General features: G+C 45.4%; 205 protein-coding genes, 12 tRNA genes, 2 pseudogenes and 1 riboswitch (1 of these 220 cut by a window edge). Of the genes and pseudogenes, 97 read left to right on the forward strand and 122 right to left on the reverse strand.

Annotated elements, in window-relative coordinates; all coding sequences use genetic code 11:
• The 3 genes in view from AOC28_RS02270 to AOC28_RS02280 are tightly spaced (at most 45 nt apart) and all read right to left on the reverse strand, a layout consistent with a single transcriptional unit that may run on beyond the window.
• Positions 1–1,128, reverse strand: the start of a protein-coding gene (locus tag AOC28_RS02270; protein WP_072582355.1) for a 3-hydroxyacyl-CoA dehydrogenase/enoyl-CoA hydratase family protein. Its footprint begins 1,314 nt before the window's first position; 1,128 of the gene's 2,442 nt are visible here — the first part of the coding sequence; the start codon lies at positions 1,126–1,128; its stop codon lies beyond the left edge, outside the window.
• 10 nt (positions 1,129–1,138) lie between these two features.
• Positions 1,139–2,926 (reverse strand): acyl-CoA dehydrogenase C-terminal domain-containing protein, encoded by a 1,788-nt coding sequence (locus AOC28_RS02275; RefSeq protein WP_072582356.1) that lies wholly within the window; start codon positions 2,924–2,926, stop codon positions 1,139–1,141.
• Positions 2,927–2,971: 45 nt separating this feature from the next.
• Complete coding sequence (locus tag AOC28_RS02280) at positions 2,972–3,604, reverse strand: TetR/AcrR family transcriptional regulator (RefSeq protein ID WP_072582357.1); 633 nt, start codon at positions 3,602–3,604, stop codon at positions 2,972–2,974.
• A gap of 249 nt (positions 3,605–3,853) precedes the next feature.
• Between AOC28_RS02280 and AOC28_RS02285 the strand changes: the two genes are divergently transcribed.
• The 3 genes from AOC28_RS02285 to AOC28_RS02295 all read left to right on the forward strand — a co-directional run bounded on the left by AOC28_RS02285 (position 3,854) and on the right by AOC28_RS02295 (position 7,224).
• Positions 3,854–4,591, forward strand: a complete 738-nt coding sequence (locus tag AOC28_RS02285) for an outer membrane beta-barrel protein (RefSeq protein ID WP_072582358.1) — start codon at positions 3,854–3,856, stop codon at positions 4,589–4,591.
• Between the two features lie 139 nt (positions 4,592–4,730).
• Complete coding sequence (locus tag AOC28_RS02290; protein WP_072582359.1) at positions 4,731–6,407, forward strand: long-chain-fatty-acid--CoA ligase; 1,677 nt, start codon at positions 4,731–4,733, stop codon at positions 6,405–6,407.
• A gap of 79 nt (positions 6,408–6,486) precedes the next feature.
• Entirely contained in the window at positions 6,487–7,224 is a 738-nt protein-coding gene (locus tag AOC28_RS02295) for a lysophospholipid acyltransferase family protein (protein WP_072582360.1), read from the forward strand.
• 33 nt (positions 7,225–7,257) lie between these two features.
• On the opposite strand, the gene AOC28_RS02300 is transcribed toward AOC28_RS02295, so the two are convergent.
• The 5 genes from AOC28_RS02300 to AOC28_RS02320 all read right to left on the reverse strand — a co-directional run bounded on the left by AOC28_RS02300 (position 7,258) and on the right by AOC28_RS02320 (position 12,282).
• Positions 7,258–7,710: a DUF4442 domain-containing protein gene (locus AOC28_RS02300; protein ID WP_072582361.1), complete on the reverse strand. Its 453-nt coding sequence runs from the start codon at positions 7,708–7,710 to the stop codon at positions 7,258–7,260.
• 12 nt (positions 7,711–7,722) lie between these two features.
• A complete protein-coding gene (locus tag AOC28_RS02305; RefSeq protein ID WP_072582362.1) occupies positions 7,723–9,465 on the reverse strand; it encodes an IlvD/Edd family dehydratase in 1,743 nt (580 codons plus the stop codon).
• 64 nt (positions 9,466–9,529) lie between these two features.
• Entirely contained in the window at positions 9,530–10,393 is an 864-nt protein-coding gene (locus tag AOC28_RS02310) for a transporter (RefSeq protein WP_237767714.1), read from the reverse strand.
• An 18-nt stretch (positions 10,394–10,411) separates the two neighbouring features.
• Positions 10,412–10,939, reverse strand: a complete 528-nt coding sequence (locus tag AOC28_RS02315; RefSeq protein ID WP_072582364.1) for a hypothetical protein — start codon at positions 10,937–10,939, stop codon at positions 10,412–10,414.
• Between the two features lie 29 nt (positions 10,940–10,968).
• The gene (locus tag AOC28_RS02320; RefSeq protein WP_072582365.1) at positions 10,969–12,282 is read right to left on the reverse strand and encodes a U32 family peptidase; all 1,314 of its coding nucleotides are present in this window, start codon (positions 12,280–12,282) and stop codon (positions 10,969–10,971) included.
• Positions 12,283–12,516: 234 nt separating this feature from the next.
• Here AOC28_RS02320 and AOC28_RS02325 point away from each other — a divergent pair, with 234 nt between their 5' ends.
• On the forward strand, positions 12,517–13,101 hold the full coding sequence (locus AOC28_RS02325; protein ID WP_072582366.1) for a hypothetical protein: 585 nt from the start codon (positions 12,517–12,519) through the stop codon (positions 13,099–13,101).
• A gap of 65 nt (positions 13,102–13,166) precedes the next feature.
• Here the strand turns inward: AOC28_RS02325 and AOC28_RS02330 are convergent.
• Positions 13,167–13,242: transfer RNA gene (locus tag AOC28_RS02330), tRNA-Asn, on the reverse strand.
• Positions 13,243–13,263: 21 nt separating this feature from the next.
• Here AOC28_RS02330 and thiD point away from each other — a divergent pair.
• The 3 genes from thiD (at position 13,264) to AOC28_RS02345 (ending at position 14,953) form a co-directional block, all read left to right on the forward strand.
• Positions 13,264–14,148, forward strand: a complete 885-nt coding sequence (gene thiD / locus AOC28_RS02335) for a bifunctional hydroxymethylpyrimidine kinase/phosphomethylpyrimidine kinase (RefSeq protein WP_072582367.1) — start codon at positions 13,264–13,266, stop codon at positions 14,146–14,148.
• 77 nt (positions 14,149–14,225) lie between these two features.
• Positions 14,226–14,570: a nucleotidyltransferase domain-containing protein gene (locus AOC28_RS02340; RefSeq protein WP_072582368.1), complete on the forward strand. Its 345-nt coding sequence runs from the start codon at positions 14,226–14,228 to the stop codon at positions 14,568–14,570.
• Positions 14,567–14,953: a HEPN domain-containing protein gene (locus tag AOC28_RS02345; RefSeq protein WP_072582369.1), complete on the forward strand. Its 387-nt coding sequence runs from the start codon at positions 14,567–14,569 to the stop codon at positions 14,951–14,953. Before AOC28_RS02340 ends, AOC28_RS02345 begins: the two co-directional genes overlap by 4 nt.
• Before the next feature lie 6 nt (positions 14,954–14,959).
• Here the strand turns inward: AOC28_RS02345 and thiE are convergent, their stop codons facing one another.
• The 9 genes from thiE to AOC28_RS02390 form a co-directional block, all read right to left on the reverse strand.
• Positions 14,960–15,886 (reverse strand): thiamine phosphate synthase, encoded by a 927-nt coding sequence (thiE, locus tag AOC28_RS02350; RefSeq protein ID WP_072582370.1) that lies wholly within the window; start codon positions 15,884–15,886, stop codon positions 14,960–14,962.
• A 27-nt stretch (positions 15,887–15,913) separates the two neighbouring features.
• A complete protein-coding gene (locus AOC28_RS02355; RefSeq protein WP_072582371.1) occupies positions 15,914–16,732 on the reverse strand; it encodes a thiazole synthase in 819 nt (272 codons plus the stop codon).
• 21 nt (positions 16,733–16,753) lie between these two features.
• The gene (thiS, locus tag AOC28_RS02360; protein WP_072582372.1) at positions 16,754–16,951 is read right to left on the reverse strand and encodes a sulfur carrier protein ThiS; all 198 of its coding nucleotides are present in this window, start codon (positions 16,949–16,951) and stop codon (positions 16,754–16,756) included.
• Positions 16,942–18,090, reverse strand: coding sequence for an FAD-dependent oxidoreductase (locus AOC28_RS02365; protein ID WP_072582373.1), 1,149 nt, complete (start codon positions 18,088–18,090; stop codon positions 16,942–16,944). The genes thiS and AOC28_RS02365 overlap by 10 nt, the downstream gene beginning before the upstream one ends.
• A 23-nt stretch (positions 18,091–18,113) precedes the next feature.
• Positions 18,114–20,054 carry a phosphomethylpyrimidine synthase ThiC gene (thiC, locus tag AOC28_RS02370; protein WP_072582374.1) on the reverse strand — a complete coding sequence of 647 codons (1,941 nt, stop codon included), beginning with the start codon at positions 20,052–20,054 and terminating at the stop codon, positions 18,114–18,116.
• 37 nt (positions 20,055–20,091) lie between these two features.
• Positions 20,092–20,199: riboswitch (TPP riboswitch) on the reverse strand.
• Positions 20,200–20,285: 86 nt separating this feature from the next.
• Positions 20,286–21,119, reverse strand: a complete 834-nt coding sequence (locus AOC28_RS02375; RefSeq protein WP_072582375.1) for a DUF4743 domain-containing protein — start codon at positions 21,117–21,119, stop codon at positions 20,286–20,288.
• Positions 21,120–21,343: 224 nt separating this feature from the next.
• Positions 21,344–21,418, reverse strand: a tRNA-Arg gene (locus tag AOC28_RS02380).
• A 178-nt stretch (positions 21,419–21,596) separates the two neighbouring features.
• Positions 21,597–22,829, reverse strand: coding sequence for an MFS transporter (locus tag AOC28_RS02385; RefSeq protein WP_072582376.1), 1,233 nt, complete (start codon positions 22,827–22,829; stop codon positions 21,597–21,599).
• 5 nt (positions 22,830–22,834) lie between these two features.
• Entirely contained in the window at positions 22,835–24,055 is a 1,221-nt protein-coding gene (locus tag AOC28_RS02390; protein WP_072582377.1) for a CaiB/BaiF CoA-transferase family protein, read from the reverse strand.
• Positions 24,056–24,134: 79 nt separating this feature from the next.
• Here AOC28_RS02390 and AOC28_RS02395 point away from each other — a divergent pair, with 79 nt between their 5' ends.
• A complete protein-coding gene (locus AOC28_RS02395; RefSeq protein ID WP_072582378.1) occupies positions 24,135–26,123 on the forward strand; it encodes a DNA topoisomerase IV subunit B in 1,989 nt (662 codons plus the stop codon).
• 71 nt (positions 26,124–26,194) lie between these two features.
• Positions 26,195–28,570: a DNA topoisomerase IV subunit A gene (gene parC, locus AOC28_RS02400; RefSeq protein WP_237767725.1), complete on the forward strand. Its 2,376-nt coding sequence runs from the start codon at positions 26,195–26,197 to the stop codon at positions 28,568–28,570.
• 32 nt (positions 28,571–28,602) lie between these two features.
• Here the strand turns inward: parC and AOC28_RS02405 are convergent, their stop codons facing one another.
• Positions 28,603–29,562, reverse strand: coding sequence for an XdhC family protein (locus AOC28_RS02405; protein WP_072582379.1), 960 nt, complete (start codon positions 29,560–29,562; stop codon positions 28,603–28,605).
• A gap of 63 nt (positions 29,563–29,625) precedes the next feature.
• On the opposite strand from AOC28_RS02405, the gene AOC28_RS02410 reads away from it, so the two are divergent.
• Positions 29,626–30,285, forward strand: coding sequence for a nucleotidyltransferase family protein (locus AOC28_RS02410; protein ID WP_072582380.1), 660 nt, complete (start codon positions 29,626–29,628; stop codon positions 30,283–30,285).
• An 11-nt stretch (positions 30,286–30,296) separates the two neighbouring features.
• Here the strand turns inward: AOC28_RS02410 and AOC28_RS02415 are convergent, their stop codons facing one another.
• Genes AOC28_RS02415 through AOC28_RS02425 form a run of 3 tightly spaced genes read right to left on the reverse strand, consistent with a single transcriptional unit; the run spans position 30,297 to position 32,866 of the window.
• Positions 30,297–30,755, reverse strand: coding sequence for a RidA family protein (locus AOC28_RS02415; protein WP_072582381.1), 459 nt, complete (start codon positions 30,753–30,755; stop codon positions 30,297–30,299).
• Between the two features lie 35 nt (positions 30,756–30,790).
• On the reverse strand, positions 30,791–31,966 hold the full coding sequence (locus AOC28_RS02420; RefSeq protein ID WP_072582382.1) for a VWA domain-containing protein: 1,176 nt from the start codon (positions 31,964–31,966) through the stop codon (positions 30,791–30,793).
• A 24-nt stretch (positions 31,967–31,990) separates the two neighbouring features.
• Positions 31,991–32,866, reverse strand: coding sequence for a MoxR family ATPase (locus tag AOC28_RS02425; RefSeq protein WP_072582383.1), 876 nt, complete (start codon positions 32,864–32,866; stop codon positions 31,991–31,993).
• A 157-nt stretch (positions 32,867–33,023) separates the two neighbouring features.
• Between AOC28_RS02425 and AOC28_RS02430 the strand changes: the two genes are divergently transcribed.
• Complete coding sequence (locus AOC28_RS02430) at positions 33,024–33,389, forward strand: cytochrome c (RefSeq protein WP_072582553.1); 366 nt, start codon at positions 33,024–33,026, stop codon at positions 33,387–33,389.
• A 31-nt stretch (positions 33,390–33,420) separates the two neighbouring features.
• The gene (locus AOC28_RS02435) at positions 33,421–33,774 is read left to right on the forward strand and encodes a cytochrome c (RefSeq protein ID WP_072582384.1); all 354 of its coding nucleotides are present in this window, start codon (positions 33,421–33,423) and stop codon (positions 33,772–33,774) included.
• Positions 33,775–33,844: 70 nt separating this feature from the next.
• Here the strand turns inward: AOC28_RS02435 and AOC28_RS02440 are convergent, their stop codons facing one another.
• Positions 33,845–34,483, reverse strand: coding sequence for a GntR family transcriptional regulator (locus tag AOC28_RS02440; protein WP_072582385.1), 639 nt, complete (start codon positions 34,481–34,483; stop codon positions 33,845–33,847).
• Between the two features lie 68 nt (positions 34,484–34,551).
• Between AOC28_RS02440 and scpA the strand changes: the two genes are divergently transcribed.
• From scpA to AOC28_RS02480, 8 genes are read left to right on the forward strand one after another with little or no spacing between them, the layout of a single operon-like run.
• Complete coding sequence (scpA, locus tag AOC28_RS02445) at positions 34,552–36,756, forward strand: methylmalonyl-CoA mutase (protein WP_143143859.1); 2,205 nt, start codon at positions 34,552–34,554, stop codon at positions 36,754–36,756.
• A 14-nt stretch (positions 36,757–36,770) separates the two neighbouring features.
• Positions 36,771–37,796, forward strand: coding sequence for a methylmalonyl Co-A mutase-associated GTPase MeaB (gene meaB / locus AOC28_RS02450; RefSeq protein ID WP_072582386.1), 1,026 nt, complete (start codon positions 36,771–36,773; stop codon positions 37,794–37,796).
• A gap of 10 nt (positions 37,797–37,806) precedes the next feature.
• Positions 37,807–39,339: an acyl-CoA carboxylase subunit beta gene (locus AOC28_RS02455; protein WP_072582555.1), complete on the forward strand. Its 1,533-nt coding sequence runs from the start codon at positions 37,807–37,809 to the stop codon at positions 39,337–39,339.
• 27 nt (positions 39,340–39,366) lie between these two features.
• Positions 39,367–41,391: an acetyl-CoA carboxylase biotin carboxylase subunit gene (gene accC / locus AOC28_RS02460; protein WP_192846842.1), complete on the forward strand. Its 2,025-nt coding sequence runs from the start codon at positions 39,367–39,369 to the stop codon at positions 41,389–41,391.
• A gap of 14 nt (positions 41,392–41,405) precedes the next feature.
• Positions 41,406–41,873: a VOC family protein gene (locus AOC28_RS02465; protein WP_072582388.1), complete on the forward strand. Its 468-nt coding sequence runs from the start codon at positions 41,406–41,408 to the stop codon at positions 41,871–41,873.
• A gap of 32 nt (positions 41,874–41,905) precedes the next feature.
• Positions 41,906–42,610: a tRNA (adenosine(37)-N6)-threonylcarbamoyltransferase complex dimerization subunit type 1 TsaB gene (tsaB, locus tag AOC28_RS02470; RefSeq protein ID WP_072582389.1), complete on the forward strand. Its 705-nt coding sequence runs from the start codon at positions 41,906–41,908 to the stop codon at positions 42,608–42,610.
• Positions 42,610–43,140: a ribosomal protein S18-alanine N-acetyltransferase gene (gene rimI, locus AOC28_RS02475; RefSeq protein ID WP_072582390.1), complete on the forward strand. Its 531-nt coding sequence runs from the start codon at positions 42,610–42,612 to the stop codon at positions 43,138–43,140. The genes tsaB and rimI overlap by 1 nt, the downstream gene beginning before the upstream one ends.
• Positions 43,137–43,661 (forward strand): hypothetical protein, encoded by a 525-nt coding sequence (locus tag AOC28_RS02480; protein ID WP_072582391.1) that lies wholly within the window; start codon positions 43,137–43,139, stop codon positions 43,659–43,661. Before rimI ends, AOC28_RS02480 begins: the two co-directional genes overlap by 4 nt.
• 17 nt (positions 43,662–43,678) lie before the next feature.
• Here AOC28_RS02480 and lplT read toward each other — a convergent pair whose 3' ends face one another.
• Entirely contained in the window at positions 43,679–44,998 is a 1,320-nt protein-coding gene (gene lplT, locus AOC28_RS02485; protein ID WP_072582392.1) for a lysophospholipid transporter LplT, read from the reverse strand.
• A 74-nt stretch (positions 44,999–45,072) separates the two neighbouring features.
• On the opposite strand from lplT, the gene alr reads away from it, so the two are divergent.
• Positions 45,073–46,164, forward strand: a complete 1,092-nt coding sequence (gene alr / locus AOC28_RS02490) for an alanine racemase (RefSeq protein WP_072582556.1) — start codon at positions 45,073–45,075, stop codon at positions 46,162–46,164.
• Between the two features lie 72 nt (positions 46,165–46,236).
• On the opposite strand, the gene AOC28_RS02495 is transcribed toward alr, so the two are convergent.
• A complete protein-coding gene (locus AOC28_RS02495) occupies positions 46,237–47,124 on the reverse strand; it encodes an outer membrane protein assembly factor BamD (protein ID WP_072582393.1) in 888 nt (295 codons plus the stop codon).
• 20 nt (positions 47,125–47,144) lie between these two features.
• Between AOC28_RS02495 and AOC28_RS02500 the strand changes: the two genes are divergently transcribed.
• The 7 genes from AOC28_RS02500 to AOC28_RS02530 all read left to right on the forward strand — a co-directional run bounded on the left by AOC28_RS02500 (position 47,145) and on the right by AOC28_RS02530 (position 54,783).
• Positions 47,145–48,182: an RluA family pseudouridine synthase gene (locus AOC28_RS02500; protein ID WP_072582394.1), complete on the forward strand. Its 1,038-nt coding sequence runs from the start codon at positions 47,145–47,147 to the stop codon at positions 48,180–48,182.
• Positions 48,182–48,943, forward strand: a complete 762-nt coding sequence (gene pgeF, locus AOC28_RS02505) for a peptidoglycan editing factor PgeF (protein WP_072582395.1) — start codon at positions 48,182–48,184, stop codon at positions 48,941–48,943. Before AOC28_RS02500 ends, pgeF begins: the two co-directional genes overlap by 1 nt.
• A 116-nt stretch (positions 48,944–49,059) precedes the next feature.
• Positions 49,060–50,694, forward strand: coding sequence for a class I poly(R)-hydroxyalkanoic acid synthase (gene phaC, locus AOC28_RS02510; protein WP_072582396.1), 1,635 nt, complete (start codon positions 49,060–49,062; stop codon positions 50,692–50,694).
• A 32-nt stretch (positions 50,695–50,726) separates the two neighbouring features.
• Positions 50,727–51,467 (forward strand): 3-ketoacyl-ACP reductase, encoded by a 741-nt coding sequence (locus AOC28_RS02515; protein ID WP_072582397.1) that lies wholly within the window; start codon positions 50,727–50,729, stop codon positions 51,465–51,467.
• A gap of 128 nt (positions 51,468–51,595) precedes the next feature.
• Positions 51,596–52,156, forward strand: a complete 561-nt coding sequence (gene phaR, locus AOC28_RS02520; protein WP_072582398.1) for a polyhydroxyalkanoate synthesis repressor PhaR — start codon at positions 51,596–51,598, stop codon at positions 52,154–52,156.
• A gap of 2 nt (positions 52,157–52,158) precedes the next feature.
• Positions 52,159–53,517, forward strand: a complete 1,359-nt coding sequence (rimO, locus tag AOC28_RS02525) for a 30S ribosomal protein S12 methylthiotransferase RimO (RefSeq protein ID WP_072582399.1) — start codon at positions 52,159–52,161, stop codon at positions 53,515–53,517.
• An 81-nt stretch (positions 53,518–53,598) separates the two neighbouring features.
• Positions 53,599–54,783, forward strand: coding sequence for an acetyl-CoA C-acyltransferase family protein (locus tag AOC28_RS02530; RefSeq protein ID WP_072582400.1), 1,185 nt, complete (start codon positions 53,599–53,601; stop codon positions 54,781–54,783).
• Between the two features lie 43 nt (positions 54,784–54,826).
• Here AOC28_RS02530 and serB read toward each other — a convergent pair whose 3' ends face one another.
• Both serB and mfd read right to left on the reverse strand, forming a co-directional pair.
• Positions 54,827–55,717, reverse strand: coding sequence for a phosphoserine phosphatase SerB (serB, locus tag AOC28_RS02535; RefSeq protein WP_072582401.1), 891 nt, complete (start codon positions 55,715–55,717; stop codon positions 54,827–54,829).
• A 20-nt stretch (positions 55,718–55,737) separates the two neighbouring features.
• The gene (mfd, locus tag AOC28_RS02540; RefSeq protein WP_072582402.1) at positions 55,738–59,280 is read right to left on the reverse strand and encodes a transcription-repair coupling factor; all 3,543 of its coding nucleotides are present in this window, start codon (positions 59,278–59,280) and stop codon (positions 55,738–55,740) included.
• Between the two features lie 23 nt (positions 59,281–59,303).
• On the opposite strand from mfd, the gene ispD reads away from it, so the two are divergent.
• The 9 genes from ispD to AOC28_RS02585 all read left to right on the forward strand — a co-directional run bounded on the left by ispD (position 59,304) and on the right by AOC28_RS02585 (position 68,566).
• Positions 59,304–60,056, forward strand: coding sequence for a 2-C-methyl-D-erythritol 4-phosphate cytidylyltransferase (ispD, locus tag AOC28_RS02545; protein WP_072582557.1), 753 nt, complete (start codon positions 59,304–59,306; stop codon positions 60,054–60,056).
• A 10-nt stretch (positions 60,057–60,066) separates the two neighbouring features.
• Positions 60,067–60,570, forward strand: a complete 504-nt coding sequence (gene ispF / locus AOC28_RS02550; RefSeq protein WP_072582403.1) for a 2-C-methyl-D-erythritol 2,4-cyclodiphosphate synthase — start codon at positions 60,067–60,069, stop codon at positions 60,568–60,570.
• 77 nt (positions 60,571–60,647) lie between these two features.
• Positions 60,648–60,734, forward strand: a tRNA-Leu gene (locus AOC28_RS02555).
• 56 nt (positions 60,735–60,790) lie between these two features.
• The gene (gene tig / locus AOC28_RS02560; protein ID WP_072582404.1) at positions 60,791–62,128 is read left to right on the forward strand and encodes a trigger factor; all 1,338 of its coding nucleotides are present in this window, start codon (positions 60,791–60,793) and stop codon (positions 62,126–62,128) included.
• A 42-nt stretch (positions 62,129–62,170) separates the two neighbouring features.
• Positions 62,171–62,800 (forward strand): ATP-dependent Clp endopeptidase proteolytic subunit ClpP, encoded by a 630-nt coding sequence (gene clpP, locus AOC28_RS02565; RefSeq protein ID WP_072582405.1) that lies wholly within the window; start codon positions 62,171–62,173, stop codon positions 62,798–62,800.
• Between the two features lie 28 nt (positions 62,801–62,828).
• On the forward strand, positions 62,829–64,190 hold the full coding sequence (gene clpX, locus AOC28_RS02570) for an ATP-dependent Clp protease ATP-binding subunit ClpX (protein ID WP_072582406.1): 1,362 nt from the start codon (positions 62,829–62,831) through the stop codon (positions 64,188–64,190).
• Positions 64,191–64,379: 189 nt separating this feature from the next.
• Positions 64,380–66,812, forward strand: a complete 2,433-nt coding sequence (gene lon, locus AOC28_RS02575) for an endopeptidase La (protein WP_072582407.1) — start codon at positions 64,380–64,382, stop codon at positions 66,810–66,812.
• A 106-nt stretch (positions 66,813–66,918) separates the two neighbouring features.
• A tRNA-Val gene (locus AOC28_RS02580) sits at positions 66,919–66,994 on the forward strand.
• Positions 66,995–67,102: 108 nt separating this feature from the next.
• The gene (locus AOC28_RS02585) at positions 67,103–68,566 is read left to right on the forward strand and encodes a peptidylprolyl isomerase (RefSeq protein WP_072582408.1); all 1,464 of its coding nucleotides are present in this window, start codon (positions 67,103–67,105) and stop codon (positions 68,564–68,566) included.
• A 22-nt stretch (positions 68,567–68,588) separates the two neighbouring features.
• On the opposite strand, the gene AOC28_RS02590 is transcribed toward AOC28_RS02585, so the two are convergent.
• Positions 68,589–69,254: an arylesterase gene (locus tag AOC28_RS02590; RefSeq protein ID WP_072582409.1), complete on the reverse strand. Its 666-nt coding sequence runs from the start codon at positions 69,252–69,254 to the stop codon at positions 68,589–68,591.
• A 2-nt stretch (positions 69,255–69,256) separates the two neighbouring features.
• On the opposite strand from AOC28_RS02590, the gene AOC28_RS02595 reads away from it, so the two are divergent.
• From AOC28_RS02595 to AOC28_RS02605, 3 genes are read left to right on the forward strand one after another with little or no spacing between them, the layout of a single operon-like run.
• Complete coding sequence (locus AOC28_RS02595; protein WP_083564203.1) at positions 69,257–69,931, forward strand: ATP-binding cassette domain-containing protein; 675 nt, start codon at positions 69,257–69,259, stop codon at positions 69,929–69,931.
• Positions 69,932–69,952: 21 nt separating this feature from the next.
• Positions 69,953–73,990 (forward strand): phosphoribosylformylglycinamidine synthase, encoded by a 4,038-nt coding sequence (gene purL, locus AOC28_RS02600; RefSeq protein ID WP_072582410.1) that lies wholly within the window; start codon positions 69,953–69,955, stop codon positions 73,988–73,990.
• Positions 73,935–74,765 (forward strand): spermidine synthase, encoded by an 831-nt coding sequence (locus AOC28_RS02605; RefSeq protein WP_237767715.1) that lies wholly within the window; start codon positions 73,935–73,937, stop codon positions 74,763–74,765. Before purL ends, AOC28_RS02605 begins: the two co-directional genes overlap by 56 nt.
• A gap of 82 nt (positions 74,766–74,847) precedes the next feature.
• Here AOC28_RS02605 and AOC28_RS02610 read toward each other — a convergent pair whose 3' ends face one another.
• Together AOC28_RS02610 and AOC28_RS02615 are read right to left on the reverse strand one after the other, a co-directional pair.
• A complete protein-coding gene (locus AOC28_RS02610; protein ID WP_072582411.1) occupies positions 74,848–77,433 on the reverse strand; it encodes a bifunctional aconitate hydratase 2/2-methylisocitrate dehydratase in 2,586 nt (861 codons plus the stop codon).
• A gap of 175 nt (positions 77,434–77,608) precedes the next feature.
• Positions 77,609–77,797, reverse strand: coding sequence for a superinfection immunity protein (locus tag AOC28_RS02615; protein WP_072582412.1), 189 nt, complete (start codon positions 77,795–77,797; stop codon positions 77,609–77,611).
• A 111-nt stretch (positions 77,798–77,908) separates the two neighbouring features.
• Here AOC28_RS02615 and AOC28_RS02620 point away from each other — a divergent pair, with 111 nt between their 5' ends.
• The 4 genes from AOC28_RS02620 to ftsB are packed head-to-tail and all read left to right on the forward strand — an operon-like array spanning position 77,909 to position 82,097.
• The gene (locus tag AOC28_RS02620) at positions 77,909–79,570 is read left to right on the forward strand and encodes a CTP synthase (protein ID WP_072582413.1); all 1,662 of its coding nucleotides are present in this window, start codon (positions 77,909–77,911) and stop codon (positions 79,568–79,570) included.
• 9 nt (positions 79,571–79,579) lie between these two features.
• Positions 79,580–80,443: a 3-deoxy-8-phosphooctulonate synthase gene (gene kdsA / locus AOC28_RS02625; RefSeq protein ID WP_072582414.1), complete on the forward strand. Its 864-nt coding sequence runs from the start codon at positions 79,580–79,582 to the stop codon at positions 80,441–80,443.
• A gap of 41 nt (positions 80,444–80,484) precedes the next feature.
• Positions 80,485–81,771, forward strand: coding sequence for a phosphopyruvate hydratase (gene eno / locus AOC28_RS02630; RefSeq protein WP_072582415.1), 1,287 nt, complete (start codon positions 80,485–80,487; stop codon positions 81,769–81,771).
• A gap of 20 nt (positions 81,772–81,791) precedes the next feature.
• Positions 81,792–82,097: a cell division protein FtsB gene (gene ftsB, locus AOC28_RS02635; protein ID WP_072582416.1), complete on the forward strand. Its 306-nt coding sequence runs from the start codon at positions 81,792–81,794 to the stop codon at positions 82,095–82,097.
• Positions 82,098–82,101: 4 nt separating this feature from the next.
• Here the strand turns inward: ftsB and AOC28_RS02640 are convergent, their stop codons facing one another.
• Positions 82,102–83,067, reverse strand: a complete 966-nt coding sequence (locus AOC28_RS02640) for an Hsp33 family molecular chaperone HslO (protein WP_072582417.1) — start codon at positions 83,065–83,067, stop codon at positions 82,102–82,104.
• 56 nt (positions 83,068–83,123) lie between these two features.
• Here AOC28_RS02640 and gltX point away from each other — a divergent pair, with 56 nt between their 5' ends.
• The 4 genes from gltX to AOC28_RS02660 all read left to right on the forward strand — a co-directional run bounded on the left by gltX (position 83,124) and on the right by AOC28_RS02660 (position 84,922).
• Positions 83,124–84,530: a glutamate--tRNA ligase gene (gene gltX / locus AOC28_RS02645; RefSeq protein WP_072582418.1), complete on the forward strand. Its 1,407-nt coding sequence runs from the start codon at positions 83,124–83,126 to the stop codon at positions 84,528–84,530.
• Positions 84,531–84,608: 78 nt separating this feature from the next.
• Positions 84,609–84,684, forward strand: a tRNA-Ala gene (locus AOC28_RS02650).
• Between the two features lie 32 nt (positions 84,685–84,716).
• Positions 84,717–84,792, forward strand: a tRNA-Glu gene (locus AOC28_RS02655).
• A 53-nt stretch (positions 84,793–84,845) separates the two neighbouring features.
• Positions 84,846–84,922: transfer RNA gene (locus AOC28_RS02660), tRNA-Asp, on the forward strand.
• A gap of 37 nt (positions 84,923–84,959) precedes the next feature.
• Here AOC28_RS02660 and AOC28_RS02665 read toward each other — a convergent pair.
• Together AOC28_RS02665 and AOC28_RS02670 are read right to left on the reverse strand one after the other, a co-directional pair.
• Complete coding sequence (locus AOC28_RS02665; RefSeq protein WP_072582419.1) at positions 84,960–85,694, reverse strand: sterol desaturase family protein; 735 nt, start codon at positions 85,692–85,694, stop codon at positions 84,960–84,962.
• A gap of 54 nt (positions 85,695–85,748) precedes the next feature.
• Positions 85,749–86,618 carry an alpha/beta fold hydrolase gene (locus AOC28_RS02670; RefSeq protein ID WP_158009032.1) on the reverse strand — a complete coding sequence of 290 codons (870 nt, stop codon included), beginning with the start codon at positions 86,616–86,618 and terminating at the stop codon, positions 85,749–85,751.
• Between the two features lie 38 nt (positions 86,619–86,656).
• Here AOC28_RS02670 and AOC28_RS02675 point away from each other — a divergent pair, with 38 nt between their 5' ends.
• Genes AOC28_RS02675 through AOC28_RS02685 form a run of 3 tightly spaced genes read left to right on the forward strand, consistent with a single transcriptional unit; the run spans position 86,657 to position 88,595 of the window.
• Positions 86,657–87,106 (forward strand): hypothetical protein, encoded by a 450-nt coding sequence (locus tag AOC28_RS02675; RefSeq protein ID WP_072582421.1) that lies wholly within the window; start codon positions 86,657–86,659, stop codon positions 87,104–87,106.
• Positions 87,106–87,342 carry a phosphopantetheine-binding protein gene (locus tag AOC28_RS02680; RefSeq protein ID WP_072582422.1) on the forward strand — a complete coding sequence of 79 codons (237 nt, stop codon included), beginning with the start codon at positions 87,106–87,108 and terminating at the stop codon, positions 87,340–87,342. The genes AOC28_RS02675 and AOC28_RS02680 overlap by 1 nt, the downstream gene beginning before the upstream one ends.
• Complete coding sequence (locus tag AOC28_RS02685; protein WP_237767716.1) at positions 87,339–88,595, forward strand: beta-ketoacyl-[acyl-carrier-protein] synthase family protein; 1,257 nt, start codon at positions 87,339–87,341, stop codon at positions 88,593–88,595. The genes AOC28_RS02680 and AOC28_RS02685 overlap by 4 nt, the downstream gene beginning before the upstream one ends.
• Here AOC28_RS02685 and AOC28_RS02690 read toward each other — a convergent pair.
• Together AOC28_RS02690 and AOC28_RS02695 are read right to left on the reverse strand one after the other, a co-directional pair.
• Entirely contained in the window at positions 88,592–88,951 is a 360-nt protein-coding gene (locus AOC28_RS02690) for a hypothetical protein (RefSeq protein ID WP_072582423.1), read from the reverse strand. The genes AOC28_RS02685 and AOC28_RS02690 overlap by 4 nt on opposite strands.
• Positions 88,952–88,959: 8 nt before the next feature.
• Positions 88,960–89,568, reverse strand: coding sequence for a hypothetical protein (locus AOC28_RS02695; RefSeq protein ID WP_072582424.1), 609 nt, complete (start codon positions 89,566–89,568; stop codon positions 88,960–88,962).
• Positions 89,569–89,708: 140 nt separating this feature from the next.
• On the opposite strand from AOC28_RS02695, the gene hyi reads away from it, so the two are divergent.
• The 5 genes from hyi to AOC28_RS02720 all read left to right on the forward strand — a co-directional run bounded on the left by hyi (position 89,709) and on the right by AOC28_RS02720 (position 93,651).
• The gene (gene hyi, locus AOC28_RS02700) at positions 89,709–90,488 is read left to right on the forward strand and encodes a hydroxypyruvate isomerase (RefSeq protein ID WP_072582425.1); all 780 of its coding nucleotides are present in this window, start codon (positions 89,709–89,711) and stop codon (positions 90,486–90,488) included.
• Positions 90,489–90,500: 12 nt separating this feature from the next.
• On the forward strand, positions 90,501–91,403 hold the full coding sequence (gene glxR, locus AOC28_RS02705; protein WP_072582426.1) for a 2-hydroxy-3-oxopropionate reductase: 903 nt from the start codon (positions 90,501–90,503) through the stop codon (positions 91,401–91,403).
• Positions 91,404–91,412: 9 nt separating this feature from the next.
• Positions 91,413–92,000, forward strand: coding sequence for a YqiA/YcfP family alpha/beta fold hydrolase (locus AOC28_RS02710; protein ID WP_072582427.1), 588 nt, complete (start codon positions 91,413–91,415; stop codon positions 91,998–92,000).
• Positions 92,001–92,083: 83 nt separating this feature from the next.
• The gene (locus AOC28_RS02715) at positions 92,084–92,650 is read left to right on the forward strand and encodes an HNH endonuclease (RefSeq protein ID WP_072582561.1); all 567 of its coding nucleotides are present in this window, start codon (positions 92,084–92,086) and stop codon (positions 92,648–92,650) included.
• 86 nt (positions 92,651–92,736) lie between these two features.
• A complete protein-coding gene (locus tag AOC28_RS02720) occupies positions 92,737–93,651 on the forward strand; it encodes a DUF3108 domain-containing protein (protein ID WP_237767717.1) in 915 nt (304 codons plus the stop codon).
• 2 nt (positions 93,652–93,653) lie between these two features.
• On the opposite strand, the gene AOC28_RS02725 is transcribed toward AOC28_RS02720, so the two are convergent.
• The 6 genes from AOC28_RS02725 to mltG form a co-directional block, all read right to left on the reverse strand.
• Positions 93,654–94,181 (reverse strand): ion channel, encoded by a 528-nt coding sequence (locus AOC28_RS02725; protein WP_072582429.1) that lies wholly within the window; start codon positions 94,179–94,181, stop codon positions 93,654–93,656.
• 74 nt (positions 94,182–94,255) lie between these two features.
• The gene (locus tag AOC28_RS02730; RefSeq protein WP_072582430.1) at positions 94,256–94,963 is read right to left on the reverse strand and encodes an ankyrin repeat domain-containing protein; all 708 of its coding nucleotides are present in this window, start codon (positions 94,961–94,963) and stop codon (positions 94,256–94,258) included.
• On the reverse strand, positions 94,960–95,751 hold the full coding sequence (locus AOC28_RS02735) for a TatD family hydrolase (protein WP_072582431.1): 792 nt from the start codon (positions 95,749–95,751) through the stop codon (positions 94,960–94,962). Before AOC28_RS02735 ends, AOC28_RS02730 begins: the two co-directional genes overlap by 4 nt.
• 31 nt (positions 95,752–95,782) lie before the next feature.
• Entirely contained in the window at positions 95,783–96,904 is a 1,122-nt protein-coding gene (locus AOC28_RS02740) for a DNA polymerase III subunit delta' (protein ID WP_202816812.1), read from the reverse strand.
• Positions 96,905–97,543 carry a dTMP kinase gene (tmk, locus tag AOC28_RS02745; RefSeq protein WP_072582432.1) on the reverse strand — a complete coding sequence of 213 codons (639 nt, stop codon included), beginning with the start codon at positions 97,541–97,543 and terminating at the stop codon, positions 96,905–96,907.
• 12 nt (positions 97,544–97,555) lie between these two features.
• Positions 97,556–98,629, reverse strand: a complete 1,074-nt coding sequence (mltG, locus tag AOC28_RS02750; RefSeq protein ID WP_083564204.1) for an endolytic transglycosylase MltG — start codon at positions 98,627–98,629, stop codon at positions 97,556–97,558.
• A gap of 191 nt (positions 98,630–98,820) precedes the next feature.
• On the opposite strand from mltG, the gene AOC28_RS02755 reads away from it, so the two are divergent.
• The gene (locus tag AOC28_RS02755; RefSeq protein WP_237767718.1) at positions 98,821–99,657 is read left to right on the forward strand and encodes a folate-binding protein; all 837 of its coding nucleotides are present in this window, start codon (positions 98,821–98,823) and stop codon (positions 99,655–99,657) included.
• An 8-nt stretch (positions 99,658–99,665) separates the two neighbouring features.
• Positions 99,666–100,523: an NRDE family protein gene (locus AOC28_RS02760; protein WP_072582433.1), complete on the forward strand. Its 858-nt coding sequence runs from the start codon at positions 99,666–99,668 to the stop codon at positions 100,521–100,523.
• A 2-nt stretch (positions 100,524–100,525) separates the two neighbouring features.
• On the opposite strand, the gene AOC28_RS02765 is transcribed toward AOC28_RS02760, so the two are convergent.
• Complete coding sequence (locus AOC28_RS02765; protein WP_083564206.1) at positions 100,526–101,008, reverse strand: PaaI family thioesterase; 483 nt, start codon at positions 101,006–101,008, stop codon at positions 100,526–100,528.
• Between the two features lie 54 nt (positions 101,009–101,062).
• Between AOC28_RS02765 and AOC28_RS02770 the strand changes: the two genes are divergently transcribed.
• Genes AOC28_RS02770 through AOC28_RS02790 form a run of 5 tightly spaced genes read left to right on the forward strand, consistent with a single transcriptional unit; the run spans position 101,063 to position 104,674 of the window.
• Positions 101,063–102,529: a protein adenylyltransferase SelO gene (locus AOC28_RS02770; protein ID WP_072582435.1), complete on the forward strand. Its 1,467-nt coding sequence runs from the start codon at positions 101,063–101,065 to the stop codon at positions 102,527–102,529.
• Positions 102,530–102,564: 35 nt separating this feature from the next.
• On the forward strand, positions 102,565–102,978 hold the full coding sequence (msrB, locus tag AOC28_RS02775) for a peptide-methionine (R)-S-oxide reductase MsrB (RefSeq protein WP_072582436.1): 414 nt from the start codon (positions 102,565–102,567) through the stop codon (positions 102,976–102,978).
• A gap of 24 nt (positions 102,979–103,002) precedes the next feature.
• Complete coding sequence (locus tag AOC28_RS02780; protein WP_072582437.1) at positions 103,003–103,551, forward strand: septation protein A; 549 nt, start codon at positions 103,003–103,005, stop codon at positions 103,549–103,551.
• Positions 103,548–103,832 (forward strand): BolA family protein, encoded by a 285-nt coding sequence (locus AOC28_RS02785; protein ID WP_072582438.1) that lies wholly within the window; start codon positions 103,548–103,550, stop codon positions 103,830–103,832. The genes AOC28_RS02780 and AOC28_RS02785 overlap by 4 nt, the downstream gene beginning before the upstream one ends.
• A 47-nt stretch (positions 103,833–103,879) precedes the next feature.
• Complete coding sequence (locus tag AOC28_RS02790) at positions 103,880–104,674, forward strand: peptidylprolyl isomerase (RefSeq protein WP_072582439.1); 795 nt, start codon at positions 103,880–103,882, stop codon at positions 104,672–104,674.
• Positions 104,675–104,688: 14 nt separating this feature from the next.
• Here the strand turns inward: AOC28_RS02790 and AOC28_RS02795 are convergent, their stop codons facing one another.
• From AOC28_RS02795 to AOC28_RS02810, 4 genes are all read right to left on the reverse strand, one after another.
• Complete coding sequence (locus tag AOC28_RS02795; RefSeq protein ID WP_072582440.1) at positions 104,689–105,846, reverse strand: MFS transporter; 1,158 nt, start codon at positions 105,844–105,846, stop codon at positions 104,689–104,691.
• 11 nt (positions 105,847–105,857) lie between these two features.
• Complete coding sequence (aroC, locus tag AOC28_RS02800; RefSeq protein ID WP_072582441.1) at positions 105,858–106,970, reverse strand: chorismate synthase; 1,113 nt, start codon at positions 106,968–106,970, stop codon at positions 105,858–105,860.
• Between the two features lie 43 nt (positions 106,971–107,013).
• On the reverse strand, positions 107,014–107,469 hold the full coding sequence (locus AOC28_RS02805) for a CBS domain-containing protein (protein ID WP_072582442.1): 456 nt from the start codon (positions 107,467–107,469) through the stop codon (positions 107,014–107,016).
• Between the two features lie 78 nt (positions 107,470–107,547).
• Positions 107,548–108,396, reverse strand: a complete 849-nt coding sequence (locus tag AOC28_RS02810) for a YhjD/YihY/BrkB family envelope integrity protein (RefSeq protein ID WP_072582443.1) — start codon at positions 108,394–108,396, stop codon at positions 107,548–107,550.
• Positions 108,397–108,418: 22 nt separating this feature from the next.
• Here AOC28_RS02810 and wrbA point away from each other — a divergent pair, with 22 nt between their 5' ends.
• The 4 genes from wrbA to AOC28_RS02830 all read left to right on the forward strand — a co-directional run bounded on the left by wrbA (position 108,419) and on the right by AOC28_RS02830 (position 111,122).
• Complete coding sequence (gene wrbA / locus AOC28_RS02815; RefSeq protein WP_072582444.1) at positions 108,419–109,027, forward strand: NAD(P)H:quinone oxidoreductase; 609 nt, start codon at positions 108,419–108,421, stop codon at positions 109,025–109,027.
• A gap of 17 nt (positions 109,028–109,044) precedes the next feature.
• Entirely contained in the window at positions 109,045–109,428 is a 384-nt protein-coding gene (locus tag AOC28_RS02820; RefSeq protein WP_072582445.1) for a DUF2069 domain-containing protein, read from the forward strand.
• Positions 109,429–109,430: 2 nt separating this feature from the next.
• Positions 109,431–110,846, forward strand: coding sequence for an FAD-binding oxidoreductase (locus AOC28_RS02825; protein ID WP_072582446.1), 1,416 nt, complete (start codon positions 109,431–109,433; stop codon positions 110,844–110,846).
• Positions 110,847–110,936: 90 nt separating this feature from the next.
• A complete protein-coding gene (locus tag AOC28_RS02830; protein WP_072582447.1) occupies positions 110,937–111,122 on the forward strand; it encodes a hypothetical protein in 186 nt (61 codons plus the stop codon).
• Between the two features lie 67 nt (positions 111,123–111,189).
• On the opposite strand, the gene AOC28_RS02835 is transcribed toward AOC28_RS02830, so the two are convergent.
• The 9 genes from AOC28_RS02835 to AOC28_RS02880 form a co-directional block, all read right to left on the reverse strand.
• Entirely contained in the window at positions 111,190–112,083 is an 894-nt protein-coding gene (locus AOC28_RS02835; RefSeq protein WP_072582448.1) for an alpha/beta hydrolase, read from the reverse strand.
• A gap of 50 nt (positions 112,084–112,133) precedes the next feature.
• Positions 112,134–112,397 (reverse strand): EF-hand domain-containing protein, encoded by a 264-nt coding sequence (locus tag AOC28_RS02840; protein ID WP_072582449.1) that lies wholly within the window; start codon positions 112,395–112,397, stop codon positions 112,134–112,136.
• A gap of 9 nt (positions 112,398–112,406) precedes the next feature.
• Positions 112,407–113,090 carry a DUF3313 domain-containing protein gene (locus AOC28_RS02845; RefSeq protein ID WP_072582450.1) on the reverse strand — a complete coding sequence of 228 codons (684 nt, stop codon included), beginning with the start codon at positions 113,088–113,090 and terminating at the stop codon, positions 112,407–112,409.
• A gap of 72 nt (positions 113,091–113,162) precedes the next feature.
• Positions 113,163–113,564 carry a hypothetical protein gene (locus AOC28_RS02850; RefSeq protein WP_072582451.1) on the reverse strand — a complete coding sequence of 134 codons (402 nt, stop codon included), beginning with the start codon at positions 113,562–113,564 and terminating at the stop codon, positions 113,163–113,165.
• Between the two features lie 343 nt (positions 113,565–113,907).
• On the reverse strand, positions 113,908–115,329 hold the full coding sequence (locus AOC28_RS02855; RefSeq protein ID WP_072582452.1) for a mechanosensitive ion channel family protein: 1,422 nt from the start codon (positions 115,327–115,329) through the stop codon (positions 113,908–113,910).
• Between the two features lie 24 nt (positions 115,330–115,353).
• Entirely contained in the window at positions 115,354–117,186 is a 1,833-nt protein-coding gene (locus AOC28_RS02860; protein WP_143143860.1) for a hypothetical protein, read from the reverse strand.
• Positions 117,187–117,538: 352 nt separating this feature from the next.
• The gene (locus tag AOC28_RS02870) at positions 117,539–118,396 is read right to left on the reverse strand and encodes a hypothetical protein (protein ID WP_072582455.1); all 858 of its coding nucleotides are present in this window, start codon (positions 118,394–118,396) and stop codon (positions 117,539–117,541) included.
• A 518-nt stretch (positions 118,397–118,914) separates the two neighbouring features.
• Positions 118,915–118,991 (reverse strand) — tRNA-Arg (locus tag AOC28_RS02875).
• Positions 118,992–119,027: 36 nt separating this feature from the next.
• Positions 119,028–119,104, reverse strand: a tRNA-Pro gene (locus tag AOC28_RS02880).
• A gap of 87 nt (positions 119,105–119,191) precedes the next feature.
• On the opposite strand from AOC28_RS02880, the gene AOC28_RS02885 reads away from it, so the two are divergent.
• Both AOC28_RS02885 and AOC28_RS02890 read left to right on the forward strand, forming a co-directional pair.
• Positions 119,192–119,533 carry a hypothetical protein gene (locus AOC28_RS02885; RefSeq protein ID WP_143143861.1) on the forward strand — a complete coding sequence of 114 codons (342 nt, stop codon included), beginning with the start codon at positions 119,192–119,194 and terminating at the stop codon, positions 119,531–119,533.
• A gap of 129 nt (positions 119,534–119,662) precedes the next feature.
• Positions 119,663–121,690, forward strand: a complete 2,028-nt coding sequence (locus AOC28_RS02890; protein ID WP_143143862.1) for a TonB-dependent receptor — start codon at positions 119,663–119,665, stop codon at positions 121,688–121,690.
• Between the two features lie 7 nt (positions 121,691–121,697).
• Here the strand turns inward: AOC28_RS02890 and glmM are convergent, their stop codons facing one another.
• The 4 genes from glmM to AOC28_RS02910 form a co-directional block, all read right to left on the reverse strand.
• Positions 121,698–123,041, reverse strand: coding sequence for a phosphoglucosamine mutase (gene glmM, locus AOC28_RS02895; RefSeq protein WP_072582458.1), 1,344 nt, complete (start codon positions 123,039–123,041; stop codon positions 121,698–121,700).
• Between the two features lie 29 nt (positions 123,042–123,070).
• Positions 123,071–123,910, reverse strand: a complete 840-nt coding sequence (folP, locus tag AOC28_RS02900; RefSeq protein ID WP_072582565.1) for a dihydropteroate synthase — start codon at positions 123,908–123,910, stop codon at positions 123,071–123,073.
• Between the two features lie 49 nt (positions 123,911–123,959).
• Positions 123,960–125,837, reverse strand: coding sequence for an ATP-dependent zinc metalloprotease FtsH (ftsH, locus tag AOC28_RS02905; protein WP_072582459.1), 1,878 nt, complete (start codon positions 125,835–125,837; stop codon positions 123,960–123,962).
• Positions 125,838–125,983: 146 nt separating this feature from the next.
• The gene (locus AOC28_RS02910) at positions 125,984–126,658 is read right to left on the reverse strand and encodes an RlmE family RNA methyltransferase (RefSeq protein ID WP_072582460.1); all 675 of its coding nucleotides are present in this window, start codon (positions 126,656–126,658) and stop codon (positions 125,984–125,986) included.
• A 126-nt stretch (positions 126,659–126,784) separates the two neighbouring features.
• On the opposite strand from AOC28_RS02910, the gene AOC28_RS02915 reads away from it, so the two are divergent.
• Complete coding sequence (locus AOC28_RS02915) at positions 126,785–127,411, forward strand: YhbY family RNA-binding protein (protein ID WP_072582461.1); 627 nt, start codon at positions 126,785–126,787, stop codon at positions 127,409–127,411.
• 28 nt (positions 127,412–127,439) lie between these two features.
• On the opposite strand, the gene AOC28_RS02920 is transcribed toward AOC28_RS02915, so the two are convergent.
• From AOC28_RS02920 to gloB, 7 genes are all read right to left on the reverse strand, one after another.
• Positions 127,440–127,913 (reverse strand): DUF4149 domain-containing protein, encoded by a 474-nt coding sequence (locus AOC28_RS02920; protein WP_072582462.1) that lies wholly within the window; start codon positions 127,911–127,913, stop codon positions 127,440–127,442.
• Positions 127,913–128,389 carry a transcription elongation factor GreA gene (gene greA, locus AOC28_RS02925; protein WP_072582463.1) on the reverse strand — a complete coding sequence of 159 codons (477 nt, stop codon included), beginning with the start codon at positions 128,387–128,389 and terminating at the stop codon, positions 127,913–127,915. The genes AOC28_RS02920 and greA overlap by 1 nt, the downstream gene beginning before the upstream one ends.
• Before the next feature lie 58 nt (positions 128,390–128,447).
• Positions 128,448–131,711: a carbamoyl-phosphate synthase large subunit gene (carB, locus tag AOC28_RS02930; RefSeq protein ID WP_072582464.1), complete on the reverse strand. Its 3,264-nt coding sequence runs from the start codon at positions 131,709–131,711 to the stop codon at positions 128,448–128,450.
• Positions 131,711–132,895 carry a glutamine-hydrolyzing carbamoyl-phosphate synthase small subunit gene (gene carA, locus AOC28_RS02935; protein ID WP_072582566.1) on the reverse strand — a complete coding sequence of 395 codons (1,185 nt, stop codon included), beginning with the start codon at positions 132,893–132,895 and terminating at the stop codon, positions 131,711–131,713. The genes carB and carA overlap by 1 nt, the downstream gene beginning before the upstream one ends.
• A 247-nt stretch (positions 132,896–133,142) precedes the next feature.
• Complete coding sequence (locus AOC28_RS02940) at positions 133,143–135,026, reverse strand: propionate--CoA ligase (RefSeq protein ID WP_072582465.1); 1,884 nt, start codon at positions 135,024–135,026, stop codon at positions 133,143–133,145.
• 32 nt (positions 135,027–135,058) lie between these two features.
• Positions 135,059–136,495: a transglycosylase SLT domain-containing protein gene (locus tag AOC28_RS02945; RefSeq protein ID WP_072582466.1), complete on the reverse strand. Its 1,437-nt coding sequence runs from the start codon at positions 136,493–136,495 to the stop codon at positions 135,059–135,061.
• Positions 136,495–137,304 (reverse strand): hydroxyacylglutathione hydrolase, encoded by an 810-nt coding sequence (gene gloB, locus AOC28_RS02950; RefSeq protein ID WP_083564207.1) that lies wholly within the window; start codon positions 137,302–137,304, stop codon positions 136,495–136,497. Before gloB ends, AOC28_RS02945 begins: the two co-directional genes overlap by 1 nt.
• A 6-nt stretch (positions 137,305–137,310) precedes the next feature.
• On the opposite strand from gloB, the gene AOC28_RS02955 reads away from it, so the two are divergent.
• The 5 genes from AOC28_RS02955 to dnaQ all read left to right on the forward strand — a co-directional run bounded on the left by AOC28_RS02955 (position 137,311) and on the right by dnaQ (position 143,830).
• Positions 137,311–138,129 carry a class I SAM-dependent methyltransferase gene (locus tag AOC28_RS02955; RefSeq protein ID WP_072582467.1) on the forward strand — a complete coding sequence of 273 codons (819 nt, stop codon included), beginning with the start codon at positions 137,311–137,313 and terminating at the stop codon, positions 138,127–138,129.
• 9 nt (positions 138,130–138,138) lie between these two features.
• Entirely contained in the window at positions 138,139–138,603 is a 465-nt protein-coding gene (gene rnhA, locus AOC28_RS02960) for a ribonuclease HI (RefSeq protein ID WP_072582468.1), read from the forward strand.
• A gap of 111 nt (positions 138,604–138,714) precedes the next feature.
• Complete coding sequence (locus AOC28_RS02965) at positions 138,715–140,025, forward strand: efflux RND transporter periplasmic adaptor subunit (protein ID WP_072582469.1); 1,311 nt, start codon at positions 138,715–138,717, stop codon at positions 140,023–140,025.
• The gene (locus AOC28_RS02970; protein WP_072582470.1) at positions 140,022–143,120 is read left to right on the forward strand and encodes an efflux RND transporter permease subunit; all 3,099 of its coding nucleotides are present in this window, start codon (positions 140,022–140,024) and stop codon (positions 143,118–143,120) included. The genes AOC28_RS02965 and AOC28_RS02970 overlap by 4 nt, the downstream gene beginning before the upstream one ends.
• Entirely contained in the window at positions 143,120–143,830 is a 711-nt protein-coding gene (dnaQ, locus tag AOC28_RS02975) for a DNA polymerase III subunit epsilon (RefSeq protein WP_072582471.1), read from the forward strand. Before AOC28_RS02970 ends, dnaQ begins: the two co-directional genes overlap by 1 nt.
• 15 nt (positions 143,831–143,845) lie before the next feature.
• Here dnaQ and AOC28_RS02980 read toward each other — a convergent pair whose 3' ends face one another.
• Together AOC28_RS02980 and AOC28_RS02985 are read right to left on the reverse strand one after the other, a co-directional pair.
• Positions 143,846–144,937, reverse strand: a complete 1,092-nt coding sequence (locus tag AOC28_RS02980) for a tartrate dehydrogenase (protein WP_072582472.1) — start codon at positions 144,935–144,937, stop codon at positions 143,846–143,848.
• A 48-nt stretch (positions 144,938–144,985) separates the two neighbouring features.
• A complete protein-coding gene (locus tag AOC28_RS02985; protein WP_072582473.1) occupies positions 144,986–145,648 on the reverse strand; it encodes a SprT family zinc-dependent metalloprotease in 663 nt (220 codons plus the stop codon).
• 76 nt (positions 145,649–145,724) lie between these two features.
• Here AOC28_RS02985 and AOC28_RS02990 point away from each other — a divergent pair, with 76 nt between their 5' ends.
• Complete coding sequence (locus AOC28_RS02990; RefSeq protein WP_072582474.1) at positions 145,725–147,035, forward strand: amidase; 1,311 nt, start codon at positions 145,725–145,727, stop codon at positions 147,033–147,035.
• 8 nt (positions 147,036–147,043) lie between these two features.
• On the opposite strand, the gene AOC28_RS02995 is transcribed toward AOC28_RS02990, so the two are convergent.
• Positions 147,044–148,018: a tripartite tricarboxylate transporter substrate binding protein gene (locus AOC28_RS02995; protein ID WP_072582475.1), complete on the reverse strand. Its 975-nt coding sequence runs from the start codon at positions 148,016–148,018 to the stop codon at positions 147,044–147,046.
• Positions 148,019–148,050: 32 nt separating this feature from the next.
• Entirely contained in the window at positions 148,051–149,172 is a 1,122-nt protein-coding gene (locus AOC28_RS03000; protein WP_072582476.1) for an NADH:flavin oxidoreductase/NADH oxidase, read from the reverse strand.
• Between the two features lie 162 nt (positions 149,173–149,334).
• On the opposite strand from AOC28_RS03000, the pseudogene AOC28_RS03005 reads away from it, so the two are divergent.
• Positions 149,335–150,853, forward strand: a pseudogene (locus AOC28_RS03005) (CoA-acylating methylmalonate-semialdehyde dehydrogenase).
• 69 nt (positions 150,854–150,922) lie between these two features.
• Here the strand turns inward: AOC28_RS03005 and AOC28_RS03010 are convergent.
• The 22 genes from AOC28_RS03010 to rpsO form a co-directional block, all read right to left on the reverse strand.
• Entirely contained in the window at positions 150,923–151,408 is a 486-nt protein-coding gene (locus AOC28_RS03010) for a DUF1178 family protein (protein ID WP_072582477.1), read from the reverse strand.
• 64 nt (positions 151,409–151,472) lie between these two features.
• Positions 151,473–151,973 (reverse strand): NUDIX hydrolase, encoded by a 501-nt coding sequence (locus tag AOC28_RS03015; protein WP_237767726.1) that lies wholly within the window; start codon positions 151,971–151,973, stop codon positions 151,473–151,475.
• 222 nt (positions 151,974–152,195) lie between these two features.
• Positions 152,196–153,695, reverse strand: a complete 1,500-nt coding sequence (gene nuoN / locus AOC28_RS03020; RefSeq protein ID WP_072582479.1) for an NADH-quinone oxidoreductase subunit NuoN — start codon at positions 153,693–153,695, stop codon at positions 152,196–152,198.
• Positions 153,696–153,705: 10 nt separating this feature from the next.
• Positions 153,706–155,172, reverse strand: coding sequence for an NADH-quinone oxidoreductase subunit M (locus AOC28_RS03025; RefSeq protein ID WP_072582480.1), 1,467 nt, complete (start codon positions 155,170–155,172; stop codon positions 153,706–153,708).
• Positions 155,173–155,196: 24 nt separating this feature from the next.
• Entirely contained in the window at positions 155,197–157,257 is a 2,061-nt protein-coding gene (gene nuoL, locus AOC28_RS03030; RefSeq protein ID WP_072582481.1) for an NADH-quinone oxidoreductase subunit L, read from the reverse strand.
• A 2-nt stretch (positions 157,258–157,259) separates the two neighbouring features.
• Positions 157,260–157,568 carry an NADH-quinone oxidoreductase subunit NuoK gene (gene nuoK / locus AOC28_RS03035; protein ID WP_072582482.1) on the reverse strand — a complete coding sequence of 103 codons (309 nt, stop codon included), beginning with the start codon at positions 157,566–157,568 and terminating at the stop codon, positions 157,260–157,262.
• A complete protein-coding gene (locus AOC28_RS03040; protein ID WP_072582483.1) occupies positions 157,565–158,212 on the reverse strand; it encodes an NADH-quinone oxidoreductase subunit J in 648 nt (215 codons plus the stop codon). Before AOC28_RS03040 ends, nuoK begins: the two co-directional genes overlap by 4 nt.
• Positions 158,213–158,232: 20 nt before the next feature.
• The gene (nuoI, locus tag AOC28_RS03045; protein ID WP_072582484.1) at positions 158,233–158,724 is read right to left on the reverse strand and encodes an NADH-quinone oxidoreductase subunit NuoI; all 492 of its coding nucleotides are present in this window, start codon (positions 158,722–158,724) and stop codon (positions 158,233–158,235) included.
• Positions 158,725–158,735: 11 nt separating this feature from the next.
• The gene (gene nuoH, locus AOC28_RS03050) at positions 158,736–159,809 is read right to left on the reverse strand and encodes an NADH-quinone oxidoreductase subunit NuoH (protein ID WP_072582485.1); all 1,074 of its coding nucleotides are present in this window, start codon (positions 159,807–159,809) and stop codon (positions 158,736–158,738) included.
• A gap of 8 nt (positions 159,810–159,817) precedes the next feature.
• Positions 159,818–162,133 (reverse strand): NADH-quinone oxidoreductase subunit NuoG, encoded by a 2,316-nt coding sequence (gene nuoG / locus AOC28_RS03055; RefSeq protein ID WP_072582486.1) that lies wholly within the window; start codon positions 162,131–162,133, stop codon positions 159,818–159,820.
• Positions 162,134–162,165: 32 nt separating this feature from the next.
• Positions 162,166–163,464 (reverse strand): NADH-quinone oxidoreductase subunit NuoF, encoded by a 1,299-nt coding sequence (gene nuoF / locus AOC28_RS03060; protein WP_072582487.1) that lies wholly within the window; start codon positions 163,462–163,464, stop codon positions 162,166–162,168.
• On the reverse strand, positions 163,461–163,967 hold the full coding sequence (nuoE, locus tag AOC28_RS03065; RefSeq protein WP_072582488.1) for an NADH-quinone oxidoreductase subunit NuoE: 507 nt from the start codon (positions 163,965–163,967) through the stop codon (positions 163,461–163,463). Before nuoE ends, nuoF begins: the two co-directional genes overlap by 4 nt.
• A 22-nt stretch (positions 163,968–163,989) precedes the next feature.
• Positions 163,990–165,243, reverse strand: coding sequence for an NADH-quinone oxidoreductase subunit D (locus AOC28_RS03070; protein WP_072582489.1), 1,254 nt, complete (start codon positions 165,241–165,243; stop codon positions 163,990–163,992).
• Between the two features lie 3 nt (positions 165,244–165,246).
• The gene (locus AOC28_RS03075; protein WP_072582490.1) at positions 165,247–165,846 is read right to left on the reverse strand and encodes an NADH-quinone oxidoreductase subunit C; all 600 of its coding nucleotides are present in this window, start codon (positions 165,844–165,846) and stop codon (positions 165,247–165,249) included.
• A 3-nt stretch (positions 165,847–165,849) separates the two neighbouring features.
• Positions 165,850–166,332, reverse strand: a complete 483-nt coding sequence (locus AOC28_RS03080; protein ID WP_011902891.1) for an NADH-quinone oxidoreductase subunit B — start codon at positions 166,330–166,332, stop codon at positions 165,850–165,852.
• Between the two features lie 5 nt (positions 166,333–166,337).
• On the reverse strand, positions 166,338–166,697 hold the full coding sequence (locus AOC28_RS03085) for an NADH-quinone oxidoreductase subunit A (RefSeq protein ID WP_012357790.1): 360 nt from the start codon (positions 166,695–166,697) through the stop codon (positions 166,338–166,340).
• A 109-nt stretch (positions 166,698–166,806) separates the two neighbouring features.
• Positions 166,807–166,891, reverse strand: a tRNA-Leu gene (locus AOC28_RS03090).
• An 86-nt stretch (positions 166,892–166,977) separates the two neighbouring features.
• The gene (gene secG / locus AOC28_RS03095) at positions 166,978–167,322 is read right to left on the reverse strand and encodes a preprotein translocase subunit SecG (RefSeq protein WP_072582491.1); all 345 of its coding nucleotides are present in this window, start codon (positions 167,320–167,322) and stop codon (positions 166,978–166,980) included.
• A 22-nt stretch (positions 167,323–167,344) separates the two neighbouring features.
• Positions 167,345–168,103 carry a triose-phosphate isomerase gene (gene tpiA / locus AOC28_RS03100; protein ID WP_072582492.1) on the reverse strand — a complete coding sequence of 253 codons (759 nt, stop codon included), beginning with the start codon at positions 168,101–168,103 and terminating at the stop codon, positions 167,345–167,347.
• Between the two features lie 17 nt (positions 168,104–168,120).
• Complete coding sequence (locus AOC28_RS03105; protein ID WP_072582493.1) at positions 168,121–169,119, reverse strand: NAD(P)H-quinone oxidoreductase; 999 nt, start codon at positions 169,117–169,119, stop codon at positions 168,121–168,123.
• A 22-nt stretch (positions 169,120–169,141) separates the two neighbouring features.
• Positions 169,142–171,310, reverse strand: a complete 2,169-nt coding sequence (gene pnp / locus AOC28_RS03110) for a polyribonucleotide nucleotidyltransferase (protein ID WP_072582494.1) — start codon at positions 171,308–171,310, stop codon at positions 169,142–169,144.
• Between the two features lie 269 nt (positions 171,311–171,579).
• Complete coding sequence (gene rpsO, locus AOC28_RS03115) at positions 171,580–171,849, reverse strand: 30S ribosomal protein S15 (protein ID WP_011902897.1); 270 nt, start codon at positions 171,847–171,849, stop codon at positions 171,580–171,582.
• Positions 171,850–172,067: 218 nt separating this feature from the next.
• Here rpsO and AOC28_RS03120 point away from each other — a divergent pair, with 218 nt between their 5' ends.
• On the forward strand, positions 172,068–172,664 hold the full coding sequence (locus AOC28_RS03120) for a YSC84-related protein (RefSeq protein WP_072582495.1): 597 nt from the start codon (positions 172,068–172,070) through the stop codon (positions 172,662–172,664).
• Between the two features lie 24 nt (positions 172,665–172,688).
• Here the strand turns inward: AOC28_RS03120 and AOC28_RS03125 are convergent, their stop codons facing one another.
• From AOC28_RS03125 to AOC28_RS03150, 6 genes are all read right to left on the reverse strand, one after another.
• A complete protein-coding gene (locus AOC28_RS03125; RefSeq protein ID WP_072582496.1) occupies positions 172,689–174,236 on the reverse strand; it encodes a 2-isopropylmalate synthase in 1,548 nt (515 codons plus the stop codon).
• Positions 174,237–174,466: 230 nt separating this feature from the next.
• Complete coding sequence (gene pssA / locus AOC28_RS03130; protein ID WP_072582497.1) at positions 174,467–175,330, reverse strand: CDP-diacylglycerol--serine O-phosphatidyltransferase; 864 nt, start codon at positions 175,328–175,330, stop codon at positions 174,467–174,469.
• 28 nt (positions 175,331–175,358) lie between these two features.
• Positions 175,359–176,006, reverse strand: a complete 648-nt coding sequence (locus AOC28_RS03135) for a phosphatidylserine decarboxylase (RefSeq protein ID WP_072582498.1) — start codon at positions 176,004–176,006, stop codon at positions 175,359–175,361.
• A gap of 53 nt (positions 176,007–176,059) precedes the next feature.
• Positions 176,060–177,076, reverse strand: coding sequence for a ketol-acid reductoisomerase (gene ilvC, locus AOC28_RS03140; protein ID WP_072582499.1), 1,017 nt, complete (start codon positions 177,074–177,076; stop codon positions 176,060–176,062).
• A gap of 52 nt (positions 177,077–177,128) precedes the next feature.
• A complete protein-coding gene (gene ilvN, locus AOC28_RS03145; RefSeq protein ID WP_011902903.1) occupies positions 177,129–177,620 on the reverse strand; it encodes an acetolactate synthase small subunit in 492 nt (163 codons plus the stop codon).
• Positions 177,620–179,407, reverse strand: a complete 1,788-nt coding sequence (locus tag AOC28_RS03150; protein ID WP_072582500.1) for an acetolactate synthase 3 catalytic subunit — start codon at positions 179,405–179,407, stop codon at positions 177,620–177,622. Before AOC28_RS03150 ends, ilvN begins: the two co-directional genes overlap by 1 nt.
• 193 nt (positions 179,408–179,600) lie before the next feature.
• On the opposite strand from AOC28_RS03150, the gene AOC28_RS03155 reads away from it, so the two are divergent.
• Genes AOC28_RS03155 through AOC28_RS03170 form a run of 4 tightly spaced genes read left to right on the forward strand, consistent with a single transcriptional unit; the run spans position 179,601 to position 181,799 of the window.
• The gene (locus AOC28_RS03155) at positions 179,601–180,170 is read left to right on the forward strand and encodes an RNA polymerase sigma factor (RefSeq protein WP_072582501.1); all 570 of its coding nucleotides are present in this window, start codon (positions 179,601–179,603) and stop codon (positions 180,168–180,170) included.
• Positions 180,167–180,625: a DUF3619 family protein gene (locus AOC28_RS03160; RefSeq protein ID WP_072582502.1), complete on the forward strand. Its 459-nt coding sequence runs from the start codon at positions 180,167–180,169 to the stop codon at positions 180,623–180,625. The genes AOC28_RS03155 and AOC28_RS03160 overlap by 4 nt, the downstream gene beginning before the upstream one ends.
• Positions 180,626–180,639: 14 nt before the next feature.
• Positions 180,640–181,254 (forward strand): DUF3106 domain-containing protein, encoded by a 615-nt coding sequence (locus AOC28_RS03165; RefSeq protein ID WP_072582503.1) that lies wholly within the window; start codon positions 180,640–180,642, stop codon positions 181,252–181,254.
• Between the two features lie 8 nt (positions 181,255–181,262).
• The gene (locus AOC28_RS03170) at positions 181,263–181,799 is read left to right on the forward strand and encodes an RDD family protein (RefSeq protein WP_072582504.1); all 537 of its coding nucleotides are present in this window, start codon (positions 181,263–181,265) and stop codon (positions 181,797–181,799) included.
• Positions 181,800–181,822: 23 nt separating this feature from the next.
• On the opposite strand, the gene AOC28_RS03175 is transcribed toward AOC28_RS03170, so the two are convergent.
• From AOC28_RS03175 to AOC28_RS03215, 9 genes are all read right to left on the reverse strand, one after another.
• Complete coding sequence (locus tag AOC28_RS03175) at positions 181,823–184,309, reverse strand: FtsX-like permease family protein (protein WP_072582505.1); 2,487 nt, start codon at positions 184,307–184,309, stop codon at positions 181,823–181,825.
• A complete protein-coding gene (locus AOC28_RS03180; RefSeq protein ID WP_072582506.1) occupies positions 184,306–185,091 on the reverse strand; it encodes an SDR family oxidoreductase in 786 nt (261 codons plus the stop codon). Before AOC28_RS03180 ends, AOC28_RS03175 begins: the two co-directional genes overlap by 4 nt.
• A 29-nt stretch (positions 185,092–185,120) precedes the next feature.
• A complete protein-coding gene (locus AOC28_RS03185) occupies positions 185,121–186,086 on the reverse strand; it encodes a tripartite tricarboxylate transporter substrate binding protein BugE (RefSeq protein ID WP_192846847.1) in 966 nt (321 codons plus the stop codon).
• A 25-nt stretch (positions 186,087–186,111) separates the two neighbouring features.
• On the reverse strand, positions 186,112–186,738 hold the full coding sequence (locus tag AOC28_RS03190) for an ABC-type transport auxiliary lipoprotein family protein (protein ID WP_072582507.1): 627 nt from the start codon (positions 186,736–186,738) through the stop codon (positions 186,112–186,114).
• Positions 186,735–187,661 (reverse strand): MlaD family protein, encoded by a 927-nt coding sequence (locus AOC28_RS03195; protein ID WP_072582508.1) that lies wholly within the window; start codon positions 187,659–187,661, stop codon positions 186,735–186,737. The genes AOC28_RS03190 and AOC28_RS03195 overlap by 4 nt, the downstream gene beginning before the upstream one ends.
• Complete coding sequence (locus AOC28_RS03200) at positions 187,658–188,434, reverse strand: ATP-binding cassette domain-containing protein (protein ID WP_072582509.1); 777 nt, start codon at positions 188,432–188,434, stop codon at positions 187,658–187,660. The genes AOC28_RS03195 and AOC28_RS03200 overlap by 4 nt, the downstream gene beginning before the upstream one ends.
• The gene (locus AOC28_RS03205) at positions 188,434–189,606 is read right to left on the reverse strand and encodes an ABC transporter permease (RefSeq protein ID WP_083564208.1); all 1,173 of its coding nucleotides are present in this window, start codon (positions 189,604–189,606) and stop codon (positions 188,434–188,436) included. Before AOC28_RS03205 ends, AOC28_RS03200 begins: the two co-directional genes overlap by 1 nt.
• Before the next feature lie 556 nt (positions 189,607–190,162).
• Positions 190,163–190,813 (reverse strand): hypothetical protein, encoded by a 651-nt coding sequence (locus AOC28_RS03210; RefSeq protein ID WP_072582510.1) that lies wholly within the window; start codon positions 190,811–190,813, stop codon positions 190,163–190,165.
• 72 nt (positions 190,814–190,885) lie between these two features.
• A complete protein-coding gene (locus tag AOC28_RS03215; RefSeq protein ID WP_072582511.1) occupies positions 190,886–191,269 on the reverse strand; it encodes a hypothetical protein in 384 nt (127 codons plus the stop codon).
• Between the two features lie 231 nt (positions 191,270–191,500).
• On the opposite strand from AOC28_RS03215, the gene AOC28_RS03220 reads away from it, so the two are divergent.
• Positions 191,501–192,199 (forward strand): TetR/AcrR family transcriptional regulator, encoded by a 699-nt coding sequence (locus tag AOC28_RS03220; RefSeq protein WP_072582512.1) that lies wholly within the window; start codon positions 191,501–191,503, stop codon positions 192,197–192,199.
• Positions 192,200–192,569: 370 nt separating this feature from the next.
• On the opposite strand, the gene AOC28_RS03230 is transcribed toward AOC28_RS03220, so the two are convergent.
• Positions 192,570–192,646 (reverse strand) — tRNA-Arg (locus AOC28_RS03230).
• An 18-nt stretch (positions 192,647–192,664) separates the two neighbouring features.
• Here AOC28_RS03230 and greB point away from each other — a divergent pair.
• Positions 192,665–193,165, forward strand: a complete 501-nt coding sequence (gene greB, locus AOC28_RS03235; RefSeq protein WP_072582514.1) for a transcription elongation factor GreB — start codon at positions 192,665–192,667, stop codon at positions 193,163–193,165.
• Between the two features lie 3 nt (positions 193,166–193,168).
• Here greB and AOC28_RS03240 read toward each other — a convergent pair whose 3' ends face one another.
• The 4 genes from AOC28_RS03240 to AOC28_RS03255 all read right to left on the reverse strand — a co-directional run bounded on the left by AOC28_RS03240 (position 193,169) and on the right by AOC28_RS03255 (position 197,410).
• Positions 193,169–195,472: a bifunctional (p)ppGpp synthetase/guanosine-3',5'-bis(diphosphate) 3'-pyrophosphohydrolase gene (locus AOC28_RS03240; protein WP_237767727.1), complete on the reverse strand. Its 2,304-nt coding sequence runs from the start codon at positions 195,470–195,472 to the stop codon at positions 193,169–193,171.
• A gap of 105 nt (positions 195,473–195,577) precedes the next feature.
• Complete coding sequence (gene rpoZ, locus AOC28_RS03245) at positions 195,578–195,781, reverse strand: DNA-directed RNA polymerase subunit omega (RefSeq protein ID WP_011902918.1); 204 nt, start codon at positions 195,779–195,781, stop codon at positions 195,578–195,580.
• 44 nt (positions 195,782–195,825) lie between these two features.
• Positions 195,826–196,464: a guanylate kinase gene (gene gmk, locus AOC28_RS03250; RefSeq protein ID WP_072582516.1), complete on the reverse strand. Its 639-nt coding sequence runs from the start codon at positions 196,462–196,464 to the stop codon at positions 195,826–195,828.
• A gap of 16 nt (positions 196,465–196,480) precedes the next feature.
• A complete protein-coding gene (locus AOC28_RS03255; protein WP_072582517.1) occupies positions 196,481–197,410 on the reverse strand; it encodes a YicC/YloC family endoribonuclease in 930 nt (309 codons plus the stop codon).
• 68 nt (positions 197,411–197,478) lie between these two features.
• Between AOC28_RS03255 and rph the strand changes: the two genes are divergently transcribed.
• From rph to hemW, 3 genes are read left to right on the forward strand one after another with little or no spacing between them, the layout of a single operon-like run.
• Positions 197,479–198,219 carry a ribonuclease PH gene (rph, locus tag AOC28_RS03260; RefSeq protein ID WP_072582518.1) on the forward strand — a complete coding sequence of 247 codons (741 nt, stop codon included), beginning with the start codon at positions 197,479–197,481 and terminating at the stop codon, positions 198,217–198,219.
• 8 nt (positions 198,220–198,227) lie between these two features.
• The gene (gene rdgB, locus AOC28_RS03265; RefSeq protein WP_072582519.1) at positions 198,228–198,818 is read left to right on the forward strand and encodes an RdgB/HAM1 family non-canonical purine NTP pyrophosphatase; all 591 of its coding nucleotides are present in this window, start codon (positions 198,228–198,230) and stop codon (positions 198,816–198,818) included.
• Positions 198,811–199,998 carry a radical SAM family heme chaperone HemW gene (hemW, locus tag AOC28_RS03270; RefSeq protein WP_083564209.1) on the forward strand — a complete coding sequence of 396 codons (1,188 nt, stop codon included), beginning with the start codon at positions 198,811–198,813 and terminating at the stop codon, positions 199,996–199,998. The genes rdgB and hemW overlap by 8 nt, the downstream gene beginning before the upstream one ends.
• A 27-nt stretch (positions 199,999–200,025) precedes the next feature.
• Here hemW and AOC28_RS03275 read toward each other — a convergent pair whose 3' ends face one another.
• Positions 200,026–200,823, reverse strand: a complete 798-nt coding sequence (locus AOC28_RS03275) for an enoyl-CoA hydratase/isomerase family protein (protein ID WP_072582521.1) — start codon at positions 200,821–200,823, stop codon at positions 200,026–200,028.
• 7 nt (positions 200,824–200,830) lie between these two features.
• Positions 200,831–201,820 carry a tripartite tricarboxylate transporter substrate binding protein gene (locus AOC28_RS03280; RefSeq protein WP_072582522.1) on the reverse strand — a complete coding sequence of 330 codons (990 nt, stop codon included), beginning with the start codon at positions 201,818–201,820 and terminating at the stop codon, positions 200,831–200,833.
• Between the two features lie 76 nt (positions 201,821–201,896).
• On the opposite strand from AOC28_RS03280, the gene AOC28_RS03285 reads away from it, so the two are divergent.
• The gene (locus AOC28_RS03285) at positions 201,897–203,144 is read left to right on the forward strand and encodes a CoA transferase (protein ID WP_072582523.1); all 1,248 of its coding nucleotides are present in this window, start codon (positions 201,897–201,899) and stop codon (positions 203,142–203,144) included.
• 104 nt (positions 203,145–203,248) lie between these two features.
• Here the strand turns inward: AOC28_RS03285 and AOC28_RS03290 are convergent, their stop codons facing one another.
• Together AOC28_RS03290 and AOC28_RS03295 are read right to left on the reverse strand one after the other, a co-directional pair.
• Positions 203,249–205,354, reverse strand: coding sequence for an alkyl sulfatase dimerization domain-containing protein (locus tag AOC28_RS03290; RefSeq protein WP_072582524.1), 2,106 nt, complete (start codon positions 205,352–205,354; stop codon positions 203,249–203,251).
• Between the two features lie 99 nt (positions 205,355–205,453).
• Positions 205,454–206,902: a HAMP domain-containing sensor histidine kinase gene (locus AOC28_RS03295; RefSeq protein ID WP_072582570.1), complete on the reverse strand. Its 1,449-nt coding sequence runs from the start codon at positions 206,900–206,902 to the stop codon at positions 205,454–205,456.
• Positions 206,903–206,948: 46 nt separating this feature from the next.
• On the opposite strand from AOC28_RS03295, the gene AOC28_RS03300 reads away from it, so the two are divergent.
• Complete coding sequence (locus AOC28_RS03300; protein ID WP_072582525.1) at positions 206,949–207,902, forward strand: hypothetical protein; 954 nt, start codon at positions 206,949–206,951, stop codon at positions 207,900–207,902.
• A gap of 106 nt (positions 207,903–208,008) precedes the next feature.
• Positions 208,009–208,587, forward strand: a complete 579-nt coding sequence (locus tag AOC28_RS03305; protein WP_083564210.1) for a hypothetical protein — start codon at positions 208,009–208,011, stop codon at positions 208,585–208,587.
• A gap of 92 nt (positions 208,588–208,679) precedes the next feature.
• On the opposite strand, the gene AOC28_RS03310 is transcribed toward AOC28_RS03305, so the two are convergent.
• A tRNA-Ser gene (locus tag AOC28_RS03310) sits at positions 208,680–208,769 on the reverse strand.
• Between the two features lie 168 nt (positions 208,770–208,937).
• Here AOC28_RS03310 and AOC28_RS03315 point away from each other — a divergent pair.
• A complete protein-coding gene (locus AOC28_RS03315) occupies positions 208,938–209,195 on the forward strand; it encodes a type II toxin-antitoxin system Phd/YefM family antitoxin (RefSeq protein ID WP_072582527.1) in 258 nt (85 codons plus the stop codon).
• 8 nt (positions 209,196–209,203) lie between these two features.
• Positions 209,204–209,623 (forward strand): type II toxin-antitoxin system VapC family toxin, encoded by a 420-nt coding sequence (locus tag AOC28_RS03320; protein WP_072582528.1) that lies wholly within the window; start codon positions 209,204–209,206, stop codon positions 209,621–209,623.
• Here the strand turns inward: AOC28_RS03320 and AOC28_RS03325 are convergent.
• Entirely contained in the window at positions 209,620–210,753 is a 1,134-nt protein-coding gene (locus AOC28_RS03325) for an NAD(P)/FAD-dependent oxidoreductase (protein ID WP_072582529.1), read from the reverse strand. The two genes, AOC28_RS03320 and AOC28_RS03325, sit on opposite strands and share 4 nt — an antisense overlap.
• A 100-nt stretch (positions 210,754–210,853) precedes the next feature.
• On the opposite strand from AOC28_RS03325, the gene pgi reads away from it, so the two are divergent.
• The 5 genes from pgi to AOC28_RS11295 all read left to right on the forward strand — a co-directional run bounded on the left by pgi (position 210,854) and on the right by AOC28_RS11295 (position 214,950).
• On the forward strand, positions 210,854–212,344 hold the full coding sequence (pgi, locus tag AOC28_RS03330; RefSeq protein WP_072582530.1) for a glucose-6-phosphate isomerase: 1,491 nt from the start codon (positions 210,854–210,856) through the stop codon (positions 212,342–212,344).
• A 75-nt stretch (positions 212,345–212,419) separates the two neighbouring features.
• Positions 212,420–212,680, forward strand: a complete 261-nt coding sequence (locus tag AOC28_RS03335; RefSeq protein ID WP_072582531.1) for a hypothetical protein — start codon at positions 212,420–212,422, stop codon at positions 212,678–212,680.
• Positions 212,680–213,048, forward strand: coding sequence for a type II toxin-antitoxin system PemK/MazF family toxin (locus AOC28_RS03340; RefSeq protein ID WP_072582532.1), 369 nt, complete (start codon positions 212,680–212,682; stop codon positions 213,046–213,048). Before AOC28_RS03335 ends, AOC28_RS03340 begins: the two co-directional genes overlap by 1 nt.
• A 35-nt stretch (positions 213,049–213,083) precedes the next feature.
• Entirely contained in the window at positions 213,084–214,469 is a 1,386-nt protein-coding gene (locus AOC28_RS03345) for a phosphomannomutase/phosphoglucomutase (protein WP_072582533.1), read from the forward strand.
• A 271-nt stretch (positions 214,470–214,740) separates the two neighbouring features.
• Entirely contained in the window at positions 214,741–214,950 is a 210-nt protein-coding gene (locus AOC28_RS11295; RefSeq protein WP_158009033.1) for a hypothetical protein, read from the forward strand.
• Between the two features lie 46 nt (positions 214,951–214,996).
• Here AOC28_RS11295 and AOC28_RS03355 read toward each other — a convergent pair whose 3' ends face one another.
• From AOC28_RS03355 to AOC28_RS11370, 4 genes and pseudogenes are all read right to left on the reverse strand, one after another.
• The gene (locus AOC28_RS03355; protein WP_143143865.1) at positions 214,997–215,557 is read right to left on the reverse strand and encodes a hypothetical protein; all 561 of its coding nucleotides are present in this window, start codon (positions 215,555–215,557) and stop codon (positions 214,997–214,999) included.
• A gap of 50 nt (positions 215,558–215,607) precedes the next feature.
• Positions 215,608–216,207, reverse strand: a complete 600-nt coding sequence (locus AOC28_RS03360; protein ID WP_072582535.1) for a hypothetical protein — start codon at positions 216,205–216,207, stop codon at positions 215,608–215,610.
• Positions 216,204–217,013 (reverse strand): annotated as a pseudogene (locus AOC28_RS03365) (peptidyl-prolyl cis-trans isomerase); the annotation flags it as partial. The pseudogene AOC28_RS03365 and the gene AOC28_RS03360, both read right to left, overlap by 4 nt.
• A 63-nt stretch (positions 217,014–217,076) precedes the next feature.
• Positions 217,077–220,904, reverse strand: a 3,828-nt coding sequence (locus AOC28_RS11370) for an MBG domain-containing protein (protein WP_202816813.1), incomplete at its 5' end; no start/stop codon positions are given.

The following is a 220,904-nucleotide window of genomic DNA, read 5'->3' on the forward strand; positions in this document are numbered from 1 at the left end:
TTCTCGAGCAGATTGCGCAATCTCACCAAGATGAATAGCGCAGTAGTGGAAGATGTCTCGATAGATAGCCCATAAGAACTGAGCTTGTGGTTCGTCGGTCTCGCGCAGTAATCCAAGGCGTTCTGCAATAGGTTTTTTCAGAATGCGTTCAATCAGCGGTTCAATCGTTGCGGTAGAGGGCTTGTATTCGCCGGTGGCAGCATCCAATACAAGAACATTCTTCCCATCCTTGCGATAAAAGCCTGCTTTGGTTTTCTGTCCCAGCGCACCTTTTGCAATGAGTTGACTAACAACTTCAGGCGTTTTAAACAAGGCAGAGAAGGAATCGCCTTGTAATGCATTTTCCATAGTCTTAATGACATGAGCCATAGTATCTAAGCCAACGACATCGCTGGTTCTGAAGGTTGCTGACTTAGCGCGTCCAAGTTTGCTACCGGTAATGGCATCAACTTCATCAAAGCCCAGACCAAACTTTTGCGCCTCTGCAAAAACGGCCAGGATCGAGAAAACACCTACACGGTTACCGATAAAGTTCGGCGTATCTTTAGCACGCACAACCCCTTTACCCATCGTGGAAGTCATAAAGGTTTCTAGAGCATCCAATACGGCAGGATCGGTATCCGCTGCTGGGATAAGTTCCAGTAAGTGCATATATCTAGGTGGATTGAAAAAGTGCACACCACAGAAGCGCTTCTTCAGATCACCAGAAAAGCCTTTGGCAAGCTCACCAATAGGAAGGCCTGAGGTATTGGTAGCAAACAGAGCATGCGCCGGAATATGTGGAGCTACCTTCTCATAGAGGGCGTGCTTCCAATCTAAACGCTCAGCAATAGCTTCAATAATGAGGTCACAATCTGCAAGGAGGCCTAAGTCGTCCTCATAATTTGCAGGAGTGATTAAATTGGCTTCTGAAGATAAACCCAGTGGAGCAGGTTTCAGTTTCTTCAGGTTCTCGATCGCTTTCATGGCAATTGCATTCTTGTTAACAGGTTTGCCATCATCCGATTTGCTTGGCAAGTCAAATAGAACAACCGGGAGACCGACGTTAATGCACTGCGCAGCAATCTGAGCACCCATTACACCAGCACCTAGGATGGCTACTTTCTTAATAATCTTGTTATCACTCATATTTAGTCTCTCAGAAAAAATCAGCAGGCATAGCCATTAACGATTTAGAGCCAGCACGTGCTTGACGGATCAGCATGGCTGTCTCAGGAAGGAGTTTGTCAAAGTAGAAGCGGGCAGTAGCCAATTTCGCTTCATAAAAAGGATCTTTGCTAGCCTTATTGGCTAAAGCAATTTTTGCCATCCGCGCAAAGAGGTAGGAATAAATCAAGTGACCCACAACACGTAAGTAAGGTACGGCAGCAGCGCCCACTTCTTCATGGTTCATCATCGCCTTCATACCAATCTCTTTGGTGAGCTTTTCCACCTTGACAGCGATATCAGAAAGCGGATCGATAAACTCCTGCATTTCCTTGCGAACACCTTCATCTTCGATGAACTGTTCGATGATCTTGCCAAACTTGGTGAGCTTCTTGCCCATATCTCCAAGAACTTTTCTACCCAAGAGATCAAGGGATTGAATGGTGTTGGTGCCCTCATAAATCATATTGATACGAGCATCACGAACATATTGCTCCATACCCCATTCAGCAATATAGCCATGACCACCAAATACCTGCATACCTTCATTTGTAGCAGTAAAAGCGTTATCAGTTAAAAAGGCCTTGATGATCGGGGTGAGTAAGGCAACCATTTCACCTGTTTCTTTGCGAACCTTTTCATCAGGATGATTGAGTTCTTTATCAATCATCAGAGCTACCCAGTAAGAAAAAGCCCTACCTGCTTCTGCATAAGCTCTCTGAGTTAAGAGCATGCGCCGTACATCGGGATGAACAATGATCGGATCAGCCGCTTTCTCTGGAGCTTTAGCGCCAGTCAAGCTACGCATCTGCAAACGCTCTTTTGCATAGGCGGCGGAGTTTTGATACGCTACCTCAGTTAAGCCAAGACTTTGCATACCAACACCCAAACGCGCTGCATTCATCATCACAAACATTGCGTTAAGGCCTTTGTGGGGCTCGCCTACGAGGGTGCCAATAGCGCCATCAAAGTTCATAACGCAAGTGGCATTCCCATGAATACCCATCTTATGCTCTAGAGAGCCACAAGACACGGCATTGGATTTACTAATTGAACCATCGACACCAACCTGAAATTTAGGCACTGCAAATAAAGAGATACCTTTGCTTCCGATTGGAGAGTCTGGAAGACGTGCCAAAACAAGATGAACAATATTCTCAGCTAAATCATGATCACCGCTAGAGATAAAAATCTTTGTGCCAGTAATTGAGTAAGTGCCATCGGCTTGAGGTTCAGCTTTAGTCTTCAGCAAGCCAAGGTCAGTACCGCAATGTGGTTCAGTTAAGCACATGGTTCCAGTCCACTGACCGGATACCAATTTTTCTAGGTAAGTTTTTTTCTGTTCTTCAGTGCCGTGGGCATGTAAGCACTCATATGCACCATGTGATAGGCCGGGATACATCGTCCAAGATTGATTGGCAGAATTTAAAGTCTCATACAGAACGGTATTAAGTAATTGGGGCAATCCTTGGCCACCATATGCGGGATCGCATGATAAAGCGGGCCATCCGCCAGCAACATACTGCTCATAAGCCTGCTTAAAGCCAGCAGGGGTCGTAACTGACCCATCCTCATGTCGCGTACAACCTTCTTGATCGCCAATTTGATTCAAAGGGAAGGCGATCTCACTAGCAAATTTGCCGGCCTCTTCAATGATCTGATTCATGGTGTCTTTATCAACATCCTGGTATGCAGGCAGAGAAGCAAACTCTTTGCCAGCATCAAGCATTTCATGAATAACGAATTGAATATCGCGGAGGGGTGGATTGTATTGAGGCATATTCTTTATCTTCTTTGATGGGATTTAAGAGGTACTTATTAAGAATTATTGAGTTACTTGATTTGCTGCAAAAATTTCTTTAATCAGCTTATTTGCAATTGCTAGGCATTTTGGATTTTCTAGAAAACGAGAATCATGGTGAACGCCTAGTGCAATGCTGTAAAGCCTAAACAGTAGCGCTTGGGCATCAACTGATTTTTTTAGATGCCCCTCAGAAATTGCTTCTTTAATGGCTCTTAGCAAAGCGGAGCGCCATACTTCAACGCTACGAAGTAGCTCATCTCGAACAATGCCGGGACAGTCGTCAAATTCAGCGGCTCCAGAAATAAAGAAACAGCTAGAGGTATCACCACCACTACTCATTTTGAGCCAAGAGCTAATCATTTGATTCAGCCTGGGCAGGCCCTTAGGTTTTAAGAGTGCAGGGGCGAATACGACTTCCTGAAATTTTTGATGGTATGCACGAACAACTTCAACCTGCAGCTCTTCGCGGGAGCCAAAGTGTGCAAAAACGCCACTTTTACTCATCTTTACAGATTCAGCTAGATTCCCAATGGTCAAGCCTTCCAGGCCTGATTTGCTAGAAATCTCTAAGGCTGCATTCAGGATCAAAGTCTTAGTTGCCGACCCTTTGGTTGGCTCGTCTGTAGCCTTTAAATTAACCCTTACTTGATTCATGGGATGTATTTTGACCTTGCAATGTTGTAAAAATAATACGATCGTTCGTTTATATTACATCATTAATTCAATCTTGAAACCATGATTTAGAGCCTTAAAACAAAGTTTCCTATCTGCAGGGCTAATAAGATTGTTGCGCTGCAAAATAAATAAAGGGAAAACCCGAGCTATAAATTTATACAAAATTCTTTAAAGTTGACCAAGTGGTAAGTAGTCATAAATATTCAATTGAAATTTAAAGGAAGACAAATGAAGAAATTACAGATCAGCGCAATCGCTTTTGCAGTTACTAGCATTGCTGCGGGTTCAGCCATGGCGCAGTCATCAAAGACTAACGCATGGGAAGGCTTTTATGGCCAAGTTGGCGTGGGTTACGGCACAATTACCCCTAGCATTCAAAATGGCACTGCTACAGTTTCAGGATTCCCAGTTACTGCAAACACAAATGCAACCAATTTGAATAACTTAAATACTGGTGTAGCCAATATTGCTGCTGGTTATAACTACGGAATTAATGACAAATGGATAGTAGGTCTTGGTCTTTCTTACGACCCAGGCGCAAGCTCAACCGCAACAGGAACGCTTAATGTTACCGCTCCTGTAAATGCTTCTCTAGGCCCATATAGCGGTGCAAAACTGGGCTCTACAAATGCAACATATCAATTTAAGAATGTATATTCGATTACCGTCAATCCTGGCTATGCGATTGATAAGGATAAACTGGCATACATGATGTTGGGTTACACAGGCGCAACTGTTGGTTTATCTAGCCCAGATATTCCGTACAACACAGTTAACCTCACAGGTTATGTTGTTGGACTCGGATACAAGCAAATGATTACCCAATCTCTGTATATGCTCGGCGAAGTGAAGTACGCTTCTTACGGTCAAAAAACAGCATCCGTCTCAGGAAGTGGCGTTACTCTCAGTAATTCTATTAGCGCAAATGGAGCAGAATTGCTCGTAGGCGTTGGTTATCGCTTCTAATTGTTGTAATTTATCAAGTCAAAGCCCTCTCATCGCAGAGGGCTTTTTCTTTAGATTTGTTGTTCCTGTGATTAGAATGAGTCATACAGATTTAACAATCTGACTATAAGTAAAACTAGATCAAGACTGAAAGTAACTCATGGTTAATCCCTCAAAACCTTGGTTGAAACACTATCCTGAGGGTGTACCTCATGATGTCGATATCTCTGGCTATAACTCTTTGCTAGATATGTTCGAGGAAGCTTTTGAACGTTATCCAAATAGACGTGCCTGTGAGTATCTCGATAAGTTCTTAACGTATCGAGAGCTTGATCAGCACTCCAAGCACTTTGCCTCTTACTTGCAAAACCTGGGTTTAGAACCTGGCGCTCGTGTTGCAATTATGTTGCCTAACGTATTGCAATTTCAGATTGCGATGATCGGTATCCTTCGTGCGGGGTACGTAGTGGTCAATGTTAATCCGCTCTATACCGCCCGTGAGTTGGAATATCAACTTAAAGATAGTGGCGCATCAGCTCTAGTCATCTTAGAAAACTTTGCACATGTTTATCAGCACATCGCTGCTGACGTGCCATTGAAAAAGACCATCGTTACTTCACTGGGTGAAATGATTGGACTCAAAGGTGCGGTAGTCAACTTTGTAGTCCGTAATGTTAAAAAACTCGTACCCGCCTGGGACTTGCCTGGTCACATTACTTTCTTAGCGGCACTAGGCGAGGGCAGTCGCCATCACTGGAATAAACCTAATACTTCTTTAAGTGACATTGCCTTTTTGCAATACACAGGGGGCACTACAGGTTTATCTAAAGGCGCCATTCTTTTGCATAGCAATATTCTTTCTAATGTCATCCAGACAGAGTTATGGCTTGAGCCGGGATTAAAGCGTAAGAATGTAGATCAATTGGTTTTCTTATGTGCGCTACCTATGTATCACATCTTTGCCTTAACAGCCTGTTCAGTATTGGGTATGCGCAAAGGTGGTCTGTTAGTTTTGGTTCCTAATCCACGTGATTTCGATGGATTCATCAAGCTATTGAAGAAGCATCCAAATATCAATATTTTCCCTGGTGTTAATACTCTCTTTAATGCACTGATGCATAAACCTGAATTCGCCTCTGTTAAGTTTCCTAATATTTTGGCAACTATTGGTGGTGGCATGGCAATGCAAAAGGTAGTTGCAGATCATTGGCAAGAAATGACTGGCGCTCCTATTGCCGAAGGATATGGCCTTTCAGAAACCTCACCAGTTGCTTGCGTTAACTCTGCTTTAATCGAAAGCTTTACTGGCTATATTGGCTTTCCTGTTCCAAGCACTGAAGTTGTAATCCTGGGTGACGACGGTATTGAGGTACCTTTTGGTACTGCTGGTGAGATTTGTATCCGGGGACCTCAGGTAATGGCTGGGTACTGGAATAAGCCTGAAGAAACTAAGAATGTCATGACATCTGATGGCTTCTTTAAATCAGGCGATATTGGCATTATGAACGCTGACGGTCTCACCAAGATAGTGGATCGCAAAAAAGATATGGTCCTGGTCTCTGGATTTAACGTTTATCCAAATGAGGTGGAAGAAGTCCTGTCTTTGATTCCTGGCGTCTTGGAGTGTGCAGTCATTGGTGTGCCCGATGAAGACTCTGGTGAGGCTGTCAAAGCTTTCGTTGTAAAGCAAGATCAGTCCCTAACAGAAGAAGCTATCTTGGCATTCTGCAAAGAAAACCTTACCAACTATAAGCGCCCAAAGCACATTGTTTTCCGTGCTGATTTGCCAAAAACCAATGTTGGAAAAATCCTAAGACGTGAATTAAGGGATTTATGAGTATTACCAAGGGTCATCGCCCAAGGCTAATCATTTAGAATAAGTTTTTTAGCGCTTTATTAGTAAAAATACTATCGTGATGCTTTGGCTGCGCTCCTTTCTATTCTATTTATTTGGTTTCACAACCGTCATCATTGTTGCTAGCGCAATTATTCTGGTCATTCCCTTTACAAGTCCAAGCACGCGTTACCAGATGGGCGTATTTTGGTGCCGTTTAACCCAAAAAGCACTCTTATTTTTCTGTGGAATAGATCTAAAGATAAAGGGCTTTGAGAATATCCCCCGAGATCCTAATAAGTCATTAATTATTTTGGGCAAGCATCAATCTGCATGGGAAACCTTTATCTACCCAGCTTTCTTTCCAAGACAGCTTTGCTTTGTATTCAAAAGAGAATTATTGTTCGTGCCTTTTTTTGGCTGGGCTTTGGCCTCATTAAAAATGATCCATATCAATCGGGGTGATCGTGAGAAAGCTCGTGAAGCAGTTAACGAGCAGGGCAAAATAGTTTTATCAGAAGGAAAATGGATTGCCATCTATCCAGAAGGTACTCGAACCCCACGTGGATCATTTAAGCCTTACAGAAAAGGCGGTGCGCGCCTTGCCATCAGCACGCAAACAGACATTCTTCCGGTGGCGCAGAACTCTGCTGCGATATGGCCTAGAAATACCTTCGTAAAGCATCCTGGAGTGATTACGCTTTCTATTGGACCGGTGATCTCAGTAGCGGGAAAAACCGAAGAGCAGCTGCAGCTTGAGGTAGAGACTTGGATTGAAGGCGAGATGCGTGTTATTGATGCGCCCGCTTATACAAATTAACTAAGCGACTAATAGAAAGGCTAACAATGTACCTTAGCTTTTCTTCATCTTCTTTCGTATGTACAAAGTCTTGGTGATGCGCGCCACCACATCATCTTCTTGATCTTTTACGTCGACTACAAAGTCCCTTAAGACCTTATCTCCAGGCTCTGCGGCAGTAACAATTTCATCTAATTGGTCTTGAGTAATTTCAAAACTAGCATGAACTTTTCCTTTGCCCGGCTTGAGGAATTCAATCTTGGCCGCCTGATCCCAAATAATATAACCCTTACCTAGATTCTGAGACACCATCATCATGAAGAAGGGGTCAGTCATTGCAAAGAGGCTACCACCAAAATGTACGCCCACAATATTGCGGTTCAATAGACCATGCTTGAGACGTACCTTGGCATGACGAAAGTCTTTGGCAATATGCTCAACTGTAATGCCAGCACCCAGAAATGGGGGCCATAGATTCATGCCCCTGCGCAAGAGATTAGCGTTCATTGTTGAAAGCCTCTATTTAGATGAAGGGGTTTTGCCAACCATTTTGACTGCTCTCAAGAAATCAAAGTCCACGCCTTGATCTGCTTGAGTCACGGTATCCAAAAAGAGCTTCTTATAGCCGCGATCAGCGGTAGGTGAGGTAATAGGATTGTCTTTCATGCGCTGAGCTAGTTCTACATCGGAAATTAACAGGCTAATTTCACGATTCTTCACGCTCAAGCGAATGCGATCACCGTTACGAACTTGTGCCAAAGGACCGCCAATAGCCGATTCAGGAGTAACGTGCAACACAATCGTACCGAAGGCAGTGCCGCTCATACGTCCATCGGAGATCCGCACAATATCTTTGACGCCAGCTCGTGCCAATTTCATGGGAATAGGGATGTATCCAGCCTCTGGCATGCCAGGAGCACCTTTAGGCCCAATATTTTTGAGTACCAAAATATCATCAGCAGTGACATCTAAATCTGCGCTATCAATACGGTTGGCTAAATCGGCGGCATCTTCAAACACCACAGCACGACCTTCATGTTCCATGAGCTTTTCATTGGCAGCCGACTGCTTGATGATGGCGCCGCCAGGTGCTAAATTGCCGTGCAATACAGCAATACTGCCACGTGGGTAAATGGGTTTATCAAATGGGCGGACGACATCTTGTTTAAAGCTCGGTGGGGCAGCATCAATCTCTTCCCCAAGAGTTCTGCCGGAAACCGTCATTGCATCTAACTTTAAAAGTGGCTTGAGTTCACGTAGCAGGGTAGTCATGCCACCGGCGTCATGGAAATTTTCCATATAGTGGTCACCAGAGGGTTTTAAGTCCACCAAAACAGGAGTCTCATCACCCATCTTATCGAGTGCATCCAAATCAATCTCTAGACCCATACGGCCAGCAATAGCAGCTAAGTGAACAATGCCATTAGTGGATCCGCCAATGGCTAATAAAACACGCATCGCATTTTCAAATGCGTCTGCAGTAAGTACCTTATCAATCGTTAAGCCTTCTTTAGCCATCTTCACAGCACAAGTACCAGTTTCTTCGGCGACGCGGATGCGGTCTGCAGTGACTGCTGGTGGCGTTGCGCCGCCTGGAACCGTCATACCTAGGGCTTCCGAGATACAGGCCATCGTGCTTGCTGTACCCATTACGGAACAAGTGCCAACACTGGCTACTAGTTGATCGTTAACCTCATCTTTTTCAACTTCATCAATTTCACCGGCGCGGAATTTACCCCAGTAACGGCGACAGTCAGTGCAAGCGCCTACACGTTCGCTGCGATGGGATCCGGTGAGCATTGAGCCGGTAATCAGTTGAATGGCGGGTAAGCCTGCAGAAGCGGCACCCATCATTTGTGCAGGAACAGTTTTATCGCAACCACCAATCATGACGACTGCATCCATTGGTTGTGCGCGTAACATTTCTTCGGTGTCCATGGACATCAGATTGCGCAAGTACATACTTGTTGGCGCTGCAAAACTCTCATGGATAGAGATCGTTGGAAATTCCATTGGCAGACCACCAGCTAACATCACACCGCGCTTTACCGCTTCCAAAAGCTGAGGCATATTGCCGTGACAGGGGTTGTAAGCGCTACCGGTATTGATAATGCCGATTACAGGGCGATCTAATGCGCTATTGGTATAGCCGGCACCTTTGATGAAGGCCTTGCGTAAAAATAAAGAGAAGCCTTTATCTCCATAGCTGGTCAAGCCTTTACGTAAACCGCTCTCTGCTGGATCTTTTGGTTTATTACTCATGATTGTCTCGTATCTCTTTTTAATGTTCTTTGGCTTTATTGTAGCGATGGAATAGCCTATTTACCTACAGTCCGCCACCCCAGCGGTACTGCCAAGAGATCCCCAGCGCGGTGTAATCAGTATTGGTGTTGGAGTAGACACCTTTGCTACCAGTTAGGCGGATCGAATTGTGCTTATTAATAGGGTAAGAAAAAGTGCTGCCAAAACGCCAATTTTCTTGTGAGCCACTAATTGCCGTCCCGTTGACATATTTCTGACCACCCATGAAATAGGTAGCATCGGCAGAGATATAGGCCGTATTCTGAAAGTAATAGATCGCATGGGCTTCCGAGGAATATATGGGATTTTGAGAGAGCGTATTACTTCCCAGAAAACTGGTGTTGCTGGTGTAGATCGTGGCCATACCTGCCAGCTCCAAACGCCATGGTCCAACTGCTTGAGATGCTCCGATGGCTGGCTGAATAAGAGAGCGATTGGCACCCACATTGAGCATTTGCTCACTGTTGTACTTACCCCATGGGATGGATGCCGCAAGACTAGTGCCAATAATAAGATCTTGTTTATAGTTATTAAATTCTTCTAGCGAGAGTGCTGGCGCACCATAAAGATTGGCAGAGATCTTTACAACAGGATCAGATAAGCCTTCGGCAGTTGCATTTATATTTTGAGGGCCAAGACTACCGGTGCCAGAAAGTTGAGCATAGGGCAGTAATAAGCTAATTCTGCCCGACTGCCCAAATACATCAATGATGCGGGTCAGATTTACCGCCTCTGTAGTGAGGGTATAAGAACCGCTTTTAGCTTGAGCAATGCCGCCGGTAACAAAGTTTATACCAATGGGCGCATTGGAATAAGCGCGTGCTTCAATTTCTTGGGCAGAAACTTGTTGACAGAAAAACACCAACAGACATAGCCAAAAAATTCTCACGCAATACAAATAAGGCAATTATTTTTTGGAGCCAAACAAGACTGCAAGAGTTTCAGTATTGCCTACGACCATATTAAAGCCCACAAAAATCAAGTAAGGCCAAACAATTAACCAATACACAATTGACATGGCAAGGACTCTTAATGGATCGCCGCTTCCAAAAGATGCCATAGAGGCAATAAATTCTTTACCATTAATGAGTCCATGCACTCCAGCTTCAAGATAATTCAGGGCGATGACCACCACTAGATAGATCAGCGACTCAAGCATGAGTGACTTAACAATGCCGCTTTGTTTATCAATCTTAATTGGATAAACAGCCTGAGCAATCAACATAAATTTTGCCGATAAAGCAGCTTTAATCAACGCAAACCCAAAAAGAGAAAGAGGAATGGGGCGCTCTTCAAGAGCAGTTGCAGCCATAAAGGCAATCGCGCAGAACCAGGTGCCGAAGTAAATCGATAAAGCAAACGCTTTCTTAATTTCCTCTTCGAGCTTCATTTTCAAGCCTGGTTTGTTTGAGGCGCTCTTAGCGATGTTAGTCATGAAGATCTTTTATCAGAAGAATGGGGAAGTTAATCGCCGCAAGTAGAGCAAGAGCTAGAAGTAGCTACTTCAGCTGGTGCGGGTTCTTGTGTATAGCGTGCAATAAAAGCATGTGAAGTAACCATTGGAATTTTGAGCCAAACAAAGTGACCTGAGCCAGGAGCAACATCAATCGACTCGCCCTTCATATTCCACATCTCTGTCAACACAACATCCGTGTTTCCGTTTGGTTCGATGATTTCAATTTTGTCACCAACAGAAAAACGATTCTTGACATCTACCTTAATTCGGCCGGTGGCAGCGTCGATCTCGAGTGTTTCTCCAACATATAGGCTGCGGCCAGATAGAGAGTGACCACGCATATAGAGTTGATACTCTTTGTCATGGTGACGCTCATAAAAGCCATCGGTATAACCGCGGTTGGCTAAACCTTCTAATTGACCTAACAGGGCGGTATTAAACGGCTTGCCTTGAACGGCATCATTAATCGCCGCCCTATAGGATTGAACGGTCCTTGAAACGTAATAAGGTGATTTGGTGCGACCTTCAATTTTGAAAGAGTCAACACCCATCTTAGTTAGGCGCTCAATATGCTCAACGGCTCGCAGATCTTTTGAGTTCATGATGTAGGTACCATGCTCATCTTCTTCCATTGGCATCAAGTCATCAGGGCGACGTGCTTCCTGAAGCAGTACAACATCACCACTCGTATTTTGTTGCCCAGGCTTCACCTTGTAATCCCAGCGGCAAGCATTCGTGCAGGCGCCTTGATTAGAGTCGCGGTGAGACATATAGCCCGATAACAAGCAGCGACCTGAGTAGGCAATACAGAGAGCGCCATGAACAAATACCTCAAGCTCCATCTCAGGGCAGTCTTGACGCACTTCCTCAATTTCATCAAAAGAGAGTTCGCGCGACAAAATCACACGACTAATGCCAACAGATCGCCAAAACTTAGCAGAAGCACCATTCACGGTATTGGCCTGTACCGATAAATGAATTGGCATATCTGGCCAAGCTTCGCGTGCCATCATGATTAGTCCAGGATCAGACATGATTAAAGCATCCGGCTTTAATGCAATTACTGGATCCATATCCTTAATGTAGGTACGCGTCTTACCACCGTGAGGTAATAAGTTAGAAACTAAATAAAACTTCTTGCCCAATTCATGGGCTGTATCGATACCTTGCTTGAGAACCTCGATCTTGCCAAAGTCGTTATTGCGAACCCGGAGTGAATAACGAGGCTGTCCGGCATAAATGGCGTCTGCGCCAAAATCAAAGGCAGTACGCAGCATAGAAAGGCTGCCGGCTGGAGCGAGGAGTTCAGGAATCTTAGTCATCCGGCTATTTTAGTGAATACGGCCGAACTTGTTTGATTTGCTCCATGACTCAGTCCTGAGGCCTGCTAGAACTGGGTTTACGTAGGCCTGACAAGTAGGCAGCTAGCTAATGAAGAGTATCCTACGGATGATGTGGAGAGCATTGTCAAGATGAACGGGGAGCCTTCCCTTTGACTTTTCACCCTAAATTGAAGGCGCTTACTAAAAAAGCAGAACGAATCCAGAAAGAATGCAATGACAAAACTCGCATCCAAACCCATCCTAAAAAAAGCCAGCGGTATTTTGGCCCAAGAGTTTGCAATACCTAAAGATATTGCCTGGGCATGGGTGACTTTGCTGCTCTCACAAGAAGAGCAAAAGCGCGATAGCGAAGAAAAGCGCTACAGCCGCATTGCTGAATTTGAAGCTTGGATTTTAGGTCTAAGTCTACCAACTGATTCAAAGAATCCTGAGAGCGGTGCAGTGAGTCCTGAGGCAGTTAAAAATTCCGCCAGAAATGTCTTTGAGTGGCCACATGAGTACATCTTCGAAGAAACAGCAGCGCCCAATCATATGGATGCTAAGATTACCTATAGCGATACCATCACCAAACCTATTTTGGATGCAGTGAAAGATGCTGGTGGATCCAATGACCGAGCAGCACTGATCGCCATCTTAGAAGGCTATGCAAAGGAAGGTAAAGAGCCGTTCGCTAATGTCACACCAGAAGGCATCGAATGGAAAGGTAGTGTTTGGAAGGAGGGGGATAAATACAATCTTCTGACATTGAAGTCTCTCCATAATCGCCTGTCCAACTTGCGCAAGAAGGGCTTGATCTAAGAGATCGACTTAATCAGTCCTCATAAAGAAAAAGCCCCTAGATTTCTCTAGGGGCTTTACTTATTTGGCTCCTCGACCTGGGCTCGAACCAGGGACCTACGGATTAACAGTCCGGCGCTCTACCGACTGAGCTATCGAGGAATAAGCCGATATTATAGCAAGATGAAATCACTTCTTCCCACTTCTGTGCAGATCCCCAAAGTACTGACCATTGCTGGGTCCGATAGCGGCGGTGGGGCAGGGCTCCAGGCTGACCTGAAGGTCATCACCGCCCTTGGTGGCTACGGCATGTCAGTCATAACTGCAATTACCGCCCAAAATACCTTGGGCGTCACACGTATTCAGGATGTTGATCTTGACGTGGTTGAAGCCCAGATTGACGCAGTTTTAATGGATATTGGTGCTGATATTGTCAAAATCGGCATGCTGGCTAACCCAGAAATAGTCCGAACAGTTGCTAAATCTTTACGCAAACATGGTGTTAAACGTATTGTTTTAGACCCTGTTTTGCGCGCAACCTCCGGCGCTAGCTTAGGTGGTGACGATACCGCTCAAGCAATGATTACTGAATTATTTCCGATGGCATTGCTCGTTACTCCTAACTTAGATGAAGCTTCATTGCTGCTAGGTCGCGAAATAAGTGGTCCCAATGATTTCAAATTAGCCGCCGAAGAATTACTCGAGATGGGCCCACAAGCAGTGCTCATCAAAGGCGGGCATTTAGACAGTACGCATACCCAAATTACCGATTATTTAATGTGGCGTACGCTTGAAGACGGCCTTGAAGTGGTTCAGTCAAAAGAATTCAAGCACTACCGTGTTAACACAGCAAACACGCACGGCACCGGATGTTCTTTAGCGTCTGCCATTGCTACCTATCTAGCTGATGGTCATGATCTAGCTCATGCAGTTGCTAAGGCAATAGCCTATGTCGAGGCAGGCTTAGAGGCGGGGCGTTTCTTAAGTGTTGGCGAAGGTCCAGGGCCTCTATGGCACATGCACGATTTTTATCCAACTGCGCTGCTTGATGAAAAAACGAAGCTTTAGCAGTGTTTTTGACCTCAATCTACTATGGTTAAAGACCTTAATTGCCATAAGATGTCTTTCTTTGGATAATGTAGGCTATGAGCAATTTCTTCATTGACTATCAAACAAAAGCTGCTACATCAGCTTTTATGGATAAGGTTGCTCAATACTTTCCAATAGAAAAAGCATTGTTGTTTGGAAGTCGAGCTAGGGGTACTCATCACGTAGAAAGTGACGCCGATGTTGCTATTCTTTTGAAAGGCCTAGCAACTCCATTTATGGCGACAAAATTTGCTATGGATGACCTTGCTTATGAAGTTCTTTTAGAGACCGGTATACGTATTCAGCCGCTACCAATATGGCAGGAAGAATGGGATCATCCAGAAACTTATTCAAATCCAAGCCTTATCAATAATGTGCGAAACGAAGGTATTGTGCTTTGAAGGCAAAAGAACTTTTTATTAAAGCGACAACAGCAGCTACCTCGGCAAAAATACTATTAAATGCTGATGATTTCGATGGAGCATGTAATCGAGCCTATTACGCTATGTTTGACGCTGCTCGAGGTGCTTTACTTGCTTCCGGTGAGGTAGATTCGGTCGAGCATACAAAAACCCACAGTGGCCTCATATCTGTTTTTAGTTTGAAATTGGTGAAAACAGGTCAAGTCTCAATTGAATTTGGCAAAGCATTAAACAGGGTCGAAGATCTTCGTTTAATGGGTGATTACAAAGGTGATTTGGTGGCCAAGGAGGATGCTCAATGGGCGGTTGCTAAAGCAAGTGAATTCGTTGAGCACCTTTTGGGGTTATTTGATAAATCCTAAATCGATTTAAGCCTGCATTAATTCTTGTAAGCGCTTAACTGCTGCCTTAGGGTCTTTAGCTTGGGTAATGGCTCTCACAACAGCTACAGAACCAACACCACTTTTTGCTACTGCATGAATGCTATCTTGATCAATGCCACCAATAGCTACCAGCGGGTAGTTGCTCATGAGTTGAGCATATCGATATAAACGACCCAGTCCTTGCGGCGCCGTAGGCATTTTCTTTAGATTCGTTGGAAACACGGCTCCCATCGCAATGTAACTCGGGCAATAGCGATCCGCATAAGCCAGCTCTGCATAGCCATGAGTACTTAGTCCCAGCCTTAAACCTGCGCCCCGGATTTCTTCTAGGTTGGCATCTACTAAATCCTCTTGACCTAAATGCACGCCATAGGCGCCGGCATCAATTGCTTCTTGCCAGTAATCATTAATGAAGAGCAGAGTTTTACTATCTTTAACTGCAGCAACAGATTCCTTGATTTGTTTTCGGATCTTGGATTTTTCATCCGACTTAAAGCGAAGTTGTACTGTAGGCAGCTCCACCTCAACCATGCGCTTTACCCAATCAGCATCCGGCATGACACCATACAAGCCTAAACGTTTTGGACATTCTTTAAACGCATTGGGATTCATATTGCGAGTCCAGGGCAGTAAATCAAAATGCTCTGGCCTGCTAGGCCATTTAAAGGGATTAAAGCCACCATCTTGCAAAGTCATGCGAGACCACGCCTTACCCAGGATTCTGGCATCAGACTCTATAAATCCCATCTTAATTGCTGCTAGAGCACCGGCTAATTCGTAATGATCGACTGCTGCTTCGTTATCAATCAGTGGAGGCGGAGAGTTCAGGCTAAAGCTCGGAATCGGAATACATAAATCTTCATTGCGATGCGCAGCAACAATTTGATCAGCAAGGTCACGAATCAGGCTCATGTGTTCAGTGTACTTAACTTAGCGTCACTACGATTGGTGCCAAAAAGGAGTGCCCACCAATGGAGTGCTTGCCTGGGCTGATTCCTGGGGCTTCATAGCGCCAGATAAATAGGCTGTACGACCCGCATCAACCGCCATTGCAAAGGCTTTGGCCATCACTACAGGATCATCCGCCAAGGCTACTGCGGTATTCAGCAGTACACCATCAAATCCCCATTCCATGACGGTGCATGCATGTGAAGGCAGCCCTAGGCCGGCATCCACCAAGAGCGGAACCTTCAGACGATCACGCAAGAGTTTCATGGCATATGGATTTAAAGGGCCTTGTCCGGTACCAATTGGAGCAGCCCAAGGCATCACCGCTTGGCAGCCGACATCAACCAAACGTTGGCACAAAATGAGATCCTCCGTGCAATACGGCAGAACCTTAAAGCCATCTTTAATCAGAGTCTCTGCTGTCTGCACTAAGCGCAAGACATCGGGTTGCAAAGTGTAATCATCGCCAATAAGCTCTAACTTGATCCAATCTGTTTCGAATACTTCGCGCGCCATTTGCGCGGTAGTAATCACTTCTTCTGGGCTATGGCAACCAGCGGTATTCGGTAGAACAGGAACCGCCATCTTCTTAAGTAAATCCCAAAAGCCGCTATGCGCTTCTGCAGTTGATGTTCCTTGGCGACGCAAGCTTACAGTAATCATGCCGGGATTCGATACTTGTACAGCGTTCTCCAGCACCTGTGGAGAGGGGTAGCGTGAGGTCCCTAGCAGCAAGCGACTCGCAAAGCTCTCGCCATAAAGGACAAGTGTATCGGCGCTATTGAGGTTATTAGGTAAAGGAGCGTTCATAGCAAAATAATTGGTTCTTAATCAGCCGCCAGTAACTGGAGCAATCACTTCAATTTGGTCATTCTCATTTAATGCAAAGTCTGCATGCTTAGTCTTGGGCACAAAGTTGAGATTTACGGCAACGGCATAGGGTGGCTTCGCATTGATCAAGGCTAGAGCATCACTCACCATACTCTTGCTAGGCAACTCATAAGCTACTTGATTCACGATTACGCGCATACCGCCTCAATCTGGTTGCAATCTTGAGTCACACTCAACCCTAAATCCAATGCAGTCTTACTTGTGCCGAACTCCAGAAGCTCTAATGCGCAATCGAGTACTGCAGGAGAAATCATAAAACCATGGCGATATAAGCCATTGATCATGATCAAATCTGCAAGCCCTTTATTTCTTATCGACCGAATTTCTGGGAGATTATTTTTTAAAGTGGGGCGACAATGCGTCGCCATCTCCAAAATGCGCGCTTCTGCAAACCCACTATGAACGGTATAAACGGCACTGAGTAACTCCATAGCAGAGCGTACGCTCATTTCTGATAGGTCATCGGATTCGATCTCAGTGGCACCCACCACATAGACATCATTTTCTTTAGGAGCAATATAAATTGGATAGCGCGGATGGATTAGGCGTGTAGGGCGACGCAACTTCACCTCTGGCGCATAGAGTCTGATCACTTCACCGCGAACACCGCGCAAGTTATTGGACTTATCTCCAGTTGACCAAGCTTCTTTAGCGCCCGTACCGCGACAATCAATTACCGCTTTATAGCCAGTCTGTTTGCGCAATTCAGAAGGTTCGATCTCGGTATGCCAGTGGCAATTGACCTTCAATAGCGTTAATTCGCTAGCGAGAGCATCCAATAGCTGGCGATTATCCAATTGCCCTTCATTGGGTAAATACAGTCCCTGAGTAAAGCGATCGGCAACGCCAGGCTCGAGTTCGCGTAATGCTTCATTATTGAGCTTTTGTGGTTCGCTGAGATCAGCGTTTGAGCGACAATTCTTATCTAAATGAGCAGCAAAGCGTTCAGCTTCACTAGCATCTTGGCGGTGCCACAAAATCAAGGTGCCAACTTGCTGAAAGTAAATCGGTGAAGATAAGTTAGCAATAAGCTCCTTCCAGCGAGGCAGGCTATGCAAACCCATGCGCACAACAGAATCTTCAGTAATTGCAGACTCAGCTAATGGTGCCAACATTGCTGCAGCAATGCGCGCAGCAGCATGAGAACCATCAGGGCCGCCTTTATCAAAGAGATCGACTTGAGCACCTCCTTTAGCAAGCGCAACAGCCAGCAAGCGACCCATTAGGCCGCCGCCAACAATTGCGTATTTGCTATTGGAGAAGCTTGCGCTAGTCATCTTTATCTTTTTAGCTGGTTGGCTTACTGATAAATCTCACTACCGCGCTTACGGAACTCCGCAGACATTTCTTCCATGCCCTTAGAAGCGTCAGCTACTTCAGTAATGGGAATGACTTTAGCTTTCGGATTGCCATCGGCATCTAGGGTTGCCGCGTAGTCACGAACTTCTTGAGTGATCTTCATCGAGCAGAACTTTGGACCACACATAGAGCAGAAGTGCGCAATCTTGGCGCCTTCAGCTGGCAGTGTTGCGTCGTGATACTCACGCGCGCGCTCAGGATCTAAGCCTAGATTAAATTGGTCTTCCCAGCGGAATTCAAAGCGCGCTTTGGAAAGGGCGTTATCACGCACTTGTGCACCAGGCAACCCTTTGGCTAAGTCAGCACCATGGGCAGCAATCTTGTAAGTAATGATGCCTTCGCGTACATCTTCTTTATCTGGCAATCCCAAATGCTCCTTTGGTGTGACATAGCAAAGCATTGCTGTGCCATACCAACCGATTTGCGCAGCACCAATGCCGCTGGTGATGTGGTCATAGCCAGGGGCAATATCGGTAATCAATGGTCCGAGGGTGTAGAAGGGAGCTTCTAAGCAATGCTTGAGCTCTTCAGTCATATTCTCTTCAATGCGCTGCATTGGAACGTGACCAGGACCCTCGATCATGACTTGCACATCATGTTTCCAAGCTTTAGCAGTCAATTCACCAAGTGTATGGAGCTCACCAAACTGTGCGGCATCATTAGAGTCAGCAATACAACCAGGGCGCAAGCCATCACCCAAGCTAAATGACACGTCATACGCTTTCATGATCTCGCAAATCTCATCAAACTTTGTGTACAGGAAGTTTTCTTTGTGATGAGCCAAGCACCATTTAGCCATGATCGAGCCGCCACGAGAAACAATGCCCGTAATACGATCAGCTGTTAACGGTACATAGCGTAGCAATACACCCGCATGAATGGTGAAGTAATCCACGCCTTGCTCTGCTTGCTCAATGAGCGTGTCACGGAACATTTCCCAAGTGAGATCTTCTGCAATACCACCGGTTTTATCTAGTGCTTGATAAATTGGAACTGTGCCAATAGGTACTGGAGAGTTGCGAATAATCCATTCGCGAGTCTCATGAATATGCTTACCAGTGGAGAGATCCATGATAGTGTCTGCACCCCAACGAATGGACCACACCATCTTTTCAACTTCTTCATTAATGGATGAAGTAACGGCAGAGTTGCCTAAGTTACCGTTAATCTTCACGCGGAAGTTACGGCCAATAATCATTGGCTCTAATTCAGGGTGATTGATATTTGCTGGAATAATTGCGCGTCCTGCAGCAATCTCGGAGCGAACAAATTCACCGGTGACGATGTCAGGCAGGTTTGCGCCATAACCTTTGCCTGGGTGCTGCTTCAATAACTGCTTGTAGGCTGGATCTTTGCGCAGTTGCTCAAGGCCCATGGATTCACGCAGGGCGATGTATTCCATTTCAGGGGTGATGATTCCTTGGCGAGCGTAATACATCTGACTGACGTTATGGCCGGATTTAGCAACGCGCGGTGCGCTGATATGAGAAAAGCGTAAATTTTGTGTGGCTTCATCTTGAGAACGCGCAACGCCGTATTCGGAGCTGGGTCCTGTCAACTGGATGGTGTCATTGCGTTCAGCAATCCAGGCATCACGTAGTCTTGGCAAACCTTTTTCAAGATTGATCACAACATCTGGATCGCTGTATGGGCCTGAAGTGTCATAAACAGGCACTGGCGGATTTGCCAATATTTCTTCACCTACGCGAGTAGGTAGTTGCTCAATCATCCGGATTGGCGCCTTGACATCAGGTCTTGACCCTTGAAGGTAAGTTTTGGTTGAGGCAGGATAGGCAAACTTTTGCCCGAAGTCGCGCTCTAAGCTTTTAAGGCTTGGAATCTCATGTTTAGCGTTTTTAGTTGAGGTGTTGCCTGTACTCATGTCCATCTCCTAGCTGTTTTAGATGGACGAAACCGGGTGTCGGTCTGATGTAACTCCCCACGCCAGCATTACCTGGATCGGGTTCTAGGGTCTTTCTCAGCGCCTTCTGGCAAAACTGCTATGAAGGGCACCCCTGTTTCATCCTTAAGATGAATTTAACCACGAATTGATTGATTACTGTATGACACCAGTCAAGCGGTAGGTGGAATTAATCAAATGGGGTGAAATAGCCTATTTATTGCGGCGCAATATGAAATCAGCCGTAACAAAGGCGGCATCAGAGGTAAATTCATCGGCCAAGATTCTGGCAGCAGCCTCTGGCAGTGATATTTCAATAAAGCCACTCACTTCGCCATCATGATTTGTGGGGACAAAGTTATCAGCCAGCTCTAAATCGTAGATGTATAGCTGCTCATCATGAAAGCCTCGACCTTGAGATGGGCGGCGCATATGAATCCGTCCCACAGGTTCAATCTGATCGGAGATTTGTTCGGGTACACCAGCCTCTTCCCAAAGTTCGCGTCGTGCGCTGACCCAGGGTGTTTCATCAGCAGTAATTCCGCCGGCAGCCAAGTTGTCTAACTTGCCTGGATCAGTAGGTTTAGTTTCACTGCGTCTACCCAGCCAAATGGTGTTGCCGCGGGTGTAACCATTGATATGCGTTGCCATACTCCGAAAACCAAAGGTACGAAACGCAGCGCGCTCCATGCGAAAGTATTTGTGACCATTTAGATCAACCCAAGCAAAGTCTTCGTTACGCCAGCCTGGAATAAATCCACCCAGTCTCATGCGATTGGCTAACTGATAAAGACTATTGGATAATTCTCTAGGCTTACCCAATTGAATGGTGAGCTTGTCATGACCCATGGCAATGAGTGCAATGGATTCTTTTTGTAAAGACTCTTGCAGATAAGGAATAAATTCTGGATTGAGGTGGCCAATGAGTTGCTCACCTGTTGCACCGCGGGATAAATAAATCGGCAGGTATTCTGCAGGAGCAGAGCGCGCCGTGTTTTGGAGCATCTCCTCGAGGGCGGCTAAGGTGCTGGTTGAAAGGCTGGTCATGCCCTAAGTGTAAGGGAACTTCGCGTTCTACGCCCTGATTAAAAAAGTTCCATAACACAAAATCTTATAGGAACTAGATTAAATATTTATAAACAAACACGCAAAGTAGGGAAAGATATTTTGCACACAAATTAGGCAAGCTAGGCCTACCTATACAAATCTGTGACTTACGAAAACTTTTGAGGATTTATCCACAATGCCTGTGGATAAGTATTGGGAATTTTTGGTCCCGCCGACAGGAATCGAACCTGTATCCCACGCTTAGGAGGCATGTGCACTATCCATTGTGCTACGGCGAGATGCTAGGAAAGCAAAAAGTGTGCTATGTCAATTCTAATGAATTACCAACCACACAGTGCCCATACTTGATTTGTTACTGCCACCATCATATCGGGTGCGAAGTACATCGAGAAAACAAACAACAAAGCGAATAGAGCAAACCCGTAAAAAATGATTTTCCCACTACTTGGCTTTCTCTTAAGCATTGGCCACTCTATGAATTGCCCGTTCCTTTACAGGAAGATTAACTAAGAAAGCAAAGACGCCCAATCCAATTGCAATTTCCCAAACAATTAAATAGGAGCCAGTTTGGTCAAACAAATAACCACCTAAGAAGGCTCCGCAGAAACTACCCAATTGATGTGAGAAAAAGATGAGACCAGAGAGCATCGTCAAATACTTCACACCAAAAATTTGCGCAACGATACCGTTAGTCAGTGGAATAGTTGAGAGCCACAAGAAGCCCATGATGGCGGCAAAGATGTAAGTACTCATTGGTGTGGGTGGCAATAACAAGAACGCTGTAATGGCAATGGAACGCCCAATATAGATTGCAGATAGTAAATAGCGTTTAGGGAAGCGCTGACCTAGGATGCCAGAGCTATAGGTGCCGAAGATATTAAACAGGCCGATTAAGGCTAGGGCGGTCGTGGCGACAACCGGAGCCCCGACAGCTGGATAGGTAGAAGACAGGTCCTTAAGGTAAGGTGCCAAATGAACCGCAATAAACACCACCTGAAAACCGCAAACAAAATAACCTAAGGTCAGATAACGAAAGCTTGGATTACCCATTGCTTCCTTTAAGGCCTGTTTAATCGTCTGATCACCCAGATTATGGTTATAGGTAAAATTCTTTTCACGCAACATAAATGCAGTTGGAATCATTAGACTGGCCATCAATGCCAACATGAGAAGCGCATCTTGTGTGCCAAACATACTGAGCAAGCCTTGCTCGGCTGGAATCATGAGGAACTGACCAAATGAACCGGCAGCTGCAGTAATGCCCATTGCCCAAACTCGTTTCTCCGCAGACACATTGCGCCCCAGGATTCCATAGACCACGCTGTAGGTCGTGGCAGTTTGTGCCAAACCAATGAGCAAGCCACCAGCTAATGTGAAATTCATGACATCAGTAGATATGGCCATTCCTGCCAAACCTAGGGCATACAAAATCCCACCGGCAACCATAATTTTGAATGCCCCGTAACGATCCGCCAAAGCCCCAGTAACTGGTTGTACAGCTCCCCAAATCAGATTTTGCAAAGCAATAGTCAGAGCAAACGTTTCGCGACCCCAGCCATTGGCTGAAGTAATGGGTAAATTAAAGAGGCCAAAGCCATGACGAATACCCATCGATAGGGTGACCATAAGTCCACCATAGATGAGGACTTCCTTCATCGAAAGCCCTGCTTTGGATGTCTGTGTTGTCATGGTTCCTAGATGATTCCCTTAGTGCGTAAGGCTTCAATCGCTTGATCATCTAGTTTGAGACGTTCATGCAAAATCTCTTGTGTATGTTGACCAAGCGTAGGCGGCGCCATTCGCACCTCTGTTGGTGTTTTAGAAAGACGCATAGGACTAGCAACCAATTTCATATTGCCAACAGTAGGGTGTGGAACATTGATCTCTACCCCACGAGCTATGACTTGCTCGTTTTCAAAGACTTCTTTGAAATTATTAATCGGTCCACAAGGAACATTCACTTTTTCTAGAAGTGACATCCATTCCTTCTTAGTTTTTTTACGGGTCATGGCTTCCAGTAGCGGCACTAGCTCATCTCGGTGTTGAACACGGAGTGGGTTAGTGGCGTAACGTGGATTATCAGCAAGGTGAGCTTCTTCGCCAGCCATAACAAAGTGTCTATATTGACCATCATTGCCAGCAGCAACAATCATCCAGCCATCCGATGTTGGGAAGGTCTGATACGGAACAATGGTTACGGAGGCATTGCCAATTCGACGGGGCACTTTTTCAGATGTAAGGTAGGCGCTTGAAACATTAGCCATCACTGCAATTTGGGTATCCAATAAAGCCATATCGATGTATTGGCCTTCACCTGTATGGTCACGGTGAATGACTGCTGCCAATATGGCTGTAGAGGCATACATGCCGGTAAAGATGTCTGCGATTGCAACCCCTGCTTTTTGTGGGCTAGCTCCTTTAACACCATCCGCTTCACCGGTCACACTCATAAATCCGCCCATACCCTGAACGATGAAGTCATAGCCAGGACGATTAGCAAAGGGGCCGGTCTGACCAAAACCTGTAATTGAGCAGTAGATCAAATCTGGCTTTACTTTTTTGAGGCTTTCATAATCAAGGCCATATTTAGCGAGGTCGCCAACTTTGTAGTTTTCAATCACCACATCCGATTCGGCAGCCAGCTGACGGATCAACTCTTGACCTTCGGGCTTTGCAATGTCAACTGTAATCGAGCGCTTATTGCGGTTAATGCAAATAAAATAGGCAGACTCTTCAGTTTCCTGGCCATTGGCGTCTTTGACAAAGGGAGGCCCCCAGTGGCGGGTATCGTCGCCAACGACCGGTCTTTCGACTTTGATGACATCTGCACCCAAATCCGCTAGGTTTTGAGCGCACCAAGGCCCTGCCAAGACTCGGCTAAGGTCTAAAACGCGAATATGACTTAAGGCTCCCATCCCCCAATTTTGGCATGGATGACAGGGGAATTCCCGAAAAATTCGGTCTGGAGCTCAGACATGACTACAATTTGCGCGCATGGCTACCCGTAAAACTTCCGAATACAGCGAATCGTCAATTCAGGTCCTAAAAGGGCTAGAACCAGTCCGTCAACGGCCTGGAATGTACACCCGCACCGATAATCCACTCCACATCATTCAAGAGGTGCTTGATAACGCATCTGATGAGGCTTTAGGTGGTTTTGGCAAGCAAATCATCGTTACGATGCATGCCGATGGCAGCGTAAGCGTAGAAGATGATGGTCGCGGCATTCCAGTGGGTATGCATCCTACCGAAAAATTGCCGGTAGTTGAGATTGTGTTTACCCAGTTGCATGCTGGTGGTAAGTTTGAAAAAGGCACTGGTGGTGCATACGCATTCTCGGGCGGCTTACACGGAGTTGGTGTTTCCGTAACGAATGCATTATCCAAAAGATTAGAAGTCACCGTTTGGCGTGATGGCCAAATGTCGACATTGACCTTTGCTGACGGCAAAGTCATTGAAAAGCTCAAAACGATTTCTTCTGCAAAAGAAGATAAGTCGCACGGTACCCGCGTTCGCACTTGGCCAGACGGTAAGTATTTTGATAGCTCAGTGATTCCAATGCCTGAGCTCATTCGTCTATTACGTTCCAAGGCTGTTTTATTGCCAGGTGTGAAGGTAACACTGATTCAAGAAAAATCAGGCGATACCCAGACATGGCAATACGCACAAGGCTTGCGTGGCTACTTAAACGAAGCGATTGCGCAAGCAGGTCATGGTGCCGAAGTCATTCCTCCATTCGAAGGCGAGCAATACGCTACCGGCACTGGAGAGGAAGATTCTTTTGCTGAAGGCGAGGGCGCGGCTTGGGTTGTTTGCTGGACTGAAGATGGCGCACCAGTACGCGAGAGTTATGTGAACTTGATTCCAACACCTGCAGGCGGCACGCACGAAAGTGGTTTGCGTGAAGGTTTATTTAATGCTGTTAAAGGCTTTATTGAGATGCATGCATTGCAACCGAAAGGTGTGAAGCTAATGCCTGAGGATGTGTTTGCGCGCGCATCCTTTATTTTGTCTGCCAAAGTATTAGATCCTCAGTTCCAGGGTCAGATTAAAGAGCGGCTGAATTCTCGTGATGCCGTACGTTTAGTTTCTGGCTATGTGAAGTCTGCTTTAGAGCTTTGGCTCAACCAACATGTTGACTACGGTCGCAAGTTAGCTGACCTGGTAATCAAGCAAGCACAAGCGAGAACCCGTGCCGGCCAAAAAGTTGAGAAGAAAAAATCCTCTGGCGTAGCTGTACTCCCGGGCAAGCTTACAGATTGCGAGAGCGAAGATATTGGTATGAATGAAATCTTCCTAGTAGAGGGTGATTCTGCTGGCGGTTCAGCCAAAATGGGGCGAAATAAGGAATATCAGGCGATTCTTCCATTGCGGGGCAAGGTATTAAATACTTGGGAAGCTGAGCGCGATCGCTTATTTGCCAATAATGAAGTGCATGACATTGCTGTAGCAATTGGTGTTGATCCTCACGGAGCAAATGACAGTCCTGATCTATCTAATCTGCGCTATGGCAAGGTTTGCATTTTGTCTGATGCGGACGTCGATGGTGCACACATCCAGGTATTGCTCTTAACCTTGTTCTACAAGCATTTCCCCAAACTCATTGAGTTAGGGCATGTGCATATTTCTAGGCCACCACTATTTAGAGTCGATGCTCCAGCGCGTGGCAAGAAACCAGCGCAAAAGATTTATGCCCTAGATGCTAATGAGCTTCAAGCGATTGAAGATAAATTACGTAAAGATGGTGTCAAAGAAACTGCATGGCAAATCTCCCGCTTTAAGGGTCTGGGAGAGATGAGTGCTGAGCAACTTTGGGATACGACTTTGAATCCAGATACTCGTCGTTTACTACCAGTCACTTTGGGCACATGGACTGAAGACGAAACGTTTAAAACAATGGATATGTTGATGGGTAAATCAGAGTCCGGTGCACGCCGTGATTGGCTAGAAGAGCGCGGTAATGAAGTGGAGGCGGATATCTAATGACAACTAAAAAGACTCCTGGAAAAAATACTCCAGCCGATCAGGCGGATTTGTTTGCCAGTCCCATTGAAATGGATATTGTTGAAGTGGAAGAGACTCCTGCAGTTGCGGCTTCTTCTGGCGGTGGAGCGGGTAATCATGACCCCAAAACGGTTGATTTGAATGAAGATGGCAAAGATAGCTTAACGCTAGCGGTATACGCAGAGCGCGCCTATTTAGATTACGCAATTAGCGTAGTTAAAGGCCGTGCACTACCAGACGTATCTGATGGCCAAAAACCTGTACAGCGTCGCATTTTGTTCTCAATGAGCGAAATGGGTTTGCGTGCTGATGCTAAGCCGGTGAAGAGTGCGCGTGTAGTTGGCGATGTGCTGGGTAAGTTTCATCCGCATGGTGACCAATCTGCATACGATGCCTTAGTGCGCTTGGCACAAAGCTTCTCATTGCGCTACCCATTAATTGATGGTCAAGGTAACTTCGGCTCACGCGATGGCGACGGTGCGGCAGCGATGCGTTACACCGAAGCTCGCCTAACCAAGATTGCTGGTTTGCTATTGAGTGAGATTGATGAAGGTACGGTAGATTTTGCGCCGAACTATGACGGATCATTCCAAGAGCCTAAATTATTACCAGCGCGCTTGCCTTTTGTATTGCTCAATGGCGCATCCGGTATTGCCGTTGGTATGGCGACCGAGATCCCTTCGCATAATTTGCGTGAAGTGGCTACAGCTGCCGTTGCTTTAATGAAGTCTCCAAAGATGAGTACTTCAGAGTTATTAGAAATCATGCCTGGTCCTGACTATCCAGGCGGCGGACAGATTATTTCTTCTGCTGCAGAAATTGCACAGATCTATGAAGCAGGGCGCGGTAGTATTAAAGTGCGTGCACGTTGGTCTGTCGAAGAATTGGCTCGTGGTCAATGGCAGATTGTGGTTAATGAACTACCTCCGGCAACTTCTTCGCAGCGCGTACTGCAAGAGATAGAAGAAATTACCAATCCGAAGGTAAAGGTCGGCAAAAAGACCTTAACGCCTGAGCAAAATAACCTTAAATCGACCATATTGAATGTGCTCGATGGCGTGCGTGATGAATCCAGCAAGGATGCCGCAGTTCGTTTGGTATTTGAGCCGAAGAGTAAGAATATTGACGTGAATGAGTTTGTCAATTTATTGCTTGCTCATACTTCATTGGAATCCAATGCCCCAATGAACTTGGTGATGATTGGTAATGATGGCCGTCCACGTCAAAAAGGCCTAAAAGAAATTCTGTCTGAGTGGGTTGCATTTAGGGTAGCCACAGTTACTCGCAGAACGCAGCACCGCTTAGGCAAAGTCAAAGACCGTATGCATATTTTGGAAGGACGCTTAACCGTTCTTCTCAATATTGATAAAGTCATTAAGATCATTCGCAATAGCGATGAACCTAAAGCGGACCTGATTAAAGAGTTCAAGCTTAGCGATCGCCAAGCAGAAGATATTCTGGACATTCGCTTGCGCCAGTTGGCTCGCTTAGAAGGCATCAAGATTGAGCAAGAGCTTAAAGAGCTCAAGTCTGAACGTGATGATCTAGAAGGTTTGTTGCAGAACGACACCGTCTTACGCAAGCGCATCATCAAAGAAATTGAGTCTGATATGAAAGACTTCGGCGATGATCGTCGCACCCTCATTCAGGAAGATAAACGTGCTGTTGCTGAGACCAAGGTCATTGATGAGCCGGTCACAGTCATTGTTTCTCAAAAGGGCTGGGTACGTGTGCGCCAAGGTCATGAGCATGATGCAACCCAATTTGGCTTTAAAGCAGGTGATGCTTTGTATGCCACCTTTGAGGTGAGAACAGTAGACGTTATTCAGGGCTTTGGTAGTGACGGACGGGTATACACCGTTCCTGTCAGCGAATTGCCAGGCGCTCGTGGTGATGGCTCGCCATTAACGAGCTTCGTTAATTTGGCTGCTGGCTCACAAATGGTTGCCTATTACGCTGGTCAATCCGATGATTTGGTATTGCTTTCTACTAAAGCGGGTTATGGATTCTTGGCCAATGTATCTGATATGACTACTCGTAACAAAGCGGGTAAATCATTCTTGAGTATGGATGCTAAAGTTCCTGGCGATGCTCCTTTAGGTGCTGCTAAGGTGAAGGTGGGTATGAAGCAAGTTGCCTGCTTATCAGAAGCTTCTAAGTTATTAGTTTTCCCATTAGATGAACTCAAGCGTCTGCCAACCGGCGGCAAAGGGGTAATCCTTATGGGCTTGGACGATAAAGAACACTTGGCTTCGGCTATCGCAGTTGGTCCTGACGGGGCTACCTATTCAGGCGCTGGACGTGCTGGTAAACCAACTGAACTCGGCCTTGATGCCAAAACCTTAAAGTCTTTTGCAGGTAACCGCGCACGCAAAGGCCACTTTGTTGAGCCGCGCTTAAAAGACGGCAAATTAACAGCGAACTAAGCCAGTTAAGTCAGTTAAGTCAGTTAAGTCAGCTAAGTTTTCTTTGGAATACTCACGCCATATTTAACAGCAATCACTTCTGCCAGAATCGAAACTGCGATCTCTGGTGGGGTGAGAGCGCCAATATATAGACCAACAGGACCGTGTAATTTTTCAACCTGCTCTTGGCTGACATCAAACTCGAGCAAGCGCTCTTTGCGTTTTTGAGTATTTTTTCTGCTGCCTAACGCTCCCACATAAAAGGCGGGAGACTTCAGGGCCTCCATCAAAGCCATGTCATCTAACTTGGGGTCATGTGTCAGAGCAACAACGGCGGTGTGAGAGTCAACACCAATCTCCAGCAAGACATCATCTGGCATCCCCTTTGAGAAAGTAATATCAGAACGATTTAGACCCTCGGCATATTCTTCACGAGGATCAATCACGACGACTTCAAAATCTGAAGCTAGCGCATAATCGGCCGTGTATAGGGATAGCTGACCAGCACCAATAATCACCATACGCCAACGAGGGCCGTAAGTGGTTTTCATTTCCTGTTCAGTGCAAGCAAATTCATCACTGCGCTCACCTAAGCTAAGGGTGGATTTGCCGGTAGTCAAACTTACGGAGCGACGTGTAATTTGATGAGATGAAATATTCGCAAGCAACTTTTCTAAAATAGCTAATTCTGGCCTAGGCTCTACCAATAAACGTAAGGTGCCACCACAAGGCAGACCAAAACGAGCAGCTTCTTGCTGGGTTACTCCGTAAACCACCATTTCTGGGGTATCGCGAGTGAGGATTTCAGTTTGGACTCGACGAATAAGGTCATCTTCAACGCAGCCCCCTGAAACAGACCCAGCAACTTGCCCATCAGCTCGTATAGCAAGCCAGGAGCCGACTGGACGGGGTGCTGAGCCCCAAGTCTGAACCACGGTCGCAATCGCGACAGATTGGCCTGCTTGTAGCCATTCGACGGCAGATTTGAGTACGCTTAAATCGGTGCTGTTCATGCGTTTTCTTCTTTTTCGTTCTTTTGTTAAAGCTTTTATTGATAACTATTTATTATCACTCTAATGACAGTCTCCGGTGAATCCTCCAAAAGCCCCAATTTGCGTCTAGCCATCCTGATATTGGCAGCGGGTGAGGGAAGTCGTTTGGGTGGATATCCCAAAGCCTTATTAAAAAAAGGCGGAGATAGTTTGTTGAAGCGCTTTATTCAATCTACCCAGAGTTTTGACCCCATTGAGACTTTGGTCGTTACAGGCTTTTACTCGGACCAAATCGAAGCAGAAATTAAATTACTCAAGCAAGCCGTAGCAAACCCAATAACTTGGGTAAAAAATCTCCAGCCAGAGTTGGGTCAAGCCTCTTCAGTACGTCTTGGTCTTGAATCGCTAAAAAGTGACTATGAAGTTTTGTTAATTGCTTTATGCGATCAGCCGGACATAGCTAGCACTGAGATCGAGGCATTACTGTGGCAATTTAATCAAAGAAGCGCAAACCAAGAGATCGTATTGCCGATGGTGAATGGTCAGCGAGGTAACCCGGTATTATTTTCAAAACCAATCATTGAGAAAATCTTAGCAATACCGGGAATGGTCTGCAGACCTCACATGGATCTACATCCCGAGCTAGTGAAAAATTTTGTTACTGATAATCAAGCATTTGTAGTGGATGTCGATACGCAGAGCGATATCGAGAAACTAGGGCTGGATAGAATCCAGCCCCATTAAGTTGTGTTGAGTTAAATCTCGGCAATCAGTTCGATTTCTACACAAGCACCAAGCGGGATTTGTGCAACACCAAAGGCGCTACGCGCATGTTTGCCAGCGTCGCCAAAAACTTCAAACAATAATTCTGAACAGCCATTTACCACTATGTGTTGCTCGGTATAACTGTCAGTGGAGTTCACCAAGCCCATGACTTTAACGATGCGCTTTACTTTATCTAAAGAGCCCAAGTGATTTTGTAAGGTAGAAATCAGGTCAATCGCAATAGAGCGTGCAGCCGCTTTACCAGTTTCTGTATCCATATCTTTACCGAGCTTACCAACCCAAGGTTTGCCATCTTGCTTAGCAATGTGACCAGAAAGAAATACGGTATTACCAGTGGTGGCAGCCATGACATAGGCAGCAGCAGGGGGTCCTGGTGGCGGTAAATCAATACCGAGGGTCTTAAGACGTTCGCTAATGGTTGTGCTCATACTGGGTTTATGTAATTAAATTGAAAAAAGGAATCTTACTTGGAAAGCTGACGCATGGCACTTTCAAGACCATTTAGAGTGACTGGGTACATACGATCTTTCATGAGGTTTTGCATGATGTCGATCGATTGACGGTATTGCCAGATGGATTCAGGCTCAGGATTAAGCCACGCAAAATGCGGGAAGTGGTCAATGAGCCTATTAATCCAAACAGCGCCCGCTTCTTTATTGTTGTATTCAACGGAGCCATTGGGGCTCAATATTTCATAAGGAGACATCGTCGCATCTCCAACAAAGATGAGCTTGTAGTCGGGTCCATATTTATTAATGATTTCTTGCGTTGCAGTCACTTGATCACGTCTACGGCGATTGCTTTGCCATAAGTTTTCATAAACACAGTTATGGAAATAGTAATGTTCTAAGTGCTTAAATTCAGCTTTGGCAGCAGAAAATAACTCAGCAATGCGTTGGATATGATCATCCATCGAGCCGCCGACATCCATCAGTAGCAAAACCTTGACCTGGTTATGTCGCTCGGGTCGCATTTGAATATCAAGCATGCCGGCATTGGCAGCTGTTGAATGAATGGTTTTATCTAAATCGAGCTCTAGAGTAGATCCTTCTCGGGCAAAGCGACGTAGGCGCCGTAAAGCGACTTTTATATTGCGTGTACCTAATGCTAGATCGCTGTCGTAATCCTTAAATTCTCTAGCTTCCCAGACTTTGATGGCCGTTCTGTTGCCGGCACTCTCGCCACCAATACGGATGCCTTCGGGGTGATAGCCGCTGTGACCAAATGGTGAAGAACCACCTGCGCCAATCCATTTATTGCCACCGCCATGCCATTCTTTTTGCTCTTTTAAAAGCTCCTCAAGCCGCTTCTTTAAGGCATCCGGACCGCCTAACTTCTGCAGCGCAGCTTTTTCTTCATCCGTTAGTACGCGTTGAAGTTTTTTCTCTAACCATTCCAGTGGAATATCTGGTGAGAGCGCAATGATTTGTTCAATCCCGTTGAAGTAGCTACCAAATACTTGATCAAAGCGATCAAAGTGTTGCTCATCCTTAACTAATGTTAAGCGCGAGAACTGATAAAACTCATCAATAGAGGGGTTAATAACCCCTGATTTCAAACCCTCCAAAAGAGTTAAAAACTCTCGCACTGAAACAGGCACCTTGGCCTCTTTCAGATTTAGGAAGAATTGAATCAACATGTCAGAAGTCTTCTACCTAACAAGTTAGCGATGATTGCGATTCATCATGACCAAGCGTTCAAATAGATGAATATCTTGTTCATTCTTAAGTAAAGCCCCGTGCAAAGGCGGTACGACAATCTTCTCATCGCTGCTATGCAGTGCTTCAGGTGGGATATCTTCCGCCAATAAGAGCTTGAGCCAGTCGATTAATTCAGATGTAGAGGGCTTCTTTTTTAAGCCCGGCAACGAGCGTATCTGGTAGAAGGCCTTGAGGGCAGCATCCAAAAGATCCTGTTTGATATTGGGGTGGTGCACATCCACGATGCTTTGCATCGTATTGGCGTCCGGGAAGGTGATGTAATGAAAGAAGCAACGACGTAAGAAGGCATCGGGCAATTCTTTTTCATTGTTTGAAGTAATGATGACGAGCGGGCGATGTTTGGCCTTAATCAATTCACGAGTTTCATAGACATAAAACTCCATGCGATCAATTTCACGTAATAAATCATTCGGAAACTCAATATCTGCTTTATCGATTTCATCGATTAGCAATACAGTCGGCTCATCTGCTTCAAAAGCTTGCCAAAGAACACCTTTCACAATGTAGTTTCGAATGTCGTTTACTTTTTCATCGCCCAATTGGGAGTCGCGCAAACGGCTTACGGCATCGTATTCATATAGACCCTGCTGAGCCTTTGTGGTCGATTTGATATGCCATTGCAATAGCGGCATGTTGAGGGCGGCAGCGACTTCTTCAGCGAGCATGGTTTTTCCAGTGCCGGGCTCACCTTTAATAAGAAGAGGGCGCTGCAGAGCAATGGCCGCATTTACTGCCAATTTCAGATCATCGGTAGCGACATAGCTTTGGCTGCCTGCAAAGCGATTTTGAGAGGGTGGGGTGGATTTGCTCATAGACATACCTAAATAAGGACTGGATTAAGCATTCAAGTATAGGTAAATGAGGGGAATTTTTCAGTGTTTCTACTGATTTTGGCCTCTGAAATGACGGGAAAGGCATCTGTCCGCTATACTCTTCCCAAATTGATCCAAATCAAACTCATTAATAATGATTTCTATGAAAAAACTCACATTTCTTCCTCATTTGGCCGTTGCTGCAACTTTAGCTTTTGCAGGTTCTGTTGCTCAGGCTGATGAAGTTAAAGGTAATGCCGCTGCTGGTAATGCTAAGGTTTGGCTTTGTGTTGGTTGCCACTCCATTCCTGATTACCGCGCTGATTACCCATTGGTATACAAAGTGCCTATGTTGGGCGGTCAAAATGGTGCCTATATTGCTACTGCTTTGTCAGAGTACAAAAAGGGCGAGCGCAAGCATCCAACGATGCGCGCTATCGCTGCCAGCTTGTCTGACCAAGATATGGCCGATATTGGCGAATACTATGCTGCGCAAACTGCCAGCACACCGAACAACCCATTGAAGTGATTCATTGATAAAGATACATAGAGATACTTTTATGAAATTTGCACTAATTACAGCAGTTTTGCTCTCCAGCATTGGTTTGGTAAACGTAGCAAATGCTGCTAACGTTGATAAAGGTCAGGCCTTGGTAGAGAAGGCTAATTGCGCCTCTTGCCATGGTGCTGGACTCAATGCCCCAATCTTGCCGGCGTATCCAAAGTTAGCTGGCCAGTATTCTGATTACTTGTATTACGCCTTGAAAGCGTACAAAGTTGGTAACGGCAATCCTCAGTATGGTCGTAACAACGCCATCATGGGCTCACAAGTGCAAGCCTTTAGTGATGCTGATATGCAAGATATTGCCGCTTATGTTTCCAGCTTGCCAGGAAATTTTGTTATTAAAAAGTAAATCCTGCTAGCTCAGGCTACTTAGATTAAAGGCTTAGAATAATCTTCTAAGCCTTTATTTTTTATAGGTTTTATCTTAGCGCTTCAAGTCCTCGCGCCAAATGTTTGCGCATCACCGCTTCAGCAGCTTGCTCATCTCGCTTGAGAAGTGCTCGAAGGATTTCTCGGTGCTCAACTAATGAGTTTTGCAGTCTACCGGTGCTGGTTAATGAGTCTCTACGATGTAATTTGAGAACTTTGCGTAGATCTGCAATGACGCCATTCATCCATTTATTACCTGCAATTTCTTGAATTAGCCCATGAAATTTGCCATTTATCTCAAAAAACTGCTCAATATCCCGGTCGGCAGCTGCTTTTTCTAAGCGGTGGTGTAGGTGATCCAGCATATTTAATTCAGCTTCAGTCGCTTTAATCGCTGTTTCCTTAGCTGCTTGACCCTCTAAAAGGGAGAGAATCGTGAAGATTTGTTCTAGATCTTTTCTAGCCACCTCAGTTACATAGGCTCCACGACGCATCTTGATGGTAACCAGACCTTCAGAGGCTAGGACCTTAATTGCCTCACGCATTGGCGTGCGGCTGATGCCGAATTGGTCAGCAAGCGATTGTTCATCTAACCAGCTGCTTGGAGCTAGTTGCTTGCTAAATATCTGCTCCCTTAGCCGATCGGCTACGTCTTCGTATAAGGGTCTGTTATTCAGTTTTGTATCCATAATTATGAATACATGATAGCTAGACAAATAAATAATTGTCAAGCAGAATGTAGGGATATTTCGATGCAATGCAGCAAAAATTAACCGGGAGTTTTTTTGTGAGTTCTAAAGAAAACAATTCATGGCCATCATTTCCAGATGCCAATCTAGAGGCCTGGAAAAAGTCAGCGCAAAAATCTGCACCTCATGGTGATGTTGATTCCTTGGGTTGGAAAACTCCGGATGGAATTCATTTAAAAGCTTTATACACATCATCGGATGTTGAAGGTCTTAACTACACCGATACATTGCCTGGATTTGAACCATTTGTACGTGGTCCACAAGCAACAATGTACTCGGTTCGTCCTTGGACCATTCGTCAGTACGCTGGTTTTTCAACTGCAGAAGAATCCAATGCTTTTTATCGCAAGGCACTTGATGCAGGTGGTCAAGGTGTATCCGTTGCTTTTGACTTAGCTACTCATCGCGGTTACGACTCCGATCATCCACGTGTTACCGGTGACGTTGGTAAGGCCGGTGTTGCCATTGACTCTGTAGAAGATATGAAAATCTTGTTCGATGGCATTCCATTGGATAAGGTATCCGTTTCAATGACAATGAACGGAGCTGTATTGCCGGTTCTGGCTGGTTACATTGTGGCTGGTGAAGAGCAAGGCGTGAAGCAGGAGCAATTATCCGGAACGATTCAGAATGACATTCTGAAAGAGTTCATGGTTCGCAATACCTACATTTACCCACCAGAACCTTCGATTCGTATTATTGGCGACATTATTGAGTACACCGCTAAGCACATGCCGAAGTTCAACTCGATTTCTATTTCGGGTTACCACATGCAAGAGGCTGGAGCCAATCAAGTGTTGGAGTTGGCATTCACCTTGGCCGATGGTAAAGAGTATGTAAAAACAGCGCTCGCTAAAGGTTTGGATGTTGATGGCTTTGCAGGTCGCCTCTCTTTCTTCTTTGCGATTGGTATGAATTTCTACCTTGAAGTGGCCAAGTTGCGTGCCGCCCGCTTGTTGTGGTGGCGCATTATGAAGTCCTTCGAGCCAAAGAATCCGAAGTCCTTAATGTTGCGTACGCACTGTCAAACATCGGGCTGGTCCTTAACTGAGCAAGATCCATACAACAACGTAGTAAGAACTACGGTAGAGGCGATGGCCGCAGTCTTTGGTGGCACACAGTCATTGCATACCAACTCTTTGGATGAGGCGATTGCCTTGCCTTCCGAGTTCTCCAGCCGTATTGCGCGTAACACTCAATTGATCCTTCAAGAAGAGACACATATTCCTAGCGTCATCGATCCATGGGCGGGTTCCTACATGATGGAAAACCTAACTCAAGAAATGGCTGACAAAGCCTGGGAAATTATTCAAGAAGTAGAAGCCATGGGCGGCATGACCAAGGCGGTTGAAAGTGGTTGGGCTAAACTTAAAATTGAAGCTGCTGCTGCTGAAAAACAGGCCAAGATAGATTCAGGCTCCGACGTAATTGTGGGTGTGAACAAATACAAGCTTAGCAAAGAAGATCTTGTTGATGTATTAATGATCGACAACGATAAAGTCCGTGAAGGTCAGGTTGCACGTCTTAAGGAAATTAAGGCTAAGCGTGACTCTAAGAAAGTAGAAGCTGCGTTAGAGGCATTAACTAAGGCTGCTGAAGATAACTCTGGAAACTTGTTGGAGTTATCTGTCAATGCAATTCGATTACGAGCAACCGTTGGTGAAGTATCTGATGCATTAGAAAAAGTTTACGGGCGCCATCGCGCCGATACTCAAAAGGTGACCGGTGTGTATGCAGCTGCTTATGACTCAGCCGAGGGCTGGGCAAAACTTCAAACTGAAATTGCTGACTTTGCAAAAGACTTTGGTCGTCGTCCACGTGTGATGATTGCTAAGTTGGGGCAAGATGGCCATGACCGTGGTGCAAAGGTGGTTGCTACAGCCTATGCTGACTTGGGTTTTGACGTGGATATCGGCCCCCTATTTCAAACCCCAGAAGAATGTGCGCGTCAAGCGATCGAGAATGACGTACATGCCTTGGGAGTTTCTACATTGGCTGCTGGCCATAAGACATTGGTGCCAGCCATCATTGCTGAATTGAAGAGGCAGGGTTCAGACGACATCATCGTATTCGTTGGTGGTGTGATTCCAAGGCAAGATTACGAGTTCCTCTATGAGGCAGGTGTAAAAGGTATTTATGGTCCAGGCACTCCAATTCCGGCTTCGGCTAAGGATGTGCTCGAGCAAATCCGCAAGTCTGTTAAACCAGCTTAGTACGGGCCATAGGCATGCTCGAAGCCGCTGATCAAGCTCTAGTGAATGATCTCACTGGTGCGCCATCGCTTAAGCAGCGACGTGCATTAGCGAAGATCATTACGCTGCTTGAATCAACTCGCTTAGATCACCGTCATCGCGCTGATGAGGTGCTGAATTCTCTATTGCCAAAAACAGGTAAATCATTTCGTCTGGGAATTTCAGGCGTTCCAGGTGTTGGCAAGTCGACCTTGATTGAGTCTTTGGGCCTTTACCTCATCGATAAAGGTCATCGAGTCGCTGTGTTAGCGATTGATCCTTCTTCCAGCATCTCTGGTGGCTCAATTTTGGGCGATAAGACCCGTATGGAGCGTCTATCCGTTCTTGAACATGCCTTTATTCGCCCCAGTCCATCGTCTTGTACGCTGGGTGGTGTTGCAGAGAAGACGCGTGAAGCCATGTTGGTTGCTGAAGCCGCAGGTTTTGATGTGATTATTGTTGAAACCGTTGGCGTAGGGCAGAGTGAGATTGCAGTTGCAGGTATGACTGACATGTTCCTGTTAATGCAACTCCCCAATGCTGGCGATGATCTACAGGCGATTAAAAAAGGTGTGATGGAAATTGCCGATCTGATCGTCATCAATAAAGTAGACATTGATCCTGATGCTGCAATGCGCGCTCAGTTATTTATTACCAGCTCATTACGACTGCTTGGTTTCCAAGGCAATCCAGATCATGCATCCCATGACAAAGAATTTTGGCACCCACAAGTCATGACCTTAAGTGCCTTAGAGGGTAACGGCGTTCCGGAGTTATGGGAAAAGGTATCTCATTTTGAATCTCTCCAAAAGGCCAATGGGAAATTTGACTCTCGTCGTAAAGAGCAATCAGGTGCATGGATGTGGGATCGCATCGATGCAGGATTAAAAAATGCATTTCGTAGTAATGAAGCCGTTCAAGCGCTTCTACCAAGCTTGGCAGCACAGGTAAACCAAGGAACTATGGCAGCTTCAGTAGCGGCAAGACGACTACTGGAAGCCATGGGGCATGAATTTTTCTAAGGAGCAGGAAATGAAGGAAATCATTCAACAACTCGAAGCTAAGCGTGAGCTTGCTCGATTGGGTGGCGGTCAAAAGCGCATCCAGGCTCAACATGCGAAGGGCAAATTAACTGCTCGTGAGCGTATTGAGCTTTTGCTTGATGCAGGCACATTTGAAGAGTGGGATATGTTTGTTGAGCACCGTTGTCATGATTTTGGCATGGCCGATCAAACTGTTCCTGGCGATGGGGTTGTCACTGGTTATGGAATGATTAATGGCCGCCTGGTGTTTGTTTTCTCTCAAGACTTCACCGTTTTAGGTGGCTCCTTATCAGAGGCCCATGCAGAAAAAATTTGCAAAATCATGGATCAAGCCCTCAAGGTAGGCGCTCCTGTAATTGGCCTCAATGACTCTGGCGGTGCGCGTATTCAAGAGGGTGTTGCCTCGCTTGGCGGCTATGCAGAGATTTTTCAGCGCAATGTAACCGCATCCGGCGTAATCCCGCAAATATCCCTGATCATGGGGCCTTCAGCTGGTGGCGCCGTATATTCCCCGGCCTTGACCGACTTCATTTTCATGGTCAAAGATAGTTCTTACATGTTTGTGACGGGCCCTGAAGTAGTGAAGACCGTTACTCATGAAGATGTTACTGCTGAAGAATTAGGTGGTGCTGTAACTCACTCAACAGTATCAGGTGTTTGCGATTTGGCTTTCGATAACGATGTTGATGCGATCATGATGTTGCGTCGTTTCTTTAACTACTTACCGCTCTCAAACCGTGAGAAACCACCTTTGATCAAAGGTGCAAACCGAACTGAAGAGCCTGATTTTTCATTAGATACCTTGGTGCCATCCAACCCCAATCAACCTTACGATATGAAAGAGTTGATTGAGAAGATCGTGGACGACGGTGAATTCTTTGAATTACAGCCTGACTACGCAAAAAATATCGTGATTGGCTTTGCTCGTATCGAAGGTCGATCCATTGGGATTGTTGCCAATCAACCACTGATTCTGGCTGGTTGTTTGGATATCAAGGCATCCATCAAGGCTGCGCGTTTCGTGCGCTTCTGCGATGCCTTCAATATTCCGGTAGTGACTTTGGTTGACGTTCCTGGCTTTATGCCTGGCACTGCACAAGAATACGGCGGCATTATTAAACATGGTGCGAAATTGCTCTATGCGTACGCTGATTGCACCGTGCCCAAGGTGACTTTAATTACTCGTAAAGCTTATGGTGGCGCCTATGATGTGATGGCTTCTAAGCATTTACGTGGTGACGTCAACTTTGCCTGGCCTTCAGCAGAAATTGCAGTAATGGGTCCTAAGGGGGCTGTTGAGATTATTTTCCGTGAAGAGAAATCGGATCCAGAAAAAATCACTGCACGTGAAGCTGAGTACAAGTCGAAGTTTGCCAACCCTTTTGTGGCAGGTCGTCGCGGTTACATCGATGACGTCATTCTCCCGCATGAGACCCGTAAACGGATTGCTCGTTCACTAGCGATGCTCAAAGACAAAGACTTGAAGAATCCTGCGCGTAAACACGGCAATATTCCTCTGTAAAGGCGCTGATAAATTATGACTACGAAAATGTTTAAGAAAATTTTAATTGCTAACCGCGGTGAGATTGCTTGCCGTGTGATGATGACCGCTAAAAAAATGGGCATCAAGACTGTAGCCGTTTACTCAGAGGCCGATAAAGAAGCGCGTCACGTTCAACTGGCAGATGAGGCTGTTTGCATCGGACCGGCACCTTCGCGTGAATCCTACTTAGTAATGGACCGAATTATTCAGGCCTGCAAAGATACCGGCGCTGAAGCGGTTCATCCTGGCTACGGCTTCTTATCGGAGAACGAGCAGTTTGCTAAGCGTTGCGAAGAAGAAGGCATTGTCTTTATTGGCCCTAAGCATCAATCGATCGCTGCTATGGGTGACAAGATTGCCTCCAAGAAGCTTGCGTTAGAAGCTAAGGTGAATACGATTCCTGGTTATAACGAGGCCATTGATACCACTGAAGAAGCGGTCAAAATTGCTCAAGGCATTGGCTATCCTGTCATGATTAAAGCTTCGGCAGGCGGTGGTGGTAAGGGCTTGCGCGTTGCATTTAACGACAAAGAAGCTGCCGAAGGTTTTGCAGCCTGCAAAACGGAAGCGATGAACAGCTTCGGTGACGATCGTATTTTTATTGAGAAGTTTGTTGAAGGCCCGCGTCATATTGAGATTCAGGTTTTAGGCGACTCATTTGGCAATGTGGTTTATCTCAATGAGCGCGATTGCTCCATTCAGCGCCGTCATCAAAAAGTCATTGAAGAAGCGCCTTCACCTTTTATCGATCCGGCGACTCGTAAAGCGATGGGCGAACAAGCGGTTGCATTGGCAAAAGCTATGAACTACCAATCCGCCGGCACAGTGGAGTTTGTGGTTGGTAAAGATAAGTCTTTCTATTTCCTAGAAATGAATACCCGTTTGCAGGTTGAGCATCCAGTGACCGAAAGTATTACTGGCCTTGACTTGGTCGAGCAGATGATTCGGGTAGCTGCAGGCGAGAAGTTGCCATTCAAGCAAGAAGATGTGAAGTTGGATGGTTGGTCGATGGAGTGCCGTATCAACGCTGATGATCCATTCCGCAACTTCCTACCTTCAACTGGCCGTCTAGTGAAGTACCGTCCACCAGAGGCTATTAACGGAGTGCGTGTAGATACTGGCGTGTATGAGGGCGGTGAAATTCCGATGTACTACGACTCAATGATTGCTAAATTGATTGTTCACGGCAAGGATCGTACGGAAGCAATTGAAAAGATGCGCGCAGCATTGAATGATTTTGTGATTCGCGGCATTCACTCCAATATTCCATTTCAAGCGGCCCTATTGCAACACCCTCGCTTTGTAAATGGCGACTTTACAACTGGCTTTATCGCTGAAGAGTATCCAGAGGGCTTTAAAAAGGATTCTGTACAGCCCGCTGATCCGAAGCGTTTGGCAGCATTAGCCGCGTTTATGCGCTATCGCTATCTTGAGCATATCAAGATGATTGATGGTCAATTAGCTGGCCATGAAATGATCATTGCAAAGAAATTTGTAGTGGTTACTGGCAAAAAAACCGGCTCCATGAATGATCCTTATGAAGTGCCTATTCGGGTTGAGCTGAAAGACGGCATCTATTCCGTCTACATCGATGAGACTGATGGTGTGAGTCGTTATGACATTGTGAGTGACTGGCGTCCCGGGCAGATCTGTCTGCATGCGACCATTAACGGTACGCACAAGATTACTGCACAAGTAGAGCGTCGTGGCGTTAAGTATCTGTTAATTCTTGATGGCGCTCATTACGAATGTATGGTTCTGAGCCCCTTGGGTGCAGAGTTACAACGTCGTATGCCTGTCAAGTTGCCGCCAGATACTTCTAAATTAGTGATGTCTCCAATGCCAGGACTGCTCACAAAAATTGCTGTCAAGGCTGGTGAAGCGGTTACAGCAGGTCAGAAACTAGCCTCAATTGAAGCGATGAAGATGGAAAATACGCTATCCGCTATGCAAGATGGTGTAGTTGCTGAAATCTGCGCTAAAGAGGGCGATAGCTTGGCGGTGGATCAATTAATTATTCGCTTTGAATAAATAGGTAAATGACTATGAGCACAAAGCCATTTAAGATTTTAGGTATTCAGCAAATCGCTATAGGCGCTGAAAATAAAGATCGACTTAAGAAGTTGTGGGTTGATATGCTCGGATTTGAATACAAAAGTACTTTTGTCTCTGAGCGTGAAAACGTGGATGAAGATATTTGTGTGATTGGTTCTGGTGCCCATGAGATTGAAGTCGATCTGATGCAGCCATTTGATATTGAAAAGAAACCAGCTGTACATCAAACACCTTTAAATCATATTGGTTTATGGGTGGATGACTTGCCTAAAGCGGTCGAGTGGCTCTCAGCTAATGGCTTGCGATTCGCTCCAGGTGGTATCCGCAAGGGTGCTGCTGGCTACGACATCACCTTTGTCCATCCCAAGGGGAATGACGAGTTCCCAATAAGCGGTGAAGGGGTGCTCATTGAGTTGGTACAAGCGCCACCCGAGGTGATTGCTGGATTGAGTTCATAATTTGGTTTTGTAATTAGCAAATAGGGTTCAAATTGGCAAATATATTGGCCATCGACACCTCTTCAGCGTGGTGTTCGGTGGCTTTATCTTTAGGTGATAAAGCACCAGAGTTCAGGCATGAAGCTGTTTCAGCGGGCGCCAGCCAACTGCTATTGCCCTGGGTTGAGTCACTACTAGCTAATGCAAAACTGTCTTTAAAAGATCTTGATGCTATTGCCGTTGGTATTGGACCAGGCGCATTCACGGGAGTTAGATTGGGTGTGGCGGTAGTGCAGGGCCTCGCTATTTCAAACAATCTGCCAGTCATATCAGTTTGTAGCTTAGATGCAATAGCTGCGCAAATCACAAGCGCCGAGATTTATAAAAAGACCAAGCCTCAACGCTTCATGATTGCCGTTGATGCACGCATGGAAGAGATTTATTGGGCGAACTATGAGTCTCAAGCTACTCAATTACCAAAACGCGTGAGTGATATCTACCTTACAAAGCCTGAAGATCTTAATTTTGATGGCGTGCAACTCATGGCAGGTAGCGCTTTAAATGCTTACAGCAGTCGTATGCCGATATTTGATGGCCCTAAGGATGTCGATATCTCAATCTCTGCATTGGGTGTTTTAGAGTGTGCTAAACAATCGTTTAAAGAAGGTTTGCAGGAAGGTGTTCGACTGCTTGAGCCAATGTATGTGCGGAATAAAGTGGCATTTACTACTGCAGAGCGCGAAGGGAGGATGAGGTAATGTCCGATAGTTCCCCTGGGAAAGGGGCTGCAGAGCTCTCGTTCATGCCAATGCAAGCTGCCGACTTGGATGAAGTTCTCAAGATAGAGTCCGTCTCGCACATTCACCCTTGGACAAAGGGTAATTTTTCTGATTCTTTGGCTGCTGGACATTGGGCCTATTGCATTCGCCCGCAAGTAGACCAAATGGTAAAGGGTAGTTATTTGGATCCAGCAGTGCTTTGGGCGTACTGCATTCTCTTTCCTGCGGTAGATGAGTTACACCTGCTCAATATTACGGTGTCGCCCCATTTGCGTAAACTTGGTTTGGGCCAAAGAATGATGGCTGCGATTGAGGGTGTGGCAGCCCAACAAAAAATGCCCCGCATTATTTTGGAGGTAAGGCCAACCAATTTAGCTGCGGTATCGCTCTATCAAAAATTGGGGTACGAACAAATCGGTGTTCGTAAAAACTACTACCCAGCTAATCCAGAGACTGGATCTCGTGAGGATGCGCTCGTTATGGCCAAATCGATTAAGCTAGAGCCATGACCAATACACATTCAGCCTTCTTAAAAGAAATGGGCATCACCGAATGGACTTCCCGGGATGTTGTACAAGCGACAGCCTTAGTATCCGAACAGACTAACGCTCAAGCCTCTCCTGAAGTTGCACATTCAACCCCAAGAATTAGCTATGGAATGTGGTGGTTTTTTGGTAACGAACCACAGGGCGATGCGCAAATCTTGTTCCAAAATATGATTCGTGTATTGGGGCTGGCTAAAAATGAGTGGGCTTGGAAAAATCCAAGTCAGAGTCTGAGTCAGTTGAGCGCCCCTGAAATGCCTGTTGTAGCAATTGCCTTCGGTGGACCTACTGCTCAAAAAATCACTGGAGAAGGGGATCCATTGCCGCAGTTGCGCGAAACGGTTTTAGCTTTAAATACTGGCAATGAGGAAGAGATTCCAGTGATTGCTACTTTTGAACTCAATCAAGTACTTGCAAAACCAAACGATAAAGCGTTGCTCTGGCAGGATCTGTTGTTAGCGAGATCTGTTCTGCAAAACAGTTGATGTAAGCATAAGCAAGCCTATTGCTTATGTTCGCCGATCAGGTGCATGGAGTCATACTCCGCTTGATTCCTGGCGTGGCGTTTAATCACTAGCCACATAATTAGGCTAACAATTAAACCAAATCCGATAATCACAAATTGAACTGGTATATCTAGCCAGATCAGCAGAGAATAAACTAGCAACATCACTAAAACAGAAATGTTTTCGTTAAAGTTTTGTACTGCAATGGAGTGGCCTGCAGACATCAGGACGTGACCACGATGTTGCAACAAGGCATTCATTGGTACTACAAAGTAGCCAGCTAACCAGCCTACTAAGATCAATAAAAAATAAGCAGGCAATAAGCTTAGGGATATCTGAAACTTACCCACTGTAAGGATGCTTGTATTGGGAAGCATATCTGAGTTATAGACTGCCATGATGCAGACTACTAGGCCCATAGCAATGCCATAGGGTAATACCTCTAGCGATTTACGAAGCGGAATACGCCAAGCAGCATAAACAGCGCCACCGGCAACGCCTACAGCGGAAATGGCTTGCAAAATAGCCCCCTGGGATAGGTTCATATGCAAAGCCACTTGCGCCCACTTAATGACAATGAATTGAAGAGTTGCACCAGCACCCCAAAACAAGGTTGTTACCGCTAGGGAGATTTGACCTAAGCGATCATTCCAGAGCGTCTTAAAGCAAATGGCAAAGTCTTTGACCAATTCAATTGGATTGGTTTTCTGGGAAACGTAACGTGCGCCAGTATCTGGAATCTTTAGGTTGATGAGTGCGGCAACAACATAAATCATCATGATGATCAGAATTGCCGACTCGGCTGGCGTATCAATGCCAGTATCAAATGTAGGCATGTCTAGGGCCAAGAGGCTTTGAGATACCGTGCTACTAATCAGTACGCCACCTAAAACGGTGCCTAAAATGATTGAGCTTACCGTTAATCCCTCGATCCAACCATTGGCTGCAACTAATTTTTCAGGAGGTAGAAGTTCGGTCAGAATCCCGTATTTAGCTGGCGAGTAAGCAGCGGCACCTAGGCCGACGATGGCATAGGCCATTAAAGGATGGCTACCGAACAACATGGTCACGCAGCCAACAAACTTAATGGTATTGGTAATAAACATGACATTACCCTTGGGTCGGGAGTCTGCAAAGGCTCCAACAAAGGCTGCTAGAAGAACGTAGGACAATACAAAGAACAATTTGAGCAACGGCGTCATCCAGGCCGGAGCTTGAAGCTGGGCCAAGAGCGCAATAGCGGCAATTAGGAGAGCATTATCGGCAAGCGACGAAAAAAATTGCGCCGCCATAATGATGTAAAAGCTACGGTTCATTCGTACAATCTAGTCATTACTGCAATTAAAGCATGAAAGGAGGGGTGAAAATGGGTGATTCAGCTAACGGCCTGATTAATAGACCAATTTTGGCATCTATTGATACTGCCGCCTTTCGGCATAATTTAAACCGAGTTCGGGAATTGGCGCCAGAATCCAAAATCTGGTCTGTCATCAAAGCTCGAGCCTATGGTCATTGTTTTGAGGCTGCATTAAAGGGGCTGTCCTCTACGGATGGCTTTGCCTTGTTAGATATACAGGACGCTGCCTGGTTAAGGGAGCACGGCTGGCAAGGGCGCATCCTCCTTTTAGAGGGTTTATTTCATGAAAATGAGCTAAGCCGAGCGGAAGATTTAGCATGCGACCTCGTGGTCCACTGTGATGCTCAGGTAGATTGGCTGGAGCGATTTAAAGGTAAAAACCATAAGCCTTTAAGTGTCTTTCTAAAGATGAATACCGGTATGAATCGCTTGGGATTTAAGCCCGAAATATATCGAACTGTTTTTCATCGCTTGCATGCAACTGGTTATCACATGCACCACATGACCCATTTTGCCAATGCTGATCAAGTGGATCAGTTACCCTCAGTTGGAGGTCAACAAGAGTTATTTAATGAAACGATTGCTGGTCTAGAAGGTGCAACATCACTAGCAAACTCTGCAGCTATTTTGTGGCATCGCAACGCCTTAGGCGATTGGGTGCGCCCAGGCATCATGCTCTATGGCGCATCACCAACAGGACTGCATGCTGATATTGAGCATGCCAATCTCAGGGCGGTCATGCAACTTCATAGTGAAATTATTGATATTCAAGAACTTCAAAAAGGGGATCGCATTGGTTATGGCGGTCGTTATGAGGCACCTAATGCCATGCGTATCGGCATTGTGGCTTGTGGCTATGCTGATGGGTATCCACGTCATGCTAAAGATGGCACGCCAGTTTGGGTTGGCAATCGTAATCATGGGATCATTTGCCCTCTGGTTGGAAGAGTCTCTATGGATATGCTGGCGATTGATTTAAGCAATGCGCCAAATGCAGGCATCGGTAGCGTAGTTCAACTCTGGGGTGACAAAGTTCCAGTCGATGATGTGGCGCAAATGAGTGGAACCATTGGTTATGAGTTGCTTTGTGCTGTGGCGCCTAGGGTTCCTGTTGAGATCCAGTAGATAAAGAAAATGCCAAGCCAGTAAATAAAAAATCCTCCACAGCGGAGGATTTTTGTTGATATTGAAACAATCTTACTTATTCCAGAACTGCCACCATCTGCGTTCTTTTTGAACACGTTGACCGGTGATCATCATTTGACTGTCTGGGAAGTTTAATTTGAAGACGCGGGCTGAATCATTGCTTAGTTCAACCATGCCGAGCTTCTCATAAGACTTGGTGAGAATGTAGAGCGCCTCTTCAACTGCAGGTGCGCGATCGTAATCACGTATAACTAGCTGAGCGCGATTGGCTGCGGCCAGATAGGCACCACGTTGATAATAAAAGCGCGCAACAATCACATCCGCCTCAGCAAGAGAATTCACTATATAGCGCATGCGATCTAATGCATCTGGAGCGTACTTGCTGTCTGGGAAACGATCCACTACTACTTTGAACGACTCAAAAGCTTCTTTAGCAGCTTTAGGGTCTCGCTCACTGAGGTCCTGGCCAGTAAAATTGCCAAGCCATCCCAAGTCATCATTAAAGGTAATGAGTCCTTTTAAGTAATAAGCGTAATCTAGACTTTCGCTACCTTGATGTAATTTAATAAAGCGATCAATCGCAACCAGTGCTTGAGTTTGTTCTTGCGCTTTCCAGTAGCAATAAGCAGAGTTAATTTGTGCTTGTTGTGAATAGGGACCGAAAGGAAAACGTGCCTCTAATTTTTCAAAGTACTTGCCGCACTTAGCAAAGTCAGCATCATTGAGTTTGTCAGTGGCTTCAGAATAGAGTTTTGCCTCTGACCAGATGTCTGTGTCATCTTTGCTGCCATCGCTACCTGCGCATCCACCCAAAAGCATTAATGCGAACACGAAGGCTAAAAGCAGGGCAAAAGGAGTGCCACTTATATGGAAGCTCTTTTTTTGTGAGGAAGAATTCCCAGCAAGCCTTAAACTGGCGTCTGATATTACGTCGGACATAACTGAAAGGCTCTCTAAGCGTGGCATTGCCGGAAACTCCTGAATCGAATCCCATTGATTATATCGATGATGAGGATTTCATCTCCCTAGATATCCCTTTGGAGATGGCTGGCGAGCGCTTGGACAAGGTGCTAGCAGGGTCTTTGCCTGATTATTCACGTAATCGCCTTAAGGCTTGGGTTGAAGCTGGCGCCGTTATGGTCGATGGAAAGGTTACTAAAGCCCGTTATTTGCTCCATGGCGGCGAGAGTGTTAAGGTTTTCCCACAGGAAATGCCCGAGCAGTTTGCCTTCAACCCTGAAGATATTCCCCTGGATGTGGTCTACGAGGATGTGGACATCATTGTGGTCAATAAGCCGCCTGGCCTCGTGGTACACCCAGCAGCGGGAAATTGGTCCGGAACCCTGTTAAATGGCCTCTTATTTTATTATCCTGAGCTCAAATCGCTCCCCAGGGCGGGAATAGTGCATCGCCTGGATAAGGACACTTCAGGCCTCATGGTCGTGGCGAGAACATCTCAAGCCCAAACCTCCCTAGTACGTCAACTTCAAGAAAGAACGGTGGGACGTCGCTATTTGGCTTGGGTGTGGGGTGATGCCCCCAGTCAAGGCAAAGTCCTGGCTTCGGTTGGGCGTGATCAGCGAGATCGCCTAAAGATGTCCGCAGGCAGTCCCCAAGGAAAACCAGCAGCTACTTTATTTCGACGCTTAGCCAAGGGTTTGGTTGGAGAGGCTGCTGTCACATTGTTAGAGTGTCGCCTGGAAACAGGGCGCACGCATCAGATTCGTGTTCATCTTGAATCACTCGGTTTTCCATTGGTGGGCGACCCGGTCTACCGCAAAAAGGTTCCGGGTGTAGCTAAAAATCTGTCATTTAATCGCCAGGCCTTACATGCCTTTGCTTTAAGTCTTCAACATCCGGTGAAACATGAGTTGATGACTTGGTTCCGCTTGCCACCACAGGATTTATTGGACTTATTACCGCAAGTTGGAATGAGTGACGAAGTTCTTCCGAAAGAATCTGTTGTGTTGGCCTCTATTGAAAATGAGGCACGCTGATGAGATTGGTTGCTCCTCAATGGCCCGCCCCAAAGTCGGTGCGCACAGCAGTCAGCACAAGGTTAGGCGGGGTAAGTCAAGCTCCATATGATTCTCTAAATCTGGGCGATCATGTGGGCGACCGCGTTGAAGATGTTTTGGCCAATAGAGCTATTTTTACTAAAGACATGCCGGGTGAGCCTATCTGGTTAAAGCAGACTCACCAAACAACAGTAAGCACTCCGAAAAGTCGAGACTTAAACCGGGGGCTGGCAATTGAGGCTGATGCCTCGGTTACTAATGCTCTTGAAGAGGTCTTGGTCATCATGACGGCAGACTGCTTGCCAGTGTTATTTACTAACTCCAAAGGGACTGCCGTTGGTGCTGCACATGCTGGCTGGAGGGGTCTTTGTGCTGGAATTCTGGAAAATACGATTACTGAGTTGCTCAAAATTTCTGATGGATCCACTGCGGCAGACTTCATGGCTTGGCTAGGACCAGCAATTGGACCTGAATCATTTGAGGTTGGAGAGGATGTTGTGAAGTCATTTCAAGATTCCGGCTTTCCTGTTCCAAAAAATGCATTCACAGAAATACCTCATAAACCTGGAAAGTTTCTTGCAGATATCTACCTGTTGGCACGAGCACGTTTAGAGGCTTGTGACGTAAAAATGATTTTCGGTGGCGAATACTGCACTGTTCGAGATCAGCACCAGTTTTTTTCTTACCGTCGTGATGGCAAGACTGGAAGATTTGCCTCAGCTATCTGGATTGAAAAATAGCTTGTGCACAAAAGCATGCGGGTTAGTACTAGCCCGTGCACCAAGCTAGGGTTATTGCGTATAACTCTATAGTGCTTAAGGGCGGAGAATGTCTCTAATTAATTGAAGAGACTACTATGTTTGCAGGCATGAATACCGGTGCAACACCATCTTTGGCACCGCATCATATGGCGCTAATTCCACCAGAGCGTTTATCTGAAATCCAGAAAGAATATTTCACGGAGTTGGCACACATTGCCACTAACCCTGAGGCCATTGAAGTTAAAGATCGCCGTTTTGCGGGGAAGGCTTGGCACTCATCCTGGAGCAAAGTGATTGCTGCAACCTATTTGCTTAACTCTAAACATCTGATGGCATTGGCCAACGCAGTAGATGCAGATGAGAAGCAAAAGCAAAAAATTCTGTTTACTACTGAGCAAATGATTGATGCGCTTTCGCCATCAAACTTTATAGCGACTAATCCAGAAGTATTGGAAAGCATTATTAGCTCCCAAGGGCAATCTATTCAAAAAGGGATTGTGAATTTGTTGGGAGATATGAAAAAAGGTAAGGTCTCTCAAACAGATGAATCTGCTTTTGAAGTGGGCAAAAATATTGCCACTACAGAAGGTCATGTGGTATTTCGTAATGAGTTATTCGAGCTAATTCAATACACGCCATTAACAGAGCAAGTATTTGAACGCCCTTATTTAATGGTGCCACCATGCATCAATAAGTATTACATTCTCGATTTACAGCCTGACAACTCTGTAGTACGCCATATGGTGAGCCAAGGCCATACCGTGTTCTTGGTCTCCTGGAAGAACCCAGATGCTTCCATGGCGGAAGTAAGTTGGGATGATTACGTAGGTAAGGGCGTTATCAAAGCAATTGAAGTCGTAAAAGAAATCGGCGATACCGAGCAAATTAATATCTTAGGGTTCTGCGTTGGCGGCACCTTAACTAGCTCTGCATTAGCCGTGCTGGCAGCCCGTAACGAGCACCCAGCAGCAAGCTTGACGCTCCTAACCACTTTATTGGATTTCACGGATACCGGAATTCTCGATGTCTTTATCGATGAAGGTATGGTGGAGATGCGCGAGAACTCTATTGGTGGTAAAGGTGGCAAGTACGGCATGATGTCAGGCCTTGATTTGGGCAACACCTTTTCATTCTTGCGACCCAATGATTTGGTATGGAACTACGTAGTGGAGAACTATCTCAAAGGCAACTCACCACCCCCATTTGATTTACTGTATTGGAACGGCGACTCCACCAATCTTCCTGGTGCAATGTACTGCTGGTATCTGCGCCACACTTATTTGCAAAATGATTTAGTCAAGCCTGGCAAAGTAAAAATTTGCGGTGAAAAAGTAGATCTCGGAAAAATCAATTGCCCCGCCTATATTTATGCATCGCAAGAAGATCATATTGTTCCGTGGCAATCTGCTTATGAATCAACTCATCTTCTCAAAGGTAAGAATCACTTTGTATTAGGTGCGTCTGGACATATTGCAGGGGTGATTAATCCTCCGGCAAAAAATAAGCGCTATTACTTTGAAAATAACGAGATTGCTCCAACAGCCCAGGAGTGGCTAGAGGGTGCAAAACAAATACCAGGCAGTTGGTGGCCTGATTACACCAAATGGCTTGAGCAATTTGGTGGTGCAAAGAAAGCAGCAAGTACTACTTTTGGAAATACAAAATACAAAAAAATGGAAGCAGCACCTGGTGTGTATGTAAAAGAAAAAGCAACACCGGAACTCAACTAATAATTAACGAATGTTTTAAAAAGGGGAAAGTAATGTCTCAAAAAGTCGCATATGTAACTGGTGGTATGGGTGGTATTGGTACCGCTATCTGTCAACGTCTGGCTAAAGATGGCTTTAAAGTGATCGCTGGCTGCGGCCCAAATTCTCCGCGTAAAGATCGCTGGATTGGTGAGCAAAAAGCCTTGGGTTATGACTTTATCGCTTCTGAGGGTAATGTTTCCGATTGGGATAGTACGGTTGCAGCCTTTGAGAAGGTTAAGGCTGAAGTAGGTCGCGTAGATGTACTGGTAAATAACGCCGGCATTACCCGTGACAGCGTTTTCCGCAAAATGACCCCAGACGCATGGAAAGCTGTGATTGATACCAATCTGAATTCCTTGTTTAACGTTACCAAACAAGTGATTGACGGTATGGTTGAAAACAACTGGGGCCGGATTATTAATATTTCTTCTGTAAACGGTCAAAAAGGCCAGTTTGGTCAGGCGAACTATTCGACTGCAAAGGCAGGTCTGCACGGCTTTACTATGGCCCTAGCTCAAGAAGTTGCCACTAAGGGCGTTACTGTAAATACGGTATCCCCTGGTTATATCGGCACTGATATGGTTAAAGCCATCCGCGAAGACGTCCTAGAAAAGATCGTTTCTGGCATTCCAGTCAAGCGCTTGGGCACTCCTGAAGAGATCGCCTCTATCTGTTGCTGGATCGCTTCTGAAGATGGTGGCTATGCTACTGGTGCAGACTTCTCCTTAAACGGCGGTATCCACACTGGTTAATATTGCACTGCAACAATTAATTCAGCATTTGAAGTACATGCAGTACGCAACACAGCGTATTTACCTTTTGGTCAACTTAAGGCTAAACTACGCTGATGTTGCGATGCAGTAAATAGTAAGGAAAATACATGGTTACCCGCGCTAAACGAGCTGGCGAAGATCGGCTCATCAAGAAGTATCCGAATCGTCGTCTCTACGATACCCAGACAAGTACATATGTCACGCTATCTGACATCAAAAACTTAGTTATGGCCAATGAAGTATTCAAAGTGGTCGATGCTAAAACTGAAGAAGATTTAACGCGCAACATCTTGCTGCAAATCATTCTTGAGGAAGAGGCTGGTGGCGCACCAGTGTTCTCTTCACAAATGCTCTCTCAAATCATTCGCTTTTATGGAAACTCCATGCAAGGTTTGATGGGAAATTATCTTGAAAAGACCATGCAATCGTTTGTAGATATCCACAATAAGCTTGGTGATCAAACGAAGGGTCTTGGTGCTGGCAGTACGCCAGAGGCTTGGTCACAAATGATGAATCTCCAAAACCCGCTGATGCAAGGTTTGATGGGTAACTACATGGAGCAAAGCAAAGATCTCTTTATCAAAATGCAAGAGCAGGTACAAGGCTCACAGAATATCTTTGGAAACTTTCCATTTACCCCTCAGTCCAATAAACCTGAAAAAGAATAGTTGTGGCCGGGAAAATTGGATTTGTATCCTTAGGGTGCCCTAAGGCACTTGTAGACTCTGAACTTATCCTGACGCAATTGAGCGCTGAGGGATATGAGACCGCCAAGGATTACTCTGGCGCCGATCTTGTAGTTGTGAATACCTGTGGCTTCATTGACTCAGCCGTAGAGGAGAGTCTTTCGGCTATTGGCGAGGCTCTCGCTGAAAATGGCAAAGTCATTGTGACTGGTTGTCTAGGCGCCAGAAAAAATGCCGACGGCAATGATCTTATCTCGAGCATTCATCCTAAGGTCCTCGCCGTTACAGGGCCTCATGCTACCGACGAGGTAATGCAAGCCATTCATTTGCATCTACCTAAACCGCATGATCCATTCACTGATTTAGTTCCCCCGGCTGGCGTCAAACTGACACCAAAGCATTACGCCTACCTCAAAATTAGTGAAGGCTGCAACCATCGTTGTACTTTCTGCATCATTCCCAATATGCGTGGTGATTTAGTTTCACGGCCGATTGGTGAAGTGTTGCTTGAGGCTAAAAGATTGTTTGAGTCTGGCGTAAAAGAGTTACTAGTTGTCTCACAAGACACCAGCGCCTATGGTGTTGATATTCAATATCGCACTGGCTTTTGGGATGGCAAACCAGTCAAAACGAAAATGTTTGATTTGGTAAATGCTTTAAATCAAATTGCTCGCGAGCATCAGGCTTGGGTGCGATTGCATTATGTTTATCCCTACCCGCATGTGGATGATGTGTTGCCTTTGATGGCCGAGTTTTCGGAAAATGGTTATGGTGTTCTACCGTACTTGGACATTCCATTGCAGCATTCCCACCCAGATGTTCTCAAGCGCATGAAGCGTCCTGCGAGTGGTGAGAAGAATTTGGAGCGCATCTTAGCGTGGCGCGAAGCTTGTCCTGATTTAGTTATTCGCAGCACCTTTATTGCAGGCTTTCCTGGAGAAACTGAAGAAGAGTTTGCACACCTTCTTAATTTCTTGGATGAGGCGCAAATTGATCGCGCTGGCTGTTTTGCATATTCACCCGTTGAGGGTGCTACAGCAAACCAATTGGATAACCCAATTCCTTCTGAAATTAGAGAAGAGCGGCGCGCCAGGTTTATGGCTAAAGCCGAAGATATTTCAATAAAACGGCTTGCTAAAAAAATAGGCAAGCGTGTTCAGGTCATCATTGATCGGGTAGATCAGTCTGGTGGAATTGGCAGAACGATTGGCGATGCCCCAGAAATTGATGGTCTAGTGAGGGTTTTGCCTCCTAGCAAGCCCTCTAAGCGCTATCGTGCCGGTGAAATCATCAAGGCTACTGTAAATAGCTCCCAAGGGCATGACCTAATAGCCGAAACTTGACGAATGCAATAAAACTGATAGTTGGATTACTTATTTAGTACAAAGTCAGCCTATTAATTGGGCTTAGCAAAGGGGATTAATATGAGTCGTGATGTCGTTGTCTTAAGTGCAGTTCGTTCCGCAATTGGCACCTTTAACGGTGCTCTGAGTAGTTTTGAGCCTTCCGAGCTCGGCGGTATCGTGATGAAAGAGGCGGTAGCACGTTCAGGCGTAGATCCTGCTTTGATTAATTACATTACTGTGGGTAACACTATTCCTACAGATAGTCGCTATGGCTATGTTGCCCGTGTCGCATCGATCCAGGCTGGCCTGCCAATGGAATCAGTGGCAATGGCATTAAATCGTTTGTGTAGCTCTGGCTTGCAAGCAATTATTACAACCGCACAGCAAATTATGTTGGGCGATTGTGACTATGGCATTGGTGGTGGCGTGGAAGTAATGTCCCGTGGCATGTATGGCTCTCCAGCGATGCGCAGTGGTGCACGCATGGGCGATACCAAAATGATCGACTTGATGGTTGGTATTTTGACTGACCCATTTGGTGTTGGTCATATGGGCGTTACAGCAGAAAATCTTGTTGAAAAATGGAAGTTAACACGTGATGAGCAAGATGCTCTAGCCGTTGAATCGCATCGTCGTGCCGCCAATGCAATTAAAGAAGGTCGCTTTAAATCTCAGATCGTGCCAATCACTATTAAAACTCGTAAGGGTGATGTAGTGTTTGATACCGACGAGCATGTGAAGCCTGAAACTACGATGGAAACGCTTGCCAAGATGAAGGCAGTGTTCAAAAAAGAGGGTGGTTCCGTAACGGCTGGTAATGCATCAGGCATTAATGATGGTGCCGCATTCTTTGTATTGGCTGATGCTGAAACTGCAAAGAAAGCCGGTCATAAGCCTATCGCTCGCTTGGTGTCTTATGCAGTTGCTGGTGTTCCAAACCACATCATGGGTGAAGGCCCAATTCCTGCAACCAAATTAGCTCTTGAGCGCGCCGGTCTGAAATTGGATCAAATGGACGTAATTGAGTCTAACGAGGCTTTTGCTGCACAAGCGTTGGCTGTTACTAAAGGTTTGGGTTTAGATCCAGCCAAGACTAACGTCAACGGTGGTGCAATCGCTTTGGGTCACCCAATTGGCTGTTCTGGCGCTGCGATTGCTACTAAGGCAATCCATGAGTTACACCGCGTTCAAGGTAAATATGCTTTGGTAACAATGTGTATTGGTGGTGGACAAGGTATTGCTACTATTTTTGAACGCCTGTAAGAGCAACGCGCGCAACAATTACCCTGATCTCTTGGGTAAAAGCTTAAGAGATCAGTAGTAAAGCAGCATCTAAGCCGACTCGGTCAAAAGCCGCGTCGGCTTTTTCTTTGACAACAGGCTTTGCTTGGTAAGCAACGCTGATGCCTGAGCCATTCATCATTATCAGATCATTGGCACCATCACCCATGGTGATGGCATTCGCTTTTGTGCAGCCAAGGCGAGCACAAGCTTCATCTAGATGGGTGGCCTTCGCTGCGCCATCGACAATGTCGCCAAGAACCTTGCCGGTAAGCTTGCCATCGATGATCTCTAGTGTATTGGCCTGAGTTTGCTTAAAGCCTAATTGCTCACGTAACTTTTCAGTAAAGAAAGTAAAGCCGCCTGAGACAAGCAGGGTGTACAAACCACGTTCATGAGCCCCGGCTAAAAGTTCTACTGCTCCTGGGTTGGGTCGTAAGCGCTCTCGATAAACAGATTCAAGTGCATCAGCATGTACGCCTTCTAAAAGAGCAACTCGCCTTCTTAAACTTTCTTTAAAGTCTTTGATTTCACCACGCATAGTAGCTTCGGTAATTTCAGCTACAGCGGACTTCTTGCCCGTGAAATCAGCAATCTCATCAATGCATTCAATATTAATCAACGTTGAATCCATATCCATTGCTAGTACACGAATGTCTTGTGGCAATAGATTTGGCTTTAGAAAGCACAGATCGGCATTAAAGCTTGCTGCAATAGTTCGCAGTTGCTCACGTTGAGTTGTATCCAGATGGGCACTTGATTCAAAACGCTCGGAGTAATAGCTCCCGTTGCTGGTTTGGCCGCCGCTAGAGTGCAGTGAAATGCCAAACTTTAAGGCCTGATCTTTTAATGAAAATACGAGCTTATCAGCAATAGGCTCTCTAGAAAGGGCAACAAGAACTTGGTAATTGGGCATGTCTTAATAATATCGGATTGTTAGTTTACTTTTGCAGAGCTCAATACTGCAGAATCGTTGAGGCGTCGCAAGATATTGCGTATAGCGTCAAGACGTTGTTCTAACTTCTCGAATTCACGGTCTTTTTGAGGAAGCACCTTAAGCTTATCTTGGCCATTAAGTTGAATATGCTTAGAGGACTGGATAAGCTGAATAATCTTCATTGGGTCAATCGGTGGATTTGGGATAAATTGAATCTGAATAGATGCAGGTGTGGCATCAATCTTTTTAATTCCAAAGCCGGTCATCTCTAAACGTAGACGATGGGTCTCATAAAACGATTTAGCTTGATCGGGAAGGTCGCCGAAACGATCAACCAATTCTTCACGCAACCCCATGAGCTCAGAAAAATCATTTGTACCAGCAAACCGCTTGTATAAGGATAGGCGCTCGTGAACGTCAGGGCAGTAGTCCTCTGGAAATAGGGCGGGAACGCCAAGATTGACATCGGTGGTTGCTTGCAATGGTGAAAGTAAATCAGGCTCCTTCCCGCTACGCAGGGACTTAACAGCACGATTAAGCATCTCGGTATACAGCTGGAAGCCAATCTCATGAATTTCGCCGGATTGTTTGTCGCCTAGAACCTCACCGGCTCCCCGAATTTCTAGATCATGCATAGCTAAATAGAAGCCAGAACCAAGCTCTTCCATGGCTTGAATAGCATTAAGACGCAACTGCGCTTGCTTACTGAGTGCCTCAGGATCTGGCACTAGTAAATAAGCATAGGCTTGGTGATGTGAGCGACCTACACGGCCACGCAGTTGGTGTAATTGAGCTAAACCAAACTTATCGGCGCGGTGCATGATGATGGTGTTAGCTGTGGGTACGTCAATGCCAGTCTCAATAATCGTGGTACACAGCAAAATATTGGTACGCTGGGTAACAAATTCACGCATGACAGATTCCAGCTCGCGTTCATGCATCTGTCCGTGCGCAACACTAATACGTGCCTCCGGAATCAGCTCTTGTAAAGCATGCTTGCGATTCTGAATCGTTTCAACTTCGTTATGCAGGAAGTAGACCTGGCCGCCACGTTTAATTTCACGAAGCACGGCCTCACGAATAACGCCATCTCCCTCTCGACGAACAAAGGTCTTAATTGCCAAACGTTTCTGAGGGGCAGTGGCAATAATAGAGAACTCACGTAATCCTTCCATAGCCATGCCCAAGGTTCTTGGGATGGGCGTAGCAGTTAGCGTCAGAATATCGACTTCAGCACGCAATGCCTTAAGAGCATCTTTTTGCCGTACTCCAAAGCGATGCTCCTCGTCCACAATCACTAGGCCAAGATTGGCAAATTGCGTCTCCTTGGAAAGTAACTTATGTGTGCCAATAATGATGTCTGCATCACCTTTGGCAATGGCCTCTAGGGCTGCATTAATTTCCTTGGTTGTTTTAAAGCGTGACAATTCAACAATGCGGACCGGCCAATCGGCAAATCGATCTTTCCAGGTAGCCACATGTTGCTCAGCTAGTAGGGTGGTTGGCGCCAAAATGGCGACTTGTTTGCCGCCCATGACTGCAACAAAGCTTGCTCGGAGCGCTACTTCGGTCTTCCCAAAGCCAACATCTCCGCAGACTAAGCGGTCCATTGGCGTGCCGCTCGTCATATCACCAATAACGGCTGCAATAGCATTGGCTTGGTCTGGAGTTTCTTCAAAGCCAAAGCTTTCTGCAAAAGCAGCATAGTCATGGGCTGAGAATTCAAAAGCATGACCCTTGCGTATCGCTCTAGCCGCATAGAGACCTAATAGCTCTGCTGCGGTATCTCGAATTTGTTGGGCGGCCTTGCGTTTGGCCTTATCCCATTGGCCCGAACCTAATTGATGCAGTGGAGCTGAATCAGGGTCAGAGCCTGCATAACGTGTGACCATTTGTAATTGCTGAACAGGAACATACAAAGTTGCCTGTCCTGAATATTGCAAATGCAAAAACTCTTCAAAAATTGGCGCCTCTTTAGGAGGAGCTAAATTCAGAAGCACTAATCCCTGGTAGCGACCAATGCCATGTTCAGCATGAACTACGGGATCGCCGATCTTTAGCTCAGACAGATCCTTAAAGAGCATGTCAGGATCAGCATTCTCATTACTTTTACCTTTACGCCTCTGTCGTGCTGTTGTAGTAAATAACTCTGCCTCGGTAATAACGAGGAGATTTTCAGCTGGCCATGAAAATCCATTAAAGAGTGGTGCAGTGACCAATCCAAATAATGAATCACTTTTAATAAACTCGGCAATGCTGTCAAAGCTCTCTGGCTTTAGCGGGTAGAGCGGTTTACCGTCCAATCCAGCAACCGAGTTACTTTCATCAAAGAGCTGTCGAATCGATTCTTTACGTCCTGCACTGTCGCTGCAAACTAATACACGAACCTTTTCAGATGACACCACTTTTCTGAGAAGATTTATCGGATCAGTATCGCGGCGATGGACCGCAATATCTGGTACAGCTAAGAATTGACTTTTTTCAGCGCCGTCTTTTTCTAGTGTTAGTCGTGCATACGATTTAGAGGTAGAGAAAAATTCGTCGATATCCAGAAATAATTCTTTTGGAGGGAGAATGGGGCGATCAAGATCGTGTTTGAGGAACTCATAACGAGAAAGCGTGTCCTTCCAAAACCCTTTGATGGTTTCTTCAACATCGCCAATACTGACAAGCCATACAGGATCACCTGAGCGCGGAAAGTAATCAAAAAGGTTGGATTTCTCTTCAAAGAAGAGGGGTAGGTAGGATTCAATACCTGCACTAGGTATGCCTAGGTTGGCATCTTTGTAAATAGAGCAGCGACTCGGATCACCCTCAAATACTTCTCTCCAGCGGCCTCTAAAAGCAGTGCGTGAAGCATCATCAAATGGAAATTCATGGCCAGGAAGAAGGCGGACTTCCTTGACGGGGTATAGGCTTCGTTGCGTATCCGGATCAAACGCCCGAATCTGTTCAATTTCATCACCAAAGAGATCCAATCGGTATGGCAGATTTGATCCCATAGGAAATAAATCAAATAAACCACCCCGAATACTATATTCACCGGGACGTATTACAGCGCTCACAGGATCATAGCTAGCTTGTTGCAGTTGCAGCTTTAGTGCAGCTTCATTCAGTTTGTCACCTTGCCGAAAGAAAAAAGTATGGCCAGATAAAAAGTTCGGCGGCCCCAATCTTTGCAAAGCAGTTGTCACTGGAACTAAAACAATATCGCAACTACCATTCAGTAATTCATACAGAGTGGCAAGCCGTTCAGAAACCAAATCTTGATGTGGTGAAAAATGGTCATAAGGAAGAATTTCCCAATCAGGCAAAAGCCGGGTTTTTAGCTGCGGAGCAAAAGCGGGGATTTCTTCTAGAAGCCTCTGGGCTTCCTGCGCTTGAGCGCAAAAAATAACCATCACTGAAAACTGATCACGGTAGCGCAGGGCGGTTTGAGCGATTAAAGCGGCATCTGCCGAGCCCACCAGCCCTGAAAAGGTAAAGCGCTGCCCAGCCCGCGGAGCAGGTATAGGGGGTGCTAGATTTAATGCATCAGACATCTGCGCTCATTATAGAATCAGGTATGCACCCTGGAAATCATTCCATTAAGAAATGCCATGCCCTTTTGCCAACAGCAGGTACTGGCTCGCGCCTAGGTGGTGAGTTACCTAAGCAGTTTCAGCAGCTAGCCGGCAAGCCCATGGTCTCTTATGCTCTAGAAGCCTTTAAAGGATCTCCGCTGATCCAGTCTATTTGGATTGGTGTCAGCCCTGGCTTTATCGAGAACCCCATCTTAGGAACTATCGCTAACGCTGGGGCCGATATACATGTTGTAGCAACCGGTGGACCAACTCGACAAGAAACAGTCCGAAATACTCTAGCTGCAATGCTAAAGGCAGGCATTCCTGAGGATGACTGGATACTGGTTCATGATGCAGCTAGACCAGGTATCACCCCGGCATTAATTGGGAAACTCATTCACTCAGTACAGGCATCTAATAGTGGTGGCATCCTAGCTGTTCCCTTGGCTGATACCTTAAAACAGGCTGATCTAGATTCAGTGATTGCTGGAAACATCCCGCACTCAGAGAGAACTATTCCGCGCGAGTATCTCTGGCAAGCGCAAACGCCACAGATGTTTGGATTAAAACAATTGCATGATGCCGTTCAAGATGCTATCCGCCTTGAGGCTGACGTTACTGATGAGGCTAGCGCAATCGAGTTAACTGGGGCAAAACCTTTATTGATTGAAGGTGCCGCTCGTAACTTTAAGGTTACGCATCCTGCCGATTGGGAGTTAATGCAATTGCTGTTAAGTTCCCGCGCCAAACAATGAGAAACCCAATATGACTCAAAGCAATCCCCATATTCCGCAATTTCGTATTGGCCAAGGTTACGACGTACATGCATTGGTAGCGGACCGAAAATTGATTCTGGGTGGAGTTCATGTGCCCTTTGAAAAGGGTTTATTGGGTCACTCGGATGCAGATGCATTATTGCACGCCTTAACAGATGCATTATTGGGCGCTGCAGGTTTAAATGATATTGGGCAGTTATTTCCGGATACAGATCCTCAATTTAAGGATATGGACAGTCGAATCTTGCTTAGAGCGGCCTTGCAAAAGATCCAGGCAGCGGGATTTCAGATTGGAAACGTTGATGCCACTATTATTTGCCAAAAGCCGAAATTGGCGGATTTTTTGCCAGAAATGGTCCGCAATATTGCTTCAGATTTGGCTGTGACCCCCAGTCACGTCAATCTTAAGGCTAAGACAAATGAATCCCTGGGCCATTTAGGCAGAGGCGAGGGCATTGCCGTCCATGCCGTTGCTTTGCTCTACAAGGCCTAAAAGATCCTCTAAAACCCTAGGCATTGTAGAATTACGGTCTTTAGAGTGAAGTCTAGGCTTGGCAGTTTGCGGATATCGCGAGGATGGCGAAATTGGTAGACGCACCAGGTTTAGGTCCTGACGCCAGAAATGGTGTGGGGGTTCGAGTCCCCCTCCTCGCACCACAAGATTGCTACTTGGCTTGGACTTCACATTTCCAGATTTAAATTAAGAGACGAGAATGGCTGTGCAGATAGAAAATTTAGGTTCACTAGACCGCAAAATGACTTTGGAATTCGCTCGTGCCGATTTGGCAAAAGCGCGTGAAGCCCGTTTGGCTAAAGTTGGTAAGACCATGAAAATGGCTGGCTTCCGCCCAGGCAAGGTACCAAAGAACCTCGTTGAAAAACAACATGGCATGCAAGTGGATTTCGAGCTCCAATTTGATAAAGCTGCTGAACTCTTTTATGACCAAGCTCAAAAAGAAGGTATTGCTTTAGCTGGTCAACCACGCCTTGAGCCAAAGAATGAAATTGATGCTGACAAGATTGTTTTTGATGCTTTCTTTGAAGTGTTGCCAGAAGTAAAAATTGGCGACTTTAGCAAGGCAGAAGTTACCAAACACACAACCGATATTGGCGAGGCAGAAATTGACCGCGCCTTAGATGTGCTGCGTAAGCAGCAGGTTCATTACCACCCACGCGGTGAAGCTGGTGCCCATGGCGACGGCGGCTCTAATGTTGCTGCACAAAGCGGTGACCAAGTGGTGATTGATTTTGTTGGCAAGATTGATGGCGTTGAGTTTGCTGGTGGTAAAGCAGAAAACTTTGAATACGTACTGGGCGAAGGGCGCATGCTGCCTGAGTTCGAAGCTGCAACATTGAGCCTTAAAGCAGGCGAGAGCAAATCTTTCCCATTAAGTTTCCCTGCTGATTACCATGGCAAAGACGTTGCAGGCAAAACAGCAGAGTTCACTATTACTGTGAAGTCAGTCAATTGGCCGCATCTACCAGCTGTTGATGATGCATTTGCATTGTCTTTAGGTGTTACTGAAGGCGGCGTTGCGAAAATGCGTTCTGAAGTAAAAGAAAATTTAGATCGCGAAGTGAAGCGTCGCATTACTTCTTTACTCAAGAATGAAGTAATGGACAAGCTCAATAGCTTGTGCGAACTCGATGTTCCTAAGTCTTTAGTTGCCTCCGAGCAAGAGCGCTTAGTTGAAGGCGCTCGTCAAGATTTAATGCAGCGCGGTGTTCCGAATGCTAAAGATGCCCCAATCCCCGCTGAAATTTTCGCTGAGCAAGCTACCAAGCGTGTTCGTCTTGGCTTGATCCTGAGCGAGTTGGTTAAAAAGCAAAACTTGGCTGCTACCGCAGACCAAATTAAAGCCGAAATTGACGAGCAAGCTGCTACATACGAAGATCCAAAAGAAGTGGTGCGTTGGTTCTACAGCAATCCGAGTCGCTTGAAGGATATTGAAAACCTCGTGCTTGAAGATAACGTGATTAAGTATTTCACATCCCAAGCCAAGGTAATTGATAAAGCAGTTACCTTCGAAGAACTCAGCAAGCTAAACTAAGTTAACTACTAAGTCATCCATTTACCCACAAGAGGTTTCGAAATGATCTACAACCATTCTCAGTCTGAAAATCTAGAACCAAAAGGCTTGGGCTTGGTTCCAATGGTAATTGAAACCTCTGGTAGAGGTGAACGTGCTTACGATATCTACTCTAGATTATTGCGTGAGCGTGTAGTCTTTTTGGTTGGCGAAGTAAACGACCAAACTGCTAATTTGGTAATCGCGCAATTGCTGTTCCTTGAGAGTGAAAATCCAGATAAAGAAATTTCTCTGTATATCAACTCTCCAGGTGGTTCAGTGTCTGCAGGATTGGCTATCTACGACACAATGCAATTCATCAAACCGCATGTCAGTACATTGTGTATGGGCATGGCAGCAAGTATGGGCGCATTCTTATTGTGTGCTGGTGAAAAAGGTAAGCGCTATGCTTTGCCAAATTCACGCGTCATGATTCATCAGCCATTAGGTGGTGCACGCGGTCAAGCATCTGACATTGAGATTCAAGCTCGTGAGATTTTGTATTTGCGTGAGCGCTTGAACAAAATTTTGGCAGACCGCACCGGCCAATCAATCGAAACGATTGCCAAGGATACTGATCGCGACAACTTTATGTCTGCTGAGCAAGCCCGTGATTATGGTTTGATCGATAAGGTTATCGAGAAGCGTCCTTAATCTTTCATAGAAATATACAGAGTCCATTTTGAGCGATACCAACACTACGAATTCAGCAGACAAAGTTCTGTATTGCTCTTTTTGCGGCAAGAGCCAGCATGAAGTTAAAAAACTTATTGCCGGGCCATCTGTTTTTATTTGCGATGAGTGCATTGATCTTTGCACAGACATTATTCAAGAAGAAATTGCCAAGCTACCTAAAGAAGATGGTGATGACTCTCTACCAACACCACATCAGATTCGTGAAAACTTAGACCAATACGTTATTGGTCAAGATCATGCCAAGAAAACATTGGCAGTTGCCGTATACAACCACTACAAGCGCCTACAGTATTTGCCTAAGCCTAAAAAAGAGAAACTAGATAAGGATGGCAAGCCAGTAGAGGGCGCAGAAAAGAAAGAGTCTAAGCTCCCTGCTAAAGCAATGGTTGATGGTGTAGAGCTTGCAAAGAGTAATATTTTGTTGATTGGGCCTACTGGCTCAGGTAAAACATTATTAGCCCAGACTTTGGCGCGCATGTTAGATGTGCCATTTGTGATGGCTGATGCAACCACCTTAACTGAGGCAGGTTATGTTGGCGAAGACGTTGAAAACATCATCCAAAAATTATTACAAGCTTGCGACTACAACGTAGAAAAAGCGCAGCGCGGCATTGTCTATATTGATGAGATCGATAAGATTTCACGCAAGTCAGATAACCCGTCTATTACCCGCGATGTATCGGGAGAAGGTGTTCAGCAAGCTCTGTTAAAGCTGGTTGAGGGCACGATGGCTTCTGTGCCGCCGCAAGGTGGGCGTAAGCATCCTAATCAAGATTTCTTGCAAGTAGATACAACGAATATTTTGTTTATTTGTGGCGGTGCATTTGATGGCCTTGAAAAAGTCATTCAGCAGCGTACCGCTAAAACAGGTATTGGATTCAATGCGACTGTTCCTGGTAAAGATGACCGCGGTGTCAGTGACCTCTTGATTGAAGTTGAGCCAGAAGATCTGATTAAGTTTGGCTTGATTCCAGAGTTAATTGGACGCTTGCCCGTTGTTGCGACTTTGGCTCAATTGGATGAAGAGGCTTTAATTCAGATTCTGACCGAACCTAAAAATGCCTTAGTTAAGCAATATCAGGCACTTTTGACTATGGAGGGCTCTGAGCTCGAAGTACGTCGCGAGGCACTATCAGCTATTGCCAAGAAGGCAATCGCCCGCAAAACTGGCGCTCGTGGCCTGAGATCCATTCTTGAAGGTTCTTTGATGGATGTCATGTATGACCTGCCATCCCTGAAGAATGTCCAGAAAGTGGTTATCGACGAAAGTAGCATTGCTGAGGGCGGAAAACCGCTTTTGGTCTATAAACAGGATGCCGAACTAGCAGATTTAAGCAAAAAAGCTTAAATTCCTAGGGTTTTCGCTATTTTTTGGGCATTTTTGCCCCTTTTTTGTCTATTTACCCCTTGTTTTTCTCTAAAGCCTACCCATATAGGTAGTATGCTACTCATGAATAATGTCTCTATTTAGTGGTTGTTGATTCAATTGCTACTAAACAAGACTTTTGAGGTTTGATTACTTTGGAGGATTTGCCCCATGCCTGGCCACTTATTGTTACCCTCTGAACCAATTCAACTACCTTTGCTCCCATTGCGGGACGTAGTTGTATTTCCTCATATGGTGATCCCGTTGTTTGTGGGTCGCCCAAAATCGATTAAAGCCCTCGAGGCTGCCATGGAAACTGGCAAAAATGTCCTTTTGGTAGCCCAAAAAACGGCCGCTAAGGACGAGCCCGTTATTGAGGACCTCTATGAGGTCGGCTGTATTGCCAATATTTTACAAATGCTCAAGTTGCCTGATGGCACTGTGAAGGTGCTTGTTGAAGGTGTACAGCGCGCAGAAGTTAGTCAAATTGAAGATAGTCTTGGTTACTTTAATTGCGAAGCAACGCCAACCGCTATCAATTCAATTGATGCGCATGAAACCGAAGCCTTGCGCCGCGCAATCATGGCGCAGTTCGATCAATACGTAAAACTCAATAAAAAAGTACCTCAAGAGATTCTCTCTTCTCTGGGTGGTATAGATGACCCAAGCCGCTTGGCTGACACTATCTGTGCGCATCTACCGGTGAAGCTGGAGCAAAAACAACGTTTGCTTGAGATGATGGACGTTGTACAACGTTTGGAAAGCTTGCTGGCTGATCTCGAGAGTGAGATCGACATACTACAGGTTGAGAAGCGTATTCGTGGACGCGTAAAGCGTCAGATGGAAAAGAGTCAACGCGAGTATTACCTCAATGAGCAAGTGAAAGCGATTCAGAAAGAGTTGGGCGAGGGTGAGGAGGGTGCCGATCTCGAAGAGCTCGAGAAGCGCATCAAGGCTGCACGCATGCCTAAAGAAGCATTGAAAAAGGCGGAATCAGAACTTAAGAAGCTCAAGTTGATGTCGCCCATGTCTGCAGAGGCAACGGTCATCCGCAACTTTATTGATACGCTGGTAAATCTGCCTTGGAAGAAAAAAACCAAGATCAATAACGACCTTACTAATGCTGAGAAAGTATTGGACGAAGATCACTATGGTTTAGATAAGGTCAAAGAGCGTATTTTGGAGTACCTCGCAGTTCAACAGCGCGTTGATCGTGTCAAGGCTCCGATTCTTTGTTTAGTCGGTCCTCCTGGGGTTGGTAAAACTTCTTTAGGTCAATCTATCGCGCGTGCGACCAATCGAAAATTTGTCCGCATGGCCTTAGGTGGTGTGCGTGATGAATCTGAGATTCGTGGTCACCGTCGTACCTACATTGGATCGATGCCTGGCAAGATTCTGAGTAGCCTCACCAAGGTGGGCGTTCGTAATCCTTTATTCCTTCTTGATGAAGTAGACAAGATGGGTATGGATTTCCGCGGAGATCCAGCCAGTGCTTTGTTGGAGGTTTTAGATCCAGAACAAAATCACACCTTCCAAGATCACTATGTAGAAGTTGATTTTGATCTATCAGATGTGATGTTCGTGGCTACCTCGAACTCCTTGAATATTCCTGGCCCATTGTTAGACCGTCTTGAGATTATTCGCCTAGCTGGTTATACCGAGGATGAGAAAACCAGCATTGCTGTGAATTATTTGATTCCTAAACAAATCAAAAATAATGGCCTAAAGAAGGACGAGCTCAAGATTGAAGATAGCGCGGTTCGTAACATGATTCGTTATTACACGCGTGAGGCTGGCGTACGTTCTTTAGAGCGTGAAATTAGTAAGATTTGTCGTAAGGTTGTAAAACTATTGCTCTTGAAAAAAGAAGCGGCTCCAGTCGTTGTGAATGCTGACAACTTGGAGAAGTTCTTATCGGTACGTATGTATGACTTTGGTTTAGCTGGTAAAGAAAATCAAGTTGGTCAGGTGACCGGTTTGGCTTGGACTGAAGTGGGTGGCGATTTACTCACCATCGAAGCTGCTGTGATGCCAGGCAAGGGCGTTATTACCCGCACCGGTTCTATTGGTGATGTGATGAAAGAATCTGTTGAGGCCGCTAGAACAGTAGTTCGCTCTAGATCTAAACGTCTTGGTATTACGGATGAGGCTTTTGAGAAGAAGGATATTCATATTCACTTCCCTGATGGCGCAACACCAAAGGATGGCCCATCTGCCGGTATTGCGATTACGACAGCCTTGGTATCAGTCTTTACTGGGATTCCGATTCGTTCAGATGTTGCGATGACAGGTGAAATTACGCTTCGTGGTGAAGTATTACCTATTGGCGGATTAAAAGAGAAACTTTTGGCAGCTCATCGAGGCGGCATTAAATTGGCCTTAATTCCCGAAGAGAACGTCAAGGACCTGATTGATATTCCCGACAACGTCAAAAATGCAATCGAGATTATTCCGGTTCGCTGGATCGATAAAGTGTTGGAGCTGGCTTTAGAGCGTATGCCTGAAGCTCTGCCAGATCCTACGCCCGAAGAGTTGGCTAAAAAGGCTTCAGAAGCAAGTAAAGCAAATGAAAAGGGTGCGGCCTCAGACGTTCTTAAGCACTGAAAATAGGGCGATTTTTCGTTAAATTCTCCTCGTGGTTAGAGGTCGGTTTAGCGGAAAATCCACCCAAAACCCACGCTTAGGTTACAATCTCAGCTGTAATAATTTGGGGCGCTTAGCTCAGTTGGTAGAGCGTCTGCCTTACACGCAGAATGTCGGGAGTTCGAGCCTCTCAGCGCCCACCAAACTATTACCTCTTTTCTTTTTCTTAGCCTACTCAGGCATTTCAATACCCATCAGCCCAGCGCCTAGTACACTCGTGGTATTCATCTTTTTTACTAGCGAACTTTTACATGTTTGATACCGTCCGTAAGCACCAGCGAATTTTGCAGTTTGTATTAATGCTTTTGATCGTTCCATCTTTTGCCTTCTTTGGAATCTCTAGTTATTCCAGTTTCCTAGACAAAGAAACCGACCTAGTCAAAATTAATGGCAAACCTATTACCGCTCAAGAGGTGGATTCTGCTGCGAAACGTCAAGCAGAGCGCGTCGGTGGAAATGCGCAGATTGCTCAAAGCCTTCAATTTAGACAAGCAATTTTGAATGAGTTACTGCAACAACGCATCCTTGGTTTTGCAGTCAGCAATTTGCGTTTACAAGTTGGGAAAGAAGCCCTTGTTAAGAGCTTGCAAAATATTCCGCAAATTCGCGCGCTATATAAGCAAGATGGAAGTTTTGATGATGCGCGCTTCAAACAGCTCTTGGCTAGCAATGGCTTAAATGAAGAGCAGTTTTATGCGAGCCAGGCTTTTGATTTAAAAATCAGCCAATTGGTGAACTCTGTAGCCCGTACGGAAATCGCCAGTCCAAAATTATCTGAAATTGTTTCAACCCTTTATGAGACTGAGCGTCAAGTTCAGGCTCTATCCTTTGATGCAAAAGATTATTTAAACAAGGTAAATCCTTCCCAAGAAGACCTCCAGGCCTTCTATACCGCCAATACGAAGCTATTTGAGAGTCCGGAGTATGTGGATGTCGAGTACATCGTTCTCAAAGCCGATCCAAAAGAAGATGCGAAAGTATTTAGCGATAAAGCAGATCAATTTGCCAATATGACTTATGACCAGTCGGATAGTCTTAAGCCGGCTGCAGATAAATTAAAGCTCAATATTCAAACACAGAAGGGCGTAACGCGCTCCGGTGCATCCGGCGTTGCAAAAGATCATCCGCTGGCCAATCCTAAGGTAGTTCAATCCTTGTTTGGTGATGACGCTGTTAAGAACAAACGCAATATTGAAGCTGTACAAACCTCTCCAGGCGTTTTTGTTTCGGCAAGAGTAGTTGTTTTCCATCCTGCTCAAACTTTGCCTTACAAAGATGTTGCCGCTGAAGTGAAGCGTCAAGTAAGTCAACGCATGGCTGAAAAACTTGCCGTCAGCGCTGCAGCAGATCGCTTTACGGCATTAGAAAAAGACCCGAAGAGTGGCACCGGCTTTGCTAGTCCTATTTGGGTTTCTCGGAATAAGCCTGCAAATTTAGTAGGTGGAGCTTTAGATGAGGTGATGTCAGTCAATCCTGATAAATTCCCTGCGCTGGTTTCTGTTCAAAATCCAGGGGTTGGTACTATTTTGTATCGCGTTGATCAGACAAGGCAACCTGGAGGTATTGATACCAAGGTTCATAAGGCACAAGCGCAACAAATTCAAGCGTTGGCAGCCCAGTCTGAATTTGCTGGCTTTATGTCTTATTGGCGCGATGTTGCTGGGGTCAAGATAATCAACCCACTGAAGCCGCCATCATCTGGTTCGGGCAGTTAAGCTGTATCGCTGAATTACTTATTTACTTAAGTAGTGCTTGATATGGGGCCATAGCGCCCCATACGTTTTTAAAGACAATGGCTTGCGCCTTTTCGTTCGGATGCATGCGATCCGCTTGAAATAAATTGATGTCAGAGGCAACGTTCTTTAGAAAAAACGGCACAAGTTCAACTTGTTCCTGGCGAGCCAGCTTGGGATATAGCTCCTGAAATTGCTTGGTGTAGTCTTGTCCATAATTGGGTGGAATCTGCATTCCAAACAGTAGAACTTTTGCTCCTGAGCTTTTGCTTAATTGAATCATTTTGCGAAGATTTCTATTTGACTCTTGGATTGATAGGCCGCGTAATGCATCATTTGCTCCAAGTTCTAAAAGGACAATTCCCGGTTTCCTTTGTTCCAGTAGTTTTGGTAATCTAGATAGGCCTCCAGAACTGGTTTCCCCGCTAATGCTGGCGTTAAAAACAGTCCAAGGACTAGCCTCTTTATGAAGTTGGTCCTCCAGGAGTTTTACCCACCCAGTGCCGCGCGTCAATCCATACTCTGCCGAGAGACTATCTCCCATAACCAAAATAACGGGATTGGTCTGAGCCTTTGTGCCAAAGGGAATAAACAGGCAAAATAGGGAGCTTGCCATCAATATGGCTTGCAATTTTTTACTCAAGAACTTCAACCAAATATATTGATTCATTTATGAGTATTCCAGTCAAGGTCCTTAGCGCAATACATCTAGGTAAAGAAGTTTTATCTAGCGATGGATCATTAACTATTTTGCACGACATTAGCTTTGATGTCTTTGATGGCGAAAGTGTTGCCATTACTGGCGCGTCGGGTTCTGGGAAAAGTACTTTACTTGGTCTTCTAGCTGGCTTAGATACTCCCTCTAGTGGTCATGTTGAATTGGTCGCCCAAAATCTCAATCAGCTTGACGAAGATGGGCGGGCGAAATTACGAGGGCAAAAGGTAGGCTTTGTATTTCAATCCTTCCAATTGCTACCTCATTTAACAGCCCTTGAAAACGTCATGCTGCCGGCCGATCTAAATGGGATGGGGATGGCTAAGGAAAATGCATTAGCCTGCCTAGAACAGGTGGGTTTAAGCGAACGAGCCAACCATTTCCCAAGGACCTTGTCAGGCGGAGAGCAGCAACGGGTAGCGCTAGCTAGGGCCTTCATCATGAAGCCAGAGATTTTATTTGCCGACGAGCCCACGGGAAGTTTGGATGAGGTTAGCGGAAATCGGGTTATTGAGCTGCTTTTTGAGCTAAATCGAGCCAATCATTCCACCCTGATTTTAGTCACCCATGACCAAGCCCTAGCTGATCGGTGCCAGCGGCAATTGCACCTTCAAGGTGGTCGATTGCTGTAGGCAAAACCTTATAATCTAGGGATGTCTTTTTTCCACTTTTTGCCCGGCGCTGATGCGCTTTCCCCCTTTCGCCAGCAGCGACTTTTGGCTGCTTTGGCCGCTCAAGGGGTTGATCTTGAGTCCATTGAAGCTCAATACCTTCATTTCATATGGTCAGAGGCTGAGCTAAACGCCGAAGATCAAGAAGTCATGGCCAGTTTATTGACCTATGGCGAGCCATTTCATTCAAAAATACATCCAGGAAAATCCTGGTTCGGAAGTAGCAAGAACGAGAATCAAGGTGCCATTGTTATTCCGAGGTTTGGAACACTTTCTCCATGGGCCAGTAAGGCCACAGATATCGCTCGTCAATGTGGATTAGATGTATTGCGCATTGAGCGTGGCGCTCAATTTTCATGGAAGAGCAAGAAAGCGCTGACACCAGAGCAAAAGCAATTGGTGCTTGCTGCGGTCCACGACAGAATGACTGAAGCAGTGATTGATTCAACTGACGCCGCTAATGCTTTATACCAATCACTGGAAGACAAGCCGTTAACACGTATACCGGTAATGACTGAAGGTCGGGCTGCTCTCGATAAAGCAAATCAAGAATTAGGTCTTGCTTTGTCCGATGACGAGGTGACATACCTAGTTGAAAACTTTACTAGACTCAAGCGCAACCCATCAGACGTTGAGCTAATAATGTTCGCACAAGCAAACAGTGAACACTGTCGCCATAAGATTTTTAATTCCAGTTGGACAATTGATGGGGATGATCAAGAGCGATCTTTATTTGCCATGATCCGCAATACTCACCAATTGAAACCAGAGGGAACGATTGTTGCGTATTCCGATAACTCTGCAGTCATGGTTGGCTGCGAAGCGGAAACCTGGGTTCCCCAAGGCAAAGATCAACGCTATGAAAAAGATACGCGCTTGGTCCATACCCTTATGAAGGTGGAGACTCATAATCACCCGACTGCGATCGCTCCTTTTCCTGGCGCATCTACAGGTGCGGGCGGTGAGATTCGTGATGAGGGTGCCACTGGTATAGGCGGACGTCCTAAAGCTGGCCTTACCGGTTTCTCAGTATCTAATTTAAATATTCCTGGCACAGATCTTCCTTGGGAGAATCTGAAATATGGCAAGCCTGAGCGCATTGCTACACCTTTACAAATCATGATTGAAGGGCCGCTAGGCGGCGCTGCATTCAATAATGAATTTGGTCGCCCAATTTTAGGTGGTTACTTTAGAGTCTTTGAGCAAACATTAGATGGCACACGTCGTGGTTATCACAAGCCCATCATGATTGCCGGCGGTATTGGAAGCATTGATTCAATCCACACTGCAAAAAAAGCAATTCAAGCAGGGCACTTATTGATTCAATTAGGTGGTCCGGGTATGCGAATCGGTATGGGTGGTGCTACTGGTAGTTCCGTTGCAACAGGGACAAATACTGCCGATCTTGATTTTGATTCTGTGCAGCGAGGCAATCCAGAAATGGAGCGTCGAGCACAAGAGGTGATTAATGCCTGCCGCGCTCTTGGTGATCACAATCCAATCGTATCAATACATGATGTGGGTGCGGGCGGTATATCCAATGCATTCCCGGAGCTTGCAGATGGAGCTGGTTTGGGGGCTTCATTTAAACTTCGGAGCGTTCCACTCGAAGAAAGTGGCATGAGTCCTGCAGAGATTTGGTGCAATGAATCTCAGGAACGTTATGTTTTGGCTATTGATGCAAAAGATTTGGACCTGTTTAAATCATTTTGCGAACGTGAGCGTTGTCCTTTTGCGGTAGTTGGCGAAGCAACCGCAGAACGTCAGTTGAAATTAAGCGACTCAAAGCAGTCCTCATCTGATGATGCTGCGCTGCCAATTGATATGCCAATGGAAGTTTTGCTTGGTAAGCCTCCAAAGATGCATCGCAACGTTGCAAGAGTTGCCCAAGAGTTCAAAGAATTGGATGTAACTGATGCTGATCTTGCGCAATCAATAGCCTGGGTCTTGCAACAACCTACCGTAGCTAGCAAATCATTCTTAATTACGATTGGTGACCGAACTGTTGGCGGTCTAAATGCTAGAGACCAGTTTGTTGGTCCATGGCAAGTTCCTGTAGCTGATTGCGCCGTTACTCTGATGGATTACAAGGGTTATCGTGGTGAAGCAATGTCTATGGGTGAAAGAACTCCATTAGCGGTTATAGACGCAGCAGCGGCTGCGCGCATGGCAGTGGGTGAGGCGATTACCAACCTCTTGGCTGCAGATATTGCCAGCCTCGAAAGCGTAAAACTTTCTGCAAACTGGATGGCGGCATGCGGTTCTCCTGGTGAGGATGCCAAGCTCTATGACTCCGTTAAAGCAATTGGCATGGAACTGTGTCCTGCGCTTGGAATATCGATTCCAGTTGGCAAGGATTCTTTATCTATGTCTACCGCATGGCAAGATGGTGATGAAGCCAAGAAAGTAGTCGCACCCGTATCTTTAATCATCTCTGCTTTTGCATCTGTACTAGATGCCCGTAAAACATTGACACCTCTGCTTCAGTTAAAGAGAAAAGACGGATCTCCACAAGAGACTGAGCTGATCTTGATCGATTTAGGGCGTGGCAAGAATCGCATGGCGGGAAGTATCTTGGCTCAAGTGCTTGATCAGTCCGGAAAATCAGCGCCTGATATTGATCACCCAGAAGATTTGAAGTCTTTGGCTGCCGCCATTATTGAATTGCGTAAAGAGAATAAGCTTTTGGCTTATCACGACCGTTCTGATGGTGGATTATTTGCCTCTGTTGCTGAAATGGCTTTTGCTTCCCACTGCGGCATCTCGCTTAACGTAGATATGATCGCTAGGGATGCTGGGCAAGAGCCTGATTATGGTGACGCCAAGAATTGGGCGCAACAGGTATCTGGTCGTCGCCATGAGCAAACCATGCGTGCGTTATTTAATGAAGAGTTAGGCGCAGTAATTCAAGTTCGCAAAGAAGATCGTGATGCGGTGTTTGCTGTATTGAGAAGGTTGGGCTTAAGTGCTCATAGCCATGTGATCGGCAAACCCAATACCAACGGCCGTATTGAAATTTGGCGTGATGCTAAAAATATTTTTGCTGAGCCGCGTGAAGTGCTGCAAAAGATCTGGACTAACACTAGCTATCAAATAGCGCGTTTACGTGACAATCCTGCCTGTGCTGATAGTGAATTCTCGCTCTTGGACAATGGGGCTGATGTAGGTATGAATCCTAAACTCACATTCAATCCTTCTGAAGATATTGCAGCGCCCTTTATCGCTAAGAATACCCGCCCCAAAGTGGCCATTTTGCGAGAGCAGGGTGTTAATTCTCATGTGGAAATGGCTTATTCCGTTAATTGGGCTGGATTTGAGAGCTATGACGTCCATATGTCAGATTTACTCAGTGGCAAGGCTAAATTAGAAGACTTTAGAGGGCTTATTGCTTGTGGTGGCTTTAGTTACGGAGATGTATTGGGAGCTGGAGAAGGCTGGGCAAAAACAATTCTGTTTAATCAACAGCTTCGTGATCAGTTTTCTAAGTTCTTTGAGCGTCAAGACAGCTTTGCGTTAGGTGTTTGTAACGGCTGCCAAATGATGAGCAATCTCTCAGGAATTATTCCGGGTGCAGAAGCATGGCCTAAATTTACACGCAATCAATCAGAGCAATATGAAGCGCGCTTAGTGATGGCTGAAGTAATGGCTTCACCTTCAATATTCACCCAAGGCATGGAAGGCAGTCAGATACCCATTGCCATCGCTCACGGTGAAGGATTTGCCAATTTCAGTCAACAGGGCAGCTTAGAGCAGATTCAAAAGCAAGGCTTGGCCTCATTCCGCTTTGTGGATCATCAAGGTAACCCAACAGAAACCTATCCCATGAATCCAAACGGCTCTCCTAATGGGTTGACTGGTGTGACGACACCTGATGGCCGCTTTATGGTCATGATGCCACATCCAGAACGTGTATTTAGGGCTGTACAGATGAGCTGGTGTCCGCCTGAATGGTTGGATACCCCTGATGGGGCTAGCCCTTGGCTACGCTTATTCCGCAATGCCCGTCGTTGGGCGAATTAAGTTGTCTGCTGACGGATTAATGGAGCCGGTCACTTTTTCTGAAAGTGGCGGCGTTCGTTATCTCCACTTTGGCACCGACTCCATTCAGGGTGCGATGCATATTCGTGATCCTGATGAGATTTATTTAGAGTACAACCAGCAAATGATGGCCTGGCTTTTGTTTTTAGAGACTAAGCCTGGCATGCGGATAGCCCAGCTAGGTTTAGGCACTGGTGCATTAACTAAATTTCAACATCGATATTGCCCAGCTGTGAAAACTACCGTAGTAGAGTTCAATCCCGCTGTAATCATTTCTGCAAGATCAATGTTTTTTACACCTGACGATGATCGCCGCTTAGAAACTCTACAAGCTGATGCAAAACTATTCGTCAAGAATAAAAAGTATCAAGACTACTTTGATGCTGTTCAGGTTGATTTGTATGATGCGATTTGCGATGGCCCTGCAGCAAGCTCTTTGGATTTCTATAAAGGTTGCTACGATATTCTTAGAGGGCCTGGTGTCATGACGGTGAATTTATTCTCACGACACAAAAGCTTTGATCTAAACCTTAAGAATATCTGTGAAGCTTTTGATAACAGAGTGCTCTTATTTCCTGAATCCCATGATTGCAATGTTGTGGCGATAGCATTTAAAGGGCCCAAACTCGAAGCGGAGTGGAAAGATGTCTCGAAACGGGCAAAATTGATTCTTGAAAAAACCGGGCTTCCTACCAATAAATGGGTCTCAGGCATTAGTCGGGAGAATGTCCGACAAGAAAATAAGCTCTCGATCTAATACTTCGAAGCAAAAGAAAAAGGCGATCGTTTGATCGCCTTTTTTGCTGTTCAACCTATTGCTAGGTTGAGCGTATTGCGTATTACACAGTCACAGTATCTGCAACATCGCTAAATGACTTGAGCTTATCAAAACTCATATATTTATAAACATCACCAGCTTTAGCATCAAGTGCCTTCACTTGCTCCAAATACTCAGCAGGAGTAGGTAGGCGACCCAAGAGGGCGGCAACAGAAGCCAATTCAGCAGAAGCCAAATACACGCGAGTGTCGATACCAAGGCGGTTAGGGAAGTTACGAGTAGAGGTCGATACAGCTGTTGAGCCCTTGCGGATCTGTGCTTGGTTGCCCATACAAAGTGAGCAGCCCGGGCTTTCCATACGGGCACCAGCTGCGCCTAACATGCCGTAGTAGCCTTCTTCCATCAAGACCATGGCATCCATCTTGGTTGGAGGTGCTACCCATAAACGGGTTGGCATATCCTTCTTGCCTTGTAGCACCTGACCAGCTGCGCGGAAGTGGCCAATATTGGTCATGCATGAGCCAATAAATACCTCATCAATCTTATCGCCAGCTACTTCAGACAATACTTTTACATCATCCGGATCGTTAGGGCATGCAAGGATAGGCTCTTTGATTTCATCGATATTGATTTCGATGATCTCTGCATAGTCAGCATCCGCATCAGCTTTGAGGAGTTGTGGATTAGCAATCCAAGCTTCCATGGCTTTGATACGGCGACCGAGAGTACGTTTATCTTCATAACCATTAGCAATCATCCACTTCATCAAGGTGATATTTGATGTCATGTATTCGATGATTGGCTCTTTGTTCAAGTGAACTGTACAACCACCAGCAGAACGTTCAGCAGAAGCATCAGACAATTCAAAGGCTTGCTCAACTTTTAGGTCAGGTAGGCCTTCAATTTCAAGAATACGGCCAGAGAAAATATTCTTCTTGCCTTGTTTCTCAACGGTCAACAAACCTTTTTTGATTGCATATAAAGGGATGGCATTTACTAGGTCACGTAAGGTGATGCCAGGTTGCATCTTGCCTTTAAAGCGGACCAATACAGACTCAGGCATATCCAATGGCATTACACCTGTTGCTGCGGCAAAGGCAACTAAACCTGAACCAGCAGGGAAAGAAATGCCGATTGGGAAACGAGTATGGCTATCGCCACCAGTTCCACAGGTATCCGGGAGGAGTAAGCGGTTCAACCAACTATGGATCACGCCATCACCTGGTCGCAAGGCAACACCACCACGATTGGTCATGAATGGTGGCAATTCATGTTGAGTGCGGATGTCTACAGGCTTTGGATAAGCCGAGGTATGACAGAACGACTGCATTACGAGATCGGAAGAGAAACCAAGGCAAGCCAAGTCTTTCAATTCATCGCGCGTCATTGGGCCTGTTGTGTCTTGTGAGCCAACAGTAGTCATATGCGGCTCGCAGTAAGTACCAGGACGTACACCTTGTCCTTCTGGCAAGCCACAAGCGCGGCCAACCATCTTCTGAGCCAAGCTAAAGCCCTTCTTGTTGTCGACCGGATTAACCGGTAAACGGAATTCAGTAGAAGCAGGTAAGCCCAGGGCAGCGCGAGCTTTTGCGGTTAAGCCACGACCAACTATTAAAGGGATACGTCCGCCAGCGCGTACTTCATCCAGAATGACGGGCGACTTCAATGTAAAAGTGGTAATTTCCTTACCGTTTTTAAATACTTTTCCTTCGTATGGGCGCAGTTCAATCTCATCACCCATATTCATTTGAGAAACATCTAATTCAATTGGCAATGCTCCGGAATCCTCCATTGTGTTGAAGAAGATCGGGGCAATATTGGTACCTAAGCACACACCACCAAAACGCTTGTTGGGTACGAACGGAATATCTTGACCTGTCCACCAGAGAACAGAGTTTGTTGCAGATTTACGTGATGAGCCTGTACCAACTACGTCACCAACGTAGGCAATTTGATTGCCTTTTTTCTGGAGAGCAGCGATTTGCTTCATCGGACCACGAACACCACTCTCATCTGGCTCAATACCAGGACGGGGGTTCTTGAGCATGATGGTTGCATGCAGCGGAATATCAGGGCGGCTCCATGCGTCAGGCGCAGGAGAAAGGTCATCGGTATTAGTTTCACCCGTTACCTTGAAAACAGTTAACTTCATGCTTTCTGGAACTGCAGGGCGGCTAGTAAACCAGTCTGCATCGGCCCAGCTTTGCATTACTGCTTTAGCATTCGCATTGCCTTTTTCAGCAAGTTCTTGAACGTCGTTGAAATAATCAAACATCAAGAGTGTTTTCTTGAGCGCTTCGGCAGCAGCAACACCACACTCAGAGTCAGATAAAAGCTCTACTAAAGGTTTGATGTTGTAACCACCTAGCATCGTGCCCAAAAGTTCAGTAGCACGTACGCGGGAAATTAATGGGGATTTTTCTGTACCTTTGGCAACAGCATCTAAGAACTCAGCTTTAACTTTAGCTGCATCGTCAACACCAGCAGGAACGCGGTTGGTGATTAATTCAACTAGCTCAGTTTCCTTACCGGCAGGTGGGCTTTTCAGCAACTTCACCAGTTCAGAGGTTTGATCCTTGGTTAAGGGCAGGGCTGGAATACCGAGGGCTGCGCGTTCAGCGGCGAGGGCGTTATAGGCTTCTAACATTATGTTTCCCATGAGGTAAAGGTGATCAATAGAAAGGCCAAAAGGGAATTCTCTCCCGTTTTGACAAATTATAGTTGCTAAATCAAGTCTTATATAAGAGTTTAAACCCTAAAAAATAGGCAAATTAGCCAAAATCAGGGCTTTATTTGGACCCATGACTTGAAAAATGGGTCAATTACACAACTTGCTCCTCTTTGAGGGCCCAAACCAGTGCAACTACCCAGCCAATCAGAGACCATCCTAAAAACAGGTTTAAGGCAAAAATAGCCCCTGTATTTGCCCTTTTTTTGTGAAATGCAATAGCAAAAGGGAGGAAATAGAAGAGGGAAAGAATAGTGATTAATGTCGCAAATAAAAGGCGCATAGGTAATAAATCATTAGATTTGGGTAGATAAGATCCTATATTAACGATTTTGAAATTCTCCCGCCCCTGATGGCTATCGTTATAATTACTTTTTCCAACAGAGCTTAAGCGATGACCAAATACGTTTTTGTCACTGGTGGTGTGGTTTCTTCTTTAGGGAAAGGAATCGCAGCTGCCTCGCTTGCCGCGATTCTTGAATCCCGCGGCCTGAAAGTCACCCTCCTAAAATTAGACCCTTATATTAACGTTGACCCGGGCACTATGAGCCCACTGCAGCACGGAGAGGTTTTTGTAACCGAAGATGGTGCTGAGACCGATTTAGACTTGGGTCACTATGAGCGCTTTGTTTCTGCAAAGATGCGCAAAAGTAATAACTTCACCACTGGCCAGATTTATGAGTCAGTTATCAGCAAAGAGCGTCGCGGTGAATATCTTGGAAAAACAGTCCAAGTTATTCCGCACATTACAAATGAAATCCAAGCTTTTGTAGAGCGCGGCGCTAAAGCTAGTCATGATGGCAAAGCAGATGTTGCTATTTGCGAAATCGGCGGTACCGTTGGTGATATCGAATCACTACCGTTCTTAGAGGCTGCAAGACAGATGAGCTTGCGACTACCTTTGCATGATTGCGCTTTTGTTCATTTGACTCTCGTCCCTTATATCCATAGCGCCGGTGAGTTAAAAACTAAACCAACGCAACACTCTGTTCAGAAGCTTCGTGAAATTGGCATCATGCCGACAGTATTGCTCTGTCGTGCTGACCGACCAATTCCTGAAGATGAGCGTGCAAAGATATCTTTGTTCTCAAATGTTCGTGAAGAAGCGGTGATTTCAGTTTGGGATGTAGACACAATTTATAAGATTCCTGAAATGCTCCAAGCCCAAGGCATGGATGATTTAATTTGCCGTCAACTAGATCTCAAAGCCAAGCCAGCAGATCTTTCTGTTTGGGCTAATCTAGTTTATGAAATGGCAAACCCACAACACGAAGTGACCATTGGTATGGTTGGCAAGTATGTGGAGCTAACGGAGTCATACAAATCACTGATTGAGGCTTTGCGTCACGCCGGCATTCATACGCATACTCGCGTCAATATTAATTACATTGATTCCGAAGTCATTGAAAAAGATGGCATTGGATGTCTACAAAATCTCGACGCTATCCTGGTTCCCGGTGGCTTTGGTAAGCGTGGCACTGAAGGAAAAATTGCTGCCATTCGTTATGCACGTGAAAATAACGTTCCTTATTTAGGTATTTGCTTGGGTATGCAATTGGCCGTAATAGAATTTGCAAGACATGTAGCGAACCTCACGAAAGCAAATAGCACCGAATTTGATCCTCAGTCTGAACAGCCTGTTGTTGCCCTGATAACCGAATGGTTGGACAGAGAAGGGCGAGTAGAGAAACGCACTAACGACTCTGATTTGGGCGGCACTATGCGTCTTGGGTCGCAACGCTGTCCAGTTAAAGCTGGAACCTTAGCCCATCGCATTTACGGTCCTGAGGTAAATGAGCGTCATCGTCATCGTTATGAAGTAAACAATACCTACGTACCTCAGCTGGAGAAATCTGGTTTGATTATTTCAGCTAGAACCCCTAATGAAGAGTTGCCAGAGATGATGGAATTACCAACATCTATGCATCCTTGGTTCTTCGGTGTGCAGTTTCACCCTGAATTTACTTCAACACCACGGGATGGACACCCTTTGTTCTCAGCCTTTATTAGCGCTGCACTTGAGCACCAAACAGCCGCTGAAAAGCAGGCTGCATAAAGGAAGAATATGAGCGCATTTAAGTTGTGTGGCTTTGACGTTGGTCTAGATCATCGCTTCTTTTTAATTGCTGGCCCCTGTGTCATTGAGTCCGAGCAATCAGCTATTGATATTGCGGGTCAATTGAAAGAAATTACTTCTGCTCTAAAGATCCCCTTTATCTACAAGTCATCGTTTGATAAGGCCAATCGTTCATCAGGAACGTCTTTCCGTGGTTTGGGTATGGATAAGGGCTTAGAGATTTTGGCTAAGGTTAAAAAGCAAGTTAACGTTCCGGTGCTTACAGATGTTCATGACATCAGCGAAATTGCTACCGTAGCTAGCGTTGTAGATGTATTGCAGACCCCAGCTTTTTTATGCAGACAAACCGACTTCATTCGCGCCTGCGCTCAAAGTGGCAAGCCGGTTAATTTTAAGAAGGGTCAGTTTCTTTCGCCGCACGAGATGCTGAATGTTATTGAGAAGGCTCGAGTAGCTGCTGCTGAAAAAAATCTTCCAGATCAATTTATGGTTTGCGAACGTGGCGCCTCCTTTGGCTACAACAACCTGGTTTCAGATATGCGTAGCTTGGCAATTCTGCGGGAATCTAACGCGCCAGTAGTATTTGATGCTACTCATTCAGTTCAATTGCCTGGAGGTCAAGGCAACTCTAGCGGCGGTCAACGTGAATTCGTACCCGTTTTGGCGCGTGCTGCTGTAGCAGTCGGCATTAGCGGCCTATTTATGGAAACCCATCCTGATCCAGCAAAAGCATTATCCGATGGACCGAACGCTGTTCCTTTGGATCGCATGAAAGACCTGCTCGAATCTTTGGTAGCTATCGACAGCGCTGTTAAATCATCCGGAATTTTTTTAGAAGACAGCTTTAAGTAAATTATTACAACCCATTTCATATTGTTTTAAGGAGAAGGTGCATGAGCGCCATTGTTGACATCATCGGTAGAGAAGTTCTGGATTCACGCGGCAACCCAACGGTTGAGTGCGATGTTTTGCTTGAGTCAGGCGTTATGGGTCGTGCGGCCGTACCTTCTGGAGCTTCCACAGGATCTCGTGAGGCAATTGAGTTGCGCGATGGAGACAAGTCACGTTACTTGGGTAAAGGCGTTCTCAAGGCTGTTCAAAACATCAATATTGAGATTGCAGAATCCATTCTTGGGCTTGATGCTAGTGAACAAGCTTTTCTTGATCGCACCCTGATTGAATTAGATGGTACCCATAACAAAGCACGCTTAGGTGCAAATGCAACGCTTGCGGTTTCTATGGCTGTTGCTAGGGCAGCAGCTGAAGAAGCAGGTCTACCCTTATATCGTTATTTTGGCGGCTCTGGCGGTATGCAGTTGCCAGTACCTATGATGAATATCGTGAATGGCGGTGCTCATGCCAATAACAGTTTGGATATTCAAGAATTCATGGTGATGCCAGTTGGCGCCGAAAACTTCCGTGACGCACTTCGCTGCGGTGCAGAGATTTTCCATGAGCTCAAAAAGATCTTAGGTGCTCAAGGTATGCCGACTACTGTTGGTGATGAGGGTGGTTTTGCGCCAAACTTCAAGAGTAATCACGAATGCTTGCAGACCATCATGAAAGCAATTGAGGGTGCAGGCTATACGGCAGGCGAAGATGTTCTATTGGCCCTAGATTGCGCTGCTAGTGAGTTCTACAAAGATGGCAAATATCACTTGTCAGGCGAAGGCCTACAATTAAGCTCAAGTGAGTTCTCTGATTACCTTGGTAACTTGACAGACCAGTTCCCAATCGTCTCGATTGAGGATGGCATGCATGAAGGTGACTGGGATGGTTGGGCTGACATTACCAAAAAGCTTGGTAAGAAAATTCAATTGGTTGGTGATGATTTATTTGTTACAAACACCCGCATCCTCCAAGAAGGAATAGACAAAGGTATAGCCAACTCTATTCTGATTAAGATTAATCAGATTGGCACTTTGACAGAAACGTTTGCTGCTATTGAGATGGCTAAGCGCGCAAACTACACTGCTGTGATTTCCCATCGCTCTGGCGAGACCGAAGACAGCACCATTGCAGATATTGCTGTTGGCACTAACGCAGGTCAAATTAAAACCGGTTCTTTATCTCGCTCTGATCGCATTGCTAAATATAACCAGCTGTTGCGTATTGAAGAAGATCTGGGTGATGTGGCAACTTATCCAGGTAAATCTGTTTTCTATAACCTCAAACGCTAACTTAGAGTTCTTAATAGCTTATGCGGATCGTCATCTACTCCATGCTGGTATTGCTAATAGCAATCCAGTACCCACTTTGGCTGGGTAAGGGTGGATGGCTAAAGGTTTACGAGATGGAGCGACAAGTAGAGCTTCAAGAGGCTAAAAATAGTCTCTTGGCTCTTCGCAATGCCAAGCTATCTGGCGATGTTAAAGACCTGAAAGACGGCACTCGCGCCATCGAAGAGCGGGCCCGTGTTGAGCATGGCTTAATTAAGGAAGGTGAGTTTTTCGTGCAAATCTTGCCAGCGGATAAGACATCAAATTCCCAAACCACAAAACAGTAACTTTTTAATGACCGCTAGATGGCGGCCTTGTAGCATCACTCAATAAATCAGTTTTAAATACCTGCAGGCAATCAACCGCATCAAAGCGGTATGGTTTTGCACAGAAATCACAGACGGTTTCCACGGCTCCTTGCTCCGCAAGAATGCTTTGAACCTCTTCTTCACCAAGCATTCGCAAGATATCCGCAACCTTAGTACGAGAACATCTGCAAGCAAAACGAATGGGGCGAGCAGGGAAGCTGCGTACACCGTTTTCGGCGGACTCTTCTAAAAATAAACGTCTCAAAATAGTCTCTGGTGGGAGCGTTAACAGCTCTTCATCAGTAATTGTTTCCCCAAGCGTTTGAATGCGTGACCAGCCTTCAGTAGCAACCTGCGGATCTATATGTGCATGACCCCCAGAATTTGGTAAGCGCTGTAGCAATAAGCCGCCAACATGGGTATCGCTGGAAGTAAGCCAAATGCGCGTGTCTAATTGTTCGGAGTTTTGCATATACAGGGCTATAGCCTCTGCAGCGCTGGTGACCGGCTTAATGACTGCGCCTTGATGATCTTGTAGCGCTACGATGCCTTGGTAGGGTGCCTGTCCCGGTTCACGGTCGGCTGGATCTAAGGTGATAACCAATCTTCCGCTTCCACTAACATCCAGTAGGTCTGCTAGAGTTGCATCTGACCCTATTTCAGAAGGGTCAACAGAAAGCTTGACTGTAGCCCTCATGGATAAATCAGACTTGCACTCAACCACTAGAAGTTGAATAGGGCCCTTGCTTTGCGCTTGAATAATGAGGGTTCCATCAAATTTAAGGCTGGCACTAAGAAGGGTAGCTGCACCAACGAAGTCGCCAAGTATCCGACGGACGGCAGGGGGGTCATTACGACGCTCTAAAACGGCCTGCCAGGCGCTCCCAATGGACACAATTTCCCCGCGAACTGGGGCGCCATCGCACATAAAGACTAGTAATTCATTCATAGGGCAAAGTATCCACTTTTTTTCGGTTTTAGTCTCAGCAAGCCCGACCTGAGATAATGCGATTTATGCATATTCGTACACGTTTCGCCCCAAGTCCCACGGGCTTCATTCATCTGGGAAATCTTCGCAGCGCTTTGTATCCATGGGCCTTTGCACGCCACAATAAAGGCGACTTCATTCTTCGTATTGAAGATACTGACCTTGAGCGTTCATCACAGGAAGCGGTAGACGTCATCATCGAAGGAATGGCGTGGCTCGGCCTCGATTTGGATGAAGGTCCGATCTATCAGATGCAGCGTATTGATCGATATCGTGAAGTTGTAAAGCAAATGCTAGATTCTGGATTGGCCTATCCGTGCTACATGAGCGAAGAAGAGCTCAATAAACTCCGTGATCAGCAAATGGCAAATAAAGAAAAGCCTCGCTATAACGGACTTTGGAGACCTGAGCCTGGCAAAACATTGCCGCCCGTTCCTGAGGGTGTAAGTCCAGTAATCCGCTTTAAGAATCCAATTGGTGGATCAGTCATTTGGAATGACGCTGTCAAAGGTCAAATAGAAATTAGTAATGATGAGTTGGATGACCTGGTTATTGCGAGACCAGACGGAACACCTACCTATAACTTTTGCGTAGTGATTGATGACATGGATATGAACATTACCCACGTTATTCGGGGTGATGACCATGTCAATAACACACCAAGACAAATCAACATCATGAAGGCGCTTGGTGGAACCCCGCCTGTCTATGCCCATCTGCCAACCGTCCTCAATGATGCCGGTGAAAAAATGAGTAAGCGTAATGGCGCAATGAGTGTGAGAGATTACCAAAAAGCAGGTTACCTGCCTGATGCAATCCTGAATTACCTTGCAAGACTTGGCTGGTCTCATGGAGATGCCGAGGTATTTACAAAAGAACAATTTGTAGATTGGTTTGATTTGGAAAGTTTGGGCCGCTCACCAGCGCAACATAATCCAGAAAAATTACTTTGGTTAAACCACCAATATATCCAGAATTCCGATTTAGCAAACATAGTAGCTGCTACTAAGCCATTTGCACATGAGATGGGTATTGATACCGAAGCAGGTCCAGACTTTGCTCAGGTAGTTGGCTTATTAAAAGATCGCGCCAATACCCTAATTGAAATTGCAGAAGGGGCTAAGCTGTTTTATGTGCCCGCACCCAATTTAAGCCCAGAGCAAATCAAAGAAAATATTGCTGAAGCAGTTATTCCTGCATTAAAGGATTTGGTAGAAGCTATTTCATCTGCTGAGCCGACTAAAGAAGCTTATGCGGCTGTTTTTAAGCAAATATTGGCAAAGTACCAAATCAAAATGCCAGCATTAGCAATGCCAGTTAGATACGCATTATTTGCTACCACACAGACCCCAGCCATTGATTCTGTATTGGTTGTTTTGGGCAAGGAAGAAGCCGTCAAAAGGCTCTCCAAGGTTATCCAATAGAGAATTTGCGCATCTGCACAAAAATAGGATAAAATCTTGGATTGTTTTGAGTGTCTTGTAGTTTTATTGCGGGATTTCGGGGGTATAGCTCAGCTGGGAGAGCGCTTGCATGGCATGCAAGAGGTCAGCGGTTCGATCCCGCTTATCTCCACCAAGCATTTAAAATAGTTGTATGTTGTAGTCCAGGTCCCCATCGTCTAGAGGCCTAGGACATCACCCTTTCACGGTGAGTACGGGGGTTCGAATCCCCCTGGGGACGCCAGATTCTTCTGGTAGATGTAAAGATGTATGATGTTGCGTTACTCGATGTATTTTGGAGCGGTAGTTCAGTTGGTTAGAATATCGGCCTGTCACGCCGAGGGTCGCGGGTTCGAGTCCCGTCCGTTCCGCCAAGACAATTAAAAAGCCCCCTTAATCGGGGGCTTTTTCTTATTCAACTTGTTTGCAAGCTAACATTTCTGAAATTCTTTTCTCCTGCTTAATATCAAAACCGCATTCCACTTGGCGGCTCGAGTTCTCGTATGTTCCAAAAATCATATCCCAGATTGGTAGGCCATAGTTATTGCGGTGACGATCGCGCTCATGGTGAATGCGATGCATTTCTGGGCGAACAATGAAATACCCAAGCCAACGTGGTGTACGAATGTTGGTATGCTCCCAGTACTCGAATATTGCAACCCACAGGGTAGCCCAAGAAGCAGATTCAATACTCATTCCCAATAAGCCATAACAAACTAAGTTGATGATGAATACATTGGCAACAAAATCCGATGGGTGAGCATAAAAAGCAGTAAAGGCCTGGAGGCGATAAGTGCTGTGATGGATTTGATGGAAGACTTTCCATGCAAAATTGTTGTGGTGACGATAACGATGCCACCAATAGACAAAAAAAGTAATCACCAGATATGCGCCAAGCCCGCTTAACCAATTGGGGCTTGAATTTAACAATTCTACGATTGGCCCCGAAGCATGCATGGCACTCGTATATGGACTGATAACAGCACCAATAAGACCGGTAGAGGCAATGCCAAGAACCGCACAAATCAGAAGTCTTTTACGCCAAGCCTTATCTGCATTGTATAGATACAGGGGGCATCTGCGCTCCCAAAGGCTGAGCACAAGCAAGATTAAAGGTGAAATTAAATAGGGGAGTAAGGAATCCATTTTGGCTTTCCTGAATTCATGAATCCCTCATGCAAGGGGCACAAGTTTGACGCATTAGTCAATTCTGTTGAGGTTTCTCAAAAAACGCTGCAATTCTGGCGCAAGAATTTTTTCTTCTGATGGTATAGGTTCAATTTTTCCATAAATTAAATCGAGGAAGTTTTGGGTTTCATAGGCTACTGTTTCCCGTTCGTTATCTACAGTGATCATATGATAGCTATTTCCCAAATAAATCTGTCTTAGTAAGGAAGCATTAGATTTTTCACCAACCAATTCTGCATTAAAGGTATTGGCTATTTCATCATCAATAGCATGAATGGTTAAAACGGAGGAACTTACTCGTGAAAGATTTTTTGTTGCATACTTACAAAGCTTGTTTCCTTCATGCATGTGCCTCAGCGACATGTATAAACCACCGACGGAGGATATATCTTGGCTCGAAAGTACTCTCTTGATATAGGCGCGAATTTGAGGATTCTTAATGCCAAAGGGATCACGCTCCCTGTATTTGAAGTGATCCCCCAATCCAACCATCATTCCAAATGGTATCAGCGAGCGATACCAGGGGATGGCCCAACCGTTGTATTTAAGTGTAGTTGATAGAGCTACCACGCCCAAGATATCATTGAGCTCAGAGGCAACAGCCAAGGCTAATGTAGAGCCAAGTGAAATACCGCCCAGGCTAATAGGCTTAGATTCAGTCTTCTGCAGGTCTTGAACATGCTTGATTGCTTCCTTAAGCCAGAACTTCCAACTACTAGCCTTGCCACCAAAGGAATATCCCGCAATGGTTGGGGCATTCACCCTATAGCCAGCAGCAGTAAGCTGTGAGCTTAGGAAATTGAATTCAAGAGGCGATGACGAAAGGCCGTGAAATAGTACAATTAGAGGTCTATTATCGTCATTATGTGCAAAGTCATTCATAACTATTAATTTTAGACCCATTAGAGACAAAACTAGTCATGATTATCAAAAACGCCAATAATTGGTCATCTCATAGTGTATCTGATGCTTTGTTTTGGTCTGCCCTGTCTTTTGTAATTGTTAGCGGATGGATGCTATTTATGGGCCCTAATTTTTACAGCACCCACCCCTACAAATTCTATTTCTTTGCCGCGACCGTACTTGCTTATTTTTTTGGTTACATTACGGCAAGCATTTATATTTTGGTAACCAGTATTTACGCTAATCTATATTTTGTGCCGCCTTTTGGAATCTTTACTCTGACATTGGATGAATTTGAAAGATTCTTAATCAATCTTCTATTTGGTAGTGTGGCCATTTTCTTTATCGAGGTTTTGCAACGCCAGCGTTTTAAGTCAAAATTATTGCTACTTGTCTCTGAATCACGTTACCTTATATTGCTGCACAGAGATAACCAGCTTTTGCAGGAATTAAAAAGAAAAGAATAATGTCTAATACCCTAAGCACATTGATCGAACTAGTATCCCAAAAGTTTGATAAAAAAATAGATGAGTTAGGCCCCAACACCACTCTCGAGAGCCTTGGCGTGGATTCCCTGGGAAAGATAGAGCTCATTTTTGATCTTGAAGATCACTTCAAAGTGCGCATTCCTAATGAGGATGCAAAAGTGGATACCTTGGCAGAAGTTGCTGCCTTGCTTGATACTGCAAAGCCAATTAATTGATTAGAGAAGGCGTAAGAAGAGTCGTTGTAACTGGCCTAGGCGCTGTTTCTGGCCTTGGGGTAGGTGCTGGAATTCAATTTCAGAAGGCCGTTCAATGTCAATCCGGAATTGGCGCCTTTTCAGGGTTAACTGCAATACCCGTTGATCTTCCTTGCGCTTCCATCATTCAAGATAATCTCTTTTTTGATTCGGATGCGAATTCACTTGGGATGTTTGACAGAACTGCTCACCTTTCCTGGCTGGTAGCCAAGGAAGCGTTGCAACAGTCTGGCTTGGGCGATTTAAGTGAGGCAGAGCTTGATAAAAGCGGAATTTTCTGGGGAACTGGATTTGGTGGCTCCAACACCCTCGATAACACCTATCAAGATATTTACCTTAACACTAAACAACGTGCTCGACCATTCACTATTATTGGCGTAATGGCCAATGGAGCGGCTGGATTACTGTCAATGCGAACTGGCTTTAGAGGTCCCTCATTAACTTACTCAACCGCATGCGCATCTTCAAGTCATGCTGTGGGGGAAGCTTTCCGAAGTATTCAGTATGGAGTTTGCGAAAGAGCGATTGCAGGTGGCGCTGAAAGCTTATTTAATGCTGGCCCAATAAAGGCATGGGAGGCTTTGAGAACGCTTGCAACCCCAGATCCAGATAACATTGCTAGTTCATGTAAGCCCTTTTCAAAGAACAGAAGTGGCTTTGTTTTGGGGGAGGGTGCGGCTGCCTTAATTCTAGAATCTCTTGAAAGCGCTCTTAAGAGAGGCGCTAATATTCTGGGCGAAGTCGTTGGTTATGGTGCAACAACCGATGCGATGCACATTACAAGACCTGACTCACTGGGTCAGGCTAAAGCCATGAAGGCCTGCATGGCAGAAGCAGGCGTTAACTCAATGGATATTGGATATATTAATGCGCATGGAACTGCCACTGGTGTGGGTGATTTAGCTGAAACGAATTCAATTAAATCTGCATTTGGAATAGAGGCTGCGCAAAAAACTGCTATTAGTTCTACGAAAGCGATCCATGGTCACACACTGGGAGCAGCAGGCGCTTTAGAGTTGGTGATTACAATACAGGCGTTACAGAACAATATTGCCCCTGGTACTGCATTTTTAAAGATAGCAGACCCGGAGTGCGATCTAAACTATTTGCCACTCCAGTCTATTGATTTAGATATTTCATACGCAATGAGCAATTCATTTGCATTCGGAGGATCTAACGCCTCCATTCTGATATCTAAGCTCAGAAAAGCTTAAAACAGTTTTTTGAATTTGTTGGCTATTTCGTAATGCCACAAAACACCAAGCGTCATTCCTGTAAACAGCACCTCAGTATCGCTAATTAAGCCATGTAAGTTATCCGCTTGGTAAGAGTCGGATGCGATATTAATTAGGACTTCGGAAATGATTAAGGTTACCGTAAAAAAAAATCGATAGCGCTTTATATTCGGTGAAAATTCACCAATTAAGCCAGCATGATTTTTTAGGAGCAAAAGAATGCTGGCGGTATTGGTGAGCCAAAAAAAAATGACCAGCACACTCAGGTGGAAGGGGGCGGTTAGGTAGTACAGCGCCGAAACGGCTGCCTGAGTGGCCAGTAATAGTTGAATCAATTTAAGGTTTACTTCTTAGGTGTAGCGATGGATGCTGCCATCGCATCATAGTAAATAACCTTAACTTGCTCGCCTACATTAACATCAGCCAACAAAGCAGGGTTCTTTACAGTAACGGTGGTGATCTTACCGCTAGGACCTTTTACGGAAACAAGCTTTTTCTCGCGATTGACTTCTACTATATCGGCAATGATGGTTGTTTTATTAGCAATTTTTTCGGAAGGCTTTTCGTTTGCATGGGACGATGTCACTGTGTTGGTCTCAACTTTAGAGCGGATACCATCACTCTTAGTCTTAATGAGCTCAATCGCTACAGCTAATTCATAATTTACATTGACGCGATCACCTTTTTTGATCTGGTCAAAATTGGTAATATCCGGTCCAGCAACAAACTTTGATTCACCCTCTTTGTTTTTGAAGGTAATAGTGCGAGTCTTTTTATCAATCTTTACCACTTCGCCCTCGTATAGCTGATAGCGATTGTCGGTCACTGCGGCATCAATCACGGCTGGTTTCGCCTGGCCGGATGCTGCGGTTGCTGGTTGTGCATTCACTGGGGAAATGCTAGTAAAAAAGGCTGCAAGGATTAGTGCGATTTGCGCATATTTGATATTCATTATTTTCCTTATATATAAAAAGCTGCTAAATTGAATCTTAGCCTATTTTTATAATAAAAATCGATATTCCTTGCCGAGGCTTAAATAGACATCTTTTGTTAAGATCATCCATTAACTTGATTTACTCCAAAGGAATTTGAATGCCCCAATTTGCTGCAAACCTCACCATGCTGTTTAATGAGTTGCCTTTTTTAGATCGTTTTGAAAAGGCAGCTAAGTCTGGGTTTCAGGCGGTTGAATTTCTTTTTCCTTATCCATTTCCTGCGGAGGAGATTAAGCAAAAACTAGAGCAATATAAGCTTGAACTAGTTCTACATAATTTGCCTGCCGGCGATTGGGATGCCGGGGAGCGCGGCATAGCTTGCTTGCCAGATCGTGTTGCAGAGTTCCAGGGAGGGGTCGTCAAGGCTATTGAATATGCAAAAGCGCTTGGCGTTAAGCAATTAAATTGTTTGGCTGGAAAAATTCCAGCTGGTGTTGATAAAGGCTTACTACATCAAACATTTGTTTCAAATTTGGCTTATGCAGCTGCTGCTTTAAAGAAGGTCAACATCAAACTTCTAATTGAGCCAATAAACACATTCGATATTCCTGGCTTTTATTTATCCAGAACCCAGCAGGCCTTAGATATTCTGAACGAAGTGGGTTCAGATAATTTATTTATTCAATATGACATCTACCATGCCCAACGCATGGAAGGTGAGCTCTGCAAAACCATAGAAACCAATCTTTCTAAAATCGCTCACATTCAATTGGCAGATAACCCCGGCAGAAATGAGCCAGGTACTGGAGAAATTAATTACCCGCATCTATTTCAGTTCATTGATGGTATTGGCTATGAAGGTTGGATTGGCTGCGAATACAAACCAGCAACTAATACTGAAGCAGGATTGGGCTGGATTAAAAATCTAACTAAATAACGATATGGAGACATTATGAGTAAGCAATTAAAGTTGGGATTTGTTGGTTTAGGAATAATGGGTACACCTATGGCGGGCCATTTAATCGATGCAGGCCACGAAGTGTTTATTAATACGCGTAGTAAGGTACCAGAAGGGCTGGCGTCTTCATCGGCAGTGCAATGCTCCTCGCCTCAAGAAGTTGCTAGCAAAGCCGACATTATTTTTACTATGGTCCCAGACACTCCTGATGTTGAGAAGGTGCTATTTGGTGACAACGGAATAGCATCTGGCCTTACCAAAGGGAAGGTTGTTGTTGATATGAGCTCCATATCACCAATTTCTACTAAAGAGTTTGCTAAGAAAATAAATGCATTGGGCTGCGATTACTTGGATGCTCCAGTTTCTGGCGGTGAACTTGGTGCAAAAAATGCGACCCTTTCAATCATGGTTGGCGGAGATGAGGGTGTCTTTGAGAAAGTGAAGCCCGTATTTGAGTTGATGGGCAAAAATATTAATCTCGTGGGTGGAAATGGAGATGGTCAAACCGCTAAGGTGGCCAACCAAATCATTGTTGCCCTGAATATTGAGGCTGTAGCAGAAGCGCTCTTGTTTGCTTCTAAAGCTGGTGCAGATCCTGCAAAGGTACGTCAGGCTTTAATGGGTGGTTTTGCTAGCTCCAAGATACTAGAGGTGCATGGCGAAAGAATGGTTAAGCGCACTTTTGATCCCGGTTTCAGAATTGAATTGCATCAAAAAGATTTGAACCTCGCTCTCAATAGCGCCAGAGCTTTGGGTGTCTCATTGCCAAATACGGCAACTGCACAGGAATTATTTAATTCATGCGCAGCTCATGGTGGTAAAGCCTGGGATCATTCGGCAATGGTTCGCGCTCTAGAGAAGCTTGCAAACTTTGAAATTGGGCAAAAGGCATAAGCCAATCCTATGTCTTCAACTTTAGTAGTTTATTTGCATGGTTTTCGCTCCTCCCCAAGGTCGAGTAAGGCGGTCTTGACGGGGGATGCAATAAAGGCCTTATCCACATTAGAGAATCAAATTGAGTGGTATTGCCCCCAGTTGTTAGCTTCACCAAAGGCAAGCATGGATATGGTGATACAGCATATCGAAGCATCAACACATGATCACCTAGTGGTTATCGGCTCTTCTTTGGGTGGCTACTACACTAACTACTTGGCCGAAAAATTTGGCTGTAAAGCCGTCATTCTCAACCCGGCAGTCAGAGCGCCAAAAGAGTTGGCGCCGCATGTTGGAATGCTGACCTCATATGATACCAACGAGCCCTACGATTTCCGTCCAGAATATATTGATGAACTAAAGTCACTTCAGGTCGAAGTCATTAGCAATCCGGGACGCTACTTTCTAATCGCCGCAAAAGGCGATGAGCTCTTAGATTGGCAAGAAATGGTTGATTTCTACAAGGGTTCAGAGCATTTGGTGCTTGATGGGGGTGACCATGGTATTTCAGATTACCCAGTTCATTTGCCCAAAGTTCTGAATTTCATTTCTAGATAGTGGATTGATTGCTACTTGCTTCTTCTGTAAGATGATCTAAACGACTGCCGATTATTTGCGCTGTCTAGAAAGGAGAGTTTGTGCTGAGCATCTTGAAATTAGACGCAGGTGGAATTCCCCAGGGCTGGGTTAATGCAGAAGAAGCTACCAAGCAATATGCCGATAGTAGTGTTTTGTGGACTCTAGGTGATCCTATTTTCCAAATGCGCGGCGGCATTTCAAGATCCACTGGTAAACAATCCATCATCGAGTTGCACTCCATCATTGCAGTCAAGGGAAGTGCCAAGATCAATCTTTTTGACGTGGTTCCCGTAATTACAAAACACAAACTGTTTAAGCGTGATCGTGGACTATGCGCTTATTGCGGTGACCCCATACACGAAAACCAAGCAGAAGCTGAGCACATCATTCCTAATAGTCGTGGCGGTAAATACAGTTGGATGAACTTAGTAATCTCCTGCAGACCTTGCAATCAACGCAAAGGCAATCGCACTCCAGAGCAGGCCGGCATGGCTTTGTTATATACGCCGTATTTACCAAGTCTTTATGAAGATATGATCCTGAAGGGTCGCAATATCTTGGCGGATCAAATGGACTTCCTTGCGGCTAATCTTCCTAAAAATAGCCGACTCTTAGAGAGTCTGCTCTGAGCCCAAGAATAGGGCGGTGTAATTTTTTTCATCTTCCCAAGATACATTCCTTCAGAATCATTCTTGCAGCTTTGCTGCTATCGGTATTGGGACATCTCATTCTTTTTTTTGGGCCCCCCTTCATCTCTTTTTCTGAGCCTGCGCCAATCGCAGATGACTTAATTATTAGGACCGAACTAAAAGTAGATCCCCCAAAGAAGATTCAAATTTCAAAAGCCTCCAAGAAGATTCCAAAGAAAACGGACTCTACCAACGTGGTTGAAGACTTGAATTCAACCGCAAACGGTCAGCAGGGTGGCGATTCCAATCAAGCGGGTGTAGCTTTTAAATTACCCGAGTCAGGCATCATTTATTACGACTCTTACGTGGATGGTCAAAAGTATCAAACCGGTGAGATCGATTGGTGGGTTGATGGCAATAACTATCGCCTCTATATCAACATCCCGTATGCATTTGTTGGCCCATTTGTTTTTGAATCTCGTGGCTCGGTTGATTCCTATGGAATAGCCCCAATTCTCTATTGGTCACAACGGGGCACAAACCCCCCTCGTTATTCACGCTTCGATCGAAATGAAAGTGGGCGAGGGCAGATGTTCTTCTCCGAGAAACCTGAGTTCACTCCGGAAATATTGCCTGGAACCCAAGATCGTTTCAGCTTAATGTTCCAGCTAGCCTCATTATTAAATGGGGATAGCAAATTGGATGAGGCAGGGTCTATTCGACAAATACCGGTTGTCGACTACAACACACTAGAGATGTGGAGCTTTAAGAGCTATGGTGAGGTGACTTCAGAGGATATTCCCAGTCTAGGCAAGGCAGTAAATCGTCATTACGCCTTAATGCAACGAGAAAATGACCCTTACAAGCGCCAGGTAGACATCTGGCTTGCAAAAGACCTTGAGTGGCTACCAGGGCGCATTCGCTCTCAAGAATCGAGTGGCAGGGTGGTTGAGCTTATTTTCAAGCAAAAGAACCCTATTGCAACTGTAGTTAAACCTTAATCCTAAAAACCAGATCCAGATCTTGGGTTTTGATTTTGATTGTTGTGACCCAGTAGAGCACCCATCATTGTGTACAAGGCGGCGCCTGACATTGATACAGCAAAAATACCTGAAAATGAGATGATGATGGGCAGAATGCGCCACTGCTCCGATAACTTGTAATCGCCATATCCAACAGTTGTATACATTTCACCGGCAAAGTAGAAGGTCTGAGGATTGGTTGGAAAGACTTTTAACGCAACGCAGATATATGTCCAGATCACAATTTCTGATAAGTGGATAGCGATGACCAAAAGGATGGCAATGAAGTACGACAGGAAGCTGGCGCCTAGAATTCGTCGCCTGGTCATCACTTGGTCTATTGCGTGGAAGGTGCCCGCGATACCCAAAACGGCTACCGCATGAACTGCAAGCATCAGGCAGGCAAAGACAACGACGACCCATATCTGACCATTTCCCATATCCGCATTTATTTCATTAAATAGCGTTGAAAAGCTTGGAAGGTCAGTATTCTTAAATAAGCTAAACATGGTTCAGTTGTTTATGGGTTAGATTACAAAGATATCTTATTTGACATAATAATGATTATACGCAAATACGTATATCAGGATTTGGGTTGAGCAAGGACCTTTGGAACTACATAAGGCTGCTTATAAAGCTTCTGCCAGCGTGAACTCAGGCCCTCAGCAATCCATGGTTTTTCATAAATCAGTGCGATATCAATAGCCGTAAATCCTTGCGAGTTACGCGCCTGCAGATCGGCCCCTTTATCTAGCAATAACTTAACCAATGCTTCGTTGCCAGACTGAACAGCCATCATTAGCGGCGTAGTATTGCCAGGGCTAGGAGCATCAACAAATGCTCCGTTTGCGAGCAAATACTGGGCAATCTCTAGATGACCCCTTGAACAGGCGTAATGTAAAGGAGTCCAGCCTATGTGATTAATTTGAGCCTTTTGTACCTGTATGAGGCTCTTTACAAGGGGTAAATTGCCTTCAATTGATGCAATCATGAGTGGCGTTTCACCGAATTTATTGGAAATATCCACATCAGTAGCCTTATCGGCCACTAGAAACGTAATGACATCCTCAGACTTATCCTTAATTGCTAGATTCAGCATTAATTCGCCCTTGGCATCGATTGAATTCGGGCTAACACCTTTAGAAACCAGAGATCTAACGGTAGAAACATCGTTGAATTTGGCTGCCTTAGCAAAATCAGCAATATCAGCGTCGGATTGGGCTAACGCGAAGTTATTTAAGTTTAAGGAGAAACTAAAAATACAGACAACTATCTTAAATTTAATTCTCATGAAAATTTCCTATCTATTTGAAAACATTCATAAAAATTACTTGAGGTTTGCTTGGCTAGATCTTCAATAGGTACACCTTTAAGATCGGCAATATATTCACCGACCTTAGATACCCATGCAGGCTCATTTGTCTTACCTCGATATGGGATGGGTGCTAAATAAGGTGAATCTGTCTCAATGAGCATTCTATCCAAGGGAACCTGTTTACAGGTTTCTTGGAGTTCTTTAGCGCTTTTGAAGGTCACAATACCCGAAAAAGAGATGAAAAATCCCATTTCCATGGCTGCTTTTGCAACCTCGTAGGATTCAGTAAAGCAATGCATCACCCCGCCAATTTGTTGGGCACCCTCCTCTTTGAGGATTTTGATAGTGTCCTCAGAGGCGGCCCTTGTGTGGATGATGAGAGGCTTCTTAGATGCGATGGAGGCTCTGATGTGGGTTCTAAACCGCGCTCGTTGCCACTCCATGGACTCATAACTACGATCTCCCATACGGTAGTAATCAAGTCCTGTTTCGCCAATTGCAACGATTTTAGGGTGCTTTAAAGCCGTCTCAACCAGAAAATCAAAGGTAGGTTCAGGAGTGTCTTCGTAATCAGGGTGAACGCCAACAGAAGCAAAGAGGTTGGGATGATCTTGCGCCAATTTGAGTACGTTAGGAAAATCCGGCAAATCAACCGATACACACAAAGCGTGACTCACTTTGGCCGACTGCATATTGCTCAATACTTCAGGCAGACGGGATTGAAATTCCGGGAAATCGAGGTGGCAATGGGAGTCTATGAACATGACTCGTTATTTTAGACTGCCTGGGTTGATTCTATGAGCCAAAAATCTGTTGGTACTGGGAAAGTAATGCCTCTAACTGGATGCGGTTGGCTAGAGGATGATTTTCATGGCGACGAGCCTGTACCAGAGACTTCCATAGATGCAGCATTCTTTGAACGTTCGCTGCTTTTGAAAGACCCCGAAGCGTTGATATGTGCTTTGGGTAATACCGTGGTGCACCACCTTGGGCAACTGACTGCAAATCTGAAACCCAGCGTTGCATGCTTGCCAAAAGAAAGCCATATTGAGCCTTGTATGTCTTCTCAGCCGCATCTAGCCAATTCATTCCCGCACCCTGAGCCATCGATTGCAATAAGTAGCGTGATGCCTGAATTGATATCGTAAGCTCATCCTTCTCATCTTTATTGCGCCTTGCGATCAAAGAGCTCAACACTGAGAATGGCGCCCCGCCCTGCTCATCGTAAATGGTTTCGACATCCCCATCATTTACTTTTAGGCCGTCAATAGTATTCAGTTGTGTTTTTAGCCAAGCCAATCCTTGCTCACGATCAGGGCGTGGTGCAGTCAGATGTCGGCAGCGAGATCTAATTGTAGGTAAGACGCGATCAACACGATCGGCTAACAATATAAAGATGGTGTTGGCTGGAGGTTCTTCTAGAGATTTTAATAAAGTGTTAGCGGAGTCCGTGCGCAACATTTCTAAGGGATAAATCAATATCACACGATTGCCACCGCGATGTGAGCCAATGGAAAGATTTTCTATGGCATGACGGGTTTCTTCAATGGAGATATTTTTCTTCTCCTTTTTTTCGCTTGAATCACTGTCATCATCACGTGCCGCTTTACCTCTTTTAGGTGCGTCGTCACCTTCATAATCAGCGTGAGGTAGGAGCTTTCGATGCGTTTCAGGAACTAAAGCAATAAAGTCCGGATGGTTGCCCGTATCAAACCAGTGGCAGGCTTCGCATTGATTGCAGGGTTTTATTGCTGCATTTGAATTCTCGCAAAGAAGTGCCTTAGCAAGTTCAACAGAAAACGAAAACTTACCGATGCCTGACTGGCCGTGCAACAAAATCGCATTGGGGAAGTTGGCAAAATCCAAACTTTCCCATAAAGGCTTAAGCCAAGGCGCCATCAGATTATCTTGCTTCACTTAAATCGCAATCTGAATAAGCTTCAGACCATCCCAAATAGCTTCAGGGGTTTTCGTAGCATCAACTATATGAAAGCGTGATAAATCATCCTTGGCTCTTCTCAAGTATTCCTGACGAACTCTTTCAAAAAAATCTAGATCCATCTTTTCAAATTTATCTGGGGCACGAACCTTGGAGCGACGGGCCTCTGCAACCTCTCCAGGTAAGTCAAAAAGGATTGTTAAGTTGGGTTGCAAAAGTGAACCATCGGGGCGACCCTGAACCCAACGCTCTAATTCATTTAACTTTGACAAGCTCAAGCCGCGACCACCACCTTGGTAGGCGAAGCTAGCATCTGTAAAGCGATCTGAAATAACAATCTTTCCTGCCGACAGCGCTGGTTCAATGAGCTGTGCAATATGTTCGCGACGTGCAGCAAACATTAATAAGGCCTCAGTCTCCAAATTCATGGGAGCATCTAAAAGTAGATTGCGCAATTGCTCACCCAAACTAGTTCCACCAGGTTCACGTGTCATCACCACCTCTTTATTTGGGTAGCGCTCTTGCATCAAACTTCTAAAGGCGTCAACGTGCGTACTCTTTCCTGCGCCGTCAATACCTTCGAAACTAATGAAATATCCGTTTTGTGCTGATGTCATAGTTAAATGAATTTAGTTGGCGCCCTTCCCAGGCGCAATTTTGCGTTGATACCGGTCTACTGCTGACTCATGCTCTTTTAAGCTTTGAGAAAAGTGACTACTGCCATCGCCCTTTGCCACGAAAAATAAGGCCTCACTTTTAGCAGGATGCGCAGCTGCCAAAATAGACTCTTTACTAGGCATTGCGATGGGGCTAGGAGGTAAACCTTTATGCATATAGGTATTGTAGGCAGTGTCTTTGCGTAAATCCGCTTTCCGCAAATTTCCATCAAATTTAGGGCCTATTCCGTAGATAACCGCGGGATCCGTTTGGAGAGGCATTCCTTTATTGAGACGATTTATAAATACAGCCGAAATCTTATCCCGATCGCTGGAGCGGCCAGTTTCTTTTTCGATGATAGAAGACAGAATTAAGAGTTCATAGGGTGTTTTTAAGGGAAGCCCAGGCTCCTTTTGCTCCCAAGCCTGGTTTAGCTGCTTTTGCATGGCTTGTGCGGCTCTGCGATAAATATTTAAATCCGGTTCATCTGGGTCAAATATATAGGTATCAGGAAGAAAAAGTCCTTCGTCGCTGGGATAGCTAAGATTGAGGGATTGCAACAAGTCCTTATTGCTCATTCCCTTAGTTTGGTGAATTAGAGCTGCGTGCATATCGATGATGCTCCGCAGTTGCCAAATAGTCATACCCGGAATAATCGCAATACTTTCCCTCACCCGGTCACCGCGTGCTATTTGCAGCAACACTTTACCGAGACTTCCTCCCACTGGGAGCATATAAGTGCCTGGCTTTAGTTTTGATCCTACAAAAAGACTTCTAGCTCCTACCTGGATAGTGAATTTATTGATCGATAAGCCTTGTTCACCCAACTGATCGGCAATGCTAGAAAGGCTGGAATTCGGATTAATCTTCACTTTATAAACAGGTGCGCTATCGACATTGGGAGTGTTGGGCACCACTGGCAGTAAAAAAATACCGACATAAATGAGACCTAGGAAGATTGACAGAAGGGCAAACCAATGCTTGAGACCTCGATCTTTTGACTTTTTCTTAATAAATAGAGATCTGCTCTGAATTTTTCTGCTCATCAGGCTATGATAAAAGGGTCATGATAAATACCCCCAAAATTGAGCAAAACTGGCTAAATAACCCCACTACCCTACCCTGCAATTTGCCGCAGTGGGGGTTCATCCTCGTTGAGGGCTCAGATGCTGCAAGTTTTTTACAAAATCAATTAACAAATTCAGTGTTGGGGCTTAACCGTACCCTTCCAGGTCAAATGGCCCAAAATTTTTCGGGTGTCCGCTTAGTAGGTTATTGCAGCCCTAAAGGAAGGTTACTTGCAAGCGCATGGCTTGGTTTGTTTCCATCAGGCGAGAACGCCGAAGACCGGTTTGCTTTATTTATTTCAAAAGATATTGCCGCAAGTACAGCAAAACGTTTATCCATGTTTGTACTGCGCTCAAAGGTCAAAGTTACCGATGTATCCGAGGATTGGATTATTTCTGGACTGCATGGTTCTGAGGAGCAGATTGTCGAATTTAAGCTTGATCCTAGCGCTATAGCTTTACGTATGCCCAATGTTTTGGCAAACAATCAATCTGTTGCACGTCTTTTGTTTGCAATGCCCGTTGATAAGCAATCAATTGCACGCGACTCCAATGAAATGCTTCAAGCATGGAATGAGCTTGAGGTCTTAAGTGCCATCCCTAGAATTGTTCAAGCAACACAGGAGCAATTTGTGCCCCAAATGATTAATTTTGAATCTGTGGCCGGAGTTGATTTTAAAAAAGGGTGTTATCCAGGCCAAGAAATCGTTGCTCGCAGTCAATATCGCGGCGCCATCAAGCGTCGACTACAAATTGCCCACATGGATAAAAGTAGTTCAGATGACAATTTGGCAATGCCGGGCGTTGAACTTTTCCACTCCAATGACCCCTCCCAGCCAGCAGGAATGGTAGTTTTATCTGCGTATTCTCCAGAGGATAAGGAGCGCATTGACCTTCAGATCGAGTACAAGTTAGAGGCGCTTGAAAATGGGGAAATTCATCTTGGTAGCGCTGAAGGACCTGTGTTAAAAATAGATTTATTGCCCTACCCTTTGCTCGAAATTTAATAACCCTTATGTGCCTTATTCTCTTCGCTTGGAATTCTCACCCAGAATATTCACTGGTGGTAGCAGCGAACCGTGATGAGTTTTATGAGCGCAATACCGATGGCGTTTCATGGTGGTCTGAACATCCCCATGTTTTAGCAGGTAGAGATCGCGCTGATGTATTGGGTAGTCCTGGTACCTGGCTTGGGTTTACCAAGACCGGAAAATTTGCAGCCTTAACGAATGTTCGGGCGCCTAGCGAAAAAAATCCCGATTCTAGAACGCGTGGTGAACTGTCTTTGATGTATCTCACCGGCAATGAACGCCCCTCTGAATTTATCCAAGGCAATGCAAAACGTTTTCAGCAATACAACGGTTTTAATCTTTTGATGGCGGATTTAAGTGATCCAGCCAATGCCGAAATGCATTGGGTAAGCAACCGCATGATGATGGGGCAAAGTATTCGCCCACGCAAAGTTTTTCCACAACAGACGTTAGAGCCAGGAGTTTATGGTTTGTCCAATGCCATGCTTGATACCCCGTGGCCAAAAGTAAATCATCGTGTAGCCGCATTTGCTCAGGCTTTGGCTATGGATCAAGGACAACTTAAAAATGCAGATCCGTATTTAAAGCTACTAGCGGACACCCATCACGCCAGTGATAACGAGCTTCCTAACACGGGGGTTAGTCGTGAATGGGAGAAGGCACTTTCCCCCGCATTTATTAAAACCCCCGCTTATGGGACGCGCTCAAGTACAGTTTTACGGGTGCGGAAAGACGGCCAGTTTGAGATGGTGGAGCGTCGCTTTGATGCTTCAGGAACTGTAGGCCATGACGTTGTTACAGGTGTCCTTAGCTCTGCATCAGATTCAAATTTATCCGTGTAGCATTATTCAGAGCGACCATCATCGTTTATAACTCGGTCACCATCCGCATTGCGAGTTGCTAAGCGCTTCAGGTACTTGAAGGTGCCGGTAGACATGCAGCAAATTTCACCTTGATCGTTATAAAGCTTGGCTTCACAAAAAGCCATTGTTGCTGTTCTGCGAACCGTATCGGCCTTCACTCTCAGCACACCGGTTGCAGCTTGCATGAAATTATTCTTCATTTCAATGGTCACCACACTGCGATCACCTGGATCGCCGGAACGTGCTGCAACAGCCATAGCCACATCCATCAGCGTCAACAAAACACCTCCATGCGCTACTTCCCAAGTGTTGTTGTGCTCAGGTTTGAGAGCCAGCAAAATCTCCCCCTTGCCCATTTCAGCGCTTAAACAACGAACACCCAAAAGCTTTAAAAAAGGCACATTCAATTCCTCGCCTAAATTAGCTAACTGGGTCTGTGGATTCATTTGGACTTGTTTGTTCATAGATTAATTTTAGAGCCATGCACGTGATTTAGTAATTCCACCTAGAATACCTCTATGGCCTTTACTTTAGGCGGCGATGATGCCTGCCAAGCAACCCTCCCCACCCCGATACCCAATCCCTACTGGGTCGCATTTTCACCCTCATCCGCCAATTTGGTGGGTATCGACCTGGGCGAAAATAATCTGCCCGTAGATAAAACATGGCTAGAGGTATTGTCTGGGAACGGTTTAAACACAACCAACCATCAATTTCCAAATCCTATAGCAACAGCCTATAGCGGACATCAATTTGGTGTGTGGGCTGGTCAACTAGGTGATGGACGGGCAATATTGTTAGGTGATATTGCTGGACAAGAATTACAGCTCAAAGGGGCTGGGATGACGCGATTCTCCCGCATGGGTGATGGTCGTGCTGTATTGCGTTCATCTATTAGGGAATTCTTATGCAGCGAGTCAATGCATGCTTTGGGAATTCCAACTACAAGGGCGCTATCAATTGTTGGCTCAGACATGCCTGTCAGAAGGGAAACTTTAGAGACTGCAGCCGTTTGTGCTCGCTTAGCACCAAGCTTTATTCGAGTTGGTCACTTTGAGCATTACGCTTCACTACAAAACCATGCAAGGTTAAAAGAGCTTGCAGATTACCTCATAGAAATACATTACCCAGAATCCCTACAGGCTAACGAGCCCTATTTAGATCTATTCAAAAGAATTAGTGCGCGCAATGCCAAATTAGTCGCTCAATGGCAGGCTGTGGGCTTTTGTCATGGGGTTCTCAATAGCGACAATATCAGCGTACTTGGATTGACTATTGACTATGGCCCTTTTGGATTTTTAGACCAGTTTCAGATCGATCATATTTGCAACCATAGCGATCAAGGTGGTCGTTATGCCTACCATCGTCAACCACAAATCATGCATTGGAATATGGCGTGCTTGGCTAGCTCTATGATTCCACTGCTCGAGCTCCGCCATAGCGAAAAAGAAGCGCAAGAGCAATTACGTGCTGCCCTTGAAGGGTTTCCGGTTATTTATGCGAAAAATTGGCAAGCATTGTTTCGTAATAAATTAGGATTTAGTACGGAGCAAGATGGGGACGTTGCCCTGATTGAACGGTTATTGCAGGCAATGCATGATTCGAAGGTGGATTTCACGAACTTCTTTCGCAACCTTGGAAAGGTTAGCTCAAACCTTTCTATTTCGCAGATTTCCTTAAGAGATGATTTTATTGACCGTGATGCAATTGATCTTTGGTTCGTTGATTATTTAGCTCGCTTACAGAGTGAATCTAGCAATGATTCAGAGCGACACCTAGTAATGAATCGAGTAAACCCAAAATACATCCTACGAAATCATCTAGCCCAGTTTGCCATTGAGCAGGCGCAAAAAAAAGACTTTTCTGAGGTATCAAAGCTTCTTAAGGTTTTAAGTAGCCCCTTTGATGACCAGCCAGAATTTACCTCTTACTCGCTAGCCCCACCACCAGATATGGATATGGTCGAAGTAAGCTGCTCATCATAGACGCTCTATAAGAAAATCATATTATTGGAGTCAACATGAAAAAAACTGATCAAGAATATAAGCAATCATTAAGTGATATGGAGTACCGAGTCACTCGAGAAGCAGCAACCGAGCGGCCTTTTACCGGCAAATACTGGGATCATTGGGACAAGGGACGCTATCAGTGTGTTTGCTGTGGTACACCACTCTTTTTATCGGAGACCAAGTTCGATGCTGGTTGCGGGTGGCCAAGCTACAACGCGCCAGAAGTTGCATCCTCTATTAAGGAAATTCGAGATACTACTCATGGCATGATTCGCACCGAAGTCCGTTGCGCAAATTGCGATGCCCATTTAGGTCATGTATTTGAGGATGGCCCTATGCCAACCGGTTTACGATACTGCATCAACTCTGCATCCTTGAGTTTTGAGCCAGGCACTAATGCTATACCTACAAAAACAGATGAATAAATTAAATAGCTGGATAATCACTTTATGAAATTTTTATTCGACCTATTCCCCATTATTCTCTTCTTTGTCGCGTTTAAGCTGGGTGATATATACACAGCAACCATCGTAGCCATGGTGGCCACTATCGGACAGATTCTTTGGGTCTATTACCGCCATCGCAAGATCGATGCCATGCAATGGATAAGTCTTGTCATGATTGTTGTGTTTGGGAGCCTAACAATCTTCTTGCATGACAAAACATTTATTCAATTAAAGCCGACAGCTCTTTACTGGCTCTTCTCAGGCGCTCTATTTATCAGCGCTCAGTTTTTTCAAAAGAACTGGATACAGGTGTTAATGGGAAAACAGGTCACGCTCAAAGCTGAATCCGCTCATTCGGTTTGGCATAGTCTGAATATTGCCTGGGCCCTTTTCTTTTTCTTCATGGGCGCACTTAATCTGTATGTTGCTTTTGATTATTCAGAAGAAACATGGGTTAACTTTAAGTTGTTTGGAAGTACTGGTCTCCTATTGTTTTTTGTGATTCTTCAAGGAGTTTGGCTCTCTAAGCATATGGAGCATCCAAGCGAATGAGCATCAATCAACAACGGATTGCCGCTTTCGATGAGGATCTACGCAAAGCTTTTCAGGTGCAAGCCTTAAAGATTGAAGATGAAAGTCATGTTCATGCTGGTCATGCAGGCGCGGCTAGTGGCGGCGGCCACTTTCGACTTGAGATCATCGCCCCAGAGTTTAAGGGTTTGAACCTAGTGGCTCGTCATAGGGCTGTTTATGCTGCCTTGAATCGCCATATTCCCAAGGAAATTCATGCTCTAACCATTGCCGCCCTAGCTCCAGACGAAGTTGCTGTCTAGGGCTACTTTAGAATGGCTCTATTTCCTTTAATTTAATTATCAAAAACATGATCAATAAACGTCAAATACTCTCAATCAGCCTTCTTGGAGCCGCTCTTTTATCTGCAAATGCAATCGCACAAAATGCCGTCATCGTGAACGGCAAAGCGATTCCTAAAGCGCAATTAGATAAGCTAGTTCAACGTTCAGGACAGCCCGATAACCCGCAGGTACGCGATCAAGCTCGTGAGATGTTGGTAACCCGTGAATTGGTATTGCAGGAAGCTGACAAGCGCGGCGTCATTCAGAATGAAATGGTACGCGAGCAATTAGAACAAGCGCGTATGGGAGTTTTGGTGGGTGCCGTATTTGAGGATTATGTTGAAAAAGAAGGTGTTGCAGAAGCTGATCTGAAAGCTGCTTATGACTCTGCAAAGGCTCAATACAGTGGCAAGGAATATCACGTAGAACATATCTTGGTAGAAAAAGAAGCGGATGCCAAGGCAATTACTGCGCAGCTTAAGGGAGGCGCTAATTTCGAAGAAATCGCTAAGGCAAAGTCGCTCGACACTGGCTCCGCTAAAAATGGCGGCGATCTAGGCTGGGTTAGCGATAAAGCATTAGTGCCAGAGTTTTCTAAAGCAATGGTTCAACTCAAAAATGGGCAAATTACTGACAAGCCTGTGAAATCACAGTTTGGTTGGCACGTCATTAAGGTAATTGACTCTCGTGATATTCAAGCCCCAAGCTTTGAAGAAATGAAGGCTCAGTTGAAGCAGATGATCATGTCTGATAAGAATTGGCAAAAGGCGAAGTTCTCAGAAATGATGCAAAAACTACGCGCTAAAGCAAAAATTCAATAAAAAGCTAAGTAGCTCTATCTGGCGGAGTAACGTCGCGGTCTGAGTTTTTGGATCGCCATACCCGCCAGTCCGCAAGCAAATGCGGACATTACGAATACATCTCTTGGTTGAGATGCTTCCCATATCCAGCCAGCACATAAGCCTCCAAGCGTTCCACCAAGGCCGTATGAGATGGTGGCCATCAAAGCTTGACCTCTAGCCTGTACCGGGCCTGTGAACCAACGTTGCAAAAGTTTTGTAGCGGCACTATGGTGAGCGGCAAAAGTGCCAGCATGCATTAATTGCGCCACTATCAAAACGGAAGTGATTGGCAGGAAAGCTATTAAGGCAAATCTGACAACCCCAATTCCAAAGGCAGCCTGCAATATCACCTCGGCATCTAACCTGCTCAATACCTTACTTTGAAAGTAAAAGAAAATGACTTCGGCAAAAACACCTAGAGCCCAAAACAGACCAATCTGAAATTTGTTGTAGCCAAGGTTAGAGAGATAAAGAGAGTAAAAAACATATAAAGCAGCGTGGGCAAAGATCATAAAAAATCCAGATACTAAAAACCACCGAACATCTGGATTAAAAAGCACAACCAATAACTCCCCTTTAACCATTTTGCGACGCTCCATCTTGGGCTCGTGCAAACAAAAGGTAATAAGAGCTAAGGCTAGTAAAAAAACGGTGCCCACAATGGGATAAAGCCCAATGCTCTTGCGCTGGAATAGCTCTCCTGCGGCAAGAACCATGGCAATAAAGCCGATAGATCCCCACAGACGCAAGCGTCCGTAACGCTTATCGAAGGAATTATCTTTATATAGAGCATGAATAGTGGCTGACTCACCAAGTGGCATCAAACTACTCAAAATGGTGTGCAACACAAACATCCAAATAAAAAACCCGATGTAGCTATGCAAGAAATAAATGCATAAGAAAACAACCGCCGCAAGACATGCGCAGAATCGAATAATGCTAATCCTATTAGAAAGGTAGTCTGATAACCAACCCCAAGAGAATGGGCCAACAATGCGGGTGATCTGCAACATAGACATCAATGCTGCAATTTCTATCACGCTAAAGCCCCGATCTAAAAAGAACAGGCTGGCATATGGAGAGACCAGTCCAACATATGCAAAATATAAAAAGAAAAAGGACCCGAAGGCCCAGCGTAGCGAAGGCGTCATCTATGAGCCCATTAATCGCGGAATGCGCCTGGTTGAGAGGCTGGAATAGACGCGGCATCCGGAACATCAGCGCATTGGGCGCGATGACGTAGAGCGTGATCCATTAAAACAAGCGCCAACATTGCTTCAGCAATTGGTGTTGCACGAATGCCAACGCAAGGATCATGTCTACCTTTGGTTTGGACTGTTATGGGCTTTCCATCTAAATCAATGGATTGCTTTGGGCTCATGATGCTAGAAGTTGGTTTGATTGCTATAGAAACACGGAGATCTTGTCCGCTACTAATGCCGCCCAGGGTACCGCCAGAATTATTCGTTGCAAAGCCATCGGGATGAAGCTCATCTCCATGCTCGCTGCCACGTTGAGACACTGACTTGAAACCGGCACCAATCTCAACACCTTTCACTGCATTGATACCCATCATGGCATGCGCAATATCGGCATCCAATTTATCGAACAAAGGCTCACCCAGACCCGCAGGAACATTACGAGCTCGTACCTCGATACGTGCGCCACAAGAGTCCCCTACTTTACGCAAGTCATCCATATAGCCTTCAAGCTGAGGGATGATTTCTGCATTTGCGGCAAAAAATGGATTCCGATCAATCTGAGTGATATCTTTAAATGGAATTTCAAGTTCACCTAATTGACTCATATAGCCATAAAACTCAGTACCATATTTCTCATGCAACCATTTTTTGGCAATCGCAGCTGCAGCAACAACCGGCGCTGTTAAGCGAGCCGATGAGCGACCGCCACCACGTGGGTCACGAATACCATATTTATTTTGATACGCATAATCTGCGTGACCAGGTCTAAAGGTCTGCAAGATGTCACCATAATCCTGGCTGCGTTGATCTGTATTGCGGATTAATAGCGCAATAGGCGTACCTGTTGTCTTGCCTTCAAAAACGCCAGAAAGGATCTCAACTTTGTCCTCTTCTTTGCGCTGCGTCACGTGACGGGATGTGCCTGGTTTGCGACGATCTAAATCTAGCTGAATATCAGCTTCGGAAAGATTCATGCCTGGTGGGCAACCATCAACCACCGCCCCGATTGCGGGACCGTGGGATTCACCAAAAGTGGTAACAGTAAAAAGGAGGCCTAAAGTATTTCCTGACATATCGACATTATGTCATTTGTCGGAAAATGATGGCTAGAACGACTTAGGAAGCTGCTTTTTCAGTATCTTCTGGCCAATCGCGAATATAGGCCTTAAGCATCGTATTTTCGAAGTCCTGGGCTTCCACTACCGATTTTGCTACGTCGTAGAAAGAGATAACGCCCATCAACATCTTTTGATCGACTACTGGCAAATAGCGCGCATGGTCCACCAGCATCATGCGCCGAACCTCATCAATCTCGGTTTCCATATTGCAGGTCAAAGGTGTTTGATTCATCACAGTATTCACTTGAAGACCTTCAAGCTTGCCGTGATGCTTAGCTAAAGCGGCAATGACTTCACGGAAGGTCAGAATACCAACCAGTTTGTCATACTCCATCACCACTAATGAACCAATGTCGTGCTCACTCATTACTAGCACTGCAGTTTGCAGCGCTGTATCGGGGGCTACTGTAAAAAGGGTGCTTCCCTTGACGCGTAATATGTCACGAACTTTCATTTGGTCTCCGAAAACAATGTATTTATAGATCCAATATAGACTCAAGACCTCTGCGAATCAAGAGCTTAGGCGATACTTTTAGTAACGAATAACCCTAATGACACCGCTTCGTATATCCGGCAAATTGGCCACCAGTACAGCGCCAGTTAAGGTAATCCACCAGGTCATATAGATCCACGTTAAACCCAGGGGCAAGATCGCAAAAGCGCCATATACGGTCTTATAAAAGGCTGTATTTCCCAAGAAAATTGCAAAACCAAACTTCATTAGCTCAAAGGCAAGTGCTGCTACAAAAGCTCCTGCAAAGGCGTCTCGCCACAAAATCTTGGCGTAAGGAAGAATTTTGTAGACCACTGCATAGACCAGAATCGCCAAAAAGATTGGGGCAATCGCAGCCACCAATTGAAAGCCAAATGATACCGAGCCGATCCAGCCCTCTGAAGCACTAAATAAAACGCCACTCAAGTAAATTCCAACGCCAAGCAGGATTGGACCCAGGATAGTAGCTGCACTATAGATCACAATTTTTTTATACAAAGGGCGTCTTGCAGTGACCTTGAATATTTGGTTAAAGGCGCCCTCAATCACCGCTAAAGTCATGATTGTCGTGATGATCAGTCCGGCCAAGCCCGCATAGGTTAAGCCTTTTGCTTGGGATGAGAATTGCTCTAGATAAATGAATACCTGTTGATTAATACCGCCCGGCATATAAGTATCCAAAAGCCAGGATCTAAAGGTATTCTTAACTTGGATGACGCTTGGGAGGTGACCAATCAACATGGTGGCGATTGTCACCATCGGCACCATCGACAGGGTCGTTGTAAATGCCAGGCTAGCTGCAATTTGCTTCAAATTTTGACCGCGATTACGCTCCCAGATCTCTTTGGCCAGAGAGAGCCATAATTGGGGGTTACGAATAAGGCGCATCGCCGTATCATAAGAGATCAATATGAGCCAACACGATATTTTAGTTTTGTACTACTCCCGTTATGGTGCAACCAAGGATCTGGCGCGCCTGATTGCTGAGGGTATTGAGAGCGTATCAGGGGCAAATGCCCGCTTGAGAACCGTGCCCCCCATATCTGCGGTTTGTGAAGCTACTGAGGCAGCTATACCCCAGGATGGAGCGCCTTACGTTGAATATTCAGACCTAAAGGATTGCATTGGTCTAGCTTTGGGGTCTCCTACTCGTTTTGGCAATATGGCAGCGCCGATGAAATACTTTTGGGACGGTAGTTCTTCCGAGTGGTTGAATGGCGCTTTAATTGGTAAGCCCGCCTGCGTCTTTACGAGTACCGGTAGCATGCATGGCGGTCAAGAAAGCACCCTGCTAACCATGATGATTCCACTGTTGCATCACGGCATGATGCTGATGGGCATTCCTTACAGCGAGCCTGACCTAATGTCTTCCAATACAGGCGGTAGTCCTTATGGAGTGACTCATCTCGCTCACGCCGATGGACGTGCACCTATTAGCCCTGAAGAGCAGCGTCTAGCAAAGGCGCAAGGCAAACGCCTAGCCGAAACTGCCTTAATGCTTTTTCAAAATAAAAGGTAATCCATTCGGCAGTCATCATGATAAAAAAGATTCTCGACAAAAATCCATACCAACTTATAGCAACAGCCGCTTTTATTGATTTATTTATTTTGTGTGTCTGTTGGGAGTGGCTCATCTCCCCTCTTCGACCTGGTGGATCTTGGTTAATCCTGAAAGGCATCCCTTTGCTATTCGCTATTCCTGGGATATGGAAAGGAAGGGTTTACACAATGCAGTGGGCCTCAATGTTGATATTGCTATATACAACCGAAGGCTTAGTTCGCATTGTTGAAACAGGGACCAACTTTTGGCTTGCGTTGCTAGAAACTATTCTCTCAACAATCGGCTTTGTTTGTTTACTCATGCATCTAAAGCCCATCAAAAAAGAAGCTAAGGCTCTCAAGAAGGCTGCTGCGGAGTAAGAATGCAAAACTTCATCAATCAGCTATCCACAGTCCTTGAGACAAAATATATTCTGACTCAAGATGAGGATAAAGCGCCCTACTTAACTGATTGGCGTAAACGCTTTACGGGAAAAGCACTGGCAGTTCTTTTGCCTGGTAATGCTGCTGAAGTAGCAAATATCGTCAAACTCTGCGCCGCAAGCCAGGTTGCTATAGTCCCTCAAGGCGGTCATACCGGCTTTTGTGGCGGCGCTACGCCCGATAACAGCGGTAAGCAAGTCATCCTCAATCTCAAGCGCATGAATCAGATTCGTGAGATCGATAGTGCCAATCAAACCATCACACTTGAGGCGGGATGCATTTTGCAAGCCGTGCAAGAAAAAGCTGCTGTACAGGGATTTTTATTCCCCTTAAGTCTGGGTGCTGAAGGTAGTTGCATGATCGGCGGCAACTTAGCAACCAATGCCGGTGGAACCAATGTGCTTCGCTACGGAAATGCACGTGATCTATGTCTAGGCCTTGAAGTTGTTACTGCTAAAGGTGAGATTTGGAATGGCGTTAAAGGTTTGCGCAAGGACAATACGGGTTACGATTTGCGTGACTTGTTTATTGGATCTGAAGGTACTTTGGGAATCATTACTGCTGCAGTCATGAAGCTATACCCACTACCGATCTCTCAATGGACCACCCTTGTCGCATGTGAAACCATCGCCTTTTCAATTGCACTTTTAAATCTTTTTCAGAAACGGGCAACCTCATTGCTCACCGGTTTTGAAATGATGACGCAGGAGTCTTTGGAGTTAAATGAGAAGCACTTTCCTCAAATGACAAATCCACTGCAAGGTAAGCCACCATTTACCGTGCTGATTGAATTATCAGATCATGAGAGCGAGGACCATGTCAGACAACTTCTTGAAACCATTTTGGAGGAAGCCTTCGAATCTGGCCTTATCATCGACGCCGTTATTGCTAGTAACTTAAGTCAAGCCAATGCTTTTTGGCATATGCGGGAACACATTACGCTAGCGCAAGCCGAAGAAGGCGCAAACCTCAAACATGACATCACCATCCCCCTTTCATCACTTGATTGCTTTATCAAAGAAACCGATGCCTTGATGAGGACAAAGTTTCCGGGTGTCAGAATCATCAATTTTGGCCATTTAGGGGATGGAAACTTGCACTACAACATTGCCCCACCCTTAGGCACAGACCCTAAGATTTTCAACGAAATCAATGAAAAACCCATTCATGAGCTCGTATATGCCCAGGTCGAGCGCTGTAATGGCTCCATTTCTGCAGAACACGGTGTAGGACAGCTTAAATTGGATGGCTTAAGGGCTCATAAGGGTGAAGTGGCCCACGAGCTCATGAAGACCCTCAAAAGAGCTTTAGACCCCCAAAATATTCTTAATCCCCATAAAGTTGTCTCCATTTAAGAAAAACAGCTGTTTTTTTGATAAATATTTTGTAATTCGTGTCATCTCGACCGCTTTTCTATGCGTTGTATAGCCATGGAGGTGACAAATATGTCAACAAGACTCAAACGTTGGGCCCGTGCAATTCAAGAGATCGACTTGTCCACAAGGACGCCTGAAGTAGCTATAGGCTACCTGGACAGTAAATACCGCGATATTGCTTGGCGTTATATCCGTATTCTTGGCTTCGAACGCACTATTAGCTTCATGGCAAGCAATAACTTTCACCCTGAGTGATTGTTAAAAAACCCTAAATATATGATTTATTTAGGGTTTTTTGTTTTGAAGCTTACTTATTGAGCTTTTAGCCAAAGAATTCCCTGGCCTCTGCCAGCAAAATGTCAGGAATCTCTTCTGGTATGTAGTGACCACTGGGAACAGCCTTTCCAGCAACATCCTTGGCCACAACCCTCCAGTCCTCTATGGGTTTAAAGCACTGGTTTACTAAACCATGTTCACCCCACAACACCCTCAGTGGCATCTTCAGCATCTTGCCTGCAGCACGATCCGAGCGATCGTGAATAAGGTCGATCGTAGCGGCAGCTCGGTAATCTTCACACATCGCATGCATGCTTTCTGGATGACTAGCCCCAGCCAAATATTCCGCCCATCGATCTGGGGAAAATATCCCTGTTCCCGCATGGCGACCCATATGGTTTTTTAACCAAAACTCAGGATTAGCGCCAATTAAGGTTTCTGGAACTGGCTCCGGCTGTATCAGGAAGAACCAATGCCAATATCCCTTAGCAAATTCCATAGTGGTCTTCTCATACATGGTTAATGTTGGAGAGATGTCCAGAACCATTAAACGCAAAACACTCTCAGGAAAGTCCATTGCCAGGCGATGAGAAACCCTTCCACCTCTGTCATGTCCAAGCAAGAAAAATTGATTAAAACCTAAACTTTTCATCAATGCATGTTGATCTGCGGCCATAGATCTTTTTGAATACGTTGAGTGATCACTTTTGCCATGAGGCTTTGATGACGCACCGTAACCCCTTAAATCTGCAGCAACTACCGTAAAGCTTTTGGCTAATTCCGGCGCCACTTGACTCCAGATTGCCTTTGTTTGTGGGAAGCCATGAAGCAACAACAATGGAGGACCGCTGCCACCGATGAGATATGAGATCTCAATAGAGCCATCTTCAGAGTCAGCGTGAAATGTTTTAGCTTCAAAACCAGGAAAAGATACGGACATCATTCACCCAATAAAAAAGAGCCTCCTAAGAGGCCCTTGCATTTTAAAAATTAACGATTAGCCATCGCCTGAATTTCAGCGACGGTCACATAGCCCTTATTAGTAGAGTCGATGTAACTAAAGTGTTCATAAATACGAGGCATGCAACCATTAGCCTCTTCTCGAGTTAACTTGCCATCATGATTGACATCGCATTTAGCAAATCGCTGAGCAATTTCTTTATCGCGAGATGCATCATCAGCCAAGGCTAATAATGGGATTGCTACCAAAGATGACAAGGTAATGACGATTATTTTTTTAATGAGTGCTTTCATGATGGAGACTTATTGACCAGTTGGCACTGGGTTGGCGGATGTTTCTAATGCAGAGCGGACCACTTTCTTTGCCATTGCGACAAATGAATCTGCAGATCCAGCGTTAGTTCTAAAGGATTCACCTTGTATAGTGATCAAACCTTCTCCTAATAATTGTTTTGATTGACTATCCGTAATTTTGCTCTCGACTAACAACGCTGGGGTTTTGGAATTTACACCGCCAGCATAAGCAGCTGCATTCATTGCCAAACCAATTGGAGTGAAATTCCAGGGTTGCAAGCTATCTGCTGAACTTTCGGCACCAGTGATGCCAACAGAGATGCGTGCAACACCAGGTCCTGGTTTATTAACTATCTTGATGGTGCCGCGAGAATTAACAGCCTCAACCATAGATGCTTGGAGTGCAGCTTTTGCCTTATTAATGTCATCGATGCTGACTGACATAGTGGCATTTTGATTCAGGTAAATCGGGTCCAAGATTACTGCGGTGTATGAACCAGGGTTCACACCTGAAATACGGTATCTCCAAATACGAGTATCTTTATCGCTGCTAGCCATTGGAACTAAAAGATTGTAATCAGGCAAGAAGCCCGATCTAGGCATGGATTCTGTTGCCAATTTAGGTGCATTGCTACATGCAGCCAAAGTCATTGCTGTAGCAAAGGATGCTAACAGTACTTTCATTTTATTCATGGCGATTCCGAGTGATGGGTTAAGTTAATTTGTAAGACCGTTATTAATAAAGATGATCATACCCATATCAATTTAGTCCGAGGCTGGACATGGCAAGGTGCCACCTGTCTTTTTATGTATCTGGGGTTTACATGCAACTTGAGCTGGAGTCGACTGAGGTAGTACCGTCGGTGCAGACGTTTGAACATTATTTAATGGTGCTTGCACTGAAGTTGCTGTAGTTGCTGCCGTTGGCGACGAAGCGATTGGATTGCTCACTGTCGGAGCCGGCTTTGCTGGAGCTAAACCGACCTCTCTATAAAACGCCTTATCTGAACCAGGGCAAGGCATTAAAGCACCTGTTTTGGGGTTTACAACATCTTTGCATTGCGGATTGGCCTCAAGACGTGCCTCTAACTTCGCAGTAGAGCAAGAGCAAAGAATTAAGGCCGAGCCAATTAGGCATGTACTAATCTTGATTAAATGGATTTTCATCAAAGCATTCTAAGACAACCAAATAAAAAGATAACCATAAAAGATTACAGCTCTGGAAGATATAGTACGAACGGAGGATATTTGGCCTGCCCAGCACGATTCGAACGTGCGACCTACGCCTTAGAAGCTTTAAAAATGAGCTAAAACAATAGCAGAAACAATGACTTAAGCCTTGCTAGATCAGGTGTGGCGTACGCACCGAGATCACTGGAATCAAGTGGAACTGGCTATATGGTGCGTGGCATCTGCAGGCGATTGGTTGGTTCTATGTCTAATTTATTGGGTAAACCGACAAACTTGGGATGCAGATGCAATATGAAGCGCATCAGAATTTCTTTAACTATTAAATGCTGCTTGTGTGAGTTTCTCTACCGTAATTTGCCTCTAGCTGGCCAATATAGATATTTTTGACATGGCTAATTTCTCCGGGCTTAAGAGCTCCATCAACAGATACGACACGCTCTTCCTCAAGATTTAACTCAGCCAAGGTCGAAGCAAATATCTCGATTAATTCAGGGTATAGCCCGAGTAATTTTTGCAGCGATTCTTTACTCAGCTCATAAATTAGCGCATCTGCTTCAGCAGTAACCGTTGCAATATGTGGCATGAGTGCAAATAAAGCCTGTCGCCCAAAAAACTCTGTAGCAATAAAGCGTTGCTTTACTAATGAATCGTTTGCATTAATCATCATGCGTGATGCCATACCTTCAGCAATAATAAAGATGGCATCATTACGCTGTCCAGCGTGAACAATGATATCCCCAGGTTTAAAGCGGCGAGGAACCAACTCATTACTGATGCTGACCCATACCTCTTTAGAGCATTGATGAAACAACCTAACCTGCTGGACTAGGTGATACAGATCTAAAGAACGATTGGCAATTTTGATCCTATCCTCAACGTCTACACCAGAAGAGATAGTGATATTTGCTACTCGCATGCTCTCTAAAACGCTCTTAATAATGGCATGCTCCGCAGGTTTTCGATCGCGATAGTCTGTGATGACATATTGAATTTCATACTTAACGCCTGAATCGGTTAATTCCCGGGCATAAACGTATGGAGGAGAAACAAATTTCACTCCAATAGCGCCAAGGGTAGCTGCATATAAAATACGCTCAGCACTTTCAACCGAAACATCGTAATCAATATTAAATGTAAGGCTCTGCTTGGTATTAGCATTGGGTAAATCTAAATTAATAACCACTGCATCTGAAATTTTGACGTTTGGGATATAGATTGCCTCAAGTGAATCTGTCAATAAGACCGTATTACGCCAAGTAATCTGATGGACTCTACCAACATACTCACCGATCTTGACCTTGTCGCCAACCTTGAAGGTATCCTCAAAGTTCAGCATGATGCCGGTAGCTAAAGCAACAGCAAAGTCTTTTAAGGCAAAACCGAGAATTGCTGCAGATCCTGCACCAGTCACAATCAGAGCTGAAATATTTTGCTTAAAAACCAATGACAGAATGAGGCAGCCGCCAATAAAGATGACAATGCCAGAGCAAATATCACCGATTAAGTTAGGTACCTTGACGTTCCAAGCGCGCTCGATGTATCCGTGAATAAATTCTTGATTAAAGATGCGTGCGGCTAAGAATGTAAGCGAAGCACTAAAAGCGCCTACTACCCATTGCCACACCATTTCATCCGGAAATCCGGTAACTAGCGCTATAGGCCCAATAAAACTATCTCGCATCAGACTTAAAAAGCCCAATGCAATTGTTAGGACAGCTAAGAATCGATAACCTTTTTTCATTGAAAGAATTCCTGTTATTGAATCTTAGGCTGCCGTTGGAAAACGAACTAGGAAACCAGGGGCATCAGCTGAACCAGCCTCTAAGGTGCCTCCAAAATGCTCAATCACAGCCTTAGCCAAAATAATGCCAATCAACTTTTCACGTTTTCCATCAGAGATGAATCCAGTAGATAGCTCAGCCATAAATTGACGAGCCTCATCCAGCAAAGCGGCAGTTGGCGCCAAGGATCCTGCATAAGCTGATCCTGAAAAGTTCAGAATCAATGAATCCTCTCCATTTGAGCGCAAAGAGATATTGAGTAGCCCAGAACCGGATGCATGCGTTGTGTGCGTGATTAATCTAGATATGGCGCCAGCAAGTAATCGGCTATCCCCATAGGTAGATGGCATCTCATCTGGGACATCAATATTAACTTGCAAGTTTGGCACGCGTCTCGAAAGGTCTAGGCTCTTCAAGACATCTACTAGCACGGCTGGAACGGAAAGTGGTTTAGCTTCCGCTCTAACTAAGGTTTGACGAAATAACTCGATCTGCTCATAGTCGGCCACAAGATGCCGAAGGCTATCAATTTCTTGAATCGAAAAGTCAACCCTATTGTCGATATCACCTTTATTTGAGGCACTACCTGCCTCTAGCGCGTGCTTGATTCCGGAGATTTGACCTGAGACAGCTAGCAAGGGGCTATTAATAGCCGCCATCAAATTAGAGAAATAGCGTCGTTTAAGAGTTTCCAGATCTTTGAGCTTCTCAATGGCAGCATCACCCCGTGCCAAGCGATCCTTAAGCGCTCTTCTTTCGGCGCCAATTGAACCCAACATACCGGTACGCAAGTTATCTAATTTTGAATAGGCAGCAACCAATGCTGCAGCCAGTAACAAAAATAAAATGCCACCTTTAATGACTGCAGATTTAAAAGCAGCATTAAATTGATCGGTCAAATCATCTACCATCGCAATGGTGATGGTAGGCTTGCCTACAAAGTTATATATCGGAAATGCTTTGACAAAAATTTTCTGGCCATTATTGTCGACGATCTTATGCTCATTACTTCTCGGATCAAAATCAATTGCTTTAATAATGTCACGTGTCGCAGGATCAGAATAATTGATGTAAATATCTTCGCCCTTTTCGGCATCTTCTTTTTCATTTCGAGCGCGCTCTACTTGAGCAAAGCGTTCTTTTGTAATGCTAGTTGCCCATTGGAAGTGGGACTCTACTGATGCGCTGTTGAGTGGGAGTGAAAAATCGCTCACAAACTCCACAAGCCCGTAGAACTTATCATCCCAGATGACGGGCACAATGCCACGAATACCAATCACACCGCCCTGCCCAGTTTCTACTGCCATGATGCGCTCTTGTCTGGCATTTGCAGCCACAACGGATGCGCGGAATTTAGAGCCATCAAACTGTCCTAGCTCTGGTGCACCTGCTCTATAAAACATCGTAGCTGGTGGTATCCAAAAGTTCAGTTGATTGACTTCATGCTTCTCTTTTAGGAAGGCAAAGAATGGATCTATCTGCGCTGCTAAAGCTGCTCTATCTCGCTTAATAAAAGGATCTATAGTGACCCTGCTTCGCAATAAAGTGTCTGCACCAATACCCATCGCCCGAAACCTGGCTTGCTTAAGTTCTGTGAATACGACCTCAAATTGTTTAGAGCGGCCATCTGCCAATTCGACTACATGCTCTGTCTGTGTTTTATATGTCGAGGTTGCATAAAAAATAGAAATGAGAGCGGAGCCTAAGACCAAGCTGATCACCAAACCTACACTGAGTTTTTGTTTCGTCTGGGGTGTCTGCACCATACCAATAGTGGCAGCTTTATCAGTCGAAGTTTCTTGATTCTTTTCAGCCATTCCGGCTCCCATTGGTAAATGAACTCAATATTCCTAAATCGCGCAATCAATTGATTGCGCTTGATTATGAGGCAAAAGTGGTAAATTGCCATCCTCCCTATTCACCAATACGGGGTAGTCTGAAGGGGGAAATGGGTAGTTTGGCCTGCCCAGCACGATTCGAACGTGCGACCTACGCCTTAGAAGCTGGAAAAATGTGGTTAAACAATACTAAAAACAATGCGTTTAAGGTGATGGCTTTTGGTGCCCTGTAGGCACAGAGATCTTTGGTTCGGAGTGGAATGCCATGGATCGGGCATTGTATCTGCAGGCGGTCGGATGTCTATTTTGTCGGGTAAACCTATAAAACACATTACCGGATTGCTCCAATACGACTGCGAGAGTCTCGAGTATCAATGATGGTAATAAAACCAGTTACGGGGTCAATAGTCTCACTATAGATTCCCTTAATAAGATTTATGTTTGCTGGCTTTGTTAAGTCGTATTCAGATTGCTGAACTAACGCTTGTTGCTGAGCCTGTAACTCCTGCTGCTTGAGTTTGATACAACTAGGTGCAACGGCTGAATACTTACTGGTACATTTAATAGCAAGTGCATCGTCATGCATGCCAGCCTGATCAAATGATCTTGCAGCTTCAAATGTCATGCATTCTGTTGCTTCCCATGAGGACCCAGCACTAAAACCAAATAAAACAGCAGAGCCGCCGATAGACGATGACCCCATGCAAGGAGCAGTTGGAAAATTGGATGGAGCCACTGCTGTAGCTACTGGAATTTTGGGAGCTGTATAGTTTGATGTGATCGTGGTATTGCCTGATGAGTTACCGCTAGAGGTAGATGCCCCAGTTGTGGTGTTGCCTACGCTTGATGCCCCTGTAGTGAGGTTACCGACTGATGAAGTAGATGCACCCGTAGTGGTATTACCAACGGATGACGCTCCAGTAGTCAAGTTCCCCACACTTGATGTGGAGGCACCCGTACTTAAATTGCCTACTGTTGAGTTGGATTGACCAGTAGTGAGGTTGCCGACTGTGGCTGTTGATGCCCCTGTCGAGTTGGTATTGCTGATAGCGCCGACTGTAGAGTTACTAATTGGAGATGAGGTAACTGCACCACCCGTAGTTCCTCCAGCAGTACTCACTGAAACTTGAGCTAATGGCTGACTGAATACGAATACCATAAAACTTGCCAATGCAAGTTTTTTAAACATAATTGAAAATTTCTTAAGGGGGAGAGAACTACTCTAATTCGCGAGAGAGGACGACTGTTACGCTGGATGGAAAAAATCAAGTGCTGTAACAGTTATCAGCCTTGGTGTGGGTGAACAGTACTCCAAAAAAGCAGCAATAGATAGCAATCATTTAATAAGTTGATCTAAAGTGCTAATGCGCAGCTGAATAGGTCTTTTATATTTGATAGAGGTCCACTTCTGGCAGTTCTCCGCCCCCACCCTGTACCCCCAATTACCCTGTTTTAGCGTCCCCAAACTACCCTATAAGAGCCACCTGACCGTCACGTAACCGGACACTTCCGAGTCGGGTCAAACCGATACTAGATTACTAGGGTCAAAATTTCATCTGAGTCGCTGAGTCGCTAATAGTCACACAGGATCACCTACGCCCTACCAAAGGCCATCCCAACGCTAGCCAAGCTCATATCATGATTGAGCCAATAAGACACAATTAACCTGCCTGAAATAAGCCCAGAAAAGCAGTAAATAAGAGAATTTGGCCTGCCCAGCACGATTCGAACGTGCGACCTACGCCTTAGAAGGGCGTTGCTCTATCCAGCTGAGCTATGGGCAGTTATATGCTGGGTATATCTAGAACAATAAGGGAAAGTGGTCGGAGTACAAGGATTCGAACCTTGGACCCCCTGCTCCCAAAGCAGGTGCGCTACCAGGCTGCGCTACACTCCGACGGAACCCATATTCTACACCGAGAGGGCCATTCAGGGCAAATCCTGTAAGATTCGTCCCATGATTGCCTATTTTTCAAGCAAATTTATGAAGCAAATTCATGCTGCGTTTACAGCGGCACTGCTAGTATTTTGCTTGCTTGGCACCCACTGGATAGGCCTCTCACATAGCATTTCTCATGCCGGCTTCCAAAATCAAGTCTTTGAAGCTAATACCTCTAACAATATTGATAAGAGTTTCAAGCACAGCTCTGATACCTGTCATTTATTTGACGCACTTTCACTTGCAGGATTTGTACAAAGCAATCACATTGAAGCTGCAGTTATTCTGATCAGCGCTTCAAATCTACAGAATTCAAGCAATCCTTCGTTACGAAGTTTGGCTGGTAACTCTTACCACTCACGCGCTCCACCCACTTTCATTCTTTAAAACAAGGCGCTCTATTGCGCACCTCCGTTTTAATTCCTCACCATGTATTGGTGAATCTGGATGAATATGAATTATCGTTTTAAACAATTTTCTTGTACCCACCTAATAGCGCTGGCCTGTATTTTGCTAATGAATCCTGCTTGGTCTCAAAACCAAGCAGAGGCTTTGCCTCAACTAGATGTCACAGGAGCGCGAGAAGGTGGCCAAGGATTCCTCTCGCCCAATAAAGTATTGGCTGGAGATGAGCTTCAAAATAAACTTTCCGGAACGCTAGGAGCAACACTTGCCAATGAGTTGGGAATATCTGCAACTGGTTATGGTGCGGGCGCCTCTAGACCCGTCATACGAGGATTAGACGGTGCACGAGTACAGATTCTGCAAAATGGTTTGGCTGCTGGGGATGTCTCCAGTATCTCTGCAGATCATGCGGTTGCTAGTCCCATGCAAAATACCCATCAAATTGAGATATTACGGGGTGCAGCAGCACTGCAGTATGGCTCAGGTTCTAGTGGTGGACTAGTAAACGTTGTGAATGATCGCATTGTCACCTCAATGCCCGATGCAGTATCTGGCGCACTCAATACTAGCTACGAAACAGTGAATCAAGGCAAGACTGCCAATATTGAATTAGATGCGCCTGCCGGACCTTTAGCACTCCATTTCGATTCGTCGATTAGTAATTCTAATAACTATCGCATCCCAGGATTTGCAGAACAAGGCGGGCCAAATGCCAATTGGTCTATCAACCCCGGTCAGCCAGTGAATATTCCTTATAGCGGCAAGTTACCCTTTTCTTTTAGCAATGAAAATAGCATGGGCCTAGGCGGGAGTTACGTTCGCTCGGATGGATACACTGGCATCTCTTTAGAGCGTTTGAATCATAACTACGGAATTCCTACTGCTGAGGGTGGTTTTATTCAGCAGTCTCAGAATCGTTACGATTTTGCCCACCAAACCAATGATCCGTTTGATGGCTTTAGCTCGGTCAAAATTAGTGCCGCTAATACCAATTACCAACACACTGAATTTACTAACAATGGGGTTGCCTCCACCCAATGGAACAACACCGCCACTGAAGCTAGGCTAGAGTTGGCACACAAAGAATTGCTGGGGTCTAAGGGCTTATTAGGCGCACAAATTGCCGGGTCAACTCTGAATGCCACGGATTTATCTACGAATAATTACGCCATTGTTCCGCAGACAAAATCAAATGCAAGTGCCCTATTTTTGGTTGAAGAAGGTCGATACGGCCCTTTAAAAACAAGTCTCGGGGCTCGCTATAGCTACACCACCCAAAATCCGAATTCTGGGACTCAGTTTCCAAGTGTAAGCAGTCAGGAATTTGTCCCGACATCTTATGGTCCTCCATCACTACAGAGTAGACAATTTAATTTAATGTCCTATTCAGCCGGTGGAATGTTCGATATTGTCAAAGGTTACGGCCTAGGTCTTGCCTACACAATTTCCCAAAGAGCGCCTTCTGCACAAGAGCTTTACTCCTATGGGCCGCATGATTCAACCGCAACATTCGATATCGGCAATGCAAACCTAAGCACAGAAACATCACATAATTTAGAACTGAGTTTTCAGAAAAGCTTGGGAGTAATCCGTAGCAAAGCTAGTATTTACAGGAACCAATTTAGTAACTACATCTATGGCTACTACACTGGCGCCTATAGCCAAGCCAATGAAAACTTTTCAGTAGTTCAAGCCTCTCAAGCAAATGCCTCCATTCAAGGTGCAGAGGCAGAGCTTAGTTATAACTGGAATGAAACCGGTGTTGGAGGTAGATTGTTTGGGGATGTATCCCAAGGAACATTTGCCTCTGGAGGCAATCTTCCACTTCAACCAGCGCCACGTCTAGGCACTGAATTGGCTTACCAACGTAACGGCTGGTTAACAAGCGCCACCTATATTTACAGCTATCAACAAAATAAATTAGCCAGCTGGGAAATTGGTCCTGCACCGAGTTACAACCTAGTGAATGCCAATCTTTCCTATACAGAACGAATTGGAAAGGTCAATTGGACGGGTTATCTGATTCTAAAGAACCTACTGAATGAAGAGATTCGATATGCAACTTCACCGATGGCAGTGAGGCTATATGCGCCACAACCAGGAAGAAGTTTGATGGTTGGCGTTAGGGCTGCCTTTTAAGAACGCACTATGCCGTTGGGACTAAGTCAGCAATACTCTTAGCAGCGCTCAAAGCAACATCGCCATTCTGAGTCTCCACCATTACTCGCAACAGAGGCTCAGTCCCAGAAGCACGTATCAAAACCCTGCCAATATTTTGAAGATCAGCCTCAACCTTCGTAATTTGATTGATGAGCCTCTCGTCACTCTTCCAGTCGTAACCGGGTTTGAATTTAACATTCAACAGTACCTGCGGGAATACTTTGACGGAGTCCAATAGTTGCGCAAGACTTTTTTTATTTTGACTCATTGCCGCCAACACTTGAAGTGCCGCTATAGTGCCGTCACCTGTGGAGTGCTGGTCTAAGCAAAGCAAGTGACCAGAACCTTCACCACCAATAATCCAACCATTTTGTTTTAGCAACTCCAAAACATAGCGATCGCCCACATTGGCACGCTCAAAACCGATGCCTAGGTCTTTAATAGCGTTTTCAACTGCAAGATTAGTCATTAGAGTGCCTACAGCCCCACCAATCTGCTGGCCACGATCCAAACGATCTTTTGCCAGTACATACAAAAGCTCGTCGCCATTAAATAAACGACCAGAAGCATCAACCATTTGCAGGCGATCAGCATCTCCATCTAGAGCAATACCTAGATCCGCTTTTACTTCATTAACTTTAGCAATTAAGGCTGCTGGTGCAGTTGCTCCGCAACCATCATTGATATTGCGACCATCCGGGCTCACGCCGATGGAGATCACTTCAGCACCTAGCTCATGAAAAACATGGGGGGCTGTGTGATATGCAGCTCCATTGGCGCAATCTACTACAAGCTTTAACCCCTTAAGATTTAGCTCGCCTGGAAATGTTGATTTACAAAACTCAATATAGCGTCCTGCGGCATCATCTAAGCGAAAGGCTTTACCAAGCTCTTTTGAATTTACACAACCCATAGGTTTTTCTAATTCTGCTTCAATGGCAAGCTCAAACTCATCTGACAACTTATCGCCTTTTGCTGAGAAAAACTTGATGCCGTTATCTTGGTAGGGATTATGGGAAGCTGAAATCACTAAGCCGGCGGATAAACGCAATGCCTTAGTGAGGTACGCAACACCTGGGGTTGGAATTGGGCCGCAGAGCATAACGTCAACCCCGGCAGCAGCAAACCCAGCCTCTAATGCAGCTTCCAACAAATATCCTGATACGCGTGTGTCTTTACCTATGAGAATTTTGCAGCGTTCACCCGGCTTGGCTTCACGTGTTAATACTTTGCCGGCAGCATAGCCAAGGCGTGTCATAAATTCCGGGACGATAGGAAATTGGCCTACTTCCCCTCGAATGCCATCAGTGCCAAAGTATTGTTTTTTCATGGGTTTCATTATAAAACTTAGATGCGTTACTAAGTATTTATAGCACTCCAAAGCTTTAGGGCATCAACAGTCTCGGGAACATCATGAACCCGGACAATTTGAGCGCCACGATCGGCGGCCATAATTGCTGCGGCAATGCTTGGGGCAAGTCGCTTGTTGGTATCTTTACCGGTAATTTTGCCAATCATCGATTTACGTGAAATTCCTGCCAATACGGGAAAGCCTAATGTCGAGAAGTCAGCAAAGTGTGCCAGCATATTGAGGTTATGTTCCAAGCTCTTACCAAAACCAAATCCTGGATCAATAGCAATACGGTCACTGCTGATGCCTTTCGAAATTAAAAGCTTCGCTCTATGATTTAGAAACTGCTTGACCTCGGCAATGACGTCCTGATATTCAGGGTTAAATTGCATTGTTAGGGGGTCGCGTTGCATGTGCATTAATACAATGCCGCAGTGATGACTGCCCATCACAGCCTCTAAAGCCCCCGCTTGCCTGAGGGCCCAAATATCATTTACACAATCTACACCAGCATGCAACGCTTGGCGCATTGTGTCTGCTTTGTAGGTATCTATTGATAAAGGCACACCGCAATCCTTCAGTGCCTCAATAACCGGAAGCACTCTATCCAACTCTTCTTGCAACTCAACTGGTTCAGCACCAGGACGGGTTGATTCCCCGCCAATATCAATGAGATCAACCCCGTTTTCGATCATTAACTCCGCTTGTGCAATAGCATCTTTAGCGCTTCTGAATTTACCACCATCAAAAAAAGAATCCGGCGTTGCATTCAGAATGCCCATCACAATCGGGCGCTTGCGTTTGGAGAAATCAAAAAGAAAACGCCCACAACGCCAAGTTGTGGGCATCTCTTGAAGGCTTTGATAATGCATCAAAGACTACAGCTAAATAGTGTAATTAAGCGGTAGCTGGAGCGCTGCCAGTAGCAGGGCCAGGAGTACCAGCGGAATTACCAAACTGAGTTGCTGGAGGTGGCTTAGGTGCACGTGGTGGGCGACCTTCCATGATGTCATTGATTTGCTCTGCATCAATAGTTTCCCATTCCAGTAAAGCTGCAACCATCGCTTCAACCTTATCTCGGTTTTGTTCCAAGATCGATCTAGCTAAAGCATACTGACTATCAATCAACGTACGTATTTCAGCATCTACCTTTTGTTGGGTTAGTTCAGAAACTGTTTTGGTGCTGTTGCGACCAAAAATACTTTCTGATTCGGTATCAACATAAACCATGGTGCCCAAGCTATCACTCATGCCATAACGAGTCACCATATCACGAGCCATTTTCGTAGCGCGTTCAAAATCATTGGAAGCGCCAGTACTTGAAGAATGCAAGAACAACTCTTCTGCAGCACGACCACCAAACAAAATAGCCAGCTCTTCCATCATGCGATCTTTATACAAGTTCACACGATCAAACTCAGGTAGCTGCCAAGTCACACCCAACGCCATACCTCGCGGCATGATGGTAACTTTATGAACAGGGTCAGCCTTAGGTAAAACCTTAGCTACAACAGCATGGCCAGACTCGTGATATGCGGTGTTGCGACGCTCTTCTTCGCGCATAACAGCTGACTTGCGCTCAGGCCCCATATAAATTTTATCTTTAGCGTCTTCAAAGTCTTTCATATCTACTGCACGCTTATTTCGACGTGCCGCAAACAATGCAGATTCATTTACCAAGTTCGCCAAATCTGCTCCTGAGAAACCAGGAGTGCCGCGAGCCAAAACAGCAGCATTAACGTCAGGATCGATTGGAACCTTACGCATATGCACTTGCAAAATTTGCTCACGACCACGGATGTCTGGCAAACCTACGTGCACTTGTCGATCGAAACGTCCTGGACGCAACAAAGCTTTATCAAGCACATCAGAGCGGTTTGTTGCAGCGACTACGATCACGCCACTATTACTTTCGAAACCATCCATCTCAACCAGCATTTGGTTTAGTGTTTGTTCGCGTTCATCATTGCCGCCACCCATGCCGGCACCGCGATGACGACCAACAGCGTCAATCTCATCAATAAAGATGATGCAAGGAGAATTTTTCTTGGCGTTTTCAAACATGTCACGAACACGTGATGCACCAACACCAACAAACATCTCCACGAAGTCAGAGCCTGAGATCGAGAAGAATGGCACCTTAGCCTCACCCGCGATGGCGCGAGCCAAAAGAGTCTTACCAGTACCTGGAGGCCCTACAAGCAACACACCATGCGGAATACGACCGCCGAGCTTTTGAAATTTTTGGGGATCTTTTAAGAAATCAACAATCTCAAAGACCTCCTCTTTGGCTTCATCGCAACCTGCAACGTCGGCAAAGGTAACCGTATTGCTATTCTCATCAATCAAGCGCGCTTTAGATTTGCCAAAGGAGAATGCACCGCCCTTACCGCCACCTTGCATTTGGCGCATCATGAAAAACCAAAAGCCAATAATTAATAAGGTAGGGCCAAGATAGTACAAAGCAGAAACCAACATATTCGGTTCGTCATCAGCTTTGCCCGTAACTTGAACTCCATATTTCATGAGGTCACCAACCATCCAGATATCACCTGGAGAGATGATGGAGTATTTAGTGCCGTCAGCAGGCGTAACTTGTAATGTGCGACCTTGTACATCTACGCGCTTTACTTTGCCGGCCTTAGCGTCATCCATGAATTGGGAATACGTCACCTGAGTTTGGTCCTTAGGCTTATCAAACTGTTTAAAAACAGTAAAAAGCACCAAGCCCACAATGAGCCACACGCCGATTTTTTGGAACATATTGCTGTTCAAAATGAGTCCTTTTCTGGAGTGAACCAGGAGTTAAAGCGATTTGCTTCCTAAGTATTTGATTCTACTACCACCCTTTTTCAAGAGCTAATGGCATATATATTTGATAAAACCCTATAAAAATGGGGGTATTAGCCAGTGTTTAGAGCCTATTTAGGAGGTTTAAGGTTTCTACCCAAAAGGAAGATCTCAGAAGACTTTGCTCTAGATGCTTTAGGTTTGCGGGAGGCAACCGTTTTGAAGACCTTTTTAAAGGATTCCACTATTTGGCTATAGCCACTACCGTTAAAACATTTAATTAAAAGCGCACCTTCAGGCTTCAGATGAGCGGTAGCGAAGTCTAGGGCTATCTCTGCTAAAAAAGCCATTCTGGCTGCATCAGCAACACCAACCCCAGAAAGATTTGGCGCCATGTCCGATAGAACCAAATCGACTTTGCCTTCGGCACTCTTCGGTAAAAGCGCCTCTAAAGCAGCCAGCCCCTCTTCCTCCCTAAAATCACCCTGAATAAAGCTTACGTCAGCTATATCTTCCATTGGCAAAATATCGATGGCAATAATCTGACCATCTGGCTTGCCTGACTCAATTTTGGGATTGCTTTTACCAAGCTCAGTGAGGCGATTGCGGACGTACTGAGACCAACTCCCGGGAGCGCTCCCTAAGTCCACAATAGTCATGCCTGCCTTGATAAGATGATCTTGCTCGTCAATTTCACTGAGCTTATAAACCGCTCTAGCGCGGTAGCCCTCTTTTTGAGCCATCTTCACATAGGGATCGGATAGATGATCCTGCAACCAACTTTTATTAAATTTATTCTTTGCCAAAACTTACCTACTTTCGCCGTCTATTTTCCTAGTTTCTGAGCTCTAAAGCAAAAGGAATCGATCAAAATACAGGCAAATTCAAGCTAAAAGGGCAATTTAGACCCTCAATGCTCTATCATCAACACCATGACTGCACTCACTATTACCCCTGCACAACGTAAATCCCTCAAAGCTGACGCTCACGACCTAAGTCCTGTTGTCATGATTGGTGGCGATGGCTTAACACCTGCTGTAATCAAAGAAGCTAAATTAGCCATCAATCATCATGGATTAATCAAGATCCGTGTTTTTGGTGATGAGCGTGAGGCACGTATTGCTATGTATGAAGAGCTTTGCGACAAACTTGATGCTGCTCCAGTTCAACATATCGGCAAGTTACTTGTGTTGTGGAAACCAAAAGATATGGTGGATGAGGCTTTTAGTAATCTAGGTAGATCAAGTAAGCAAACTAAAAAATCTTTGCAGGCTCCTCGTACGAAACGCCAGCCAAATCGTGCTCCAGCAAAAGCCGGTGTCCGCACGAGTACCTCTGAAAGATCGGATCGTCGCTCTGCTTCAAATGCGGCACCATTTGCACGTGCTGCGGCAGTGAAATCGGCAACACCTAAGAAGCGGGTTTTACGCTCTGAAGCGGCTGAGTCAAAAATTGGCTGGTCTTCTCCCGGCTACAGAAAAGCGGTTGCTGCGCCAGCACCGATTAAGAAGCGTAAAGTCAGAATGAGCAGCACTAAGAAAAAGTCACTTGGCTCTTAATTCAAGCAAGTGAAATACAAAAACGCCGCTAGTCGGCGTTTTTTGTTGCCCGCCAAACCAAGGCTAGGCCAAGTGCCGCTTGAATCATAAAGATTGCACTAGAAACACCATGGAGGCGTGAAAATAATGTGGCATTAGTGGACTCGCGAACCGACAAGCCTGAATAGAGCGCTTGATCTCTCAACGAATCCATCCAAGGAATAATGATGAATGCTGCAGCAACAGTGCATGCGAGCATTCCCAATAAGATCCAACGAACGATGCGGTAACGGTCGCCACCCCGTCTTACTAGGTGATTTGCCATCACCATTAGAAATGCGCTTAAGGCGACACCGATATAGGCAGTGGTTTTGAAGAGATTTGCTGCAATCATGCCGGCAACCTGTCTGTCTCCCAAACTAGAGAACAAAACAGGCACCACTAGAAATCCAATGGCGATGAAACTACCAACCCAAAGACCTGATATCAGGCTAAATATTCTTTGGGTGCGGATGTGGGGCATTAGACGTAACGCACAGCCAAGATTTCAACTTCGCGATTGCCACCTGGGGCTTGTACAGCAACAACGTCACCCTCTTCTTTACCTATTAATGCACGAGCTATCGGTGAGCTGATGGAGATTTTCTTAACGGCAATATCCGCCTCATCATCTCCAACGATTTGATAGGTGAGCTTAGTGCCATCTTCTAAATCCTCAAGATCAACAGTAGCACCAAATACTATGCGGCCAGCAACATCCAAAGTAGCAGGGTCAATAATTTGAGCTGCCGATAACTTGCCTTCTAATTCTTGAATGCGGCCTTCAATGAAGCCCTGCTTCTCTTTAGCAGCATCGTATTCAGCATTCTCAGAGAGATCACCTTGAGCGCGAGCCTCGGAGATGGCATTAATAACAGAAGGACGTTCAACATGTTTAAGACGGTGCAGCTCCTCTTTGAGAAGTTCTGCACCGCGCTTAGTAATCGGAATTGTGCTCATGAAACTAACCTAACTTAAATTCTTGCGCAAAATCGCGCGTATAAAAGTTAATTTTAGATTAAATGAGCTCCCGATGTAAGTTTTGCAAGGAATAAACCTCGAGGGAGTCGAGTCGGCCATTTTCAGAGGCCAACAAACCATCCATCACCGCTCGTGCGGCACTGATGGTTGTGTAATACGTAACACCATTAGCCTGAGCGCTGGTTCGAATCGATCTAGAGTCAGCAATCGCCGTCCGGGTTTCATCCACAGTAGTAAAGACAAGCGAAATCTCACCATTCTTAATGAAATCCACAATATGGGGGCGTCCATCCTTTACTTTGTTGACTACTTTTACGGGTAAGCCAGCCGCTTCAATTGCTGCCGCAGTACCTTTAGTGGCAACCATCGGGAAGCCCAGTTGATGTAACAACTTAGCGACTTCAATTGCTTTTGGCTTGTCGCTATCTTTGACGGTCAAAAGAACTGTTCCGCTCTTCGGTAATTTGATGCCAGCGCCCAACTGTGACTTAAATAAAGCCTCGCCAAAGGTCTTGCCAACACCCATCACTTCGCCAGTGGAGCGCATTTCTGGTCCGAGAATTGGATCAATGCCTGGGAATTTATTAAATGGAAATACAGCCTCCTTAACTGAGAAGTATGGCGGCTTCACTTCAGCCTTAATACCCTGCTGCTCTAGAGTCTGACCAACCATACAACGTGCAGCAATCTTCGCCAGCTGCAAACCAGTGGCTTTTGATACAAACGGTACGGTGCGTGAGGCGCGCGGATTTACTTCCAAGACATAAATGACGTCTTTGCCATCTACATTCTGAATCGCAAACTGGACGTTCATTAAGCCAACTACATTCAGACCTTTAGCCATCGCCGCAGTCTGACGCTTAATCTCTTCTACCGTTGCATCGGATAACGAATATGGAGGCAACGAGCAGGCAGAATCACCCGAGTGAACACCGGCTTGCTCGATATGTTCCATGACGCCACCAATAAATACAGCTGTACCATCACTGATGCAATCGACGTCACATTCGATAGCATCATTCAAGAAGCGATCTAGCAGCACAGGAGAGTCATGGGATACCTTAACGGCTTCACGCATGTAACGCTCAAGGTCGCGACCATCATGAACGATTTCCATTGCACGACCACCCAAGACATAGGAAGGACGAACCACTAATGGATAACCAATTTCCTCGGCAAGCTTGAGAGCCTCTTCTTCAGTACGCGCTGTACGGTTAGGTGGCTGACGCAATCCGAGATCCTGTAGTAGCTTCTGGAAGCGTTCGCGATCTTCTGCTGCATCAATCATATCTGGTGAAGTGCCGATAATTGGCACGCCATTACGCTCAAGATCTAAAGCCAATTTCAAAGGAGTTTGGCCGCCGTATTGAACAATGACGCCCTTTGGTTTTTCTTTAGCAACAATCTCCAATACATCTTCAAGAGTTAGTGGCTCAAAGTACAGGCGATCTGATGTGTCGTAATCAGTAGAAACGGTTTCAGGGTTGCAGTTAACCATGATGGTTTCGTAGCCATCATCACGCATTGCTAAAGCAGCATGCACACAGCAATAGTCAAACTCAATGCCTTGACCAATTCGGTTAGGACCGCCACCCAAAACCATGATCTTCTCTTTATTGGTTGGCTGTGACTCGCACTCGCCATGTTCTGCTTCGTATGTTGAATACAGATAAGCAGTATTAGTCGAGAATTCAGCCGCGCAAGTATCTACACGCTTATAGACAGGAACAACATTTAAACGATGGCGCGCAGCACGAACGGATGCAGCGTCAACTTTGAGTAACTTTGCTAAGCGGCGATCAGAGAAACCTTTTTGCTTTACAAAGCGTAACTCTGGGGCTGTTAGGCTATCGATCTTGCGCTGCTTAAGCTCAGTCTCAATGGTGATCAGTTCTTCAATTTGCTCCAGGAACCAAGGATCAACTTTAGTTTCACTATAGATCTCATCAAGACCCATGCCCATGCGGAATGCGTCTGCTAAATACCAAAGGCGGTCAGGGCCCGGTTCATTAATTTCATTAATGATGTCATCAAGGTCTGTGGATACTTCATCCAAGCCGTCAACACCAACCTCAAGACCGCGGAGCGCTTTTTGGAAAGACTCCTGGAAAGTCCGGCCAATGGCCATGACTTCGCCAACTGACTTCATCTGCGTTGTTAGGCGGGAATCAGCCTGCGGGAACTTTTCAAATGCAAAACGTGGAATCTTGGTAACAACGTAATCGATTGAAGGCTCAAATGATGCTGGTGTAGCGCCGCCAGTAATATCATTCTTGAGTTCATCAAGGGTATAACCCACGGCCAATTTAGCCGCAATCTTTGCAATTGGGAAGCCTGTAGCCTTTGATGCTAAAGCAGACGAACGGGATACCCTTGGATTCATTTCAATGACGATCATGCGACCATCTACTGGATTAATCGAGAACTGAACGTTAGACCCACCAGTATCAACGCCAATTTCTCTCAGAACAGCAATCGATGCATTACGCATGATTTGATATTCTTTATCCGTCAACGTTTGCGCAGGCGCTACGGTAATTGAGTCACCGGTATGCACGCCCATTGGATCAAAGTTTTCAATTGAACAAACGATGATGCAGTTGTCATTGCGATCGCGCACGACTTCCATCTCGAATTCTTTCCAGCCCAAGAGAGACTCTTCGATCAAGAGCTCACGTGTTGGTGATAAATCGAGACCACGTTTACAAATCTCTTCAAATTCTTCACGGTTATAGGCAATACCTCCACCTGATCCGCCCATGGTGAATGATGGACGAATGACTACCGGGAAACCTGAGCTGCCAGTTTGCTTCTGAATTTGCTGCTGAACCTCGTGAGCCTCATCCATTGAGTGCGCAATGCCGGACTTTGCAGAGCCTAGGCCAATTTTGGTCATAGCCTCTTTAAACTTTTGGCGATCTTCTGCTTTATCAATGGCTTCTGGTGAAGCGCCAATCAATTCGCAGCCGTATTTCTCTAAAACACCATGACGGTGCAGATCTAACGCGCAGTTCAGTGCAGTCTGACCACCCATGGTTGGCAAAATGGCATCAGGCTTTTCAGTAGCAATAATGCATTCAACTACCTCCCAAGTAATCGGCTCGATGTATGTAACATCAGCCATCTCTGGATCAGTCATGATGGTTGCAGGATTGCTGTTGACCAAAATAACTTTGTAGCCTTCATCACGCAATGCCTTACAAGCTTGCGCTCCAGAGTAGTCAAACTCACAGGCCTGTCCAATCACAATCGGACCAGCTCCAATAATCAGGATGCTCTTAATGTCGCTACGCTTAGGCATTATTTGCCCTCCTTCTTGGCAGCATTCATTAGCTCCACAAAACGATCAAATAAATAGGCAATGTCATGAGGACCTGGTGAGGCCTCAGGATGTCCTTGGAAACACAGTGCTGGCTTGTCATTCCATGCCAAACCTTGTAAAGATCCATCAAATAAAGACACGTGGGTTACGCGAATATTGCTTGGTAATGTATTGGCATCAACAGCAAATCCATGGTTTTGAGAAGTGATGGCAACACGGCCTGTATCTAGATCTTTTACAGGGTGATTAGCGCCATGGTGGCCGAACTTCATCTTCAATGTCTTGGCGCCTGCTGCAAGACCCATAATTTGATGTCCTAAACAGATGCCAAAGGTCGGAACACCCTTTTCCATAATTTCTTTAGCGGCAGCGATAGCGTAATCACAAGGACCAGGATCGCCAGGGCCATTTGAGAAGAACACGCCATCAGGATTCATAGCCAGAACTTCTGCTGCGCTAGTTTGTGCTGGCACAACTGTTAATTGACAGCCACGCTCAGTCAGCATACGCAAGATATTGCGTTTCACACCAAAGTCGTAAGCAACTACCTTTTTGATTGGCTTGCTAGTATCTAATGCTCTATAAGCAGGCTTGCCATTTGGCCCATGAAGATCCCATTCAGCCTCGCGCCACTCATAGGCTTTCTTAGTAGTCACAACCTTTGCAAGATCTAAGCCTGACATACCAGGGAAAGCTTTAGCAAGTTCAAGAGCCTTCGCGCCTAAAGATTCATAGCTATCACCTAATTTGCCAGCAACAATAGCGCCGGATTGAGCGCCCTTATCACGCAGAGTTCTGGTGAGCTTGCGTGTATCAATGCCAGCAATCCCTAAAACACCAGCTTTGGTAAGGTAGTCATCCAAGGAGTCCTCTGAGCGGAAATTGGATACGCGTTTTGGAAGATCCTTCACCACCAAGCCTGCCGCATGAATCTGATCTGATTCCGCATCTTGAGCATTTACACCGACATTACCGATATGCGGGTAAGTTAAGGTAACAATTTGGCGTGAGTAGCTAGGATCAGTAATGATCTCTTGATATCCAGTCAATGCAGTATTGAATACGACTTCACCAGTAGTTTCGCCAGGGGCACCAATGCTAAAACCGGGAAATAATGTGCCGTCGGCTAGGGCCAACACGGCTGGGGGAAAAGAAGGAAGCAAGGGTGACAAACCATCTCCAGTCCCTGCTCCATCCGACGCTCAAAACCCCACAAAAGACTAGCCCGGGGATATTTTTGCGGGTGGTGAGTGTCTTTAAGCGCTAGGGTATTTATTAAGTTTCGAACCTTGCAATCATAACATTTTTGCTCGTAAACCCTTGGATATACAGCCAAATGGGGGCTGGAAGGTAAAAAGCTCCCCTAGCCTAATGGCTGGGAGAGCAATTTATCCAAAAATGGGTGTTGTTTTAAGCCTTGGCGCTTTGCTCAATGATGGTCTTAATTTGAGCTAACACAGACTGGTCATCCATCGTGCTGATATCGCCAGGATCGCGTCCTTCAGCTACAGCCTGAAGTGCACGACGAACGATTTTTCCTGAACGCGTCTTCGGTAAAGCCGTAACTATATAAACCCGGCCAGGTCGTGCAATCGCCCCTAAGGTGGTGTCTACAGTCTTCATGCACTCCGCTTCCAAGGTAGCAGTATGGGAGGCATCTTTTGGAATCACAAAGGCAATCGCGGCTTGTCCCTTTAATTTATCTTCAATACCAACCACGGCAACTTCTGAAACATTCGGATGGCTAGAAATACTTTCTTCGATTTCGCGAGTACCAAGACGATGTCCAGCTACGTTGATCACGTCATCCGTACGACCCAAGATGAAGAAATAGCCATCTTTGTCTTTAATGCCCCAGTCAAAGGTGGAGTAAATTAATTTGCCTGGAATTGTTTCCCAATAAGTACTAACAAAGCGCTTGTCATCGCCCCAAATAGTTTGCATGCAACCTGGAGGTAATGGACCCTCAATAGCAATGACACCCTTCTGATCTGGACCCAGCTCTTCGGAAGTAGCGTCATCAAGCAACTTCATGTTGTAACCAAATGATGGCACACCTGGTGAACCAAATTTATGTGGCATGACTTCAACGCCACGTTGAATAGCAAGCATTGGCCAACCTGTTTCTGTCTGCCAGTAGTTATCGACAATTGGCTTATTAATTGCGCCATGAATCCAGCTGGCAGTCGGTTCATCCAAGGGCTCACCCGCCAAGAACAGAGCGCGCAATTTAGAAAGGTCATACTTGGTTAAGAAAGCGGGATCTTGTTTCTTCAGAACGCGAACTGCTGTTGGAGCAGAAAACATGACTGACACTTTGTACTTATTTACTAGCTCCCACCAAATGCCTGCATCAGGACGCAAGGGAGTGCCCTCGTACATGATCGTGGCCATACCAGATAGCAATGGCGCATAAATAATGTAGCTGTGGCCAACAACCCAACCAATATCAGACGTACAGAACATGGCCTCACCAGCATTGCCGGTAAAGATATGTTTCATCGAGGCGGCGAGAGCCACTGCATAGCCGCCTGTATCACGCTGAACACCTTTAGGCTTTCCAGTTGTACCGGAGGTATACAAAATATAGGAAGGATGTGTTGCATCAACCCATTCAACAGGCACTACATCATTTAAATGTTTTTGGCGTTCGCTTGCGTAATCTAAATCACGTCCAGCGACGGTGGTGAATTCAGTCAAACCACGATTCACAATCAAAACCTTTTCAGGTTTGTATTCAGCCAGCGTAATTGCTTCATCAAGCAATGGCTTATAAGGAACTGCTTTGCCACCACGTGCACCTGCTTCTGCAGTAACAATCAGCTTTGGTTTTGCATCATCAATGCGAGATGCCAAGCTGTGGGATGCAAAGCCACCAAATACAACAGAGTGAATGGCGCCAATGCGGGCGCAGGCAAGCATAGCAAAACAAGCTTCAGCAATCATTGGCATGTAAATGAGTACACGATCACCCTTTTTAACGCCCGCTGCTTTGTAAATTGCTGCCATACGATTCACTTCTTCGTATAACTCTTTAAAGGTATATACCTTCTCTTGATTGGTTTCTGTAGAAACCGCAACCAAGGCAATTTGATCAGGACGATCTTTTAAGTGACGATCAACTGCGTTGTAGCAAAGATTCGTTGAGCCACCCTCAAACCATTTAGCAAATGGTGGGTTGTCGTAATTAAGAACTTTGTTAAAAGGTTTTTCCCAATGTATTAACTGCGCTTGCTCACCCCAAAATCCATCCGGGTCTTTAATTGAACGTTCGTGGTGTGCTTTGTAGGACATGGTCAACCTGATCTCTTAAAAAGTTACTCAAATTATTGGCTCTTGCTCACCCCTTTACTAGCGTTGCTGCTGGTTGAGGCAGGTGAACTACCATTTTTCGCAGATTTTGCAAGCCCTGTCGATGCGGATTTATGCTGAGATGCAGCATTTTTTCCAGAAGAATTACCCTTAGAGGCGACCTTATCTACTGTTTTGGTGTTTCTGGGTGCTACACATTTACTTGATTTAGCCCCTTTTGCACCCTTTGCCGGTTTGGGGCATTTGGGTGCAGGTGGAGCTGGCTTTTCTAAGCTGAGGCTAGCATTTTCTGCCATGGCACTTGAAACATCACCCGGCCTGCGACTGGTTTTAGGGATCAGCACGGTAGAGCCCGACCGTATACGCATTCCCCTTGGAATGCCGTTGACCTCGCGCAGAATATCTACATCAACCCCTAACGTTTTAGCTGCCTGATCAACACTTTCTGTTTTGGATACTTGAACAGCAGTCCACGACGAAAGAGGTTTAGGGTATTGCTTGAGGTTATCTTGAAAGATCTCAGCATGCGCAAACGGCAACAGAATTTGCTGGTTAGCATTACTTAAAATAACCGGCTTATTGAATGATGGATTCAGGCTATAAAATTCATCCGCTGGTATATCGGCCAACTTAATAACTAGGGCAACATCAATATCGCTACCCACATCAACTGCAACAAAATATGGGTGATTTTCTAACTCAGGAAGCACAATGCCATATGCCTGTGGATCCAACACAATTTGACGATACGCCATTAATTTAGGAACGTAATTTCTAGTTTCGCGCGGTAAGGTCAAGCTCTCATAATCTATAGGCAAGCCTGCAGCGGCATTACGCTTTTGCGCTTTCGTAATATTGCCGGCACCCCAGTTGTAAGCTGCTAAGGCGAGCTCCCAGCTACCGAATTGATTATTCAAACGTTGTAGGTAATCCAAGGCCGCATCCGTTGACTGCACAATATCTCGTCGCTCATCTCTAAATACGTTTTGTGTGAGACGAAAGTCTTTGCCGGTGGCAGGCATAAATTGCCATAGACCCACAGCCTTTGCATTTGACTTTGCATTGGTTACAAACGCACTTTCAACAAATGGTAGTAATGCAATCTCGGTGGGCATATTGCGCGCATTTACTTCTTGAACGATGTAAAACAAATAGCGTGAAGAACGCGTCATCGAGCGATTTACATAGTCTGGTCTTGCAGCCAACCAGCGAACCTGTTCGATCTCTAACGGGCTATTCATGGGCTCCATTTGAAAGCCATCCCGAATGCGGATCCACAGGTTGTCTGAAGGCGCATAAACCTTGCTGACGGATTGATTTTTGAGGTTAACCCTTGCAGCCCTAGAAGCTTTTGAATTCCCTCTAGTTGGCGTATCAGAAGACCAGTCGCCAGTGCTAGCGCAACCACTTAACAAGGCAGTAATCACTACTACTGCATACATCATTCGCATTAGAAGCGATCTTTCCAGCCACGAATGACTGCCAATACATGTGCAGGCGTTGGCAATGATGTCTGACCTGAAACCTCCTTAGCCATTGCAATGACTTCAGCTTGATCACAGCGCATGAATGGATTAACTTGCAGCTCTTGTCCAATAGTCGTTGGAAGAGTTGGCAAACCCTGCTCTCGCAGAGCTTTAGCCTGGTCGGCCCATGAGAGTAGATTGAGGTTGTTAGGCTCTACTGCTAAAGCAAAACGAATATTCGATAAGGTGTACTCATGAGTGCAATACACCAAAGTATTTTTTGGAAGTAAAGCGAACTTATCTAGCGACTCGGACATTTGCGTAGGCGTACCTTCGAACAATCTTCCACAACCCGAGGCGAATAAAGTATCTCCACAGAACAGCATTGGTTCAACAACATTTGCTTGCATGTTTGCAAAATAAGCAATGTGACTTAAGGTATGCCCAGGAACTTCGAGAACCTTCAAGCTAATGCGTGGGGAAGCAATTTCAAATTTATCGTCCTGCATTACGACATTAGTACGACCTGGAATATTGTCACCAACTGGGCCATAAACAGGCAGATCTGCACCCAAACTTTGCAATAAGTTGAGAATGCCACCCGTATGGTCTGCATGGTGGTGGGTAATGAGAATGCCCTTGAGGGTCAAATGATTTGAGCTCAGGTACTCCAAAACTGGTGCTGAATCACCTGGATCCACCACTAAAGCAGAGCTGCCATCGTGAATGCACCAGATATAGTTATCATCAAAAGCCGGAATGGGCCAAACCTGCAATAAAGTATTCTTATCCATAGACCGATGATACCAACCCCACCCATACCCTCTCAGACACCTGCACCTCCCTGGAGCTCATGGGAAAAATGGCTCCAATCCCCTCCTGGACGCTATGTTCTAGCTTGGGAGCAACGGTGTTTTGACCAAATTGTTGCTGATGTCTTTGGCTTTCATGCAGTGCAAATAGGCCTACCCCAAATCAACTCACTAAGTGAAAATCGGATGCCTTTGCATGCCATCCTGATTCACTCTAACGATGGCCGCTCTCATGCAACTAATTGCAACTGGCATTTAATTGAAGGCGACTCTACAGATCTCCCCTTTGCCAGTGAAAGTCTGGATCTGATTGTTCTGCCCCATGTTTTGGAATTTGCTACAGATCCCCATCAAATATTGCGGGAGGTCGATCGAGTGCTTCGACCCGAAGGCCGTTTAATTATTTCAGGCTTTAACCCAGCAAGCCTGTGGGGTGCCAGACAATACCTCAGTAGATTGGTTGGAACCCCTTATTTACCAAGGGATGGTCAATTTATTAGCCTCATCCGCATAAAAGATTGGCTAGAGTTGCTTAACTTTTCCTTAGACCGCGGTCACTTTGGTTGCTATAAATTTCCCCTGCAGGGTGAATCTGCAATGGGCAAGATGAATTTTCTTGAAAAAATGGGGAATCGCTGGTGGCCTATATTTGGCGCTGTTTTTTTAGTTTCAGCCATTAAGCGCCAACAAGGAATACGTCTCATTGGCCCGGCATCACTTGTACGCATACCAGCCATTAAGCAGCTAAGTCCTGCTGCCGAGAGAAGCAATCTGCAAAAAAGTCTCAAAAACGAGAATTCCAAGTAAATTATTGCCATGCCGCATTCGAAATCCCAACCTCACCACCCTCACATCGTGATCTACACCGATGGAGCCTGTAAAGGCAATCCTGGGCCCGGGGGCTGGGGGGCTGTTTTGAGATCGGGTGGCCATGAAAAGCATATCTATGGGGGCGAAAAGCTCACCACCAACAACCGCATGGAAATTTGTGCCGTTATTTTTGCCTTAAAAGCTCTCAAACAACGCAGCACCGTCGAGCTATGGACGGACTCTCAATACGTCCAAAAAGGCGTCACAGAATGGCTAGAGGGTTGGAAAAAAAGGGGTTGGAAGACCGCTAATAAGGATTCGGTCAAAAACGCAGATCTCTGGCAGGAGCTCGACTCCCTGCTCCCAGGACATGAGATCTCCTGGCACTGGGTTAGAGGGCACAACGGACACCCCGGAAATGAGTTGGCCGACCAGTTGGCCAATAAGGGTGTTGAGGATTTTTTGCCATAGGGCATATGCTCGTCGACAGCTTCCTTTTCAGCCATCTTATGAGAGAATGATCGTGCTCTAAATAGCTTAGAAACAGCATAAAACCCACATAAAACCTAGAAAAACGAGACTGTGTCAAAAATAGAATCCACCCTCGATAAGGCGTTTGCCAAACTCGTTCAATTAAAAGATGCTGGCAAAGTTCGCTTATGCGTCCTTTGGCAAAAATATTCACCCCAATTAGACCAAGTTAAGAAACTAGATTTCGCGACAGTAAAATCTTTTGTGATCAGATTTAAATGGCGCTTGCTATTAATTCTGCTCTTACTCTATGCGGGCTCAAAAGCATATGATTATTTTTTCCCAGCCTCTGCTAAATCTGGCGGCCCTGTTACCGTAACATCATTCGTAGTCCAGAAAAAAGATGTGCCGCTAATCATTGAGGCAACTGGCACCATTGTTTCCAATAGCATTGTTGACATTCGCCCAATGGTCACCAATACCGTCGCCACAATTCAGGTAAAAGATGGTCAAGAAGTTAAAGCTGGCGATCTGCTTTTTACCTTGGATGACCGCAACGATAAAGCCAACTATGAAAAGCTCAAAGCCCTTGCTGATGATGCTCAAAAACAGTACTTACGCGCCAAAGAATTGGTTGCTAAAAACTTTATTTCTAAAGCCGCTCTAGAAACTACGTTGGCAAATGCCAAGTCAGCACAAGCAGCAGCCCGCGCGGCAGAAGTGCAGCTTTCTTTTGATTACATTAAGTCCCCTATTGATGGTCGTGCTGGCATCGTCAATGTATTCCCGGGCTCCCTTGTCCAGGCTAGCAACATTGTTTCCACCGCGACCAGCTCAACTGCTACATCCAGCGTTGGATCCATGGTGACCATTACTCAATTAAACCCAATTGATGTTCAATTTGTCATTCCAGAAAAAGATATTCCGATCATCTTAGAGAACCAGTTAGATGGTGATGCGATGAATGTTACGGTGACTGTAGGCGATAGCGGCAAAAGAACTTACGAAGGAAAGGTGCTGGTCGTTGATAACCAAGTCGATCCTTCGATCGCGGCGGTACGCGTAAAAGCGCAAATCCCGAATGACGCCAAAACCCTCTTGCCAGGTGAATTTGCTCGCGTATCCCTAGTGGCCAATACTCTAAAGGATGCCTTAGCTATTCCATCGCAAGCAGTAGTGATCAATCCCCGCGGAAAATTGGTTTACGTGGTCGATAAGGATGACAAAGTTGCAGCCAAACCCGTGAAAGTAGTTTATGACTACCAAGGATTGTCTGTTGTTACCGGTATAGATGATGGCGATAGAGTAGTGGTTGAAGGTAAGCAGAATTTGCGTCCAGGAAGCAAAGTCCGCGAGGATAAATCAGCTGCACCGCAAGCAACTACTACCTCAACAACTCCAACAGCCCCAGAGAAAAAATGACACTATCCGAATTATGTATTCGGCGCCCGGTAATGACGGTGTTGCTCTCGATAGCAACAGTCATCGCAGGGGCTGTTGCCTACATGAAAATTCCAGTAGCTGCGCTACCTAGTTTTAATACGCCAGTTATTTCTGTAAGCGCATCTTTACCGGGTGCATCACCAGAAAATATGGCTGCCTCGGTAGCCCTTCCCCTTGAAAAAGAATTTTCGACGATTGATGGCATCACCGTAATTAGCTCCACTAATTCTTTGGGCAGTACGAGCATTACTTTGGAATTCAATAACGATCGAGATATTGATAAAGCCGCAGTTGACGTTCAAGCAGCTTTGTTGAGAGCCCAAAAGCGCTTACCGATTGAAATGACGGTGCCACCGTCCTACCGGAAGATAAATCCAGCCGACACTCCTGTTCTAGTGGTGCGCATGAGCTCGCCATCAATCAGTCTCTCAGATCTCAATCAATACGCAGAAAATTTACTTTCACCTAACTTATCAACCATTAGTGGTGTAGCGCAAGTTCTAGTTTATGGTGCAAAGCGTTATGCGGTTCGCGTACGAGTGCATCCCGACGCTCTTGCTAACCGCAATCTCACTATTGACGATATCGCCGTTGCTATCAACAAAGCCAACTCCAATAGTCCTGTAGGGGTTTTAGACGGGCCCCGTCAGGCCATCACTATTTATGCCAACCCACAACTAGTAGGACCTGAAGAGTTTGCCAATTTAATTGTTAGTCAAAAAAATGGTCTTCCGATCTACCTCAAGGACGTTGCCGATGTGATCGAGAGTTACGAGGATGTAAAAACATTGGCGAGTGCTAATGGAGAGCGCTCTATTGCGATTGCAGTATTGCGCCAACCGAGCGCGAATACTGTGGATGTTGTTAACTCCGTTAAGGCATTACTACCTCAATTACAAAAGCAGATGCCGGAATCTGTTCGTTTGCAATTGTTGAATGATCGTTCGCTCTCCATTCTAGAAGCGATACATGACGTTAATCTCACATTGGCTTTAACGATCTTGTTGGTTGTTATGGTAATTTTCTTGTTCCTGAAACATGTTTCGGCGACAGTTATTCCCTCTATCAGCCTTCCAATCTCACTGATCGGGGCATTCTTTCTGCTCTATTTTTTGGGATACAGCTTAGACAACATCTCGCTTCTGGGTATTACGCTTGCTGTAGGCTTGGTTGTTGATGATGCAATTGTGGTGCTTGAAAACATCATGCGTTATGTTGAACAAGGTATGGACCCACTCAAAGCATCCCTCAAAGGTAGCAAAGAAGTGGGCTTTACGATTATTTCCATTTCTATTTCTTTGGTGGCTGTATTTATTCCACTCTTCTTTATGGCTGGTCCTATTGGCCTTCTGTTTAGAGAATTTGCGGTAGTGGTTTCCCTTTCAATTTTGGTATCAGCAGTCGTATCGCTGACGGTTGTGCCGATGCTTTGCAGTCGCTTCCTACCAAAACCAGGTCAGCATGCCAAGGAATATGCCATCAACAAGAAGTTTGATCGCGTCTTTGACTGGATGCTGAAAACCTATATTCACTACCTAGATCTGGCCCTTAATAATCGTAAGAAAGTCTTATGGGGCGCCCTTTCCACCTTTGTCATTACCGTGGTGATGTTTGTCTATAGCCCGAAGGGTTTCTTTCCAGAAGAAGATATTGGGCAAATTCAAGCAACTACTGAGGCATCTGAAGATATCTCCTTTAAAGCGATGTTGGCACTTCAGGATAGAGCTGCAGAACTAGTGAATACAGACCCGAATGTGGATAGCTCTATTTCAGTCATTGGCGGTGGTGCGAGCTCAGGCTACAACACCGGCAGGATTTTTATCATTCTTAAGCCCAAGGGCGATCGCGCTAAGATGGCTCAGGTGATGGAGGGATTAAGAAATAAATTTAAAGAGATCCCCGGCCTTCAGGTCTACATGCGTCCGGTCCAGAATTTACAGCTTGGCGGCAAAAATAGTAAAAGCCGCTACCAATTTACTTTGCAAAGTGTTGGCTTTGAAGGCGTGAATGAATGGGCTGATAAGTTGATGCAAAAGATGCGTACCGACCCACTTTTCCGTGACGTTACCAGTGACTCACAGCTAAAAGGTCTCAACGTCAAGATCAATATTGATCGTGAAAAAGCGGCTAGTGCCGGCGTTACGATTGCTGACATCCGTACAGCCCTCTATTCTGCCTACGGTGAGAGGCAGGTATCTACTATCTACACACCAGTGAATACTTATTACGTGATCCTAGAAGCTGCTGAAGAAGATCGTCAATATGAGACGGATCTGAATAAGATTTTTGTAAGAGGTCGCGCAACCGACAAGCTGATTCCACTATCTAGCGTAGCTAGCTTCACTCGTGAAATCGGCCCAACCGCCGTAAACCATCAAGGGCAAATTCCGGCTGTAACCCTGTCATTCAACCTTGCTCCTGATGTCTTCCTTGGTGACGCCACGAAAAAGATTGAGGAATACACCAAGGAAATTGGCTTACCCGCTTCCATCATTACGAGTTACGGTGGAGATGCGGCAGTATTTAAAAGCAACCAATCAGGTCAGCTGATACTAATTCTATCGGCTCTAGGCGTAATTTATATATTACTTGGCGTGCTTTACGAGAGTTACATTCATCCGCTGACTATTTTGGCTGGTTTGCCATCTGCTGCGATTGGCGCCATCCTTGCTTTGCGCATCTTTGGCTTCGAGCTAACAGTCGTTGCATCGATCGGTATTTTATTATTGATCGGCATTGTTAAGAAAAATGCGATCTTAATGATTGACTTTGCCTTAGATGCTCAACGTAACCAAGGCATGTCTCCTGAAAAAGCCATTCGTGAAGCATGTATCTTGCGTTTCCGGCCTATTATGATGACAACCGTTGCCGCTCTCATGGGTGCACTTCCGATCGCATTTGGGCTGGGTGCTGGAGCAGAGTTACGTCAACCTTTAGGCATTAGCGTTGCAGGCGGCCTGATCTTTTCACAATTCGTGACGCTGATCATTACTCCTGTGATCTACCTTTATCTCGATAAATACGCAGGCAATGGTCCTATGGATATTCCTACCTCTGTTCTTGAGAGCACCTGATGCGTCAAGTGATTCTCGATACCGAAACTACTGGCCTTAATCCAGCCACCGGCGACCGCATTATTGAAATTGGCTGCGTTGAGATGGTTGGTCGTCGACTTACCGATAGAACTTTCCATTACTACATCAATCCTGAGCGTGATATTGATGCTGGCGCATTTGCGGTCCACGGACTTTCTAGAGAGTTTTTATCTGATAAGCCAATCTTTGCAAACATCGTTGAGCAGTTAATTGAGTTTGTAGATGGCGCTGAAATTGTGATTCATAACGCAGCCTTCGATTTGGGATTCTTAGATAACGAGTTTGCCCTTCTAAAGCGCCCCCCCTTCAGAAATTTAGCCTCCAAGATTACCGACACACTGCTCGACGCGCGTCAAATGTTCCCTGGAAAGCGCAATTCATTAGATGCGCTGTGTGAACGCTTTTCAATTAGTAATAAACACCGTACTTTGCACGGCGCGTTATTAGACGCCCAGTTACTAGCTGAAGTTTACGTATCGATGACAAGGGGTCAAGAAGACCTTTCGATTGATCTGATTGACTACACAGTGGGAGCAGACTCTACTGGTCATACCAAAGCTTTACCAACTAATCTCATGGTGCTGTCTGCATCAGATGATGACCTTGAAAGCCATGAAAAAATCTTGGCAGAAATTGCCAAGGCAAGTAAAAAGGACCCCGTTTGGAGTCCTTTAAATGCTACTGCCTAATTAGTAGATTACTAGTTAGATTGCTGCGGCAATCGCCTTACCCAAATCATCTGTCTTAGCGGTGCCACCAAGATCTGGTGTCAATGGCGCATGTCCTGGACCAGATGCCAATACCTTTTCAATGGCACTAAATATTGCTTTACCAGCCTCTGGATAACCAAGGTGATCTAACATCATCGCCCCACTCCAGATCTGACCAATTGGGTTGGCGATCATTTTGCCAAAGATATCAGGCGCTGAACCGTGAACCGGCTCAAACAAGGAAGGGAATTTACCTTCAGGATTGATACTGCCAGATGGTGCTACCGCAATGGTGCCGGTACATGCAGGACCCAAATCCGAGAGAATGTCGCCAAATAAATTACTTGCAACGACAACGTCAAAGCGATCTGGATTCATAACGAAGTGAGCCGCCAAAATATCAATGTGGTATTTGTCGGCTCTTACATCGGCAAATTTCTTAGACATTGCCTCTACACGCTCATCCCAATAAGGCATAGTGATGGCAATACCATTTGATTTGGTTGCAGAAGTTAAATGCTTCTTAGGGCGACTTTGGGCTAAGTCAAAAGCGTATTGCAAAATTCGGTCAACACCCTGTCTAGTGAAGACAGATTCTTGAATCACGATTTCACGATCGGTATCCGGGAACATCTTGCCACCAACGCTGGAGTATTCGCCCTCGGTGTTCTCACGCACCACAAAGAAATCGATGTCACCGGGCTTACGGTTGGCAAGTGGGCAAGGCACACCGGGCAATAAACGTACTGGACGCAAATTGACATACTGGTCAAAGCCACGGCGGAATTGAATTAAGCTGCCCCAGAGTGAAACATGGTCAGGCAGAATATCCGGCATACCTACAGCGCCAAAAAAGATCGCATCGTACTTCATGAGGATATCGAACCAATCATCCGGCATCATCTTCCCATGCTTGAGATAGTAATCACAGCTTGCAAAATCAAAATGATCGAACTGCATACCTAGATTAAATTTACGATTGGCTGCCTCTAGCGCAAGTACGCCCTCCGGCATGACTTCTTTGCCAATACCATCCCCAGGAATAACGGCAATCTTTGGATTCTTAAATATTTTCTTTGCGTTCATAAATGATGTGTCTCGTTTTATTTTGTTGAAGATGAATTTTACAAATAACTAGCTAATAGCGCGACGGATTTCATCTGGCGCCTTCTTGCTACCCTTTTCAACTGATTCACTATCGTAATCAGTGGTATTTTCAATGGTCTCTGGAACAGCTTCTAGCATCCGAATGTTGTCCTTGGGGCAGATTGGCGCTCCATAACTGGCCCACTTCTTGAGCAAAGTTACCTCGTAGCCACATTGCCCACATTTAGCCTTACTTCGACTAGCATTGCTAGGCCTTGGGGGCGGGAAAACAATCGCTTGATGCGGGTAAGGGCCAAGCTCCTGACTAATCATCATCAGTCTTACAGTGAGCTCCTCAGTGGCATGAGCCATTCTGGCAGGGCCTTCCAGACCCACCGTTTGAGCGATTCCCTTGAAATCTTCGCCATGGCCACTAAAACAGTCATCCACTGCATGGCAGAGTTCATGAACTAAGGTATCTAAAAGCTGAACAGGCTCATCCAACTTAGGGGAAATGAATATCTCATTTACGCCACCACCTGAGCGCTCACGTGGCCAGCATTGGCCTAGTGTTGTTCTAGGACTACTAGAGGCCGGGAATCCGCATGAGACCCTGACGGGAGGGATGGCATAACCTGCTTTTGAAAAGACCGGCTCAAGATGCCTTACGGCGTCTTCTAGCCAGGCCTCACGGACTGTATGTTGCTTCATTTAACTTCTCTTCTATCGAAATCTAGGACAAAAACCATCAATTGCGATCATACGCCACCATAAGTAGAATGAGTCCATGAAAGATCTAGAAAGCCTAAGCGCTACCCAAGCCATCAAAGCCCTCTCTAAGAGGGAAATTAAAGCCACTGATTTACTCCTATCCTGCCTAGACCGCATAGGACAAAAAGAGAGCGTTGTTAAGGCCTGGGCAAGCCTAGGAAAGGAAAATGCCTTATCTCGCGCCAAACAGCTTGATAAAGGTGCCTTTCAGGGCCTATTACATGGTCTCCCAATTGGGGTTAAGGATCTTTATGACACCTATGATTTGCCGACCTCCTATGGTTCACCCATTTACGCCAACCACTATCCAGTTGCCGATGCTGTGGCGGTTGCCCTGATGCGACAGTCTGGTGCCATTATTTTAGGCAAAACCGTTACAACAGAATTTGCAACATTTAAGAGTGGCTTAACAACAAATCCCCATAACCCAAAGCACACACCCGGCGGTTCTTCTAGCGGCTCTGCGGCTGCGGTAGCCGATTTTATGGTTCCACTAGCAACCGGCAGTCAAACTGCTGGCTCAATCATTCGCCCTGCGTCTTTTTGTGGTGTAGTGGGTTTTAAACCTAGTCATGGCAAAGTGAGTATTGCGGGAATTAAAAGTCTTTCTATAACACTCGACACCATGGGTTGCTTTGGTAGAACAGTAGAAGATGTGGGTCTTGGTGTAGCTGCCATGAGTGGCGATCATCAACTAGCAAATATTGAAGTCCTGCATAACAAACCCCGCATCGCCATTTGCAAAACATCTAGCTGGCCGTTTGCACAAAAAGAAACTGCTACAGCGCTTGCTGTTGCCCGGCATGCTGCCGAGATGATTGCTAAAGGCACCGTAATTGATCTGAAGTTACCAAAGACATGTGATGGACTCACCCAAGCGCAAACTCGCATCATGATCTCTGAAATGTCACGCAGCCTTACTTTTGAACGTGTGCATTACGCTAAAAAGCTCAGCCCACAACTTCTGAAGCAACTTAGTGAAGGCGCTGAAATTAGCTACGAGCAATATGCAAAAGATTTGAGCCTTGCCGATAAGTCAAGGGCGGCCATGGAAGACTTATTTAATAATGAAGTGGATATCTTGATAGCCCCAAGTGCAAATGGCGAAGCGCCCAACATTAAGGATGGTACTGGAGATCCTCTTTTTTCTAGAGCTTGGACTCTTCTAGGTTTGCCCTGCATCAATATCAATGTAAGCAGTGGCCCCAATGGATTGCCAGTAGGAGTTCAGCTCATTGCAGGCCCAGGTAAAGATCATTTCTTATTGAGTGCTGCCCGGGCATTTACATTGGCATTACCTGACCCCACCCTGCGAGATCAGGCTTAGCCAAGCCCTTAATCAAGAGTAATGTTTGCCGCTTTAATTGCTTTAGCCCAGAAAGGAAGTTCTTTCTTAACTAGCGCATCAGTTTGGTTTGGTCCCAAGTAACGAAGTTCAACACCAGCGGCATCGGCACGCTCTTTAATTTCAGGCAATGCCAAGCTCTGCTTTACAGAATTAGTAAGCTTGGTAACCACTGCTGCAGGTGTTCCTGCAGGCGCATAAAGGGCCACCCATGATTCCAACTGAAATGATGGTAGACCAGCTTCAGCGGTAGTTGGTACGTTTGGCATACCAGGGTGACGATTTTTGCCGGTCACAGCAAGCCCCTTGAGTTTTCCACTTTGGACGTGTTGCATGACTGAGGGTGGCGTACTAATAAATACCTGTACCTGCCCCGCCAAAACGTCCTGAATGGCTGGACCAGATCCCTTGTATGGAACATGCACCATATCCACACCAGTAGTTTGCTTGAAGATCTCAGTACCAATATGCGACACAGAACCATTGCCTTGTGAGGCGTAATTTAATTTACCTGGATTAGCTTTTGCGTACGCAATAAATTCCTTCAAATTATTTACCGGAACTGAAGGGTGCACTGCAATGACATTGGTTGAAACAGTCAGTAAGGCAATTGGAGAAAAATCTTTAATGGGATCCCACGGAAGCTTATCGAATAAAGCGGGATTACCAACGTGATAACCAGAATAGGAAATCAATAAGGTGTAGCCATCGGGTTTTGCTTTGGCAACATACTGATAGGCGGTATTGCCACTTGCTCCCGGCTTGTTGTCAACAATCACCGGTTGACCGATCACACGCGTCAACGGCTCACTTAATAGACGTGCCGAAGTATCAACCAGCCCACCAGGTGGATTGGGGACTACTAAAGTAATTGGACGATCCGGAAAGGATTGGGCCATAACTAGGCATGAAATCCCAAACCCCAAAATTACAAGCGCACTGCGTATCACCGAATATTTTTTCATTAGCGCTCCCCCAACATATGATTTTTTAATGTTTATCGCTGCCCTACTTTTACATCACCAAATACGGCCTGGGCTTCTCGAGGTAAACAACGCCAATAACGCTCATTTGCAGTAACTGTGCCACCTAGAGCTGCTGCAGCTTCCCAACCCCAGCGAGGCTTGTATAGGAATGCTCTAGCCAAAGCGATGAGATCCGCATCACCCGCCTGCAAAATGTCTTCGGCTTGCTGTGGCTCGGTAATGAGTCCAACAGTCATAGTTGGCAAACCAGATTGATCTTTAACTATCTTTGCAAAAGGCACTTGGTAATTTGGACCAATTGCAATCTTTTGTTTTGGCGAAATGCCACCAGAAGAAATGTGTACGAAATCACAACCCAAAGGTTTGAGTTGTCTTGCAAAATTCGCTGTTTCTTCCGGAGTCCAGCCACCCTCTATCCAGTCGCTAGCTGAAATGCGTATGCCAAGAACTCCTTGATATGCGGCTCTTACGGCAGCAAATAACTCTAATGGAAAGCGAATGCGGTTTTCAAATGAGCCGCCGTATTCATCCGTGCGTTGATTAGCGATAGGAGATAAAAATTGATGCAACAAGTATCCATGGGCACCATGGAGTTCAATCCCATCAATTCCAATACGACCTGCACGTTTTGCTGATGCTACAAAATCATCAATCAACTTTTTTAATTCAACCTTACTCAATTCATGAGGTAAACGCTCTCCATCTAACTGGGGGATCGCTGAGGGTGCTAGAGTTTCCCATCCGCCCTGATCCGTTGGGAGCAATTGTCCGCCATCCCAGGGGGTTGCACTGGATGCTTTGCGACCTGCATGCGCTAACTGAATAAAAACAGGTACGGCAGGAGCCAACTCGCGCGCTCGACTTAATTTGTCTTTCAAAGCTGCTTCAGTGCGATCATCCCAGAGCCCAAGACAAGAAGGCGTAATTCTGGCCTCCGGACTTACCCCTGTAGCCTCAATAATGAAGAGTGCTGCGCCACTATTCAGCAAATTACCCCAGTGCATGAGGTGCCAGTCAGTTGCCTCGCCGTTATTGGCCGAATACTGGCACATCGGGGCAACCACAATGCGATTTGCCAGCTCTAGAGGTCCCCGCGGGGAATTGAGGGTATAGCTCGAAAATAAAAGACTCATAAAATGCCTTGAAAAATCCAAAAATAGGTCAAAAATACGAAAATTGCTGTTAAGCGCTAGAATACTTAAAAAGCAGAATAAACGAGACAGCGAAGTCGTGCAGGCTAATTGGCCAAACGGCTTTTTTACCCAAAACCTGAAAAATACTCACCACAAGAGATTATGAACGCACCTCAAGCCTTTGAATCAAAAGAAGATATTGGCCACTTTGTTGGCGGCAATGTAGTTAACCCTAAAGATGGTCGCTTTGCCGATGTTTATAACCCAACCAAAGGAACAGTAGCACGCCGTGTTGCGCTTGCTAGCCGTAAAGAAGTTGATGAAGTTGTAGCCAATGCCCAAACAGCCTTTGTGTCATGGAGTCAAACCTCCCCATTGCGCCGTGCACGCATCATGTTCAAGTATCTTGAATTGCTAAACGCTCATCGCGATGAGTTGGCTGCCATCATTACAGCAGAACATGGCAAGGTATTTACCGATGCCCAAGGGGAAGTAACACGCGGTATTGAGATTGTGGAATTTGCTACTGGCATTCCTGAGCTACTCAAAGGCGACTACACCGAGCAAGTATCGACTGGTATCGACAACTGGGTTATGCGTCAGCCTTTAGGTGTAGTTGCTGGTATCACCCCATTTAACTTCCCAGTCATGGTGCCAATGTGGATGTTCCCAGTTGCGATTGCTTGCGGCAACACTTTCATTCTCAAACCCAGCCCTACAGATCCTTCCGCTTCACTGTTCATGGCTAAGCTCCTCAAGGAAGCTGGCCTACCTGACGGCGTATTCAACGTTGTTCAAGGCGATAAAGAAGCGGTTGATGCCTTAATAGAAAATCCAGATGTTAAAGCGGTCAGTTTTGTGGGCTCCACTCCAATTGCCAATTACATCTATGAGCGCTGCTCGCACTTTGGCAAGCGCTCCCAAGCTTTAGGCGGCGCGAAGAACCACATGGTGATCATGCCTGACGCTGATATTGATAAAGCAATTGATGCCCTGGTTGGTGCTGCTTACGGCTCCGCTGGCGAACGCTGTATGGCCATTTCTGTAGCGGTATTGGTTGGTGATGTGGCAGAGAAGATCATGCCAAAGCTGATTGAGCGCACCAAGACTCTAAAAGTTAAAAACGGTATGGAACTTGATGCTGAAATGGGACCAATCGTTACTAAAGCAGCTCTAGAGCGCATTACCGGCTATATTGAGGCTGGCGTAGCTTCGGGAGCAAAACTCCTTGTTGATGGCCGCGGACTCAAAGTTCCTGGCAACGAGAGCGGATTCTTTATCGGCGGTACATTGTTTGACAATGTCACCCCAGACATGAAGATTTACTTAGAAGAAATCTTTGGACCAGTTTTGTCCTGCTTGCGTGTTGCCAACTTTACAGATGCGCTTAACTTAGTTAACTCTTGCGAATTTGGCAATGGTGTTGCCTGCTTCACAAGCGATGGCAATATTGCCCGTGAATTTGCTCGTCGTGTACAAGTAGGCATGGTTGGTATTAACGTACCAATTCCAGTACCTATGGCATGGCATGGCTTTGGTGGTTGGAAAAAGTCGATCTTTGGCGATATGCATGCATACGGCAAAGAAGGCGTACGTTTCTACACCAAGAAAGAGTGTGATGCAACGCTGGCCCGAGAGTATTGCTAAAGGTGCAGAGTTTGTAATGCCTACCTCTAAGTAATACCAGGAAGTGATTAGCAAAAAAGCGATCTTCGGATCGCTTTTTTATTTGCCAGGATGAAGTAAAAAATTACTGTAGCGTATTTTTAAGAGCGGGAATCATTGGCATCGAGAGGACATCGATGCCCTCTTCTCGTAAGGCTTCAGCCTCATCGAAAGTAGTTTGGCCACGAATACTTCTCTCAGGAGTTTCTTTGTAGTGAATCTTTCTGGCCTCATCAGCAAAAGAATTGCCAACATCCTCAGATCGGCCCATTAGCTCACGCATACCTTTCAAAAAGGCGGCCTGTACTTGAGCCTCGAGATGAGAATGGTCGCTTCCAGTCAAAGCAACAACGCCCCCACTCATACTTTCAGGTTCAGCTTTAGATAAAGCTAACTCAGTAGAGCTTGATTTACCAATATGGGGGGCTGAAGGCATGCGGGTGATTTCTGTGCTGTCGCATACTGGACAAGCAAGCATCCCCTTGTCCTGCTGAGCAAGGCAATCTTCTTCTGAAGCAAACCATCCTTCAAAGCGATGGTCTAGGGGGCAGGCTAAGTTATAAACTTTCATAAAACGTATATAAGGGCAAAAACGATAAATTCAATACCCTATTTTAATCGGGTTTGAATGCGCCCTATTCGATTGGATGCGGTTTTACTAAGCCCCTACGATAGCGATCAAGCCAATAGGTGGCTATCGTGGTTTTGACGTCCGTAATCTCGCCATCCTCAACCCAAGAAATCAATAGCTCCAATGGAGCAGCAAATACATCCAAAAACTCTTCATCATCAAGATGGCTTTTACCGGGGATCAGCTCCTCTGCCAGATAGATATCAATGAACTCTGTTGAATACGAAATCACGGGATGAATACGGCGAATGAAACTCCATTTTTTTGCTGTATATCCGGTTTCTTCTTCGAGCTCACGTTTCGCGCATACTAAATGATCCTCTTTAGGGTCTAGTTTTCCTGCAGGAATTTCAATGCAGGCTTTTGCGATTGGATAGCGATACTGGCGCTCGAGCAACACACGACCATCATCCAAGATCGCAACAATAGCTACCGCACCCGGATGGGTTAAATATTCGCGTATCGCCTCTTCACCATCAGGCAATGACACTTTATCTCGCTTCATCTTTAAAAAGATGCCGCCGTAAATATCCTCTCCAGATAGACGCACTTCACGTAAATGTTTATCACCAGTCGGCAGATCTTCAAATGATTTTTCAGTCATAGGTCTTAGTACATATTCCGTCTGTTATTGATTAAACCAGCTTAACTAAATTGAATGTCATTTTGATGGCACCTGAAATGATAAAGGCCCCTTACGGAGCCTTTAGATAGATGTTAATTCCTTCTAAGACCCCAGTAAGGTACGGCGCATTGCATCTAAACAAAGACTCATTAGACCCGCAGGAACAATGCCGATAACCAAAACCAAAATGCTATTAAGACTCAAGAGCCCTTTAGCAAAGCCTGAACCAGAAACTGTGATCTCGTGCTCAGGTTCATCAAAATACATCACCTTGACTACGCGCAAGTAATAGAAGGCACCCACTAAAGAAGCCATTACAGCGATGACTGCCAAGAAGGTATGCTCAGCATCCACTAGCGCTTCTAGAACGCCCAATTTAGCTGCAAAACCAACTGTCGGCGGAATCCCTGCTAAAGAGAACATCATAACCAGACCAATAAAGGCAAACCACGGATGCTTCTTATTGAGCCCCTTTAATCCATCCAAGGTTTCGCAGTCATAACCTTTGCGCGACAAAGCCATCAATAAGCCGAAGGTGCCAAGGGTTGTCAACACATAGGTAATGGCGTAGAACATTGCTGCACTAAATGCGTGATCATCAAAAACAGACAACATGCCCAAGAGAACAAAGCCCATTTGCGCAATGGCAGAATAAGCCAGCATGCGCTTGATGTTGGTTTGCGCAATTGCAGTCACGTTACCTACAACTAGTGATAGAACTGCGAGCAAAACCAGCATTGGCTGCCAATCGCCCAATAAAGGCAATAAGGTATTTACCAATAAGCGAAATAACAATGCAAATGCAGCTAATTTTGGAGCTGCAGCAATCATTAAGGTCACAGCAGTTGGCGCACCTTGATAGACGTCCGGTACCCACATATGAAATGGCACCACACCCAACTTGAAGGCTAAACCGGCAACAATAAATACCAAGCCAAACGCCATCACCAAATGGTTTACACGAGGGTCAGCAACGGTTTTAAAGATTTCAATAAGGTCAAGTGATCCGGTGACACCGTAGAGCATCGACATGCCATAAAGTAAGAAACCGGATGCTAATGCACCCAAGATAAAGTACTTAATACCGGCTTCCACACTCTTTTCGCTGCTGTAACGCATTGCAACTAATGCGTATGTAGGCAAAGCCATCAACTCCAAGCCTAGGTATAGAGTTAACAGATTTGCACCAGAGATCAATACAAACTGGCCAAGCAAAGCAAGCAGAGCTAAGACAATGAAATCCGGACGGAACAAGGCGCGATCCATCAAATATTGCTTAGAATAAATCAAGCTCACCAAAACAGCGATGCAAGAACATGCCTTGAGTAAGTTAGAAAATGGGTCAGACTGAAATAGCCCATTCATTGCTACAAGCGCTGGATCGCCCATGCGTCCAATGAAAGCAAAAATGAGATACGCCAATAAGATCAGCGAGAAAAAGTACACGAAGCCAACTCCACGCGGAGTATGAAAGATGTCTTGCTCAACACCAGGGGTAGATGCCACTCTTTCGCGAACATAAACGCTAGCAACCAATAACAAACAGGTTGCTACGAGTAAAACAAGTTCCGGCAGGATGGCGTAAAGGTCGAATGCTTGCATTTGTACTTACTCAGAGTTTGCTGACAGCAACATGCTGCAACAGATTAATTACAGCTGGATGAATGATGTCGGTAAATGGTTTTGGATAGACACCCATACCAATTACACAGATAGATAAAACTGCCATCAAGAAATATTCACGACCGTTCAAATCCTTTAACTCTTCAACGTGGGCATTGTTAACGGTACCGAAAAATACACGTTTCACCATCCACAAGGAATAAGCAGCGCCTAAGATCAATGCTGTAGCAGCTAGGATACCGATGACAAAGTCATAGTCAACAGCAGCTAAGATCACCATGAATTCACCAACAAACCCAGAGGTAGCAGGTAAACCGCAGTTGGCCATCGCCATTAATACGGCAAACGCAGTAAATGCAGGCATGCGATGCACTACGCCACCGTAATCAGCGATCTGTCGGGTATGCATACGGTCGTAAAGTACGCCAATGGACAAGAACATCGCACCGGCAACAAAGCCGTGTGAAATCATCTGCACAATACCGCCCTCAATACCCAGCGGACTAAAGAGGAAGAAGCCTAAGGTTACAAAGCCCATGTGAGCAACTGAAGAATAGGCAACCAGTTTTTTCATGTCTTTTTGAACAAGAGCAACTGCACCTACATAGATCACCGCAACCAAAGATAAGAAGATTACAAAAGGGCCTAAGTATTGGCTCGCATCTGGCGCGATTGGCAAAGAGAAGCGCAGAAATCCATAGGCACCAAGCTTCAACATAATTGCAGCCAAAACCACTGAGCCACCTGTTGGCGCTTCAACGTGGACATCTGGTAGCCAAGTATGTAATGGCCACATTGGAACCTTGACAGCAAACGCCATAAAGAATGCTGCAAACAATAGGATCTGCTCGACAATATCTAATCGGGCATTTTGCCAAGCCAAAATATCGAATGTATTAGTCACGTTGTACAAATACAGCATGGCAATCAAAGTAAGCAAAGAGCCAAGCAAGGTATACAAGAAGAACTTAAATGCCGCATAAATACGGTTGTGGCCGCCCCATACACCAATGATGATGTACATCGGAATTAATGTCGCCTCAAAGAACATATAGAAAAGCAATGCGTCAAGAGCGCAAAATACGCCGATCATTAGTCCAGACAGGATCATGAACGAGGCCATGTATTGCGAAACCTTAGTTTGAATCACTTCCCATGCTGCAATCACCACAATGACGTTGATGAATGCAGTAAGTACGATGAACCAAACAGAAATACCGTCAATACCGAGGTGGTAATTAATGTCGTAACGTGGAATCCAGCTGATCTTTTCAACGAACTGCATTCCAGAATTAGCGATATCAAAATTAATCAACAATGGAAGCGTTGCAATGAAGCTAAGTACCGCTCCGATCAGGGTCAACCAGCGTACACCGGCAGTTGATCTTTCAGACCCATAAAACAAAATAATGAGTCCAAAGACAATCGGGGTCCAAATCGCGTAAGAAAGAATCATAGTGGCTACTTAAGTAACAAAGGCCTAGCGAACAAAAGGCAGGTAAGCATACAAAACCCAAGCCAACAATACTGCTAGGCCCGCAATCATTGCGAAGGCATAGTGGTAAAGATAACCGGATTGCAAATGACGAATTACTCCAGCAAAGCGCCCTACTGCATGCGCACTGCCATTAACAAAGAAACCGTCGATGATCTTTTGATCACCGCGATGCCATAAGAAGCCGCCGATCCAAATAAGGCCTTTAGCAAACACGGCTTGGTTGATTTCATCGAGGTAATACTTGTTATCAAATAATTTCTTAATTGGTGCAAATGTTTCGGCAACTTTGGCTGGTAGCTTAGGAGCCCAGAGATAACCAATCGCAGCAGTCAACACGCCAAGTACTACCAACAACAAGACTGGTGAAGTGAATGCATGAATTGCCATTGCAACTGGACCATGGAACTCATCTTCCAACTCTTTCATCACCGGATGGCGTGCTAAGTCGATAAAGATGGAATCGCCAAAGTAAGTTCCGAATAACAGCGGTGAGATTGTGTAGAAACCAATAATTACGGATGGAATTGCCAGAAGAATCAATGGCAATGTCACAACGAATGGTGATTCATGGGGCTTTTGACCTGGAGCTAAACCATGATGCGCATGATCGTCACCCTGCTCCGCATGATCATGATGATGGTCGTGGGCATGTGAATCCTCATGACCCCAGCGTGCTTTACCGTGGAATACATAAAAATATAAACGGAATGAATACAGGGCTGTTACGAATACGCTAGCCATGACAGCAAAGTAAGCAAAACCTGAACCAGGGATATGACTTGCAGCTACCGCTTCAATAATGGAGTCTTTTGAATAGAAGCCTGAGAAGAATGGGGTCCCGACTAGGGCTAAATTTCCCAACAACATCATCAAGCAAGTAATTGGCATATATTTCCAGAGTCCGCCCATCTTGCGCATATCTTGTTCGTGATGCATACCAAGAATTACGCTACCTGCAGCAAGGAATAGCAATGCTTTAAAGAAAGCGTGCGTCATCAAATGGAAGATGGCTACCGGATATGCAGAAACACCCAATGCGACTGTCATGTAACCCAACTGAGACAAAGTTGAATACGCAACAACGCGCTTGATATCGTTTTGCACAATACCGAGGAAGCCCATAAATAGCGCTGTGATTGAACCAATCACCAAGATAAAGCTCAGCGCGACATCTGAAAGCTCAAACAGTGGCGACATCCGTGACACCATGAAAATACCAGCAGTAACCATGGTTGCAGCATGAATCAATGCAGAGATTGGTGTTGGACCTTCCATCGAATCTGGTAGCCAAACGTGTAGTGGGAATTGGGCTGACTTACCCATTGCACCTATAAACAAGCAGATACAGGCAACCGTCATCAAATTCCAGCTAGTACCTGGCAATGTTTGGGCTGCTAAAGCAGAATTCTGAGAGAAGATCACGTCATATTGCATCGAGCCAGTACTGGCCAACAGAATACCGATGCCTAAGATGAAACCAAAGTCACCAACGCGGTTAACTAAGAAAGCCTTCATATTGGCAAACACTGCAGACTGGCGTTCAAAGTAGAAACCAATCAATAAATAAGAAACCACACCCACAGCTTCCCAGCCAAAGAAGAGTTGCAATAAGTTATTACTCATCACCAACATCAACATAGCAAAGGTGAATAAGGAGATGTAGGAGAAGAAGCGGTTGTAACCTTCTTCACCGTGCATATAGCCAATGGTGTAGATGTGGACCATCAATGACACAAAGGTCACGACGCACATCATGGTTGCCGTTAAAGGGTCAATAAGGAAGCCAATATCTAAATTGAGTTCGCCTAATTGCATCCAATGGTAAACAGTTCCATTGAAATAGAAGCCATCCATCACTTGAACTAATACATTGCAGGAAAGCACGAATGCAATCGTTACGCCCAAAATAGTCACAAACTGACTAGCACCATGACCAATGCGATTGCCGCCAAATTTGGTGCCAAAGAAACCAGCGATGATGGAGCCGACTAAAGGCGCCAAAGGAATGGCGCAAAGTACAGGTATGTTTAAGGTCAATTGCATGACTAGCCTTTAAGGTGGTCAAGATCATCGGCATTAATTGTGTCAACCTTACGGAAGAGCACAACCAAAATTGCCAAGCCAATAGCCGCCTCAGCAGCTGCCACAGTCAAAATAAAGAATACGAATACTTGACCAGCCATATCACCCAAATAATGGGAGAAAGCCACAAAGTTCATGTTCACCGAGAGAAGCATCAGCTCAATTGCCATTAGTAAAACGATTACATTCTTGCGGTTTAAGAAAATTCCGATAACGCTAGTTGCAAATAAGATCGCACCCAACACTAAATAATGAGCGAGAGTGATATTCATTTCTTCCCCCCTCTTGTATCTTGCTTTGCAGCCATGTCTGAACCCATTTTCACAATGCGCATGCGATCTGCTGCAACGACATTGACTTGCTCGTGAATATTCTGCGATTTAGAGTCTTTGCGATTACGCAATGTCAATGCAACTGCGGCAATAATCGCCACTAGTAAGATCACACCAGCAACTTCAAAGGCGTATACATAATCGACAAAGATCAACATACCCAAAGCTTGGGTATTGTTTGCCATCAACTCTTCTGGCATGAGCTGCACTGGCACATCAGTTCCAATAAAGCTACGAATGATCACAATTGATAACTCAAGAACAATGACGGCACCCATCAAGAAGGCAACCGGTAGAAACTTTTTGAAATCGCGACGTAAATGTTCAATATCTAAGTCCAGCATCATCACCACGAAGAGGAACAAGACCATCACTGCGCCAACATAGACCAAAATCAGAGCCAAGCTTAAGAACTCCGCCTTGAGCAACATCCAAAGACCTGACGCGCAAAAGAAAGCCAATACCAAGAATAGTGCTGCATGCACTGGGTTACGAGCCGTGATCACACGAAGCCCAGAAATCACCAATAAGCCTGCAAAGCCATAAAAAAACATGGCAAATAAAGTAGATGGATCGAATGTCATATTAGTTAAGCTCGATTCGATTAACGGTAAGGTGCATCAGCTGCACGGTTAGCGGCGATATCTTTTTCGTATTTATCACCCACAGCTAAAAGCATGTCTTTAGTGAAATACAAGTCGCCGCGCTTATCGCCGAAATACTCAAAAATATTTGTTTCAACAATGGCGTCTACTGGGCAAGCCTCTTCACAGAAACCACAAAAGATACATTTAGTCAGGTCAATGTCATAACGGCTGGTACGACGAGTGCCATCATCACGCTCAGCAGTTTCAATGGTGATGGCATAAGCCGGACAAACTGCTTCACATAACTTGCAGCCAATACAGCGCTCTTCACCATTTTCATAGCGACGAAGTGCGTGCAAACCACGGAAGCGACTAGATAACGGCGTCTTCTCTTCGGGGTATTGAACGGTAATTTTTGGCTTAAAGAGATAGCGACCGGTAATAGACATGCCGACCAAGATATCTCTTAGCAGCAAGCTATCGAGGAATTGGGAAATTTTCTTAAACATGATTTATCAACTTATTTCCAAATATTCCATGGAGAGACAACCCACGCACCGATAACAACCACCCAAAATACTGATATGGGAATAAATATTTTCCAACCCAAACGCATAATTTGGTCATAGCGATAGCGCGGTAATGTAGCGCGCAACCAAATAACGCAGGATAGGAGGAAGAATGTTTTACCAAATAACCAGAAGAACCCTGGAATATCACGCAAGATTGGCAAGTCAACAATCGGCAACCAACCTCCTAAGAACATGATGGATGCAACAGCTGCAATCAAAATCATGTTGGCATATTCAGCCAAGAAGAACATGGCAAAAGACATACCTGAATACTCAACCATGTGTCCAGCTACGATTTCAGATTCACCCTCAACCACGTCAAATGGATGGCGGTTTGTTTCAGCAACGCCAGAGATAAAGTAAATCAAGAACATTGGTAATAAAGGTAACCAATTCCACGAGAGGAAATTAAGGCCCATGCTGGCAAAGTAACCCTGCTCTTGTGAAGTAACAATGGCACTTAAATTTAATGAACCCGAGGTAAGCAAGACGGTAACCAATGCAAAACCCATTGCAATCTCATAGGAGATCATTTGGGCTGAAGCGCGCATTGCACCAAGGAATGGATATTTAGAGTTAGAAGACCAACCAGCCAAGATAACCCCATAAACACCAATAGAAGAAATAGCCATGATGTACAGCAAGCCTGCGTTTACATCAGCTAAAACCATCTTTGCCTGAAATGGAATCACAGCCCAAGCAGCAAATGCAGGCATGATCACCATGATTGGTGCAATGAAGTACAAAACCTTACTAGCTTGAGCAGGTGCAATGATCTCTTTCATCAAGAGCTTTAATGCGTCAGCAATTGGCTGCAATAAACCCAGTGGACCTACGCGATTTGGGCCAAGACGAATATGCATCCAGCCAATCAACTTTCTTTCCCAAAGGGTTAGATAGGCAACGCAACCAAACATCGGCAATACGATGATCACAATACGAATCAATGCCCAAACCAAGGGCCACAATGAGCCAAAAATAGCCTCGCCTTGAGTAGTTATGAGGTTCAAGAAATTATCCATCTCGTCCCTTATGCCTTACTAATAGTTACTGGACCAAACATCGATCCCAATTTGGCACTTGCCATGGTGCCAGCAGAAATTCTGACAGCTCCAGGCGCTAAATTAACCTCTAATGTTGCCGGCATATCAACCGAATGAGAATCTTGGCTAACACGCACTGCATCACCCTCTTTGAGGCCCAATTCAGCGAAAGTGATTTTATTTAAGCCTACCTGATTGCCACGCTTAGCATCACGCGTTAACTGCAAAGCTGAAGAACGCCGTACGATTTGGTCGCCAGCATAAATGTTGACATCAGCCAAACGCTCGAGACCATTGAAAGGAGCTAGATTTCCATTGGCAATCGAAGAGCTTGTAGCTTTGTTATTTAAGCGATTGCAATAACCATCGTCCAATGCTTCTCCTAGCGCTTCCTCAGGAGCATTAAACAAGAAACCGTCTAAACCTAAGAGCCCACCCAATACACGCAATACTTTCCATGCTGGACGTGAATCACCTAAAGGTTTTACTGAAGGCTGGACTGTTTGAACCCTTCCCTCTAAATTCACAAAGGTGGAGACTGTTTCTGAAAACACTGAAGTAGGCAGAATGACATCGGCTACCTCCATCAAGTCAGCACTCTTATAAGCGCTCAAAGCAATAACGGTATTAGCCTTTGCCAAAGCCGCACGAGCAGTTGCTGGATTTGGCAAATCTGAATCTGGCTCGATATTCATCAAGATCACTGCGCGACGTTCGCCAGATAAGACTGACTCAACACCCACGCCGTTTGCATTCACTAAAGATGCGCCAACGGCATTGCCACCAACTGGCAAGAAGCCTAAGGTAGCGCTAGTCTGATCAGCAATAAATTGCGCCATGACGTGCAAGTCAGAAGCGTGGTGATGCGCAATAGCAGCAGAACCAAGCAATATAGCCTTTGACTCACCGGAGAGCAAGCTATCGGCAATCTTCTGCGCCGCAGGAGAAATGGTTAGATTAAATGTGCCAACTGGCGCTGTTACTGATTTTGCTTTTGCAACAGCAAGTGCAACTTCACTCAATGCATTCAACCATGCGCTTGGAGCCACTGAAATACCGCTACTTGGAATAAACCAGTCATCACCACCCGCATCGATACGTAATACTTGTAAGGCGCGTTTGCTGGCAGTACGAATACGAGCAGCCAATACAGGCTGGTCTTTGCGCAAGAAACTACCAATAACTAATACACGATCCAATTCATTGATCTTGGCGATTGGCATACCCAACCATGGCGCTGCTGCAGCATTTTTTACATCAGTTTGGCGCAATCGAGTTTCCATTTGATTGGAGCCAAGGCCACGCACTAACTTTTGCAAGAGGTGCAATTCCTCAGTAGAAGATATTGGGTGGGCTAAAGCACCAATCGACTCAGGACCACTTTCTGCTGAAATTGTTTTCAGAGAATGAGCAACATAATCTAAAGCTGACTGCCAATCTGTTTCTAACCACTGGCCGCCCTGCTTCACCATTGGTGTGGTTACACGGTCAGAACTATTTAAACCTTCGTAAGAGAAGCGATCACGATCGCTAATCCAGCATTCATTAATAGCTTCGTTTTCTAGAGCAACTACACGCATGACTTTATTAGCTTTAGTCTGAACTGTAGTGTTGGCACCTAAGCTATCGTGCGGACTAACTGAACGCTTACGTCCGAGTTCCCATGTACGCGCTGCATAACGGAATGGCTTGCTGGTTAAAGCGCCAACTGGACACAAATCAATCATGTTTCCAGACAGCTCTGAATCTACCGTCTGACCAACGAAGGTGGTAATCTCAGAATGCTCACCGCGGTTGACCATACCTAACTCCATAACGCCGGCAACTTCTTGGCCGAAGCGTACACAACGAGTGCAATGGATGCAACGTGTCATCTCTTGCATGGAGATCAATGGGCCAACATTTTTATGGAAGACAACACGCTTCTCTTCATCGTAGCGTGAGTTTGATTTTCCGTAACCAACCGCTAAGTCTTGTAATTGACACTCGCCACCCTGATCGCAAATTGGGCAATCTAATGGATGGTTAATGAGCAAGAATTCCATGACAGAACGCTGAGCCTCAACCGCTTTTGCAGAATGCGTAAACACCTTCATGCCTTGAGTCACTGGAGTCGCACACGCAGGTAATGGCTTAGGCGCCTTCTCCACTTCTACTAGACACATGCGGCAGTTAGCAGCAATCGATAACTTCTTGTGATAGCAGAAGTGAGGAACGTAGGTGCCGAGCTTGTTCGCGGCGTGCATCACCATCGAACCTTGCGGAACTTCTACAGTCTTACCATCTAATTCGATTTCTACCATGCTCACTTTTAGATATCCCGTGCTCTAAATCTTTATAAAGGTTGTGCAGAATCTAAGCAGCGCTTATGTTCTACGTGATACGCAAATTCATCCATATAATGTTTCAACATGCCACGTACCGGCATTGCTGCTGCATCACCTAAAGCGCAAATCGTACGACCTTGAATATTGGCAGCTACGTCATTCAGCAAATCCAAGTCCTCTGGACGTCCTTCACCATGTTCAATGCGATGAACAATGCGCCATAACCAACCAGTACCTTCACGACATGGGGTGCATTGACCGCATGATTCTTCGTGGTAGAAGTAAGACAAACGCTCCAAGGCACGGACCATACAACGGGTTTCGTTCATCACGATCACAGCGCCAGATCCCAACATTGATCCTGCTTTTGCAATACTGTCGTAGTCCATAGTCAGATCCATCATCTGCGCACCAGGAACAACTGGCGCAGAAGATCCTCCAGGAATCACAGCCTTCAAAGCTTTGCCATCACGCATACCGCCAGCAAGCTTTAAGAGCTCTGAAAATGGAGTACCCAACGGAATTTCATAGTTGCCTGGATGAACCACGTCACCCGATACCGAGAATATTTTGGTTCCACCATTATTGGGTTTTCCAAGCTCTAAATAGGCTGGACCGCCAATGGCCAAAATAAATGGCACAGCAGCAAATGTCTCAGTGTTATTAATGGTTGTTGGCTTGCCATACAAACCAAAACTTGCCGGGAATGGTGGCTTAAAGCGTGGCTGCCCTTTCTTACCTTCTAAAGATTCAAGCAGGGCCGTTTCTTCACCACAAATATAAGCACCCCAACCTGGGGATGCGTGTAACTGGAAGGAAAAATCGCTTCCTAAAATTTTGTCACCCAGATATCCTGCTGCTCGCGCTTCTTCAAGCGCCTCTTCAAAGCGAGAATACACATCCCAGATTTCACCGTGGATGTAGTTGTAGCCAACTGTAATACCCATTGTGTAAGCGCCGATGATCATGCCTTCAATCAAAGCGTGTGGGTTATAGCGCATGATGTCACGGTCTTTAAAAGTACCGGGTTCACCTTCATCGCTATTGCAAACTAAATATTTTTGTCCCGGGAATTGACGGGGCATAAAGCTCCACTTCAAACCCGTTGGGAAGCCTGCGCCCCCGCGACCACGTAATGAAGAAGCCTTTAATTCGGCAATGATGGCATCAGGAGATACTTTGTCGTTAATTAAACGACGTAGTTGTTGATAACCACCACGACTTTCGTAATCTTTTAAACGCCAGTTATCTCCATTTAATCCAGCGAGGATTAAAGGCTTGATATGGCGATCGTGCAAGCTGGTCATGCTGCTTTCCCTTCTGCACGTAACTCACTCAATAAAGCATCAATCTTTTCTTTGCTCATAAAACTGCACATGCGCTTGTCATTCACCAACATCACTGGTGAATCACCACAGGCACCCATGCACTCACCCTCTTTCAAGGTAAAAGTTCCGCATGGGGTAGTTTCGTTGTAGCCAATACCTAAAGTCTCCTTAAGGTATGTTGCTGCAGTTTCACCATGGGTTAATTGGCATGGCAAATTAGTGCAAATCACCAATTTGTACTTACCAATTTTTTTGGTGTTGTACATGTTGTAGAAAGTTGCGACTTCATCAACAGCAATGCTTGGCATTTCTAAAATCTGGGCAACCGTTTCAATAACTTCAGGAGAAACCCAGCCCACCTCAGTTTGAGCGGCGATTAAACAGGCCATTACAGCAGACTGCTTGTGCTCAGCGGGATACTTGGCGATATTGCGATGAATATCAGCCAGTGTTTTATCGGATAGTTGCAGAGTCGTAGTCATTAAATATTCCTTGGCACGCCTATTAGCGGTCAATCTCCCCGAACACAATATCTTGGGTACCAATAATGGTTACTGCATCAGCCAACATGTGACCACGTGACATCTCGTCCATTGCCGACAAGTGCACAAATCCTGGCGCACGAATCTTCATGCGATAGGGTTTATTTGCACCATCAGAAATTAAGTAAATACCAAATTCACCTTTAGGATGCTCAACAGCTGAGTAAGCCTCGCCATCAGGAACGTGAATACCCTCGGTGAATAGTTTGAAATGGTGAATCAACTCTTCCATATTGGTTTTCATATCCACACGCTTTGGTGGGGAAACCTTATGGTTGTCGCTCATCACAGGACCTGGATTAGCCTTTAACCAAGCTACGCACTGTTTGATGATGCGATTAGATTGACGCATTTCTTCCATGCGCACTAAATAACGATCATAAGAATCGCCATTCACGCCCACTGGAATATCAAAATCTAAACGGTCATAGACTTCATATGGCTGCTTCTTACGCAAATCCCACTCGATACCTGAACCACGAAGCATTGGACCTGTGAAGCCGAGCTGCAATGCGCGCTCAGGAGTCACAATACCGATATTCACTAAACGTTGCTTCCAAATACGGTTATCAGTTAAGAGGTTGCAATACTCGTCAACATTGGCATCAAACCCATTGGTAAATTGCTCGATGAAATCAAGTAATGTGCCACTACGATTTTCATTCAAACGCTTGATAGCAGATGCACTGCGAATCTTGTTCTTGGTGTACTGAGCCATTTGATCAGGCAAGTCACGATAAACGCCACCTGGACGATAGTAAGCGGCATGCATACGTGCACCAGATACCGCCTCATACATATCAAAGATATCTTCGCGATCCCGGAAAGCGTACAAGAAGACAGCCATTGCACCAACGTCCAGACCATGACAGCCAATCCAAAGCAAGTGATTCAGCAAACGAGTGAGCTCGTCATACATCACGCGGATATATTGAGCACGCAACGGAACATCAACTTGCAGTAATTTTTCAATGGCCATGACATAGGCATGCTCATTGGACATCATGGAAACATAATCTAAACGATCCATGTAGGGGACGTTTTGAATCCAAGTACGTGTTTCAGCTAATTTTTCTGTCGCGCGATGTAATAAACCGATATGCGGGTCAGCACGCTGGATCACTTCACCATCGAGCTCAAGCACTAGACGTAATACGCCATGCGCAGCAGGATGCTGAGGACCGAAATTGAGAGTGTAGTTCTTAATTTGTGCCATAACTTAAACCGGGCCTCCGTACTGCTCTTCACGAACAATGCGTGGAGTAATTTCTCGTGCCTCAATCGTGACCGGTTGATAGACAACACGTTTTAACTCTGGGTCATAACGCATTTCCACATTACCGCTGATTGGGAAATCTTTTCTAAATGGATGACCAATGAAGCCATAGTCAGTCAGAATGCGGCGCAAGTCTTCGTGACCGTCAAATAGGATACCGTAGAGATCGAAGGCTTCACGCTCAAACCAATTGGCCGCAGCCCAAACTGGTGTAATTGAGGCTACTAATGGGTAGCTATCATCGGGCGCAAAAACACGAACACGTAAACGCCAGTTGTGTTGCAAAGAAAGTAGATGGCTTACAACACCAAAGCGCAGACCGCTCCATGCTCCATCACGGAAATCTTGATAGTCAACACCACATAGATCAATCAATTGCTCAAAAGCAAGCGAAGGATCATCACGCAACAACATGGCAGATTCAAAATAAGTGTCCGCATTAACAACTACAGTCACCTCACCCAATAAAATCTCAATGGATTTAGCGCGCTTACCTAAAACTTTTTCTAAGTTGGCTGCTAATTGAATTAAACGATCTGACATAAATTAAGCCTTCCGCGCAATCGTGCTCGTACGAGCAATCTTAGATTGCAGCTGAATAATTCCATAGATCAACGCTTCTGCAGTTGGGGGGCAGCCTGGAACATAAATATCGACTGGCACAATGCGGTCGCAACCGCGTACTACTGAATAAGAGTTATGGTAATAACCACCGCCATTGGCGCAGGAACCCATAGAAATTACCCAACGTGGTTCTGGCATTTGGTCATAAACCTTGCGGAGTGCTGGAGCCATCTTGTTGCACAAAGTGCCGGCGACAATCATCAAATCGGATTGACGTGGAGATGGACGAAATACGACGCCAAATCGATCCAAGTCATAACGGGAAGCGCCCGCATGCATCATCTCTACCGCACAACAAGCCAGACCAAAGGTCATAGGCCATAAGGAGCCGTTACGCGTCCAGTTAATCAACTGATCCGCAGTGGTAGTTACAAAACCTTCTTTAAGTACGCCTTCCAATGCCATATCTATCACTCCCAGTCGAGAGCGCCCTTTTTCCAGATATATACAAATCCCACAATGAATTCCAATAAGAAAATCACCATAGAGGCGTAGCCAAGCCATCCAATGTCACGTAGCGCTACACCCCATGGGAATAGGAATGCAGTTTCTAAGTCAAATAGGATGAAGAGAATGGCGATTAAGTAGTAACGCACGTCAAACTTCATACGCGCATCTTCGAAAGCTTCAAAACCGCACTCATAGGGAGAGAGTTTTTCAGCGTCAGGCTTCGAAGGAGCCAAGATTTTTCCGAGGAACATGGGGACTAATCCCACCCCAATACCTACGAGGATAAAAAGCAGAACAGGAAAGTAATTAGCGAGATTCAAAATAGCCCTGATTCGTTTGTCTGGTAAATCCTAAAAACAACAAATTATTACTTATTCCACTACATAAGACATTGATTTGGAGCAAAAAACGCTCATCAATACCCTTTTTTGGTGCCGACGGCGAGACTCGAACTCGCACAGCCTAAGCCACTACCCCCTCAAGATAGCGTGTCTACCAATTTCACCACGTCGGCATCTTGCAAAACTCATCAATTCTACTGCATTGCACAAGTGCACTACCCCAAATTCTGGGCTAGAAAATCTGTAAAAGCCTACTGTTTTACTTAGGAACTGCTGGTTTACTTGGATCCTGTGTTGGGGCTACTGGAGCGGCTGGCATTGCTGCCGGGGCTACAGTTCCGGAGAGAACACCAGGACTTATTTCCTTCTTGTTACCAATCCAAGTAATTCCTAAAGTACAAAGGAAGAAAACTGCTGCAAAAACAGCCGTTGTATGGGACAAGAAATTAGCGGATCCGCTAGCACCAAAGAGGCTGCCAGAAGAGCCTGAGCCAAAGGCTGCACCCATATCGGCACCCTTACCTTGCTGTAATAGCACCAATAGAATGACAGCCAAAGCTGAAATTACCTGCAATACGATCAATAAAGTCTTAAACCATTCCACAGCTTATCTCCAAATAAAAAATCTATGCCTGACAAATAGCTAGAAAGTCCTGGGGATTCAAGGATGCTCCCCCAACCAATCCACCATCTATATCTGGCATGGCAAATAATTCATAGGCATTATCAGGCTTGACACTGCCGCCGTACAAAATTCCAACGTGAGATGCAACATCTTCATTAAATTCAGCCAATTGCAGACGAATAGCACGATGCATATCTTGCGCAACTTGAGCGCTGGCGACTTTGCCTGTACCGATCGCCCATACTGGCTCATAAGCGATTAAGCAATCAGCAAGACGATCTTGTAAAACACCCGCCTGCTTTGCAACTTGAGCACAAACAATCTCTTCCGCCCTACCTGAATTTCTTTCATCAGCAGTCTCACCCACACAAATCACTGGAGTCATACCATTGTCCAATACCTCGAGGGCTTTAGCAGCAACGACCTCATCAACCTCTTGGTGCATTTGACGGCGCTCAGAGTGCCCAACGATGACATAAGTACAACCAAGTTCTTTGAGCATTGAGGCCGCAACCTCACCGGTATAAGCGCCCGAACTATGGGCTGATGCGTCTTGTGCGCCTAGATTCAAAAAAGCCAATGAATGCTCTTTAATCAACTGTGCACATTGGGATAAATACGGAAATGGCGGGCAGACCGCATATTTACGTCCAGATGGCATTCCACTCTCCATGCCACGAGCAACGGTCTTGATCCAATCTTGATTGCTCGCAAGACTGCCATTCATTTTCCAATTGCCGATAACGATGAGTGGTCGCATAGGGGTAATGAATATTTCTAAACAGTTAAAACAATTTTGCCAACGTGCTCGGATGACTCCATCAATGCATGAGCATCTGCCGCTTGATCTAGCGTAAACGTTTTATAAATGACTGGCTTCAGTTTGCCAGCATTGAGCAAAGGCCAAACATTTTCAAAAAGCTGCTTGGTAATTTGCTTCTTAAATGAAACTGGGCGTGGACGTAAGGTTGAACCGGTAATGTTTAGGCGACGACGCAAAATCTGATTGGTACTCACTTCTGCTTTTGATCCACCTTGGATAGCAATAATCACAATGCGACCATCATCAGCGAGACAGTCAATTTCTTTTTGCACATAAGCGCCAGTAACCATATCAAGAATGACGTTAACACCTTTGCCATCAGTGGCCTTCTTCACTTCTTCTACAAAATCTTGTGTCTTGTAATTGATGGCGAGATCAGCGCCCAATGCTACACATGCGGCACATTTTTCATCCGTACCAGCAGTCACAAATACTTTATGGCCTAAGGCTTTAGCAATCAGGATTGCAGTCACGCCGATACCACTGGAGCCTCCTTGAACCAATAAAGTTTCGCCTTCGGCCAGTTGACCACGCATGAAGACGTTGCTCCATACGGTATAAAACGTTTCAGGCAAAGCTGCAGCTTCTTGGTCAGTAAACCCCTTAGGGTAAGGTAAGCACTGGGCTACAGGCGCAGTACACAAGTCAGCGTAACCACCACCTTGAACGAGTGAGCAAACCTTATCACCCAGCTTTAAGCCAAATATGTTGTCAGGATGAGCTAAATCACCGCCGACGATTTCACCGGCAACTTCAAGACCGGGAATATCAGATGCGCCAGCCGGAACCGGGTAATGCCCCTTACGCTGTAAAACGTCAGGTCGATTAATTCCAGCTGCCAGAACTTTGATCAAAATTTCACCAGTCCCAGCAGCAGGAGCTACTGGATCAGGGCGAGTAGTTGGCACCAGCATTTCTGGGGCGCCAAATTCTTTGATTTCAATAACACGCATAAATACTCCCGAGACTTCTTGCTTAGGCAGTTTCGTCAGAAGCAGGAGCTGCTTCAACAGCAACCTCGGCAGCGCCAGCTAAAGGAGCAATCGTGCCACCTTCATCAGCCATCGCAGCTTTCAATGACAAACGTAAACGGCCACGCTCATCAGCAGCAAGCAATTTCACGCGAACCACTTGGCCTTCTGCCAAATAGTCTTTAACTTCTTTTACACGCTCATTAGAAATCTCAGAGATATGCAAGAGACCATCTTTACCAGGAAGAATGTTTACCAAAGCGCCGAATTCTAGCAACTTCACAACTGGGCCTTCGTAGATCTTACCTACTTCAGCTTCAGCGGTAATGCCTTCGATACGAGCTTTAGCTTCAGCCATACCTTCAGCGGAAGTAGAAGCAATTGTTACAGTGCCATCATCTTTGATGTCGATGCTGCAGCCAGTTTCTTTGGTCAAGGCTTGAATTGTTGCGCCGCCTTTACCGATTACTTCACGAATCTTGTCTGGATGGATTTTGAAAGAAACCATACGTGGAGCATGAGCTGACAATTCTGTACGAACTGAACCCATTGCTTCTTGCATTTTGCTCAAGATGTGCAAACGGCCTTCTTTAGCTTGCGCTAAAGCCACTTGCATAATTTCTTTAGTAATACCTTGAACTTTAATGTCCATCTGGAGTGCAGTAATACCGTTAGCAGTACCCGCTACTTTGAAGTCCATATCGCCCAAGTGATCTTCATCACCCAAGATGTCAGTCAACACAGCAAAACGGTTGCCGTCGAGAATCAAGCCCATTGCTACACCAGCAACGTGTGCTTTAACTGGAACACCAGCATCCATCATTGCTAAACAGCCGCCGCAAACAGAAGCCATTGAAGATGAACCATTGGACTCAGTAATCTCTGAAACAACACGGATGCTGTATGCAAAATCTTCAGCACTTGGCAATACTGGAATCAATGCGCGCTTAGCTAAACGGCCGTGACCAATTTCACGACGCTTTGGGCTACCTACACGACCTGTTTCGCCAGTAGCGAACGGAGGCATGTTGTAGTGGAACATGAAACGATCACGGTACTCACCTTCAAGCGCATCAATGATTTGCTCGTCACGTGCAGTACCTAAAGTAGCTACAACAAGAGCTTGTGTTTCACCACGAGTAAACAATGCAGAACCGTGTGTACGTGGCAATACGCCGTTACGAATTTCAATCGGACGCACAGTACGTGTATCGCGACCATCGATACGTGGCTCACCGTTCAAAATCTGGCTACGAACAATCTTCGCTTCGATTTCAAACAAGATATCGTTAACAGCTACTGCGTCAACATCACCCTCTTCTTGTAACTTAGCAACCACTTCTTTAGTAATTTCTTTGAGCTTGTCTGAACGAGCCCCTTTTTGACGAATCTGATAAGCCTCGCGCAATGGCGCTTCAGCCAATGCAGTTACCTTAGCGATGAATGGCTCATCTTTAGGTGCTGCAGTCCAATCCCACTCTGGTTTACCAGCTTCACGTACCAAATCATTGATTGCGTTGATGGCTGTTTGCATTTGGTCATGACCATATACAACCGCACCCAACATCACTTCTTCAGATAATTGGTTTGCTTCAGACTCAACCATCAATACAGCAGCCTGTGTACCAGCTACGATCAAATCGAGTTCGCTAGTGGCTTGCTCTGTACGAGTTGGGTTCAAGAGGTATTGACCATTAGCGTAACCAACGCGTGCTGCGCCAACTGGGCCAGCAAATGGGATGCCTGAAATAGCCAAAGCTGCAGAAGCCGCGATCAAAGCAGGAATATCAGAAGGAACATCAGGGTTGATAGACAACACATGAACCACTACTTGAACTTCATTCAAGAAGCCCTCTGGAAACAAAGGACGCAATGGACGGTCGATCAAGCGGGAGATCAATGTCTCACCTTCTGATGGACGACCTTCGCGACGGAAGAAGCCGCCGGGAATCTTACCTGCTGCGTATGTTTTTTCTAGGTAGTCAACAGTCAACGGGAAAAAAGACTGGCCTGGCTTTGCAGACTTAGAGGCTACTACTGTACCCATAACTACTGTGTCATCGACGTTAACAATAACAGCGCCACCGGATTGACGGGCGATCTCGCCTGTTTCCATTGTTACTTGATGGTTGCCCCATTGAAAACTTTTTACTGCTTTTTTAAACATTGTCATTCTGATCTTCTCCAAATTGTTCACGCAAAACTCACATGAGAGTTGCGCTTGTCGTGGGATAAAGCAGTGTCACGACAACACTGGAGCGATTTAAGATCACAAGGGATGCCATTCCAGGGAGACTCTGAATCAACTTTCAGAAGCTCATTGGAATGACACAATCCCCTACACAAATAATCTTGAAGCGCCCAAAAAAACATGCCATCTGCTTAAGACTGAATCCGCGAAGAAACAACCCTAAGATAGATGGCATTGCATACCGATAAGAATTACTTACGGAGACCTAATTTCTCAATCAATGCGCGATAGCGGTCCAAATCTTTGCCCTTGAGGTAATCCAAGAGGCGACGGCGACGTGAAACCATCTTCAACAAACCACGACGGCTGTGATGATCCTTAGCGTTAGCCTTGAAATGGGGGGTTAATTCATTGATGCGGGCTGTGAGCAATGAAACTTGAACTTCAGGGCTACCCGTATCGTTTGCGCTGCGCGCGTTATCTTTGACGATTTCCGCCGTTTTAATATCAGCAACTGCCATTTTTAATACTCCTTACTTGCGAACACTCGAGCTTTCACCCAGTCTGTGTCGTGCGTGATTAACAAAATAAAACAAAAAAGCTTTAAAAATCAAAGCCATCGAATTGTAGCAGAGCCGGCACGTATTTACCGGATTCCCCCATGGAAGTTGTTATGCTGTAGGCTTATATTTAGGCAAATAAATACACTTTTCCCATATTAATCAATAACTTATAAAATATGTCCTTACTACATCGCTCACTTATTGGATTTCTCTGCCTCGGATTCGGACTTTTTCAGCCCGCCCATGCCCAGTTTGGATCCTTTTTTGGGCAAGATAAAACGGTTGCAGAGCAACGCCAGGACATTTTGATTAAAAACCAAGCAATCCTGAAGCAACTTTATGAGGCGCAGCCAAAAGCGAAGGATCTCATTGAAAAGTCAGTAGGTTATGCGACCTTTAGTAACTTCGGCATGAAAATTCTAATTGCAGGAGGCGGAACTGGTAGCGGCGTTGTGATTAACAAAGCAAACAAGAAGCCCGTCTACATGAATATGGCTGAAGTTCAGGCTGGCTTGGGCCTGGGCATTAAATCATTCCAAAATATTTTTGTATTTGAAACTGAAACAGCTATGAATGACTTTATTAACTCAGGCTGGACTTTCGGTGGCCAGGTAACCGCTGCTGCGAAATACGAAAAAGATGGCGGCGCATACCAGGATGCAACCGTAGTTGCCCCGGGAGTTTTAATGTACCAATTGACAGACTCTGGCATTGCCGCTGAAATCACCGGCAAAGGCACCAAGTACTATAAAAACACTGACTTAAATAAGTAAATCTCTTTGCAGATGACTCAATGATTAAGGAGTCATCTGTGCATTGAGCTTGGCCTGACTCGGATCATGCAATTTGTTCAAAGCAGATAAATAGGCTTTTGCAGAAGCAGCAATGATGTCTGGGTCTGTGCCTACGCCATTCACAATACGACCGCCTTTTGCCAAGCGTACTGTCACCTCACCTTGAGACTGCGTACCTGATGTAATGGCATTGACAGAATAGAGCAACTGCTCTGCCCCACTCTTCACAATTTCTTCAATTGCATTCAAACTCGCATCTACTGGACCATTACCTTCTGCTTCAGAGCACATCTCTTTATCACCCATGCGAAAAGTCACGCGAGATTTAGGGCGCTCGCCAGTTTCAGAGTGCTGGCTTAAGGAAATAAATTTATAGTGCTCACCCTCTTCTGCAGCAGCAGAATCAGACATGATTGCAATAATATCTTCATCAAATATCTCAGACTTTTGGTCAGCCAATGATTTAAATCTGGCGAAGGCTTCATTCAATTCAGCCTCGGCTTCAACGGTGATTCCCAATTCTTGCAAGCGCTGCTTAAAGGCATTCCGGCCAGATAACTTACCCAAAACAATCTTATTAGCAGACCAACCCACATCTTCTGCGCGCATGATTTCATAGGTGTCGCGGTTCTTCAAAATACCGTCTTGATGAATGCCTGAAGTATGCGCAAAGGCGTTGGCACCAACGACCGCCTTGTTAGGTTGGACCACAAAGCCGGTGATCTGAGATACCAATTTAGATGCTGGAACAATTTGTGTTGCATCAATGCCGCACACCATATCAAAGTAGTCTTTACGTGTGCGCAAAGCCATCACAATTTCTTCTAAAGCGGTATTACCTGCACGCTCGCCTAAGCCGTTAATCGTGCACTCAATTTGACGCGCTCCGCCAATCTTTACACCCGCCAAGGAATTGGCAACTGCCATTCCCAAGTCGTTATGGCAATGCACTGACCAGACCGCTTTATCGGAGTTGGGCACGCGGGTTCGCAAAGTCTTAATAAATTCTCCATACAACTCAGGAGTGGCATAACCTACGGTATCAGGAATATTGATAGTAGATGCACCTTCGTTAATAACCGCCTCAACTACTCTGCACAAGAAATCCATTTCAGAGCGATAACCATCTTCAGCTGAAAACTCAATATCTGAGGCCAAGTTACGTGCAAAACGAATGGAGCGTTTAGCCTGTTCTAAAACTTCTTCTGGAGACATGCGTAATTTAACGGCCATATGCAATGGACTTGTTGCCAAGAATGCATGTATACGTTTTGCATTTGCCGCTTGCAATGCATCGGCAGCTCGTGTGATGTCCTTGTCGTTAGCTCTAGCCAACGAACAAACAATAGAATCCTTAACAGCGGCCGCAACCGCTGATATAGCTTGGAAGTCACCCTCAGAGCTAGCAGCAAAGCCTGCCTCGATCACATCTACTTTAAGACGCTCTAATTGACGCGCAATGCGTACTTTTTCATCTTTAGTCATGGATGCACCCGGCGATTGCTCACCATCACGCAAGGTGGTATCAAATACGATTACTTTGTCGCTCATCACTACTCTCCGGTTTTAAACACTTTTTTACTTCTTCAGATAACTTAATCTCATAAAACAAAAACCCCAGCAATTAGCTGGGGCTGGTATGTGGTGGTTAATGAATCTGGTTTATCTCATTAACTCAGGCCTTACCCGCCCCAAGCTTTAGGCTTAGTGCTAGCGGAAGGAGGCTAGATAAAGGTGAGAAATTCATCAACATGGAATTAATATACCCCAAAAATAGGGAATTAGCCAAAACGTTTACCGCTGAGATGCTCCCAAGCCCAAATTACATAGCCAGAGATGGAATAAATCACGAATAAACCAAACAGCGTTAATGGCGGGTTTGAGGATATTAAGACAAAAGTCAAGATCATTAAAACCATCACACCAAATGGCACGCGGTAACGGACATCCAAGGCCTTACCACTATAAAAGCGAGCATTAGAAACCATAGTCAGTCCGGCATAGACGGCGATAAAGAAGGTAATCCAAGGGATTGCTGTATCGCGAACTGGAATCTTATTATCATCAGCCAACCAAATAAAGCCGGCCATTAATGCACCTGCAGCCGGACTTGGCAGTCCTTGAAAAAACTTCTTATCCACTACGCCCGTATTCACATTAAAGCGGGCTAAACGCAAGGCAGCACCAGCACAGTATGTGAATGCTGCTAACCACCCCCATTTACCCAAATCTTTTAATGCCCATTCATAAGCGACCAATGCAGGCGCAACCCCAAACGAGACCATATCAGCAAGAGAATCGTACTGCTCACCGAAAGCGCTTTGAGTGTTGGTCATACGGGCCACACGCCCATCCATGCCGTCCAATACCATTGAAGCAAAGATGGCAATTGCCGCAATCTCAAACTGGTGATTCATTGCGTTCACAATGGCATAAAAGCCACAAAACAAAGCTGCGGTTGTAAAAGCATTTGGAAGAAGATAGATGCCTTTGCTGCGTAAGCGGGGCTTTTGAGGATGCAACTCCTCTACTTCGTAATCAATACCATCACCTAAGTCTTCAGCCCATTGATCTTGTGAAGAAGTAAGACGTTTCTGAGAGAGGCGGCTACGGTCAATACGGCCACGACGGCGAAATGTAGTCAAAGAATATCCCAGTGAATAATATTTCGAATCAATCCAAACCAGGCAAACGAGCCAAGGCTGTATTTGTTGCAAATACTTTATCACCAACGCTCACTAGCGGCTCTGCAGTCAGTGGCAAATAAATGTCTACTCGTGAACCAAAGCGAATAAATCCGTAGCGCTCACCTACTTTGAGGCGATCGCCAACATGAATGTAGCAAAGAATACGGCGGGCAATTAAGCCAGCAACCTGGACCAAAGTAACTACTTGACCATTGGCATCGATAACAACGGCATTTCGCTCGTTCTCGGTAGATGCTTTATCCAAATCGGCATTCACAAATTTACCGGGGAAGTATTGAATCTCTTTCACCAAGCCATTTACCGCGCTACGATTAGAGTGCACGTTAAACACGTTCATGAATACGCTGATTTTGAGCGCTTCACGACCAGCATACGGATCATTAGTTTTTTCAACGACAACAATCCGTCCATCCGCCGGAGATAAAACAAGATCGCGACCTAAAGCAGGAATACGCTGTGGGTCACGAAAGAACTGCAGAACAAAGAAAAAAATGATCCAAAGAGGCCATGACCAAGCTATCCCACCTAAATAGTGAACTAGCAAAGTCAATGCCCCCACTAACGCTAAATACGGCCAACCTTCTTTCGCAATAATGGGGTGCGGATACATCATCTTTGTTCTGAGCCTTTTATTGAACTGCTATTAGTAGATGCTTAGCTTTTAGCTTAGTTCTTAGTCTGGTCAACTAACTTATTCTTAGCAATCCAAGGCATCATGGCGCGCAATTTAGCACCAACAACTTCGATGTCATGTTCTGCGTTCAAACGACGACGTGAAATCAAAGTAGGCGCACCTGCTTTGTTTTCCAAGATAAAGCTCTTAGCGTACTCACCGGTCTGAATATCTTTCAAGCACTGACGCATTGCATTCTTAGTGTCTTCAGTCACAACACGTGGGCCAGTAATGTACTCACCGTACTCAGCATTGTTAGAGATGGAATAGTTCATATTGGCAATACCACCTTCGTAGATCAAGTCAACAATCAACTTGAGCTCATGCAAGCACTCGAAGTAAGCCATTTCAGGAGCATAACCAGCCTCAACCAAAGTTTCAAAACCGGCTTTGATCAATTCAACCGCACCGCCACAAAGAACAGCCTGCTCACCGAACAAGTCAGTTTCAGTTTCTTCGCGGAAGTTAGTCTCAATGATGCCAGCACGACCGCCGCCGTTTGCAGTTGCGTATGACAAAGCAACATCACGAGCGGAGCCAGACTTATCTTGATAAACAGCGATCAAATGAGGAACACCGCCACCTTGAGCGTATGTACCGCGAACTGTATGACCAGGAGCCTTAGGGGCAATCATGATCACATCTAAGTCAGCACGTGGCTGCACTTGACCGTAGTGAACGTTAAATCCATGAGCAAACGCCAATGCAGCTCCCTGCTTGATGTTGCCGTGAACTTCTTTGCTGTAAACATCAGCAATTTGCTCATCGGGCAAGAGCATCATGACTACGTCTGCGTCTTTAACTGCTTCACCAACTTCTTTTACTGTCAAGCCAGCATTCGCAGCCTTACTCCAGGAAGCGCCATCTTTACGCAAACCAACAGTAACGTTACAGCCGGAATCCTTCAGATTCAATGCGTGTGCGTGACCCTGTGAACCATAACCAATGATGGTGACTTTCTTGCCCTTAATGAGGGACAAATCAGCGTCTTTATCGTAAAAAACTTTCATGCTCTTTCCTTGTATTGAAAATGTAATTAATGCAGTAATCAGTTAAAAAAAATTAAACCTTGAGGATGCGTTCACCGCGACCAATTCCAGAACCGCCCGAACGGACAGTTTCGAGAATCGAAGCGCGATCAATCGAATCAATAAAGGCATCCAACTTGGCACCATCACCCGTTAACTCAATGGTGTAACTCTTGTCAGTCACATCAATGATGCGACCGCGGAAGATATCGGTAGTACGTTTGAGCTCCTCGCGCTCTTTACCAACAGCGCGCACTTTAATCATCATGAGCTCACGCTCAATATGTGGACCTTCACTTAAATCAAATACCTTCACCACTTCAACCAAACGGTTTAAGTGCTTAGTAATTTGCTCAATGACGTCATCAGAACCAAATGTGACGATCGTCATGCGAGATAAAGATGGGTCTTCAGTAGGCGCAACACTCAAAGTGTCAATGTTGTAACCGCGCGCAGAAAATAAACCCACTACACGCGATAAGGCACCCGGCTCGTTCTCAATGAGTACAGAAATAATATGTCGCATTAGAGATCCTCGCTACCCAAAAGCATTTCAGTAATACCCTTGCCTGCTTGAACCATAGGCCAAACGTTTTCTTCTGGGTCAGTCTGGAAATCCATAAACACCGTACGATCTTTTAAGCGAATTGCCTCTTTAAGCGCACCCTCAACATCGGATTTTTTCTCGATACGCATACCAACGTGACCATAGGCCTCTGCCAACTTCACAAAGTCAGGCAAAGAATCCATGTATGAGCTGGAATAACGTTTGTTATAGGTGAGCTCTTGCCACTGGCGAACCATACCTAAGTAACGGTTGTTTAAGGATACGATCTTGACAGGAGTGTTGTATTGCTTGCAGGTAGAGAGCTCTTGAATACACATCTGAATAGAGCCTTCACCAGTAATGGCGAATACATCCTTATCCGGAAATGCTTTCTTGATACCCATGGCATAAGGCAAACCTACGCCCATGGTGCCCAGACCACCTGAGTTAATCCAACGACGTGGCTGATCAAACTTGTAGAACTGAGCAGCCCACATTTGATGCTGACCTACGTCAGACGTGATGAATGCATCACCACCAGTGAGCTCCCACAGCTTTTGAACTACATACTGCGGCTTCACAATTTGTGAGGCTTCGTCGTACTTTAAACAATCTTTTTTACGCCACTCATTAATCTGATCCCACCAAGCAGCAACTTTGTCACCATTCTTGCGTGGGCCAGCAGCTTTCAATTGCGCAGTCATCTCTACCAATACTTCTTTGAGATTGCCAACAATAGGAACATCCACTTTGACACGCTTCGAGATAACGGAAGGATCAATATCAATATGAATAATCTTGCGCGGATGACTTGCAAAGTGTTGTGTATTACCGATCACGCGGTCATCAAAACGAGCGCCAATGGCAATCAACACATCACTGTGTTGCATCGCCATATTGGCTTCATAAGTGCCGTGCATGCCGAGCATACCCAAGAACTGAGGACTTGTGCCAGGGAAACCACCCAAGCCCATCAAGGTATTGGTAACTGGATAACCGAGTAAGTCGGCAAACTCTTTGAGCTCTGGAGCAGCATCAGAAAGGATTACGCCACCACCGGTATAGATGTATGGACGCTCTGCCTCTTGCAGTAACGCCACCGCTTTACGAATCTGACCGCTGTGACCCTTTACAACAGGGTTGTAGGAGCGCATTTCCAGAGTCTCTGGATAGACGAATGGCCCTTTAGCTGCAGATACGTCCTTCGGAATATCAATCAATACAGGACCAGGGCGACCTGTCTGTGCAATGTGGAAAGCCTTCTTCAGAACCAATGGAAGATCTTTAACATCTTTCACAAGGAAGTTGTGCTTCACTACTGGGCGAGTAATACCAACGGTATCAGCCTCTTGGAAAGCATCTTCACCAATCGCGTACGTTGGCACGTTACCGCTGATGATCACCATTGGGATCGAATCCGTATAGGCGGTTGCTATTCCGGTCACCGCATTGGTAACACCAGGACCAGAGGTAACTAGTGCAACGCCAACCTTACCAGTTGCACGCGCATAACCATCGGCAGCATGAACTGCTGCTTGCTCATGGCGAACCAAAATATGTTCGAACTTATCTTGTTTAAAAATTTCATCATAGATAAAGAGAACGGATCCGCCTGGGTAACCCCAGACAAATTCAACACCCTCTTTGTGCAGGGCATGCACGAGCATTTCAGCACCAATCATTTCTGGAGGCGCTTCTACGAGATTTGTATTTGTTGTGTCTTTGTTAGCTTTAGTAGCTAAAAATTCGGCGCTGCTTGTATTCATTTTCTTTCGTCCTTTGCAATTTTCGGCAAAAAATTGTTTGGTCTGTTCTATCTCTTGCTTTTGGCCTGAGTTCGAACGGCGCTGCTACCGGAAAAAACCACTTCTTGAATGAGATTCTAGGTAGTAAGCCCTATATTCTATAGCAATCCCCTAAAATGACTCAATTCTTACAGATTCAGGTCTAATCCATTGCATGGCATCAGCCCAAGAACTATCCGACTTTCTCAGTAGTGTTGAGCAGCGTGCTTTTAAGCAGGCGGTCTACGCCGTGCGTGATGACGATGCTGCGATGGATATCGTGCAAGATGCCATGATCAAATTAGCCGAGAAATACGGTGATAGACCAGCAGGAGAACTTCCCCTGGTATTCACCAGAATTCTGCAAAATCGCATTCATGATTGGTTTAGAAGGCAAAAGGTTAGAAATACCTGGGTCACCTTGTTTTCCAACATGGGCAAAAAGACCGATGAAAGCGATGATTTTGACCCTTTGGAGTCCCTTTCAGCCCCTGATGACAGTGAAATTCACCAAGATGGGGCTCAAAAGCTTGAAAAAAGTCAGCTTTTACAGGCCCTTGAGTCAGAAATATCTAAATTGCCTGTACGTCAACGAGAAGCCTTCCTGATGCGTTATTGGGATGAGCTAAGCATTACTGAGACGGCCAAAGCAATGAGTTGTAGCGAAGGAAGCGTCAAAACGCACTGTTCTAGAGCCACCCAGACATTAGCTAAAGCATTGAAATTAAAAGGAATTACGCTGTGAAACACTTTGATGACCAATTTACCCAGACCCAAGTCGACCAATTTGGCCAGGCTAGCGCTGCCCTGCTTCGTCAAGGTACTCAGAGCATTCCCAAGCATCTGAAAGATCGCCTATATGCAGCACGTATGAAGGCCCTTTCTGTTAGAAAACCTGAAAAAATCCGCATTCAGAAGCAAGTATTAGCTGGTTCGTCGCGTAATTTGACCTCTGGATCTAATGGCCTTTGGGATAGCGTTGGCTGGATTGCTCCGCTAGTAGTCCTTGTATTTGGCCTGATTGGCATTGCCCAATGGCAAGATGATTCTCGTATTAATGACATCGCCGAAGTGGATGCCGCTCTTTTGTCTGATGATGTGCCTCCTGATGCATATGCAGACAGTGGATTTATGGCCTTCCTCAAAAACGGCCCTCTCTCCGAATCTGATAGCCAATCCGACTTATTACGCAGCAAATAATCTTGCCTCGTTTGATGTCTATGAGAACTAGAACAGGTCAAGTTTTTTGCGCTGCCCTGTTGGCATTTTTCTGCGCCGCCCAGGTGAGTCCAGCACTAGCACAAGGAGCGCCTAGCGCTCCACATGGAAAGGCTACGGCCATTCCTGAAAAGAAACCTGATGGCACTTGGGATGGTTTAAAGCCAGCGCAACAGAAAATTCTTGCACCGCTAGAAAGCGACTGGGATTACATGCTGCCTGATAGTCGCAAAAAATGGATTCAGGTAGCTAACATTTACCCTAAGATGAGCGCACAAGATCAAGAGCGCCTTCAGTCTCGCATGACAAGCTGGTCCAATCTTTCGCAGAAGGATCGTCGCATTGCTCGGGAAAACTACCTCACCAGCCTCAAATTCCCTGCAGAGAAAAAAGCGGAGGCATGGTATGCATACCAAAAACTGAGTGATGAGCAAAAGAAAAAGTTGGCTGAATCTGAGCTCAAGAAAAAGCCTACTGCCGCCAATGCCCCAACACTTCAGCAACATCCTATTTCACCTAAGGCTGCTCTCCCCGCCGCCGTCATTGCTCCGAGCGCACCTGCGCCAGCAGATGGTGCCGGTTCTAATGCAGAAGCCGGCTCCCCTTATTAAGCGGTCGCATGACACCTGCTGAATTAGACGCCTTACCCTCACCTCAATTTTGGCGACGAGTGTCTTGCTGCCTCTATGAACAGCTTGTATTGCTTGGCGTCATTGCCTTTACTTTTCTAGTCCCTAATCTGAGCTTAGGTATGCTATTTGGCATCTCATTACCCAGCTGGCTAACATTTTTATATCTCTATGCTGTACTGGGGATTTATTTTGTTTGGTACTGGACTAAATCTGGTCAAACTCTCGCCATGCAAACATGGCGGGTTCGCCTTGTTGGGCGCGGCGGTTTCAATCTCACTAAACAACAAGCCTTTTGGCGTTATGTCTATGGTTCGCTCTGGCTTATTCCTTGCATGCTATTGCAATGGGCATTTCATTTGGAGAGATGGCAAATTATTGAAATGCTATTCACTGTAGCCTTGTTAATTTGGCCACTCAGCATCTATTTAGATCGTCAGAGTTTTCTATATCGACAAAGCCTTCCAGACCGCTTCGCTGGCACACGATTGGTTGAGCTCCCCAAAAACCTCGTTACCTTGAATTAAGAGCTGCGTCTTGATTTTCTAACTCAAGCTTCTCGTAAACATTCCACTGCAGTTGCCTTCTGAATTCTTCTCTGAAAACGGTATCCAGATGCAAGGCAAGCGCTAATTCCAAATGCGACACCCATGAATAAGGCCCCTCCAAAGGCATTAAATGGAATCTCCATCACGAAATAGCCTAAAGCCCAAGCTGCAGCACCAGAGGCTACGCCTGCTAGCAACCCTGCTATCAAGCCAATCATGACTAATTCAATATTCGCAATCTGAGCTAAGGTATTTCGAGAGGCTCCCAAAGCCTTTAATAGGGCTGCATTTTTGTAACGCTCATCTTGAGTAGCTGCGATCGCTGACATTAAAACCAAGAACGCTGCTGCAATCGTAAATGCCAATAGCAAACCCAATACTGAGGAAAGCTTATTCAATATTTCCTGTATTTGTTGCAGCGAGGCTGAAACATCCACAATAGTTAAATTAGGATAGGCCTGGCTTAGATCAAAATCCAAAGATTCTTGTTTGGGCGATTGGTAGTAAGAGGTAATCCAAGATTGCGGCAATGATTGCAACTGGGCAGGCGGCATGATCACGAAAAAGTTCACGCGCATTGAACCCCAGTCAAGCTTTCGCAAGGAAGTAATTGGGGCAACAATTTTTTCTCCGGCGACCTCAAAGGTTAACTGATCGCCCAATTTCAGTTTCAAGGTTTTAGCGATGCCAGTTTCCATGGAAATCTGCGGCGCATCGCCCTCAATCCACTTACCCGTTAGGATTTGATTACCTGATGGCAATTGATCTGTATACGATAAATTGAACTCTCGATCGATTAAGCGCTTTGCATTTTCTTCTACATAGTCGTTAGGCGTGATGTCTTTGCCATTCACCTCAATCAAGCGGCCACGTACCATTGGATAAAACTGCGGAGCCGAAACGCCTGCATTCTGAAGAGACTCTGTAAGCCCCCGCTTCTGATCGCCTTGAACATTAATCATGAAGCGATTAGGCGCATCACTCGGTATATTGCCTTGCCAGGCGCTTAAGAAATCAGCTCGCAAGAGCAGTACCAATAAGAGCGCCATCAAAGCAATACCGAGCGCTGTAATTTGCACCACTGCAAGACCTGTTCTTCTGCCTTGAGCAAGAATAACAAATCCTAGAGAAAAACCTTGGGTGCGTATCCTGCAAAGAAACTTTAAGATACCCCAAGATACAGAGGCAAAAATCAGAATAGCAAGCCCAAAACTTAGGCATGTCCATAACGCTAGCTTCCAATCGCGTGCCGCAAGCATGATCAATATCACCGCCGCAGTTAATCCACATAGAGCAGTCCAAATAGTAGGGATGCCGAGGCCATCAAATTCTTTTCTAATCAATCTGATTGGGGATACCTTTACCAAACTGAACATTGCCGGGCCAGCAAAACCAAACAATAAAAACCAGGCCACCAGCACACTCCAAAGAACTGGCCCAAAAGAGACGGGGGGCAATTCTGTTAAGACTAGATTACCCAAAAGAAGAGTTAATACATATTGGCCAAGGTAACCCAAAATAGAGCCCATCAATGCGGCTATGAAGCCAAGCGCTAAAAGAGTCTGCCCTTGTTGCCTAAGGATCATGGTAGAGCTGGCTCCAAGGCATTTCAGAACAGCACAGGTATTTGCCTGTTTGCGGGTATAGCGATGAGCCGATAAGGCAATAGCAACCGCAGATACCATCGCAGTTAATAAAGCAATCAAGGAGAGAAAACGATCTGCGCGTTCAAGTGTTTTGCGCATCAAGGGTTGTGCATTCTCTAAAGTTTCAATGCGAACACCCTTAATGCTCTCGGATTCAATATATTGACTTGCCCATTCACTATAAGAATGGATTTGCTTATCAGAACCTGCCAATAACAATCGATAGGTCACCCTGCTACCAAGGCCGATGAGACCGGTCTCACTGAGATCAGCGATTGACATCATGACTCGAGGGGCAAAGTTCATGAACCCTGCCCCACGATCGAGTTCGCGCTCTAAAATTCCACCGATCACAAAGACTTTTTGACCAAGCTGAATCGAATCACCTTCCTTTGCATGCAAGCTCGCCAACATTGCAGGATCAACCCAAACAGATCCTTGGGCGGGCCCAGTACTGAATGCCTTGTCTTGGGCCTTGGATTGAACCTGCAAAGCGCCACGCAAAGGATATTGAGGGCTTACCGCCTTAAGTGAAGCGAGTTTGCTATGTGAGCCCACAGTTGCCATGCTCGGAAACACGATCGTCTGAGCTAGCTGTAGGCCCCTGCTCTTTGCCTCATCTAAAAAGAGATTGGGTAAAGGCTGGTCAGAAACGATCAGCAAGTCCGAAGCTAAGAGTTGGCGGGCATCGAATGCAAAAGCCCTTTGCATTCGATCTGCTAAAAAAGTGACACTAGATAACGCTGTTACCGAAAGAGTTAAGGCAACGAATAGCCAAGCTAACTCGCTTGAACGTAAATCACGTCTCAAACCACCCAAGAAACGAAGTAATGATTTAATCAAATTGCCTGTATTTGCCCGCCATCAATACGCATGACGGTACCAGTAATGAATGATGCATTTTGGCTGGCTAAAAATGCAGCGGCATCGCCATACTCCTTGGGATCGCCATATCTACCCATTGGAATTTGTCTTAAGCTAGCTTTAACAACATCTTCATAGCTGGTGCCTTCCCGCTTTGCGCGCGCTTCATCTAACTGACGCAGACGAGCAGTTGCAATTCTTCCGGGCATGATGACGTTAACAGTGATGCCTTCAGCAGCTACTTCTGCAGCCAATGTTTTAGACCACGCCAGCAATGCCGCGCGTAAGGTATTGGAAATGGCTAGATTTTTAATCGGCGCAATTGCGCCTGAAGTGGTGCTGGTAATAATGCGGCCCCACTTGCGCTCGCGCATGCCGGGCAATACACGATCTGTAATGGCAATGAGCGATAAAACCATATCGTTAAAACTCTTTTGCCAGAGCGCGGGATCTTGACCGGCTGCTGGTGTTGGCGGTGGTCCACCAGTGTTATTAATCAGAATATCGATGGGGCCAAGCTCCTGCTCCACTTTTGATACCAAGCTATCAATCACAGAAGAATCGGATAGATCCCAATTCAGTGCCAAAGCCTGTCCGCCTGCCGCCTCTATCAATCTTACGGATTCACTCAAACCCTCAGCATTTCTACCGGTAACGGCTACCTTTACGCCCTCTTTAGCCAATGACACAGCCATTGCCTGACCCAAGCCACGGCTAGACGCCATGACCAATCCAACCTTACCTTTTAATCCTAAGTCCATCTCGTCTCCAAAAACTGATTTTTATATTTTTAATCTAACTGCAATTTCTGCTTGGCAACTACCTCTTTGTAAACGGTGTACTCGGCTTTAATTTCTTTTGTAAACGCCTCAGAACCATTCACATTGATGATTGAGCCAGTATCTTCAATACGCTTCTTAACCGCAGGATCGGTCACTACTTTTTGTAAAGCAGCCGTATATTTATCTACGATATCTTTTGGCATTCCTGCAGGTCCCAATAGACCGTAATAAGCCATCCGATTAACTGGCGCTAAACCCACTTCAGCAAAAGTAGGTACATTCGGTAATTGAGCCAAGCGCTTAGGTGCAGCCACCACAATCGGCACTAGCTTACCGTCTTTAATGAAAGGTAAGGACGATGGCAAGTTGTCAAAGATCATCGAAACCTGACCGCCCACTGTATCGGCCAATGCGGGACCAGCTCCACGATAAGGAATGTGCACAATAAATACCCCAGTCAAACTCTTAAAAAGTTCAGTTTGAAGGTGGCCAATACCACCAGTGCCAGAGCTAGAATAAGAATATTTTCCAGGGTTAGCCTTCAAAACCTGCATAAAAGTTTTGAAATCCTTTGCCGGGAATGATGGATTTACTGCAACGATATTTGGTGTCGCAGCAATATTGCTGATGGCCGTGAAGTCCGTAACAGGATCGTAGCCAATCTTTGGATTAATCGCTGGATTGGCTGCTGTGGTGGAAACGGTAGCCATACCAATGGTGTAACCATCTTTTGGTGAGCGCATCACTTCCAACGCGCCAATAGAACCACCGCCGCCCGCTTTATTCTCGACAATCACCGGTTGACCTAACTGACGACCCAAAGCATCACCAACGGCTCGTGCAATGATGTCTGTACTTCCACCGGGTGCAAATGGAACAATTAAGCGAATAGGCTTATTAGGGAAAGTTTCTGCTTGGACCGCAGTAAGTGAACTTACGGCAATCAGTAATGTTGCGCCAACGATTTTGATCATACTTACTGGAGTGGATTTCATAAAGTTACTGACCTAAAGGTTTTGGTAAATTACCGGCGTATTTATAAAGTTGCGCCTCGTACTCCTGGAAAATCTGAGCCAGTGCTTCTTGCAGGCCCAATACCAGTGCTTCAGGGGTATTGTCTTTGAGGGCTACGCGCTTGGTATATCGGTTTGCACCAATCAAGGGATTTACTTTGCCGGCGCTAGTAGCGCTCAAGAAAAACTCAACACTCACTACCGCCTCTGGCTGCTTACGATAATCCCCATAGAATTCCTCTACAGTTGCTTGTAAATAATAGTAAGGAAAGAGGCTGTTACTTTGACCTACCGTTGAGGAGAAAATATTCGCCTTATTCATCCACTGGCGCTCAGCATTGCCAATCATTTCAGCAGGAATAGTTGTGTAGACGTTATAAAAATCCTTTTCATAACGTTGATCGCCAGTACGGTAGACCAAAGATCTGCCATCAAAGGGTGGCGTAACCGATACAGAACCCATCTTCAACCAAATATCTGTGCGAGCTTGACGCGGTGCCGCAGTTCTATCTGGGGACACCATCCAGGTAGTCGGCCCTACTGGTGGCCTCGTGGGAAAGGTACATGAGGCCAACCCTAAGATGGCAAAGGTAAATAAAATACGCTTCATCATTTCTGAGCTCCAGACTGACCTGCGCTACTAGTGGGTGTAATTTTCTTTGGCGGATCACTCCAGATTAGGCTTGATGGCGATTGGCTGGCAATACGGCTAAATTCGTTTAAGTTTTCGCTTGCCTGCTTAATATTTTCTATCGTCAAAACAGTATCGCCTTGAACACTAGTAATAGTCTGACGCAAGGAAGTAGTAGCCGCCACCAACTCACGCATCAGAACCCCGATCTCTTCTTTATCGGTTGCTTTATTAATGCGAGCCATGATGACGTTCAACTGCTTAACAGACTCAATGACGCCTTCATTACCTTTGCCGTCGCCTGCCATCAGCACATTGAGATTGCCTAGCAAGGCATCCAATTTTTTCTGGGTGCCATCGATATTCATATCGTTGAGAGCGCCAATCAGCCTTTGAATACCCGAAATAATTTCATCCGCTTGATTCGGTAGAGATGGAATAACTGAGTATGTAGGCTTCCAAGAATAAGGAAGTGGCGGAGTAAGAGAGGCATTTGCGACAAAATCAAACTCGATATAGTTCACCCCAGTAATACCCATTGACTTTACGCGAGCACGTAGATTATTTTTTACAAACTCACTAATTTGATCTTCATTTACTTTGTCACCAAAAATTTGCATTCTGACAACAACATACTGGCGACGATCATGAAAAGGCAAATCTTTTTCGTAGATATCACCGGATAGGCCGATCGATGTGACCTGACCAATCTTGACTCCGCGAAACCGCACAGCCGCCCCAGCGTCTAAGCCAGTTACAGACTGCTTGATATAGGTTTCGACCATAAATGATTTTTGGAAGAATTTACCTCCGCCAAAAATGAGGATCACAGCAATCAGTACACCAATTGCGGCGAGCACAAAGGCGCCTAAGCGAAAATAATTGGGATTTGAGTTATTACTCATGCTGCGTCCTTGCTCATAATACGATTGAAGAATTGATGCACCCGTGGATCTTTACTGGTATCGCGCAATACTTTTGGATCTCCCTCAGCTATGATTCCCTTAGCACCTTTATCCAACATGATTACTTTGTCAGCAATGGCATAGATGCTAGCAAGCTCATGGGATACGATGACAAAGGTGATGCCTAGGTTTTTCGATAAATCCTGGATCGTGCTATCGAGATCGGCCGACGTAATAGGATCCAAGCCAGCAGATGGCTCATCTAAGAATAATATTTTGGGGTCCAGTGCCATGGCGCGAGCGATCGCCGCCCTCTTTTGCATGCCTCCACTAATTTCACTGGGCATATAAGACTCATAAGGCAACAGACCGACTAAATCCAACTTGCAGCGCGCCAGTAAATCCATTTGCGCTTGTATTAGCTGGGTATATTCCTGCATAAACAAAGTCACGTTATCGAGCAGGTTCATGGAACCAAACAATGCGCCTTGTTGATACATCACACCAAAGCTTGTCATGATCTTCTGGCGCTCAGCTCCAGCAGCAGTGGTAATGTTTTGCCCTTCAATCAGAACATCGCCAGACAAAGGCTGATAAAGACCAAACAAGTTTTTTAACAAACTGGATTTGCCACAACCTGAACCACCCAAAATTACAAAAATTTCTCCATAATTCACTTTGAAATTCAGATTTTGCATCAGGACGTTAGAGCCATAACCTACAGTGAGGTTTTGAACATCAATTGCGCATTGTGATTTATTTGGCGTGTCCATCAGAAACCTGTCTTATAGGAAATGAAGGCAAAAATACCATCAACTAGCACAATCAAAACAATACTACTAACGACTGCTCTTGTAGCTGAAATACCAACTGCAGCCGCACCATTTCCCGTTTGCATGCCACGCAAGCAACCAACCGCTGAAACAACCACGCCAAAAAGCGTCGATTTAATTAAACCTGAGCCAATATCTTCAATGTCTACAGCCGATAGCATGCCGTTGTAGAAGTTAATAAAAGGAATCCCATAGATCAACATCGTCAACATTGAGGAAAAAATACTGACGATGTCAGCAAACAAAGTCAAAATAGGCGCAACCAAAATACCGGCCAGAACACGTGGCACAACTAAAAAACGAATTGGACTTAAGCCGCCAGATACCAGCGCATCTACCTCGCTATTGACAGTCATCGTGCCAATCTCGGCAGCAAAGGCTGCTGAGGAACGCCCTGCTAACAAAATGGCGGTAATTAATGGGCCCATTTCTCGCACAATACCCAAAGCCGCCAACGGGCCGACAAAAGATACGGCGCCAAACTGCTGCATGCCAATAGCAGCCTGAAAAGACAGGATGACGCCAATCAAAAACGCGACTAGCCCAACGATAGGTAATGCTGCAATACCTGCTTGCACAGCAGCGTTCACAAAATCACCCCAGCGCACTTGCTTGGGATAACGAATAGACCAAGCTAAATCAGCTACCAGATGTCCGGTAAATGAAATTAATCCAACAGCATCATCAATTAAATTTTGGGTTGCCATTCCTGTGCTGACCACAAAACTTCTTTTGGGCTTTACAACTGGAACTGGAAATAAATTGCCGATCGGATTGAATTCAGTTAGCAAAGGTTCATAGCGAGGATCTAAACCAACGACATTAAACTTTGCACCCGCTGTTGTTTGCGCCTCTTCAATCCCAATCAGAAATGCGATACCAGCCCCATCTAAAAAAGTGACTTTGCTTGCATCGAAAGTTAGGGACTTGCTTTTGCCATCACCCTGCTTGAGCCACACATCTTGAGAATCGCGGATTTGAGTCCAAACACCGCCCAAGGAATAGACATTCACATTGCCACTCATTAGCACTTTGGCGTTATTGGCATCCACCTGAGACCAAATGGCCACTGAGGCATCAGAAACGGCAGAAATGGTGTCAGAAGTGCTCATAAGCAGACTATAAGGTATCTCTGTGAAAGATCTGAGAAAAGCCTAAAAAGAGAAAGGGCCCAGTCTTTCAACTAGGCCCTCTTAAAGGTTGGTGCGGCTGGCAGGAATTGAACCCACGACCCCTTGGTTCGTAGCCAATGTACTTGAGTGACACTTTATCTATATTAATCAATGACTAACAAGTAGTAATTTGCATAATAGAATTGGCGCTCAGGGGCTCGTAACCCCTTGTTTCTATTGGTTTGCTACTTGTTCTATTATGCAGATTTAGAGCACTTTTTATGCAAGCCTTCCCTCTGCTTTAGTGCATTTAAATTGGTAATAAGAATTAGCCCTTTCCTTCAGACTCACACTCGGCGTTAGACACGCATGGAATACATCAGGCGGCTTTTAAATTCAAAGCAGACAATCACACTGCCTAAGCCCAATCGGCAGAGTCCGACCCAAAGCAGACTATCAAAGAAAAACCACCCGAATGAACTGACCCCAGGGGTCAGTTCATGTAGTGGTCTTTATATTAGTAGCAGAAGAAGTCCAACTTATTCAAATAATTAAACTATTTTGCAAATGCAGCTGAAGATTTCATTTTGCTAGTTTCATTTTCATCAGCCCCAGTCTTGTTAATCGAGGAAATTGCTGGTTGATTAATTGGCCGAATTTGTTTTACCGTGAGATCCTTCCCCGACTGAGGATCAACTCCAACAAGCGAACTGCCGTTAGAGGCAAGTGCTTTTGCTTCCGGAGAAACTATGAGACCTTTGTTAACAAAAATGTTACGAATCCTAGGATCAACTTCTGCCAATACCTCTAAAGATGCACTCCTCAATAAAGCCGCTCCTTCAGGATCGCTGGGGCCAAGTGCTGAGGCTGCTTGCTGTATTCGCTCAAAACTGCGAAGCATTAAACAGCCGTTATCGATTACCGGACCGCCAGCACCAAAAGAAAAACCAATTCCACCAACACCGGCTTGAGCAGTTGCACCACAATAATCCGAGCTAAATGAGCCTGAAAAACCACCCAACATTGCTGCGCCGGTAGTCCTAGCAGTATATGAGCCGGAATAAGCAACAGCTCCACTCGAATATGCATTGGTCGTAGTGCTAAAGCTATTACTTAAGGCCTGCGTCCCCAAAGATGAATTCGCAGTCCCAGAGGCTGTCCCGACTGTGCTTGCAGTTTGACTAACTGCATGATGTGCAATCAACAAACAAAAAAGGGCAAAAAGATACCTAAGCATTAATCCGTAAGGAATACTGGGCACAACAATTGATAATTTGGCTTAATTTGGTGCAATTGGGGCAGTGTTAGTTACAACGCCAATAGAGACAATCTTAGCTGGATATAAACCCTTCAGAGAATGAAGACCAGACGCATTAGTAGATACAGTGGTTGTGTTAACGGCTGCAGCTGCAGTACATGGGCTCGTGCAGTTGCTGGTATCAGATTGAGCGGAACCAATACTACCGGCAATTGGCGTACGACCGGCGTAGGCGATACCAAGACCCCCAGCTACCGCTGTACCCCCACCAGAAGCGGAAGTGACTACAGTATTTTGCACTACAGCAGACTTTACATTTGCAGGGCCTCCATAACCACCACCAGCAAAAGCAAGTACGGGAAAAAGTATTGCAGCAGCAACACAATATTTGGATATCTTAGACATGTTTTTCCTTAGGTTTATTTATATCAAATATTAGCTTTAGGGCTACTAGATTTAGGGCTAATGAGATTAATATATATATATAAAAACTAAGGTCAATTTAATTTTTAGGATCAAGCGGTCGGTTTTTTAAGCGGTTTAGCCATGAAGGGTAGCCGAATAAGGCTACTAAGGCTAATACTGGGAACAATTACTAAATTTGAATCAAGCGGTCGGTTTTGAGAGAAAGTGACTATGGCAAGTAAGCAAAAAGTATCCAAACCCCTACATAAATCAAACTCTCCTGTTGCTAGAACAGGTCAAGGCACCACGCTTAAAAAGCGTCTACTAAATGCCACAAAAGAAGACCTTATCAAAGGCAGAGAGAAGATTTTGATGGCGGCTCGGGCCTGCTTTGCCAAACAAGGCTTTGCTGGCACCTCCATGAAAGATATTCAATTGGCCGCAGACTGTTCCCGTGGAAACTTGTATCACCACTTCAAAGCCAAAGAAGAAATTGTTCAACTTATTACTGAGCAGAACCTAGGTCGATTCAGTGATCGTATCGAGACCATTCTCAAAGAATCCGATGTGCGTGATTTGAGCTTATTAGAGATCATTGAAGAGTTAGTCAGTTTTGCCGAAGAAATTACCAAAGGTCCCGGTAAGGGGATTGCGTTTCATGTATGGTCAATGTCGATGGTTGAACCTGAGGTACGTAAAACCATGTTGATCTACTTTGAACAGATTCGTAGCGGCTTAGAGCAAAAAATTATTCTCTTAATGAAAAAAGGCAAGATGAAAAAGAATAAAAATACTCAACAGTTATCCGTAGCCCTCTTTGGATTGGCCATACCCGGCTTTACTGTACAAAGCGTATTCATGGATGAAAAAGCAATTGATTCCGCTCAATATTCCGAATCATTAAATTTGTTATTTAAGAGTAGACCATAAAGTTTCGACAGGCCGTTATTGGCCGTTCTCTGCCGGTCAGAACCCATAAAAAACTTTATTCGAAAGACTGCTGTAGATACAAAAGCGGCCATATGTAGTCGTGATGCAATTAAAAATAACAAAAATAATCACCAAAGCATGGGACTTAATTCTTGGGAGATTGAAGAAAATAATTGTGGGAAATTTAAAATGCAGATTAATTCTATTATGCAAGCCAATTAAAGCAAGATTAATAGAGGGGTCATATTCTATATGGCTCTGCAGGCGGTAAATTAGGCAATAGAGACCTAAAAAGTGGATTCTATTATGCAAAATTCATTCTATTATGCAAATAGAAAGGGCCTCCCTGACGGGAGACCCTTATGTAGTATGGTGCGGCTGGCAGGAATTGAACCCACGACCCCTTGGTTCGTAGCCAAGTACTCTATCCAGCTGAGCTACAGCCGCAACAGCCATAATTATGCCATGGAAGAGAAGAACTACATCACCCCCGCTGGTCACGAACGCATTAAGACCGAGCTCCTTCAGCTCTTAAACCTTGATAGACCGGAGGTTGTCAAGGTTGTGCACTGGGCTGCCAGCAATGGCGATCGATCTGAAAATGGGGACTATATCTACGGGAAAAAGCGTTTAAGGGAGATAGATAGACGCATCCGCTTCCTTAATAAACGCCTAGAATTTGCCGTGGTTGTCGATAATTCTGCTCGAAAATCAGGAGAAAATGACTCTGAGCAGGTGTTCTTTGGGGCTACTGTGACCTACGCAACCCTGGAAGGACCCGAAGCCAACAAGAAGACCTTCATCACAATTGTGGGCGTTGATGAGGTTGACCTCGATAAAGGGCATGTCAGTTGGGTCTCACCTATAGCCAAGGCCTTAATCAAGTCTCGGATCGGAGACTGTGTTTTTATACAAACACCCACCGGCCCCGCTGAAATTGAAATCTTAGACGTTCAATACTTATAGGGCTCAAACGGCGCGAGTACGGGTTACGCGCATGACATCGGGATTGGCACGTAAACTGCGCATCACCTTAGAAAGATGCAATCGGTCATAAACTTGGATCGTAAAGCGAATAGTTACCGAGTCTTCTTTGAAGCGATCTTCCATGGATACATTCATGATGTTGGAGTCTGCTGAAGTAACACTACTCGCCACTCTAGCCAAAACACCTTTGCCCTGACGCGTATCGATCGCTAGATCCAATTCAAACTCGCGATTCAGCTCTTTGCCCCACTCGACCTCGACCCACTTATCACTATCCTTAGAGAGCATGCGCAATGCCACCGGACAATCGTTGGTGTGAACTTGCAATCCTTCGCCCTTGCCAAGGTAACCAATGATGTTGTCGCCTGGTATAGGATGGCAGCAAGTTTGGAAATGAATCGAATTGCCCTCGCGTCCATCGACCAAGATGGCTTGGCGTTGATGATGTTGGCTTGGCTCTTGATTAGGTGCGACCCAATCAGCAACGCCTAAACGCATTTGCTCAGCCCCGCCCTCATCATCAATCAAAATTTTCAGACGAATAGCTAACTCCTGGGGAGAGCGTCTGCCTAAAGCAATATTGACACATGCTTCTTCGCGGGTTTTATCACCCGTCCAATGCGTTAGCTTTTCCCAAATTTCTGGGCTTAACAGGGCTGCATCAACACCTTGCTGACGTAAAGCATTTGCCAAAAGACGCTCGCCAAGTTGAAGTGATTCAGAATAATGTTTTGTTTTAAGGGAATGTCGTATGGAGGCACGTGCTTTTCCGGTACGCACAAATGCCAACCAACCTGGATTAGGTTGTGAGCTTGCTGAAGTAATGACTTCAACAATGTCACTATTCTTAAGCTCACTACGCAAGGGCAATTGCAGGCCGTTGATTTTGACAGCTACGCAGGTATTACCCAGATCACTATGGATAGAGTAAGCAAAATCTAGAGCAGTTGCGCCCCTTGGTAAGGCCCTAATCTGCCCAGTGGGGGTAAACACATAAACCGCATCTGGGAACAAGTCAATTTTGACATGTTCTAAAAATTCTTGAGAGTCACCGCTGCTATCCTGAATATCAATCAAGGACTGCAGCCATTGGTGGGCCCTGTTTTGCACCTCACTCATATCAGGGGAGCCGTCTTTATAAGCCCAATGCGCAGCTACTCCAGCTTCAGCTACCGCATGCATTTCCGTTGTACGAATCTGAAACTCTACCGGCACACCAGATGGACCCAATAAAGTCGTATGTAAGGATTGATAGCCATTTAATTTAGGAATAGCAATGTAATCCTTAAACTTACCGGGCATGGGCTTATATAGCGCATGCAAGATACCAAGAGCGCGATAGCATTCATCAATCGAATTCACCGTTACGCGGAATGCATAAACATCCAATACTTGTGAAAAGCTTAGATGCTTCGAGCGCATCTTGTGATAAATACTAAAGAGGGTCTTTTCACGACCGCGTAGGTCAACCTCTAAATTGGCTTTAGCAAAGGCCATGCGTGATGCCTGCAAAATCTTCTCAACCATTTCCTTGCGGTTGCCGCGCGCACGCTTAACAGCCCCCTCAATGACTCGGAAACGCATGGGCATGGAGTATCGGAAGCTGAGATCTTGTAGATCACGGTAAATGATGTTCAACCCAAGACGATGGGCGATTGGTGCGTAGATTTCAATTGTTTCAGCGGCTACACGACGGCGCTTCTCCATGGGTACAGCATCCAGGGTGCGCATATTGTGGGTGCGGTCAGCAAGCTTGACCAAGATGACACGAACGTCACGCGCCATGGCCATAAACATCTTGCGAAAGCTCTCTGCTTGCGCCTCCGCATGACTTTGAAATTCTAATTTATCGAGTTTGGTTAAGCCCTCAACTAACTCTGCCACCTTATTGCCAAACTTTTCAACCAAATCTGCTTTAGTACAGCCGGTATCTTCAATCACATCATGCATCAATGCGGCCATGATGGATGGCGCATCCAAGCGCCACGTTGCACATAGTTCAGCCACAGCAACTGGATGGGTAATGTAAGGTTCGCCGCTATGACGGTATTGACCTAGATGAGCAGCATCAGAAAACTGAAATGCCTTTTTAACCTGTGCAATTTCTTCAGGCTTGAGATAGGAAAGCTTAGACAGCAATCCCTCAATAGAAACTACTTGATGTTTGAGCGGAAGTATCGGCGCAGATGTCGGGCCGAACAAATGACGACTCGATTGCGCCAATAAACTCGCAATGATGGATTTTTTACCACTTTGAATTGGTGTGTCGGAAATCTTATCCAACAACTGTGCTTGATTAGGATCAAGCGAAGCATCCTTAGGCGAGATGCTTCCTACTTTTTCCGATGTATTGGCTAGTCCTAAAGGGAGCTCCACACCGGAACTCCTTACTTAGAGGGGTACTTTGGTCAACATGTCACGGTCAGTCACACCAGCAGCTACTTCACGTAATGCAACTACGGTAGCTTTATCTCTGGACTCAACGCGTGGGGAGTGACCTTGTACTAATTGGCGAGCACGATATGTCGCAGCCAAAACCAGTTCAAAACGGTTTGGAATAGTTTTAAGGCAATCTTCTACAGTAATACGTGCCATGCTGGACTCACTTAATTTAGCTTCAATACCTATAGGATAACTGATTAGACCCCGAGGCGCTTCAAAAGTGCTGGATTTCTGGCCATACTGGGGCCAGAGCGCAGACGGCTGGAAGCCAATATGTGCTTTAAATCAACCAAAGCCTGGTCGAAAGAATCGTTCACCACGATGTAATCTGCCTCATGAGCATGCAAAAGCTCTACATGGGCAGCTGCCAAGCGACGTTGAATCGTTGTTTCATCGTCCTGACCACGCTTACGTAGGCGCTCTTCTAAAGCCTCTATGGATGGCGGGAAGATAAAGATCCACTGCACTGAGGGAATTAACTTTCGAATTTGTTGAGCGCCCTGCCAATCAATCTCCAGCATGACGTCACTACCCGCTTGCATTTGAGATTCAATCCAAGGCTTTGAAGTCCCATAAAAATGACCATGGACTTCTGCCCACTCTAAAAAATGTCCCTGATCACGTTCTTGCAGAAAATCTTCTTTTGCCAGAAAGCGGTAATCCTTGCCATCTACTTCACCAGGTCGTGGAGTGCGCGTAGTGGTTGATAAAGATAACTTCAATCCGGCCTCCTCCTTAAGTAAGGCATTAACTAAGGAGGATTTTCCGGCGCCTGAGGGCGCAACAATCATCAACATGCTGCCTTGATAAGATGGTGTCGGTGTAGAGGTAGTCATAAATCAATAGTATGGATTACTCGAGGTTTTGAACTTGCTCACGCATTTGCTCGATGAACAGCTTGAGCTCCAAAGCCGCTTGTGTGCACTCTTCTGATACCGATTTAGAACTCAAGGTATTAGCTTCGCGATTCAACTCTTGCATCAAAAAATCCAAGCGCTTACCAACAGGACCTTTGCCTGCAAGTGCGTTATCTACTGCCTGAAGATGGGTCTTTAAGCGCGCAAACTCTTCGGCTATATCGATGCGCACTGCATAGAGCACAACCTCTTGACGAATGCGCTCCATCAGTTCAGCACCTGCCTTGGCTTGCTCTTGAGCAGCTAGCGCTTCAGCGAGACGCTCTGTAAGCTTTTCTTGGTACTGAGCTACATATTCAGGAACTTTGGGCTCAATTACTTTAACGATGTCGCGCATCTTGCCAGTGATACTGGTAAGTACGCCAACCAAGGCCTTACCTTCGGCGTGACGACTCTCCATGAGGGCCGCTAGGGCTGCACGCCCAGCCTCGACAGTGGCAGTAATCCAACTATCCTCTTCGCCGCGAGGCTCGGAAACAATGCCTGGCCAACGCAACACTTCAGCAATACTCAATTCTTGTGCTTTTGGAAAAGCTTCTTGGGCTTTCTCTTGAAGGGTATAAAGGGCATCAAGACGATCTCGACTAATCGCACCTAGGGCATGGGGATTACTTTTGGCAGCACCTGCTGCGGCACTATTGACTCGCCATGCCGCTCTAAATTCGACTTTTCCGCGCGATAGGCTTTGGGTAGACAGCTCTCGCAAGGCAGGCTCTGCCCCACGACACTCGTCCGGAAGACGAAATCCTAGATCTAGAAAGCGGCTGTTAACAGCCCGACATTCCACCTGCAGATCAGCAACTACACCAGCTCCTAGGGAGACTTGGCGAGAAGCGCTGCCATAACCAGTCATGCTCGATATCATATGGACATTGTAGATTCATTATTGAACTAGACCCGATCCAGACCCTAACCCCACAGGACCCCCTTTCCATGAGCACAGCAAACCCAGCCAATATTGCCCGCCCTAGCGGCCGTAAGCCCACCGATTTGCGCCCAGTAACCATCTCTAGAGCCTTTACTAAGCATGCTGAAGGATCAGTATTGATCGCCTTTGGGGATACCAAGGTTCTGTGTACGGCCAGCATCCTCGAAAAAGTGCCTCCACATAAGAAAGGCTCTGGCGAAGGTTGGGTTACTGCTGAATATGGCATGCTGCCCCGCTCCACCCATACCCGTAGTGATCGTGAGGCGGCCCGCGGCAAACAATCAGGCCGTACCCAAGAAATCCAACGCCTCATTGGTCGTGCCATGCGTAGCGTCTTTGATTTAAAAGTATTGGGCGAAAGAACTATTCACCTCGATTGCGACGTACTGCAGGCTGATGGCGGAACACGTACTGCATCTATTACCGGCGCCTATGTTGCGGCTCGTGATGCAGTAAACCAACTTCTTAAAAGTGGCGCCCTAAGCAAGGACCCCATTATCGATAGCGTTGCCGCAATTTCTGTTGGCATTTATCAAGGCGTTCCAGTGCTGGACTTGGATTACCCAGAAGACTCTTCATGCGATACCGATATGAATGTGGTCATGACGGGCAAAGGCGGAATGATTGAAGTTCAAGGCACAGCAGAAGGTGCCGCTTTCTCAAGGGTGGAACTCAATGCACTCCTGGATCTGGCCGAGCATGGTATTCAAGAACTCACCCAAATGCAAAGCGATGCATTGAAATAAAGATCGACATGCAAAAGCTCGTTCTCGCATCCAATAATACCGGCAAGGTCAAAGAGTTTCAGGCGCTATTGGCGCCCTTAAACTTTCAAGTGATTCCCCAGGGTGAATTAGGCATACCTTCTGCAGAAGAGCCTCACTTCACCTTTGTTGAAAATGCTCTTGCTAAGGCAAGGCATGCAAGCGCTGCGTCAGGCTTACCGGCATTAGCTGATGACTCCGGAATTTGTGCTCATGCTCTAAATGGCCAGCCTGGCGTTTTATCGGCTCGCTTTGCGGGTGAGCAAGGTGATGATGCTGCGAACAATCGAAAACTCATTCAAGATTTAAAAGATCAGGCAGATCGAGGCGCGCATTATGTGTGCGCATTGGTTTTCGTAAATAGCGCAAATGATCCTGAACCCATCATTGTTCAAGCACGTTGGTATGGGCAAATTATTGATCATGCATCTGGTAACAATGGTTTTGGGTATGACCCCCACTTCTTTTTGCCCGAGCAACAATGTACTGCTGCTGAGCTAGAGCCAGAAAAAAAGAATTCAATCAGTCATCGCGGTCAATCACTACGTGAACTGATTGCACAACTCAAAAGCCGTGCTTAATTCAAGCCTCACCAAAGTAACGTTGACTGCATTGCCTCCATTGGCTTTGTATATTCACTTTCCTTGGTGTGAAAAGAAATGTCCCTATTGCGATTTCAATTCACATCAAATTAAAGAGGGTATTAGTAAGGCTGGGTTTGACGAACAGCGTTATATCAATGCACTAATTGCTGACCTAGAAACCGAACTTCCTAATATTTGGGGGCGTCAAGTCCACAGCATCTTTATTGGTGGCGGAACGCCAAGCCTGCTATCTGCCGAAGGCATGGATCAACTGCTTTGTGCCGTTCGTGCTCGAGTGAACCTTGAGCCCGATGCTGAAATTACGATGGAGGCAAATCCAGGATCCATTGAGGCCGATAAATTTGCAGGATTTGCAAAGGCAGGCATTAATCGAGTGTCGATCGGAATTCAGAGCTTTCAGGATGAGCAGCTCAAAGCCTTGGGTCGCATACACAATGGCGAGGAAGCCAAGCGTGCAATAGCAATTGCCCTGAAACACTTCAAATCTGTCAACCTAGATTTAATGTATGGCCTCCCTAAACAAACTCTGGAGTTGGCCAAGGCGGATATTGAGACCGCCCTTTCTTTTAAAACGCCTCATCTGTCTTTTTACAATCTCACCTTAGAACCTAATACCTACTTTGCAAACTTTCCCCCTCAATTGCCTAGCGATGATGAAGTGGATGCCATTTTTGAACAGAATTTAGATTTACTCACCAAGGCAGGCTACGTACGTTATGAAGTCTCTGCCTACGCGCAGAAAAACCAAGAGTGCAAACACAATCTGAACTACTGGCGCTTTGGTGATTACATTGGCATTGGCGCAGGCGCTCATGGAAAGATCTCTTTTCCAGACAAAATTACTCGCCAAGTAAGGGAACGTCATCCAGAAAGTTATATGCAAGCAATGGAAGCTAAAGGTAATGCGTTAATTGAATCCAGGGTTCTTGAAGCCAAGGATCTGCCTTTCGAATTCATGCTCAATACCCTAAGACTGACAGATGGCGTTGCTACCAATACTTTCAGCGAGAGAACTGGTCTGCCTTTAAACGTGATTAGCAAGGGCTTAGCTGAAGCTAGTAATAAGCAATTGCTAGATCAGAATCCCAGCCAGCTGAAAGCCACTCCATTAGGTATGCGCTACCTCAATAATCTTCAAGAGCTGTTTTTGGATTAAACCGTTTTAGCTGCTGTGCGTTGAGCGCTAGCTACCTGTCCAAATAGGTGGCTCACCCTTTAGGAATGAAGCAACTCCGTTTTGGAAATCATTGCTGCCATAGGTTTCACTAATGAGGTCACTACAGTCGGGCAGATTATTTTTAATTAATCTTGCCAATACTAGCTTGCTAGATTTTTGCGTAATGGGAGCTAACTTACTCAGTCGCTCTGCGAGATTGACGGCCTCTTGACCTAGCTGCTCTTGTTCGTATGTTGCTAAAAGATATCCTTGTTGGAGCAACTCTTTTGCAGTAATCATTTCCGCAAGAAGCAGCATACGTTTAACAATGTTGATTCCTAAATGAGCAACTAACCAAGCAACATTTGCAGCAGATAAACAGTTACCAAGTGTTTTGGCTATAGGTACGCCAAACTTTGCATCAGGAGTTGAGATTCGGAAATCACAGCAACTGGCTATTGCTAATCCGCCCCCAACAGCCATAGCATCGATCACGGCAATTGTTGAGATGGGCAAGGTGGCAAGCGGACCTAGATAATCATCAATACCCTCTTCATAGCGAATCCCATCTTGACCATCTTTAAAGCTAGCAAATTGCGCTATATCGCTACCGGATATAAAAGACTTGCCGCCAGCACCGCGCAAGATGGCTACACGTATCTTGGGATTCTTGGCAATATCTTCACAGATTGACTTCAGGCTTTGATACATCCCTACTGTCATTGCATTGCGAGCTGCTACATGATCAAAATTTATGTAGGCAATGTTACCCTGCGTCTCTAAAACGACTTGAGCAACATTACCTCCTTTTCCGGAATCACTCATAGGGAGTTTATTCAGCCTTAATATTCAGACTCTTTACTAAACGCTGGTATTTAGCCAGTTCGCCAGCCAAGAACAAACTAAATGCAGCAGGTGTTGCTGGCCCCTCAGGCTGTAAGCCCTGAGAATCAAGTGTCTTTTTAATTTGTGGATCAGCCATGGCGGCTTTAACAGCTTGGTCAATCTTGTTCACTACTGCTGGATCCATACCCTTTGGACCCATAATGGAGTACCAGTTGGTGACGTCAAATCCTGTAATGCCCACTTCGTTAAACGTAGGTACGTTAGGAAGAATAGATAATCGTTTTGGAGTGGAGATTGCCAAAGCCTTCAAGCTGCCGTCTTTAATTTGCTGCAAGTTCGGTGGCAAGGTATCAAAGTTCATCGTAATTTGACCACCTAGCAAATCAATGATGGCCTGACCGCTACCCTTATAGGGCACATGGTTTAACTGAATGCCGGCAATCTTGGCAAACAAAGCGCCTGCTAAGTGTTGAGTACTGCCAATACCAGACGAACCATAAGTCATCTGACCTGGATTTGCTTTTGCAAGGGAAATCAATTGTGATACTGAGTTCACAGGCAATGAAGCCTTTACTACTAAAACGTTAGGAACATATCCCAAATAAGTAATAGGTGTGAAATCCGTTGCAGGATTGTATTGAACGTTAGTAAGAACAAATGGTGCAATCGCATTGGAATTGGAGTGCCCTACCAGCAAGGTGTAGCCATCAGGATTTGCTTTGGAAACTTGATCGGCTGCAATAGTGCCCGCTGCACCTGATTTATTTTCCACAATCACGCTTTGACCGAGAATTTCACCCATTTTTGGAGCAAGGGCTCGAGCAACAATATCAGTGCCGCCACCAGGTGCAAAACCCACAATCAGTCGGATTGGTTTTGTAGGGTAAGACTGCTGACCTAAAGCAAAGAAAGAACTCGTGGCTAGCGTAATTGCGAGCAAACTACGAACAGCCCACTGAGGCGATTTAAGCAACATAAAGTCTCCAAAATTGTTTTTATTGTGTTTGATACTATTAGAGGCTAATTCTAAACATATAAGAAGCAACGAGACAATGACGAAAACACCTAGAAATGACGCTTTAAATAGCGTGCGAGATGGATCAAGGCCATTACCGCTCTCAGGAGTCCGTGTGCTTGACGTCAGCCAGGTTATGGCTGGTCCTTACTGCTGCATGCTGTTGGCGGACTTAGGTGCGGATGTCATCAAAATCGAGCCTCCTGGAACAGGGGATCAGACGCGCGGCGCAATGGGATTCAAGATGAAGGGCTCAGACAGCATGGGCTTTCTGAACATGAACCGCAATAAACGCAGTCTCACCCTAAATCTCAAAACTGAGGCTGGTAAGAAAGTGTTTTTCGAGCTGGTCAAGACTGCAGATATTTTGGTGGAGAACTACCGACCTGGCGTTATGAAAAAACTAGGAATCGATTACGCCTCTTTAAAAGATATCAATCCTAGTTTGGTCTATGCCAGTATTTCTGGGTTTGGCCAAACTGGTCCGTGGGCAGATCGCCCTGGTTTTGATCTCATGGCTCAGGCAATGTCTGGCGTCATGAGCGTTACAGGCTATCCAGATGGTCCTCCAGTTAAAGCTGGCGTTCCGGTAGCTGATATTGGCTGCGCACTTTTTGCGGTATACGGAATATTGTCGGCATACATCGGCAAAACTAAAACGGGTGAAGGTCAGTTTATTGATGCGTCACTCTTTGATTCTGCCTTGGCATTCTCCATTTGGGATACCGCTCAATACTGGGGTACCGGAGTTGAACCTTATAAGCTTGGCACGGCCAATCATATGAGCGCCCCCTACCAAGCCATGAAAGCTGCTGATGGGTATTTTGTGATGGGTGCAACCAATCAAAAACTGTGGAAGTTGCTATGCGACAAGATTGAGCGTCCTGAATTATTTGAAGATGCCCGCTTCAAAACAAATCCACTGCGCTTAGCCAATCGCTTGGAGCTGGCTTCTGAGCTTGAGAAAACGTTTGTCTCCAAAACTGCGGATGAATGGGTAGACACCTTATTGACCGCAGGCATCCCTGCAGGCCCCATCAATACCTATCCAGAAGCATTCGATAGTGAGCATGGCCGTCATCGTAAGATGCGGATGGAAATTGATCATCCTATTGAAGGCAAGGTACCCAATATTGGTTTTGCCGTCAAAATGAATGGCACGCCACAACAGGTGTATCGCCACCCTCCTCTATTGGGTGAACATACGAGCGAGCTTCTTGCCGAGCTTGGTATTGCGGGTGATGAACTGAAGTCTCTTGAAGCGGGTGGCGCTTTTGCGCCCTAGTTTGCAGCTTAATAAAAATAATGATTAAGTAAAAAGATAATTAAATAGGACTCCGCAGAGTCCTATTTAATTTTAGAGAAGCCTAATCACCATGGTTGCTCTGGTTACTCGCCACCAGTAATAGCCATCTCCTGTGCCGCAAATGGATCTTTGGCTGGAGCAGCTGGCTTAGGAGCGGCCTTACCTTTAGTGCCTGGCATGAGTTCAAAATCAGGGACAAAGACCGTCAAGGTGCTTCTGAGTTGATCGAATGATTTGCGATCACCATCAAACCTCACCTTACCTTCAGCCAGCAACTTTTCAAAAGTTGTTTGTCCACCCATCACCTGCTCGAGATCACTGCGATTTAAGGTGATAGTGAGATTTGGGTTCTTGGCCTGCTGACCTTTAATGTTGGTCAAAGCAGAATTACTCATCTCAATTACAAATTTTTCACCATTGTCTGGTGTAGAAAGATTAATTACAAAGTTCATGTCTGCTGCTTTCTTGCTGTCCATACTGATAGCCAAAGCATTGAGCCAGAGTTCGGTTGTCATACCCTTAATCATGTCTGGGCCATTAGACTTTGGCGAGGCTCCTGTAGGCATACCATGACGTAGCTCGTAAGCAGCCCCCAAGAAGCTATTGCGCATACTTGGGCTTTCTTTTTGGTAGCCAATCTGCTCAAAAATATCTGCCAGTAAGTCCTTGGCGGCCGTATTGTTCGGTTGCGCATAAACTAACTTGTTAACGATTTCCATCGCTTCACGGTATTTACCCTGCTTATAAAGCTCTTTACCCTTGGCCATGATCTTGGCTGAGCCACCCATCATCTCTACATAAAGTGGTGCCGAATCTTTTGGCGATAGTGGCGCTAATGTTGCTGGATTAGCGTCCCAATAACCTAGATAACGATTTATCACGGCACGACTATTGTGTTCTTCGGAACCGTGATAGCTATGAGCAGCCCACTGCCTCTTCAAGCTCTCAGGCTGCTTGTAAACGTTCTGGATTTCATTAATAGTGACGCCATTGTTTGCTAAATGGAGCACTTCGTTATGAAGATGAGCATAACTATCTCGTTGGGTACGCATCACCTCTTGTATACGCTCATTACCCCAGCGTGGCCAGGTATGCGATGCAAACATGACCTCACTCTCAGTGCCATAACGATATAAAGCGTTGTTAATGTTCTTGGACCATGCCAGTGAGTCGCGAACTAAGGCGCCGCGTAAGGTGTATATGTTATGAATGGTGCCGGTGATATTTTCTGCTGCCCAGAAGGCTTTAAATTGTGGGAAGTAGGTATTCATCTCCGCAGGAGCTTCAGTGCCTGGAGTATTTTGGAATTCCATTTCCACGCCATCAACCGTCATTTTTTCATACGGTTGGTTGATATAGACGTTAGGCTCAATCAGACCTAAATTACCAGCAGCAGTATTTTTACCAATGGATTGGTCGACATGACCAAATGGGCTGCGAGGCAATAACACACCGTACTGGAAATACATTCTGCGGGTCATAGCATTGCCTGCGTAGACGTTTTCAGCAATCGCATGATCCATAAAACCAGCTGGCGCAATGACCTTGACTTTGCCGCTCTTCACGTCTGCCTCATCAACTACGCCTCTCACACCACCAAAATGATCACCATGTGAATGCGAATACACCACCGCTACAACTGGACGCTTACCAAGCTTTTCATTTACAAGCTCTAGTGCAGCACGAGCTGTTTCTTTAGCAGTTAACGGATCGAACACAATCCAGCCAGTATTCGTTTTGATAAAGCTAATGTTTGCTAAGTCAAAGCCGCGTACTTGATAAATTTTTCCAGGCACAACTTCATATAAGCCGTAGCCCATGTTGAGAATCGCCTGACGCTGCAATGAAGGGTGCACACTATCAAAGTCTTTCCCCTGCAGGAGGAATTCATAGCTACCCATATCCCAAGCAACATTGCCGGCATCTGCCATGATTGTTTTATATGGCGGGGCTGCTATGAAGCCTTTTTTAGATTCCTCAAAATCACGCTGATCTTCGAAAGGCAGCGTCTTACGCAATCCATTTTGTAGCTCAATCGTATAGCTTGATGGCGCCTTACCTTTTGGATCGAAATGCTTCCCCTGCAGTGCACCAGGATCTGCAACCACACCACCACCCCCTACCGCCATTACAAACCCAGAACTCATTAATACAACTGCAATAGAAAATTGTGAGAGTTTGATTTTCATAAAAGCCTAAAGTAAGTTTATTTAGATTACTTCAATGATATGTTTGAGCTAATCAATGGCAATTAGCCTTATAGCTAATATCCAAGTTCATCCAGGATATTAAATTGCATAGACTGCAACAGTAGGTAAGCCTACAAAAAAAGTGGCTCCTTTGTCAGGGAATGACTCAAACCAGATAGATCCACCATGCCTCATCACAATATGCTTACACAACCAAAGACCAATTCCCATACCGGAACCCTTGGTAGTTGAAAGTAGCTCAAACATGTGTGCCTGCACATTTTCATCAATTCCTGAGCCTGTGTCTGCGATCGATATTTGAACGCCAGCACTAGTGTGCTCGCCTCGAATCGTGATTGATTTATTTAAATTTTCAATCGACTTCAATGCATCAATTGCGTTGTTCATTAAATTCAATAGGACTTGTTGAAGTTCTCCCTTATTAGCAGTGATAAGCAAGTTTTTATCTAACTTGAGAACCATCTGAATATTCTGCTTAACAATTTCTGGGCGGGCAATGGTGAGTACTAAATTAATTAATTCAGTAAGGTCAACTTTGGCAGATGCCATCTTTTCATCAGCGAATACCGATCTAAGGGAGCGGATAATACTTGCTGCACGCTGATTGTCTGCCAACAAAGAATCCAATACTTCTCTCTGTAAGTTAGGATTCAATTCTCCTTCCGATAGCTTCTTTTGCAAAAATTGAATATTCAGACTAGAGGCGCCCAAGGGCTGATTAAGCTCATGTGCAATGGAAGCTGACAAAGCCCCAGTGCTGGCGGTCTTATTGGCCTTTAATAGAGAGGCAATCAAGAGCTCTCGTTCCTGTAAATGGGCTTTAGTAGCTTCACTTTCATTCGCTGTTTTGATATTCGCAATAGTAATTTGCTCGGCCCAGTATCCCCCGATCGCAATATATGACAAGGTATTCATCACGAGCTGGGAAATGGTAAACAGAATCAGCAGTTGTGGGATCTGATCAACTTGACGAATGGTAAAGGCCGAGGCAACCATGATGACGAATCGCCCCATAGCAAAAAACATTTCAGCAAAATTGGCATATTGCATATAAACCAATTGCTTAGACGGGGAAGATTTTTTCTTCTTGCCTAGCTCATAGATTTGCCAGCAATAAAAAAGGCTAGCAAGTCCTGCCATTACTGCAGTACGACTTTCAAAAGATCCATACAGACGCATGGAATCAAATACGGCAATAAAAATGAGAACCGAAACTGAGGCAGCTATCTTTACTCGTTTAGAAACTTCATGATTGAGAGACTGACAAAATAAAGCTTGCAACATCGTTGCTACATAGAAGAAGGTATTGGCTACCGTGAAATTAAATTCTGGATTTGCAATATTTTGGATGGTAATAATTCCCGTACCAAAAATAAATAAGCCCACCACATTCACTAGCAGGGATGACATCCAATACAAACTAGGTCTCAGGAGGTTCTGAGAGCGGTAATAGTGATAGATTCCAAAAAATAGGCCCATCTGAATGACGGCCAGAATAAAGAAGTAGATAGAAATGAGCAGCTTCATATTTGCTATGGTACATCCACTGAATTGATTCGCTAAAATGCGTGTCATGCGGCTTTTTAGTAGATCCCAGCTCCTTTTCTTTGTCACCCTATTAGTCGCTGGGATTAGCTTTGCTCATGCTCAATCGGCGTTCTATAACGCTGCTAACAACTATCTCAAAAAGCGCGCTGATGCTTTTATGACGATTACGGGTTATTCACTCACACCGGATGTGACAACAGGATCGTTGTCGATCCGTAACAATGGTGGCGATAATTCTGACTTGCAAATGATTTCTCTAGGAGGTGGTGATCGAATTAGCGCAAACTTTCCTCTGTATTTAGAGGGGACCTTAGCAGTTAATCGATATAACCCAACGTTTACTGATGGAATCGCTAATACTTCTGTTACGGTGCCAGTTCATTGGAATAGCATTACGGGTACTGGCGGTATTGGCTGGGACTTCCCTATTACCAATGAATTGCGCTTCCGCCCTATTGCCAATGTCATGCTTGGTCATTTAGAAAGCGACCTTTCGATTGCGTCTAGAGTCATTCAAAATCAGAAAGGCGTGGACTTGCAGTTTCTCAATGGCGGTCGTATGAATTCTTATGGTTTGGGTGGCTCAGTCATGCTGGACTACGAGAACTACCAACCCGATCAAGAAATTGATGTAGAGCTGCGTTACACCAATATTCCGGTGCAAACATTTGACACCTCTACTGCAGTTCAAGGTTCAGCTGATTCGCAAAGTCTGGCGCTTTGGGCTCGCAGTCGTATCCCAACCCCAATTACATTGTTAGATAGACCATTACGAGCGGTATTTGAAGTGGCGCATACCGAATTCCTGGGCGACTTACGAGGGGCTCTGGGATTTAACTCCCTATCTTCTGTAGGTACTGGCATTGAACTAGATCGTAGCGCATCTGATCCTATTTTTACTCGCATCAGAGTGGTGTTTCGCTACCAATTTGGTCAAAATGTGCACGGAACCTCCATTGGCTTGGCTGCCAGCTTCTAATATGGGTAATACAATAGTTACAAATGCTAACTTACTGGTATTTACTCATTTCCGCATCGCCACTTAATGGTGATGCTCTTTCAACATCCTTAAGGATCAAATTATTATGAAAAAAATTATCATCGCTATCGTCATTGCTGCAATCGCAGTTGGCGGCTACTTTTACCTCACAAAACCAAAAGCTCCGATTGCTGGCGTAGCTGCTCAAGAATCCGCGCTTATCTATGATGGCGAAGTGACTAAAATTGATTCTGCAACTCGCACAGTTACCCTCAAGAACAAAGATGGTGAAACCTCTATCGTTGCTGGTCCTGAAGTAAAGAACTTTGCAGAAATTAAAGTGGGCGATCATTTCGACGTTGTCTATGAACTTGCTGTAGCTATTGAGTTGGTTAAGGTAAAAAATCCAGGCACAACTAGCGAACAAGTTAGTACTAGTACTACAACTGCCCCACAAGGCGATAAGCCAGGCATGATTACTACCAAAACCATTACTGCAACCGCTAATGTTGAAGCGATTGATGCAGCTAAAAATATCGTTTCTTTGAAGGGTCCGCAAGGAAACATCATCAAGGTTAAGGTTCAGAATCCTGACTTGTTGAAAGATATTGCTGTAAACGATCAAGTAAAAGTGGTTTACACAGAAGCTATTGCTGCAGTAGTAAGCGCACCAGCTAAGAAGTAATTAAGAAATACAGTGGTTCTTTAATTGCTCCTTTCCAGGAGCTAGAAAGACTTAAGCCCAGCAAGTAGTTGCTGGGCTTTTTACATTTAAATTGGCGGAAGAGGTGAGATTCGAACTCACGGAGGACTTTCATCCTCGCCAGTTTTCAAGACTGGTGCATTCAACCGCTCTGCCACTCTTCCTTTGCGAATTGAGTCCTAGATTATAAGGAATTCGGTGAGCCCCTACTAAAAAGTGCAATAAACCCCCTTCTAAAGATTGCTTCCATTGGCTTAAATACGCTATGTGCACCAACCGATATAGCCTTTTCTCTGATAAACTAGTCAGATAACTAGTCAGGAGCATGGGTGATGAATAAGCACTGGGCAGTTCAAGATGCCAAAGCAAAATTTAGCGAGTTACTAAACGCCTGCCTTGAAGAAGGTCCTCAAGTAGTTACTAAGCGGGGGCATGAAGCAGCCGTATTAATCACTATCCAGGAGTGGAATACATTGAAAAAGTTAGCCAAACCTTCTCTTAAATCGCTTTTGCTTTCAGAGCAAGCCAAGGGTGACCTAGTGCTGCCAAAGCGTGGCCAAGGTGCATTTCGAAAATCCATCAAACTGTAAGACGGCTCATGTACTTACTAGACACTAATATTATTTCAGAACTACGTAAACCAAAACCGCATGGAGCAGTATTAGAGTGGTATGACAACATTTCAGATAATGATCTTTATATTTCCGCAGTCTCGATCGGTGAAATTCAAGCAGGCATTGAGTTGACTCGTGAGCAAGATAAAAATAAAGCAGAGTCTTTGGAAAGTTGGTTGCAACAAGTTTCAAATGCACATCATGTATTACCGATGACAGGGTCAACCTTTAGATTATGGGCAAAGCTCATGCATAAAGAAAGTAATACCGTCTGGGAAGATGCCATGATCGCAGCGACAGCTATTGATCAGAAACTCATTGTGGTCAGTAGAAATATAAAAGACTTCAAACGATTTAAAATTAATTTACTGAACCCATTCGAATATCGAGCCCAAGCAGATTAAGACCTCTTAATTAAGCCTTCTAAATGCTTGGCAATCGCAAGGCTGGAGGTTAATCCAGGGGACTCAAAGCCATACAGATTAAAGAGGCCCTGGAGTCCATGGTCTTTAGGGGTGTTAAAACAAAAATCGCCTGCCGGGGCATTAGGTGGGACTATTTTGGCTCTGACACCTGAATAATCGGGCTGTAATGCCTGGTCTTTAAGTCCTGGCCAATAGCGCCTTACTGCTTCATAAAAGCCCTCACCTCTTTTGGGATTGACCGTGTAATCAATTTGGTTTTCTTCATCGATTTCAAGCCATTCCACATCGGGACCAAATTTAGCTTGTCCGCCCATATCTAAAGTGAGATGCACTCCTAGACCACCGGGCTCTGGAATGGGATAAATCAAATGATTAAATGGTGACTTTCCGGAAAGAGAGAAATAATTTCCTTTAGCAAAATATGCTTTTGGAATTTGATCTTTGCTTAATGATGCAATTTTTTGCGCCACTGCTGGCGCGCTCATACCTGCACAATTAATCAGAAGCTTTGTTTGAATTTTCATGCCATCGGCCCCACCAATTTCCAGCTCAAATCCATCTTTAGCATTTTCGCCAATGGGCTTCGCGCTCATCAGCGGCGATTGGTACGCCACCATACCGCCTGCATCTTCAAAGCCACCTAAGAGGGAAAGCATGAATCCATGGCTATCAACAATCCCTGTACTTGACGACAGAATGGCTGCTACACAATTAAGCTGTGGCTCTAATTGCTTAGCTTCTTCACCAGTAATCACCTTGATCTCTGGCACACCGTTGCTTTGAGCTTTATATAAAAGAGCCTGCAAATCATCAATTTGGCTTGGATCAGTAGCTACAATAAGTTTGCCGTAAGGCTGCGTAGCTACTTGATGGCTCCGGCAATACTCATAAAGCATGCGATTGCCCTCAACACAGAGCTTGGCCTTTAGGGAATCTTTGGGGTAATAGATGCCAGCGTGAATAACTTCGCTATTGCGCGCGCTACTAATCGTGCCAAAAGAAGCTTCGCGCTCAAGCAAAATCGTTTCGCGGCCCTGCAGGGCCATTTCCCTCGCAACTGCCAGGCCAACGACCCCGGTACCGATGACGACACAGTCGACTTGATCCATTTATAAGCCCAAGCCTTGAATGATTGTTATTTCCATCCTGAAATCGTAACATTTTCAGTGTTTTAGTGGGTTTTTAGGTACTTCTTGATAAAATCTATCAATGTCTTCTAAACCAGCTGCAGTTAATCTGAAAACCCTATTTAGCGCCCAAGATATCGTTTTAGATAGCGCGTATCAAGGCATTGATGCTGCCAGCTGGAAATCCCTCTTTAAGCAGGCTAAAGCAGCTCATTTAGAGCAGTTTATAGCCGACCTATTCGCTGGCAAGTCAGTGAATAACTCTGAAAATCGTCCTGCCCTGCACTCTGCTCTGCGCAATCTTGACCAATCTCCCGTATTGGTAAATGGCAAAGATGTCATGCCAGACGTTGCTCAAGTTTGGCACCGCATTGAAGCTCTATGCAATAAGTGGGTCGGCGTCACCGATGTCATTCATATTGGTATTGGTGGATCCGACTTTGGTCCGCGCCTCGCCATTGAGGCTTTAGCCCATGTACCCGATATTGAAAGCCGCGGGATGCGCATGCATTTCTTGGCCAATATCGATACCGCTGATTTAGCTCGCATATTGCAACGCGCTTTACCGCATAGCACTAAAGTCATTATTGTTTCGAAGTCATTTACGACGCTTGAGACCAGCATGAACGCCAAAGCGGTAGTGAAATGGCTTAAAAATAATGGCCTTACCAATAGTCAAGTAAGCAAATCACTCTTTGCTGTAACGGCAAACGTTCCGGCAGCTGAAGAATTTGGCATTAATCAAGACCATATCTATCCGTTTTGGGATTGGGTCGGCGGCCGTTACTCTGTATGGTCTGCCGTAGGTCTACCAATTGCCCTGCAGTATGGTTTTGATACCTTCAAGCAGTTCTTAGCTGGCGCTCAAGCAATGGACCAGCATTTTAAGTCTGCCCCTCTTGAGGATAATCTTCCGGTGATCATGGCACTGAGCCTGCTCTACCAACAAGAGAAACACAACATCAAGTCATATGCTGTTATTCCGTATGCGGATGCATTGGATTGGTTTCCGAAGTGGTTGCAGCAACTTGATATGGAAAGTAATGGCAAGAGCGTCGATCGTGATGGCAAGCCAGTCAAGTTCTCATGCCCAGTAGTCTTTGGTAGCTCCGGTAGCAATGCGCAGCATTCTTACTTCCAGTTATTGCATCAAGGCACTGAAATCATTCCGATTGATTTTATTGCCGTGCGTGAGCCGATGAGCAATTTGCCTGAGGCAAAGGCGCATCACCGCATTTTGTTATCTAACTGCCTGGCACAAGCGCAAGCTTTGGCCAATGGCAAAAAGACTGAAAACCCGAATAACACCTATCCAGGCAAACGCCCTAGCAACCTACTGATTCTGCCTAAGCTCAATGCCTTCTATCTCGGCGCTTTACTGGCTCTGTATGAGAATCGTACGGCTGCGTTGGGAGCTCTTTGGAATATCAATAGCTTTGATCAACCTGGGGTTGAGCTTGGTAAAGTGTTGGCCAAACCAATTGAAGCTGCTCTAAAGAATGATGGCACGGTACAAGCTGATGCCGGCATCGATGAAGTAACGGCCGCTCGCATTAATTTGTTTAATTCTTAGGTTATTTCAACCCTAATTTGACAAGCCATCTTTAATTGTTTAAACTTGTATAAACAATCTCTCAAGGAGTAAATCATGGCTCCAGCACTTAAAGTAGAGCAAACGATACAAGAATGGGGCAATGGCCTAGGCGTCAGAATCACTTCGCCCGTTGCAAAAGCCGCACATCTCTCCCAAGGCGTTCCAATATCAGTTGAAGTCGTCAAAAATGGCGTGCTTCTCAGAGTCGTAGGTAAGCCTAAATTAAGCCTCAATCAAAAATTAAAAGCTTATGATCCAGAGCAACATGGTGGCGAAATCATGAATTGCCCCCCTATTGGCAAAGAGATAATTTAATGGTTGAAAAATTAAAACTCTGGGTTCCAGAACGCAGGGATATGATCTGGATTAATTTCAATCCTCAATCAGGAAAAGAAATGAAGGATGAGCATCCAATGCTCGTTATTTCACCAAGACCTTTTAATGAAAAAACTGGCATTGTGATTGGTCTACCGATGACACACGCGCAGTTTAACGAAACCAATCCCTTTGCAATCAAGTTTTCGGTTGGAAAAGGTGATCCCGCATATATCTTGACCCATCAGCCAAAATCTTTTGATTGGCGCCTTCGAAAGGCCAGACCACATCCCTGGAAAAGTCTTCCACCTGCCCTTTTTCAAGAGGCATGCGAGGGGCTAAATTCAATTATTGAAATTGCCCATTAATTACCGATTAACACCAAATCTATTTAGGACCAACCGTGCAACTATCTCCATCTATATTTAAGGCTTATGACATCCGCGGCATTATTGATGAGACTGTAGATCCATCGATTGCTAAACAGATTGGCCAAGCATTTGGCACGGAGATGCGTGAACTTGGTGAGACTGAAATCGTGATCGGACGCGACGGTCGTTTATCTGGCCCTAGTTTGATTGAAGCTTTGACTGAAGGCTTACTCTCTACCGGTATCAATGTGATTGACTTGGGAATGGTTGCTACGCCTATGGTGTACTTTGGTGCTAACCAGGTGCTTAATGGCAAGAAACCGAAATCCGGCATCATGATTACTGGCAGCCACAACCCGCCTAACTACAACGGCTTTAAGATGGTTCTGGGTGGCGCGGCCATTTATGGTGATCAGATTCAGGCCTTACGTGAGCGCATTGAAGCCAAGCAATTTGCTACCGGTCAAGGTGTACGCTCTACTTACGATATCTTTCCGATGTATCTCAAGCACATTGTTGGCGATGTAAAACTGGCTCGACCAATGAAGATTGCGGTCGATTGCGGCAATGGTGTTGGCGGTGCATTTGCTGGTCAACTATTCAGAGCGCTGGGCTGTGAAGTTCAGGAACTCTTTTGCGAGGTTGATGGGCATTTTCCAAACCACCATCCAGACCCGGCCCATATCGAGAACCTACAAGATCTGATTAAGAACCTTCAGACTACCGATAATGAATTAGGCCTCGCTTTTGATGGCGATGCCGATCGTTTGGGTGTGGTTACAAAAGATGGTCAAGTGATTTTCCCTGACCGTCAAATGATGTTGTTTGCCAAGGATGTTCTCTCTCGAAATCCTGGTGGTCAAATTATTTATGACGTGAAGTGCACCCGCAACCTGGCTACCTGGGTAAAGCAGCATGGTGGCGAACCCTTGATGTGGAAAACGGGTCACTCTTTAGTGAAAGCCAAACTCAAAGAAACTGGTGCACCCCTGGCCGGCGAAATGTCAGGCCACATCTTCTTTAAAGACCGTTGGTTTGGCTTTGATGATGGTCTTTATACGGGAGCACGTCTTTTGGAGATTCTGTCCAAAGAGAAAGATCCAAACAAAACGCTCAATGACTTGCCAAATGCCATTTGCACGCCTGAATTACAACTTGCGTGCGCTGAAGGTGAGCCTTTTGAATTACTTGAAACCATTAAAGCCAATGCAAAGTTTCCTACTTCTGAATCCATCAATACCATTGATGGTGTACGAGTGGAATATGCCGATGGTTTTGGTTTGGCTCGTCCATCCAATACCACGCCAGTAGTTGTTATGCGCTTTGAGGCAGATAGTGAAGAAGCGATTGCCCGTATTCAGGCGGAGTTTAAGGCGGTATTGCTTGCAGCAAAGCCAGGTGCAAAACTGCCTTTCTAATCTTCCCCAAGCAATAACCCCATAATTTAAGCGCATATTGACTGCGCATCAATGACACCGATAATTGGATGATGACTATCCATGACATTACTCGCACCAGCAACAAAGAGAAATGCTTAAAAGACTACTAATCTCACTCTGAACGCCGAAGTATTAGCTGAGGCCAAAAAGTTAGGCATCAATATCTCGAAGGTCTGTAATAACTTTTTAGCATCGCTTGTGGTACAAGAGCAGGAGTTGCGCTTGAAGCTTGAAAATGAAAAATTTATCAGTGAATACAATCAAATTACTGATAAAGAAGGTCTGCCACTCGATAAGTGGAAAACTTTCTAATGCCCTGACAAGAGTGAACGCTCTGCAAGCCCCGAATTTAGGGGCTTTATTTTTTTCAAAAAACGTCAAAGGGGATAAAAAGTTCAAACCGAAAAAAAACGAGTTGATTTTTGAGGTTATTGCAAAAGCTTTGAATGCGCTCTTTTAATTGATTTTTGAGGTGAAACAGAGCAGAGAAAAACGAAAAAATACCCTCAATGAATGGAAATATTTTTACTGGTTTTTACTTCAAAGTTCTGCTCTTCTGATGGAGAATTTTTCGTCTGCAAAAGGGCTTCTCCCCACCCCGCCTGTAATCGCAATTGACCCAATAAAACGCACATCATTTGCAAAGTATTTGGGGGTAGCTTTAGGTTTAAATTTGCACCGCCAGGAAGGACAAAATCCATCGATAAATCCGGATCAATTTCCCCTTCATGAACATCACTAATGTGCACTAATTTTTCACCATCTTTGGTTAAGGCGCAGGTGACATCCATTACTAATATAGGATCAAATCCAAGAGGAAAATTGACTCCAGACTCATAGGCTTGTGCTGCGCTATTTTCATTTTTTGCCGTCTCTAAAATAGCTTCTTTTTCAAAGTCATTCATTGCTTTTGCAGCATCAGATGAATGTGTTTGTTCCAGCTTTTTGGAAAGTAAATGGGTGGTTGCCGCAAGAATAAACAGCGTTGTTCTGCGCGTAAACCAAAAGCGATATTCCTCTTGACTCTGCGTATTAAAGCGAAACAAGATTCGATCTTCTTTTGGCAAATAGGTGCCATTGAATTGCTTGATAGTCATAATCTAGCGCGATCCATTTCTTAGATGGAAATATCCTTTGAACCCGGTTTTTGAGGTGTATTTTTTGGAGTGTTTGGCGCCTGATTTGGAGGGCTATTGGGCACTATTTGAATTGGCGGAATGATCAAAATTTGAGGGGGCTGAACCTGCTGCTCTCTCTTTTTGCTATTTGCCGCCTCATTTAATACACGCTCAATAGCGGGTTTTGCACCAGCCAAACTAAATTGGGACACCGCAAACGCACCCGACTGTAAGGCCACCGCAAATCCAATACTCTCTCCTACTTGGGTGGCCTTTAATACCGCATTAAATGGAGTCAGAATCTGGAAAATATTGCCGTTAATGAGAGTGCATTCCATGGTTAGGGCCGTTGAGATGCTGGGGCTATTCATCAAAACGGAGTACTTAGCCCCTGGTGCACAGTTAAGTCCTTGATGGAGATAAAAAAGACACTGCTCGCCAGCGCAAAAGGTTCCAAATGAGGTGTTAGCGTCCGCAATGGTGTAGGCCTCATTATCGCGACCACTCAATTCTGCGGTCCAGTTTTGATAGGGGTATTTGTCACCTGCCCACGCCATTTGTGTGGCTAGAACCATGAAAATGGTTACTATCCGCTTCATTGCACGACCCTAGCATTCTCACGCAAGCGCTTGATGGTTTCGGCTAAATATTGCTGAATAATCGCCTGCCTTAGTTGATTTTTGGAGGCCTCAAGGCTCTGAATCTTGGCGGAGCGCGTGTCATCCACCTTGATGACTACCCAGGCATCCCCCAGCTTAATGGGTGACTTACTGAAGCCACCTTTACCCAAGGTACCCACTACATCAGAAATTGGAGGTGCTAATTGTTGAGGCCCTACCCAACCTAATAAGCCTCCCTGCGCTTTAGTTGCCGCATCTAAAGATGCATCTTTAGCCACCTTGGCAAAAGAATCGCCCGCCTGCAAACGGCCAATGACCGCAATAGCTTCAGACTCTGACTTCAGAACAATTTGACTGATTTTGTACTGAGTAGCAGAGTCACTTCCGCCACCCAGCTGCTGCTTTTGTTTATCGTACTCTTCACGCAACTTCTCATTGGTGATAGGGTTTTTCTTAAGGTATTCCTCCACGAATGCCTGCACATAAATTGTTTGGCGCAGCTGAGTAATCTGATCCTGGAGATCTAACTCCTTATCAATTCCCTGCTTAGTTACTTCCTGAACAATTAATTGACGATTGATGAGCTCATTCTTAATTGCATCACGCAACTGCGGACTATCTTTTTGGCCTTGATTTATGGCGGCCTGGAGATTTAGATCAAATAGACCCTTAGAAATCGCAACACCATTGACAGTGGCAACGAATTCAAAATCTGCTGCAAAAGCACTTGCAGATATTAATAACAAGGCAGAAAAAATAATGGTGAAGCAAAGTTTCATGAAGACTTTCTGGTGATGCGTTGATTAACCATTTAAAGACTAAATACTACCAAGCTTCTAAGAAGGCCTTTATAGAGGCTTTGCATTTAAGCAGGATTCATCATCGCCTCGGCACTCAGCATCAGGGCTTGTAACAGAAACGGATCCAGATGCGCCCTTACCGTTGCTAAGGACATATTCCACATCACGTTTATTCAGAGCGGCCATGAGTGAGCCAGTTGCAATGCCCTCATCACGCCTTGGGAGACTTGCAAGCACAGGTGCTGGTTGCTCTTCGGCAACTGCTACTGGAGGTTGAGTCACTGCTGGTGGCGCAACAACAGGAGGAACAGGGACAACTAGGTCGGTTACCTTGTAAGCAACTCCAGCAGTGCTAAAGCCATTAATGGAGCCACCACCTAAGGTCACATTAATCGGTACCGAGCCATTAGAGATCAAGTTATTACCAGTGGTTCCCACGTTAAATGAGATTACTCCGCCATTGGTTGTAAATGCCTGTGGTGTAGAGCCCAGAGCTGAACTACCCAATCCAATAGTATTAGCGGTATAGTTTTGATTGCCGCTAGTAGTAACGTCACTCAGGATATTAACTACACCAGAATAATTATTTGGATTGGTTGAAATGGCGGCAATTAAAGCATTAGCCTCTTGATTCTGCACACCTGTTCTCACAGTGAGGCTAGCCAATGGCGCCACTGATCCAACCGCGCCATTAAAGGTCACCGCTTGATCTTGGGTAGGGTCAATTGCAATGGCTGCCACCACTAAGTTATGGGTATTAGCCTGCGCATCATCAACCTGACCTTTGAATGTGATGCTCGGATCTTCGGATAACAAAATACGGGTTAAGCCGTTGCTACCGTTGTCACCAATCAATACATGACCTATGTATGTCTGATTACCAAATGTTGTGATGTTGCCTTTGATCAAAATACTGTTTGCAGCAACATCCAAATTAAAGATATTGGGGCTAGTTAGATAGGCTGCGTTGTATGTTGAAAGTTGACCACTGGCATCGACGATATTGGCTCCAACACGATCCCCAAAGATGATCTGACCTCTTGGGGCTGAAATATTCAGAGACTGTTTATTGGTCAATGAGGATGCGCCAGCAACTAAAGCACCATTGAACACAATATTGCCATTGCTAGAGTTAAGCAACATTGGCTTAAGAGCACCGCTAACCGCATAACCCGAACCTAAGGTTACAACACCACCATAAGTTTGCGTACCGGAGGTAGCAATATCACTGGTTAATGTTACTGGGCCAGAAACGGTCAGGCTATTGAGAACAACATTGTTGGCTACACCCAGCAAGCCACCTGCAGAAGTTACCGCACCTGAACCCAGCGCATTTGCACTGCCAATGATCAACTGAGCACCGCTGCTAAGCAAGGTATTGCCAGTCATAGCCGAGTTATCACCACTAACGGTTAGCGCTCCAGCGCCTGATTGAGTAATAGTTCCCGAACCAGTTAGGTTGTTGTTAAATTCAAAGGCATTTGAGCCATTAAATAAGATATTTCCGGAGTTGCTAATCGTGCTGCCAATCCGGCCTACCAGGGCACTGTCGTAGTTCACTGTGATTCCGGTTGGAATGATGACCTGCGCTACGTTATTGCGATTTGGCAATGCCCCACCAGCCCAATTTCCACCGTTAGACCAATTTCCTCCCGTTGCACCAACATAGGTTACAGACGCTAATTGGGTAATCGTTCCAGTGTTATTGGTAAATTGACTATTTGAGAGTGTGTAGTTATTAGCATCATCCCCGCCAAGAGAAATGTTCAAAGTAACTGTCTTACCAGTTCCGACGTGTTGATCGTCAAAGTAGCCGTTACCACCAATAGTGACTTTATCGCCGTTAAGGATAGATGAGGATGCGACGCTGCTCTGCAAGGTTAATCCTGCAATAGCAGCATTACCGTCATATACCTTCTGCGTACCTGAAATACCCAATTGGGACGTCAAAAGTGACAGGCGATTAATAGTCAAGCCGCCGGTTAATACCATGGAGTTAAAGTTTGCGCCTGTAATTACTGGGTCTGCAGCAGAAAGGTTATATCCGCCAATCGCATATTGATTTGAACCAGTCTTTTTAGCTAGCGCTGGTGCAATAGTGAAGCTTGCTGCACCACCCACTCCATCATTGACATTAACTGATGTGCCATTAATAACCGGGGTCAGGCTCGTAATGGTATTAACTGATCCAGAGGCGTTGCAATCCGACATGGAGCACTTCAAATATCTAGCAGTTGCTAAGTAATCTGCTGTTCCACCATAGGTGGTGGAAGCTGGATTAACTTGGACCAGCAATTGGTTAGCGGGCACGATGATAAAGTTGCCAGTCTGGTAGCTCACCTTATAGTTACCATTAACAGCCCCAGACGCTCCAAAACCATCAGGGGTCAAAGTGTAGGTTCCTGCTGCATTACTTCCAGAATTGCTACGTGAGATTGCTAATGCACCATTGAGGTTAGCTACCGACTCAACACCTACAAAGCCGTTATAGATTGCGCCATCATAATTATGAACATCTGCTTCTGTCACAAACTTCGCAGAGTTCACCGCTGTCACAGTTAATGGGGCTGGGGTGATTTCGCTGGTAGCTGAAGTTACCAGCGATTTATTGTAGTTTTTACCGTTGTTTCCATCATTAATAACAGCAGATAATAATTTAACAACCTTATTGGAACCTACGTTTGCATCGCTGCGTAGAATATCGTTGCCGTAAGCATCTTTCGCCAGACTAAATGCCACACTCGCAGAAGTTACGGTATCCCCGCCAGCTAACAAGCCTGACATTGCCGTCAAATCACCAGCTGTCATATTGTATGAAGCGAGCCCATCGTACACTTTAGAAATAGATGGCGCAGTCAAAGTAACAGCGCGTTGATTAATGGTTACCCGGGTATTTGTAGTAGCCAATGGACGATAGTTACTTAACTGCGCTCCAGAAACGCCTGTTAATGCCAAGCCGCTTACTTCCAGCAATTGCTGATATGTCACTAAATTAGAATTATTAGCATCAAAAACAACGTTCTTTGTAGAGAGGTTTGCCTGTCCGGCGACAGTAAAGCGTTCGCCATTTACACCATTTGCCTGCATTGCAGCGCCGTTTATCACAATCGTGCCGTCATACTCACGTGATCCGGTCAGGGTCAAGTTGGCTGGCGTAATCACAAAGCTCTTAGGAGCAAAGTTGATGGCGTAATTGCTATTGGCTAAGCTGCCTTGGCCTATGGTGTAGCTACCCACATTCTCACCTGATGCTCTTGTGAGAGAACCCGTGAAGTTATCCCCCGACACTAAACCGCGACCTAAACTACTATTTTCAGTGGTGTACCCAAGCAACGCAGGATCGAGATCACCATAAACCTTGGTTTGGTTGCTATTGGCGGTGATGGTAATTGGACGAGCAGTCACTGCAAAGTTAGCCGGCACATAAGTAATAGCGTAGTTGCTATTAGCGAGGTTACCTTGGGCAATAGCGTAGCTACCGACATTCTCACCAGTTGCGCGGGTTAAGTTACCAGTAAAGGTATCGGCACCAACTACACCACGACCAGAGGTATTGGCTTCTAAGGTGTAAGTGTATGCGCTTGGATCAGCATTGCCGTAAACCTTGGTTTGGTTGCTATTGGCAGTAATGGTAATTGGACGAGCAGTCACTGCAAAGTTAGCCGGCACATAAGTAATAGCGTAGTTGCTATTAGCGAGGCTGCCTTGGGCAATAGCGTAGCTGCCGACATTCTCACCAGTTGCGCGAGTTAAGGCGCCAGTAAAGGTGTCGGTTCCAACTAAACCTTGACCAGCGCTATTGGCCTGCAAGGCGTAGGTGTAAGCGCTTGGATCAGCATTACCGTAGACCTTGGCTTGATTGCTATTGGCAGTGAT

The organism is Polynucleobacter sp. MWH-Adler-W8 (assembly GCF_001889925.1).
Lineage (GTDB): Bacteria > Pseudomonadota > Gammaproteobacteria > Burkholderiales > Burkholderiaceae > Polynucleobacter.

Coding starts and splice junctions, on each gene's coding strand:
- AOC28_RS02275 (WP_072582356.1), bottom strand. CDS start 2,926: ATGCCTCAATACAATCCACCCCTCCGCGATATTCAATTCGTTATTCAT.
- AOC28_RS02280 (WP_072582357.1), bottom strand. CDS start 3,604: ATGAATCAAGTAAGGGTTAATTTAAAGGCTACAGACGAGCCAACCAAA.
- AOC28_RS02285 (WP_072582358.1), top strand. CDS start 3,854: ATGAAGAAATTACAGATCAGCGCAATCGCTTTTGCAGTTACTAGCATT.
- AOC28_RS02290 (WP_072582359.1), top strand. CDS start 4,731: ATGGTTAATCCCTCAAAACCTTGGTTGAAACACTATCCTGAGGGTGTA.
- AOC28_RS02295 (WP_072582360.1), top strand. CDS start 6,487: ATGCTTTGGCTGCGCTCCTTTCTATTCTATTTATTTGGTTTCACAACC.
- AOC28_RS02300 (WP_072582361.1), bottom strand. CDS start 7,710: ATGAACGCTAATCTCTTGCGCAGGGGCATGAATCTATGGCCCCCATTT.
- AOC28_RS02305 (WP_072582362.1), bottom strand. CDS start 9,465: ATGAGTAATAAACCAAAAGATCCAGCAGAGAGCGGTTTACGTAAAGGC.
- AOC28_RS02315 (WP_072582364.1), bottom strand. CDS start 10,939: ATGACTAACATCGCTAAGAGCGCCTCAAACAAACCAGGCTTGAAAATG.
- AOC28_RS02320 (WP_072582365.1), bottom strand. CDS start 12,282: ATGACTAAGATTCCTGAACTCCTCGCTCCAGCCGGCAGCCTTTCTATG.
- AOC28_RS02325 (WP_072582366.1), top strand. CDS start 12,517: ATGACAAAACTCGCATCCAAACCCATCCTAAAAAAAGCCAGCGGTATT.
- thiD (WP_072582367.1), top strand. CDS start 13,264: ATGAAATCACTTCTTCCCACTTCTGTGCAGATCCCCAAAGTACTGACC.
- AOC28_RS02340 (WP_072582368.1), top strand. CDS start 14,226: ATGAGCAATTTCTTCATTGACTATCAAACAAAAGCTGCTACATCAGCT.
- thiE (WP_072582370.1), bottom strand. CDS start 15,886: ATGAGCCTGATTCGTGACCTTGCTGATCAAATTGTTGCTGCGCATCGC.
- AOC28_RS02355 (WP_072582371.1), bottom strand. CDS start 16,732: ATGAACGCTCCTTTACCTAATAACCTCAATAGCGCCGATACACTTGTC.
- thiS (WP_072582372.1), bottom strand. CDS start 16,951: ATGCGCGTAATCGTGAATCAAGTAGCTTATGAGTTGCCTAGCAAGAGT.
- AOC28_RS02365 (WP_072582373.1), bottom strand. CDS start 18,090: ATGACTAGCGCAAGCTTCTCCAATAGCAAATACGCAATTGTTGGCGGC.
- thiC (WP_072582374.1), bottom strand. CDS start 20,054: ATGAGTACAGGCAACACCTCAACTAAAAACGCTAAACATGAGATTCCA.
- AOC28_RS02375 (WP_072582375.1), bottom strand. CDS start 21,119: ATGACCAGCCTTTCAACCAGCACCTTAGCCGCCCTCGAGGAGATGCTC.
- AOC28_RS02385 (WP_072582376.1), bottom strand. CDS start 22,829: ATGACAACACAGACATCCAAAGCAGGGCTTTCGATGAAGGAAGTCCTC.
- AOC28_RS02390 (WP_072582377.1), bottom strand. CDS start 24,055: ATGGGAGCCTTAAGTCATATTCGCGTTTTAGACCTTAGCCGAGTCTTG.
- AOC28_RS02395 (WP_072582378.1), top strand. CDS start 24,135: ATGGCTACCCGTAAAACTTCCGAATACAGCGAATCGTCAATTCAGGTC.
- parC (WP_237767725.1), top strand. CDS start 26,195: ATGGATATTGTTGAAGTGGAAGAGACTCCTGCAGTTGCGGCTTCTTCT.
- AOC28_RS02405 (WP_072582379.1), bottom strand. CDS start 29,562: ATGAACAGCACCGATTTAAGCGTACTCAAATCTGCCGTCGAATGGCTA.
- AOC28_RS02410 (WP_072582380.1), top strand. CDS start 29,626: ATGACAGTCTCCGGTGAATCCTCCAAAAGCCCCAATTTGCGTCTAGCC.
- AOC28_RS02415 (WP_072582381.1), bottom strand. CDS start 30,755: ATGAGCACAACCATTAGCGAACGTCTTAAGACCCTCGGTATTGATTTA.
- AOC28_RS02420 (WP_072582382.1), bottom strand. CDS start 31,966: ATGTTGATTCAATTCTTCCTAAATCTGAAAGAGGCCAAGGTGCCTGTT.
- AOC28_RS02425 (WP_072582383.1), bottom strand. CDS start 32,866: ATGTCTATGAGCAAATCCACCCCACCCTCTCAAAATCGCTTTGCAGGC.
- AOC28_RS02430 (WP_072582553.1), top strand. CDS start 33,024: ATGAAAAAACTCACATTTCTTCCTCATTTGGCCGTTGCTGCAACTTTA.
- AOC28_RS02435 (WP_072582384.1), top strand. CDS start 33,421: ATGAAATTTGCACTAATTACAGCAGTTTTGCTCTCCAGCATTGGTTTG.
- AOC28_RS02440 (WP_072582385.1), bottom strand. CDS start 34,483: ATGGATACAAAACTGAATAACAGACCCTTATACGAAGACGTAGCCGAT.
- scpA (WP_143143859.1), top strand. CDS start 34,552: ATGCAGCAAAAATTAACCGGGAGTTTTTTTGTGAGTTCTAAAGAAAAC.
- meaB (WP_072582386.1), top strand. CDS start 36,771: ATGCTCGAAGCCGCTGATCAAGCTCTAGTGAATGATCTCACTGGTGCG.
- AOC28_RS02455 (WP_072582555.1), top strand. CDS start 37,807: ATGAAGGAAATCATTCAACAACTCGAAGCTAAGCGTGAGCTTGCTCGA.
- accC (WP_192846842.1), top strand. CDS start 39,367: ATGTTTAAGAAAATTTTAATTGCTAACCGCGGTGAGATTGCTTGCCGT.
- AOC28_RS02465 (WP_072582388.1), top strand. CDS start 41,406: ATGAGCACAAAGCCATTTAAGATTTTAGGTATTCAGCAAATCGCTATA.
- rimI (WP_072582390.1), top strand. CDS start 42,610: ATGTCCGATAGTTCCCCTGGGAAAGGGGCTGCAGAGCTCTCGTTCATG.
- AOC28_RS02480 (WP_072582391.1), top strand. CDS start 43,137: ATGACCAATACACATTCAGCCTTCTTAAAAGAAATGGGCATCACCGAA.
- lplT (WP_072582392.1), bottom strand. CDS start 44,998: ATGAACCGTAGCTTTTACATCATTATGGCGGCGCAATTTTTTTCGTCG.
- AOC28_RS02495 (WP_072582393.1), bottom strand. CDS start 47,124: ATGTCCGACGTAATATCAGACGCCAGTTTAAGGCTTGCTGGGAATTCT.
- pgeF (WP_072582395.1), top strand. CDS start 48,182: ATGAGATTGGTTGCTCCTCAATGGCCCGCCCCAAAGTCGGTGCGCACA.
- phaC (WP_072582396.1), top strand. CDS start 49,060: ATGTTTGCAGGCATGAATACCGGTGCAACACCATCTTTGGCACCGCAT.
- AOC28_RS02515 (WP_072582397.1), top strand. CDS start 50,727: ATGTCTCAAAAAGTCGCATATGTAACTGGTGGTATGGGTGGTATTGGT.
- phaR (WP_072582398.1), top strand. CDS start 51,596: ATGGTTACCCGCGCTAAACGAGCTGGCGAAGATCGGCTCATCAAGAAG.
- AOC28_RS02530 (WP_072582400.1), top strand. CDS start 53,599: ATGAGTCGTGATGTCGTTGTCTTAAGTGCAGTTCGTTCCGCAATTGGC.
- serB (WP_072582401.1), bottom strand. CDS start 55,717: ATGCCCAATTACCAAGTTCTTGTTGCCCTTTCTAGAGAGCCTATTGCT.
- mfd (WP_072582402.1), bottom strand. CDS start 59,280: ATGTCTGATGCATTAAATCTAGCACCCCCTATACCTGCTCCGCGGGCT.
- ispD (WP_072582557.1), top strand. CDS start 59,304: ATGCACCCTGGAAATCATTCCATTAAGAAATGCCATGCCCTTTTGCCA.
- ispF (WP_072582403.1), top strand. CDS start 60,067: ATGACTCAAAGCAATCCCCATATTCCGCAATTTCGTATTGGCCAAGGT.
- tig (WP_072582404.1), top strand. CDS start 60,791: ATGGCTGTGCAGATAGAAAATTTAGGTTCACTAGACCGCAAAATGACT.
- clpP (WP_072582405.1), top strand. CDS start 62,171: ATGATCTACAACCATTCTCAGTCTGAAAATCTAGAACCAAAAGGCTTG.
- lon (WP_072582407.1), top strand. CDS start 64,380: ATGCCTGGCCACTTATTGTTACCCTCTGAACCAATTCAACTACCTTTG.
- AOC28_RS02585 (WP_072582408.1), top strand. CDS start 67,103: ATGTTTGATACCGTCCGTAAGCACCAGCGAATTTTGCAGTTTGTATTA.
- AOC28_RS02590 (WP_072582409.1), bottom strand. CDS start 69,254: ATGAATCAATATATTTGGTTGAAGTTCTTGAGTAAAAAATTGCAAGCC.
- AOC28_RS02595 (WP_083564203.1), top strand. CDS start 69,257: ATGAGTATTCCAGTCAAGGTCCTTAGCGCAATACATCTAGGTAAAGAA.
- purL (WP_072582410.1), top strand. CDS start 69,953: ATGTCTTTTTTCCACTTTTTGCCCGGCGCTGATGCGCTTTCCCCCTTT.
- AOC28_RS02605 (WP_237767715.1), top strand. CDS start 73,935: ATGGGGCTAGCCCTTGGCTACGCTTATTCCGCAATGCCCGTCGTTGGG.
- AOC28_RS02610 (WP_072582411.1), bottom strand. CDS start 77,433: ATGTTAGAAGCCTATAACGCCCTCGCCGCTGAACGCGCAGCCCTCGGT.
- AOC28_RS02615 (WP_072582412.1), bottom strand. CDS start 77,797: ATGCGCCTTTTATTTGCGACATTAATCACTATTCTTTCCCTCTTCTAT.
- AOC28_RS02620 (WP_072582413.1), top strand. CDS start 77,909: ATGACCAAATACGTTTTTGTCACTGGTGGTGTGGTTTCTTCTTTAGGG.
- kdsA (WP_072582414.1), top strand. CDS start 79,580: ATGAGCGCATTTAAGTTGTGTGGCTTTGACGTTGGTCTAGATCATCGC.
- eno (WP_072582415.1), top strand. CDS start 80,485: ATGAGCGCCATTGTTGACATCATCGGTAGAGAAGTTCTGGATTCACGC.
- ftsB (WP_072582416.1), top strand. CDS start 81,792: ATGCGGATCGTCATCTACTCCATGCTGGTATTGCTAATAGCAATCCAG.
- AOC28_RS02640 (WP_072582417.1), bottom strand. CDS start 83,067: ATGAATGAATTACTAGTCTTTATGTGCGATGGCGCCCCAGTTCGCGGG.
- gltX (WP_072582418.1), top strand. CDS start 83,124: ATGCGATTTATGCATATTCGTACACGTTTCGCCCCAAGTCCCACGGGC.
- AOC28_RS02665 (WP_072582419.1), bottom strand. CDS start 85,694: ATGGATTCCTTACTCCCCTATTTAATTTCACCTTTAATCTTGCTTGTG.
- AOC28_RS02670 (WP_158009032.1), bottom strand. CDS start 86,618: ATGAATGACTTTGCACATAATGACGATAATAGACCTCTAATTGTACTA.
- AOC28_RS02675 (WP_072582421.1), top strand. CDS start 86,657: ATGATTATCAAAAACGCCAATAATTGGTCATCTCATAGTGTATCTGAT.
- AOC28_RS02680 (WP_072582422.1), top strand. CDS start 87,106: ATGTCTAATACCCTAAGCACATTGATCGAACTAGTATCCCAAAAGTTT.
- AOC28_RS02695 (WP_072582424.1), bottom strand. CDS start 89,568: ATGAATATCAAATATGCGCAAATCGCACTAATCCTTGCAGCCTTTTTT.
- hyi (WP_072582425.1), top strand. CDS start 89,709: ATGCCCCAATTTGCTGCAAACCTCACCATGCTGTTTAATGAGTTGCCT.
- AOC28_RS02710 (WP_072582427.1), top strand. CDS start 91,413: ATGTCTTCAACTTTAGTAGTTTATTTGCATGGTTTTCGCTCCTCCCCA.
- AOC28_RS02725 (WP_072582429.1), bottom strand. CDS start 94,181: ATGTTTAGCTTATTTAAGAATACTGACCTTCCAAGCTTTTCAACGCTA.
- AOC28_RS02730 (WP_072582430.1), bottom strand. CDS start 94,963: ATGAGAATTAAATTTAAGATAGTTGTCTGTATTTTTAGTTTCTCCTTA.
- AOC28_RS02735 (WP_072582431.1), bottom strand. CDS start 95,751: ATGTTCATAGACTCCCATTGCCACCTCGATTTCCCGGAATTTCAATCC.
- tmk (WP_072582432.1), bottom strand. CDS start 97,543: ATGACATCAGCACAAAACGGATATTTCATTAGTTTCGAAGGTATTGAC.
- mltG (WP_083564204.1), bottom strand. CDS start 98,629: ATGAGCAGAAAAATTCAGAGCAGATCTCTATTTATTAAGAAAAAGTCA.
- AOC28_RS02755 (WP_237767718.1), top strand. CDS start 98,821: ATGGCCCAAAATTTTTCGGGTGTCCGCTTAGTAGGTTATTGCAGCCCT.
- AOC28_RS02760 (WP_072582433.1), top strand. CDS start 99,666: ATGTGCCTTATTCTCTTCGCTTGGAATTCTCACCCAGAATATTCACTG.
- AOC28_RS02765 (WP_083564206.1), bottom strand. CDS start 101,008: ATGAACAAACAAGTCCAAATGAATCCACAGACCCAGTTAGCTAATTTA.
- AOC28_RS02770 (WP_072582435.1), top strand. CDS start 101,063: ATGGCCTTTACTTTAGGCGGCGATGATGCCTGCCAAGCAACCCTCCCC.
- msrB (WP_072582436.1), top strand. CDS start 102,565: ATGAAAAAAACTGATCAAGAATATAAGCAATCATTAAGTGATATGGAG.
- AOC28_RS02780 (WP_072582437.1), top strand. CDS start 103,003: ATGAAATTTTTATTCGACCTATTCCCCATTATTCTCTTCTTTGTCGCG.
- AOC28_RS02785 (WP_072582438.1), top strand. CDS start 103,548: ATGAGCATCAATCAACAACGGATTGCCGCTTTCGATGAGGATCTACGC.
- AOC28_RS02790 (WP_072582439.1), top strand. CDS start 103,880: ATGATCAATAAACGTCAAATACTCTCAATCAGCCTTCTTGGAGCCGCT.
- AOC28_RS02795 (WP_072582440.1), bottom strand. CDS start 105,846: ATGACGCCTTCGCTACGCTGGGCCTTCGGGTCCTTTTTCTTTTTATAT.
- aroC (WP_072582441.1), bottom strand. CDS start 106,970: ATGTCAGGAAATACTTTAGGCCTCCTTTTTACTGTTACCACTTTTGGT.
- AOC28_RS02805 (WP_072582442.1), bottom strand. CDS start 107,469: ATGAAAGTTCGTGACATATTACGCGTCAAGGGAAGCACCCTTTTTACA.
- AOC28_RS02810 (WP_072582443.1), bottom strand. CDS start 108,396: ATGCGCCTTATTCGTAACCCCCAATTATGGCTCTCTCTGGCCAAAGAG.
- wrbA (WP_072582444.1), top strand. CDS start 108,419: ATGAGCCAACACGATATTTTAGTTTTGTACTACTCCCGTTATGGTGCA.
- AOC28_RS02820 (WP_072582445.1), top strand. CDS start 109,045: ATGATAAAAAAGATTCTCGACAAAAATCCATACCAACTTATAGCAACA.
- AOC28_RS02825 (WP_072582446.1), top strand. CDS start 109,431: ATGCAAAACTTCATCAATCAGCTATCCACAGTCCTTGAGACAAAATAT.
- AOC28_RS02830 (WP_072582447.1), top strand. CDS start 110,937: ATGTCAACAAGACTCAAACGTTGGGCCCGTGCAATTCAAGAGATCGAC.
- AOC28_RS02835 (WP_072582448.1), bottom strand. CDS start 112,083: ATGTCCGTATCTTTTCCTGGTTTTGAAGCTAAAACATTTCACGCTGAC.
- AOC28_RS02840 (WP_072582449.1), bottom strand. CDS start 112,397: ATGAAAGCACTCATTAAAAAAATAATCGTCATTACCTTGTCATCTTTG.
- AOC28_RS02845 (WP_072582450.1), bottom strand. CDS start 113,090: ATGAATAAAATGAAAGTACTGTTAGCATCCTTTGCTACAGCAATGACT.
- AOC28_RS02850 (WP_072582451.1), bottom strand. CDS start 113,564: ATGAAAATCCATTTAATCAAGATTAGTACATGCCTAATTGGCTCGGCC.
- AOC28_RS02855 (WP_072582452.1), bottom strand. CDS start 115,329: ATGAAAAAAGGTTATCGATTCTTAGCTGTCCTAACAATTGCATTGGGC.
- AOC28_RS02860 (WP_143143860.1), bottom strand. CDS start 117,186: ATGGCTGAAAAGAATCAAGAAACTTCGACTGATAAAGCTGCCACTATT.
- AOC28_RS02870 (WP_072582455.1), bottom strand. CDS start 118,396: ATGTTTAAAAAACTTGCATTGGCAAGTTTTATGGTATTCGTATTCAGT.
- AOC28_RS02885 (WP_143143861.1), top strand. CDS start 119,192: ATGAAGCAAATTCATGCTGCGTTTACAGCGGCACTGCTAGTATTTTGC.
- AOC28_RS02890 (WP_143143862.1), top strand. CDS start 119,663: ATGAATCCTGCTTGGTCTCAAAACCAAGCAGAGGCTTTGCCTCAACTA.
- glmM (WP_072582458.1), bottom strand. CDS start 123,041: ATGAAAAAACAATACTTTGGCACTGATGGCATTCGAGGGGAAGTAGGC.
- folP (WP_072582565.1), bottom strand. CDS start 123,910: ATGCCCACAACTTGGCGTTGTGGGCGTTTTCTTTTTGATTTCTCCAAA.
- AOC28_RS02915 (WP_072582461.1), top strand. CDS start 126,785: ATGACTGCACTCACTATTACCCCTGCACAACGTAAATCCCTCAAAGCT.
- AOC28_RS02920 (WP_072582462.1), bottom strand. CDS start 127,913: ATGCCCCACATCCGCACCCAAAGAATATTTAGCCTGATATCAGGTCTT.
- greA (WP_072582463.1), bottom strand. CDS start 128,389: ATGAGCACAATTCCGATTACTAAGCGCGGTGCAGAACTTCTCAAAGAG.
- carB (WP_072582464.1), bottom strand. CDS start 131,711: ATGCCTAAGCGTAGCGACATTAAGAGCATCCTGATTATTGGAGCTGGT.
- AOC28_RS02940 (WP_072582465.1), bottom strand. CDS start 135,026: ATGTCCTACAAAGCACACCACGAACGTTCAATTAAAGACCCGGATGGA.
- AOC28_RS02945 (WP_072582466.1), bottom strand. CDS start 136,495: ATGCGAATGATGTATGCAGTAGTAGTGATTACTGCCTTGTTAAGTGGT.
- gloB (WP_083564207.1), bottom strand. CDS start 137,304: ATGGATAAGAATACTTTATTGCAGGTTTGGCCCATTCCGGCTTTTGAT.
- AOC28_RS02955 (WP_072582467.1), top strand. CDS start 137,311: ATGATACCAACCCCACCCATACCCTCTCAGACACCTGCACCTCCCTGG.
- rnhA (WP_072582468.1), top strand. CDS start 138,139: ATGCCGCATTCGAAATCCCAACCTCACCACCCTCACATCGTGATCTAC.
- AOC28_RS02970 (WP_072582470.1), top strand. CDS start 140,022: ATGACACTATCCGAATTATGTATTCGGCGCCCGGTAATGACGGTGTTG.
- dnaQ (WP_072582471.1), top strand. CDS start 143,120: ATGCGTCAAGTGATTCTCGATACCGAAACTACTGGCCTTAATCCAGCC.
- AOC28_RS02980 (WP_072582472.1), bottom strand. CDS start 144,937: ATGAACGCAAAGAAAATATTTAAGAATCCAAAGATTGCCGTTATTCCT.
- AOC28_RS02985 (WP_072582473.1), bottom strand. CDS start 145,648: ATGAAGCAACATACAGTCCGTGAGGCCTGGCTAGAAGACGCCGTAAGG.
- AOC28_RS02990 (WP_072582474.1), top strand. CDS start 145,725: ATGAAAGATCTAGAAAGCCTAAGCGCTACCCAAGCCATCAAAGCCCTC.
- AOC28_RS02995 (WP_072582475.1), bottom strand. CDS start 148,018: ATGAAAAAATATTCGGTGATACGCAGTGCGCTTGTAATTTTGGGGTTT.
- AOC28_RS03000 (WP_072582476.1), bottom strand. CDS start 149,172: ATGAGTCTTTTATTTTCGAGCTATACCCTCAATTCCCCGCGGGGACCT.
- AOC28_RS03010 (WP_072582477.1), bottom strand. CDS start 151,408: ATGAAAGTTTATAACTTAGCCTGCCCCCTAGACCATCGCTTTGAAGGA.
- AOC28_RS03015 (WP_237767726.1), bottom strand. CDS start 151,973: ATGAAGCGAGATAAAGTGTCATTGCCTGATGGTGAAGAGGCGATACGC.
- nuoN (WP_072582479.1), bottom strand. CDS start 153,695: ATGCAAGCATTCGACCTTTACGCCATCCTGCCGGAACTTGTTTTACTC.
- AOC28_RS03025 (WP_072582480.1), bottom strand. CDS start 155,172: ATGATTCTTTCTTACGCGATTTGGACCCCGATTGTCTTTGGACTCATT.
- nuoL (WP_072582481.1), bottom strand. CDS start 157,257: ATGCAATTGACCTTAAACATACCTGTACTTTGCGCCATTCCTTTGGCG.
- nuoK (WP_072582482.1), bottom strand. CDS start 157,568: ATGAATATCACTCTCGCTCATTATTTAGTGTTGGGTGCGATCTTATTT.
- AOC28_RS03040 (WP_072582483.1), bottom strand. CDS start 158,212: ATGACATTCGATCCATCTACTTTATTTGCCATGTTTTTTTATGGCTTT.
- nuoI (WP_072582484.1), bottom strand. CDS start 158,724: ATGTTTAAGAAAATTTCCCAATTCCTCGATAGCTTGCTGCTAAGAGAT.
- nuoH (WP_072582485.1), bottom strand. CDS start 159,809: ATGGATAATTTCTTGAACCTCATAACTACTCAAGGCGAGGCTATTTTT.
- nuoG (WP_072582486.1), bottom strand. CDS start 162,133: ATGGTAGAAATCGAATTAGATGGTAAGACTGTAGAAGTTCCGCAAGGT.
- nuoF (WP_072582487.1), bottom strand. CDS start 163,464: ATGACCAGCTTGCACGATCGCCATATCAAGCCTTTAATCCTCGCTGGA.
- nuoE (WP_072582488.1), bottom strand. CDS start 163,967: ATGACTACGACTCTGCAACTATCCGATAAAACACTGGCTGATATTCAT.
- AOC28_RS03070 (WP_072582489.1), bottom strand. CDS start 165,243: ATGGCACAAATTAAGAACTACACTCTCAATTTCGGTCCTCAGCATCCT.
- AOC28_RS03075 (WP_072582490.1), bottom strand. CDS start 165,846: ATGTCAGATCGTTTAATTCAATTAGCAGCCAACTTAGAAAAAGTTTTA.
- AOC28_RS03080 (WP_011902891.1), bottom strand. CDS start 166,332: ATGGCATTGGAAGGCGTACTTAAAGAAGGTTTTGTAACTACCACTGCG.
- tpiA (WP_072582492.1), bottom strand. CDS start 168,103: ATGCGACCACTCATCGTTATCGGCAATTGGAAAATGAATGGCAGTCTT.
- AOC28_RS03105 (WP_072582493.1), bottom strand. CDS start 169,119: ATGCGTGTTATTGAAATCAAAGAATTTGGCGCCCCAGAAATGCTGGTG.
- pnp (WP_072582494.1), bottom strand. CDS start 171,310: ATGACAATGTTTAAAAAAGCAGTAAAAAGTTTTCAATGGGGCAACCAT.
- rpsO (WP_011902897.1), bottom strand. CDS start 171,849: ATGGCAGTTGCTGATATTAAAACGGCGGAAATCGTCAAAGATAACGCG.
- AOC28_RS03120 (WP_072582495.1), top strand. CDS start 172,068: ATGTCCTTACTACATCGCTCACTTATTGGATTTCTCTGCCTCGGATTC.
- AOC28_RS03125 (WP_072582496.1), bottom strand. CDS start 174,236: ATGAGCGACAAAGTAATCGTATTTGATACCACCTTGCGTGATGGTGAG.
- AOC28_RS03135 (WP_072582498.1), bottom strand. CDS start 176,006: ATGATGTATCCGCACCCCATTATTGCGAAAGAAGGTTGGCCGTATTTA.
- ilvC (WP_072582499.1), bottom strand. CDS start 177,076: ATGAAAGTTTTTTACGATAAAGACGCTGATTTGTCCCTCATTAAGGGC.
- ilvN (WP_011902903.1), bottom strand. CDS start 177,620: ATGCGACATATTATTTCTGTACTCATTGAGAACGAGCCGGGTGCCTTA.
- AOC28_RS03150 (WP_072582500.1), bottom strand. CDS start 179,407: ATGAATACAAGCAGCGCCGAATTTTTAGCTACTAAAGCTAACAAAGAC.
- AOC28_RS03155 (WP_072582501.1), top strand. CDS start 179,601: ATGGCATCAGCCCAAGAACTATCCGACTTTCTCAGTAGTGTTGAGCAG.
- AOC28_RS03165 (WP_072582503.1), top strand. CDS start 180,640: ATGTCTATGAGAACTAGAACAGGTCAAGTTTTTTGCGCTGCCCTGTTG.
- AOC28_RS03170 (WP_072582504.1), top strand. CDS start 181,263: ATGACACCTGCTGAATTAGACGCCTTACCCTCACCTCAATTTTGGCGA.
- AOC28_RS03180 (WP_072582506.1), bottom strand. CDS start 185,091: ATGGACTTAGGATTAAAAGGTAAGGTTGGATTGGTCATGGCGTCTAGC.
- AOC28_RS03185 (WP_192846847.1), bottom strand. CDS start 186,086: ATGATCAAAATCGTTGGCGCAACATTACTGATTGCCGTAAGTTCACTT.
- AOC28_RS03190 (WP_072582507.1), bottom strand. CDS start 186,738: ATGATGAAGCGTATTTTATTTACCTTTGCCATCTTAGGGTTGGCCTCA.
- AOC28_RS03195 (WP_072582508.1), bottom strand. CDS start 187,661: ATGAGTAATAACTCAAATCCCAATTATTTTCGCTTAGGCGCCTTTGTG.
- AOC28_RS03200 (WP_072582509.1), bottom strand. CDS start 188,434: ATGGACACGCCAAATAAATCACAATGCGCAATTGATGTTCAAAACCTC.
- AOC28_RS03205 (WP_083564208.1), bottom strand. CDS start 189,606: ATGAGCACTTCTGACACCATTTCTGCCGTTTCTGATGCCTCAGTGGCC.
- AOC28_RS03215 (WP_072582511.1), bottom strand. CDS start 191,269: ATGTCTAAGATATCCAAATATTGTGTTGCTGCTGCAATACTTTTTCCC.
- AOC28_RS03220 (WP_072582512.1), top strand. CDS start 191,501: ATGGCAAGTAAGCAAAAAGTATCCAAACCCCTACATAAATCAAACTCT.
- greB (WP_072582514.1), top strand. CDS start 192,665: ATGGAAGAGAAGAACTACATCACCCCCGCTGGTCACGAACGCATTAAG.
- rpoZ (WP_011902918.1), bottom strand. CDS start 195,781: ATGGCACGTATTACTGTAGAAGATTGCCTTAAAACTATTCCAAACCGT.
- gmk (WP_072582516.1), bottom strand. CDS start 196,464: ATGACTACCTCTACACCGACACCATCTTATCAAGGCAGCATGTTGATG.
- AOC28_RS03255 (WP_072582517.1), bottom strand. CDS start 197,410: ATGATATCGAGCATGACTGGTTATGGCAGCGCTTCTCGCCAAGTCTCC.
- rph (WP_072582518.1), top strand. CDS start 197,479: ATGAGCACAGCAAACCCAGCCAATATTGCCCGCCCTAGCGGCCGTAAG.
- rdgB (WP_072582519.1), top strand. CDS start 198,228: ATGCAAAAGCTCGTTCTCGCATCCAATAATACCGGCAAGGTCAAAGAG.
- AOC28_RS03275 (WP_072582521.1), bottom strand. CDS start 200,823: ATGAGTGATTCCGGAAAAGGAGGTAATGTTGCTCAAGTCGTTTTAGAG.
- AOC28_RS03280 (WP_072582522.1), bottom strand. CDS start 201,820: ATGTTGCTTAAATCGCCTCAGTGGGCTGTTCGTAGTTTGCTCGCAATT.
- AOC28_RS03285 (WP_072582523.1), top strand. CDS start 201,897: ATGACGAAAACACCTAGAAATGACGCTTTAAATAGCGTGCGAGATGGA.
- AOC28_RS03290 (WP_072582524.1), bottom strand. CDS start 205,354: ATGAAAATCAAACTCTCACAATTTTCTATTGCAGTTGTATTAATGAGT.
- AOC28_RS03295 (WP_072582570.1), bottom strand. CDS start 206,902: ATGAAGCTGCTCATTTCTATCTACTTCTTTATTCTGGCCGTCATTCAG.
- AOC28_RS03300 (WP_072582525.1), top strand. CDS start 206,949: ATGCGGCTTTTTAGTAGATCCCAGCTCCTTTTCTTTGTCACCCTATTA.
- AOC28_RS03305 (WP_083564210.1), top strand. CDS start 208,009: ATGAAAAAAATTATCATCGCTATCGTCATTGCTGCAATCGCAGTTGGC.
- AOC28_RS03315 (WP_072582527.1), top strand. CDS start 208,938: ATGAATAAGCACTGGGCAGTTCAAGATGCCAAAGCAAAATTTAGCGAG.
- AOC28_RS03320 (WP_072582528.1), top strand. CDS start 209,204: ATGTACTTACTAGACACTAATATTATTTCAGAACTACGTAAACCAAAA.
- AOC28_RS03325 (WP_072582529.1), bottom strand. CDS start 210,753: ATGGATCAAGTCGACTGTGTCGTCATCGGTACCGGGGTCGTTGGCCTG.
- pgi (WP_072582530.1), top strand. CDS start 210,854: ATGTCTTCTAAACCAGCTGCAGTTAATCTGAAAACCCTATTTAGCGCC.
- AOC28_RS03335 (WP_072582531.1), top strand. CDS start 212,420: ATGGCTCCAGCACTTAAAGTAGAGCAAACGATACAAGAATGGGGCAAT.
- AOC28_RS03340 (WP_072582532.1), top strand. CDS start 212,680: ATGGTTGAAAAATTAAAACTCTGGGTTCCAGAACGCAGGGATATGATC.
- AOC28_RS03360 (WP_072582535.1), bottom strand. CDS start 216,207: ATGAAGCGGATAGTAACCATTTTCATGGTTCTAGCCACACAAATGGCG.